Source organism: Ferrovibrio sp. GW821-FHT12B10 (assembly GCF_058807515.1).
This window is the reverse complement of sequence record NZ_JBXAQT010000001.1, coordinates 1-189,949: the sequence shown is the minus strand read 5'-3', so window position 1 is coordinate 189,949 and position 189,949 is coordinate 1. Positions and strand designations below refer to the sequence as shown.

The 189,949-nt window shown below is 64.1% G+C and carries 215 protein-coding genes and 5 tRNA genes; 149 read left to right on the top strand and 71 right to left on the bottom strand.

The window, feature by feature from the left end; genetic code table 11:
• Positions 1–192 precede the first annotated feature (192 nt).
• The 4 genes from AC1RRT_RS01100 (at position 193) to AC1RRT_RS01085 (ending at position 3,545) form a co-directional block, all read left to right on the top strand.
• Positions 193–609, top strand: a complete 417-nt coding sequence (locus AC1RRT_RS01100; protein ID WP_493011803.1) for a flagellar biosynthesis repressor FlbT — start codon at positions 193–195, stop codon at positions 607–609.
• Positions 566–928 carry a flagellar biosynthesis regulator FlaF gene (gene flaF, locus AC1RRT_RS01095; RefSeq protein ID WP_493011802.1) on the top strand — a complete coding sequence of 121 codons (363 nt, stop codon included), beginning with the start codon at positions 566–568 and terminating at the stop codon, positions 926–928. Before AC1RRT_RS01100 ends, flaF begins: the two co-directional genes overlap by 44 nt.
• Before the next feature lie 19 nt (positions 929–947).
• Positions 948–3,167, top strand: coding sequence for a tetratricopeptide repeat protein (locus AC1RRT_RS01090; RefSeq protein ID WP_493011801.1), 2,220 nt, complete (start codon positions 948–950; stop codon positions 3,165–3,167).
• Positions 3,168–3,323: 156 nt separating this feature from the next.
• Positions 3,324–3,545 carry a hypothetical protein gene (locus tag AC1RRT_RS01085; RefSeq protein WP_493011800.1) on the top strand — a complete coding sequence of 74 codons (222 nt, stop codon included), beginning with the start codon at positions 3,324–3,326 and terminating at the stop codon, positions 3,543–3,545.
• A 70-nt stretch (positions 3,546–3,615) separates the two neighbouring features.
• On the opposite strand, the gene AC1RRT_RS01080 is transcribed toward AC1RRT_RS01085, so the two are convergent.
• Positions 3,616–3,801: a hypothetical protein gene (locus AC1RRT_RS01080; protein WP_493011799.1), complete on the bottom strand. Its 186-nt coding sequence runs from the start codon at positions 3,799–3,801 to the stop codon at positions 3,616–3,618.
• Positions 3,802–4,083: 282 nt separating this feature from the next.
• Here AC1RRT_RS01080 and fabD point away from each other — a divergent pair, with 282 nt between their 5' ends.
• The 5 genes from fabD (at position 4,084) to mltG (ending at position 8,504) form a co-directional block, all read left to right on the top strand.
• Positions 4,084–5,025, top strand: a complete 942-nt coding sequence (gene fabD, locus AC1RRT_RS01075; RefSeq protein ID WP_493011798.1) for an ACP S-malonyltransferase — start codon at positions 4,084–4,086, stop codon at positions 5,023–5,025.
• Between the two features lie 37 nt (positions 5,026–5,062).
• Positions 5,063–5,803 (top strand): 3-oxoacyl-[acyl-carrier-protein] reductase, encoded by a 741-nt coding sequence (gene fabG, locus AC1RRT_RS01070; protein ID WP_493011797.1) that lies wholly within the window; start codon positions 5,063–5,065, stop codon positions 5,801–5,803.
• A gap of 140 nt (positions 5,804–5,943) precedes the next feature.
• On the top strand, positions 5,944–6,183 hold the full coding sequence (locus AC1RRT_RS01065) for an acyl carrier protein (protein ID WP_492981505.1): 240 nt from the start codon (positions 5,944–5,946) through the stop codon (positions 6,181–6,183).
• 56 nt (positions 6,184–6,239) lie between these two features.
• Positions 6,240–7,517, top strand: a complete 1,278-nt coding sequence (gene fabF / locus AC1RRT_RS01060; protein ID WP_493011796.1) for a beta-ketoacyl-ACP synthase II — start codon at positions 6,240–6,242, stop codon at positions 7,515–7,517.
• Positions 7,518–7,526: 9 nt separating this feature from the next.
• Entirely contained in the window at positions 7,527–8,504 is a 978-nt protein-coding gene (gene mltG / locus AC1RRT_RS01055; RefSeq protein WP_493011795.1) for an endolytic transglycosylase MltG, read from the top strand.
• Here the strand turns inward: mltG and AC1RRT_RS01050 are convergent, their stop codons facing one another.
• Entirely contained in the window at positions 8,505–9,272 is a 768-nt protein-coding gene (locus tag AC1RRT_RS01050) for an SDR family NAD(P)-dependent oxidoreductase (protein WP_493011794.1), read from the bottom strand. It abuts the gene before it with no gap.
• A gap of 67 nt (positions 9,273–9,339) precedes the next feature.
• On the opposite strand from AC1RRT_RS01050, the gene AC1RRT_RS01045 reads away from it, so the two are divergent.
• Both AC1RRT_RS01045 and gmk read left to right on the top strand, forming a co-directional pair.
• On the top strand, positions 9,340–10,239 hold the full coding sequence (locus AC1RRT_RS01045) for a YicC/YloC family endoribonuclease (RefSeq protein WP_493011792.1): 900 nt from the start codon (positions 9,340–9,342) through the stop codon (positions 10,237–10,239).
• Positions 10,229–10,888 carry a guanylate kinase gene (gene gmk, locus AC1RRT_RS01040; RefSeq protein ID WP_493011791.1) on the top strand — a complete coding sequence of 220 codons (660 nt, stop codon included), beginning with the start codon at positions 10,229–10,231 and terminating at the stop codon, positions 10,886–10,888. Before AC1RRT_RS01045 ends, gmk begins: the two co-directional genes overlap by 11 nt.
• A 2-nt stretch (positions 10,889–10,890) precedes the next feature.
• On the opposite strand, the gene rsmA is transcribed toward gmk, so the two are convergent.
• From rsmA to lptF, 6 genes are read right to left on the bottom strand one after another with little or no spacing between them, the layout of a single operon-like run.
• Positions 10,891–11,718 carry a 16S rRNA (adenine(1518)-N(6)/adenine(1519)-N(6))-dimethyltransferase RsmA gene (gene rsmA, locus AC1RRT_RS01035; RefSeq protein ID WP_493011790.1) on the bottom strand — a complete coding sequence of 276 codons (828 nt, stop codon included), beginning with the start codon at positions 11,716–11,718 and terminating at the stop codon, positions 10,891–10,893.
• Complete coding sequence (gene pdxA / locus AC1RRT_RS01030) at positions 11,702–12,745, bottom strand: 4-hydroxythreonine-4-phosphate dehydrogenase PdxA (protein WP_493011789.1); 1,044 nt, start codon at positions 12,743–12,745, stop codon at positions 11,702–11,704. The genes rsmA and pdxA overlap by 17 nt, the downstream gene beginning before the upstream one ends.
• A complete protein-coding gene (locus tag AC1RRT_RS01025; RefSeq protein WP_493011788.1) occupies positions 12,723–13,976 on the bottom strand; it encodes a peptidylprolyl isomerase in 1,254 nt (417 codons plus the stop codon). The genes pdxA and AC1RRT_RS01025 overlap by 23 nt, the downstream gene beginning before the upstream one ends.
• 7 nt (positions 13,977–13,983) lie before the next feature.
• Entirely contained in the window at positions 13,984–16,152 is a 2,169-nt protein-coding gene (locus tag AC1RRT_RS01020; RefSeq protein ID WP_493011787.1) for an LPS-assembly protein LptD, read from the bottom strand.
• On the bottom strand, positions 16,149–17,243 hold the full coding sequence (lptG, locus tag AC1RRT_RS01015; RefSeq protein ID WP_493011786.1) for an LPS export ABC transporter permease LptG: 1,095 nt from the start codon (positions 17,241–17,243) through the stop codon (positions 16,149–16,151). The genes AC1RRT_RS01020 and lptG overlap by 4 nt, the downstream gene beginning before the upstream one ends.
• Positions 17,243–18,361 carry an LPS export ABC transporter permease LptF gene (lptF, locus tag AC1RRT_RS01010; RefSeq protein WP_493011784.1) on the bottom strand — a complete coding sequence of 373 codons (1,119 nt, stop codon included), beginning with the start codon at positions 18,359–18,361 and terminating at the stop codon, positions 17,243–17,245. Before lptF ends, lptG begins: the two co-directional genes overlap by 1 nt.
• A gap of 175 nt (positions 18,362–18,536) precedes the next feature.
• Between lptF and AC1RRT_RS01005 the strand changes: the two genes are divergently transcribed.
• Positions 18,537–20,039 carry a leucyl aminopeptidase gene (locus AC1RRT_RS01005; RefSeq protein ID WP_493011783.1) on the top strand — a complete coding sequence of 501 codons (1,503 nt, stop codon included), beginning with the start codon at positions 18,537–18,539 and terminating at the stop codon, positions 20,037–20,039.
• 13 nt (positions 20,040–20,052) lie between these two features.
• Entirely contained in the window at positions 20,053–20,511 is a 459-nt protein-coding gene (locus AC1RRT_RS01000; protein WP_493011782.1) for a DNA polymerase III subunit chi, read from the top strand.
• 4 nt (positions 20,512–20,515) lie between these two features.
• On the opposite strand, the gene AC1RRT_RS00995 is transcribed toward AC1RRT_RS01000, so the two are convergent.
• Positions 20,516–22,441 carry an ABC-F family ATP-binding cassette domain-containing protein gene (locus tag AC1RRT_RS00995; protein ID WP_493011781.1) on the bottom strand — a complete coding sequence of 642 codons (1,926 nt, stop codon included), beginning with the start codon at positions 22,439–22,441 and terminating at the stop codon, positions 20,516–20,518.
• 131 nt (positions 22,442–22,572) lie between these two features.
• Here AC1RRT_RS00995 and ndk point away from each other — a divergent pair, with 131 nt between their 5' ends.
• Positions 22,573–22,995, top strand: a complete 423-nt coding sequence (gene ndk / locus AC1RRT_RS00990) for a nucleoside-diphosphate kinase (RefSeq protein ID WP_493011780.1) — start codon at positions 22,573–22,575, stop codon at positions 22,993–22,995.
• Between the two features lie 480 nt (positions 22,996–23,475).
• Here ndk and AC1RRT_RS00985 read toward each other — a convergent pair whose 3' ends face one another.
• From AC1RRT_RS00985 to purM, 3 genes are all read right to left on the bottom strand, one after another.
• Positions 23,476–25,602 carry a nuclease-related domain-containing protein gene (locus AC1RRT_RS00985; protein ID WP_493011779.1) on the bottom strand — a complete coding sequence of 709 codons (2,127 nt, stop codon included), beginning with the start codon at positions 25,600–25,602 and terminating at the stop codon, positions 23,476–23,478.
• Between the two features lie 139 nt (positions 25,603–25,741).
• Entirely contained in the window at positions 25,742–26,374 is a 633-nt protein-coding gene (gene purN / locus AC1RRT_RS00980) for a phosphoribosylglycinamide formyltransferase (RefSeq protein ID WP_493011778.1), read from the bottom strand.
• A 7-nt stretch (positions 26,375–26,381) separates the two neighbouring features.
• On the bottom strand, positions 26,382–27,461 hold the full coding sequence (gene purM, locus AC1RRT_RS00975) for a phosphoribosylformylglycinamidine cyclo-ligase (protein WP_493011777.1): 1,080 nt from the start codon (positions 27,459–27,461) through the stop codon (positions 26,382–26,384).
• 163 nt (positions 27,462–27,624) lie between these two features.
• On the opposite strand from purM, the gene AC1RRT_RS00970 reads away from it, so the two are divergent.
• The 3 genes from AC1RRT_RS00970 to AC1RRT_RS00960 are packed head-to-tail and all read left to right on the top strand — an operon-like array spanning position 27,625 to position 30,433.
• A complete protein-coding gene (locus AC1RRT_RS00970) occupies positions 27,625–28,665 on the top strand; it encodes a hypothetical protein (protein ID WP_493011776.1) in 1,041 nt (346 codons plus the stop codon).
• Entirely contained in the window at positions 28,662–29,756 is a 1,095-nt protein-coding gene (locus tag AC1RRT_RS00965; RefSeq protein ID WP_493011775.1) for an AI-2E family transporter, read from the top strand. Before AC1RRT_RS00970 ends, AC1RRT_RS00965 begins: the two co-directional genes overlap by 4 nt.
• A 5-nt stretch (positions 29,757–29,761) precedes the next feature.
• On the top strand, positions 29,762–30,433 hold the full coding sequence (locus AC1RRT_RS00960; protein ID WP_493011774.1) for a P-loop NTPase family protein: 672 nt from the start codon (positions 29,762–29,764) through the stop codon (positions 30,431–30,433).
• On the opposite strand, the gene AC1RRT_RS00955 is transcribed toward AC1RRT_RS00960, so the two are convergent.
• Together AC1RRT_RS00955 and AC1RRT_RS00950 are read right to left on the bottom strand one after the other, a co-directional pair.
• On the bottom strand, positions 30,430–30,603 hold the full coding sequence (locus AC1RRT_RS00955) for a DUF4169 family protein (protein WP_493011773.1): 174 nt from the start codon (positions 30,601–30,603) through the stop codon (positions 30,430–30,432). The genes AC1RRT_RS00960 and AC1RRT_RS00955 overlap by 4 nt on opposite strands.
• A 23-nt stretch (positions 30,604–30,626) precedes the next feature.
• Positions 30,627–31,394, bottom strand: coding sequence for an alpha/beta hydrolase family protein (locus AC1RRT_RS00950; protein ID WP_493011772.1), 768 nt, complete (start codon positions 31,392–31,394; stop codon positions 30,627–30,629).
• Between the two features lie 168 nt (positions 31,395–31,562).
• Here AC1RRT_RS00950 and AC1RRT_RS00945 point away from each other — a divergent pair, with 168 nt between their 5' ends.
• Entirely contained in the window at positions 31,563–33,638 is a 2,076-nt protein-coding gene (locus AC1RRT_RS00945; protein WP_493011771.1) for an AfsR/SARP family transcriptional regulator, read from the top strand.
• Between the two features lie 5 nt (positions 33,639–33,643).
• Here AC1RRT_RS00945 and AC1RRT_RS00940 read toward each other — a convergent pair whose 3' ends face one another.
• The 3 genes from AC1RRT_RS00940 to AC1RRT_RS00930 all read right to left on the bottom strand — a co-directional run bounded on the left by AC1RRT_RS00940 (position 33,644) and on the right by AC1RRT_RS00930 (position 36,413).
• Positions 33,644–34,345 (bottom strand): response regulator transcription factor, encoded by a 702-nt coding sequence (locus AC1RRT_RS00940; RefSeq protein ID WP_493011770.1) that lies wholly within the window; start codon positions 34,343–34,345, stop codon positions 33,644–33,646.
• A complete protein-coding gene (locus tag AC1RRT_RS00935) occupies positions 34,342–35,787 on the bottom strand; it encodes a sensor histidine kinase (RefSeq protein WP_493011769.1) in 1,446 nt (481 codons plus the stop codon). The genes AC1RRT_RS00940 and AC1RRT_RS00935 overlap by 4 nt, the downstream gene beginning before the upstream one ends.
• 68 nt (positions 35,788–35,855) lie before the next feature.
• Positions 35,856–36,413 carry a SixA phosphatase family protein gene (locus AC1RRT_RS00930; protein WP_493011768.1) on the bottom strand — a complete coding sequence of 186 codons (558 nt, stop codon included), beginning with the start codon at positions 36,411–36,413 and terminating at the stop codon, positions 35,856–35,858.
• 133 nt (positions 36,414–36,546) lie between these two features.
• Here AC1RRT_RS00930 and AC1RRT_RS00925 point away from each other — a divergent pair, with 133 nt between their 5' ends.
• A complete protein-coding gene (locus AC1RRT_RS00925) occupies positions 36,547–38,757 on the top strand; it encodes an RNA degradosome polyphosphate kinase (protein WP_493011767.1) in 2,211 nt (736 codons plus the stop codon).
• An 8-nt stretch (positions 38,758–38,765) separates the two neighbouring features.
• Positions 38,766–40,274 carry a Ppx/GppA phosphatase family protein gene (locus AC1RRT_RS00920; protein WP_493011766.1) on the top strand — a complete coding sequence of 503 codons (1,509 nt, stop codon included), beginning with the start codon at positions 38,766–38,768 and terminating at the stop codon, positions 40,272–40,274.
• 3 nt (positions 40,275–40,277) lie between these two features.
• Here the strand turns inward: AC1RRT_RS00920 and rnd are convergent, their stop codons facing one another.
• Positions 40,278–41,444, bottom strand: coding sequence for a ribonuclease D (gene rnd, locus AC1RRT_RS00915; RefSeq protein ID WP_493011765.1), 1,167 nt, complete (start codon positions 41,442–41,444; stop codon positions 40,278–40,280).
• 160 nt (positions 41,445–41,604) lie between these two features.
• On the opposite strand from rnd, the gene aspS reads away from it, so the two are divergent.
• From aspS to AC1RRT_RS00895, 4 genes are all read left to right on the top strand, one after another.
• On the top strand, positions 41,605–43,395 hold the full coding sequence (aspS, locus tag AC1RRT_RS00910) for an aspartate--tRNA ligase (protein ID WP_493011764.1): 1,791 nt from the start codon (positions 41,605–41,607) through the stop codon (positions 43,393–43,395).
• A gap of 19 nt (positions 43,396–43,414) precedes the next feature.
• A complete protein-coding gene (locus tag AC1RRT_RS00905; protein ID WP_493011763.1) occupies positions 43,415–44,062 on the top strand; it encodes a MarC family protein in 648 nt (215 codons plus the stop codon).
• 79 nt (positions 44,063–44,141) lie between these two features.
• Positions 44,142–45,104: a LipP1 family hormone-sensitive lipase gene (gene lipP1, locus AC1RRT_RS00900; RefSeq protein ID WP_493011762.1), complete on the top strand. Its 963-nt coding sequence runs from the start codon at positions 44,142–44,144 to the stop codon at positions 45,102–45,104.
• A 3-nt stretch (positions 45,105–45,107) separates the two neighbouring features.
• Positions 45,108–45,533 (top strand): hypothetical protein, encoded by a 426-nt coding sequence (locus tag AC1RRT_RS00895; RefSeq protein WP_493011761.1) that lies wholly within the window; start codon positions 45,108–45,110, stop codon positions 45,531–45,533.
• A 10-nt stretch (positions 45,534–45,543) separates the two neighbouring features.
• Here AC1RRT_RS00895 and AC1RRT_RS00890 read toward each other — a convergent pair whose 3' ends face one another.
• Positions 45,544–45,894 (bottom strand): CAP domain-containing protein, encoded by a 351-nt coding sequence (locus AC1RRT_RS00890; protein ID WP_493011760.1) that lies wholly within the window; start codon positions 45,892–45,894, stop codon positions 45,544–45,546.
• Positions 45,895–46,091: 197 nt separating this feature from the next.
• Between AC1RRT_RS00890 and AC1RRT_RS00885 the strand changes: the two genes are divergently transcribed.
• A complete protein-coding gene (locus AC1RRT_RS00885) occupies positions 46,092–46,838 on the top strand; it encodes a tellurite resistance TerB family protein (protein ID WP_493011759.1) in 747 nt (248 codons plus the stop codon).
• 6 nt (positions 46,839–46,844) lie between these two features.
• Here the strand turns inward: AC1RRT_RS00885 and AC1RRT_RS00880 are convergent, their stop codons facing one another.
• Positions 46,845–48,110 (bottom strand): hypothetical protein, encoded by a 1,266-nt coding sequence (locus tag AC1RRT_RS00880; protein WP_493011758.1) that lies wholly within the window; start codon positions 48,108–48,110, stop codon positions 46,845–46,847.
• Between the two features lie 218 nt (positions 48,111–48,328).
• A complete protein-coding gene (locus AC1RRT_RS00875; protein ID WP_493011757.1) occupies positions 48,329–52,012 on the bottom strand; it encodes a vitamin B12-dependent ribonucleotide reductase in 3,684 nt (1,227 codons plus the stop codon).
• 243 nt (positions 52,013–52,255) lie between these two features.
• Between AC1RRT_RS00875 and AC1RRT_RS00870 the strand changes: the two genes are divergently transcribed.
• The 4 genes from AC1RRT_RS00870 to AC1RRT_RS00855 all read left to right on the top strand — a co-directional run bounded on the left by AC1RRT_RS00870 (position 52,256) and on the right by AC1RRT_RS00855 (position 54,339).
• Complete coding sequence (locus AC1RRT_RS00870) at positions 52,256–52,792, top strand: DUF2059 domain-containing protein (protein WP_493011756.1); 537 nt, start codon at positions 52,256–52,258, stop codon at positions 52,790–52,792.
• Positions 52,793–52,965: 173 nt separating this feature from the next.
• Entirely contained in the window at positions 52,966–53,310 is a 345-nt protein-coding gene (locus AC1RRT_RS00865; RefSeq protein ID WP_492981466.1) for an NADH:ubiquinone oxidoreductase subunit NDUFA12, read from the top strand.
• Positions 53,311–53,343: 33 nt separating this feature from the next.
• Entirely contained in the window at positions 53,344–53,874 is a 531-nt protein-coding gene (mlaD, locus tag AC1RRT_RS00860) for an outer membrane lipid asymmetry maintenance protein MlaD (RefSeq protein ID WP_493011755.1), read from the top strand.
• 30 nt (positions 53,875–53,904) lie between these two features.
• On the top strand, positions 53,905–54,339 hold the full coding sequence (locus AC1RRT_RS00855) for a DUF2155 domain-containing protein (RefSeq protein WP_493011754.1): 435 nt from the start codon (positions 53,905–53,907) through the stop codon (positions 54,337–54,339).
• Here the strand turns inward: AC1RRT_RS00855 and aat are convergent.
• The 4 genes from aat to aroQ are packed head-to-tail and all read right to left on the bottom strand — an operon-like array spanning position 54,276 to position 57,349.
• Entirely contained in the window at positions 54,276–54,947 is a 672-nt protein-coding gene (gene aat / locus AC1RRT_RS00850; RefSeq protein ID WP_493011753.1) for a leucyl/phenylalanyl-tRNA--protein transferase, read from the bottom strand. The genes AC1RRT_RS00855 and aat overlap by 64 nt on opposite strands.
• Before the next feature lie 30 nt (positions 54,948–54,977).
• Positions 54,978–56,321 (bottom strand): acetyl-CoA carboxylase biotin carboxylase subunit, encoded by a 1,344-nt coding sequence (gene accC / locus AC1RRT_RS00845; RefSeq protein WP_493011752.1) that lies wholly within the window; start codon positions 56,319–56,321, stop codon positions 54,978–54,980.
• Between the two features lie 35 nt (positions 56,322–56,356).
• Positions 56,357–56,836, bottom strand: a complete 480-nt coding sequence (gene accB, locus AC1RRT_RS00840) for an acetyl-CoA carboxylase biotin carboxyl carrier protein (RefSeq protein ID WP_493011751.1) — start codon at positions 56,834–56,836, stop codon at positions 56,357–56,359.
• Between the two features lie 36 nt (positions 56,837–56,872).
• A complete protein-coding gene (gene aroQ / locus AC1RRT_RS00835) occupies positions 56,873–57,349 on the bottom strand; it encodes a type II 3-dehydroquinate dehydratase (protein ID WP_493011750.1) in 477 nt (158 codons plus the stop codon).
• 284 nt (positions 57,350–57,633) lie between these two features.
• Between aroQ and secG the strand changes: the two genes are divergently transcribed.
• From secG to AC1RRT_RS00810, 5 genes are all read left to right on the top strand, one after another.
• A complete protein-coding gene (gene secG / locus AC1RRT_RS00830) occupies positions 57,634–57,942 on the top strand; it encodes a preprotein translocase subunit SecG (protein ID WP_492981458.1) in 309 nt (102 codons plus the stop codon).
• Positions 57,943–58,063: 121 nt separating this feature from the next.
• On the top strand, positions 58,064–59,695 hold the full coding sequence (gene pyrG, locus AC1RRT_RS00825) for a CTP synthase (protein WP_493011749.1): 1,632 nt from the start codon (positions 58,064–58,066) through the stop codon (positions 59,693–59,695).
• A 131-nt stretch (positions 59,696–59,826) separates the two neighbouring features.
• A complete protein-coding gene (kdsA, locus tag AC1RRT_RS00820) occupies positions 59,827–60,672 on the top strand; it encodes a 3-deoxy-8-phosphooctulonate synthase (protein WP_493011748.1) in 846 nt (281 codons plus the stop codon).
• A 336-nt stretch (positions 60,673–61,008) separates the two neighbouring features.
• The gene (gene eno, locus AC1RRT_RS00815) at positions 61,009–62,289 is read left to right on the top strand and encodes a phosphopyruvate hydratase (protein WP_493011747.1); all 1,281 of its coding nucleotides are present in this window, start codon (positions 61,009–61,011) and stop codon (positions 62,287–62,289) included.
• A gap of 14 nt (positions 62,290–62,303) precedes the next feature.
• Positions 62,304–62,681: a hypothetical protein gene (locus tag AC1RRT_RS00810; protein ID WP_493011746.1), complete on the top strand. Its 378-nt coding sequence runs from the start codon at positions 62,304–62,306 to the stop codon at positions 62,679–62,681.
• A gap of 24 nt (positions 62,682–62,705) precedes the next feature.
• On the opposite strand, the gene AC1RRT_RS00805 is transcribed toward AC1RRT_RS00810, so the two are convergent.
• From AC1RRT_RS00805 to AC1RRT_RS00790, 4 genes are read right to left on the bottom strand one after another with little or no spacing between them, the layout of a single operon-like run.
• Positions 62,706–62,900: a hypothetical protein gene (locus tag AC1RRT_RS00805; protein ID WP_493011745.1), complete on the bottom strand. Its 195-nt coding sequence runs from the start codon at positions 62,898–62,900 to the stop codon at positions 62,706–62,708.
• A 38-nt stretch (positions 62,901–62,938) separates the two neighbouring features.
• Positions 62,939–63,346, bottom strand: coding sequence for a DUF350 domain-containing protein (locus tag AC1RRT_RS00800; protein WP_493011744.1), 408 nt, complete (start codon positions 63,344–63,346; stop codon positions 62,939–62,941).
• 8 nt (positions 63,347–63,354) lie between these two features.
• Positions 63,355–64,485, bottom strand: a complete 1,131-nt coding sequence (locus AC1RRT_RS00795) for a glutathionylspermidine synthase family protein (RefSeq protein ID WP_493011743.1) — start codon at positions 64,483–64,485, stop codon at positions 63,355–63,357.
• An 11-nt stretch (positions 64,486–64,496) separates the two neighbouring features.
• Positions 64,497–65,072, bottom strand: a complete 576-nt coding sequence (locus AC1RRT_RS00790; protein ID WP_493011742.1) for a DUF1190 domain-containing protein — start codon at positions 65,070–65,072, stop codon at positions 64,497–64,499.
• 175 nt (positions 65,073–65,247) lie between these two features.
• On the opposite strand from AC1RRT_RS00790, the gene AC1RRT_RS00785 reads away from it, so the two are divergent.
• The 9 genes from AC1RRT_RS00785 to AC1RRT_RS00745 all read left to right on the top strand — a co-directional run bounded on the left by AC1RRT_RS00785 (position 65,248) and on the right by AC1RRT_RS00745 (position 74,623).
• A complete protein-coding gene (locus AC1RRT_RS00785) occupies positions 65,248–65,559 on the top strand; it encodes an FtsB family cell division protein (RefSeq protein ID WP_493011741.1) in 312 nt (103 codons plus the stop codon).
• Between the two features lie 172 nt (positions 65,560–65,731).
• Entirely contained in the window at positions 65,732–66,742 is a 1,011-nt protein-coding gene (pdhA, locus tag AC1RRT_RS00780) for a pyruvate dehydrogenase (acetyl-transferring) E1 component subunit alpha (protein WP_493011740.1), read from the top strand.
• 22 nt (positions 66,743–66,764) lie between these two features.
• The gene (locus AC1RRT_RS00775) at positions 66,765–68,165 is read left to right on the top strand and encodes a pyruvate dehydrogenase complex E1 component subunit beta (protein WP_493011739.1); all 1,401 of its coding nucleotides are present in this window, start codon (positions 66,765–66,767) and stop codon (positions 68,163–68,165) included.
• Between the two features lie 13 nt (positions 68,166–68,178).
• A complete protein-coding gene (locus AC1RRT_RS00770; RefSeq protein WP_493011738.1) occupies positions 68,179–69,471 on the top strand; it encodes a pyruvate dehydrogenase complex dihydrolipoamide acetyltransferase in 1,293 nt (430 codons plus the stop codon).
• A 10-nt stretch (positions 69,472–69,481) separates the two neighbouring features.
• Complete coding sequence (locus tag AC1RRT_RS00765; protein WP_493011737.1) at positions 69,482–70,189, top strand: SDR family oxidoreductase; 708 nt, start codon at positions 69,482–69,484, stop codon at positions 70,187–70,189.
• A gap of 12 nt (positions 70,190–70,201) precedes the next feature.
• Entirely contained in the window at positions 70,202–71,608 is a 1,407-nt protein-coding gene (lpdA, locus tag AC1RRT_RS00760) for a dihydrolipoyl dehydrogenase (protein WP_493011736.1), read from the top strand.
• 100 nt (positions 71,609–71,708) lie between these two features.
• A complete protein-coding gene (lipA, locus tag AC1RRT_RS00755) occupies positions 71,709–72,653 on the top strand; it encodes a lipoyl synthase (protein ID WP_493015109.1) in 945 nt (314 codons plus the stop codon).
• An 8-nt stretch (positions 72,654–72,661) separates the two neighbouring features.
• Positions 72,662–73,138, top strand: coding sequence for a type II toxin-antitoxin system RatA family toxin (locus AC1RRT_RS00750; protein WP_493011735.1), 477 nt, complete (start codon positions 72,662–72,664; stop codon positions 73,136–73,138).
• A gap of 51 nt (positions 73,139–73,189) precedes the next feature.
• Positions 73,190–74,623 carry a malonyl-CoA decarboxylase gene (locus AC1RRT_RS00745; RefSeq protein ID WP_493011734.1) on the top strand — a complete coding sequence of 478 codons (1,434 nt, stop codon included), beginning with the start codon at positions 73,190–73,192 and terminating at the stop codon, positions 74,621–74,623.
• On the opposite strand, the gene AC1RRT_RS00740 is transcribed toward AC1RRT_RS00745, so the two are convergent.
• From AC1RRT_RS00740 to AC1RRT_RS00730, 3 genes are read right to left on the bottom strand one after another with little or no spacing between them, the layout of a single operon-like run.
• Positions 74,620–75,135 carry a CinA family protein gene (locus AC1RRT_RS00740; RefSeq protein ID WP_493011733.1) on the bottom strand — a complete coding sequence of 172 codons (516 nt, stop codon included), beginning with the start codon at positions 75,133–75,135 and terminating at the stop codon, positions 74,620–74,622. The genes AC1RRT_RS00745 and AC1RRT_RS00740 overlap by 4 nt on opposite strands.
• A gap of 4 nt (positions 75,136–75,139) precedes the next feature.
• On the bottom strand, positions 75,140–75,595 hold the full coding sequence (locus tag AC1RRT_RS00735; protein ID WP_493011732.1) for a phosphatidylglycerophosphatase A family protein: 456 nt from the start codon (positions 75,593–75,595) through the stop codon (positions 75,140–75,142).
• Between the two features lie 5 nt (positions 75,596–75,600).
• Positions 75,601–76,770, bottom strand: coding sequence for a bifunctional 2-C-methyl-D-erythritol 4-phosphate cytidylyltransferase/2-C-methyl-D-erythritol 2,4-cyclodiphosphate synthase (locus AC1RRT_RS00730; protein WP_493011731.1), 1,170 nt, complete (start codon positions 76,768–76,770; stop codon positions 75,601–75,603).
• A gap of 143 nt (positions 76,771–76,913) precedes the next feature.
• Here AC1RRT_RS00730 and dusB point away from each other — a divergent pair, with 143 nt between their 5' ends.
• The 17 genes from dusB to AC1RRT_RS00645 all read left to right on the top strand — a co-directional run bounded on the left by dusB (position 76,914) and on the right by AC1RRT_RS00645 (position 96,068).
• Positions 76,914–77,900, top strand: a complete 987-nt coding sequence (gene dusB / locus AC1RRT_RS00725; protein ID WP_493011730.1) for a tRNA dihydrouridine synthase DusB — start codon at positions 76,914–76,916, stop codon at positions 77,898–77,900.
• Complete coding sequence (locus AC1RRT_RS00720) at positions 77,900–79,009, top strand: two-component system sensor histidine kinase NtrB (protein ID WP_493011729.1); 1,110 nt, start codon at positions 77,900–77,902, stop codon at positions 79,007–79,009. The genes dusB and AC1RRT_RS00720 overlap by 1 nt, the downstream gene beginning before the upstream one ends.
• Positions 79,006–80,454, top strand: a complete 1,449-nt coding sequence (gene ntrC / locus AC1RRT_RS00715) for a nitrogen regulation protein NR(I) (RefSeq protein ID WP_493011728.1) — start codon at positions 79,006–79,008, stop codon at positions 80,452–80,454. Before AC1RRT_RS00720 ends, ntrC begins: the two co-directional genes overlap by 4 nt.
• A 116-nt stretch (positions 80,455–80,570) precedes the next feature.
• Positions 80,571–82,931, top strand: a complete 2,361-nt coding sequence (locus AC1RRT_RS00710; RefSeq protein WP_493011727.1) for a sensor histidine kinase NtrY-like — start codon at positions 80,571–80,573, stop codon at positions 82,929–82,931.
• The gene (gene ntrX / locus AC1RRT_RS00705) at positions 82,921–84,315 is read left to right on the top strand and encodes a nitrogen assimilation response regulator NtrX (protein ID WP_493011726.1); all 1,395 of its coding nucleotides are present in this window, start codon (positions 82,921–82,923) and stop codon (positions 84,313–84,315) included. The genes AC1RRT_RS00710 and ntrX overlap by 11 nt, the downstream gene beginning before the upstream one ends.
• A gap of 35 nt (positions 84,316–84,350) precedes the next feature.
• A complete protein-coding gene (locus AC1RRT_RS00700) occupies positions 84,351–85,247 on the top strand; it encodes a D-amino-acid transaminase (RefSeq protein ID WP_493011725.1) in 897 nt (298 codons plus the stop codon).
• 231 nt (positions 85,248–85,478) lie between these two features.
• Positions 85,479–85,751 carry an RNA chaperone Hfq gene (hfq, locus tag AC1RRT_RS00695; protein ID WP_493011724.1) on the top strand — a complete coding sequence of 91 codons (273 nt, stop codon included), beginning with the start codon at positions 85,479–85,481 and terminating at the stop codon, positions 85,749–85,751.
• 77 nt (positions 85,752–85,828) lie between these two features.
• Entirely contained in the window at positions 85,829–87,157 is a 1,329-nt protein-coding gene (hflX, locus tag AC1RRT_RS00690; RefSeq protein WP_493011723.1) for a GTPase HflX, read from the top strand.
• Positions 87,157–87,993, top strand: coding sequence for an inositol monophosphatase family protein (locus tag AC1RRT_RS00685; RefSeq protein ID WP_493011722.1), 837 nt, complete (start codon positions 87,157–87,159; stop codon positions 87,991–87,993). Before hflX ends, AC1RRT_RS00685 begins: the two co-directional genes overlap by 1 nt.
• Positions 87,994–88,002: 9 nt before the next feature.
• Complete coding sequence (locus AC1RRT_RS00680; RefSeq protein ID WP_493011721.1) at positions 88,003–88,845, top strand: inositol monophosphatase family protein; 843 nt, start codon at positions 88,003–88,005, stop codon at positions 88,843–88,845.
• Positions 88,846–89,000: 155 nt separating this feature from the next.
• A complete protein-coding gene (gene gyrA / locus AC1RRT_RS00675; protein WP_493011720.1) occupies positions 89,001–91,733 on the top strand; it encodes a DNA gyrase subunit A in 2,733 nt (910 codons plus the stop codon).
• Between the two features lie 15 nt (positions 91,734–91,748).
• On the top strand, positions 91,749–92,270 hold the full coding sequence (coaD, locus tag AC1RRT_RS00670; RefSeq protein ID WP_493011719.1) for a pantetheine-phosphate adenylyltransferase: 522 nt from the start codon (positions 91,749–91,751) through the stop codon (positions 92,268–92,270).
• A complete protein-coding gene (locus tag AC1RRT_RS00665) occupies positions 92,267–92,812 on the top strand; it encodes a peptidylprolyl isomerase (protein ID WP_493011718.1) in 546 nt (181 codons plus the stop codon). The genes coaD and AC1RRT_RS00665 overlap by 4 nt, the downstream gene beginning before the upstream one ends.
• Positions 92,813–92,827: 15 nt before the next feature.
• Complete coding sequence (locus tag AC1RRT_RS00660; RefSeq protein ID WP_493011717.1) at positions 92,828–93,310, top strand: peptidylprolyl isomerase; 483 nt, start codon at positions 92,828–92,830, stop codon at positions 93,308–93,310.
• 31 nt (positions 93,311–93,341) lie between these two features.
• Positions 93,342–94,412, top strand: coding sequence for a tRNA preQ1(34) S-adenosylmethionine ribosyltransferase-isomerase QueA (gene queA / locus AC1RRT_RS00655; RefSeq protein ID WP_493011716.1), 1,071 nt, complete (start codon positions 93,342–93,344; stop codon positions 94,410–94,412).
• Entirely contained in the window at positions 94,409–95,548 is a 1,140-nt protein-coding gene (gene tgt / locus AC1RRT_RS00650; protein ID WP_493011715.1) for a tRNA guanosine(34) transglycosylase Tgt, read from the top strand. The genes queA and tgt overlap by 4 nt, the downstream gene beginning before the upstream one ends.
• 130 nt (positions 95,549–95,678) lie before the next feature.
• Complete coding sequence (locus AC1RRT_RS00645) at positions 95,679–96,068, top strand: cupin domain-containing protein (RefSeq protein ID WP_493011714.1); 390 nt, start codon at positions 95,679–95,681, stop codon at positions 96,066–96,068.
• Between the two features lie 2 nt (positions 96,069–96,070).
• On the opposite strand, the gene AC1RRT_RS00640 is transcribed toward AC1RRT_RS00645, so the two are convergent.
• From AC1RRT_RS00640 to AC1RRT_RS00585, 12 genes are all read right to left on the bottom strand, one after another.
• Complete coding sequence (locus AC1RRT_RS00640; protein ID WP_493011713.1) at positions 96,071–96,367, bottom strand: hypothetical protein; 297 nt, start codon at positions 96,365–96,367, stop codon at positions 96,071–96,073.
• Positions 96,364–96,855, bottom strand: a complete 492-nt coding sequence (locus AC1RRT_RS00635) for a PAS domain-containing protein (protein ID WP_493011712.1) — start codon at positions 96,853–96,855, stop codon at positions 96,364–96,366. Before AC1RRT_RS00635 ends, AC1RRT_RS00640 begins: the two co-directional genes overlap by 4 nt.
• Positions 96,856–97,022: 167 nt before the next feature.
• A complete protein-coding gene (locus AC1RRT_RS00630; protein ID WP_493011711.1) occupies positions 97,023–98,132 on the bottom strand; it encodes a tyrosine-type recombinase/integrase in 1,110 nt (369 codons plus the stop codon).
• Between the two features lie 9 nt (positions 98,133–98,141).
• Entirely contained in the window at positions 98,142–98,390 is a 249-nt protein-coding gene (locus AC1RRT_RS00625; protein WP_493011710.1) for a hypothetical protein, read from the bottom strand.
• 277 nt (positions 98,391–98,667) lie between these two features.
• Positions 98,668–99,747: a phage Gp37/Gp68 family protein gene (locus tag AC1RRT_RS00620; protein WP_493011709.1), complete on the bottom strand. Its 1,080-nt coding sequence runs from the start codon at positions 99,745–99,747 to the stop codon at positions 98,668–98,670.
• A gap of 8 nt (positions 99,748–99,755) precedes the next feature.
• Positions 99,756–100,232, bottom strand: a complete 477-nt coding sequence (locus AC1RRT_RS00615; protein WP_493011708.1) for a hypothetical protein — start codon at positions 100,230–100,232, stop codon at positions 99,756–99,758.
• A 10-nt stretch (positions 100,233–100,242) separates the two neighbouring features.
• A complete protein-coding gene (locus tag AC1RRT_RS00610; protein WP_493011707.1) occupies positions 100,243–100,656 on the bottom strand; it encodes a hypothetical protein in 414 nt (137 codons plus the stop codon).
• A gap of 2 nt (positions 100,657–100,658) precedes the next feature.
• Positions 100,659–100,898 (bottom strand): hypothetical protein, encoded by a 240-nt coding sequence (locus tag AC1RRT_RS00605; protein ID WP_493011706.1) that lies wholly within the window; start codon positions 100,896–100,898, stop codon positions 100,659–100,661.
• 2 nt (positions 100,899–100,900) lie between these two features.
• Complete coding sequence (locus AC1RRT_RS00600) at positions 100,901–101,620, bottom strand: hypothetical protein (protein ID WP_493011705.1); 720 nt, start codon at positions 101,618–101,620, stop codon at positions 100,901–100,903.
• The gene (locus tag AC1RRT_RS00595) at positions 101,613–101,813 is read right to left on the bottom strand and encodes a hypothetical protein (RefSeq protein ID WP_493011704.1); all 201 of its coding nucleotides are present in this window, start codon (positions 101,811–101,813) and stop codon (positions 101,613–101,615) included. The genes AC1RRT_RS00600 and AC1RRT_RS00595 overlap by 8 nt, the downstream gene beginning before the upstream one ends.
• Positions 101,813–102,061 (bottom strand): hypothetical protein, encoded by a 249-nt coding sequence (locus AC1RRT_RS00590; protein WP_493011703.1) that lies wholly within the window; start codon positions 102,059–102,061, stop codon positions 101,813–101,815. Before AC1RRT_RS00590 ends, AC1RRT_RS00595 begins: the two co-directional genes overlap by 1 nt.
• Entirely contained in the window at positions 102,058–102,363 is a 306-nt protein-coding gene (locus AC1RRT_RS00585) for a hypothetical protein (RefSeq protein WP_493011702.1), read from the bottom strand. Before AC1RRT_RS00585 ends, AC1RRT_RS00590 begins: the two co-directional genes overlap by 4 nt.
• 94 nt (positions 102,364–102,457) lie before the next feature.
• On the opposite strand from AC1RRT_RS00585, the gene AC1RRT_RS00580 reads away from it, so the two are divergent.
• Positions 102,458–102,778 carry a hypothetical protein gene (locus tag AC1RRT_RS00580; RefSeq protein ID WP_493011701.1) on the top strand — a complete coding sequence of 107 codons (321 nt, stop codon included), beginning with the start codon at positions 102,458–102,460 and terminating at the stop codon, positions 102,776–102,778.
• Between the two features lie 44 nt (positions 102,779–102,822).
• Here the strand turns inward: AC1RRT_RS00580 and AC1RRT_RS00575 are convergent, their stop codons facing one another.
• From AC1RRT_RS00575 to AC1RRT_RS00540, 8 genes are read right to left on the bottom strand one after another with little or no spacing between them, the layout of a single operon-like run.
• Positions 102,823–103,455 carry a hypothetical protein gene (locus AC1RRT_RS00575; protein WP_493011700.1) on the bottom strand — a complete coding sequence of 211 codons (633 nt, stop codon included), beginning with the start codon at positions 103,453–103,455 and terminating at the stop codon, positions 102,823–102,825.
• The gene (locus AC1RRT_RS00570; protein WP_493011699.1) at positions 103,452–103,694 is read right to left on the bottom strand and encodes a hypothetical protein; all 243 of its coding nucleotides are present in this window, start codon (positions 103,692–103,694) and stop codon (positions 103,452–103,454) included. Before AC1RRT_RS00570 ends, AC1RRT_RS00575 begins: the two co-directional genes overlap by 4 nt.
• Positions 103,694–103,906 carry a hypothetical protein gene (locus tag AC1RRT_RS00565; protein WP_493011698.1) on the bottom strand — a complete coding sequence of 71 codons (213 nt, stop codon included), beginning with the start codon at positions 103,904–103,906 and terminating at the stop codon, positions 103,694–103,696. Before AC1RRT_RS00565 ends, AC1RRT_RS00570 begins: the two co-directional genes overlap by 1 nt.
• Entirely contained in the window at positions 103,906–104,079 is a 174-nt protein-coding gene (locus AC1RRT_RS00560; RefSeq protein ID WP_493011697.1) for a hypothetical protein, read from the bottom strand. Before AC1RRT_RS00560 ends, AC1RRT_RS00565 begins: the two co-directional genes overlap by 1 nt.
• The gene (locus AC1RRT_RS00555; RefSeq protein ID WP_493011696.1) at positions 104,072–104,827 is read right to left on the bottom strand and encodes a DNA N-6-adenine-methyltransferase; all 756 of its coding nucleotides are present in this window, start codon (positions 104,825–104,827) and stop codon (positions 104,072–104,074) included. The genes AC1RRT_RS00560 and AC1RRT_RS00555 overlap by 8 nt, the downstream gene beginning before the upstream one ends.
• Positions 104,820–105,110 carry a DUF4326 domain-containing protein gene (locus AC1RRT_RS00550; protein ID WP_493011695.1) on the bottom strand — a complete coding sequence of 97 codons (291 nt, stop codon included), beginning with the start codon at positions 105,108–105,110 and terminating at the stop codon, positions 104,820–104,822. Before AC1RRT_RS00550 ends, AC1RRT_RS00555 begins: the two co-directional genes overlap by 8 nt.
• A gap of 1 nt (position 105,111) precedes the next feature.
• Positions 105,112–105,372: a hypothetical protein gene (locus AC1RRT_RS00545; RefSeq protein WP_493011694.1), complete on the bottom strand. Its 261-nt coding sequence runs from the start codon at positions 105,370–105,372 to the stop codon at positions 105,112–105,114.
• A gap of 7 nt (positions 105,373–105,379) precedes the next feature.
• Positions 105,380–105,601, bottom strand: coding sequence for a hypothetical protein (locus tag AC1RRT_RS00540; protein ID WP_493011693.1), 222 nt, complete (start codon positions 105,599–105,601; stop codon positions 105,380–105,382).
• 263 nt (positions 105,602–105,864) lie between these two features.
• Between AC1RRT_RS00540 and AC1RRT_RS00535 the strand changes: the two genes are divergently transcribed.
• Together AC1RRT_RS00535 and AC1RRT_RS00530 are read left to right on the top strand one after the other, a co-directional pair.
• Positions 105,865–106,569: a hypothetical protein gene (locus AC1RRT_RS00535; protein ID WP_493011692.1), complete on the top strand. Its 705-nt coding sequence runs from the start codon at positions 105,865–105,867 to the stop codon at positions 106,567–106,569.
• The gene (locus AC1RRT_RS00530; protein ID WP_493011691.1) at positions 106,569–107,444 is read left to right on the top strand and encodes a hypothetical protein; all 876 of its coding nucleotides are present in this window, start codon (positions 106,569–106,571) and stop codon (positions 107,442–107,444) included. Before AC1RRT_RS00535 ends, AC1RRT_RS00530 begins: the two co-directional genes overlap by 1 nt.
• A 116-nt stretch (positions 107,445–107,560) precedes the next feature.
• On the opposite strand, the gene AC1RRT_RS00525 is transcribed toward AC1RRT_RS00530, so the two are convergent.
• The gene (locus AC1RRT_RS00525) at positions 107,561–108,130 is read right to left on the bottom strand and encodes a helix-turn-helix domain-containing protein (protein WP_493011690.1); all 570 of its coding nucleotides are present in this window, start codon (positions 108,128–108,130) and stop codon (positions 107,561–107,563) included.
• Positions 108,131–108,322: 192 nt separating this feature from the next.
• On the opposite strand from AC1RRT_RS00525, the gene AC1RRT_RS00520 reads away from it, so the two are divergent.
• The 5 genes from AC1RRT_RS00520 to AC1RRT_RS00500 are packed head-to-tail and all read left to right on the top strand — an operon-like array spanning position 108,323 to position 110,013.
• The gene (locus tag AC1RRT_RS00520; protein ID WP_493011689.1) at positions 108,323–108,589 is read left to right on the top strand and encodes a helix-turn-helix transcriptional regulator; all 267 of its coding nucleotides are present in this window, start codon (positions 108,323–108,325) and stop codon (positions 108,587–108,589) included.
• Positions 108,586–108,930: a hypothetical protein gene (locus AC1RRT_RS00515; protein ID WP_493011688.1), complete on the top strand. Its 345-nt coding sequence runs from the start codon at positions 108,586–108,588 to the stop codon at positions 108,928–108,930. The genes AC1RRT_RS00520 and AC1RRT_RS00515 overlap by 4 nt, the downstream gene beginning before the upstream one ends.
• Positions 108,927–109,466: a phage regulatory CII family protein gene (locus tag AC1RRT_RS00510; RefSeq protein ID WP_493011687.1), complete on the top strand. Its 540-nt coding sequence runs from the start codon at positions 108,927–108,929 to the stop codon at positions 109,464–109,466. Before AC1RRT_RS00515 ends, AC1RRT_RS00510 begins: the two co-directional genes overlap by 4 nt.
• Positions 109,463–109,858 (top strand): hypothetical protein, encoded by a 396-nt coding sequence (locus tag AC1RRT_RS00505; protein ID WP_493011686.1) that lies wholly within the window; start codon positions 109,463–109,465, stop codon positions 109,856–109,858. Before AC1RRT_RS00510 ends, AC1RRT_RS00505 begins: the two co-directional genes overlap by 4 nt.
• Positions 109,855–110,013 (top strand): hypothetical protein, encoded by a 159-nt coding sequence (locus AC1RRT_RS00500; RefSeq protein ID WP_493011685.1) that lies wholly within the window; start codon positions 109,855–109,857, stop codon positions 110,011–110,013. The genes AC1RRT_RS00505 and AC1RRT_RS00500 overlap by 4 nt, the downstream gene beginning before the upstream one ends.
• Positions 110,014–110,043: 30 nt before the next feature.
• On the opposite strand, the gene AC1RRT_RS00495 is transcribed toward AC1RRT_RS00500, so the two are convergent.
• Entirely contained in the window at positions 110,044–110,469 is a 426-nt protein-coding gene (locus AC1RRT_RS00495; protein ID WP_493011684.1) for a hypothetical protein, read from the bottom strand.
• Between the two features lie 179 nt (positions 110,470–110,648).
• On the opposite strand from AC1RRT_RS00495, the gene AC1RRT_RS00490 reads away from it, so the two are divergent.
• The 38 genes from AC1RRT_RS00490 (at position 110,649) to AC1RRT_RS00305 (ending at position 141,258) form a co-directional block, all read left to right on the top strand.
• Positions 110,649–111,011 carry a helix-turn-helix domain-containing protein gene (locus AC1RRT_RS00490; protein WP_493011683.1) on the top strand — a complete coding sequence of 121 codons (363 nt, stop codon included), beginning with the start codon at positions 110,649–110,651 and terminating at the stop codon, positions 111,009–111,011.
• Positions 111,008–111,346, top strand: coding sequence for a hypothetical protein (locus AC1RRT_RS00485; RefSeq protein ID WP_493011682.1), 339 nt, complete (start codon positions 111,008–111,010; stop codon positions 111,344–111,346). The genes AC1RRT_RS00490 and AC1RRT_RS00485 overlap by 4 nt, the downstream gene beginning before the upstream one ends.
• The gene (locus tag AC1RRT_RS00480; protein ID WP_493011681.1) at positions 111,343–112,284 is read left to right on the top strand and encodes a DNA cytosine methyltransferase; all 942 of its coding nucleotides are present in this window, start codon (positions 111,343–111,345) and stop codon (positions 112,282–112,284) included. The genes AC1RRT_RS00485 and AC1RRT_RS00480 overlap by 4 nt, the downstream gene beginning before the upstream one ends.
• Entirely contained in the window at positions 112,281–113,153 is an 873-nt protein-coding gene (locus AC1RRT_RS00475; RefSeq protein ID WP_493011680.1) for a DNA adenine methylase, read from the top strand. Before AC1RRT_RS00480 ends, AC1RRT_RS00475 begins: the two co-directional genes overlap by 4 nt.
• On the top strand, positions 113,150–113,344 hold the full coding sequence (locus AC1RRT_RS00470) for a hypothetical protein (RefSeq protein ID WP_493011679.1): 195 nt from the start codon (positions 113,150–113,152) through the stop codon (positions 113,342–113,344). Before AC1RRT_RS00475 ends, AC1RRT_RS00470 begins: the two co-directional genes overlap by 4 nt.
• On the top strand, positions 113,341–114,459 hold the full coding sequence (locus AC1RRT_RS00465) for a DNA translocase FtsK (RefSeq protein WP_493011677.1): 1,119 nt from the start codon (positions 113,341–113,343) through the stop codon (positions 114,457–114,459). Before AC1RRT_RS00470 ends, AC1RRT_RS00465 begins: the two co-directional genes overlap by 4 nt.
• A 22-nt stretch (positions 114,460–114,481) precedes the next feature.
• On the top strand, positions 114,482–116,002 hold the full coding sequence (locus AC1RRT_RS00460; RefSeq protein ID WP_493011676.1) for a DUF5906 domain-containing protein: 1,521 nt from the start codon (positions 114,482–114,484) through the stop codon (positions 116,000–116,002).
• A 250-nt stretch (positions 116,003–116,252) separates the two neighbouring features.
• On the top strand, positions 116,253–116,837 hold the full coding sequence (locus AC1RRT_RS00455; protein WP_493011675.1) for a hypothetical protein: 585 nt from the start codon (positions 116,253–116,255) through the stop codon (positions 116,835–116,837).
• Between the two features lie 143 nt (positions 116,838–116,980).
• On the top strand, positions 116,981–117,379 hold the full coding sequence (locus tag AC1RRT_RS00450; RefSeq protein ID WP_493011674.1) for a DUF8602 domain-containing protein: 399 nt from the start codon (positions 116,981–116,983) through the stop codon (positions 117,377–117,379).
• A 119-nt stretch (positions 117,380–117,498) separates the two neighbouring features.
• Positions 117,499–118,125 carry a phage terminase small subunit P27 family gene (locus AC1RRT_RS00445; protein WP_493011673.1) on the top strand — a complete coding sequence of 209 codons (627 nt, stop codon included), beginning with the start codon at positions 117,499–117,501 and terminating at the stop codon, positions 118,123–118,125.
• On the top strand, positions 118,031–119,800 hold the full coding sequence (locus AC1RRT_RS00440; RefSeq protein ID WP_493011672.1) for a terminase large subunit: 1,770 nt from the start codon (positions 118,031–118,033) through the stop codon (positions 119,798–119,800). The genes AC1RRT_RS00445 and AC1RRT_RS00440 overlap by 95 nt, the downstream gene beginning before the upstream one ends.
• Before the next feature lie 17 nt (positions 119,801–119,817).
• On the top strand, positions 119,818–121,113 hold the full coding sequence (locus AC1RRT_RS00435; RefSeq protein WP_493011671.1) for a phage portal protein: 1,296 nt from the start codon (positions 119,818–119,820) through the stop codon (positions 121,111–121,113).
• Complete coding sequence (locus AC1RRT_RS00430) at positions 121,110–122,060, top strand: head maturation protease, ClpP-related (RefSeq protein ID WP_493011669.1); 951 nt, start codon at positions 121,110–121,112, stop codon at positions 122,058–122,060. Before AC1RRT_RS00435 ends, AC1RRT_RS00430 begins: the two co-directional genes overlap by 4 nt.
• Positions 122,061–122,102: 42 nt before the next feature.
• Complete coding sequence (locus AC1RRT_RS00425; protein WP_493011668.1) at positions 122,103–123,536, top strand: phage major capsid protein; 1,434 nt, start codon at positions 122,103–122,105, stop codon at positions 123,534–123,536.
• 93 nt (positions 123,537–123,629) lie between these two features.
• On the top strand, positions 123,630–124,091 hold the full coding sequence (locus tag AC1RRT_RS00420; RefSeq protein ID WP_493011667.1) for a hypothetical protein: 462 nt from the start codon (positions 123,630–123,632) through the stop codon (positions 124,089–124,091).
• Between the two features lie 138 nt (positions 124,092–124,229).
• Complete coding sequence (locus AC1RRT_RS00415) at positions 124,230–124,493, top strand: hypothetical protein (protein ID WP_493011666.1); 264 nt, start codon at positions 124,230–124,232, stop codon at positions 124,491–124,493.
• Positions 124,494–124,729: 236 nt separating this feature from the next.
• Positions 124,730–125,233: a hypothetical protein gene (locus AC1RRT_RS00410; RefSeq protein ID WP_493011665.1), complete on the top strand. Its 504-nt coding sequence runs from the start codon at positions 124,730–124,732 to the stop codon at positions 125,231–125,233.
• Positions 125,175–125,945, top strand: coding sequence for a hypothetical protein (locus AC1RRT_RS00405; protein WP_493011664.1), 771 nt, complete (start codon positions 125,175–125,177; stop codon positions 125,943–125,945). Before AC1RRT_RS00410 ends, AC1RRT_RS00405 begins: the two co-directional genes overlap by 59 nt.
• A gap of 3 nt (positions 125,946–125,948) precedes the next feature.
• The gene (locus AC1RRT_RS00400; protein WP_493011663.1) at positions 125,949–126,818 is read left to right on the top strand and encodes a hypothetical protein; all 870 of its coding nucleotides are present in this window, start codon (positions 125,949–125,951) and stop codon (positions 126,816–126,818) included.
• Between the two features lie 30 nt (positions 126,819–126,848).
• Positions 126,849–127,448: a head-tail connector protein gene (locus AC1RRT_RS00395; RefSeq protein WP_493011662.1), complete on the top strand. Its 600-nt coding sequence runs from the start codon at positions 126,849–126,851 to the stop codon at positions 127,446–127,448.
• 4 nt (positions 127,449–127,452) lie between these two features.
• The gene (locus tag AC1RRT_RS00390) at positions 127,453–127,788 is read left to right on the top strand and encodes a phage head closure protein (RefSeq protein WP_493011661.1); all 336 of its coding nucleotides are present in this window, start codon (positions 127,453–127,455) and stop codon (positions 127,786–127,788) included.
• Positions 127,737–128,249 (top strand): HK97-gp10 family putative phage morphogenesis protein, encoded by a 513-nt coding sequence (locus tag AC1RRT_RS00385; RefSeq protein ID WP_493011660.1) that lies wholly within the window; start codon positions 127,737–127,739, stop codon positions 128,247–128,249. The genes AC1RRT_RS00390 and AC1RRT_RS00385 overlap by 52 nt, the downstream gene beginning before the upstream one ends.
• Position 128,250: 1 nt before the next feature.
• The gene (gene gp17 / locus AC1RRT_RS00380) at positions 128,251–128,676 is read left to right on the top strand and encodes a tail completion protein gp17 (protein WP_493011659.1); all 426 of its coding nucleotides are present in this window, start codon (positions 128,251–128,253) and stop codon (positions 128,674–128,676) included.
• A gap of 58 nt (positions 128,677–128,734) precedes the next feature.
• Positions 128,735–129,157: a phage tail tube protein gene (locus AC1RRT_RS00375; protein WP_493011658.1), complete on the top strand. Its 423-nt coding sequence runs from the start codon at positions 128,735–128,737 to the stop codon at positions 129,155–129,157.
• Entirely contained in the window at positions 129,154–129,573 is a 420-nt protein-coding gene (locus AC1RRT_RS00370) for a hypothetical protein (RefSeq protein WP_493011657.1), read from the top strand. Before AC1RRT_RS00375 ends, AC1RRT_RS00370 begins: the two co-directional genes overlap by 4 nt.
• A gap of 250 nt (positions 129,574–129,823) precedes the next feature.
• Positions 129,824–132,130, top strand: a complete 2,307-nt coding sequence (locus tag AC1RRT_RS00365; protein WP_493011656.1) for a phage tail tape measure protein — start codon at positions 129,824–129,826, stop codon at positions 132,128–132,130.
• A complete protein-coding gene (locus tag AC1RRT_RS00360; RefSeq protein ID WP_493011655.1) occupies positions 132,127–132,771 on the top strand; it encodes a hypothetical protein in 645 nt (214 codons plus the stop codon). The genes AC1RRT_RS00365 and AC1RRT_RS00360 overlap by 4 nt, the downstream gene beginning before the upstream one ends.
• Positions 132,771–133,322: a hypothetical protein gene (locus AC1RRT_RS00355; protein ID WP_493011653.1), complete on the top strand. Its 552-nt coding sequence runs from the start codon at positions 132,771–132,773 to the stop codon at positions 133,320–133,322. Before AC1RRT_RS00360 ends, AC1RRT_RS00355 begins: the two co-directional genes overlap by 1 nt.
• Positions 133,319–133,765 (top strand): DUF6950 family protein, encoded by a 447-nt coding sequence (locus AC1RRT_RS00350; RefSeq protein WP_493011652.1) that lies wholly within the window; start codon positions 133,319–133,321, stop codon positions 133,763–133,765. Before AC1RRT_RS00355 ends, AC1RRT_RS00350 begins: the two co-directional genes overlap by 4 nt.
• Positions 133,765–136,848: a phage tail protein gene (locus tag AC1RRT_RS00345; protein WP_493011651.1), complete on the top strand. Its 3,084-nt coding sequence runs from the start codon at positions 133,765–133,767 to the stop codon at positions 136,846–136,848. The genes AC1RRT_RS00350 and AC1RRT_RS00345 overlap by 1 nt, the downstream gene beginning before the upstream one ends.
• A gap of 125 nt (positions 136,849–136,973) precedes the next feature.
• Complete coding sequence (locus tag AC1RRT_RS00340) at positions 136,974–138,572, top strand: hypothetical protein (RefSeq protein ID WP_493011650.1); 1,599 nt, start codon at positions 136,974–136,976, stop codon at positions 138,570–138,572.
• A gap of 26 nt (positions 138,573–138,598) precedes the next feature.
• Complete coding sequence (locus AC1RRT_RS00335) at positions 138,599–138,871, top strand: hypothetical protein (RefSeq protein ID WP_493011649.1); 273 nt, start codon at positions 138,599–138,601, stop codon at positions 138,869–138,871.
• Between the two features lie 29 nt (positions 138,872–138,900).
• Positions 138,901–139,254 (top strand): hypothetical protein, encoded by a 354-nt coding sequence (locus AC1RRT_RS00330; protein WP_493011648.1) that lies wholly within the window; start codon positions 138,901–138,903, stop codon positions 139,252–139,254.
• Positions 139,254–139,607: a phage holin family protein gene (locus AC1RRT_RS00325; RefSeq protein ID WP_493011647.1), complete on the top strand. Its 354-nt coding sequence runs from the start codon at positions 139,254–139,256 to the stop codon at positions 139,605–139,607. The genes AC1RRT_RS00330 and AC1RRT_RS00325 overlap by 1 nt, the downstream gene beginning before the upstream one ends.
• A gap of 2 nt (positions 139,608–139,609) precedes the next feature.
• On the top strand, positions 139,610–140,137 hold the full coding sequence (locus AC1RRT_RS00320) for a glycoside hydrolase family 19 protein (protein ID WP_493011646.1): 528 nt from the start codon (positions 139,610–139,612) through the stop codon (positions 140,135–140,137).
• A gap of 1 nt (position 140,138) precedes the next feature.
• Positions 140,139–140,789, top strand: a complete 651-nt coding sequence (locus AC1RRT_RS00315) for a hypothetical protein (protein WP_493011645.1) — start codon at positions 140,139–140,141, stop codon at positions 140,787–140,789.
• Between the two features lie 10 nt (positions 140,790–140,799).
• Positions 140,800–140,991, top strand: a complete 192-nt coding sequence (locus AC1RRT_RS00310; RefSeq protein ID WP_493011644.1) for a hypothetical protein — start codon at positions 140,800–140,802, stop codon at positions 140,989–140,991.
• 18 nt (positions 140,992–141,009) lie between these two features.
• Positions 141,010–141,258: a hypothetical protein gene (locus tag AC1RRT_RS00305; RefSeq protein ID WP_493011643.1), complete on the top strand. Its 249-nt coding sequence runs from the start codon at positions 141,010–141,012 to the stop codon at positions 141,256–141,258.
• 115 nt (positions 141,259–141,373) lie between these two features.
• Here the strand turns inward: AC1RRT_RS00305 and AC1RRT_RS00300 are convergent, their stop codons facing one another.
• From AC1RRT_RS00300 to AC1RRT_RS00275, 6 genes are all read right to left on the bottom strand, one after another.
• Positions 141,374–141,712, bottom strand: coding sequence for a hypothetical protein (locus AC1RRT_RS00300; protein WP_493011642.1), 339 nt, complete (start codon positions 141,710–141,712; stop codon positions 141,374–141,376).
• An 82-nt stretch (positions 141,713–141,794) separates the two neighbouring features.
• Positions 141,795–142,349 (bottom strand): thermonuclease family protein, encoded by a 555-nt coding sequence (locus AC1RRT_RS00295; protein WP_493011641.1) that lies wholly within the window; start codon positions 142,347–142,349, stop codon positions 141,795–141,797.
• A gap of 37 nt (positions 142,350–142,386) precedes the next feature.
• Positions 142,387–142,578: a hypothetical protein gene (locus AC1RRT_RS00290; RefSeq protein WP_493011640.1), complete on the bottom strand. Its 192-nt coding sequence runs from the start codon at positions 142,576–142,578 to the stop codon at positions 142,387–142,389.
• A gap of 53 nt (positions 142,579–142,631) precedes the next feature.
• Positions 142,632–142,707, bottom strand: a tRNA-Lys gene (locus AC1RRT_RS00285).
• A 73-nt stretch (positions 142,708–142,780) separates the two neighbouring features.
• Positions 142,781–143,320 carry a DUF3833 domain-containing protein gene (locus tag AC1RRT_RS00280; RefSeq protein ID WP_493011639.1) on the bottom strand — a complete coding sequence of 180 codons (540 nt, stop codon included), beginning with the start codon at positions 143,318–143,320 and terminating at the stop codon, positions 142,781–142,783.
• A 62-nt stretch (positions 143,321–143,382) separates the two neighbouring features.
• A complete protein-coding gene (locus AC1RRT_RS00275; RefSeq protein ID WP_493011638.1) occupies positions 143,383–144,402 on the bottom strand; it encodes a hypothetical protein in 1,020 nt (339 codons plus the stop codon).
• A gap of 37 nt (positions 144,403–144,439) precedes the next feature.
• On the opposite strand from AC1RRT_RS00275, the gene AC1RRT_RS00270 reads away from it, so the two are divergent.
• The 7 genes from AC1RRT_RS00270 (at position 144,440) to AC1RRT_RS00240 (ending at position 150,549) form a co-directional block, all read left to right on the top strand.
• Complete coding sequence (locus AC1RRT_RS00270) at positions 144,440–145,003, top strand: hypothetical protein (protein ID WP_493011637.1); 564 nt, start codon at positions 144,440–144,442, stop codon at positions 145,001–145,003.
• 99 nt (positions 145,004–145,102) lie between these two features.
• Complete coding sequence (locus AC1RRT_RS00265; RefSeq protein ID WP_492981410.1) at positions 145,103–145,291, top strand: DUF4170 domain-containing protein; 189 nt, start codon at positions 145,103–145,105, stop codon at positions 145,289–145,291.
• 134 nt (positions 145,292–145,425) lie between these two features.
• Positions 145,426–146,067, top strand: a complete 642-nt coding sequence (locus AC1RRT_RS00260) for a hypothetical protein (protein WP_493011636.1) — start codon at positions 145,426–145,428, stop codon at positions 146,065–146,067.
• 12 nt (positions 146,068–146,079) lie between these two features.
• Positions 146,080–146,424: a hypothetical protein gene (locus AC1RRT_RS00255; protein WP_493011635.1), complete on the top strand. Its 345-nt coding sequence runs from the start codon at positions 146,080–146,082 to the stop codon at positions 146,422–146,424.
• 112 nt (positions 146,425–146,536) lie between these two features.
• Positions 146,537–146,737 (top strand): hypothetical protein, encoded by a 201-nt coding sequence (locus AC1RRT_RS00250; RefSeq protein WP_493011634.1) that lies wholly within the window; start codon positions 146,537–146,539, stop codon positions 146,735–146,737.
• Positions 146,738–146,753: 16 nt separating this feature from the next.
• Positions 146,754–147,269 carry a hypothetical protein gene (locus AC1RRT_RS00245; protein ID WP_493011633.1) on the top strand — a complete coding sequence of 172 codons (516 nt, stop codon included), beginning with the start codon at positions 146,754–146,756 and terminating at the stop codon, positions 147,267–147,269.
• Positions 147,270–147,363: 94 nt separating this feature from the next.
• Positions 147,364–150,549, top strand: a complete 3,186-nt coding sequence (locus tag AC1RRT_RS00240; protein WP_493011632.1) for an HD domain-containing protein — start codon at positions 147,364–147,366, stop codon at positions 150,547–150,549.
• Between the two features lie 14 nt (positions 150,550–150,563).
• Here AC1RRT_RS00240 and AC1RRT_RS00235 read toward each other — a convergent pair whose 3' ends face one another.
• Together AC1RRT_RS00235 and AC1RRT_RS00230 are read right to left on the bottom strand one after the other, a co-directional pair.
• The gene (locus tag AC1RRT_RS00235) at positions 150,564–151,079 is read right to left on the bottom strand and encodes a hypothetical protein (protein ID WP_493011631.1); all 516 of its coding nucleotides are present in this window, start codon (positions 151,077–151,079) and stop codon (positions 150,564–150,566) included.
• A 14-nt stretch (positions 151,080–151,093) separates the two neighbouring features.
• Positions 151,094–151,852, bottom strand: coding sequence for an SDR family oxidoreductase (locus AC1RRT_RS00230; RefSeq protein WP_493011630.1), 759 nt, complete (start codon positions 151,850–151,852; stop codon positions 151,094–151,096).
• A 119-nt stretch (positions 151,853–151,971) separates the two neighbouring features.
• Between AC1RRT_RS00230 and AC1RRT_RS00225 the strand changes: the two genes are divergently transcribed.
• Genes AC1RRT_RS00225 through AC1RRT_RS00215 form a run of 3 tightly spaced genes read left to right on the top strand, consistent with a single transcriptional unit; the run spans position 151,972 to position 154,882 of the window.
• On the top strand, positions 151,972–152,856 hold the full coding sequence (locus tag AC1RRT_RS00225) for an alpha/beta fold hydrolase (RefSeq protein ID WP_493011629.1): 885 nt from the start codon (positions 151,972–151,974) through the stop codon (positions 152,854–152,856).
• Between the two features lie 6 nt (positions 152,857–152,862).
• Positions 152,863–153,678, top strand: coding sequence for a DUF502 domain-containing protein (locus AC1RRT_RS00220; protein ID WP_493011628.1), 816 nt, complete (start codon positions 152,863–152,865; stop codon positions 153,676–153,678).
• Entirely contained in the window at positions 153,653–154,882 is a 1,230-nt protein-coding gene (locus tag AC1RRT_RS00215; RefSeq protein ID WP_493011626.1) for a cytochrome P450, read from the top strand. The genes AC1RRT_RS00220 and AC1RRT_RS00215 overlap by 26 nt, the downstream gene beginning before the upstream one ends.
• Here AC1RRT_RS00215 and AC1RRT_RS00210 read toward each other — a convergent pair.
• On the bottom strand, positions 154,879–157,032 hold the full coding sequence (locus AC1RRT_RS00210) for a methyl-accepting chemotaxis protein (RefSeq protein ID WP_493011625.1): 2,154 nt from the start codon (positions 157,030–157,032) through the stop codon (positions 154,879–154,881). The two genes, AC1RRT_RS00215 and AC1RRT_RS00210, sit on opposite strands and share 4 nt — an antisense overlap.
• Positions 157,033–157,207: 175 nt before the next feature.
• Here AC1RRT_RS00210 and AC1RRT_RS00205 point away from each other — a divergent pair, with 175 nt between their 5' ends.
• On the top strand, positions 157,208–157,558 hold the full coding sequence (locus AC1RRT_RS00205) for an acylphosphatase (protein WP_493011624.1): 351 nt from the start codon (positions 157,208–157,210) through the stop codon (positions 157,556–157,558).
• 15 nt (positions 157,559–157,573) lie between these two features.
• Here AC1RRT_RS00205 and AC1RRT_RS00200 read toward each other — a convergent pair whose 3' ends face one another.
• Positions 157,574–158,248 carry an NAD-dependent epimerase/dehydratase family protein gene (locus AC1RRT_RS00200; RefSeq protein WP_493011623.1) on the bottom strand — a complete coding sequence of 225 codons (675 nt, stop codon included), beginning with the start codon at positions 158,246–158,248 and terminating at the stop codon, positions 157,574–157,576.
• Positions 158,249–158,664: 416 nt separating this feature from the next.
• Between AC1RRT_RS00200 and AC1RRT_RS00195 the strand changes: the two genes are divergently transcribed.
• Positions 158,665–158,919 carry a hypothetical protein gene (locus tag AC1RRT_RS00195; RefSeq protein WP_493011622.1) on the top strand — a complete coding sequence of 85 codons (255 nt, stop codon included), beginning with the start codon at positions 158,665–158,667 and terminating at the stop codon, positions 158,917–158,919.
• 32 nt (positions 158,920–158,951) lie between these two features.
• Here the strand turns inward: AC1RRT_RS00195 and lipB are convergent, their stop codons facing one another.
• Positions 158,952–159,620, bottom strand: coding sequence for a lipoyl(octanoyl) transferase LipB (gene lipB / locus AC1RRT_RS00190; RefSeq protein WP_493015108.1), 669 nt, complete (start codon positions 159,618–159,620; stop codon positions 158,952–158,954).
• 131 nt (positions 159,621–159,751) lie between these two features.
• Here lipB and AC1RRT_RS00185 point away from each other — a divergent pair, with 131 nt between their 5' ends.
• The 3 genes from AC1RRT_RS00185 (at position 159,752) to AC1RRT_RS00175 (ending at position 162,599) form a co-directional block, all read left to right on the top strand.
• The gene (locus AC1RRT_RS00185) at positions 159,752–159,991 is read left to right on the top strand and encodes a FliM/FliN family flagellar motor switch protein (RefSeq protein WP_493011621.1); all 240 of its coding nucleotides are present in this window, start codon (positions 159,752–159,754) and stop codon (positions 159,989–159,991) included.
• An 85-nt stretch (positions 159,992–160,076) separates the two neighbouring features.
• Positions 160,077–160,163: transfer RNA gene (locus AC1RRT_RS00180), tRNA-Leu, on the top strand.
• Positions 160,164–160,310: 147 nt separating this feature from the next.
• A complete protein-coding gene (locus AC1RRT_RS00175) occupies positions 160,311–162,599 on the top strand; it encodes an NADP-dependent malic enzyme (RefSeq protein WP_493011620.1) in 2,289 nt (762 codons plus the stop codon).
• Between the two features lie 8 nt (positions 162,600–162,607).
• On the opposite strand, the gene AC1RRT_RS00170 is transcribed toward AC1RRT_RS00175, so the two are convergent.
• Positions 162,608–163,597, bottom strand: a complete 990-nt coding sequence (locus AC1RRT_RS00170; RefSeq protein WP_493011619.1) for a dienelactone hydrolase family protein — start codon at positions 163,595–163,597, stop codon at positions 162,608–162,610.
• Positions 163,598–163,678: 81 nt separating this feature from the next.
• Positions 163,679–164,560 (bottom strand): LysR family transcriptional regulator, encoded by an 882-nt coding sequence (locus AC1RRT_RS00165; protein ID WP_493011618.1) that lies wholly within the window; start codon positions 164,558–164,560, stop codon positions 163,679–163,681.
• Positions 164,561–164,665: 105 nt separating this feature from the next.
• On the opposite strand from AC1RRT_RS00165, the gene AC1RRT_RS00160 reads away from it, so the two are divergent.
• From AC1RRT_RS00160 to AC1RRT_RS00115, 10 genes are all read left to right on the top strand, one after another.
• Positions 164,666–165,118 (top strand): acyl-CoA thioesterase, encoded by a 453-nt coding sequence (locus AC1RRT_RS00160; RefSeq protein WP_493011617.1) that lies wholly within the window; start codon positions 164,666–164,668, stop codon positions 165,116–165,118.
• A complete protein-coding gene (locus tag AC1RRT_RS00155) occupies positions 165,115–165,582 on the top strand; it encodes a PaaI family thioesterase (protein ID WP_493011616.1) in 468 nt (155 codons plus the stop codon). Before AC1RRT_RS00160 ends, AC1RRT_RS00155 begins: the two co-directional genes overlap by 4 nt.
• A gap of 73 nt (positions 165,583–165,655) precedes the next feature.
• A complete protein-coding gene (locus tag AC1RRT_RS00150) occupies positions 165,656–166,828 on the top strand; it encodes an isovaleryl-CoA dehydrogenase (RefSeq protein ID WP_493011615.1) in 1,173 nt (390 codons plus the stop codon).
• On the top strand, positions 166,825–167,472 hold the full coding sequence (locus tag AC1RRT_RS00145) for a hypothetical protein (RefSeq protein ID WP_493011614.1): 648 nt from the start codon (positions 166,825–166,827) through the stop codon (positions 167,470–167,472). Before AC1RRT_RS00150 ends, AC1RRT_RS00145 begins: the two co-directional genes overlap by 4 nt.
• 13 nt (positions 167,473–167,485) lie before the next feature.
• Entirely contained in the window at positions 167,486–167,869 is a 384-nt protein-coding gene (locus tag AC1RRT_RS00140; protein ID WP_493011613.1) for a RidA family protein, read from the top strand.
• 9 nt (positions 167,870–167,878) lie between these two features.
• Positions 167,879–169,012: an acyl-CoA dehydrogenase family protein gene (locus tag AC1RRT_RS00135; protein ID WP_493011612.1), complete on the top strand. Its 1,134-nt coding sequence runs from the start codon at positions 167,879–167,881 to the stop codon at positions 169,010–169,012.
• A gap of 38 nt (positions 169,013–169,050) precedes the next feature.
• Entirely contained in the window at positions 169,051–170,832 is a 1,782-nt protein-coding gene (locus AC1RRT_RS00130) for a potassium/proton antiporter (protein WP_493011610.1), read from the top strand.
• Positions 170,833–170,862: 30 nt separating this feature from the next.
• Positions 170,863–171,468, top strand: coding sequence for a 2-hydroxychromene-2-carboxylate isomerase (locus tag AC1RRT_RS00125; RefSeq protein WP_493011609.1), 606 nt, complete (start codon positions 170,863–170,865; stop codon positions 171,466–171,468).
• Between the two features lie 26 nt (positions 171,469–171,494).
• Positions 171,495–172,094: a 2-hydroxychromene-2-carboxylate isomerase gene (locus tag AC1RRT_RS00120; RefSeq protein WP_493011608.1), complete on the top strand. Its 600-nt coding sequence runs from the start codon at positions 171,495–171,497 to the stop codon at positions 172,092–172,094.
• Positions 172,091–173,056, top strand: a complete 966-nt coding sequence (locus AC1RRT_RS00115; protein WP_493011607.1) for a DMT family transporter — start codon at positions 172,091–172,093, stop codon at positions 173,054–173,056. The genes AC1RRT_RS00120 and AC1RRT_RS00115 overlap by 4 nt, the downstream gene beginning before the upstream one ends.
• On the opposite strand, the gene AC1RRT_RS00110 is transcribed toward AC1RRT_RS00115, so the two are convergent.
• Positions 173,041–173,826, bottom strand: coding sequence for an SDR family NAD(P)-dependent oxidoreductase (locus tag AC1RRT_RS00110; RefSeq protein WP_493011606.1), 786 nt, complete (start codon positions 173,824–173,826; stop codon positions 173,041–173,043). The two genes, AC1RRT_RS00115 and AC1RRT_RS00110, sit on opposite strands and share 16 nt — an antisense overlap.
• Before the next feature lie 165 nt (positions 173,827–173,991).
• On the opposite strand from AC1RRT_RS00110, the gene AC1RRT_RS00105 reads away from it, so the two are divergent.
• The 11 genes from AC1RRT_RS00105 to AC1RRT_RS00055 all read left to right on the top strand — a co-directional run bounded on the left by AC1RRT_RS00105 (position 173,992) and on the right by AC1RRT_RS00055 (position 185,474).
• Positions 173,992–175,599, top strand: coding sequence for a carboxyl transferase domain-containing protein (locus AC1RRT_RS00105; protein ID WP_493011605.1), 1,608 nt, complete (start codon positions 173,992–173,994; stop codon positions 175,597–175,599).
• 8 nt (positions 175,600–175,607) lie between these two features.
• The gene (locus tag AC1RRT_RS00100) at positions 175,608–176,399 is read left to right on the top strand and encodes an enoyl-CoA hydratase-related protein (protein WP_493011604.1); all 792 of its coding nucleotides are present in this window, start codon (positions 175,608–175,610) and stop codon (positions 176,397–176,399) included.
• A gap of 14 nt (positions 176,400–176,413) precedes the next feature.
• Complete coding sequence (locus tag AC1RRT_RS00095) at positions 176,414–178,432, top strand: acetyl/propionyl/methylcrotonyl-CoA carboxylase subunit alpha (protein WP_493011603.1); 2,019 nt, start codon at positions 176,414–176,416, stop codon at positions 178,430–178,432.
• A 2-nt stretch (positions 178,433–178,434) separates the two neighbouring features.
• Entirely contained in the window at positions 178,435–179,340 is a 906-nt protein-coding gene (locus AC1RRT_RS00090; RefSeq protein ID WP_493011602.1) for a hydroxymethylglutaryl-CoA lyase, read from the top strand.
• Positions 179,331–179,786 (top strand): DUF1489 family protein, encoded by a 456-nt coding sequence (locus AC1RRT_RS00085; protein WP_493011601.1) that lies wholly within the window; start codon positions 179,331–179,333, stop codon positions 179,784–179,786. The genes AC1RRT_RS00090 and AC1RRT_RS00085 overlap by 10 nt, the downstream gene beginning before the upstream one ends.
• A gap of 30 nt (positions 179,787–179,816) precedes the next feature.
• Positions 179,817–180,644 (top strand): division plane positioning ATPase MipZ, encoded by an 828-nt coding sequence (locus AC1RRT_RS00080; RefSeq protein ID WP_493011600.1) that lies wholly within the window; start codon positions 179,817–179,819, stop codon positions 180,642–180,644.
• A gap of 148 nt (positions 180,645–180,792) precedes the next feature.
• Positions 180,793–181,764 carry a tripartite tricarboxylate transporter substrate binding protein BugD gene (locus AC1RRT_RS00075; protein ID WP_493011599.1) on the top strand — a complete coding sequence of 324 codons (972 nt, stop codon included), beginning with the start codon at positions 180,793–180,795 and terminating at the stop codon, positions 181,762–181,764.
• Between the two features lie 125 nt (positions 181,765–181,889).
• Positions 181,890–182,348 (top strand): tripartite tricarboxylate transporter TctB family protein, encoded by a 459-nt coding sequence (locus tag AC1RRT_RS00070; RefSeq protein ID WP_493011598.1) that lies wholly within the window; start codon positions 181,890–181,892, stop codon positions 182,346–182,348.
• 13 nt (positions 182,349–182,361) lie between these two features.
• Positions 182,362–183,864, top strand: coding sequence for a tripartite tricarboxylate transporter permease (locus AC1RRT_RS00065; protein ID WP_493011597.1), 1,503 nt, complete (start codon positions 182,362–182,364; stop codon positions 183,862–183,864).
• 105 nt (positions 183,865–183,969) lie between these two features.
• Positions 183,970–184,677 carry a vWA domain-containing protein gene (locus AC1RRT_RS00060; RefSeq protein WP_493011596.1) on the top strand — a complete coding sequence of 236 codons (708 nt, stop codon included), beginning with the start codon at positions 183,970–183,972 and terminating at the stop codon, positions 184,675–184,677.
• The gene (locus AC1RRT_RS00055) at positions 184,677–185,474 is read left to right on the top strand and encodes a DnaJ domain-containing protein (protein WP_493011595.1); all 798 of its coding nucleotides are present in this window, start codon (positions 184,677–184,679) and stop codon (positions 185,472–185,474) included. The genes AC1RRT_RS00060 and AC1RRT_RS00055 overlap by 1 nt, the downstream gene beginning before the upstream one ends.
• On the opposite strand, the gene AC1RRT_RS00050 is transcribed toward AC1RRT_RS00055, so the two are convergent.
• Entirely contained in the window at positions 185,475–185,756 is a 282-nt protein-coding gene (locus tag AC1RRT_RS00050; protein ID WP_493011594.1) for a hypothetical protein, read from the bottom strand.
• 177 nt (positions 185,757–185,933) lie between these two features.
• Between AC1RRT_RS00050 and AC1RRT_RS00045 the strand changes: the two genes are divergently transcribed.
• Positions 185,934–186,302 carry a nuclear transport factor 2 family protein gene (locus AC1RRT_RS00045; protein WP_493011593.1) on the top strand — a complete coding sequence of 123 codons (369 nt, stop codon included), beginning with the start codon at positions 185,934–185,936 and terminating at the stop codon, positions 186,300–186,302.
• An 18-nt stretch (positions 186,303–186,320) separates the two neighbouring features.
• Here the strand turns inward: AC1RRT_RS00045 and AC1RRT_RS00040 are convergent.
• Positions 186,321–186,395: transfer RNA gene (locus AC1RRT_RS00040), tRNA-Thr, on the bottom strand.
• Between the two features lie 157 nt (positions 186,396–186,552).
• Between AC1RRT_RS00040 and AC1RRT_RS00035 the strand changes: the two genes are divergently transcribed.
• From AC1RRT_RS00035 to bfr, 4 genes are all read left to right on the top strand, one after another.
• Positions 186,553–187,089 carry a hypothetical protein gene (locus tag AC1RRT_RS00035; protein WP_493011592.1) on the top strand — a complete coding sequence of 179 codons (537 nt, stop codon included), beginning with the start codon at positions 186,553–186,555 and terminating at the stop codon, positions 187,087–187,089.
• A 9-nt stretch (positions 187,090–187,098) separates the two neighbouring features.
• Positions 187,099–187,329, top strand: a complete 231-nt coding sequence (locus AC1RRT_RS00030) for a (2Fe-2S)-binding protein (RefSeq protein ID WP_493011591.1) — start codon at positions 187,099–187,101, stop codon at positions 187,327–187,329.
• A complete protein-coding gene (locus AC1RRT_RS00025; RefSeq protein WP_493011589.1) occupies positions 187,326–187,457 on the top strand; it encodes a hypothetical protein in 132 nt (43 codons plus the stop codon). Before AC1RRT_RS00030 ends, AC1RRT_RS00025 begins: the two co-directional genes overlap by 4 nt.
• A gap of 130 nt (positions 187,458–187,587) precedes the next feature.
• Positions 187,588–188,070: a bacterioferritin gene (gene bfr, locus AC1RRT_RS00020; RefSeq protein ID WP_493011588.1), complete on the top strand. Its 483-nt coding sequence runs from the start codon at positions 187,588–187,590 to the stop codon at positions 188,068–188,070.
• A 76-nt stretch (positions 188,071–188,146) separates the two neighbouring features.
• Here bfr and rlmB read toward each other — a convergent pair whose 3' ends face one another.
• Complete coding sequence (gene rlmB, locus AC1RRT_RS00015; RefSeq protein WP_493011587.1) at positions 188,147–189,331, bottom strand: 23S rRNA (guanosine(2251)-2'-O)-methyltransferase RlmB; 1,185 nt, start codon at positions 189,329–189,331, stop codon at positions 188,147–188,149.
• A 146-nt stretch (positions 189,332–189,477) separates the two neighbouring features.
• Here rlmB and AC1RRT_RS00010 point away from each other — a divergent pair.
• Both AC1RRT_RS00010 and AC1RRT_RS00005 read left to right on the top strand, forming a co-directional pair.
• Positions 189,478–189,563: transfer RNA gene (locus AC1RRT_RS00010), tRNA-Tyr, on the top strand.
• A gap of 71 nt (positions 189,564–189,634) precedes the next feature.
• A tRNA-Gly gene (locus AC1RRT_RS00005) sits at positions 189,635–189,708 on the top strand.
• The last annotated feature ends 241 nt before the right edge of the window (positions 189,709–189,949 follow it).

Sequence of the window (189,949 nt, the reverse complement as noted above, 5' to 3'; positions counted from 1 at the left end):
CGTTAATCGGCAGTCTGATACCAGATCGGAAAGGGGGCCTTTTGGCCCCCTTTCTTTTTGCCTTCTCCACAGTCTGACCAGGGGGCGGCCCTCTGGCGCCCGGCATTCCTTGACGGAAGGCCGGAAGAGGGTTAGCCCTGTTCGGAACCCTTCAACTGTGGAGGGAGGGGTTGGCAAATCCCTCCGGATCTCGTGCCGCTTATCATCACACTCAAGGCTGGCGAGAAGTTCATTCTCAACAGGGCGGTCCTCAGTCTTTCGAAATCCGCCAGCATCATTATCGAAAATAAAGCTTCTTTTCTTCGGGAAAAGCACATTATGCGTCCCGAGGATGTCGATACCCTGGGGAAGAAAATCTATTACTTCTGCCAGCTGGCCTATTTGTGGGACGAAAACTTCGACGAGTATTACGAACAGATTAAGCAGACGAGTTTGGAGTTTGTTAAGGCCGCGCCGAGTACTCATGCGTTGGTCGCCAGTATCGGAGCTGCCTTGGTCCAGAAGGACTATTTCAAGCTTCTGAAACTGGCACGACGCTTGATTGAGGTTGAGAGGAAACTGCTCGATGTCGGGAAACAACCCATACCAGACGGCGCAGAACGCCCTTGAGTCGCCGCGGCAGATTGAGTACCGCCTGTTCTCGGCGGTGACCCGCGCGCTGATGGATATCCGTCCGATCATGGAGAGCAAGTACCCCGCCGATGTCGCCAAGGTCGCCTATGCGATCGGCTGGAATCGCGAAGTCTGGAATCATCTGATGCCGGAAGTGCTCGATGAGGCAAACACCCTGACCAAGGAGGTCAAGGTCTCGCTGATCAACATCTGCATCTTCGTCAACAAGCACACCGACAAGATCACCCAGGGTCAGTCCACGAACGTCGACGCGTTGATACAGATCAACCGCAACATCATGGATGGCCTGAAGTAATCCCTATGCGGCCATGAGCATGGCTCCGCCAGACTGGCGCCAGCGCCTTGCTGCGGCCATGCAGCGCCATCAGGCCGGGCGCCTCGCCGAGGCCATTCCCCTCTACCACGGCCTGATCGCCGAACAGCCTGATGACGCCGACGCCCTGCATCTGCTGGGCCTTGCACTGAGTCAGTCGGGCAATCCGGCCCAGGGCAAACCGTCCATCGCGCTGGCTATCCGCCAGGCTCCCGATGTGGCCGTCTATCATACAAGCCTGGGACAGGCCTGCCGCATGCTCGGCCAGATCGCTGAGGCAGCGGCTGCCTATGCCGAAGCCCTGCGGCTCGACCCGACATCGGTTGAGGCCTTGAGCAGTCTCGGTCTTATGGCGCTCGACCGCGGCGACTGGATGGCAGCGCGTGAGCAGTTCCATCGCGTGCTGGTCGTCGACCCCACATCCGCTGAGGCGCGCTTCAATCTGGCCCGAACCGACTGGCTGGCCGGAGAGACGGCAGCGGCATTGCCGGCGTTACGCGACCTGCTGCAGGCCGCACCCGTCTTCGCGGCGCAGGTGATGCTGCTGGCCAAGCAGGCGCTCGATAACAAGAACGCTGACGGTGCCGACGCACTGGTCGGCCTGCTGGAGCAGACTGGAAAGTTTGCACAGCATCTGCCGCTACTGCGCGGCGGGATTGCGGCGCTGCGTGGCGAACCGGCTGCAGCGATTGCGCAGTACCAGGCAGCATTGGCGCAGAATCCGGACAATCCTGATGCCCTGCGTCAGCTTAGCCAGCAGTTCATGGCGGCCGAGGCCTTTGATCGGGCCGTGCCGCTGCTTGAGCGCGTGCATGCGTTGAAGCCGAATGATCCAGCGATCTTCGCCAATCTGGGTATTGCCCTGGCACGCAGCGGTGCTTTCGATCGCGCCGTACCGGTGCTGCAGCAGGTGGTGGCGCATGGCCCGGACAACACGGTGGCCTGGGCCAATCTCGCCCTGTCGCTGTCGAAGCTGTTTCAATATGAGGAAGCCTGCGCAGCCTTGCGGCGTCTGATCGCGCTCGATCCCGCGCAGCCGCTCAACTACGTCAATCTCGCAACCTACGAAACCCAGATCGGCAATCTCGTCGCAGCTGAGCAGGCCTGCCAGGACGCGCTGGCGCGCGATCCGCAGTCGAAACTGGCACGCGGCAATCTGGCCAACCTGCGCGATCTGCAGGGACGCCCTGATGAGGCTGAAGCACTGTATCGCGGCGTGATGGCTGAGGATCCTGAGGATGCTACCACCTCAACCAATCTTGGCCTGCTGCTGCTGCGCCAGGGCCGCTATGCCGAAGGCTGGCCCTATTATGCCAGGCGCATGCAGGGCAAGGACTGGAGCAGCCCTGATGGCAGCTGCGGCCTGCCGCGCTGGGATGGCCGGCTGCCGCTGCGGACCGGACGGTTGCTGGTCTGGGGCGAGCAGGGCATCGGCGATCAGATTCTATACTCTGGCGCGCTTGCCGATCTGGCGCGTCGTGGCGTCGAGATCGTCCAGACCACGGACCCACGTCTTGTGCCGCTCTTCGCGCGGTCCCATCCGTCGATCCGCGTCGAAGCGAATACTGCTGCGCTCGACGCGGCCGCGCTTGGTCTGACCTGCCAGTACCCGCTGGCCGATGCAGCCGCGCTGGTGCGCAAGACGGCAGAGGATTTCACCAGCCATCCGCCGGTCTATCTGAAGGCCGATCCGCAGCGCACTGCAGCGTTGCGCACACGTTATCTGGCCACGGGCAAGACAATGCTGGTGGGCGTCGCCTGGAGCAGCCACAACCCGCGTGCTGGCCGCAACAAGTCGATCCAGCTCACCGATATGGCGCCGCTGTTGCGTGAACCCGATATAGCCTATGTCTCACTGCAATACGGCGCGGCGCGGGCCCATACCGCCAAGCTGTGGCAGGATCACGGCATTGCGATGATCCAGGATCCGGAGATTGATCCGCTGACGGATATCGATGGTCAGGCGGCACAGATCGCGGCCCTGGACCTGGTGGTCACGGTCAGCACCGCCGCGGCTCACCTCGCTGCCGGGCTGGGGATTCCCACACTGGTGCTGCTGCGGCAGGACTGGGGCCAGCTCTGGTACTGGGGCGAGGGGCAGAGCACCCCATGGTATTCGTCGGTCCGCCTGTGCCGCGCGGCTCGTGGGGCGCCGGCTGCTGCGCTGGTGGCGCAGGCCGGCCCGGTCCTGCAAGGCATGCTGGCGGGGCTTCGCCGTTAGGGCCCGCCATAGGGGATGTGCGTGGCGACCGGTATTCTGGTAGAATTCACATCACGCAATACGCGTCTGTGCGGCATTTACGTTCCATAAACCGAAACCATGCGAAAGACAGGGCGAGCAACCAGTCCAGATTCGCAAAACAAAGGGGAATGACCCATGGCGATGAACGAAGAAGAGCAGAGCAAGGTTACCCGGGAATCCTTCGTCGCGACCTGGGAAGCTCTGGTCAACGGCGGCATCAGCCGTGAAGTGGTGGCCGCGATTGCCATGAGCATGGCGCTGGCCGAACTGACCTCGCTGTTTGGCAAGGCTGTCACGGCCCATGGCCTGGAAAAGCTGCCCGATACGATCCGCGCGGGCGCCTTCGACGCCAAGTAAGCGCGCGTCTCGAAAAGATACAAAAAAACCGGCCAATGGCCGGTTTTTTCATATCTGCTGCAGCTTCAGATCAGACCGAGATATCGACATTGCCGCCGACACCGGCAGAGGTGGGCGACGATGCTTTGGTGATCTGCTTGATGTTTTCGAGGCCAGCACTCACGACGCTCAGCACCGCTTGTTCGGTCTGCTGCGCAGCCTTGAGGCCCGTCAGGTACAACGCACCCTTGATACCGCCTGGAATGTCGCCGCTCATTCTGAACCTCTGATCTTCTGATCCTGCTCTTAAGGTTGAATTTACCCTATCCCGGGCCGGCTCGCCAAGCCCTTCTGCCGCTGATTCCCGCCATAACCCCCAGGGAGGCAGCCAGGCCATTGGGGCAGTACGTCTTGAAAATATCACTATATTTCATATGGTTATGATAAATTTTGGCTGCAGGGCGCGGGCTCCGACGCTTGACAGGACGGGGGCTGGGCTTATGACTGGCGCGACATTTTTACGCCGCCCGCCGTCCTTACCAATCAGGAGCTTCCGATCATGAGCCGTGCCTTCTTGTTCCCGGGCCAGGGCAGCCAGGCCGTCGGTATGGGCAAGGACCTGAGCGACGCCTTCGCCACGGCGCGCGAGCTGTTCCAGGAAGTCGACGATGCGCTCTCGCAGAAGCTGTCGGCGCTGATGTTCGAAGGGCCGGAAGCCGATCTGACGCTCACCGAGAATGCCCAGCCCGCGCTGATGGCCGTCAGCCTGGCGGTGGTGCGCGTGGCGCAGAAGGATTTCGGGGTCGACCTGGCGGCCAAGGGCGCTTTCGCCGCAGGCCATTCGCTGGGCGAGTATTCGGCGCTCTGCGCCATGGGCGCGCTCAGCGTCGCCGATACGGCCCGGCTGCTGAAGCTGCGCGGCCAGTCGATGCAGAAGGCTGTGCCGGTGGGTACCGGCGCCATGGCGGCGCTGCTGGGCGCCGAACTCGAGCAGGCGCAGGAAGTGGTTGCCGAGGCGGCCCAGGGCGAGATCGTCGGCTGCGCCAATGACAATGGCGGCGGCCAGGTGGTGATCTCTGGCCAGAAGAGCGCCGTCGAGCGCGCCATCGAGGTGTCGAAGACCAAGGGCATCAAGCGCGCCATGCTGCTGCCGGTCAGTGCGCCGTTCCATTGCGCCATGATGCAGCCCGCCGCTGATGCGATGGCCGAAGCGCTGGCAAAAGCCGCGGTAAATGCACCTAAACTGCCGGTCGTGTCGAACGTGACCGCCAAGGGCGAGTCCAATCCCGATGACATCAAGACGCTGCTGGTGCAGCAGGTCACGGGTCTGGTGCGTTGGCGTGAGAGCATGCAGTGGCTGAAAAGCCAGGGCGTTGCGCAGGCCGCCGAGCTGGGGTCGGGCAAGGTGCTCGCCGGCTTGATGAAGCGCATCGACAAGGATATCGAAACCGTCAGCATCGGCCTGCCGGCCGAGCTGGAAGCCTGGGCCAAGAGTCTCTGACACTCTGGTCTCCGACATTTCCCGAGGGAGAAACGCGATGTTCGATCTGACCGGCAAGTTCGCCCTGGTCACTGGTGCCACCGGCGGCATCGGCAATGCGGTTGCCACCGCCCTGCATGCGCAGGGCGCCACCGTCGGCCTGTCGGGTACGCGCGAAGCGGTGCTGCAGGAACTGGCGGCCAAGCTCGGCAGCCGTGCCCATGTGCTGCCTTGCAACCTCGCCGATGCCGAAGCGGTGAACGGCCTGATCGGCAAGGCGGAAGCCGCGATGGGGCAGGTGGACATCCTGATCAATAACGCCGGAATCACCCGAGACCAGCTCGCGATGCGCATGAAGGACGAAGACTGGCAGACCGTGCTCGACGTCAATTTGAGCGCCGCCTTCCGTCTGGCGCGCGCCTCTTTCAAGGGCATGATGAAGCGCCGCTGGGGCCGCATCGTCAGCATCACCTCGGTGGTTGGTGCGACCGGCAATCCGGGCCAGGCAAATTACGCAGCTGCGAAGGCCGGCCTGACCGGCATGAGCAAGGCGCTGGCCCAGGAAGTGGCGTCTCGCAATATCACCGTGAACTGCGTCGCCCCCGGATTTATCCAGACGGCGATGACCGATGTGCTGACCGATCAGCAGAAAGAAATGATTTCCCAGAAGATTCCGGCCGGCCGACTCGGCCAGCCTGCTGAAATCGCTGCTGCAGTGCTTTATCTGGCCTCGGACGAAGCTGCTTATGTCACCGGTCAGACCTTGCATGTGAACGGCGGTATGGCCATGATTTCCTAAGGAAATCTGGCGTCGAATCAGCCGTTTCGGATGGTCTGGAACGGCTTGGAAGCGTGGGGTTTCTATGCTACAGGGAGCCCCACTTGCCGGTCGCCGCTCAAACGGCTGGCCAGGCAGTCATAACCACAGGGATTTATGAAATGAGCGACATTGGTGAGCGCGTTAAGAAGATCGTCGTCGAGCATCTCGGCGTCGAAGAAGAGAAGGTAGTCGAGAACGCCAGCTTCATCGACGACCTGGGCGCTGACAGCCTGGATACGGTCGAGCTGGTCATGGCCTTCGAAGAAGAATTCGGCGTCGAGATTCCGGACGATGCCGCTGAAAAGATCCTGACCGTCAAGGACGCGATCGATTTCATCAAGGAGCGTTCGGCGTCGTAACTGACGCTGCCGCTCCACGCGTTCTTTTTTCCGTTTATCGTCAGAAAGGCTCCGCCATGCGTCGTGTCGTCGTCACCGGCCTAGGCCTGGTTACGCCGCTCGCTTGCGGCGTCGAAGCGACTTGGACCCGGTTGATCAACGGGGAATCCGGCCTTGGCCCGATTACCCGGTTCGACGCGTCCGAGATGCCGGCACGTGTGGCTGGGCAGGTTCCGCTTAAGGCGGACTTCCCGGACCGGGCGGATGCCTTTGATCCCGACGAATGGATGGAAGCCAAAGAACGCAAGCGCGTGGACGATTTCATCGTCTATGGCATGGGAGCGGCCAAGCAGGCGGTGAAGGATTCCGGCTGGGTCCCCGCCGATGAGGAGCAGCGCTGCCGTACCGGCGTGCTGATCGGTTCCGGCATCGGTGGTCTCAACGGCATCGAAGAGGCGGCGATTACCCTCAAAGAGAAGGGGCATCGCCGCATCAGCCCGTTCTTCGTACCGGGCCGTCTGATCAATCTCGTTTCCGGTCATGTCTCGATCGAATACGGCTTCAAGGGCCCGAACCACGCGGTGGTGACGGCCTGCTCGACCGGCGCGCATGCGATCGGCGATGCGGCCCGCCTGATCATGTGGGACGATGCCGATGTCATGGTGGCCGGCGGCGCCGAAGCCACCATCGGACCACTCGGCGTTGCCGGCTTTGCCGCTGCCCGTGCGCTGTCCACCGATTTCAATGACAACCCGAAAGCCGCGTCGCGTCCCTGGGACAAGCGGCGTGACGGTTTCGTCATGGGCGAAGGTGCCGGTGTGGTGGTGCTCGAAGAGCTTGAGCATGCCAAGCGTCGCGGCGCCAAGATTTACGCCGAAGTGGTGGGCTATGGCCTCTCGGGCGATGCGCATCACATCACGGCGCCGCATGAAAGCGGCGATGGCGCCTTCCGCTGCATGCAGATGGCGCTGAAGCGCGCCGGCATGCAGCCGTCGGATATCGATTATGTCAATGCCCATGGCACCTCGACGCCGCTGGGTGATGAGATCGAACTGGGCGCGATCAAGCGCCTGTTCGGCAATGCCGTTGCCAGTCTGTCGATGTCGTCGACCAAGTCCTCGATCGGCCACCTTCTGGGTGCCGCCGGTGCGGTGGAGGCGATCTTCTCGACCCTGGCGATCAAGCACGGGATCTGCCCGCCGACGCTGAACCTGGAAGATCCGAGCGACGTTGCCGTCGGCATGGATCTTGTTCCGCACAAGGCGAAGAAGCGCGAGGTTCGTGCAGCCCTGTCGAATTCCTTCGGCTTCGGCGGCACCAATGCTTCGCTCATTCTCAAGCGATACGACTCGTAAAGCCCTGACATGAAGCGCCTGCTGAGCAAGCTGCCGGTGATACTCCTGGCGGCGGCCATCAGCTTGACCAGCGTTTATGAATGGTTTGAAAGCTGGATCGACCACGCTGGTCCACTGGAACAGGAAACCGTTGTCCTGATTCCACGCGGCACCGGCCTGCATGGCATCGCCCAGCGGCTGGCCGAAGCTCATGTGATCAACAATGCCCGGCTGTTCGATCTGGCCGCCTGGGAACACGATATGATCGGCAAGCTCAAAGCCGGCGAATACCAGTTCGCGCCGCGTGAAACGCCGCGTGCGGTGCTGGAAAAGCTGGCGGCGGGGAGAGTGCTGATCCGTCGCCTGACCGTGCCCGAGGGCGAGCTCACCGTGACGATCCGCAAGCTGGTCGAAAGCGGCGAGGCGCTGACCGGGGCGTGGCCGACGACCCCGGTGCCCGAAGGCAGCCTGCTGCCCGAGACCTATCATTATGTTTATGGCGATGCGCGCGGCGATATCGTGGCCCGCATGCACAAGGCGCGTGAGGAGCTGCTGGCCGAGCTATGGCCCAAGCGGGCTGCCGGCCTGCCGCTGGGCAGTCCGGAGCAGGCTGTCATTCTCGCTTCCATCGTGGAGGCCGAGACGCCGGTGCCGGCCGAGCGCCCGCGCGTGGCCGGCGTCTATCTCAACCGGCTGAAGCGCGGCATGAAGCTGCAGGCCGATCCGACGGTGGCCTATGGCATCACCAAGGGCGCGCGCGAACTGGAGCGGCCGCTGACGCTGAACGACCTGGCGCAGCCGACCGCCTGGAACACCTATACCATCGACGGTCTGCCGCCGACGCCGATCAATCATCCCGGCCGCGCCAGCCTGGCCGCGACGCTGCAGCCTGAAAGCCATGACTTCCTGTATTTCGTTGCCGACGGCAAGGGTGGGCATGTTTTTGCCCGCACCTATGACGAGCACCTGAAGAATGTCGCGGCCTACCGCGCCACGCAGCGGCGCTGATCACGCCTTCTTGGGCGCCGCACGCATGAGCCGGTCGAGCAGGGGATAGGGCAGCAGTCCGAGCAGTCGGATCGCCGCCAGCATCGGCCAGGGGAAGGCGATGCGGCCCTGGTTGCGGGCCAGGCCGTCGCGGATGATGCGCGCCGCGCGCTGCTCGTCCATCAGGAAAGGCATCGGGAATTTGTTGCGCGCCGTCATGCGCGTCGTCACGAAGCCCGGACAGATGGCCGAGACCTTCACGCCTTCAGGCGCCAACATGCCGCGCAGCTCTTCGGCATAGGCGCGGGCGAAATGCTTGGTGGAGGAATAGGGCCAGGCACCGGGCATGCTGACGAAACCGGCGATCGAGGCGACGACGGCGATCTGCCCCTGCTTCTGCTTCACCATGATCGGCACGGCGGGATTCACCGTGTTCATCACGCCCTCGATATTCACGTCGGTGATGCTATGGGCGTAAGTGTCAAACTCATCCCAGGACGTCAGCATGCCGCCGACGCCGGCATTGGCGATCACCAGATCAAGCCGTGCGCGACTGGCGATCCCGGTCACGAAGTCCCGCATGGCGGCACGGTCAGTGACGGGAACTGTGCGCGCCTCGACAATGGCGCCGCGCTGGCGACAAGTCTCGGCGACAGCCTCCAGGCGCGAAGCGTCGCGGCCGGTGAGGGCGATCAGCGTGCCGGGCCGGGCATAGAGTTCAGCCAGCGCCTGCCCGATTCCACTCGATCCGCCGGTGATGAGAATGCCCGAAAGCAATGGTTCGCCCATGACTTAGCCTCGACCCTCTGGCTGAATTTCACTATAGTGCGCGCACCGTAGCATTTTCGGGGGAATCGTGTCGCTTGTCAGCATGACTGGCTTTGCCCGCGTCGACGGACGCGCCGGCAACAAGGCTTGGATCTGGGAGTTGAAGTCGGTCAACGGCCGCGGCCTGGAGCTGCGCTTCCGCCTTCCGCCGGGTTTCGATGCCATCGAGCCCGAAATCCGCACGCTTGCCCAGTCGAAGCTGATTCGCGGCAACGTCACGCTCAACCTTCAAATTGCCGAGAGCGCCGAGGCGACCCCGCCGGCCTATCGCCTGAACGAGGCGCTGCTGGAGCAGTTGCTGGCGGTCGGCAGCAAGCTGGAAGCGCGCGGCATCGGCGCGCCGCGGCTGGATGGCCTGTTGGCGGTGCGCGGCGTGGTCGAGCCGGTGGCACAGCAAAGCGAAGACGAAGAGGTCCGCAAGGCTGTCGAGGACGGGATGAAGCAGAGCTTTGCCGCCGCGCTGGACCAGTTGGTGAAAAGCCGGACGGCCGAAGGCGCCAAGCTGGGCGGCATCCTCGGCTTCATGCTGGAGGAAATCACGGCGCTGGTGGGGCAAGCGGCCGGCATTGAGGCCGTGCGCCCTGAAGCGCTGCGCCGTCGCCTGCGCCAGCAACTCGACGATCTGCTGGCCCAGAATCCGCCGGTCAGCGAAGACCGACTGGCCCAGGAGCTGGCGATGCAGATCACGCGCCTGGATATTCGCGAGGAATTGGATCGCCTGAAAGCTCATGTCGAGACCACGCGCAGCCTCATCGGCGGTGGCGACGGTCGCGGCGTCGGCCGCAAGCTGGATTTCCTGGCGCAGGAGTTCAATCGCGAGGCCAACACGCTGTGCTCCAAGGCCTTCGACGCCGGGCTGACGACGGTGGGCCTGGAGCTCAAACTGGTGATCGACCGTCTTCGCGAGCAGGCCCAGAATGTCGAGTAAGTCTTCTGCAAAACCCGAGATCGCGGTGGCGCGCCGCGGCCTGATGCTGGTGCTGTCGTCGCCCTCGGGCGCGGGCAAGACCACGATTTCGCGCCGCCTGCTGGCCGAGGACCCGGAGCTGCACCTGTCCATCTCGGTGACCACGCGCGCACGCCGGCCCGGCGAGGTGGATGGCACGCATTATCACTTCATCGGTTCGGAAGAATTCGGCCTGATGGTGAACCGCCAGGAACTGCTCGAGCATGCCAAGGTGTTCGACTATTACTACGGTACACCAAGGGAGCAGGTGGAGAAGCGCCTCGCCTCGGGGCAGGACATCCTGTTCGACATCGACTGGCAGGGCACGCAGCAGCTGCGTCAGCGCGCCCGCGACGATCTGGTCAGCGTCTTCATCCTGCCGCCCTCGACCCGCGATCTGGAAAAGCGCCTGCATACCCGCGCGCAGGACTCTGCCGAGGTGGTGGCCAAGCGCATGTCGAAGGCTGCCGACGAGATCAGCCACTGGGCCGAGTATGACTACATCGTGATCAACGACGATGTCGAACGTTGCCTGGCCGAGGTGCATGCCATCCTGCGCGCCGAGCGCCTGAAACGCCATCGCGGCATCGGCTTGGTGGATTTCGTCAAGCAGCTGCGCGAAGGCCGCTAGACCTACAGCAGCCTGGCCAGCGCGCAGAACTCCTCGATCGAGAGAGTCTCGGCCCGGCGTGTCGGATCGATGCCGGCTGCCGTCAGCTTCGCATCGGCATCGGGCCAGAGCGGTTTCAGCGCGGCGCGCAGCATCTTGCGGCGCTGGTTGAAGGCTGCGGCCGTCACGCGTTCCAGTTTGGGCCATTCGGCTTCCGCGATGGGTCTGGCGCGCGGCTGCAGCTCGACCAGCGTCGAGGTCACCTTGGGCGGCGGCACAAAGGCCTTGGGGCCGATATCGAACAGCATCCGCACATCGCAGCGCCACTGCGCAGCCACCGCCAGTCGGCCATAGGTCTTGCCGCCGGGTTTGGCGGCGAGGCGTTCGGCGACTTCCTTCTGCACCAGCACGGTGATGCGGGTGAAATTCTGCGCCTGCGCCACCCAGCCCAAAATCAGCGGCGTGGCGATGTTGTAGGGCAGGTTGGCGACCACCTGCCAGGGCGGGGGCGCGAGGCTGGCGAAGTCGGTTTCCATCGCATCGCCCGGATGCAGCCGCAGCCGGCCGCTGGCGGCCTGTTCCAGATCGGCGAGGGCGGCCAGGCAGCGATCGTCACGCTCGACGGCCGTGACCTGCGGTGCGCCTTCTAGCAGCAGGGCGCGGGTCAGGCCGCCGGGGCCGGAGCCGATCTCGATGACCTGCGCCGCCGTCCAGGGCATGGCGGCGCGGGCAATCTTGCGGGTGAGGTTGAGGTCGAGCAGGAAGTTCTGCCCGAGCGATTTGCGCGCGGCCAGCTCGTGCTGCGCGATCACGTCACGCAGCGGCGGCAGGCCTTCAATGGCGGCTGACATCGCGGCCCGAACTGATCCTGCGCTCGGCCATGGTGGCGGCCATCTTGATGGCAGCGATCAGGCTGGTGGGACTGGCAATGCCCTTGCCGGCGATATCGAAGGCGGTGCCGTGATCGGGCGAGGTGCGGATCACCGGCAGGCCGAGCGTGACATTGACGCCCTTGTCGAAATCCAGCGTCTTGATCGGGATCAGCGCCTGGTCGTGATACATGCAGAGCGCCGCGTCATAGCCGGCGCGCGCCTCGGCGTGGAACATGGTGTCGGGCGGCAACGGGCCGCGCGCATCGATACCCGCGGCCTGCAGCTTAGCCACGGCCGGAGCCACGATGGTGGCGTCCTCGCCGCCCATGCTGCCGCTCTCGCCGGCATGGGGATTGAGTCCGGCAACGGCGATGCGCGGCCTGGCGATGCCGAACTTGTCTCGCAGGTCGGCGGCCAGGATGAGGCCGGTCTCGACAATCAGATCGACGGTCAGCAGTTCGATGGCGCGCAGCAGCGAGACATGGATGGTCACTGGTACGACGCGCAGGCGGTCTGATGCCAGCATCATCACCGGCCGGGGCGCATCGCAGAGCGCGGCCAGAAATTCGGTATGGCCGGGATGGGTGAAGCCCGCATCGTAAAGCGCGGCCTTGTGGATCGGATTGGTGATGATGGCGCCGGCAGTGCCGTTACGGCACAGCGTGGTGGCCAGTTCGATGGCATGCAGCACCGCCGGTGCATTGCGGCGGTCGGGGATGCCGGGCTGCGGCATAGCGGGTAGGGGCACCGGCAGCACCGGCAGCGCCCGGTCGAACACGGCGGCGGTTTCTTCCGGCTCGGCGATGGTCTCGATGGGCACGGACCAGCCATGACGGGCAGCCAGCGCCTGCAGGCGGGCCGGGTCGTCGAGCAAGAAGAATGGCTCGAGGGCTTCGTCGCGGCGCTTCAGCCAGGTCTGCAGGGAAATCTCGCCGCCGATGCCGGCGGGCTCGCCCATGGTGACGGCAAGCGGCAGCCGCGGATCAGCGGAATTCAATGGTCGCATCGCGCCGCAGTTCGCGGATATAGCGTTGCGCCATCAATTCGGCGCGCCGGACCAGCAGGCTCTGGCGCACGTCGGCCCGATTGATACCGCCGCCGTCTTCCTTGGCGCAGAGCGTGAACAGATGCACGGCGCGCGAGGCGCGCACAGGCTGGGATGTCTCGTTGATGTTCAGCGGCGTCACGGCCTGGCGGAAGCTTTCCGGCAGATCGCCGAGCCGCAGTGTGCCCAGGCTGCCAGAGCCCGTGGCCTGAATGCGTTCGGCCACCGGCTCGACATCGTCGCAGGTGCGGATACTGCCGCGCGCCTCGCGTGCCTTGGCAATGGCGGCTTCAGCATCGGCGTCAGTGGCATTCTGCGGTAGCGGCAGCAGCACTTGCTTCAGCGTGACACGGGCAGCCTCGGCGCCGGGCAGGGTGATGCGGCGACGGTCGCGCAGGGCGACGATCTGCCAGCCGCCCACCGTGCGGATCGGTTCGGAGAGATCGCCCTTGTTCATCTTGGCGATGACAGCATCGACATCTTCGGGCAGCGTGCCGCGCTGGACCCAACCGACATCGCCGCCGCTGGCAGCCGTCGTGCCGCGGCTGAACTGGCGGGCCAGTGCCGGGAAGTTCGAGCCGCCACGCACCTGCTCGAGAATGCGCTGGGCCAACTGACGCTGACTCTCTTCCTGGTCCGGGCTGTCCACCGGGATCAGGATTTCTGAGATCATGTCCTCGGTCTGACCGGCATTGCTCTTCAGCTTGGCGATGGCCTCGTCGATATCCTGTTCGGTGATGTTGACCTGGGCGCCGACGCGGGCGCGCACCATGCGGTTCCAGGTCAGCTCACTGCGGATCTGGTTGACGACCGAGGCCGGATCGATACCGGCGCGCTGGGCGAATTCCTCGAAGCGGCCGGCCGGGATGTTCATCTGCCGCTCAAGCCCGGCAATCGCCGCATCGATATCCTGCTGGGGCGTATTGATGCCGCGCCGCTTGGCTTCCTGCTGCTGCAGGCGTTCGTCGATCAGCGAGCGCAGGGCCTGGTCGCGGACCGCACGGCGGATTTCGGGGTTATCCGGCAGGCGCGTCGTCGCCATGATGATGCGCGAGCGGTCGTTGATATCGAGCAGTGAAATGACATCGTCGTTGACCAACGCAACAATGCGCTGCTGTTCCTGCGCATGCAGTACCGGCGCCGCAAGCAGGGCGGTCAGAAACAGGGCGAGAGCGATAAGGCGGCGATGCATGGGCAGCTCAGCTGAAAGTCGCAATCCTGAAACGCAGACCGATGGTTGTCGACGGCTGGATGTCACGATTAATTGTAAATGTCCGTTCGGCGAACAGAATGACGTCGAAACATTCGTCAGTATAGCGCAAACCGCCGAAGTTGAGCAAAGAGCCGTCATCACGAAGATCGCGGGTGTGACGGGCTTCCATGGACCAGTATTTGGTCATCTGCAGGCGGATGGCGGCGCTGATCGCTTCCTGGCTGGTGATGTTCTGCAAAAAGTCGGTATTGGTGACGTCGGCGTAGGTTACCGAGAAGAAATTCGTGTTGCTGCCCAGGGTGGTGCCCAGCTCATGGCGGCGGACCGACAGGTCACTGTTCTGGGCCAGGCGGACGCGGTCGACGATGTTGATGTAGCGGCCGGGCGAAACGGTCAGGCGGCCCACATAGTCCGAGAATTGATCGCGCAGGCCGGAGGATTCCGTGAAGGTGTCGTCGGCCTTGGCGCGCAGTGACTGGCCGACCAGCAGTTCGACATAGCCGCTGTTCTCGCTGTAGGCGGCCGTGCGCACGCCATAGTTCAGCTTCGGCCCGCCATCCCAGCGGTCGAGGCCGGGGAAGCGGCTGAGCGAGAACAGGTTGGTTTCGTCGAATTCGAAGCTGAGCGAATCTTCGTTCGGAACGCCCTTGCGGTTGCCGCCGTACGGCGTGACTACAGCCATGACGATCGGCTCGATCAGCTGGCGCATCGGGCCCTCGTCACGCACGAAGGGGTAGCGCCAGTCCAGCGCGACCAACGGCATGGCGCGACCGATGAAGTCGGCTTCATCGCCGGGCGTGTTCGACAGCGGAGACTGGTTCAGGTTGTTGGTCCAGTAGCCATCGCCGCGCAGCATGGCCGTGGCGGTGTAGACCTCGCCGGTGGAGGCGTAATACGGCTGCGTCCACGATGCAGTGCTGGACAGGCGGCGCGTATCGGTGCCTTCCGTGCGCATCAGCGACATCATGTTCGCGTCAATGGCAAAGCGGCCGCCGCGATCATTCGGCTCCATGATGGCCGAGTAGTCCATCACCGGCACGGCGATCGGCACGTTGCCGTTGCGGACGTTCTGGCGCAGGTTCTGGAAGGAGAAGGCATTCGCTGCTGCGAAGTGCCGGTTGTTGATCGATTCAGCGTAGACGCGGCTGGTCAGCGTGTTGCTGGCCGGCCGATCATTGACCCGGTAGCGACTCAAGTAAGTGTCGTCCGAGGCGCGCAGGATGTTGGCCCCCACTGTGGTGTCGTCATTGGTGCGGAAGGCCATGTTGGCGCGAAGGTGGCCGCGCACATCCTCGCTTTTGTCTTCCTCGGTGATGCTGCCGTCTGCGGCGATCTCGCCACGAGCGAAGCGCTGGCGGTATTCGGTGGTCAGGTGCGCGCCCTGCCTGGTCGAATACTGCGGCGTCACGGTCAGATCGGTGGTCTCATCGACCACCTGGTAATAGGGCAGCTGCAGCAGCCGGCCGAAATACTCGGTACTGATGAACCGCGGCGGCAGGATGCCGCTGCGCCGGTTCACCGTCGGATCGGGGTGGCTGAGATATGGCGTATAGAGGATCGGAACGCCAAACATCTCGAAAACAGCGTCACGATAGGTGATTTCCTGCTTGGCCTCGTCATGCTCGACGCGCTGGGCCTTGAGCTGCCACACCGGGGGGCGGGAGGGGTCGGTCTCGCAGAGCGCGCAGGTGGTGTAGACGCCCTTGCGCATGATGGTGCGGTTGCCGTCACGCCGTTCAGCCGAGGCGGCGGCGCCGCGTGACATGTCGGACAGCAGCAGGGAGACGTCACGGATGAAGCCGTTCCGCATGCCCGCCGTCAGTTCCATGTAGTCGGCGAAGAGAACGGTGCCGTTCTCTTCCAGCAGGGCGACGTTGCCGCTGGCGATCGCCTTGTCGTCACGCTCGCTGTAGCTGACCGTGTCGGCCATCAGGGTGCGTCCACCCTGGGCGATCTCGACCTTTCCCTCGGCCGTGATCAGGCCGAGAGACTGGTCGTATTTCAGATTGTCGGCGGTCACCAGCACCGGTGCATTGGTGCTGGTCTGTGCCACAGCCTTGCGAGCGGTGACGATCTGGACCGGTGTCAGTGCGGTGAATGCGAGCAACAGGCCGAAGCTGAACCTGTAGAACAGACCGCTGGACTTGGCGATCATCCATCCTCCAGGTGAAAGAGCAGCGAGATGCCCAGCATGGCGAACACCACGGTCGGTGCGCAGGCTGCGAGCTGCACCGGAAGGGTGCCATTGAGACCGAAGGGCTGAATGACCTCGACGCTGAAATACAGCAGGAAGCCCGAGGCGACGCCGCCGGCCAGCATGAAGCCGATGCCGCCGCGCCGGGTCAGGCGCAGACTGAAGCTGGCGGCGATCAGCAGCATGGCGCAGAGCAGGATGGGCGAGGCGAGCAGGCTGTAGAAATGCAGACGGTGTCGTACGGCAGAGAAGCCGGCGGCCTCCAGCGTGCTGATGAAGGATGGTAGCTCCCAGAATGAGATCGTGCTGGGAGAGGCAAAGCTTTCCTGGATACGGTCGAAGGTCAGTGTGGTCGGGACGTTCAGGCTCTCATGGCGTTCGGCGGGGCGATCAGGATAGCTGACGATCACCTTGCTCAGGTTCCACTGCCCCGGCTCCAGGATGGCGACACCTGCATCGATGCGCTTCACGAACTGATCGCGGCCATCGTAATAAAACAGGATCGCGTCGCGCAGTTCACCACCCTGATTGGCGACCCGCAGGGCATGCACCACAACCTGGCCCTTGGAATCCGCTTCGCGCATCCACAGGCCGCTGGAGGAGACGGCCAGCACGCTGGTGCGGCCGCGCATCACCTTGGCGTCGATGTTTTCATAGCGCGACAGCATGGCGGCGCTCAAAGGGTTGTAGACGCTGACCAGGAAGATGCCGAGCAGCAGTGCCAACGTGATGCCCGGCAGCAGGAACTGCCAGACTGACACGCCGGCCGCGCGGCTCACCGTCAGCTCCTGCGAGCGGGTGAGGCGGCTCAGCGCCAGCATGCCGCCGAACAGGACGGCGAAGGGAAACAGCTTGGTCATCAGGCTGGGCAGCTTCAGCAGCGACATCTCGAAAACCAGGTCGAGACTGGCTTCGGCGCGTCCGCTGGCGCGGCGCAGCATTTCCACCATGTCGAAGCTGAAGGCCAGCACGGCCAGCACGACCAGCACCGTCAGGATGCCGGTCAGGAACTGGCGCCCGAAATAGATGGAGAGCGTGGTCGACTGCCGCATCAGGCCGCCTGCACTTTCCGGCGCGCGCTGTAATCGACGCCTGGTTCACGCAGCAGCAGCACAGTGCCGATGATGGCGACGGCCGGCAGCAGGTACATCAGCGGGATCAGCGCCACGCTCTTGGCGGCAAGCTGGGTAACGCCCAGGCTCATCACCTGCAGCGAGATGGCGGCCGCGGCGGCGATGGCGAGCCGCTGGCCATGGCCGCGGCGGTTGAACTCGCCGCCGATGATGCCGGCGATGGCGATCAGGATCAGTGCCGGGGCATAGAAGGGCGTCACCAGGCGGCGATGTCCTTCGGCGATCAGCCTGGCGTATTGCTGGCGGTCGTCGGCGTTGTTCAGGTCCGGCCAAAACAGGTCGGTCAGGAAGCGTTCGGACGGCTCGCGCCAGCTCTGACCTTCCTTCTGGGCATAGGTTTCCAGGTCAAGGCTGTAATTGTCGAAATACAGCAGCGACAGCGTGCGGTGCTCGGCATCCACCTGCTGCCGGTTGCCGTTGACCATGTACAGGCGCGGGCCCTGCGGGGTGCGGACCAGGGTGGCCTTTTCCGCCATCATGGTGGTGGGCGAGGTGGCATTGCGGTTGTCATGCACCAGCACGCCGAGCATGTCGCCGTTGCTGTCGCGCTCGCGCACATAGACGGTCAGGTTCGCGGTCGGCGTGTTGAACACGCCTTCCAGGATGGCCATGCCGGCCAGATCGTTGCGGAACTCGTACTGGGTGGCCTTGAGCGTGCGCGAACCCAGCGGCATCAGGTACAGCATGATGACGTACATCACGGCCATGACGATGAAGGAGATCATCAGGGCGGGGCGGCAGAGCGCCAGGCGGCTGTAACCCGCCGCCGAGAGCACGATCACCTCGGAATCGCTGGCCATCCGGTGGAAGGCATAAAGGGTGGCGCAGAAGGCGGCGACCGGCAGGATGATGGCCATGATATTGGGCAGCACCAGCATGGTCAGGTAGAGGAAATCGGAGAAGGCGAGGTTGTTGTTCACGATGCGGTCGATGAACCGCAAAGACTGGGTCAGCCAGATCACCCCGGTCAGGGTGAGGGTGGCAAATCCAAGCGGCCAGGCGATCTGGCGCACGATGTAAACGGAGACCCCGCGCATGGCGCGCAGTATAGCGATTCCGCCCTTAGCTGCCACCGCTTGGCTTTGAAAAGAAGGACTTGACCCACAAGGAAGAATCGACGATTCGGCGGGTCGCGCGGATTGATTGGGCGCGTTTCCGCCCGCTATAGTCCTTGCCCGGTTCCCGACAGCCTTTTGACCCGGTTGGAGCATCATGAAAATTGAAATCGTCGACGCCAAATCCCCGAAACGCGGCAGCCTTGTCCTGGTGGTCGGCGAGGGGCGCCAGCTTGGCGCTTTCGGCCAGCGGACCGACAAGGCCTTGGGCGGGATTCTGGGCAAGGCGATGGCGGCGGCGCCCCGGTTTACCGGGGCCCGGGGCCAGTGGCTGGAGGTCATGGCGCCGGGTGCCGGCCTGAGCCGCATCCTGCTGGCGGGCCTGGGCAAGCCGGGCGAGACCAAGGCTGTGGCCTACGAGACCGTGGCGGGCGATGCCGTTCGCCGGCTGGCCGTCTCGGGCGAGGCCGACCTGGCGATCGCCGCCGAGGTCCTGAAGGGCACCGTGCTGCCGGCGGCCGAGGCCGCCGCCCGGGCCGCCCTGGGTGCCCGCCTGGGCAGCTACCGCTTCGACAAGTACCGCACCAAGCTGAAGGACAAGGACAAGCCCAGCCTGAAGACCGTGACCGTGCTCTCCGAGGCCGTCGCGGCCGCCAAGAAGCTGCATGCGCCACTGGACAAGCTGGCCGCTGGCGTCGAGGTCACCCGCAACCTGGTGACCGAGCCGGCCAATGTGATCTTCCCCGAAAGCCTGGCGGCCGAATGCCGCAAGCTGACCAAGCTCGGCGTCAAGGTCGAGGTGCTGGGCGAGCGCGAGATGAAGCGGCTCGGCATGGGCGCGCTGCTCGGCGTCGGCCAGGGCTCGGACCGCGACTCCCAGCTCGTGGTCATGCAGTGGAACGGCGGCAAGAAGGGCGGCAAGCCGCTGGCCCTGATCGGCAAGGGCGTCTGCTTCGACACCGGCGGCATCTCGATCAAGCCGGCCGCCGGCATGGAGGAGATGAAGTGGGATATGGGCGGCGCGGGCGCCGTGATCGGTGCGATGACCGCGCTGGCCGGCCGCAAGGCAAAAGCCAATGTCGTGGGCGTCGTCGCGCTGGTGGAAAACATGCCGTCGGGCACCGCGCAGCGGCCGGGCGACGTGGTCACGTCGATGTCGGGGCAGACCATCGAGGTATTGAACACCGACGCCGAAGGCCGCCTGATCCTGTGCGACGCCATGTGGTACACGCAGCAGCGCTTCAAGCCGCAGGCGATGGTCGACCTCGCCACGCTGACCGGCGCGATCATCATCGCGCTCGGCCATGAGCATGCCGGGCTGTTCTCGAATAACGACAAGCTGTCCGAGCAGCTCACCGCGGCCGGCAAGGCCGAGGACGAGCCGCTGTGGCGCCTGCCGCTGGGCGAGGCCTACGACGCCGGCCTGAACTCGCCGATCGCCGATATGCAGAATATCGCGGGCCCCGGCTTCGGCGCCGGCTCGATCACGGCGGCGCAGTTCCTGCAGCGCTTCGTCGTCGACAAGACGCCCTGGGCGCATCTCGACATCGCCGGCACGGCCTGGAGCAAGAAGGACAAGGCCACGGTGCCCAAGGGCGCCACCGGCTTCGGCGTCCGACTGCTCAATCGTCTCGTGGCCGATCACTACGAAGACCGCTGAGCCACCAGCCCGCATGGCCGAGCTGCTGTTCTATCACCTGACCCGCCGGCGCCTGGAGCAGGTGCTGCCCGAACTGCTGGAAAAGACCCTGCAGAAGGGCTGGCGGGCGGTGGTGAAGGGCGGCTCGGACGAGCGCCTGCAGCAGATCAACGGCGACCTGTGGAGCTATGGCCGCAACAGCTTCCTGCCGCATGGCCTGAAGGCGGACGGCTTCAGCGACAAGCAGCCGATCTACCTCACCATCGAGGACGAGCGGCCCAACGACGCCGAGGTGCTGTTCCTGGTCGACGGCGCCGATGCGGCTGACGTCTCTTCGTACACGCGCGTCTGCGACCTGTTCGACGGCAACGACGATGCCGCCGTCGATGCCGCGCGCGCGCGCTGGAAAAAAGCGAAAGACGCCGGCCACAAACTGACCTACTGGCAGCAGTCCGAAGACACCGGCGGCTGGATCAAGAAGGCCGAAGGCTAAAACTTCAAGCCGCCTCGGCCTGCGCGGTTTCCAGCTTGGCCTGCGCGTCGAGCCAGGCTTCTTCCGCGTCCTCAAGCTTCTTCACCAGCTCGCCATGCTGCTTCTGCAGCTCGGCCTGCTTGGCCGGCGCCAGCTTGGTGTAGGTGTCGGGATCGGCCAAGGTCGCATCCAGCCGCATCTTCTCGGCGTTCAGCTTGGCCATCGCCTTTTCCGCGTTGGTGACGGCGATGCGCAGCGGCGCCAGCGCCTGGCGCGCGGCGGCCGCGGCCTTGCGGTCGGCTTTGCGGTCGCCCGTCGAGGCATCCGCGCTCTTTGCGCCGCCAGACTTGAGCTGCTGCTGCGCCGCGCGGCGGCGGTCGGACAGCAGTTTGGCGTAATCGTCGAGGTCGCCGTCGAAATCCTTCACGGTGCCGTCGCCCACCAGCCAGAAGCGGTCGGCGCAGGCCTCGGCCATGTGGCGATCGTGGCTGACCAGGATGACGGCGCCCTTGAACTCGTTCACCGCCTGCACCAGCGCGTCGCGCGTATCCATGTCGAGATGGTTGGTCGGTTCGTCGAGGATCAGCAGATGCGGCGCGTGATGCGTGACCATGGCGAACAGCAGGCGCGCGCGTTCGCCGCCCGAGAGCTTGCCGGCGGCGGTCTGCGCCTTGTCGCGCACCAGGCCGAAGCTGCCCAGCTTGGTGCGCATCTGCTCGACGGTGGCGTTGGGCATCAGGTCGAGCATGTGATCGACCGGCGTGCGGGTTTCGTCCAGCACGTCGTCCTGGTCCTGGGCGAAATAGCCGATGCGCAGCTTGCCGCTTTTCTGCAGCTTGCCTGCTTGCGGCTTCAGCGTGCCCGACAGGATCTTGGCCAGCGTCGACTTGCCGTTGCCATTGGCGCCCAGCATGGCGATGCGGTCTTCCATGTCGATGCGCAGATCGAGGTTGCGCAGGACAGGCTTGTCGGCCGCGTAGCCCGCCGTGAGGTGATCGAGCACGATCAGCGGCGGCGGCAGCTCTTCCGGATCGGGCAGCCGGAAGATCACGGTGGGGTCTTCGATGGCGGCGGTGATCGGCTGCATCTTGGCCAGCATCTTCATGCGGCTCTGCGCCTGGCGCGCCTTGGACGCCTTGGCGCGGAAGCGGGCGACGAACTCTTCCATATGCTTGCGCTGTTCGGCCTGCTTGGCCGCAAACGCGCTCTGCTGCTCCATGCGCAGGCGACGCTCGTTTTCAAACGTGTCGTAGTTGCCGCGATAGAGCACCAGCTTGGTGTTGTCGATATGCAGGATGTGCTCGATCGCCGAGTTGAGGAAATGGCGATCATGGCTAATGAGAAGGAAGGTGCGCGGATAGGTCTTCAGGTAGCTTTCAAGCCAGAGCGAGGCTTCGAGATCGAGATGGTTGGTCGGCTCGTCCAGCAGCAAGAGATCAGGTTCTGCAAATAAACAGCCGGCCAGCGCCACGCGCATGCGCCAGCCGCCCGAGAAGCTGTCGAGCGGACGGTTCTGCATCGCCTCGTCAAAGCCCAGGCCGGCGAGGATGACGGCGGCGCGCGCCGGCGCGGTATGGGCGTCGATCTCGGCCAGGCGCATATGCACGGCGGCGATGCGCTCGGCATCCTCCATGCTGGTGGAATCCTCCAGCTCGTCGGCCTCGATCAGCAAAGCCTCGCGCTCGGTATCGGCGGCCAGCACATAGGCAATCGGCGTCTGCTCGCCGCCCGGCGGCTCCTGCGGCAGCTTGGCGATCTTGCAGTCGTTGGGCAGCTCGACGCTGCCGGTCTCGGTCTGCAGGTCGCCGGTGATGATCTTGAACAGCGTCGATTTGCCGGTGCCGTTGCGCCCGACCAGGCCGACCTTGTGCCCGGCCGGAATGGTGGCCGAGACATGGTCCAGCAGCACACGGCCGGCAATCCGGTAGGTCAGGTCGCGAAAAGTCAGCATTTATAACAACTTACATCTGGGCCGGGGAGGGCCGGTATAGGGGGCGCGGGGCCGGGACGGTTGCGGCGCCTGAGCGGAGCCTCTATATACCCGCCACCGATTTTTAGCCAAGACCCAAAGGACTGCTCATCATGGCGATTGAACGCACTTTCTCGATCATCAAGCCGGACGCGACCCGCCGCAACCTGACCGGCGCGATCAATGCCAAGATCGAGGCCGCCGGCCTGCGCATCGTGGCCCAGAAGCGCATCCACATGAGCAAGGCCCAGGCCGAGAGCTTCTATGGCGTGCACAAGGCCCGTCCGTTCTTCAACGACCTCGTCTCCTTCATGATCTCCGGCCCCGTGGTCGTGCAGGTGCTGGAAGGCGAGGGCGCCATTGCCAAGTATCGCGACGTGATGGGCGCCACCAACCCGGCGAACGCCGCCGCCGGCACCATCCGCAAGGACTTCGCCGAGAGCATCGAAGCCAACTCGGTGCACGGCTCGGACGCCGCCGAGACCGCCGCCGTCGAGATCGCCTACTTCTTCGCCGGCACCGAAATCGTCGGCTGATACCATCCTTTCAGTCTCCGGACTGGATCAGGGCCCGGCAGCAATGCCGGGCCTTTTTCTTTGCGCGCCGTGATTACAGACTTATTCGCGCTTATCGGACCGCTATTCGTGCTTATCCGATGCTTATTTCTCCTTATTTGAGTCTTATCCGTCGTTATTGCCCCCTTATTCGTGCTTATTCGCGCTTAGCGTCTCATTTCATGCTGTGGGCGTCGAAACCGATGCTGTAGCCGTCAAATCCGGTGCTGTAGCCGTCGAATTTGATGCTGTAGCCGTCAAATCCCGTCAAATGCGATACGGCAGTATGCAGGAGGTATTTCTCTGTCTCCTGGCTCCATTTTGACTTCTTTTGTATTTTTGCCGGTTCAGCGGCAAATTGAATACAAATGTAAACGACAAAGCATCTTCCAATATATTCGCGTTTTGTTCTATTTCAAGAGGTCAAAGATGGGCGCTTTTTGTAAAACCTCCGGATGGGATTTAAGAGCTATCGCCATCGCTAGTCGTTTTTGCATCTGATTGCTTTTTTGCAGCGTCGCCAACGCGTCTAATTTGTTGACGGGTGTTGAATATCTTCCCTACCTGCTCGGAAGTTTTGGCTGCCTCTGCATCCTCTTTCCAAGGCCAGACCAATGGAAGTAATCCGTCGATTGGATTGGCAGTCTCAATGCTGTCTACGATGGCATACCATCGATCACTTTTAGTGTTGTATTTATGCATGGCGCCGATTGCCTCAGCCGCGGCTCGCGCTTTTGCGTCAAATCGGCGTGTCACTGCGTAGGTAAGGCCACCTGTTGGTGTAGGGATTGAAAAGCTCTTGATCTCTTTACCAGTCGCGGCAATTTCTTGGCGCAGGCTTAGGATATTTGCCGACATATCCTCTAGCGCAGCACTAGAAAAATCGTAGAGATCGATCACCACTGAAGCGATCCGTGGATCGGCCGTTTTTAGCTCTGCAAGGAGATCGGATACGACGGGAATCTTTAAACGCTCCAGCACACCAACTGGACGTTCGGCTTCAATACCTAAATCCGCTGAGATCATGTAGTCGTCTATAACAGATGCGAAATCGCGCTCAAGAAGCATAGCGTCCACATCGGGGGGCAGAACCAATTTTGCTCCGAGGTGGTATCCAAGGTAGTTATATTCACTGTCTGACATGACGTTCTCAAACACATCGGATCGACTTTTCAGGTAAAAAATCATCTCGATTGGTGTCGGAAGAAGGCGTGCGATACAGTCAAGAATTCCAATATCCCAAATAACAGGAGCGATGCCGTCGCCCCGTTCGAGCATGGTTCTGGAGAGGATTGTTGAAGCTGGAAATGCGTCGCTCAATATTACTACCGGAAAGAAGCGCGGCAGGGAGTGAAGAGGTAAAACCTTCCCATCTTGCGTAGTGCATTTGGCCCCCATTTTCATGAGTTGGATGCATTGTAGTGCTTGACGGTATGGGGCCTGAATTGCGCCTTCGAAATCAGTCTTCAATGCTTCGCTATCTCCAGCACGTGCTTTAATCGTGATCCGCTTCGACTTCGCCTGCACTACAATGGTAAATTCCCCATATATAACGAGCACATCAATCTCGCCGGCCTCGTCTCGCGCGTTTTGTTTTATGACTACGTTTTCATAGACGTTACTCTCTCCGAAAACTGAACGAAGGATGTCTGCTGCAGTTTTCTCAAGGAAGTTGCCTCGATGCTCAGCCGCCGTATTTAGATAGTTTTTGTCGGTTATCATCCAATAGAAGGGGCTCTCATAAATGCTTTCGAGCAATCTATATTGGTTCGGTATATATAAATGATCCCTTAGATCAATTATTGGTGCAATCGCTACGGTATTGATCGCAAAAGGGTCGGTAAACTCTGCATTGGACCCCGTAATTGGGGTCGCGAATTTTTCTAAGAAAGCATTGGCCTTGGTGCCGAATTTCTTTCTTAAATCAGCTTTGGGAATGAGTAGACTGCTAGTCAATTCGCCGCCGTTAAATTCGCGGCCTTCCTTGCGTAGATGCCCAACGGCGCTCATTTGGTCGTTGATGCGGTCGACAATAAATTTCGCAATATCGATCATTGGTCTGATCGAAAGGCCCGCATTCTGAAGCAACCAAATTGCATCTTCACGATAGCGCTGACGACTGAACTTCAAGAGTTGATGAGAGTAGAAACTTTCTGCCCCGTAGTAGATTGCTTCTCGACCTAGCGCGCCAATAGAATTTGGAAGTTCGAGAAGTTTCCCGGTTTCAGCGTCAAGAGTCGGGGTTAAATCAACGAGGAGCAGGTCGTGGAATTCACGTAGCAGCTGATCTGCCCGGCTGGCAAAGGTCTCATCTTTAGATATTACCGAGTAAGTCCGATCACTCACAGATTGGACAGTCAATCCAATCAAGAGCATTAATTCATTCTTGTTCAGTTTGGATGTGGACCAGCGGTGCTCCGGATCGTCGATCACTCGTCCATCATGGGTGTCTATTGTGATCAGACAATCTCGATAGATTAGCTTAGAAATTTCGTGAAGAGCGCCATCTGATTGGGCAAGGGCTCGAATGTCGCCAAATATTTCAATGGCGGATCGCGGTGTGGTGCGCTCTCGTTCTTCTTCGGCCACGGTTTTCCTTTCGGCCCACATTATACAGGAGCCGCCGCGCTCAATGAATTAAGGTTTCAATTAGTAGGAAATGATTGAGCCATCATCCAGTTTAAGGACGTAATGGCTTGTGTGATTTAAGAACGATGGCGTACGGAGACTACAATAGTGTGTTGTTGGAAGCCTTCAGCCGCACCACGCCGCCCTCGATTACCAATTGCCCTTCCGCCAGCAGCTTCAGCGCCTGCGGATAGATCACATGCTCCTGCGCCAGCACGGCCTCGGCCAGGCTGTCGGGCGTCGCATCCGGCGGCACTGGTACGGCGGCCTGCAGGATGATCGGGCCGTCATCCAGCGCCGGGATCACGAAATGCACCGTGCAGCCGCTGACCTTCACGCCGGCGGCAATCGCCTGTTCATGCACGCGCACGCCCTTGAAGGCCGGCAGCAGCGAGGGGTGGATATTGATCATGCGGCCATGCCAGCCTTGCACGAATGCATCTGTCAGGATGCGCATGAAGCCGGCGAGGCAGATCAGTTCGATGCCCCTGGCGCGCAGGGCCGCGTCCATCTCGGCGTCAAACGCCTCGCGCGTCTTGCCTTTGCTTTCGATGATGACGGTCTCGATGCCGTGCTCGCGCGCCACGCTTAAGCCCTCGGCATCAGCCTTGTTGCTCAAGACCAGCGCGATGCGGGCGGGATAGTCGGGGCTTTTTTCGCTGGCCTCGATCAGCGCGCGCAGGTTGCTGCCGCGCCCGGAGATCAGCACGGCGACACGACGCTTTGCCGTCATGGCTGAATCAGTTCCAGGCCGCGTCGCAGTTGCGCATGCTGACCATCGGCTCGGCCTCAGAGTCCTGCTGCGCCTCGATCACGCCGAGCCGCGACACGCTCTCGCCGGCGCTTTTCAGCTTGGCGATCACGGTGTCGGCCTTTTCCTTGGCCACCACCACCACCAGCCCGATGCCGCAGTTGAAGGCCCGCGCCATCTCGGCGTCGTCGATCTTGCCGGCGGCTTTCAGCCACTTGAACACCGGGGGCAAGGTCCAGCCCTTGGCGTCCACGATGGCGTCGGTGCCATCGGGCAGCACGCGCGGGATGTTGTCGACCAGGCCGCCGCCGGTGATATGCGCCATCGCCTTGATCAGGCCCTCGCGCACCAGCGGCATGCAACTTTTCACGTAGATCCGCGTTGGGACCATGAGGATTTCCGCCAGCGGCCTTGCCGGATCGAAAGGCGCGGGGGATTCGAAAGAGAGGCCGTTATCGGCAATCACCTTGCGGACCAGCGAAAAGCCGTTCGAATGCACGCCCGACGACGCGAGGCCAAGCAGCACGTCGCCCGGGCGTACATTCTGTGGCAGCAGGCGGCCGCGCTCGGCGGCGCCGACGGCGAAGCCGGCCAGGTCGTAGTCTTTCGCGGCATACATGCCGGGCATTTCGGCGGTCTCGCCGCCGGTCAGCGCGCAGCCGGCCTGGCGGCAGCCCTCGGCGATGCCGGCCACCACCTTGGTGGCGACGTCGACTTCGAGTTTGCCGGTGGCGTAATAGTCGAGGAAGAACAGCGGTTCGGCACCCTGCACCAGGATGTCGTTGACCACCATGGCGACCAGGTCGATGCCGACGCCGTCATGGCGGCCGGTCTCGATGGCGATCTTCAGCTTGGTGCCGACGCCATCGGTCGAGGAGACCAGGATCGGATCGGTGAAGCCCGCGGCCTTGAGGTCGAACAGCGCGCCAAAGCCGCCGAGCGAGGCATCGGCGCCCTTGCGGCGGGTGGAGGCGGCGAGCGGCTTGATCGCATCGACCAGGGCCTCGCCCGCATCGATATCGACACCGGCGGCCTTATAAAGCGGCGACGTGTTGATGATGGCCTCCACGGGGGCTAGACTGACGCAGTTCGGATCCGGTCCGGATTGCGGTTTGGATTTCCGGGCCAACATACTTATTCCCCCTGTCTTTGCAATGCTTGCCTCACAGATGCTAAGAGCCTGTTTTAACGCGACTTTCGCCCTCGTTCTGGCTCTGGCTGCGGCTTCGGCCGTGCAGGCGCAGCCGCGGACTCCGGGGCCCCAGCGCTCCGATCCCTTCACGGTTTCCGATGTGGCCGTCGATGCCTCGGCCGACAGTGCCGCATCGGCGCGGCCAACCGCGCTTGCCGATGGCCAGCGCCGGGCTTTCACCACGCTGCTGCGCCGCCTGACCCAGCCGGAAGACCATGGCCGGCTGCCGCGCCCGAGCGAGGCGCTGCTCAACGAGACGGTGGCCGGTTTCGGCATCGACGAGGAGCGCGCGTCGGCCACGCGCTACATCGCGAAGATCAGCGTCACCTTCCGCGCCGACGCCATCCGCAAGCTGCTGCAGGACAACAAGCTGGCCTATGCCGAAACCATGAGCCGGCCGATCCTGCTGGTGCCGGTGTGGCAGAGCACGGCCGGGCCTAAGCTGTGGGAGGCCGACAATCCCTGGCGCGCCGCCTGGGCCCAGCGCCCGGACCCGGCCGGCGGCCTGGTGCCGCTGCGCATCGCGCCGGCAAATGAGTCTGGCGGCCCGACGATCGAGCGCCTGCTGTCGGGCGCCGACGAGCTGCGCAACCAAGCGCGCGCGGCCGGCCTGGAAGATGCGCTGGTGGTGGTGGCGACCTTGCAGCAGAACGATCCCGGTGCCTTCCGCATCGAGATCGCGACGCAGCACCAGGGCCTGGCCGGCTTCCTCGACGGCATCGAGCCGTTCACCGCCACCGGCGGCACCCAGGAGGAGGCACTGCTGTCGGGCGCCATCGAGCTGGCGCGCCGCATCGAGACGCGCTGGAAGCAGGGCAGCGTGATCGACATCGAGAAGCAGGGCCAGATCAGCGTCGCGGCCGGGTTTACCTCGCTCGCCGAATGGAACCGGATCCGCCAGTCGCTGGCCGGCATTCCGATCGTGCGCAAGGTGGATGTGATGCGCATGTCGCATCGCGATGCCCAGCTGCTGCTCGAATACTATGGCGAGATCGCCCAGCTCAGCACCGCGCTGGCCCAGCGCGACGTGACCTTGCAGCAGCGTGATGGCTATTGGGAAATGCGGAGCCGCAAGCCATGACCCGCCGCCAGCAGATCATCACCTGGATCGGGCTGCTGGTCGCCACCGTCGCGCTGCTGATCCTGCTGCGCGACGTGCTGCTGCCCTTCGTCGCCGGCATGGCGCTGGCCTATTTTCTCGATCCGGCAGCCGACTGGATGGAGCGGCGCGGCGTCAAGCGCTGGCTCGCCACGCTGATCATCATCGGGCTGTTCTTCGTCGCCACCACGCTGGTGATCGTGCTGCTGGCGCCGATGGTGTCGACGCAGTTCGCCAAGTTCATGGATCACCTGCCGGAATACGTCGCCTATTTCCAGCAGCGCGTGCTGCCCTTCGTGCAGGGCTGGGGCGAGCGCTTCGGCTTCGATCTGCAGGGCGATCCCAAGCAGGCGCTCAGCGGCCATAGCGAGCAGGTGATGAAGCTGATCGGCGGCGTGCTGACCGGCCTGCTTGGCGGCGGCCAGGCGATCTTCAACATAATCTCGCTGCTGGTGATCACCCCGGTGGTCGGTTTCTACCTGCTGCGCGACTGGGATGCGCTGATCGCCCGCATCAACAGCTACCTGCCGCTCGATCATGCCGACACCATCCGCGAGCAGGCGCGCGAGATCGACCGCGTGCTGGCCGGCTTCGTGCGCGGCCAGCTGCTGGTCTGCCTCAGCCTGGCGGCCTTCTACGGCATCGGCCTCAGCGTCGTCGGGCTGCAGTTCGGCCTGTTCATCGGCGTGACGGCCGGCATGATCAGCTTCATCCCCTATGTCGGCACCACGCTCGGCTTCGTGGTCAGCGTCGGCGTGGCGCTGGCGCAGTTTTCGCCCGACTTCATCTGGGTCGGCGTCGTCGCCGGCATCTTCATCTTCGGACAGGTCATCGAGGGCAATGTCCTGCATCCGGTGCTGATCGGCGATCGCGTCGGCCTGCATCCGGTCTGGATCATCTTCGCGCTGCTGGCCGGCGGCAGCCTGTTCGGCTTTGTCGGCATCCTGCTGGCAGTGCCGATCTTCGCCGTGATCGGCGTGCTGGCGCGCTTCGCGCTCGACCGCTACCGCGAAAGTTACCTGTACCGTCCCGGCGCGCCGGCTGTCGCTCCCGGCAAAAAGTCCGAAGAGTAAGTTTCATGCCCGTGCAGCAGCTTCCTCTCGGCCTCGCTCTGCCGACCTCGTGGGCGCGCGAGGATTTCCTCGTCGCCGCCGGCAACGCGGCGGCCCTCGGCATGATCGAGGCCTGGCCGCGCTGGCCCGAGACCGGCGCGCAGGTGCTGCATGGCCCCGCCGGCAGCGGCAAGACGCATCTCGCGCATGTCTGGGCGGACTTGTCGGGCGCGCGCCTGATCGGGCCTGACGCGCTCACCACCGCCGCCGTCGATGCGCTGGCGCAGCAGCCGCTGGCGCTGGACGATGCCGATGGCGTGGCCGATCCGGCGGCGCTGTTCCATCTGATCAACCTGATGCGCGAGCGCCGCCATGCCCTGCTGCTCACCGGCGGCCGCGCGCCGGCGCTGTGGCCGTATACCTTGCCCGACCTGATGTCGCGCCTGAAGGCGATGCCGAGCGTGGGCATCGACGAGCCTGACGATGCCCTGCTGGCGGCGGTGCTGGTCAAGCTGTTCTCGGATAAGCAACTGAATATCGGCGAGGGGCTGATCGCCTATCTGGTGCCACGCATCGAGCGCTCGTTCCATGCGGCGCGGCACTGGGCGGCGGCGCTGGACGCAGCCTCGCTGGCGGAAAACCGCGCCGTCACCGTGGCGCTGGCGCGCCGCGTGCTGGAGCAGCAGTCCGCGCCTTAATCGATCTTCTTGCCGTCGAGGTCCTTGGCCGCGCGTTCGGCATCCTTGCGGGCCTCGTCGCGCACCTGCCTGCTCTGGCCAAACGTCACGCGGTTGGCGGCGGCCTGCGCCTTCTGCGTCTTCCGCGTCAGCGCCTTGCGCGCCTTGTTCAGGTTGACCACTTCAGCCATGCCGCCAGTATAGGCGAACCGGATCAGTTGTCGATCCGCCAGGCCAGCGCCAGCCTCTGCCAGACGATGCTGCGGGCGATCTCGGTGGCGATCGCATCGGGCTGCAGGCGCAGCGTGATGCCGCCGACTGTCCGGGTGCCGGCCTCGGTGCCATCGAAGCCGTGCCCGGCGCCGATCATCGGGTGGAAGGCGATGCTGCCGCCGGCGCGCTGCCGGCAGTGCTCGTCGGTGTCGCGATGGCGGCCCCATTCGTCCTGCGTGCCGTAAAAGATATGCACCTGGGTTTCGCCGCCGGGGTCATAGTCGACCGGGCACCAGCCGGCGCAGCCGGGATAGAAGGCGAAGACAGCGGTCGGCAGCGCCGTTTCATCATCGAAATAGCTGGCGCTGTTGAGCGCCTCTGTGCCGCCGCGCCCCTGTCCCAGGATGGCGAACCGCGCCGGGTCGATCCGGGGCTGGTCGCGCCGGGCCAGCTCCAGCGCATCCCGCGCGTCCACGGCATAGCGCAGGTTGCAGCCGCTGGCATGCCAGTCCGACCGGCCGCGCGCCGCCGCGCTGCGGATCTGGGCGACGGCGATGCCGCGCCCCACCAGCCAGTCGATCCAGGGATTGCGGGGCGACAGCGGACTGCCGTCGTTGCCTTCCAGCAGCAGCACGACCGGAACCTGGCTCTGGCCGGCGGGCAGGAACCACCGCACCGAGTCCATGTCGTCATCGGCCGCGCTGCCGGCAGGGCAGCCGCTGAGCAAGGAGAGGGCCAGAAGGGCCAGGATGATGCGGCGGGTGGACATGGAGGTATTGCACATCCGCCGCTGTCAGGCCGGCGTGACCGGCGGCCATTCCGAGCGTGAATTGATCGTGAATTCGCAGAACACGAGTTTTTGAGCCGCTTCTCTTGCGTTGGCCGGCGCGCCAAGTCGGGGTAAAATCACGGCGGTGACTGAAGGGGTTGGGGCGTCGTGTCTGTTGTGACTGCCGGGGATGAGGACGTCGCGGACGCGGGAAAGGCCTCCGCCGGGGCAGGGGCTGTTGTCCGGCTGGAGCTGCTGGGGCCGTTTCGTCTGTATGCGGCCGGCGGCGAGACCGAGGGGCACAGCCGCAAGGGGCTGGCTCTGCTGGCCTATCTGGCCGCCATCCCGGATCATCGCGCCTCGCGTGAACGACTGGCCGGCCTGCTCTGGGGCGAGCGCTTCGATGAGCAGGCGCGCCAGAGCCTGCGCCAGACCCTGATGGCGCTGCGCCGCGGTTTCGGCGATCTCGCGCCGGGGCTGCTGGTCATCGACCGCACCGAAGTACGGCTCGATCCTGCCGCCTTCGATACCGATCTGGATGATGTCGAACAAGCGCTCACGGCAACCGATCTCGCATCGCTGAAGGCCGCGGCCGCCCTGTGGCGCGGCGATTTCCTCGCCGACCTGGATGTTCCCTCGCCGGGATACGAAGACTGGCTGCGCGAGGCGCGCGAAAGCTGGCGCCTGCGCGCCATCACCATCCATATGCGGCTGGGACAGATGCAGCTCGTCGCCGGCGATGGCGCCGATGCGCTACAGACCGTGAATACCCTGGCCGGGCTCGATCCGCTGAATGAAGAGGCGCGCCGACTGGAAATGACGGTCATCGCCCGCTTCAAGGGCGCGGCGGCGGCGTTGCAATCCTATCAGCGCTTCGCCGCATTGCTCGAGCGCGAGCTCGGCGTCGCGCCGGATGCCGAGACGCGGGCGCTGGCGGCGGGTTTTGGCCTGGCCGACAGCGAAGCTGCGCTGCCGGTCGCTGTCGCGGCAGAGGCCCGGCCGGCGGCCGAGCCGTCGCGCTGGCGTCAGTATCTGATGGCGAGCGTCATCCTGCTGCTGGTGGCCAGCGCCGGCCTGCTGCAGATCGGCTATTCCATCGAGCAGGGCGCGGCGCCGGCGGTTGCCATCGCCAGGCCTTCGCCTTTCTCGTTCCATATCGGGTCCCCCCCTATCGGGTCGGTGGGCGGCGATGCCGGCGGCGGCTTCCGGGAGAGCTTCAAGACGAAGCTGGCGTTGATGCCGGTGGCGACGGTGGTGAACGAGCCGCAGGCGGCGGCCTTCACCGTCGATGTGGCGATCGAGGCGACTGCCGGCAATCAGGATGCCGTCAACCTGCGTCTGGTGGAGGCACGGTCCGGGCGCACGGTCTGGGCCGACAGCATGATGGTGACGCGCGAGCCGGGCGGCCGTGCGGCCGGCGATGCCGCCGTGCGGCTCTATGCCGAATTACTGAGCGTGCTGCAGCAGCAGCGCGGCCCGGTGCCGCCGACGCCGGCCAGCCTGCAGCCGGCCTGGGATAGCATGAAGGGCGGGCTGAACCGCCAGCGGGTGGCCGAGGCCCTGAAGTTGTTTCAGGCTGCGCTGGATGCCGCGCCCAACGACCCTGCTGCCGAAATGGGTGTGGCCTATTGTCTGGCCATGAATCTGATGAACCGCTGGTCGCAGGACAGCGACGCGGACTTCATGCTGGCGCTGAAGTATCTCGAGCATGTGATCGAACAGATGCCGCGCTACCAGCTGGCGCATCTGACCGTCGGCATGGTGTACAAGGCGCGGCGCGATTATGCGCATGCCCTGGCCGCATGGTCGGCAGCGCTGGCCATCAATCCGCGTGAGGCCAGCACGCATTCGCAGGTGGCGCATGTCAATCTGCTGCTCGGCAATATCCGCGAGGGTCTGGAACATGCCGACTTGTCGCTGCGCCTCAATCCCAATTCCCATGTGGTGGATCGCGTCCATTTCTATATCGGCATGGGCCGCCTGATGGCCGGCGATTACCAGCTGGCGGAGCAGAGCCTGGCGAAGGCCCTCGCTATCAATCCCCATCTGCCCGATGTCTATGTCTGGCGCGTGTCGGCGCTGGCGTTGTCGGGGCGTCAGCAGGAAGCCGAAGCGCTCTATGCCGAGACGATGAAGCGGTTCCCCTGGTGGAATGTCGATCACCACCTGACACAGGTGGTGGACCCGCGCATCATGGAGCGCTTCTCCACCGGCCTGGCCATGGTGGCCCGCACCGGCAACTGATCGACCTAGTTCTCGATTCTGGCGGGAGCGCTGAAGGCGTAGCCGCGGCCGTAGATCATCTTGATCGGCGGATCGATCTGCGCCGCGTCCTTGATCTTGCGGCGTAGGCGGTTCACCACCGCATCGAGATGGCGGTTGTCCCAGTTGGCCTGCGGCCGCGCCAGGATCTGCGCCAGTTCGTCGCGCGAGCAGGGCTGGCCGCTGCGTTCCACCAATGCCGCCACGAAAGCTAGTTCGGTGGCGGTCAGCTTGATCTCGCTGCGGTTTGGCGCCAGCAGTTGCCAGGTCGAGCGGTTGAGCAACCACTGGTCGGGCGTGCGGCCGGCGGCCTTGCTGCGCGGATCCTGCAGGCGGCGCAGCAGGCTTTGCACCGTCGCCTCGATCTCGCGCAAGGTCGAGCTCTTGACCAGGTAGATATCGGCGCCGCTTTCAAAGCCGCGCACGCGATCATCGCTCTCGCCCAGTGCCGTCAGCATGATGATGCCGCAGTCGAGCCTGGCACGGATTTCGCTGGCAAGGTCAAAGCCGTTGCCGTCCGGTAGGCCGATATCGAGGATGACTATGGTCGGCGGCTCGGGCTGGTCGAGTGCCGCGCGCAGCTCCTGTGCGCTACCCACGCCTTCGGTGGTGAAACCGCGCATGATCAGATATTCGACCAGGTCGCTGCGCAGGGATGGTTCGTCTTCGACAACCAGGATGCGGGTCATGAGGCTTCACTGAACTCGACGGGAACTTTCACGCCCGGCAGGGGCAGGCGGATGGTGGCGACCGTGCCGCCCTCGCGACCGGCGCGGAAGGAGAGCAGGCCGTCGTGATAATCCAGCAGCCGGCGCGCATTATGCAGGCCCAGGCCGGTGCCGGTGGCCGGCGTGGTGTTGGAGGCACGGAAGAAACGCCGGCCGATCGAGGCCATCTCGGCCTCGGGGATGCCGATGCCGCGATCGCTGACCGTCAGGATGATGGCATCCTCCTCGCTGCGGGCGGCGATCTCGACCGGGCTTTCATCGGGCGCGTATTTCAGCGCGTTGTCGATCAAGTTGATCAGCACCGTCGTCAGCATGTCCGGGTCGCCGCGATAGAAAGGCAGGGCGTCGTCGGACGTGAAGATCAGCCGGTGCGCGACATCCATGCCGTCGAAATGCCGCTGCACCGATGTCATCAGGCTGGGGATGTCGATCCGTTCCGGTTGCAGCACATTCAGGTCGCGCCGTTCGGCATCCAGGAAGCGTTCGATCAGCTGCACCAGCCGCTGCACGGCATCATGGATCACGCCCAGCCGCTTGGTCACCGGCTCGGGCGGATCGGGCAGCACCACGCCGATCATCTCGGCGGCGCGATCAACCACGGCCAGGGGTGTGCGGAATTCATGGGTCACCATGCGCAGGAACTGTTTCTGCTCCTGCCGTAGCGCCTGTTCAGTCTCCAGCGTGTTTGAAAGCTGATCCTGCAGCTTGCGACGCTCGGCCACCTCGCGCGACAGCGCCTCGTTCTTCTGCCGCAGGTTGGATGACAGCCGCACGCCGACCATCAGCAGCAGCATGAGGAACAGGCTGGTGATGAAGATGTTGAAGAAGAAGAAATACCAGACCTGCGCGCTGTCCTGCAGCAGGTCCACCGGGGCGCTTTGGATGGTGATGACGGTACGCAGGATCAGGGCGACGGCATCGGTCAACAATATGCCGATCATGGTCCAGCGCAGCAGGGGCGGTTGGCTGCGGTCGCGCAGGAAGACGATGACGATAAAGGCGATGAGGACGAGGGCGAGGCCATTGCTGACATGGATGCGCAGGCCGACTTCGGCCGGTGCGAGGGTCAGGGCCACGGGCCAGAAGATGATGGCAACCGCCGCGCAGGCCCACATCAGATACGGATTGCCGCGCTGTCCCAGGAAGCGGGCGACGCCGTGCGACAGCAGCACCAGGCCAAGATGGATGCAGTAATTCTGGCCGATGATGAAGACGGCGGGTGGCACGGGCAGGGCGCCGCGCAGCAGCAACAGCAGCAGGCCGGCGGCAAAGGCGATGAAGCCGGCTGCCATGAAGCGCAGTTCGAACAGATGGCGCTGGGTCAGCCAGACCAGCAGCCACACCAGACCCTGCAGGGTCACGGTGACGGCCAAGATCATGAGCGTGGTCGGCAGATGCAGCATTACGGCCGCATTCTCACCGATCTGGTTCAGACAGACCAGATGTGGGCCGGGGCGCCGCGTCTGGCAACCTAATCCTTGCCCTTGTCATCCATCAGTTGGGCCGGAATCACGAAGCTGGCGAGGAAGCCGCCTTTTTCCGCGACCTGGCCCCAGGTCTTGGCCGTGAAGGTCAGTTCGGCCAGCCCGCCGGTGGGGTATTTCTCGGCCAGGCGGGACAGCGCATCGCCGGCGCTGGTGCCGGTCAGGCGCTGGGCGAACTCCTCCAGGCCCGGGTTATGGCCAATCACCAGCAGTTCGCGGATGGTGGCCGGGGTGGCGCGCACCAGCCCCAGCAGCGCGGGGAATTCGGCCAGATAGAGCTTCTGGTCGAAGCGGGCCCGGGGGTCGCCCGGCACCCGGGGCGGCCGGTCGGCGGCGAGGCGCTTTTCCAGTCGTTCCCAGGTCTGTTTGGTCCGGGTGGCGGGCGAACACAGCACCAGATCGGGTCGGATCGCCCGTTCGGCCATATGGCGGGCCAGCGCCCGGCAGGCCTTTTTGCCCCGGGGGCTCAAGGGGCGGGCAAAGTCGTCCAGGCTCGGGTCGTCCCAGGCCGATTTGGCATGACGCAAAAGCCACAGGCGAAGCATGGAGTTATCCTTTGTTATGAACCATCTGGCAGACTGTCGCTGCTTTGACATAAAGGGTCGTTAGACCTATACCCGAAGGCGTCGACCGGCCCAGTCTGGGAGCGGGCCGCCGGTAACGACAGAGGCAGCCGACATGCGAACGAAGGCGGACAAACTCCGGATTTTGACCCCCGACACGCCGGCCGGCAGTGCCGCGCTGATCAATCCTGCGCCGCTGCCCGATCGCCCGCCGATCACGTTGAGCCCGCGCGAGCGTTTCATCAACCGCGAACTGTCCTGGCTCGCCTTCAACTTGCGGGTCATGGAAGAGGCCAACAACAAGCGCTATCCGCTGCTGGAGCGTCTGCGCTTCCTGTCGATCTCGGCCAACAACCTCGACGAATTCTTCATGGTGCGTGTCGCCGGTCTGCATGGCCAGATCAAGGCGGGCATCGAGGAAGCCAGCCAGGAAGGCCTGACGCCGGCCCAGCAACTGGCGCAGATCAACGATGCCGCCGCCGACCTGATGAAGCGGCAGCAGGTGTGCTGGAAGTCGCTGACTGCTGAACTGGCTGAAGCCGGCATTCATGTTCTCGAACCTGATCAGCTCTCTGCCGACGACCGGCGCTGGCTGGAGGATTACTTCCTCGGCCATGTCTTCCCCGTGCTGACGCCGCTCGCCATCGATCCGGCCCATCCGTTTCCGTTTATCCCCAATCTCGGTTTCGCGATGGTGATGCAAATGCGACGGATTCGTGACGGTCGCAGCCTGAATGCGCTGCTGCCGCTGCCGAGTCAGGTCGAACGCTTCACCCGTCTGCCCGGCGAGACCATCCGTTTCGTCTCGCTGGAAAACCTGGTCAGCCTGTTCATCAACAAGCTGTTCCCCGGCTACGAAATCCTGGGAGCGGGCCAGTTCCGCATCACGCGCGACAGCGATATCGAAATCGAGGAAGAGGCGGAAGATCTGGTCCGCCTGTTCGAGACCGCGCTCAAGCGTCGCCGTCGCGGCACCGTGATCCGGCTCAAGATCAACGCCGACATGCCCGACGATCTGCGCCGCTTCGTCTGCGAGGAGCTGGAAGTCAGCCCGCAAGCGGTGATCGAAGTGGAAGGCATTCTCGGCCTGGCCGACACCAAGCGGCTGATCGTCGATGACCTGCCCGAGCTGAAATTCCCGCCCTTCAGTCCGCGCTTCCCCGAGCGCATCCGCGATTACGGCGGCGACTGCTTCGCCGCGATCCGTGCCAAGGATCTGGTGGTCCATCATCCCTATGAAAGCTTCGACGTGGTGGTGCAGTTCCTGCGTCAGGCTGCGGCCGATCCGCATGTAGTGGCGATCAAGCAGACGCTGTACCGCACCTCCGACGACAGCCCCATCGTGCGTGCGCTGATCGAGGCGGCCGAGGCCGGCAAGTCGGTGACCGCATTGGTCGAGCTGAAGGCGCGCTTCGACGAAGCCGCCAACATCAAATGGGCGCGTGACATGGAGCGCGTCGGCGTGCAGGTGGTCTATGGCTTCATCGAGCTGAAGACGCATGCCAAGATTTCCCTGGTGGTGCGGCGCGAAAGCGGCCAGCTCAACACCTATGTGCATTTCGGCACCGGCAACTATCACCCCTATACGGCGCGCGTTTACACCGATCTGAGCTTCTTCACCGATGACAACGATCTGGGCCATGATGCGACCTACCTGTTCAATTTCCTCACCGGCTATGCGCCGCCGGAAAACCTGAAGAAGGTGGCGATCTCGCCCTATACGCTGCGGCCGCGCCTGCTGGAACTGATCAACGAGGAAATCCGCCACGCCGAGGCCGGTCGTCCGGCGGCGATCTGGGCCAAGATGAACAGCGTGGTCGATCCGGTGGTGATCGATGCGCTGTATCAGGCGAGCCAGGCCGGTGTGCAGATCGACCTGGTGGTGCGCGGCATCTGCTGCCTGCGGCCGGGCGTGAAGGGCCTGTCGGAGAATATCCGGGTCAAGAGCCTGATCGGCCGCTTCCTCGAGCATTCTCGCATCGTCTGCTTCGGTGCCGGGCATGGATTGCCGTCGCCGGAGGCCAAGCTGTTCATCTCCTCGGCCGACTGGATGCCGCGCAACTTCGACCGTCGTGTCGAGGTGCTGATCCCGATCGAGAATCCCACCGTGCATGAGCAGATCCTCGACCAGATCATGGTGGCGACGCTGAAGGATCAGGCGCAGAGCTGGTATCTCGGTGCCGACGACAGCTATACGCGCGCTTCGTCCGATCTGGATGCCTTCAGCGCCCATACCTATTTCATGACCAATCCCAGCCTGTCCGGTCGCGGCAAGGCGCTCAAGAAAGCCGGGGCCCTGCCGCGGCTGCAGTGGAAAACCGTATAGGATACCGCGTGGCCGTTGCGCAGACCCTGACCAAATCCGTTTCCGCCCAGGCCGTCCTGCCCTTCGGCGTCATCGATGTAGGTTCCAATTCCGTCCGTCTGGTGGTGTTTGGCGAGCCACTGCGCTCGCCGCTCGCCATGTTCAACGAGAAAGTCCTCTGCGGTCTTGGCCGGGGCCTCAGCGAAAGCGGCGCGCTCGATAAAGAAGGCGCCAAGCAGGCGATCCAGGCAATCCGGCGCTTCGCCGTGCTGGCGCGGCGCATGAACGTGCGATCCCTGCGCATCGTGGCCACCGCCGCGGTGCGTGACGCCAGCAATGGCGCGGCCTTTGTCGAGCAGATCGAGCGCGACACCGGCGAGACGGTGAACGTGCTGACCGGGCAGGAAGAGGCGACCTATTCGGCCTATGGCGTGCTGTCGGGCATTCCCGATGCCTGCGGCGTGATGGGCGATCTGGGCGGCGGCAGCCTTGAACTTGTCGCGTTGGACGGCACCAAGCTGGGCGACAGCGTGACCCTGCCGTTGGGCCCGCTGCGTATCGCCAACCTGCAGTCCTATCCCGTCGTGAAGGCCTATATCGACGAGAAGATCGGCGGCGTGTCCTGGCTGAAGAAATGGAAGGGCAAGTCGCTCTATGCCGTTGGCGGGTCGTGGCGCGCCATCGCGCGCGTGCACATGGCGCAGAAGCACAGCCCGCTGCATATCATTCACCAGTACACGCTGGGCCGGGCCGAGGCGAATGACTTCACCCGTCTGATCGCCAAGCAGAGCAAGGAATCGCTGGCCCGCGTCGAAGGCGTACCGCGCCGCCGCCAGGACGTGCTGCCGCTGGCCGCCCTGGTGATGCGCCGGCTGCTCAAGGTGCTCGAGCCCCGAGATGTTGTCTTTTCAGCAAACGGCCTGCGCGAGGGCCTGGCCTACGCCCTGCTGAGCGAAAAGCAGCGCATGGAAGATCCGCTGCTGGCCTTCTGCACGCATATGGCGGAGCGGGAAGGGCGCTTCGGCGAACATGGCGCCGAGCTCGATCGCTTCATCGCGCCGCTGTTCGAGCGCGATCCGGCGCCGCGCCAGCGCATCCGCATGGCGGCCGCCATTTTGTCTGACAGCGCCTGGCGCGTGCATCCCGATTATCGTGGCGAGCAGTCGCTGGGCGTGATCCTGCATGCGCCGTTTGGCGCGATCACCCAGACCGAGCGCGCCCTGCTGGCGCTCACCGTGTTCACGCGCTATGCCGGCACGGCCAGTGATCCGGTGGCGGCGCCGGCCTGGCAGCTTCTGAATGCGGAAGAGATCGATTTTGCGCTGCGCATCGGCCTGGCGCTGCGGCTGGGGCAGACGCTGTCGGCCGGCGTGCCGGGCATCCTGAACGACTGCAAGCTGCGGCCGAACGGCAATGGCATCGTGCTGGAAATCCCGGCCCAGCATGGCGTGCTGGACGGCGAAGCCGTGCAGCGCCGTGTCGAGGCGCTCGGCAAGGCGCTGGGCCGCAACGGCGAAGTGCGGATCCTGAAGCGCTAGGGCTTATTTCTTCAGTTCAACCAGCTTGATGCGGGTGCCCTGGGCGGCGAGCGCCAGTTCGCCGCGCTTGAGCCGCAGCGCGTCATTGCCGAACAGCTCGCGCCGCCAGCCCTGCATCGCCGGCACATCGGCATTATCGTCGGCCGCGATCTTGTCGAGGTCGGAGGAATTGGCCAGCAGCTTCTGCGCGACGTCGTGGTCGTCGCACTTCATCTTCAGCAGAACTTTCAGCAGCTCCACCAACGGCCCGATGCCGCGCGGCAGTTCCGGCTCGCGCTCCAGCACCGGCCAGGTGTCTTTCGGGCTGGCCAGCTTGGCGGTGATGGCGGCCAAGAGGCCCTGGCCCATCTTGCCCTCGGCAAAGCCCTTCGACAGGCCGCGCATGCGCTCCAGGTCGTCGGCGCTCTTGGGCGGATGGGCGGCGATTTCCATCATGGTCTCGTCGCGCACGATGCGCTGGCGCGGGATGTCGCGGTTGCGCGCTTCCACTTCACGCCAAGCGGCGGCGGCCTGCAGCACGGCGAGATACTCGCCCTTGGTGGTGCGCGGCTTCAGCCGCTTCCATGCATTCTCCGGCGCGACCTCGTAGGTGGCCGGATCGGCCAGCAGCGCCATCTCGTCGGCCAGCCACTCGACGCGACCGGTCTTCTGCAGCTTGGCGTTCAGCTTTTCGTAGATCTTGCGCAGATGCGTCACGTCGCCGAGCGCGTAGACGACCTGCTTTTCGGTCAGCGGCCGGCGCGCCCAGTCGGTGAAGCGCGAGGACTTGTCGACCTGGGCGCCGGCCAGCTTGGCCACGAGCTGTTCATAGCTCACCTGGTCGCCGAAGCCGCAGACCATGGCGGCCACCTGGCTGTCGAACAGGGGGCTGGGCACTTCGCCCATCAGCTTGGTGAAGATTTCCAGGTCCTGCCGGGCGGCGTGGAAGACCTTGAGCACCGCCTTGTTCCGCAACAGCTCGAACAGCGGCTCCATCGACAGGCCCTCGGCCAGCGGGTCGATCACCCGGGCCTCGTCCGGCCCGGCGAGCTGGATCAGGCAGACCTTCGGCCAGTAGGTGGTTTCACGCATGAACTCGGTATCCACGGTCACGTACGGCGTCGTGGCCAGGGAGGCGCAGAAACGGGCGAGTTCTTCGGTGGAGGTAATCGGGGCAGGATCGGCACGCATGTGGCTCAGATAGCACGGCTGGGTCCCCGGCCCAAGGCTTGGTGCCGGACCTGCAGGGTGGCCGGGGGCGGAAATTCCGTTAGGATCGGCCTTGACTTTCAGGCCCTGACGGGGCCTGTTCCCCCTTTGATTTCCCTCGCCTTTTTCAACGGATTGTCCGATGTCCCGCTACCGCACCCATACCTGTGGCCAGCTTCGCCCCGAGCATGTCGGCACCGAGGTCAAACTCGCCGGCTGGGTCCATCGCAAGCGTGACCATGGCAACCTGCTGTTCATCGACCTGCGCGACCATTACGGCATCACCCAGTGCGTCGCCCAGAGCGGCTCGGATGCCTTCAAGCAGATGGAAGTGCTGCGCTCGGAATACGTGGTCAGCGTCAGCGGCAAGGTGGTGGCCCGCACCGGCGACACCGTGAACCCCAACCTGCCGACCGGCAGCGTGGAAGTGGTGGTCTCCAGCATCGAAGTGCTGGGCGAGGCGCAGGACCTGCCGATGCCGGTGTTCGGCGAGCAGGAATACCCGGAAGACATCCGCCTGAAGTATCGCTTCCTCGACCTGCGTCGCGAGCGCCTGCACAACAACATCATCCTGCGCTCGAAGGTGATCTCCTCGATCCGCCGCCGCATGACCGATCAGGGCTTCATGGAATTCCAGACCCCGATCCTGACGGCATCCTCGCCGGAAGGCGCGCGTGACTTCCTGGTGCCGAGCCGTCTGCATCCGGGCAAGTTCTACGCCCTGCCGCAGGCGCCGCAGCAGTTCAAGCAGCTGATCATGGTCTCGGGCTTCGACCGCTATTTCCAGATCGCGCCCTGCTTCCGCGACGAAGACGCCCGCAAGGATCGTAGCCCGGGTGAATTTTATCAGCTCGATGTGGAAATGAGCTTCGTGGAGCAGGACGACGTGTTCAACGCCGTCGGCCCGGTGATCCATGGCGTGTTCCAGGAATTCGCCAATGGCCGCGACTGCGGCCCGGCCGAGTTCCCGCGCATCCCGTATCGTGAGTCGATGCTGAAGTATGGCTCCGACAAGCCCGACCTGCGCAATCCGATCCTGCTCGCCGACGTGACCGAGGTGTTCCGCGGCTCGGGCTTTGGCGTGTTTGCCCGCAACATCGAGAATGGCGCGGTCGTGCGCGGCATTCCGGCGCCGGGCGCCGCCGGCCGTCCGCGCAGCTTCTTCGACAAGATGAACGACTGGGCGCGCCAGGAAGGCGCCGCCGGCCTGGGCTACATCATCCTCGACAACGGCGAGGCCAAGGGGCCGATCGCCAAGTTCCTGGATGCCGACCGCATCGCGCTGCTGAAAAAGCTGGGCAATGTGAAGGATGGCGACGCCATCTTCTTCGCCTGCGACAAGGAGCTGCCGGCGGCCAAGCTGGCCGGTCAGGCGCGTATCCGTATCGGCGACGAGCTGGATATCTGCGAGAAGAACGTCTTCAAGTTCTGCTGGATCGTCGACTTCCCGATGTTCGAATACAACGAAGACGACAAGAAGGTCGACTTCAGCCACAACCCGTTCTCGATGCCGCAGGGCGGCCTGGATGCGCTGAACAGCCAGGATCCGCTGACCATCAACGCCTACCAGTATGACATCGTCTGCAATGGCGTGGAGCTGTCGTCGGGCGCGATCCGCAATCACAAGCCGGAAATCATGTACAAGGCCTTCGAGATCGCCGGCTACGGCCCCGAAGTGGTCGAGGACAAGTTCGGCGGCATGCTCAATGCGTTCAAGTATGGCGCCCCGCCGCATGGTGGCATCGCGCCGGGCATCGACCGCATCGTCATGCTGCTGGCCGACGAGCCGAACATCCGCGAGATCGTGCTGTTCCCGATGAACCAGCAGGCCCAGGATCTGATGATGCAGGCTCCGAGCGAGGCGACGATGAAGCAGCTGCGCGAGCTGCATATCCGCGTCCACGCCCCGGAACTCGACAAGAAACCGTCCTAACGTGTAGCGGCAGGCGGCCATGCTCGATCCTCTCGACTATGTCCGCTTTGCCGTCACGCTGTTTTCGATTCTCGATCCTTTCGCCGCCATCCCGCTGTTCCTGATGCTGACCGGCGACCGCTCGCGCACCGAGCGGCGGGCGACTGCGCGCACGGCGGCGCTGGCGGTGTTCATCATCCTGCTGATAGCCGGATTCTCCGGCGACCTGATCCTGCGCTTCCTTGGCGCCAGCTTGCCGGCCTTTCAGGTCGGCGGCGGTATCGTGCTGTTCCTGATGTCGCTCAGCATGATCAACGCGCAGATCAGCCCGCAGCAGCAGACCCCGCAAGAACATGCCGAGGCCGCCGACAAGTTGGGTGACGAGCGCTCGGCCGTGGGTGTTGTGCCGCTGGCCATGCCATTGCTGGTTGGGCCTGGCTCGATGTCGGCCACCATCATCTACATGGAGCGCGGCGCCGGCTGGCAGCATAAGGGGTTAAGCGTGGCCGTGCTGGCGCTGATCTGCGTCAGCATCTGGGTGGTGCTGCAGCTTGCCCGTCCGATCGGTGACCGGTTGGGGCAGACCGGGATCAACATCCTGAACCGCATTTTCGGCTTGCTGCTCGCCGCCGTAGCGGTTCAAATCTTTGCCAACGGCCTGCGTGGATTGTTCCCCGCGCTAGGTTGACTTGACGCTCCCCCCGGCTGGGAGTTTTTCGCCGTATTCAGCGTTGGTTCAAAACAACAACAAAGAGAACAGCCTCGCCATGCTCGATACCGAAGCCAAAGCCCTGCTCGATGCCGTGAAGGCTGCCGGTCGGCCCGACGTCTCCACGCTGACGCCGCCCCAGGCGCGCCAGCTCTACAAGGACACGCGCGCCGCCGTCACGCCCGCGCCGCCGGACGTCTCCGAGGTCGACAATATCGCAGCCCCCGGTCCGCATGGCCCGATCCCGCTGCGCTACTACCGGCCGGTCGGCGCCGACAAGAAGGCGGCGATCCCGGTGGTGGTGTTCTATCACGGCGGCGGCTGGGTGATCGGCGATCTCGACACTCATGACGTGGCCTGCCGCACGCTGGCCAACGAGGCGCGCTGCGCCGTGGTCTCGGTCGACTATCGCATGGGGCCGGAGCACAAGTTCCCCGCCGCGGTGGAAGACGCCTATGCGGTGGCTGCCTGGGTGGCCACGGAAGAAAAGCACCTGCGAATCGATGCGCGCAAGCTCGCGGTCGGCGGCGATTCAGCCGGCGGCAATCTCGCGGCCGTGGTCTGCCTGTTGGCGCGCGACAAGGCCAAGGCCGGCGAGGAGGGTGTGCCCAAGATCGGCTATCAGGTGCTGATCTATCCGGCCACCGACATGCACATGACGACGGAATCCCACACGCGCTATGCCAAGGATCATCTGCTGACGCGTGACAGCATGGACTGGTTCCAGGCCCAGTATCTGAATGCCGAGGCCGACCGCGACGACTGGCGCGCCTCGCCGCTGCGGGCCAAGAATCTCGCCGGCCTGCCGCCGGCCTATGTGGTGGTGGCCGGCCACGATCCGCTGCGTGATGAAGGCGAGGCCTATGCGATGGCGCTGAAGGCAGCCGGCGTGCCGGTGGTCTTCCGCGAATTCCCCGGCCAGGTGCACGGCTTCATGCTGGCCGGCAAGGTGGTGCCGCAGGCCAGCCAGGCAATCGCAGAAATGGGCACGGCGCTCAAGCTGGCTTTCGGGCAGGGGTAAGCGGTGGAATCAATTGTCGCGTATGTAGTGCTGGTTGTCCCGCCGGCGATATTTTTTGGCGGAATGTTCATTACTAAATGGATCGTGCCCTTAGCAGATTTAGTAATACGCTGGCAGAAACATAAGAAGAAAATGGCGAATAATAATCTCAGTAAAGCTGCGGATAAATCTGTAGTTGTGAATCTAGATAGTAGCCCGCTCACAAACGAAGTTTACTTGGCAGGGATTCGCTCTCTTAAGGATGCGGCTTTTTCATTAGTAGCTTTCTTGTTGGCAAATATTGGAGGGTTGGCTTACCTATACCTTCCACAAATGTTTACTCAAGAATCGCAAGAAGCACTGAAGACCCCTCTCATTTTAATGAGTGGCATGTGGTTTTTTGCTAGCTTCTACCTAATGCGACGCTCTAGAAAGCGCATCGAGCACTAGTCAGAAGTCTCTACTCCCGCCCCAGCACCAGCACCCAGAGCGCGCGGCGGAGATCGGTCGGATCGACGCGGGTCTCGGCGCCCATCTCGGTGACACCGGGATGCAGCAGGTTGCGGCGATGCCCCTCGCTCGCCATCCACAGCCGCACGACTTCAGCCGCATCGCAGGCGCAGAGCGCGATATTCTCCGCGCCGGCGCGATAGCGATAAGCGACGCGCTGCAAACGCAGCACCAGGTCGCTGCCATCACAGCCGTCATGTGAGAGTTTGTTGCAGCGCTGCAGGTCGGTGCCATGCGCGGTGGCGGCCTCGGCCAGCTGCAGGTTCCATTGCAGCGGCGCCAGGCCGTTCGCGCCGCGCACGGCATTCACATGAAACAGCAGCTCGCTCTGCCAGATGTCGCCCCCAACTCTATTCTGGGCCGTTGCATCATGAATGCGGCCAAAAAGCGGCAGCAGCAGTGCAATTGCGCCGATAAGAAACCGAACGCCACCTTGAATACGCGGCGGGTATTTCCGATCTCTGGGCCTCCATATCATGACAGGAGGCTAGACGAGCAATGATCGACGCGAAATCCCTGCTGGATCAATTTCTCGGCAGTGCTGCCAGTACTCAATCGGGCAACAAACAGGGCGTCGGTCGCGGTGACCTGATGGATCAGGCGAAGCGCGGCCTTGACGCGCTGGGCGGCGGCAAGGGGCTGGCGGTCGGCGGATTGCTTGGGCTTCTGGTCGCCAACAAGACGGCGCGCAAGACCGCCGGCACGGTCGCGGTCTATGGCGGCGCGGCTGCGCTGGGCCTGCTGGCCTTCCGTGCCTTCCGCAACTGGCAGGACGGGCAGAAGCCGGCGACGGCACCCGGCATCGCTCTTGGGGCGCCGCAGGCCGATATCGCCACCGTCGCGCCGCAGTATCTGCCCTCCAGCGCACCGGCGGGCAACGGCCAGCCCTTCGAGCTGGCGCTGATCCAGGCGATGATCGCCGCCGCCAAGTCGGACGGGCATTTCGATGCGGTGGAGCAGGGGCGGCTGTTCGCCGAGATCGAGCAGATGTCGCTGGATGCCGAAACCAAGGGCGCGGTGTTCGACCTGCTGGCCAAGCCGGTCTCGGTCGAAGCCATCGCCGCCGCGGCGACCAGCCAGGAGCAGGCGGCCGAGCTTTACCTGGCGTCGCGCATCGCCATCGATCCCGACGATCCGGCCGAGACGGCGCATCTGGCCGCGCTGGTCGAGAAGCTCGGTCTGCCGCCCGAACTGGTGGCGCATCTGAACCGTCAGGTCGAGGCGACGCTCGTGCCTGCGGCGTAAGATCGATCAGAAGTAAGCCGACAGGCCGGAGCCACCCGCACCGCCGCCACCGCCGAACAGGCTGAGCAGGTAGGAGGTGTTGTTGGCGCGCATCACCTGCTGCATCAGGAAATTCTTATAGGCGCCCTGGGTGTTGTAGGGGTCTTCATCCTGCTTGTTGGTGGTCTTGCCGTTCTTCGATGTCGACGAGTTGGGCTTCTTGGTGCTGTCGGTCTTGCTGGTATCCGTCGGGATGCTGGCGGCCGGCAGATACTGCTTCAGCTCGGCATAGGCGGCGCGCTGTTCGTTGACCGTGTAGGCCTTGGTCTCGTCATAGATGATGGCGTTCAACTCCTCGCGGGTCAGGCCCTTGAAAGGGTTGTCCTTGTCCCAGCCATTGAGGAAGCGGGTGGCCAGCCGGGCGCGTTCGACGCGCTCGGGCGTGCCGCTCACCGTCTCGTTGTTGTTCGCCGTCTGCTCGGAGATGCTCGGCGTCTTGGCCGCCTTGGCCAGGATGGCCTTTTCCAGCACGTCGCGCTGCGCCAGCGCCGCACGGCGCTCGTTCACGGTGTAGTCGCCGGTATCGTTGGCGATCACGGCGGTGAGCTGGTCGCGGGTCAGCTTGGCGAAGGGATTCTCGCCCTTGCCGGTATTGATGAACTCCGTGGCCTTCTTGGCGCTGGCCAGACGCTCGGTGGTACCGGATTTCGGCACTTCCGCGTCGTTGGCCTTCTTGTCGAACTCGGTGGTGGGCGTCAGCGCATCCTTCATCAGGGCATTGTCGACGCGGGCGAACTCGCTGTAGGCAGCGCGGCGTTCGTTGACGGTGTATTTGCTGTCCTTGTCGACGATGATGGCGGCCAGCTCGGCAGGCGTCTTGCCCTTGAAGGGATTGGCGGCCTTGCCGTCGAGGAAATCATTGGCCTGCTTGGCGGCGGCCTTGCGCGCGGTGTCGGCGGCGTCATCGCCGGTCAGCGGCGGCAGCGCCGCATCGGCGGCATCGGCCTGCTTGGCGCTTTCGAGGAAGATCGCGGCAAGGATTTCCTTCATCTTCGCGGTGATCTGTTCCTCGTTGTCGGGTGTCGCGGCGGCAGCGGCCTGTTCGGCCAGCGCCTTCAGGGCGGCCGGCGACAGCGTCACTTCCACGCCGAGGTCCTGGCGCAGGTCGGAGGTCACCTGCACGGTTGTCTGTGTGCCCGCGCCGCTGCCCGATGCCGGGGGCGTCGTCGTGGTCTTGGTCATGCCGGCCAGAATGGTCGAGAGATAGCTGTAACCATAGTTGATCGTGGTCATGACGCGGGATCCTTGCTTGTCCGGGGACGGACTTTGCAAGGCGCGGGCCATCGAAAAGCGCTCTTAAGCTATTGAAATAGCATAAGGTTTCGCGCGCCTTCAGCGGCAGGCTTTGCCGGGCCGGCAAAAGCTGCCGGGCCCATGAAAAACCCCGGCATCCTGAGGATGCCGGGGTTCTGAAGCCGGAAGAGGGCGGCTGGGCTTATGAGTTGCCGTGCTTACGAGCAGCCCGTCGTGCCGCCGCAGCTATCGCATTTCAGGCAGGTGCCGTTGCGCACCAGCGTGAAGTTGCCGCATTCGGGGCAGCTATCACCCTCGTAGCCTTTCATGCGGGCCAGGCTGCGCTGATCCGCCTTGCTGGGGCCGCCGCCACTTGCGTTGCCGCCCATGGCCGACACCGCCACATCCATCTCGACATGGGTATGCGTGTCGGTGGTGACATGCATCACCGGCCCATCCGTGCCAGTGGCCTGGTATTCGGCAACCGGGGCACGTGTCGGGCTGCCGCCTTTGAGCACATAGAGGTTGGAGCGGATATAGCCGGTGGAGGCGACCTTGATCGAGTCCTGTTCGACCTTCACCTTCTCGGCCGCCGGCAGTTCCTTGGCACCCAGCGCATCGTGGCGCAGGTCTTCGGGCTGCACATGCGCGAGGTCGGTGCGGCCGAGATAGCTGATCGCCAGTTCGCGGAACACATAGTCGAGGATCGAGGTCGACATCTTGATGACGTCGTTGCCTTCCACCATCCCCGAGGGTTCGAAGCGGGTGAAGGTATAGGCGTCGACGAATTCCTCCAGCGGCACGCCATACTGCAGGCCGATGGAGATGGCGATGGCGAAATTGTTCATCAGGCTGCGGAAGGCGGCGCCTTCCTTGTGCATGTCGATGAAGATCTCGCCCAGCTTGCCTTCGTCATACTCGCCGGTGCGCAGGTAGACCTTGTGCCCGCCGACGACGGCCTTCTGGGTGTAACCCTTGCGGCGCAGCGGCAGCTTCTGGCGGCCGGCGATATGCTTCTCGACGATGCGCTCGGCGATGATCTGCGCGCGCGCGGCCATCGGCGCTTCCGCCACCAGCTCGGCCAGAGACTCGATCTGGGTTTCGCCGACCATGTCGTCCACATCCTCGTCCAGCATCTGCGCCTGCAGCGGCTGGCTGAGCTTGGAGCCGTCGCGATATAGCGCCATGGCCTTGCAACCCAGCTTCCACGACAGCATGTAGGCCAGCTTGCAATCCTCGACGGTGGCGAGGTTGGGCATGTTGATGGTCTTGGAGATCGCGCCGGTGATGAAGGGCTGCGCCGAGGCCATCATGCGGATGTGGCTTTCGGCCGACAGGAAGCGCACGCCATCCTTGCCGCAGGGATTGGCGCAATCGAAGACCGACAGGTGCTTGTCCTGCAGGTAGGGCGCGCCTTCCACCGTCATGGCGCCGCAGCAATGGAGATTGGCGGCGGCGATCTCGGCGGAAGCAAAGCCCAGAGCGGTCAGCAGGTCGAAGGCCGGATCGTCGAGCTGCGCATCGGTGAAGCCGAGCGCCTTGCAAGCGTCGCCGCCCAACGTCCAGCGGTTCAGCACGAACTTGATATCGAATGCGCCGGGCAGGCCGGCTTCCATCTTGGCCAGCATCTCGTCGGTCAGGCCGCGCGCCTTCAGCGTCTCGTGGTTGACACCCGGTGCGTCCTGCAGCGTGCCATGGCCGACGGCATAGTCGATGATGGCTTTGATCTGACTATCGCTGTAGCCCAGCGTCTTCAACGCCAGAGGCACCGTGCGGTTGATGATCTTGAAATAGCCGCCGCCGGCTAGCTTCTTGAACTTCACCAGCGCGAAGTCCGGCTCGATGCCAGTGGTGTCGCAGTCCATCACCAGGCCGATGGTGCCGGTGGGGGCGATGACGCTGACCTGCGCATTGCGATAGCCATGCGCGGTGCCAAGCTCGAGCGCGCGCTCCCAGACCAGCTCAGCGGCCTGCAGCAGCGCGGCATCGGGGCAGCTCGCATGATCCAGCGGCACCGGCGGAATGGCGACGCCCTCATAGCCGAAATGATCGCCCTGTGCGGCACGGCGATGATTGCGGATCACGCGCAGCATGTTCTCGGCATTCGGCGCATAGCCGGGGAAAGCGCCCAGCTCGCCCGCCATCTCGGCCGAGGTGGCGTAGGACGCACCGGTCATCAGCGAGGTGATGGCGCCGCAGAGCGCGCGGCCGGCGTCAGAGTCATAGGACATGCCGCAGGACATCAGCAGCGCGCCGAGATTGGCGTAGCCCAGGCCCAGCGTGCGGAACTTGTAGCTGCGCTCGGCGATCTCCTTGCTGGGGAACTGTGCCATCAGCACGCTGATTTCCAGCACGATGGTCCACAGCCGTGTCGCATGCTCGAAGCCGGCGACGTTGAACTTGCCATCCGCCTGGCGGAAGCACATCAGGTTCATCGAAGCCAGATTGCAGGCGGTGTCGTCCAGGAACATGTATTCCGAGCACGGGTTCGATGCATTGATGCGGCCGTCGGCCGGGCAGGTGTGCCAGTCGTTGATGCTGGTGTCGAACTGGATGCCCGGATCGGCCGAGGCCCAGGCGGCATAGCCGACCTGTTCCCAGAGCTGGCGCGCCTTCAGCGTTTTCGCCGGCTTGCCATCATTGCGGCGGATCAGGTTCCAGTCACCGTCCTGCTCGACAGCCTGCAGGAAGTCGTCCGACACGCGCACCGAGTTGTTGGAATTCTGGCCGGCAACGGTGAGATAGGCTTCCGAATCCCAGTCGGTGTCATAGGCGGGGAAGTCGATCGCGGTATAGCCCTGCTTGGCGAACTGCACCACGCGCTGGATGTAGTTCTCCGGGATCATCGCCTTGCGGGCGGCGAGGATCTCCTTGCGGAGCTGGCTGTTCTTCTTGGCGTCGACGCGCGCGTCACCGCTGCCGAGCTGGCAGGCGGCCATGATGGCGCCCAGATGCTTCTGCGAGAGCTTGGAGCCGGCGACCAGCGCCGCCACCTTCTGCTCTTCCTTCACCTTCCAGTCGATGAACTGCTCGATATCGGGATGGTCGATATCGCAGATCACCATCTTGGCGGCGCGGCGCGTGGTGCCGCCCGACTTGATCGCGCCGGCGGCGCGGTCGCCGATCTTGAGGAAGCTCATCAGGCCCGACGACTTGCCGCCGCCCGACAGCCGCTCGTTTTCGCCGCGCAGCTTGGAGAAGTTGCTGCCGGTGCCCGAGCCGTATTTGAACAAGCGCGCCTCGCGCACCCACAGGTCCATGATGCCGCCCTCGTTGACGAGGTCGTCCTGCACCGACTGGATGAAGCAGGCATGCGGCTGCGGATGCTCGTAGGACGAGGTGGAGCGGGTCAGCTCACCAGTCTTGAAGTCCACGTAATGATGGCCCTGCGCCGGGCCGTCGATGCCATAAGCCCAATGAAGCCCGGTGTTGAACCACTGCGGCGAATTCGGCGCTGCGATCTGCGCGGCCAGCATGAAGCGCATCTCGTCGAAGAAGGCGCTGGCGTCATCTTCAGAGTCGAAGTAGCCGCCCTTCCAGCCCCAGTAGGTCCAGGTGCCGGCGAGGCGATCGAAGACTTCGCGGCCGCTGGTTTCCTGGGTGAAGCGATCCTTCTCCGGCAGGCTGCCGAGCGCGTCCATGTCGGGCTCGCGACGCCACAGGAAATCGGGGACATCGCTTTCCTCGACGGCCTTCAGCGCGACCGGCACGCCGGCGCGGCGGAAATACTTCTGCGCCAGCACATCGGCGGCGACCTGCGACCAGCCGGCCGGCACTTCCAGGCGGTCCAGCTTGAAGACGGTGCTGCCATCGGGGTTGCGGATTTCACTGGTGGTGGTTTTCCACTCGAGCCCGGCATAAGCATCCTGGCCCGCTGTCGTGAAATGCCGATCAATACGCATTACGTTAGTCCCCGCCGAAAACGAGTTGCCAAATAGGATCAATATGTTGTGGTCTGGCCGGCTACTGATTTCGGGGAAAAGCCCAACATCTAGCGCCAAGTCGTCGTAACGGGGCTAAATCTATGGATGCGCCGGGGAGGGGTCAAACGCCAAATCTGGCCTCGAATCGACTATGTTTTGTTGACAGGGTTTTGCCATATTCCCGGTATCAGTATGACTCGTTGAGTATGTGAGGATTCGCAGATGCGCCCGCTTTTTGTTCTTGCCCTGATGTTTTTTGCTTTCCTGTCCCAGCCTGCCTCTGCGCAGGACAAGGCGACCCGGGCCGCGGCTGAAAAGCTGATGACCACCATCGGGTTGGAGAAGCGGGTCGAAACTATCACTCAGCTTTATCTGAACTTCCTGCCGGCCAACACGCCGTCCGAGCAACAGCGCGCCGCCGAGCTGCGCCAGCGCGCGCCGACGGCGGGGCCCCGCTTCCGCGGCGCTGTGGTCAACGCGGCCAGTCAGAGCTACACGCGCGGCGAGATCGAGGCGCTGGATACCTATTTCGCCAGCGGCGAAGGCCAGCGCCTGCTCACCACCGTGGTGACCCGCGCCGTGCTGGGCGCCAGCCAGAAAGGCGGCGTGAAGGGCAGCGACATCCTGCGGCCCGAAGAACTGCCGCTCGACAATCCGGCCCTGCAGGCGGCGGCCAGGAAATACCCGACTTTCGAAACGGTGGCCCGTACCGAGCTGCAGAAGGAATTCGCGCAGGAAATCGCGCTGATGAACCGGTAGCCGCGCCCATCCGCTCCTTGAGCAAGCCTCTGGATTTCTGGGTAAATCACGGTGCTTCCACCCGGCCTCCGCGTATACCAAGGCTTGCCCAGACACCGGCGTAATGCCATATTCCGCCTGAATTTCCAGTCGGATTCCCCAATCCGGCGGTCTGGCCTGAGGTGGGCATTTTCATGAGTCTGATCGGCACCAAGCTTTTCACCTGGTGGAAGGGTGAGCTCGTCGGCACCGACGCGTTCGGCAACCGCTACTTCCGCGCCAAGGACGGCGCGCGCAAGCGCTGGGTGATCTATCAGGGCCGGCCCGAAGCCTCGAAGGTGCCGCCGGAATGGCACGCCTGGCTGCACTACACCATTGATGATGCGCCGATCCACGGCGTGGAGCGCAAGCCCTGGGAGAAGGAGCATTTGCCCAATCTCAGCGGCACGCCATATGCCTATCGCCCGCAGGGCAGTGTGGCCAAGGGCGGTCAGCGCCCCGCCGCCACCGGCGATTACCAGGCCTGGCAGCCGGAATAACAGGCCAGAGCGCAGACTGGGCGAGGACTCGATATGCAGGGCAATCTTGTTGAAACGCTGATCGGCGCCGTTGTGCTGCTGGTCGCGGGCTTTTTCCTGGCTTTCGCCTACACCACGGGCGGTGTCGGCAGCAGCCGCATGTCGGGCTATGAGCTGCAGGCGCGCTTCAATCGCGCCGACGGCCTGGTGGTGGGTGGCGATGTGCGCATGAGCGGCATCAAGATCGGCACCGTGACCAAGCAGGCGCTGGATCCCAAGACCTTCGACGCCATTGTCAGTTTCTCGGTCGACAGCCGCTATCAGCTGCCCGAGGACAGCGCGGTCAAGATCGCCTCCGAAGGCCTGCTGGGCGGCAACTTCCTCTCGGTCGAGCCGGGTGGCAGCAACACCGCGCTGAAGCCGGGCGCCGAGATCAAGTATACCCAGGGTTCCGTCAACCTGATGGACCTGATCGGCCAGGCGATCTTCAGCGCCACCGGCGCCGGCAACGGCAAGGACAAGGAAAAGAGCGGCGGCGATGCCGAGCTCAATCCGCTGCAGGGTCTTCAGCCCAAAGCCAACTGATCAGTGGGCCAACTGATTTCCATGGTGCGTATGCTGCGTCGCTGTCTGTTCCTGCTGCCGGCCCTGCTGGCGCAGGCCGCCATGATCGAGCCGACCTGGGCGCAGATGCCTGATCCCATGCCGCAGTATCCCTCCACGCCGATGCCGGTCGCCGTGCTGCAGGGCCTCGATAAGATAACGGCCCGCATCTACACCTTCGAGGCGCCGGTCGACCAGACCATCGGCTTCGGCACGCTGAAGGTGACGGCGCGCACCTGTCGCAAGCGCCCGCCGGAATATCCGCCGGAAAGCATGGCCTTCCTCGAGGTGGTGGAACAGCGGCCCGAGCAGGAGTCTTACGCCCTGTTCAAGGGCTGGATGTTCGCCTCCAGCCCCGGCCTCAATCCGCTGGAACATCCGGTCTACGATGTCTGGGTGATCGACTGCAGGACCAGCTCGGGCGGCGCGTCGCCGCGCAGGCCGTAGAAATCCGCGCTGCGCGGCAGCGCGTCGTAGAGCAACTCCAGATACTGATCGCGCGGAATCTCGGTCGCGCCGAACTGTTGCAGATGCGGCGTGATGAACTGCGTGTCGAGCAGGGTGAATCCGCCGGCGATCAGCCGGCCCACCAGATGCACCAGCGCCACCTTCGAGGCATCGGTGGCGCGGCTGAACATGCTCTCGCCGAAGAAGGCCGCGCCCAGATGCACGCCATACAACCCGCCGACCATGGCGCCGCTCTCGTCATAGCATTCGACGCTATGGGCGAACCCTAAACGATGCAGCTCGGTATAGGCGGCGCGGATCGGCGCGTTGATCCAGGTATTCTGACGCTGGGCATGCTCCGTTGGCTCGGCGCAGGCCGCCATCACGCCGGGAAAATCCGTGTCGATGCGAACCTGGAAACCGCCGCCGCGCACCGTGCGGGCCAGTTTGCGCGGCACATGGAAACCGTCCAGGGGGATGACGCCGCGCTTTTGCGGGAAGACCCAGAAATAGCCGGGGTCTTCGGCGCTGTCGGCCATCGGGAAATAGCCGCGGGCATAGGCCTGCAGCAGAAGTTCGGGGGTGAGCGGTTCGGGGCGCGTGCTCATGGCATCAACCTAGCGCACGCGCCCGATCTGTCAGCCCTGCCTGGCGATGAATTCTTCCAGCCAGTGGATGTCGTAGGCGCCGTTGACGAAATCGGGTTCGTTGATCAGCGCCAGATGCAGCGGGATCGTGGTTTCCAGACCGCCGATCACATATTCCTCCAGCGAACGGCGCAGGCGCATCAGGCATTCGTTACGGCTGGTGCCGTGCACGATCAGCTTGCCGATCAGCGAGTCATAATGCGGCGGAATCTGGTAGCCGGTGTAGAGCGCGCTATCAACACGAACACCTAAGCCGCCAGGCGCATGATAGTCGGTGACGCGGCCGGGCGAGGGCGCAAAGGTGCGCGGGTTCTCGGCGTTGATGCGGCACTCGATGGCATGACCGGAGAACTTGATGTCAGCCTGCGTGTAGCCCAGCGGCGCGCCGTCGGCGATGCGAAGCTGCTCGCGCACCAGGTCGAGGCCGGTGATGGCTTCGGTCACCGGATGCTCCACCTGCAGGCGGGTATTCATCTCGATGAAGTAGAACTCGCCATTCTCGAACAGGAACTCAATGGTGCCGGCGCCGCGATAGTTCAGTTTCGAGATCGCCTTGGCGGCGATGTCGCCGATGGTCTTGCGCTGGTCGTCGTTCAGTGCCGGCGAGCGGGCTTCCTCCAGCACCTTCTGGTGGCGGCGCTGCAGCGAGCAGTCGCGTTCACCCAGATGCACGGCGTTGCCCTGGCCGTCACCGAAGATCTGGATCTCGATATGGCGGGGGCGGGTGAGGTATTTCTCGACATAGACCTGGTCGTTGCCGAAGGCATTGCGCGCTTCGGTGCGGGCCTGTTGCAGCGCCGGGCCGAACTCGGCCGGCGAACGCACGACCTTCATGCCGCGGCCGCCGCCGCCGGCGGTGGCTTTGATCAGCACAGGATAGCCCATGTCGGCGGCAAGCTTGAGCCCCTGTTCCTCGGTTTCCACCGCGCCCTTGGAGCCGGGCACGACCGGGATGCCGAGTTCGATCGCGGCTTCCTTTGCCGTGATCTTGTCGCCCATCAGCTTGATATGCTCAGGCGTCGGGCCGATGAAGGTGATGCCGTGGGCCTCGACGATCTCGGCGAACTTGGCGTTCTCGGAGAGGAAGCCGTAGCCGGGATGGATCGCGTCGGCGCCGGTGATCTCGGCGGCCGAGATGATGGCGGGGATGTTCAGGTAGCTCTGGCCCGACGGCGGCGGGCCGATACACACGGACTCGTCGGCGATGCGCACATGCATCGCGTCGGCGTCCGCCGTGGAATGCACGGCGACGGTGCGGATGCCCATCTCGCGACAAGCGCGATGGATACGGAGCGCGATCTCGCCGCGATTGGCGATCAGCACCTTGTCAAACATGGTACGCGGCCCTGTTCTGTGTTGCTTGGGCTGTCTTATTCGATAATCAGCAGAGGCTGGCCGAATTCGACCGGCTGCTGATTCTCGATCAGGATACGGGCGACCCGGCCACCCTTCGGCGCGGTGATCGGGTTCATGGTCTTCATGGCTTCGACGATCAGGACCGTCTGGCCGGCATTCACGCTGTCGCCGACCTTGATGAAGGTGGCGGCGCCCGGCTCGGGCGCGGTGTAGACGGTGCCGACCATGGGCGACTTCACGGCGCCGGGATGGCTGGCGTCATCGCTGGCGCCACCGCCGGCGGCGGCAACGGCAGCCGCGGCGATCGGCGCGACAGGGGCGGCGGCATAGACCGGAGCCGCGCCGCCCTTGGTGACACGCACCTTCAGCGGGCCTTCGCTCCACTCGATTTCGGTGAGGCCGGTCTCGTTCAGCAGATCGGCGAGATCGCGGATCATCTGCTGGTCGATGCGGCTGTCCGCCTTGGCGGCTTTATCCTTGGGCGCGGAGGCCATGCGCTACTCCTGTATTCCTGACGAGAGAAAAATGGTTCAGACGATATCGGCCAGCGCGTCGAGCGCCAGCACGTAACCCTTCGGCCCGAAGCCGCAGATCATCCCCGTCGCGGCCTGCGACACATAGGAATGATGGCGGAAGCTTTCGCGCCGGTGGATATTGGACAGATGCACCTCCACGCAGGGCCGTTCGGCGGCGTTCAGCGCGTCGAGCACGGCGACCGAGGTATGGGTATAGGCGCCGGCATTTAGCACGATCCCCGCAGCCTTGGTCCGGGCCTCCTGGATCCAGGTCACCAGCTCGCCTTCATAGTTGGTCTGGCGGAACTCGATGGTGAAACCCAGTTCCTTGCCCCTGGTGCGGCAGAGCTTCTCGACATCGGCCAGCGTGGCGCGGCCGTAGATCTCGGGCTGGCGCAGGCCGAGCATGTTCAGGTTCGGGCCGTTCAGCACATAGATAACGGGGGCCTTCTTGACCTTGCCGTTTCCTGCCGATTTCCGTGCCGTTGCCATGCGATTCCCGCTGCTGCGATGACCAGACCGCCTGCCGTACACCATCGGGCAGTCAGCGGCAACCCGTTGATCGCGCTGGGGGGAGGCAGAGGCGATGCGCCGGAAAAGCGGCGGGAAACCGGGATTTCATGTTCCTGATATGTTTCACGTGAAACATCCCCGCCGAGGCTTTCTTCAGGAAATGGCCGGGCAGAGGGCAAATCGCGAAGCCTTTGGGCCGGCAGGGTCTTTCCCTGTCTAAGAGGAGGGTGTAAAAGCCCCCGGACTTTGGAGAGATTCGACCCATGATGACCTTCCTTCTGGTGGTGCATATCCTGCTGGCCCTGGCGCTGATCGGCGTCATTCTGGTGCAGCGGTCGGAAGGCGGCGCTCTGGGCATGGGTGGCGGTGGCGGCGGTGGCTTCATGACCGCGCGCGGCTCGGCCAATCTGCTGACCCGCACCACGGCGATCCTGGCGGTTCTGTTCTTCGCCACCAGCATCGCGCTGGCGATTCTCGCCGGCGGTCACTCCCGGCCGCGCTCGATTCTCGACGCGCCGAGCACCTCGGCCCCGGCCGAAGCGCCCAAGCCGGCCGTGCCGCTGTCGCAATAATGAGACCAGCTGTCGTTATAGCTACCTGAACTAAAACAAGTTTTTCGGCTTTGTGAAATCGCGCGAGTCGGCGCGAGCGAACCCTTTTTTGTGTCGGATGGATAGGTTAGACAGGTCTCCCATGACGCGGTACATCTTCATCACCGGCGGCGTGGTTTCCTCCCTCGGAAAAGGTCTGGCTTCGGCGGCGCTCGGCGCTTTGCTGCAGGCCCGTGGCTATACCGTCCGCCTGCGCAAGCTCGACCCCTATATCAACGTCGATCCGGGCACCATGAGCCCGTATCAGCACGGCGAGGTCTTTGTCACCGACGACGGCGCCGAGACCGATCTCGATCTGGGCCATTACGAGCGCTTCACCGGCGTGCCGGGCCGCAAGACCGACAACATCACCACCGGCCGCATCTACCAGACCGTGATCGCCAAGGAACGCCGCGGCGATTACCTGGGCGGCACCGTGCAGGTGATTCCGCATATCACCGACGCCATCAAGGACTTCATCGCCGACGACCGCGAAGGCACCGACTTCATGCTGGTCGAAGTGGGCGGCACGGTGGGCGATATCGAAAGCCTGCCCTTCCTGGAGGCGATCCGCCAGTTCGGCCTGGAAGCGGGCCGCGGCCAGGCGGTCTATATCCATTGCACCCTGGTGCCGTTCATCAATGCCAGCGGCGAGCTGAAGACCAAGCCGACGCAGCATTCGGTGAAGGAGCTGCGCTCCATCGGCATCCAGCCCGATATCCTGCTTTGCCGTTCCGACCGCGAAATCCCGCAGGGCGACCGCCGCAAGATGGCGCTGTTCTGCAACGTTCGTGAAGAAGCCGTCATTCCGGCGCTCGACGTCAGCACCATCTATGCAGCCCCGCTGGCCTATCACGAAGCCGGTCTGGACGTGCAGGTGCTCAAGGCGTTTGGCATCGATGCTGGCAAGGCGCCGGATCTCAGCGGCTGGCAGAATATCGTGCAGCGCGTCATCGCGCCCGAGAACAAGGTCAAGGTCGCAATCGTCGGCAAGTATACCGGCCTGAAAGATGCCTATAAGTCGCTGGCCGAAGCGCTGGCCCATGGCGGCATCGCGAATAACGCACGCGTCGATATCGAATGGATCGAGTCCGAGATCTTCGAGAAGGACGAGACCGCCGTGCAGGCGCTGGACGGCGTGCATGCCATCCTGGTGCCGGGCGGCTTCGGCGAGCGTGGATCGGAAGGCAAGATTCGCGCCGTGACATTTGCGCGCGAACGCAACATTCCCTATTTCGGCATTTGCTTCGGCATGCAGATGGCGGTGATCGAAGCCGCGCGCAATCTCGCCGGCGTCAAGGATGCCAGCAGCACCGAGTTCGGTCCCTGCAAGGAGCCGCTGGTCGGCATGATGACCGAGTGGATGCGTGGCAACGAGCTGGAAAAGCGCAGCCAGGCCGGCGATCTGGGCGGCACCATGCGTCTGGGCGCCTATGAGGCCGCGCTGAAGCCGGGCAGCCGTGTCGCCGAGGTTTACGGCAGCACGACGATTTCCGAACGCCATCGTCATCGCTACGAGGTCAACACCAAGTATCGCGAGAAGCTGGAAGGCTGCGGCCTGGTCTTCTCCGGCATGTCGCCCGACGGCCTGCTGCCCGAGATCGTGGAATTCCCGAACCACCCCTGGTTCATCGGCGTGCAGTATCACCCCGAGCTGAAATCCAAACCGTTTGAGCCGCATCCGTTGTTCGCCAGCTTCATCGAAGCCGCGCTGAAGCAGTCGCGGCTGGTCTGACCATAGAGTGTCATGGCCGGATTTATTCCGGCCATCCACGTCTTTGTAATGGAACGACCCTAAGTAAGGCGTGGATGCCCGAGACAAGCTCGGGCATGACAGTTGTTATTTAAGTCATGGAGCCCAAGACCATGAGCGAAGCCCCAGCCCCCCCCCGTCACGTCAAGGTCGGAGATTTCGAGATCGGCAACGATCTGCCCTTCACGCTGCTGGCCGGTCCCTGCGCCATGGAAAGTCGCGAGCATGCACTCGACATGGCGGGCTCGCTGAAGGAGCTGACCGAGAAGCTCGGTATCAACTTCATTTACAAGTCGTCGTTTGATAAGGCGAACCGCACCTCGATCCGCAGCAACCGCGGCTTCGGCCTGGAAAACGCCCTGCCGGTGTTCCAGGAAATCCGCGACACGCTTGGCCTGCCGGTGGTGACCGATGTGCACACGGAAGAGCAATGCCGTGCGGTGGCCGACAGCGTCGACATGTTGCAGATTCCGGCCTTCCTCTGCCGCCAGACCGACCTGCTGGTGGCGGCCGCGAATACGGGCAAGCCGGTGAATGTGAAGAAGGGACAGTTCCTCGCCCCCTGGGACATGAAGAACGTGGTCGAGAAATTCGACCATGTCGGCAATCCCAACGTGCTGCTCTGCGAGCGCGGCGCCAGCTTCGGCTACAACACGCTGGTCACCGACATGCGGTCACTGCCGATCATGGCCGAGACCGGCTGCCCGGTGGTGTTCGACGCCACGCACTCCGTGCAGCAGCCAGGCGGCAAGGGCGCCAGCTCAGGCGGCGATCGCCGCTTCGTGCCGATCCTGGCGCGCGCCGCCGTGGCGATCGGCGTGGCCGCCGTGTTCATGGAAACCCACAAGGACCCGGACAGCGCACCCTCCGATGGCCCTAACATGGTGCCCTTCGACAAGATGGAAGCCGTGCTGGAGCAGCTGCTGGAATTCGACCACCTGGCGAAGGCCGGGCATTGAGGTCCTGATTTCCCGACCCAGACTCATAGTTTGGTGTTCTGACCAACTTAAATGGGATTCCCGCTTTCGTGGGAATGACGACTTGGCCGTTACGGCTGCTCTCCCATAAATCGTCACCCCGGACTTGATCCGGGGTCCATCTGTCCGTTCCGATACGTGGATGGTTGGGTTGGACCCGGGACAAGCCCGAGGGTGACGGAGCGCGGCTGAAACGCCGGTTTACCCACAGCTTTGCCCCTGTCCGGTCACGCCCGGGGCCTTGCCCGGAACGGCCTGCCGGGCTATGCCTTTGCCCACCTTTTTCCTGCCTTTTGCTTCAAGAAGGACCCTCCGTACATGAGCGGCATTTCCGACATCCTGGCGCGCGAAATTCTCGACAGCCGTGGTAACCCGACTGTGGAAGTGGACGTCGTGCTGGAGTCCGGCGCCTTTGGCCGCGCCGCCGTGCCCTCGGGCGCCTCGACTGGCGCCCATGAGGCCGTCGAGCTGCGCGATGGCGACAAGAAGCGCTATCTGGGCAAGGGCGTGCTGAAGGCGGTGAATGCCGTCAACACCGAGATCTTCGACGCGCTGGCCGGCTTCGAGGCCAGCGAGCAGCTTAAGATCGACCGCACCATGATCGATCTGGACGGCACGCCGAACAAGGCGCGCCTCGGTGCCAACGCCATTCTGGGCGTGTCGATGGCCGTGGCCAAGGCCGCCGCCCAGGAAGCCGATCTGCCGCTGTATCGCTACGTGGGCGGCGCGGCTGCGCATATCCTGCCGGTGCCGATGATGAACATCATCAACGGCGGCGCGCATGCCGACAATCCGATCGACGTGCAGGAATTCATGATCATGCCGGTGGCCGCCGAGAGCGTCGCCGAGGCCGTGCGCATGGGCGCCGAGGTGTTCCACACGCTGAAGAAGAAGCTGAAGGATGCCGGCCACAACACCAATGTCGGCGACGAGGGCGGCTTCGCGCCGAACCTGCCGAGCACGCGGGGCGCGCTCGACTTCATCATGCAGGCCATCGAGGCCGCCGGTTACAAGGCCGGCAAGGACGTGATGATCGCGCTGGATGCCGCCAGCACCGAATTCTTCAAGGACGGCCAGTATCACCTGGACGGCGAGAACCTGAAGCTGTCGCCCAGCGACATGGTCAAGTACTGGGCCAAGCTGGTCGGCGACTATCCCATCGTCTCGATCGAAGACGGCATGGCCGAGGATGACTGGAAGGGCTGGAAGGAGCTGACCGACGTGATCGGCGGCAAGTGCCAGCTGGTCGGCGACGATCTGTTCGTCACCAACCCCAAGCGCCTGGCCGATGGCATCAAGCAGGGTGTCGGCAACGCCATCCTGGTCAAGGTCAACCAGATCGGCACGCTGTCGGAAACCCTGGAAGCGGTCGAGCTGGCGCACAAGAACGGCTATCGCGCCGTGATGTCGCATCGCTCGGGCGAGACCGAGGACAGCACCATCGCCGACCTGGCGGTGGCGACCAACTGCGGCCAGATCAAGACCGGCTCGCTGGCGCGCTCGGACCGCATGGCCAAGTACAACCAGCTGATCCGCATCGAGCAGCAGCTCGATGTTGCCGCGAAATACCCGGGCCTCTCGGCCCTCAAGGGACGCTGAAGCAACAGACGATGATGAGCCGGGGGGCAATCATCATCGCGCTCGCCGCCGCGCTGGCTTTGGTCAGCGCGGCGGCCGAGTTTGCTTCCGCACAGGCGCAGCCGGTGCCGGCGATCACCCAGGCCGCGCTGGTCGGCAAATGGGCCGTGAGCCAGAGCCGCTGCGCGGACGAGGCGCTGGATTTCTCCGCCGATGGCCATTTCAAGTCGACGCTGGACGAGGACGAGCCGCGGGCTGGCGACTACAAGGTCCGCCGCGACCGCATCATCCTGATCGACGACGATGCGCCCGACGAGGAACACACCCTGATGATCCTCGACTTTTCGCCCAGCCGGCTTGTCGCCTTCGACGAGACCATCGAAGGCGACCGCCGCCTGGTGAAGTGCCGGTAAGACTGCCGGCTTAGCTGGCCCGGCTTAGCTGGTGGTGTGACGCTCCAGCAGGATGCCGAGCGCGATGGCGCCGACGCCGTGCAGGATGGATGAGAGCATGCTCGATATCATGCTCATCATCTGGGCTGGAGACTCGATCAGGTAGCTGAACTGATTGAACAGGGCGATGACGACATAAAGCACGCCGAACACTTTCAGAATCCAGACAATCGCTTTCATGCTTTCCCCCTTGGTTATTGTTCTACTGCGATACGCCCTCAATACGTCATGCATGCGGCGTTAAGCACGCCGATACCGATAGAGAATACAGCGGAGATGGTGCCGGCAGCCATCTCGTTGTTGGTAATGCGGGCCGGCAGCTGCGGGAGCAGCAGGCGCAGGGCGGAAAAGACCAGAAGCTGCACGACCAGCGCCACCAGGCCCCAGACCAGCATGTCGACCAGGCTGAGCGATCCGATGATCACGCTGGCCAGCGGCAGCACGAAGCCGAGCAGCGCGCCGCCCAGCGACAGCGCGGCGGCAGTGTTGCCGTTGCGGATCAGTGTCCATTCGTGCTGCGGCGTCAGTCGCGTATAAAACGCGAGGAACAACGCCAGCAGGATCACGGCGCTGACGAAGTAGATCGCGAAGTCGGGCAGGGTGATCAGGTAGCGGCTGAGATTCATGGCGGGTCTCACTCAAACAGGTGTGGCACGAAGCGGCTGGTGTTGCGGGTGATCGGGCTCTTGTCCTCGCGGATGCCGAGGCCGCAGGCGCGTGAGGCGATCACCCAGACACCGAGCACGGGATAGAAGCCGTCAAAGGCCGGCATCTCGATGGCCTGCTGGTAGACCAGCCTTTCGGGCTCGGGGTCGCCGCTGGGCGGCGTTTGAGTCACGATCTGGCCATTGGCATCATACTGCGTGATGCCGCCGCCTTCGCGGCCCCAGAATGGTTTTGCAATGCGCGGACCTTTGATGGCCGTCGCATCGAAACTGGCCGGCAGCAGGTTCTCGTGATCGGGATGCTTCTGCCACAGCAGCGGCAGGATCGCCTTGGTCGAGAGCAGCATCTTCCAGGCCGGCTCGATCATCTTCACGCCGCTGGGCTGGATGTTGGCGGCGAAGTCTTCCTGCAGCAGCCATTCCCAGGGATAGAGCTTGAACAGCGTGGTGATCGGCTTGGCGGCGAGGTCGACGAAGCGCTTGCCAGTCCAGCCGATCTCGTCGATGAACAGACGGTCGGTATCGAGGCCGGCCTGGGTCGCCGTGTCGCGCAGGTATTCGGTGGTGCCGAGATCCTCGGCATGATCGCGCACGCAGGTGAAATGCACGCGATGGCCCCAGAGGCCGAAATGCTTCCAAGCCTCGATCAGTGTCTCGTGGATGCCGTTGAACTGGTCGCAGTGATTGCAGTAGCTGTCGAGCCATTCCCACTGCACGACGCTGGCTTCGAACAGCGCGGTCGGCGTGTCGGCATTGTATTCCAGAAGCTTTGGCGGCTTGGTGCCGCACCAGGCGAAGTCGAAGCGGCCGTAGAGGTTCTTGTCCTGCCGGCGCCAGCTGTCCTCGATCAGGCTGCAGGCGCGGTCCGAAATCCCGAACGCGCTGTAGTCGCCCTTGGCGATGATGCCGTCGATCAGCTCAAGCGACATGTCCTCCAGGCGCTGGGCCGCATCGTCGATCTCATCGACCTCGGCGGCCGTGAAACGATAGGCGGCATCCTCGCACCAGTAGGGTTCGCCGTTGATGGTATGGAATTCAAAGCCGATCTTCTCGGCCCGCTCGCGCCAGTCGGGACGCGGCTCGACTGCCAATCGCTCCATGACGGGCGCTCTTACGAGCCGGCGGACGAGCTGACGGCGCTGCCGGTGCGGCCAAAGCCGCCGCGCGACACCGCATTGGGCGAGGCCGCCGGGGCGTCGGGGAAGCGGTTGGCGCTGAGCTGGCCGAGCGGCCGGCCGCCGGTATAGGCGGTGTTCGACGGGTCGCGGTAGAGCGGCTGGGCGCCGAAACCGCCGCCGAGGCTGCGGCCGATCATGTAGCCCATCAGCATGGGCATGAAGATGCCGCCCGAGCTGGCCTGCTGCTGCGGGCCGGGGACGGGCTGGGACGGATCGCCCGCCGGCTGGGCGCCGGCAAAGGCGTCGTTGCCCGAGAGGATCTGGGTAGGCGTGCCGCAGTTGTTGACGCCGAACTGCGCCTCGCAGTCCTCGCGGCTGGTGAAGCGGGGCGCGGTCTGCACATGCTGGGCGCGGGCATCGGCCAGCGCGGTGCGGCAGGCGTCGGGATCGGGCTTGGCCGAGCATTCCTTCTGGTCGCGCAGCACGTCATGGCCGGCGAGCGGATCGTTGTTGTCGCAGGCAGCGAGACCGACGAGGCCGACGCTGCCGAGGAGAGCTAGGCGGATCATCCGGGATTTGCGCATAACCAAAGCATAACCCGGACCGGACCGAGGCGGAAGGGGGCGCGCTGGGGACCCAGGTTCCGGTATTCCAGGTAAAAGCCTGACTCTCATAACAGAATCGTAAAAACGACTCGGAAAGGGTTTGACCCGGCGACTCGGGTGTGATTCTTTACGAATCACCATGAGTGCTGTTCGTGAAATCCGTCGCCATTCGCTGGCTGCCATCGTTCCGGTGATCTGCTTCGCCGCCATCGGCTACTTCGCCTACCACGCGATGGAAGGCGAGCATGGCATCAACGCCTATACCCGGCTGACCCTGCAGATCCAGGACACCAAGGTGGCCCTGCACGAGGTCACCACCGAGCGCAAGACCATCGAGCGCCGGGTCAACCTGCTGCGCGCCGACAAGCTGGATGCCGACATGCTGGACGAGCAGGGCAAGCGGGTCCTGGGCCTGATCAAGCCGGGCGAGCTGGTAATTCTCGGACGTTAGACCGGGCCTTTCCGGTAACGGAATTGCGTCGATTAACTGAAATCAGGTTAATCACCCAAAATCCCTTGTTTTAACTAAAGTTAGCCGCCATCTTCGCCTCCGGCCGGTGTTACATATTGGCCAATGCCCCTGCGTAAAGGGGCCTTCTAGGGTTCTAGTCGGGAGAGAAACGATGGCCAAACCGGGCAAGGCCGCTGACGCGGCCAAGGGTGGCAAACTGCCGCCCGCCAAGGACCTGCTCAGCTATTACCGCGACATGCTGCTGATCCGCCGCTTTGAAGAGAAGGCGGGCCAGCTTTACGGCATGGGCCTGATCGGCGGCTTCTGCCATCTCTATATCGGCCAGGAAGCGGTGGTCGTCGGCCTGCAGGCCTGCGCCAAGCTCGGCGACGCCGTCATCACCTCCTACCGCGATCACGGCCACATGCTGGCCACCGGCATGGACGCCAAGGGCGTCATGGCCGAACTCACCGGCCGCATCGGCGGCTATTCCAAGGGCAAGGGCGGCTCGATGCACATGTTCAGCCGCGAGAAGCATTTCTACGGCGGCCACGGCATCGTCGGCGCCCAGGTGCCGTTGGGCACTGGCCTCGCCTTCGCCCAGAAATACAACAAGACCGACAATGTGACCTTCTGCTACTTCGGCGACGGCTCGGCTAACCAGGGCCAGGTCTACGAGAGCTTCAATATGGCCGAGCTGTGGAAGCTGCCGGTCATCTATGTGATCGAGAACAACCAGTATGCGATGGGCACCTCGGTGGCCCGCTCCTCGGCCCAGCCGGCGCTGTACAAGCGCGGCGAAAGCTTCGGCATTGCCGGCAAGCAGGTCGACGGCATGAGCGTGATCGCGGTGAAGGAAGCCGGCGAGGAAGCCGTCGCCCATTGCCGCGCCGGCAAGGGCCCGGTCATCCTCGAGATGATGACGTATCGTTATCGTGGCCACTCGATGTCCGATCCGGCGAAGTACCGCTCGAAGGACGAGGTCAGCAAGATGCGCTCGGAACACGATCCGATCGACCAGGTGCGCACGCTGCTGCTTGGCAACAAGATGACCGACGAAGATGCGCTGAAGGCCATCGACAAGGAGGTCAAGGACATCGTGCAGCAGGCTGCCGATTTCTCGCAGGAAAGCCCCGAGCCCGATCCGTCGGAGCTCTGGACCGACGTTTATGTCGAAGCGTGAAGCGGGCGAGAGGATTTAAAAGATGGCTATCGAGATTCTGATGCCCGCGCTGTCGCCCACGATGACTGAGGGCAAGCTGGCGAAATGGCATAAAAAAGAAGGCGACGAGGTCAAGGCCGGCGACATCATCGCCGAGATCGAGACCGACAAGGCGACGATGGAGTTCGAGGCCGTCGATGAAGGCGTGCTGGAGAAGATCCTGGTCGCCGAAGGCACCGAAGGCGTCGCCGTGAACACGCCGATCGCAAGCCTGCGTGGCGAGGACGAGAAGCCGGGCGCTGCGGCGCCGGCCAAGAAGGCGGAAGCGCCTAAGCCGGAAACTCCGAAGGCCGAAGCCAAGAAGCCGGTTGACGAGGGCAAGGGTGTCGAGTCCGCCGTGACACAGGCCAAGACGCCGGCGCCGGACCTGAAAGACCCGAGCATCCCCGAGGGCACGCAGTTCGTCAGCATGACCGTGCGCGAGGCGATCCGCGAAGGCATGTCGGAAGAGATGCGCCGCGACCCCAAGGTCTTCCTGATGGGCGAGGAAGTCGCGCAGTATCAGGGCGCCTACAAGATCAGCCAGGGCATGCTGGACGAGTTCGGCCCTGAGCGCGTGATCGATACGCCGATCACCGAGCAGGGCTTTGCCGGCTTGGCCGTCGGTGCGTCCTTCTATGGCCTGAAGCCGATCGTCGAATTCATGACGTTTAACTTCTCGATGCAGGCCATCGACCAGATCGTCAATTCGGCGGCCAAGACGCTGTACATGTCGGGCGGCCAGATGGGCAGCTCCATCGTGTTCCGCGGCCCGAACGGCGCCGCGGCGCGCGTCGCGGCCCAGCACAGCCAGGACTATGCCGCCTGGTATTCGCATATCCCGGGCCTGAAGGTGGTCGCGCCCTATTCGGCGGCCGACTACAAGGGCCTGATCAAGGCGGCGATCCGCGATCCCAATCCGGTGATCTTCCTCGAAAACGAAATCCTCTACGGCCGCAGCTTCGACGTGCCGAAGCTGGACGATTACGTCGTGCCGATCGGCAAGGCGCGTATCGCCCGCGAAGGCAAGGACGTGACTTTGGTCGGTTACTCGATCTGTGTCGGCCATGCGCTGGCCGCTGCCGAGAAGCTGGCGGAAGAGGGCATCGAGGCGGAAGTCATCGACTTGCGCACCATCCGTCCGATGGATCACGACACCATCATCAGGTCGGTGCAGAAGACCAACCGCATCGTCACCATTGAAGAAGGCTTCCCGCAGTCGGGCATCGGCGCCGAAATCTCCGCCGTCGTGATGGAAAAAGCCTTCGATTATCTCGATGCCCCGGTGGTGCGGGTCAGCGGCAAGGATGTGCCGATGCCCTATGCCGCCAATCTGGAAAAGCTGGCGCTGGTCACCGTCCCTGAAATCGTCGCGGCGGCGAAAGCCGTCTGCTACCGCCGTTAAGGAGGGCCAAAGGATGCCGATCGATATCCTGATGCCGGCCCTCTCGCCCACGATGACCGAGGGCAAGCTGGCAAAGTGGCACAAGAAGGAAGGCGACGCGGTCAAGGCCGGCGACATCATCGCCGAGATCGAGACCGACAAGGCGACGATGGAATTCGAAGCCGTCGATGAAGGCAAGATCGGCAAGATCCTGGTGGCCGAGGGCACCGAAGGTGTCGCCGTGAACACGCCGATTGCCGTGCTGCTGGAAGAGGGTGAGAGCGCATCCGATGTGAAGGCCGCGCCTGCCGCCAAGAAGCCGGAAGAGAAGAAGGCTGAGGCTCCCAAGCAAGACGAGAAGAAGGCCGAAGCGCCGAAAGCTGTTCCGGCTGTCGCTGCGCCTGCCGCTGCTGCGGTTCCGGCGAAGTCTGGTGACCGCGTCTTCGCCTCGCCGCTGGCCCGCCGCATGGCGGAGCAGGGTGGCATCGACCTCAAGGCGGTGACCGGCAGCGGTCCGCATGGCCGTATCGTCAAGGCCGATGTCGAGAAGGCCCCAAAGGGCGCTGCCGCGCCGGCGGCTGCCGGCAAGGCTGCAGCGCCGGTCGCATCGGGTCCGGGCGCGCGTCAGCTCGCCGACCTGCTCAAGATGCCCTACAAGCTCGAGCCTCTGTCGGGCATGCGCAAGACCATCGCGCGCCGCCTGACCGAGTCCAAGCAGACGGTGCCGCATTTCTATCTCACCATCGACACCGAGATCGACGAGCTGCTGTCTTTGCGCAAGCGGCTCAACGACAAGACCGAGGCCAAGATCAGCGTGAACGATTTCGTCATCCGTGCGGTGGCGCTGGCGCTGAAGAAGGTCCCGACCGCCAATGCCAGCTTCGATGACAGCGGCATGATGTATTACGAGCATGCCGATATCTCGGTCGCCGTGGCCACGCCGAATGGCCTGATCACGCCGATCATCAAGCAGGCGGAAGGCAAGGGCCTGACGCAGATTGCCACCGAGATGAAGGACCTGGCCGCGCGCGCCCGCGACGGCAAGCTGAAGCCCGAGGAATTCCAGGGCGGTACCTTCTCGATCTCAAACCTGGGCATGTTCGGCGTGAAGCAGTTCGAGGCGGTGATCAATCCGCCGCAGGGCTGCATCCTCGCCATCGGCGCCGGCGAGCAGCGTCCGATCGTGAAGAACGGCCAGATCGTGCCGGCCACCATCATGACCTGCACGCTGTCGGTCGATCACCGTGCGGTGGACGGCGCCGTCGGCGCGCAGTTCCTGCAGGCCTTCAAGGGCTTCATCGACGATCCGCTGACCATGCTGCTGTGAGGCATTGACGATGGCTGAAGCGAAAGTTGCCATCGTCACCGGTGCCGGCAAGGGCATGGGGGCGGGGATTCTGAAAAAACTGGCGGCTGACGGCTACAAGGTGGCCGCCATGTCGCCGTCGGGCGCGGCCAAGACACTGGCCGAGAGTCTCGGCGGCGTCGGCACGGCGGGATCGAATGCCAAGGCTGAAGACGTCAAGGCGCTGGTCGATCTGACGCTCGACAAATACGGCCGCATCGATGCGGTGGTGAACAACACCGGCCATCCGCCCAAGGGCAAGCTGCTCGATCTGGATGACGCGGCCTGGACCACGGGCTTCGAGCTGGTGCATCTGGCTGTCATCCGCATGGTGCGGCTGGTGACGCCGGTGATGCTGAAGCAGAAGACAGGCGGCGCCTTCGTGAACCTTCTCACTTACGCCACCTTCGAGCCCGAGGCCGATTTCCCGATCTCGGGCCCGGTGCGCGCGGCGGTGGCCGCTTTCTCCAAGGTCTATGCCGACCAGTATGCGGCGCAGGGCATCCGCATGAACAACGTGCTGCCGGGCTTCATCGACAGCCTGCCGGCGAAGGACGAGCGCATCGCGCGTATTCCGATGAAGCGCTACGGCACGGTGCGTGAGATCAGCGATACGGTGGCTTTCCTGCTGTCGGAGCAGGCCAGCTATATCACCGGCCAGAATATCCGCGTTGACGGCGGCATTACCCGCTCTGTCTAAGAGAGGCATTCCATGTCTGATACCAGTTTCGATCTGATCGTGGTGGGCAGCGGCCCGGGTGGTTACACCACCGCCATCCGCGGTGCCCAGCTTGGCATGAAGACAGCGATCATCGAGCGCGAGCATCTGGGCGGCATCTGCCTGAACTGGGGCTGTATTCCCACCAAGGCCTTGCTGCGCTCGGCCGAGATCTACACCAACATCAAGCATGCCGAAGCCTATGGTTTCAAAGTCGAGGGCAAGGTCACCATCGACACCGCCAAGGTGGTGGAGCGGTCGCGCAAGGTCGCGGCGCAGCTTTCCAATGGCGTGAAATTCCTGATGAAGAAGCACAAGATCACGGTCTTCGACGGTGTCGGCGTGCTCAATGGCGCTGGTAAGGTGAAGGTCAGCAAGGACGGCAAGGCCATTGCCGACCTGACCGCCAAGCACATCATTCTCGCTACCGGCGCACGCGCGCGTTCGCTGCCCGGCCTGGAGCCCGATGGCAAGCTGGTCTGGACCTACAAGGAAGCCATGGTGCCGCCGACTCTCCCTAAGTCGCTGCTGGTCATCGGTTCGGGCGCCATTGGCATCGAATTCGCCAGCTTCTATCGCCAGCTCGGCAGTGAAGTTACCGTGGTCGAAGTGATGGACCGCGTGCTGCCGGTCGAGGACGAGGAAATCTCCGGCCTGGCCAAGAAGGCCTTCGAGAAGCAGGGCATGAAGATTCACCTGGGTACGACGGTGACCGCGCTCAAGAAGGGCGCTGACAGCGTCACCGCCGTGCTGAAGGACAAGGCTGGCAAGGAATCCGAGATCACCGTCGAGCGCGTGATCCTCGCCGTCGGCATCGTCGGCAATGTCGAGAATATCGGGCTTGAGACCACCAAGGTGAAAGTCGAGAAGACCCATGTGGTCACCGACGAATACAGCCGGACGAATGAGCCGGGCATCTATGCCATCGGCGACCTGACCGGTCCGCCCTGGCTGGCGCATAAGGCCGGCCATGAAGGCGTGATCTGTGTCGAAAAGATCGCTGGCGAGAAGGACGTGCATCCGCTCAACGTCAGCAACATCCCGGGCTGCACCTACTGCACGCCGCAGATCGCCAGCGTCGGCCTGACTGAGGCAGCAGCGAAGGCAAAGGGCCATACGGTGAAGGTCGGCCGCTATCCCTTCCTGGCCAACGGCAAGGCGATCGCGCTGGGCGAGCCGGAAGGCCTGGTCAAGACGGTGTTCGACGCCAAGACCGGCGAGCTGCTCGGCGCCCATATGATCGGTGCGGAAGTGACCGAGCTGATCCAGGGCTTCGGCATCGCCAAGACGCTGGAGACCACCGAAGTCGAGCTGATGCATGCCATCTTCCCGCACCCGACCCTGTCGGAAATGATGCATGAGTCGGTGCTGGACGCGTATGGCAAGGCGCTGAATTACTAAGCATTTGCCGGCTGGTGTCAGAGCAGGGGCTTTCCTATATACTGTCCGGGCACTACCTCAGCTCCAGTGGTAGGCAACAGGATTTAAGGCCGTCGTGACCATCAACGTTCATCCCATCCCGATCCGTCACCCGGAAAAGGCGCACAAGCCCGACACGCCGATGCTGCGCAAGCCGGACTGGATCCGCGTGAAGGCGCCAACCTCGCCGGAAGTGGCCGAGACGCGCCGGCTGATGCGCGAGCTGAACCTGAACACCGTCTGCGAGGAAGCGGCCTGCCCGAACCTGGGCGAATGCTGGAAGCAGAAGCACGCCACCGTGATGATCCTGGGCGCGGTCTGTACGCGCGCCTGCGCCTTCTGCAATGTTGCCACCGGCAAGCCGGACGGCGTCGACCATCATGAGCCGGCCCATGTGGCCGAGGCCGTGGGTAAGCTCGGGCTTCATCATGTGGTGATCACTTCGGTGGATCGGGACGACCTGCCCGATGGCGGCGCCTCGCAGTTCGTTCGCACGATCGAGGAAATCCGCAAATCCTCGCCGACCACGACGATCGAAATTCTCACGCCCGATTTCATCCGCAAGCCCGGCGCCATCGAGGCGGTCGTGGCCGCCCGGCCCGATGTCTACAATCACAATCTGGAAACCGTGCCGCGCCTGTATCCGACCATCCGTCCCGGCGCGCGCTACTTCGCCTCGCTGCAGTTGCTGGCGAAGGTGAAGGAACTCGATCCGAAAATGTTCACCAAGTCCGGGCTTATGGTGGGCCTGGGCGAGGAGAAGATCGAGATCATGCAGGTGATGGACGACATGCGCGCCGCCGATGTCGACTTCATCACCATCGGTCAGTATCTGCAGCCGACCCGCAAGCATGCCGAGGTGAAGCACTTCGTCACGCCCGACGAGTTCGCTGCCTATGCCACGATTGCCAATTCCAAGGGCTTCCTCACCGTGTCGGCCTCGCCGTTGACGCGCTCCTCGCATCATGCCGGTGACGACTTCGCCCGCCTGCGCGCCGCGCGTGAAGCCAAGTTCGCCGCCCAGTAAGCGCCGACGTGCCGACCCACGCGGAAAAACGAATCCTGCCATACCGGCCCGACCAGCTATACGCCCTGGTCGCCGGCATCGAGCATTACCCGAAGTTCCTGCCCTGGTGCATCGGCGCGCGCATCCGCGAACGCAGCGAGCAGGTCGTGGTGGCCGACCTGATCATCGGCTTCAAGATGTTCCGCGAGCGCTTTACCAGCCGGGTGACGCTCAGCCCCGAAGCCCGGCGGATCGATGTCGAATACACTGACGGCCCGTTCAAATATCTGAAGAACCACTGGATCTTTCTGCCGCACCCGACCGGTTGCGAGATCGACTTTTATGTCGATTTCGAGTTCCGTTCGCGCCTGCTGCAAAAGACCATCGAGCTGCTGTTTAACGAAGCTGTCAAACGGATGGTGGGGGCCTTCGAAAGTCGGGCCCGCCAGCTTTACGGCGAGAATGGATTATCCCTGCCGCCTGGTGTTACGATTACGGCACTCTGAACCGGCTCGGCCGTTAGGGTCGGGTCTTTCGCCGAAGAGAGTGTCTGCCCGATGGTTGCCCTGCCCAATCTGAATCTCTCGATTTCCGGAACCCTGCTGGAGCGCGGCCTGCGCAGCCTGGTCGGCGCCTGGCGCGGCATCGCCGGTGGCGACGAGGTTGCCCAGCTCGCCCGCGAGGGCAAGCTCGAGGCCAAGGACATCGATCGTCTGCGCGGCCTGTTCGCCGAATGCCTGGATGCCAAGGGCGGCGAGGTGGCGGCGCGCGCCCGGGCGGCAGCCCTGGGCCGGCTCTATCTGGGGCTGGACGATGACGGCAAGCGCGCCTTCCTGCAGGCGCTGGCCAACGACTTCGCCGCCGATGACGCGGCACTGGAAACCGCGATCCGCGAATTGCAAAAGGCTGACACGCCGGTGACGCGGCACAAGGCCGAGCGCAAGCTGCGCTTCGCGTTGACGCCGCCGCGGCAAAGATTGCTGACCCAGTTCACGGCGCTGCCGCAGGGCGTGAAGTTCCTGGTCGACATGCGCGCCGATGCGCTGCGTTTCCGAAAGGAGGCGCCCGAGCTGTCGATCCTGGATGCCGATCTGGAAGACCTGTTCGTGGCCTGGTTCGATGTCGGCTTCCTTGAGCTGCAGCGCATCTCCTGGAACAGCCCGGCGGCGCTGCTGGAAAAGCTGATCGCCTATGAGGCCGTGCATGCCATCGAAAGCTGGGACGACCTGCGCAACCGGCTGGATGCCGACCGGCGCTGCTATGCCTTTTTCCATCCGCGCATGCCGCTGGAGCCGCTGATCTTCGTCGAGGTCGCGCTGGTCAAGGGCATCGCCGGCAATGTGCAGGCGTTGCTGGATCAGGCGACGCCGGTGCTCGATCCGCGCGAGGCCGATACGGCGATTTTCTATTCGATCTCCAACACCCAGGTAGGCCTGCGCGGCATTTCGTTCGGCAACTTCCTGATCAAGCGCGTGGTCGACGATCTCACGCGCGACCTGCCGAACCTGAAGCAATTCTCGACGCTGTCGCCCATCCCGGGTTTTCGCGCCTGGCTGGACGAGACGGTGGCCGAGGGCACGCCCGACCTGGTGGAGAACAAGGCGCGCGAGGAGCTGTCATCGGCGCTGGGCCAGCGCTTCTCCAAGGGCATGCTGCCCGGCCTGCTGAAGGATCATGCCTGGGCCGACAATGCCGCGCTGACCGAGGCGCTCAAGCCGGTGCTGATGCGGCTGTCGGCGCGCTATCTGCTCAGCACCGACAAGAACAACAAGCCGCGTGATCCGGTCGCGCGCTTCCACCTGAGCAACGGCGCGCAGGTCTATCGCCTGAACTGGATGGGCGACCGCTCGCGCAACGGCATGAAGCAATCGGCCGGTCTGATGGTGAACTATCTCTATCGCCTGGATGATATCGACCAGAACCACGAGCGCTTCGTGCGCGATGGCACGATTGCAGCATCCGGTGACGTGAAGCGGCTGGCTGGTCTCTAGGCGCTTTTATGCGCCGCGATCATCTGTTCCAGCATTTCGCCGGCTAAGGTCAGCGCGTCTTCCACGGTGGCCATGCGCACGGCCGAGCGGCCGATATTCCCGTAGGTCATGCGCTGATGCATGGTTGGTTGGCCTTCGCCGGCGACCGCGATATGCACCAGGCCGACCGGCTTCTCGGCCGAGCCGCCGCCGGGGCCGGCGATGCCGGTGCAGGCAATCGCGATATGGGCGTTGCTCTTGCGCAGGCAGCCTTCCGCCATGGCGCGTGCCACCGGCTCCGAGACCGCGCCATGGCCGGCGATGATCTCGGCCGGCACGCCGATGGAATAGATCTTGGCTTCGTTGGAGTAGGTGACAAAGCCGCGCTCGACGACGTCGGACGAGCCGGCGATCTCGGTGAGTGTCGCCGCGATCAATCCACCGGTGCAGGATTCCGCGGTCGCCAGCATGGCATTCTGCGCGCGGCAGCGGGCGAGCAGGTCTTCGGCAAGGCGTAGCAGCGTATCGTCCATGAGATCACCAGAAGTGGCAGATCACGAGCATGACCAGCATGCCGTAGATACCGGCGAAGAGATCGTCGACCAGCACGCCCGGCGCACCGCCGAGTGTGCGATCGGCCCAGGAGGCGGGCCAGATCTTGGTAACGTCGAAAAAGCGGAAGACCAGGAAGCCAACAATGTAATGCCACAGTTCGGTCGGCACGAAGGCGAGCGTCAGCCACTGGCCGGCGACCTCGTCGATCACGATCTCGCCCGGATCGTCGCCGGGCCAGCGCACCAGGAACAGCCTGATCGCCCAGAGCGCGACGATGGCGACAGCGATGGCGGCGGCGATCACCAGCCATGGCCCGCCCAGCATCTGCAAGCCCCAGGCAAAGGGCAGTGCGGCAGCCGAGCCCCAGGTGCCGGCGGCAGGGCGCAGCTTGCCGACGCCGAAGAAAGTGGAAATCATGAAGGGCAGGAAATACAGCATCGCGTCTAGGCCGGCAGACGGATGGTGGCCACGGCCTGCGCCGCGATGCCTTCGCGCCGGCCGGTGAAGCCGAGCTTCTCGGTCGTCGTCGCCTTCACGCTCACACGATCCAGCGCGATGCCCATGATGGCGGCGATGCGCGCGCGCATCGCCTCGCGATGCGGCCCGATCTTCGGTGCCTCGCAGATGATGGTGATGTCGCAATGGCCGATGATCCCGTCACGCTTGGTCACCAGATCGACGGCGTGCTTGAGGAAGGCGGCAGAGTCGGCATTCTTCCAGCGCGCGTCAGAGGGCGGGAAGTGCTGGCCGATATCGCCATCGCCCAGCGCACCGAGGATCGCGTCGGTCAGCGCATGCAGCGCCACATCGGCATCGGAATGGCCGGCGAGGCCGCGGTCATGCGGGATCACCATGCCGCCGATGGTCAGCTTGCGGCCGGGCTCGTCGCTGAAGGCATGCACGTCGAAGCCCTGGCCGGTGCGGATGTCGGCACGCTGCATCATCAGCTGCCGTTCGGCGCGGGCGAAATCCTCGGGCTCTGTCACTTTGAAATTCTCCTCGGTGCCGGCCACCAGCTGCACAGCGAGGCCGGCCTGTTCGGCCACGGCGGCATCGTCGGTCAGCGCCAGGCCGGTGGCCTGGCGGTGGGCGGACAGGATATCGGGAAAGCGGAAGGCTTGCGGGGTCTGGGCCCGCCACAGGCCCTGGCGCTCGACGCCGCTGCGCGCCTTGCCCTGGTCGTCGCGCTTCAGGGTATCGACCACCGGGATGGCCAGAATGGCGCCCGGCGCTTGTTTAAGCATCTCCAGCAGGGCGGAGATGCTTTTATGCCTAATAAATGGGCGGGCAGCGTCATGGATCAGGACGGTGGCCGGCTGGGAAATGGCCAAAGCCTCGAGCCCCAGGCGCACGCTGTCCTGTCTGGCGGCACCGCCGAGGCAGGGCGGGGCAAGGCGGCGCTCGGTTTCCAGTCCGCGGATGGCCTCGCCATAGGCCTCGGAATCATCGGGGTGGATCACGACCGCCACCCGTGCTATTGCCGCGTGGCTCAGGAAAACCTCGATGCTGTGCCGCAGCAGGGATTTTCCGCCAAGCATCTGGTATTGTTTGGGTTTTTCTCCGCCGGCGCGGCTGCCGCGACCGGCCGCGACGATCAGCGCGGCGTTTTCCATGGCGGCCAACCTACCTGACCGGATCGGATCAGGCAAAGGCCCCTGATAGCCACGTATGATCAGGCGACGGAAGGATGTTGCGGCGCAGTAAAAAAGCCATTATCGTGATCAACAACTGGGCACCCCAGGGAATTGTGTAAAAAATGAGCATAAACGTCGGTCCCGTCTCCATCGCAGATCCGGTCATCCTGGCCCCCATGTCGGGTGTCACGGACCTGCCGTTCCGTCGCCTCGTCAAGCGAAGCGGCGCAGGCTTGGTCGTGTCTGAGATGATTGCCTCCGAGGCCATGGTGCGCGCCTCGCGCCAGTCGCTGAAGATGGCGCAGAACCTGCCCGAAGAGTTTCCGATGTCGGTGCAACTGGCCGGCTGCGAAGGCCATGTGATGGCCGAGGCCGCCAAGCTGAACGAAGACGGCGGCGCTGCCCTGATCGACATCAACATGGGTTGCCCGGTGAAGAAGGTCGTGAACGGCCATGCCGGCTCCGCGCTGATGCGCGACCTGGATCATGCCAAGACGCTGCTGACCGCCACCGTGAAGGCCGTGAAATTGCCCGTCACCCTCAAGATGCGCACCGGCTGGGATGACGCCAACCGCAACGCGCCGGAGCTGGCCCGCATTGCCGAAGGCGAGGGCATCCAGATGCTCACCGTCCATGGCCGCACGCGCTGCCAGCTCTATAACGGCCGAGCCGACTGGAGCTTCGTGCGCAAGGTGAAAGACGCCGTGAAGCTGCCGGTGATCGTCAACGGCGATATCACCACGCTGGATGAAGCCAAGGATGCGCTCGAGCAGTCGGGTGCCGATGGTGTGATGATCGGCCGCGGCGCTTATGGCCGTCCGTGGTTCCTGCGCCAGGTGATCGAATTCCTCAAGACCGGCACGCGCCTGCCCGATCCGGCGCTGAATGAGCAGGAAGCCACCGTGCTGGAACATTACGATGCGATGCTGGAGCATTACGGCGTGCAGACCGGCCTGAAGATCGGCCGCAAGCATGTGGCCTGGTATTCGAAGGGCCTGCCGGGCTCGGCCGAGTTCCGCACCCGCATCATGCAGATCGACGAACCCGAACAGGTGCGTCAGACGATCCGCGATTTCTACGCGCCGCAGCTGGACCGGATGGCTGCCTGATGCAGTCGGTCGAAATCAACGATATCGATCCGGCCCAGGTTCTGGGCGCCATTCCCAATCCCATTCTTGTCGTCGGCCGCCAGGGCGATATCGCTTATGTGAATCCGGCTGCCGAGCAGTTCTTCGATAGTGGCGCGGCCGTGCTGTGCCGTCAGAATCTCCGCGATCTCGTGCCCTTCGGCAGCCCGGTGCTGCAGCTGTTTGCGCAGGTCTTCCGCGAACGCTACAGCGTGTCGGAATACGACGTCGATCTGGGTACGCCGCGTCTGGGCGAGCGGCTTGTCGATGTGCAGATTTCACCAGTGCCCGAGGCCGAGGACCATGTCATCGTGCGCTTCGACGAACGCACCATGGCAGCCAAGATCGACCGTGCGTTGACCCATCGGGGCGCGGCGCGTTCCGTCACCGGCATGGCCGCCGTGCTTGCGCATGAAGTGAAGAATCCGCTCAGCGGCATTCGTGGTGCGGCGCAGCTGCTGGAAGCCAACTGCAGTCCGGCCGACCGCGAACTGACGCGCCTGATCTGCGACGAGACTGATCGCATCTGCGCGCTGGTCGATAGCATGGAAGTGTTTTCCGATAAGCGCATCGAGCGCGGCCCAGTCAACATTCACCAGGTGCTGGAGCATGTGCGCAAAGTGGCGCAGGCCGGCTTCGGCAAGCATCTACGGTTCATCGAGCGTTACGATCCATCGCTGCCGCCGGTGAATGGCAGCCGGGACCAGTTGGTCCAGGTCTTCCTGAATCTGGTGAAGAATGCGGCAGAAGCTGTCGGCGACGATCCCGGCGGCGAAATCATCCTGACCACGGCTTACCGCCATGGCGTGCGACTCGCGGTGCGCGGTTCGCGCGAGCGGTTGCATCTGCCGCTGGAAGTGACGATTCAGGACAATGGCCCCGGCGTGCCCGAGGATATTCGTCCCCATCTGTTCGATCCCTTCGTGACAACCAAGGTCAGCGGTTCTGGCCTCGGTCTTGCATTAGTTGCCAAGATCATTGGCGACCATGGCGGCGTCATCGAGTGCGACAGCCGCCCCCGCCGTACAGTTTTCAGTGCGCGTCTGCCCGTCCACAATACGGCGGCGGAAGAATCCGGAGAGTATGAATGAGTAATAAGGGCACCATTCTCGTCGCCGACGACGACCGCTCGATCCGCACGGTGCTGGATCAGGCGCTTGGCCGGGTCGGCTACCAGGTGCGCTCCACCGGCAATGCCGCCACCCTGTGGCGCTGGGCTTCCGAAGGCGAGGGCGAACTGATCATCACCGATGTGGTGATGCCCGACGAGAACGGCCTCGACCTGCTGCCGCGCATCAAGCGTATCCGTCCTGAAATCCCGATCATCGTGATGAGCGCGCAGAAGACGCTGCTCACCGCCGTAAAGGCCGCCGAGCGCGGCGCCTATGACTATCTGCCCAAGCCCTTCGACCTGAAGGAGCTGCTGCGCGTCGTCGAACGCGCCATGAGCCAGCCCAAGGCGATGCCGTCGGAAGCTGAGGAGCAGGCGGCTGACGAAGAGAAGCTGCCGCTGATCGGCCGTTCGCCGGCCATGCAGGAAATCTATCGCGTGATGGCGCGCCTGATGGGCACCGACCTCACGGTGCTGATCTATGGCGAGAGCGGCACCGGCAAGGAGCTGGTGGCGCGCGCGCTGCATGATTACGGCAAGCGCCGCAACGGGCCCTTCGTGGCGCTGAACATGGCCGCCATTCCGCGCGAGCTGATCGAGAGCGAACTCTTCGGCCACGAGAAGGGCGCCTTCACCGGCGCCGCCAATCGTTACGCCGGCCGCTTCGAGCAGGCCGAGGGCGGCACGCTGTTCCTCGACGAGATCGGCGACATGCCGATCGAGGCGCAGACGCGTCTGCTGCGCGTGCTGCAGCAGGGCGAATACACCACCGTCGGCGGCCGCACGCCGATCCGCACCGATGTGCGCATCGTTGCTGCCACCAACCGCGATCTGCGGCAGGCCGTGAACCAGGGCCTGTTCCGCGAAGACCTTTATTACCGCCTCAACGTCGTGCCGCTGCGCCTGCCGCCGCTGCGCGAGCGTAGTGATGATATCTCCGACCTGGTGCGCCACTTCCTCAACCAGTCGGCTACCCAGGGCCTGCCGCTGAAGACAGTGTCGAGCGAGGCGATGGACCGCCTGCGCCGCTATCGCTGGCCCGGCAACGTGCGCGAGCTGGAAAATCTGGTCCGCCGCCTGGCGGCGCTCTATGCCGAGGACGTCATCGGCATCGAAGTAATCGACAACGAGCTGGCCGAGCCGCCGCAGGCAGCACGCAGCGCCGAGCCGAGCGACGAGGAGACCCTGACCGGGGCCATCGAGCGCCATCTGACCAAGTATTTCTCTGCTCAGGGCGACGACCTGCCGCCGCCGGGCCTGTATGACCGCATGCTGCGCGAGCTGGAAATCCCCCTGATCTCGCTCAGCCTGGCGGCCACCCGGGGCAACCAGATCAAGGCGGCCCATATGCTGGGCCTGAACCGCAACACGCTGCGTAAGAAGATTCGCGACCATAACATCCAGGTCATCCGGGGTCTGAAGTAGGCCTCGGCCTGAATTAGCCCCGAATCCGGGGCCGCAGGGACCCGGCCAAGGGGTGCTGGACGGCCTCGGCTGGGCTATGATCCGCCGATGGCGGGCACAGCACCGATTCACGCATCATGAGCGACGAAAGCATTCCGATGGAGACTGGCGCTCCCGGCGTGCGGCTGTGGCGTCGCGCGCAGGACTGGTTCCGCCGCCATAACCTGATCCGGCATCTGGAAATCGGCCTGGCGGTCGCCGCCCTGGTCGCCGGCACGCTCACCTATCTGGCCATGACGCCCGGCGCCAACCGCGAGCTGACCTCGCGCGAGGTGCAGTTCCTGCTGCTGACCGACCTGGTCGTGCTGCTCAGCCTGACCAGTCTGGTTGCCCGCCGCCTGGTGGTGCTGTGGATGCAGCGTCGGCGCGGTGCCGCCGGCTCGCGGCTGCATGCCCGCATGGTGATGATGTTCGCCGCCGTCACGGCACTGCCCACCGTGATGATGACGCTGTTCGCCGTGCTGTTCTTCAATCTCGGCCTGCAGACCTGGTTCAGCGACCGCGTGAATACCGCAGTGAAAGCCTCGGTTGCCGTGGCCGAGGCCTATATCCAGGAGCACCGCAAGACCATCCGCGCCGACGTGCTGGCCATGGCCGTCGATCTCAACCGCTCGGCGCCGAGCCTGACCCGCAATCCCTATGCCTTCCAGCAGGCGGTGCGACAGCTCTCGCGCCTGCGCGGTCTGGGCGAGGCGATCGTCTTTACGTCCACGGGCGAAATCCTCGCCCGCAATGAACTCAGCCTGCTGATGGAATTCGACCGCGTGCCGCCGCGCGCCATCGAGGATGCCAATGCCGGCCAGGTGGTGATCATCACCGCCGAGACTGACGACCGCGTGCGCGCGCTGGTGCGGCTTGATGGCTATCTCGACGCCTATCTCTTCGTCGGTCGTTATCTGGATGCCAAGGTGCTGGCCGAGCTGGAGCGCACGCGCTCCGCGGCGACGCAGTATACGCGGCTGGAACAGGCGCGCTCGGCGCTGGAGATCAATTTCGCCATCCTGTTCATCCTGGTGTCGCTGCTGCTGCTGCTGGCGGCGATCTGGTTCGGCCTGCTGGTCGCCAACCGGTTGGTCATGCCGATCGGCGAGGTGGTCTCGGCGGCCGAGCGGATCCGCGCTGGCGACCTGACCGCGCGTGTTACCGAACGCGCCGATGACGACGAGATCGCCACGCTGGGCCGCACCTTCAACCGCATGACAGGCCAGCTCGCCGCCCAGCAGGCGGAACTCATTGCCGCAAACCGCCAGTTGGATGAGCGCCGCCGGTTCACCGAAACCGTGCTGGCCGGCGTGTCGGCCGGCGTGATCGGCGTCGATCCGCAGGGGCAGGTGACGCTGCCCAATCCGTCGGCGCTGGCGATGCTGCAGATCACCTTCGATGATATCGTCGGCCGTCCGTTCACCCAGGTGGTGCCGGAAATGGCCGAGCTGTTCGGGGAACTGAACGAGCGCCCGGCCGAAGCGGTGCAGCGCGGGCAGGTGGTGCTGCAGCGGCCCGATGCCACGCGCACGCTGCTGGTACGTATCGCGCGCGAGGTCACCGGCAACGAACTGCTGGGCTATGTCGTCACCTTCGACGACGTCAGTGAGCTGGTGGCGGCGCAGCGCAATGCCGCCTGGGCCGATATCGCGCGGCGCATCGCCCACGAGATCAAGAACCCGCTGACGCCGATCCAGCTCTCGGCCGAGCGGCTCAAGCGCAAATACATGAAGGAAGTGCAGACCGATCCGCAGATTTTCGCCGAGTGCACGGATACGATCATCCGGCAGGTGGGCGATATCGGCCGCATGGTGGATGAATTCTCCACCTTCGCCCGCATGCCGCGTCCGGTCTACCGCGAGGAAGACCTGGGCCAGCTCGTGCGCCAGGGCGTGTTCCTGCAGCAGGTGGCGCGCCCCGAGATCCGTTTCGAGACCGACCTGCCGACCGTGCCGGTGCGACTCAATTGCGATGCTCGCCAGTTGGCGCAGGTCTTCACCAACATCCTGCAGAATGCCATCGATGCCATCGATGGCCGCGAGCGGCCGGCCGGTGTGACGCTGCCGCCGGGCCGTGTTTCGGTCGGCCTGCGCGTCAACGATGGCGCTGCCGACATCACGGTGCTGGACAATGGCCGAGGCCTGCCGCTGGAGAATCGCGACCGCCTGTTCGAGCCCTATGTGACGACGCGCACCAAGGGCACAGGGCTCGGCCTCGCCATCGTCAAGAAGATCATCGAGGAGCATGGCGGCATCATCAGCTTGAGTGATGCCCACCTGCTTGATCCCGCCGCGAAAAATGGTAGCTTGGCGCGCATCCGGCTGCCGGGAATCATTCCGGGCGATCAGGCCGGAGCGGAGCATGCCGTCGGCGACGCACGGCTGCAAAGCCAGGAAGCCCAGAAAAGCCAAGAGACATTGCGCAGGTTGTTAGGTTCGGATCGCCATGGCGCGTGACATTCTGATTGTTGATGACGAAGCGGATATCCGCAATCTGGTGGGCGGCATCCTGCAGGATGAAGGCTATGAGATTCGCATGGCCGGCGATTCCGATGGCGCGTTGCGCGAGATGGAAGCCCGCCGCCCCAATGCGGTAATCCTGGATATCTGGCTGCAGGGCAGCAAGCTCGATGGCCTGGAAATCCTCGATCGCATCATCCGCGACCACAGCAGCGTGCCGGTGATCATGATTTCCGGCCATGGCAATATCGAGACCGCGGTCTCGGCCATCAAGCGCGGCGCCTATGACTATATCGAGAAGCCGTTCAAGAGTGACCGCCTGCTGCTGCTGGTCGAGCGCGCGCTGGAACAGGCGCGGCTGAAGCGCGAGAACGAAGACCTGCGCCAGCGCTCGGGCACTGCCGTCGATCTGGTCGGCACCTCGGCCGCCATCACCGCCCTGCGTCAGGCCATCGAGCGCGTCGCGCCGACCAACAGCCGCGTGCTGATCTCGGGCCCGCCCGGCGCCGGCAAAGAAATGATCGCGCGCCAGATTCACCAGCGCTCGCGCCGCGCCGGCGGTGCCTTCGTGGTGTTCAATATCGCCACCGTGACGCCGGACCGTCTGGAACAGGACCTGTTCGGTATCGAGGAATCCGTGAACGGCCAGCGTCAGCACAAGATCGGCGTGCTGGAAAGCGCTCATGGCGGCACGCTGTTCCTGGATGAAGTGGCCGAGATGTCGGCGGAGTCGCAGGCCAAGCTGCTCCGCGTGCTGACCGAGCAGAGCTTCGAGCGCGTCGGTGGCCGCACGCGTGTGCAGGTCGATGTGCGCATCATTTCGGGCACCGCCCATGACCTCACCGTGCGGGTGGGGCAGGGGCAGTTCCGTCAGGACCTGTTCCATCGCCTGAATGTCGTGCCTTTGAAGGTGCCGGCGCTGCGCGACCGCCGCGAGGATATCCCGCTGCTGGTGAAGCATTTCGCCACCGCCGAGGCGCAGCGCCAGGGCGTGCCGGCGCGCGATCTGGCTGAGGATGCGCTGCTCGCCCTGCAATCCGCCGAATGGCCTGGAAATGTCCGCGAGCTGCGCAATGCCATCGCGCGGCTGCTGATCATGCAGCCGGCCGAGCAGAAGGGCATGATCCATGCCGACATGCTGCCGGCCGATCTGGGCGCGACGCCGCCGGTGGCGCTGCGGCCCGAGACCACCACGGAAGTGATGGCGCTGCCGCTGCGCGAGGCGCGCGAGATGTTCGAGCGCGAATACCTGCTGGCGCAGATCACCCGTTTTGGCGGCAATGTCTCGCGCACCGCCAGTTTCATCGGCATGGAGCGCTCGGCGCTGCATCGTAAGCTCAAAGCGCTCGGCGTGGTCAACCTCGACCGCCCAGGAAACTGATTCCGGGAAACTAATCTTCTGAAAGGCGAAGATCCATGTCGCGTGTCGTCTATGTCAACGGCCAGTATGTTCCCTATGGCCAGGCCGCCGTGCATGTCGAGGATCGCGGCTTCCAGTTCGCCGACGGCGTCTATGAAGTGATCGCGGTGATCAACGGCCGGCTGGTGGATCTGGCCGGCCATCTCGACCGCCTCGACCGCAGCCTCGACGAATTGCAGATCGACCGCCCGATGGCGCGCGGTTCGCTGATGGTGGTGCTGAACGAAACCGTGCGGCGCAACCGCGTGACCGAAGGCAGCGTCTACCTGCAGGTCACCCGCGGTACGGCGCGCCGCGAATTCTCCTTCCCCGTCGACACGCCGCCCAGCCTGATCGTCATCGGTCGTCACGCCAACATGGCTGCTGCCAATGACAAGGCGGCCAAGGGCGTCGCCGCCATCACGCGGCCCGACATCCGCTGGGGCCGTTGCGACATCAAGACCGTCGGCCTGCTGCCGGCGGCGCTGGCCAAGCAGGCCGCGAAGGAAGCCGGTGCCTATGAGGCCCTGCTGGTCGATCGTGACGGCTTCATCACCGAGGGCAGTTCGTCCAATGCCTGGATCGTCACCAAGGACAACGTGCTGGTGACGCGCAGGCTGGGCAACGACATCCTGGGCGGCATCACCCGCAACGCGGTGATCGAGCTGGCGAAGCGCGAGGGCCTCAAGTTCGAGGAACGCGCCTTCACGGTCGCCGAGGCGCAGGGCGCCAAGGAAGCCTTCGTGTCATCCACCACGTCTTACGTGATGCCGATCGTCACCATCGACGGCAAGCCGGTCGGCAATGGCGGTCCGGGCGTGGTGGCCGCGAAGCTGCGCAGCCTCTATGAGGCGCATGCGGAAGCCCATGGCAGCGGCAAGGCGGACTGGGACGCGCCCTTTATCGCGCCCTAATATTGCGCTGGATGCAGTGATCCTGAATGGTCCGTACACGAGACCGTGCGCATGGCGTGACGGGATGCCGCACTGCACGCCATTGTTTTGCCACTTTCCAAAATTAATGGTTTAATCGTGGAGCGTGGGGCAGCGGCCGCCGCCTCCGCAGGACCCATCCGGTGCGTACAGGCCGGGCCTGGGAAAAAATAAAATAAATACAACAACATAAGAAAAGAAAGGTCCATAACAATGGCCGCCGACAAGCCTCAGAACGTCCAGGACGTTTTCCTCAACCACATCCGCAAGACCAAGACCCCGGTGACCGTCTTCCTGGTCAACGGCGTGAAGCTGCAGGGCATCATCAGCTGGTTCGATAACTTCTCGGTGCTGCTGCGCCGCGATGGCCACATGCAGCTGGTCTACAAGCATGCCATTTCGACGGTCATGCCGTCCGGCCCGATCCAGCTCTTTGACCCGGCCGCCCAGGGTGGCGCTGCCGCCGGTGCGGGGGAACAGGGCTGAGCCAGAGGGTTTGTTCTCTCTGGAGCGATGCCTCATCCCCAGTGCATTGGGCGTTACGCATCGTGTAAGTTTGGCTCATGTCTGAATACGATTATTCGGAAGACGAGCGCGCCCGGCGCGCGCTCGTTCTTCATCCATTTCTGAAGGCCGCCAATGCCAAGGCGGTGGCGACCGCACAGCGCCGCCGCCCCGAGGCGCGCCTGGAAGAGGCCGTGGGCCTCGCCGCAGCGATCAACCTGGATGTGGTGCGCGGCGACGCCATCCCGCTGTCCAACTGGCGCCCTGGGACCCTGATCGGGCCTGGCAAGGCCGACGAGCTCGCCGCCTGGATCGACGAGAATCCGGTCGATGTGGTGATCGTCGATGCCGCCGTCACCCCGGTGCAGCAGCGCAATCTGGAAAAGGCGCTGAAGGCCAAGGTGATCGACCGCACCGGCCTCATCCTAGAAATCTTCGGTGCCCGCGCCCGCACCAAGGAAGGCCGCCTGCAGGTCGAACTGGCGCATCTGAATTACCAGCGCTCGCGCCTGGTGCGGTCCTGGACCCACTTGGAACGCCAGCGTGGCGGCTTCGGCTTCCTCGGCGGCCCCGGCGAAAGCCAGCTCGAAATCGACCGTCGCCTGATCGGCGACCGCATCATCCGCATCAAGGAAGAACTGGCGCAGGTGGTGAACACGCGCTCGCTGCATCGTCGGGCGCGCCAGAAGGTGCCTTATCCGGTGGTGGCGTTGGTCGGCTACACCAATGCCGGCAAGTCGACGCTGTTCAACCGGCTGACCAATGCCGATGTCTTCGCGAAAGACCTGCTGTTCGCCACGCTTGATCCCACCATGCGCACCGTGCGCCTGCCGTCGGGCCGCAACATCATCCTGAGCGACACGGTCGGTTTCATCTCCGAACTGCCGACGCATCTCGTGGCCGCTTTCCGCGCCACGCTGGAAGAGGTGATCTCGGCCAACCTGATCCTGCATGTGCGCGACCTGTCGCACCCAGACACCGAAGCCCAGGCCGCCGATGTGCAGGACGTACTTGCGTCGCTGGGCATCGGCGACAGCAGCAGCCATGCGCGGCTCGATGCCTGGAACAAGGCCGACCTGCTGCCGGCGCCCGAGCGCGAGGTGCTGCAGAACCAGGCCGACCGCCAGGACGACGTGGTGCTGATCTCGGCACTCGATGGCTACGGCATCGACACGTTGCTGCAACGCATCGATGCGAGACTGGATCACGACCGCGTGGAAATGGATGTCACGCTGGATGCCGGCGACGGCGCGGCCATCGCCTGGCTGCACCGCCACGGCGAGGTGCTGGAGATGCAGGAAACCGACGGCCATCTGAAGCTGTCGGTCGCCTTCAGCCAGGCCGAGGCGGGCAAGTGGCTCAAGCGTCAGGAAGGGAAGGCTGTGTAATGACCGGTTCGGTTCAGATCGACATGGATGCCGTGCGGCTGCTGATGGAAGAGGCGGCGCGCACCACCATCCTGCCGCACTTCCGCAAGCTGGAGGCCAAACAGATCGACCAGAAGGCTGGTCCGCATGACGTGGTCACCGTGGCCGACAAGGCCTCGGAAGAGTTTCTCACGCCGCGCCTGCAGGCGCTGGTGCCCGGCTCCACCGTGGTGGGCGAGGAGGCCAGCAGTGCTGACGAGGGCATCATGGATGCTCTGCGGCGCCCCGGGTATGCCTGGCTGATCGATCCGATCGACGGCACCGCCAATTTCGCCGTCGGCAGCGCGATTTTCGCTGTGATGGTGGCGCTGGTGAAGGATGGCGATGCGGTCGCCGCCTGGATCTACGATCCGATCCGCAACATCTGCGCCATGGCGCAGAAGGGCAAGGGCACCGTGATTCGGGAGGCAGACGGCACCCTGCGCAAGGTGCAGATGCCAAAGCCGCCGTCGCTGGCCCATATCTCGGGCGCGCCCAACCTGCGCTATGGCGACCGCGACTTCGCCGCCCGCATCGCCCATCGCATGGACAAGACCGCTGGCGTGATGATCCTGCGCTGCGCCGGCCAGGAATATCTCGCCATGCTGGACGGCCACTTCCATTACGCGGTCTACAACCGCGCCATGCCTTGGGATCACACGGCCGGCTGCCTGCTGATCACCGAGGCCGGCGGCATCGCCAAACGGCTCGATGGCAGCCTTTATCGCGCGGCCGACAAGCCCTTCATAAGCCCCCTGGTGGTGGCCTGTGGCGAGGATCAGTGGAACTGGCTGAAGGTCGGCATCTTCGACGCCTGAGCCGTTTTCATGACCGCCATCGACATGCAGGCTGTGGGTGACCTGCTGCTGCAGGCCGGACGCGACATCATCATGCCGCGGTTCCGCCGCCTGCGGGCAGAGGATGTCACCGAGAAAAACGGCCATCGCGACCTGGTCACCATCGCCGACGAAGAGGCGGAAGCGTTCCTTACGCCACGTTTGGAGGCTCTGGTGCCCGGTTCGCGCACGGTGGGCGAGGAAGCGGTCGGCCGCAACCCGGCGCTGGCAGACCTGCTGCGCGAGCCCGGCCTGAGCTGGCTGATCGACCCTATTGACGGCACGGCCAGCTTTGCCGTCGGCTGCGCCTTCTTTGCCTGCATGGTTGCGCTGGTCAAAGACGGCGATGCAATTGCGAGCTGGATTCTCGATCCGCCCAGCGGCCGCCTGTTTATGGCCGAAAAGGGCGCCGGGGCCTGGCTGCGCGAACCCACCTCAGCAGAGAATGGCGGCAGCCTGCAGCGCCTGCGCACGGCCGATCCGCCATCGCTGGCGCATATCTCTGGCGTGGCGAATTACGGCATCAGCGATCGTGAATTGGGTGTGCGTCTGGCGCGCCGGATCGATCGCACCGCCGGCGTGCTGAACATGCGCTGTTCGGGCCAGGAATATCCCGCCATCGCACTGGGGCAGATCCATTACGCGCTGTACGGCCGCGGAATCCCCTGGGATCACGCCCCAGGTACGCTGCTGGTTTCTGAGGCCGGCGGAGTCGTCCGCAGGCTCAACGGCGCGCTCTATCGGGCGTCCGATCCGCCAGGCGGAAGCCCCATGCTGGCAGCCTGTGGCGAAGACCAGTGGAACTGGCTGAAAACCGGTCTTTTTGACCCCTGATTTCAGGGGGTAAAACACCCCCCGGAACGTTGCTGCGACGACCCCCGACATGGTAGTTTTCCCGACCTGATTCCAGGGCCGATTCCGGTCCGTTTCGGGCATGCGATTCCGCTCAAAAAACGCCCTTTAAAACCCTAGTTCCGGATGCCCCTTACGTGACCGATCAGACCAAGTCTCCGCAGGACATTCAGCCGATCTCCATCGAAGAGGAGATGCAGCGTTCCTACCTGGGTTACGCCATGAGCGTGATCGTGTCGCGTGCGCTGCCCGATGCGCGCGACGGTCTGAAACCCGTGCATCGCCGCATTCTCTACTCGATGCACGAGAACGGTTATCTGTCCGACAAGCCCTATCGCAAGTCTGCCCGCGTCGTCGGCGACGTGATGGGTAAGTATCACCCGCATGGCGACCAGTCGATCTACGACGCCATGGTGCGCATGGCGCAGCCCTTCTCGATGAGCCAGCTGCTGCTGGATGGCCAGGGCAATTTCGGCTCGATGGACGGCGATAAGGCCGCAGCGATGCGTTACACCGAAATCCGCTTGGAAAAGGCGGCGGAAGCGCTGCTGACGGATATCGACAAGGACACCATCGATTTCCAGGCCAACTACGACGACAGCACCCGTGAACCCACGGTGCTGCCCGCCCAGTATCCCAACCTGCTCGTCAACGGCGCCAATGGCATCGCCGTCGGCATGGCCACCAACATCCCGCCCCATAACATGGGCGAGGTGATCGATGCCTGCTGCGCCTATGTCGACAACACCGAGGTGACGCTGGAGCAACTGCTCGAAATCCTGCCGGCGCCCGACTTCCCCACCGGCGGCATCATCCTGGGACGCGCCGGCGCCAAGTCGGCCATGTGGACGGGCCGCGGCTCGGTGATCGTGCGCGGCAAGGTGCATTTCGAGGAAATCCGCAAGGATCGCGAAGCCATCATCATCACCGAGATCCCGTATCAGGTGAACAAGGCCTCGATGATCGAAAAGATGGCCGAGTTGGTGCGCGCCAAGAAGATCGAGGGCATTTCCGATCTGCGCGATGAGTCCGACCGCGACGGCGTGCGCGTGGTGGTCGAGATCAAGCGCGACGCCATGGCCGACGTGGTGCTGAACCAGCTCTACCGCTTCACGCCGCTGCAGAGCAGTTTCGGCGTCAACATGCTGGCGCTGAACGCCGGCAAGCCCGAACTGCTGAACATCAAGCAACTGATTGGCGCCTTCGTGAACTTCCGCGAGGAAGTGATCCTGCGCCGCACCCGCTTCCTGCTGGGCAAGGCGCGCGACCGCGCCCATGTCTTGGTCGGTCTGGCCATCGCTGTGGCCAATATCGACGAGGTGATCAAGACCATCCGCGCCGCACCCGACCCGCAGACCGCCCGCGACCAGCTGATGACCCGCGAGTGGCCGGCCCATGACGTGGCCGACATGATCGGGCTGATCGATGACCTGAGCCACAAGGTGATCGACGGCAAGTACAAGCTGTCGGAGACCCAGGCCCGCGCCATCCTCGACCTGCGCCTGCAGCGCCTGACTGCGCTGGGCCGCGACGAGATCGGCGACGAGATGAAGACTCTGGCCGAGGAGATCAACGAATATCTCTCGATCCTGGGCAGCCGCGACAAGCTGATGGGCATCCTGCGCGCCGAACTGGTCTCGATGCGCGAGCGCTTCGCCGTGCCGCGTCGGACCCAGATCGCCGAGATGGAGTTCGAGCAGGACGACGAGGACCTGATCCAGCGCGAGGACATGGTGCTGACGGTCAGCTTCGGCGGTTACGTCAAGCGCACGCCGCTGTCGACCTATCGCCTGCAGAAGCGCGGCGGCAAGGGCCGCACCGGCATGAGCACCAAGGACGAGGACTTTGTCACCCGCGTGCTGGTCGCCAGCACGCATACGCCGGTGCTGTTCTTCTCCAATATCGGTCGCGTCTACAAGATGAAGGTCTATCGCCTGCCGGAAGGCACGCCGCAGTCGCGCGGCAAGGCCTTCGTCAACCTGCTGCCACTGGCGGAAGGCGAGAAGATTACCCAGGTGCTGCCGCTGCCCGAGGATGAGGCCAAGTGGGGCGAGCTGCATGTCATGTTCGCCACCGCCAAGGGCTATGTCCGCCGCAACGATCTCAGCGACTTCGTCTCGATCAACGCCAACGGCAAGATCGCCATGAAGTTCGAGGGCGAGGATGCCGACGACCGTCTGGTCGGCGTTCTGCCCTGCACCGAGCAGGACGACATTCTGCTGGCGTCTTACGCCGGCAAGTGCGTGCGCTTCCCGGTGGCCGATGTCCGCACCTTCCAGAGCCGCGCCTCCACCGGCGTGCGCGGCATGAAGCTGGCCGACGGGGATCATGTCATCTCGATGTCGGTGCTGCGCCATATCGAGACCGCACCGGAAGAGCGCGAGGCCTACCTCAAGTATGCCACGGCTCAGCGCCGCATCCGCGAGGGCGAAACCGGCGTCGAGTTGGCGTCCGACCTGCCGATGCAGCGCATCACCGAGCTGCAGGCCGCCGAGCAGTTCATCCTTACCGCTACGGAAAAGGGCTACGGCAAACGCAGCTCGGCCTATGAATACCGCATCACCAGCCGCGGCGGTTCGGGCATCATCAATATCGAGACGACCGCGAAGAACGGCAACGTCACGGCGGCCTTCCCGGTCGAGCATGACGACCAGCTCATGCTGGTCACCGATGGCGGCCAGGTTATCCGCTGCCCGGTCGACGATATCCGCATCGCCGGCCGCAGCACCCAGGGCGTCATCATCTTCAAGCTGGGTGACGGCGAGAAGGTTGCGTCGGTCGCGCATTTGCCGGAAAGTGGCCCCAATGAAGCGGGGCAGGATGAAGGCTCCGCCGACGATGCCGGTGATGTGGAGAGCGATCCGGCGTAAATCTGGGGAGGCGTAATGACCAGGCAGCGGATCGGATTGTACCCGGGCACTTTCGATCCGGTTACCAAGGGGCATTACGACATCATCAAGCGCGCGGCCAAGCTGGTCGACAAGCTGGTGGTCGGCGTCGCCGTCAATGTCGGCAAGGGTCCGCTGTTCTCGCTGGAAGAGCGCGTCGAGATGGTGCGCGAGGAGATCGGTCCGCTGATGCCCGGCGCCACCGAGTTCGAGGTGAAGCCCTTCTCCAACCTGCTGATGCATTTCGCCATGGACCTGGGCGCGGTCATGATCATCCGTGGCCTGCGCGCGGTGTCGGACTTTGAATACGAGTTCCAGATGGTGGGCATGAATGCCCGCCTGAACTCCGAGATCGAGACCGTATTCCTGATGGCATCCGACAACCACCAGTTCATCGCCTCCCGCCTGGTCAAGGAAATCGCCATGCTGGGCGGCGACATCAATCCGTTCGTCTCGCCGCGCGTGGCCGAGCGCATGCGTGTCAGCATCGCCGCCCGCAAGGAAAAGGGTGAAGAATGATCCGTCGCAGTTTCCTCGGTCTCGGCCTGGCCGCTCTACTGGCGCCAGCCGCGGTTCAGGCGCAGTCCAGCGATCCCGAGAACACGCTGTTCATGGACCTGGAATTCGGCCGCGTGGTGATCGTGATGCGCCCCGACCTGGCGCCGAACCATGTGAAGCGCATCAAGGAACTGGTGCGCAAGAATTTCTATGATGGCGTGGTGTTCCATCGCGTCATCCGCGGCTTCATGGCGCAGACCGGCGATCCGACCGGCACCGGCGCCGGCGGCTCGGGCCAGAAGCTGAATGCCGAGTTCAGCGCCGAGCAGCATCGCCGGGGCACGGTCTCGATGGCCCGCACCAACAATCCCAACAGCGCCGACAGCCAGTTCTTCATCTGCCTCGACGATGCGCCGCACCTGAACAACCAGTATACCGTCTGGGGCCGGGTGGTGAGCGGCATGGAGCTGGTCGACCGCATCAAGAAGGGCGCGCCCGGCTCGGGCGCCGTGGACGGCCCCGACAAGATCATCAAGCTGCGCGTGGCAGCTGACGTTAAGTAAGAAGGATTTCCTCTCATGAGCGACGACCTGGACAATACCCTCTATCTCGAACTGAAAGATGGTCGCGTCACCATCAAGCTGCGCCCCGACCTCGCGCCGAACCATGTCGCGCGCATCAAGGAACTGGCTGGCCAGCATTTCTACGATGGCCTGAAGTTCCACCGCGTCATCGAGGGCTTCATGGCCCAGACCGGCGACCCGCGCGGCGACGGCACCGGCGGTTCGGGCCAGAACCTGAAGGCGGAATTCTCCAAGGAGCCGCATGTGCGCGGCACCTGCTCGATGGCGCGCGCCCAGAACCCGAACAGCGCCGACAGCCAGTTCTTCATCTGCTTCGCCGATGCCCGCTTCCTCGACGGCCAGTACACCGTCTGGGGCGAGGTGACCGAGGGCATGGAGCATGTCGACGCCATCAAGCGCGGCAGCCAGGCCAAGAATGGCAGCGTGACCGATCCGGACAAGATCATCTCGCTGCGTCTCGCCGGCGACGACGCCTGATCGCGGCCCTCCGTAGAGGGGGCGTGAACGGATGCTGGTCTCTGATTTCGATTTCGACCTGCCGGCGGGCCTGATCGCCGAGCGGCCCGTCGTGCCGCGTGAAGCGGCGCGCCTGCTGCATGTGCCCCTGAATGAGAATGGGGATGGAGAAATCGATCCGGCGGCGCATACGGTGGCCGATCTGCCCCGGCTGCTGCGCGCCGGCGATCTGCTGGTATTCAACGACACCAAGGTGATTCCCGCCCGGCTCTATGGTCGGCGCGAGCGCGATCCCGAGGTCCGCCTCGAAGCCCTGCTGCTGAAGTCGCTGGGCGACCGCTGCTGGAGCGTGATGGCGCGGCCGGCCAAGCGCCTGAAGGAGGGCGACCGCGCGCTGTTCGATGGCGGCATCACGGCCGAGATGATCGAGCGCCGCGACGACCAGCTCATCCTGCGCTTCGACCGCGACGATACGGCGCTGCTGCTGGCGCTGAATGAGTCCGGTGCCATGCCGCTGCCGCCCTATATCGTGGCCCAGCGCAAGGCCGATGCGCGGGACAAGACCGATTATCAGACCGTGTTTGCCGAGAAGACCGGCGCGATTGCTGCACCGACGGCGGGGTTGCATTTCACCCCGGCACTGATCGACAGCCTCAAGGCTGCCGGGTTGCAGTTTGCCCGCGTCACGCTGCATGTCGGCGCCGGCACCTTCCTGCCGGTCAAGGTTGACCGCGTGGAAGACCACAAAATGCATGCCGAATGGGGTGAGGTGACCGCCGAGACGGTCGCAGCCATCGAACAGACCCGGGCGCGCGGCGGGCGGGTCATCGCCATCGGCACGACCTCGCTGCGGTTGCTGGAAAGCGCGGCCAGGGACGGCGGGCTGAAGCCCGTCGCCGGCGAGACCGATATCTTCATCACACCCGGCTTCCCGTTTCAGGTCGCCGACGGCCTGATCACCAACTTCCACCTGCCCAAATCCACCCTGTTGATGCTGGTGGCCGCCTTTGTCGGGCGGGGGCTGCAGCGGGCGATCTACGCCCATGCGGTCGAGAAGGGCTTCCGTTTCTACTCCTACGGCGATACAAGCCTGCTGTTCAGACAGGCCGCAGCCCACCAATGACCCTCCGTTTCACCGTATCCGCCCGCGACGGCGCCGCCCGCAAGGCCCGGCTCGAGACCGCCCATGGCGCGATCGACACGCCGACCTTCATGCCGGTGGGCACGGCGGCGACGGTGAAGGCGATGACGCCGGAGGCCGTGATCGAGACCGGCGCGCAGATCATCCTGGGCAACACCTATCACCTGATGCTGCGGCCGACCGCCGAGCGCGTCGCCAAGATGGGCGGCCTGCATAAATTCATGAACTGGCCCGGCCCGATCCTGACCGATTCCGGCGGCTTCCAGGTGATGTCGCTGTCGCAGTTGAACAAGGTCACGGAAGCCGGCGTCGCCTTCCAGTCGCATATCGATGGCGCGCGCTACGAGTTGACGCCCGAACGTTCCGTTGAGATCCAGCATCTGCTCGACGCCACCATCACCATGCAGCTCGACGAATGCGTCAAGCTGCCGGCCGACGACAAGCGCGTGGCGGACGCGATGCAGCTCAGCCTTCGTTGGGCCGAGCGCTGCAAGACCGCCTTCAAGCTGCGCGACGGCTACGGCCTGTTCGGCATCGTTCAGGGCGGCACCAATGCATCGCTCCGCGAGCAGTCGGCCAAGGGGCTGATCAAGACCGGCTTCGACGGCTATGCCGTCGGCGGCCTGGCGGTGGGCGAGACGCAGGCCGAGATGTTCGGCACGCTCGATGTCACCGTGCCGCATCTGCCTCAGGATCGTCCACGCTACCTGATGGGCGTGGGCAAGCCGTCCGATCTTGTGGGGGCCGTGCAGCGCGGCATCGACATGTTCGACTGCGTGATGCCGACGCGCTCGGGCCGCAACGGCCAGGCTTTCACGCGGCGCGGCACGCTGAACATCCGCAATGCCCGGCACGCCGAGGACCCACGGCCGCTGGACGACCATTGCCGCTGCCCGGCCTGTCGCAGCTACAGCCGCGCCTATCTGCATCATCTGGTGCGGTCGGACGAGATTCTCGGCTCGATGCTGATGACGGCGCATAACCTGACCTATTACCAGGACCTGATGATCGGCATGCGCGCCGCCATTGGGGAGGGCAAGCTCGAGGCTTTCGCTGCGGACTTCCATGCCGGGCAGGCGCTCGGTGATGTGGAGCCGCTATCGGGGGCAGGGGCATAAGCATGCTGCTGCGGCATCTGAAGGTCTTCGGGATCGCCGCCTGTTTCGCCGCCGTGGCTTACGGCTTGGCGCATCTGCTCTTCCGCATCGTCCATCATTGGTGATAGCGTTTCCCGATAGGGAGAAACGCATGGCCAAAAAGCCCAAGCCGCAGTCATTCCAGCTCAGCCGCGCCAAGGGCGCCAAGTTCAAGCGTGACGGCCTGCGCGCCTTCTTCGCCTATCGCGATCTCGGCATCAAGGACGCGACCCATGGCCGCTTCAACGCCGAGGTGATCCGCGCAGCCACCGTGGCCAAGACCGGCGCCGGCCGGCATTATCACATGCTGGATTTCCAGCTCGTCTATGTGCTGAAGGGCTGGGTGACTTTCGACTACGAAGGCGAGGGCACGTTCACGCTCAAGGCCGGCGACTGTGTGCTGCAGCCGCCGGAAATCCGCCACGAGCTGACGGCCTATTCCAGGGACATGGAACTGCTGGAGATCACCAGCCCGGCCGACTTCAAAACGCAGTCGGCCTAGACCTAGATCGAATAAGCCGCGTCATCCTTGTGCAGATGCAGGAAGCGGCCGATCTGCGTCTTCAGCATTTCCGGGTCGTAAGAGTCGTTGACCTCCAGCGCATGCAGGAACAGCGACCGCTGGATCGCCTGCGGCAAGTCGTTCCAGCTCATCACCACGGCGGCACCCAGGCATTTCAGGATATTGCTTTCCGATACCGCGAGATGATGGTCCTCGACGGCGCCGCCTTCACCCTCCCAGCGGCGCAGCGCGCGGGTCAGCTGGGCATCGGCGGCGGCGCGGGCTTTGTCATCGGTCATGGCGTGGCCTCGTCTGCGTAATAGGTGATGTTGAGGACCTGTTCGATGCGGTCGCCCACGGTGAGCGGCAGGCAGATCGATTCAAACTGGATGAACTGGCGGTCGAGATAGCTCAGCGATCCGTTGATCCGCAGCGGACGCTGTTCGGTCAGCAGGCGCTCGAGCGTGGCGCGGAAATCCTCATAGGTCTCGGGCGGCATCACATCGTCAAGGAACCGCCCGGTCATGTCGCGGCCGGTGTAATGGCTGATCATCGTCCCATAGAGGCGGAAGCGGAACCGGCGTTGTGGCCTTGCCTCGACGGCTTCATAGATGATGACGCGCGGCAGATAGGGCTTCAGCACGAAGGGCGAGAAATCGGCGCGGTCGGGCAGGGCGCGCCCGTCGCGTTTTTCGTTCCATAGCGCCAGCACTCCGGTCAGCTCGGGCCGGATAAAGCGCAGATCAGGGTCGATGCGTAACCTGCTGTCGACAGCCTGCCGGATCACGGCGTTTCCTCCGTTTTGAGCCAGCATATAATGCTGGCCGGCGGGGAAGGAATGTTCTTAGCGGCCGGAAAGTGGTGAGCCCGCCGGGATTATATGGTTGAAGGGATTTCAAGCGGTTAGGGGAGAGAGGTTAGCCACAAGTTCCCCATAGCGTCCAAATCGGGTGGCTAACCGTTACGCAGCTTATGCAAGCGGATGACTTTGTCCATACCCTCTGTCGCCAGGATGGCCTGCTCGGCCTCGCGGCTGTACAGCTCGGCCTCGGCGATATCGTCGTGCCCCAGCACTTCCATGATCTGCCGGGTGCTGGCGCCGCCCTCGGCCAGCATCTTGCCCAGCGTCTTGCGGAGGCCGTGCAGGGTGTATCCTGGCGGCAGTCCGGCTTCGCGGGTCCAGTCGGCCATGTTGTTGGTCATCGAGTTGGCCGAGTAGGGCCGGCCATAGCGGGTCTGCAGCACGTAGTCGCCGGCGCGCGGGGTGGCGGCCAGGATGGTGGCGAGCATGGGCGGGATCGGCACGAATATGCGCTTGCCGGTCTTTTCCTGGGTGATCTCGAAACCGTCGACCATGCGGATCTGGCCATTGAGCAGCACGGGCCGGGCCTCGGTGCGGTCGGCCCAGCGCACATTCACCACGTCGCTGCGCCGGTTGCCCAGCCAGAGCGCCAGGGCATAGGCCAGACGCGCGTTGGTGTTTGGCGCCCAGTAGGCCTCATACTGCCGCAGCGCCTCGATCGGCCAGGCCTTCCAGCCCTTATAGGCCGGCCGCCATTTCAGCTTGTAGGACGGATCGCTCTCAATCCATTCCTCATCCAGCGCGGCGAGGATCATCTTGCGGATGGTGGTCAGCAGATGCTTGGCCTTGTGCGGTGTCTCGGCACGCGCGGCGAGGATGTCTTTCAGGTGGCGGCGTTTGAGATCGCGAATCGGGATGTCGCGCCAGATGGTAGGGTGGTTCGGCACCACGCGCGCCGCCAGAAATTCCTCGGCCAGGCGGATGTTGTTGGTCTTGGTGGCCGGATCGAGGCTCGACCATTCTGGCGATTGGAGCACGCGGCGCCAGGCGGCGCCCATGGTGCGGGGCAGGGCGGCGTTGGGATGCGGCAGGATCTCGGCCTTGGGCCGCGGCTGGCCGGTGATGGCAGCCTGATAGGCGGCCTCGAAAGCCGGGGTGCCAGGTGCGCCGGGCATCGGCACGGTCTTGCCCTTGCGGCGATAGCGCCAGCGTTCACGGCCGTGCCGATCGCGGTAGGAGCTGACGCCGGGGTATTTGTCCATCCAGCGACCTTAAGCCGCCCGACCGCGTTCCGACAAGGCGTCAATCGCGTTGCGGCCATCCTCGGGCAGTTCGGAATAGGCGGCATCGAGGGCGATGCGGTCCCATGATAGCCGGCCGTCGACCCGCTTGGGCTTGGGCATCAGGTCGCGCGCCACCAATTCGTCAAACTTGGTCGGGCTGAAGCCGACATAACGCGCGGCTTCGTCGTGGCACATGCCGCGCGGCGGATAGGCGTAAGGGTCTGGGCGGCGCGTCATGACCATAACCCTTCCGATTTGCCGCAGCCGCTGCCAGTCGACTTGCACATTGTCTCCGCTTCGATCTGGCCCAAGGCGCGACAGGTCAAGCATTGCATGGTGACACGGAGGCTGCGTCGCGCAAGTTCGCTCTCGATGGCTTTGAGGGCCAGCGCAGCATTTTCGATTGTCGGGTGCCCCATGGGAAGATTGTCAATACATCTATCATGGTGGCGGCACTGACGGTTCCACTCTATCTGCAGCTCGCGATCTGACATGTCTTTCGGCCGTGCGATAGTCATGCTGGCATCCCATCGTGATGCATGCCGTCGAGCGCACGGCCAGCGATTTTCTTGCCGACTTTGCGCAAAGCTGTGGATGATCCTAACGCCCGGCCGCCATGGCTGCAGGTTTCGCTCGGAACGCAGGTGCATGGTCCGCATGCCGCCGGCGCGTATTCGCCCCATTGCTTGAAGAAGAATGGAACGGCCGCATCCCAGCACTGATCACGCAGGCTGCGCGCCCAGTCTGGCTGCATCGGCCTGGCGCCGACTCCGCTCTCACCGCCGCAGATCACCCAGTCCAGGCGCGGGGTGGAAATCTCTGCGGCAGGTGTTGTTGCAGGATCATTGAACGGAAGGGTGGGCGGTTCGCCATCGGCCTTAGCCAGCACTGCATCGTCGGCGTGGGTATAAATGAACAGGAACGGGACGATATCGATCTGGCCGAGCATCGGTTCAATCGAGACGAACCGTTTTGCCGCTGGGGTATCCAGCAATAGCGGAATCCGTTCGTCGGCGCGCTGCTGGTCTTCTGCGGAAACGCCGATCCAGACATTTGGCAAAGGCCAGACCGTCCCGGCTTGAACTGCGCGGCCGCGCCAGCCTTTTGTAGGATTTGGCTCAGACTTCCATTCAATGCCGGCATCGAACAGAACCCGGGGAACGACATCCCATGCAATACGGTTCTGTCGGCGCTGGCATAGCAAGTAGTCGCGCAGACGATCCGGCCGCTTGGTCAGCACCTGGAATGTGTGCTGCGGCGAAAGGGCCATCACGGCGAACACCTGATCTATCCAATCTTCGGGCACTGCCTCGTGGAAGAGATCACCGTGTGCGCATACAAATATGCGACGCGGCTTGCGGTTCCAAATCAGCAGGGGCTGCTGCAAGAAGCCCTGGTTAAACCTGACACTGCCATTCCAGACTGGGCCTGCCTTACTTGGACTGGTGAGTCCAGTCCGCGACGGATGGTGCTTCATGCGGCTGCCGGATAGTTTCATGGCATAGCAGTTGGCGCATCCGGGCGAGATGACAGAGCAGCCCGTGATCGGGTTCCAGGTGGCGTCCGTCCATTCGATTTTGGTTCCGTCGGCCATGGGTTCTCCTATTCGCCGTCGTGGCCGATGAAGCCGGAGGTCTTGTCCTCGCCGGCCCAGCCTTCGATGTACATCCAGTAATGATCCTCGACCGCTTCGACCACGCGGTTCGGATCGACGTTGAATGCCAGCGCCGCTTCGTAGATGCTGACCTTTTCCCGGTTCTGGAGTGCTGCCCAGGCCTGGATGGCGTTACCGAACATGGAAATGCCTGGCGCGCCGGTTTCCTGATCCCAGCCAGTGGGGTCATCTGCCCAGGCTGCAATCCGATACACCCTTGCCGGATCGCGGATGGACAGCATTGCGGCGGCTACGCTGGCGGGCGATTGGGCGGTGAAGCTTTCGCGCATAACCTGATCCTGTCCGGCGGCGCCAACCGCGAGGCCGTCCTTGTACCCGCGAGAATAGCCTGCCGACTCAGCCGTTGTGGCAGGATCACCATGACCCATGCCGTAGGGATTGGGATTCGGTTGTGTGTGGTCCATGGTGTCACTCCTAAAGCGTCCAGGTGCAGGGATCGTCGAGGCTGCCGCCGGCGGCGAGATACCGGGCGATCTTGTTCTGCGCGCGGACCTGGTCGTCTTCGTCTTCCCATGCATCGGCATCGTTGGCGGTGTCGCGATACTCGGCATAGGTCGGCGCATGGTCGGCACAGAAGCCGGGGCCATCGTCGTAGATGTAGCCCTGATCGCCGATCAGCAGCGGTCTGTTGCAGATTTCACAACAGAACCCGAGATACAGCGCCGACGCCTCCAGCATGGCTTCGCGCCGTTCCTGCAGGGCGGCCGCCTTGTTCGCACGCCAGCGTTTGATGAAGCGCGGCCACCAGGCCGGCGGCAGCAAGGCGTCAGACCGGCGGTCGAGATCGGCGGCGGCCGCGTGCAGTTCTTCGCGGGTCAGTCCTGCCATGGTCATTCCTCCCAGTAAGACATATCGGTATCGGCAGCATCTTCAGGGCTGTCGTACTGGTCTCGGTCAGGCAGATAGGATGCGGCTGCCTGCATCGCGTAGGCCCGCGCTTCGGCGTCATCCACTTCAGTTGATTCGCGATTAGGTTCAGGTGCCGTGCGCAGCATGCGATCCATGAAACGCTGCTTCCACGCATCATCCGACAGTGGCGGTTCGGGAGGGGATAAGATCAGGTCGGCCATGGTCAGGCTGCCTTCTTGGTGGCGGCCGCTTCCTTGCGGTCGAGGCGCTCGATCTCGGCGATGATCAGCGCGCCGGCGCGCACAAGGTCGCGGCGGGGGTTCTTGGGCTTAAACCAGCCGGACCAGCTTCGCGGCCAGATGCGCTTCGCGATCGTCAGCCAGGTCTTGCGGGTGGGCGCATTGCCGGCGCCGGTCGCGGCGGCCGACATGCAATAGGCAGCGGCAGCGCGGGCCATGTCCGGCGAGCGATATTGATCGTCATGAAAGGTGCTGCGGTGCTCCTGCCCAATCTGGCGTTGACGTTCCGCCAGCAGCTCGGTGGCGACAGCCGCGCCAGGCCCGCCCGTGAGGGAAACTGATACCTCAACCTCCATCTTGGTTTTGTCTGGCGCCGGCGCTCGCGGCGCCTCGCTACGGTATTGCCGCATGGCGGCGGAGATGATCAGCAGGGCTTCAGCCGGTCCGCGTACGGCAAGGCCTTCATGGCCCCGGAGGAAATAGGTCCCCATCTTTTCGCTGTCCCAGCCAGCACCCGAACCGCTGCCGACAGTCTGGCCGACGGCGGGATTGCATGTTTCCCAACGCAGAAACTTGGGGTCGGCTTGCGTTGCGAGCTTGCTGGCATCGTCTACGGTCTTGCGCGCCAGCGCCTCGGCCACCTCGGCGGCATCGAAGTCTTTGCCGCGCAGCCAGCTTATGAATTTCACGATGGGGTTACGCATGATCTGGCTCCTGCGGCTGTTCGGGTTTGACGGGTGAGGGCGGATTGACCAGCGCCATCAATTCGGCATGGCCTGTGGCGCGGATCGCGACGGCGAGGTTTTCGACCAACGCTTCGCGCAGCGCCTTGTCGATCGGCACGTTGCGTTCGGCGCGGGCCACGGCGCGGCGCGCGAAGATGTCGGCCCAGTCCATCAGCCATTCCCCCTTGTTTCATCCGCATGCAGTTGCATGGCGACTGCGGCGACGGATCGAGGCAGACCCTCGGCGTAGATGGTGGTCAGCGCCGTGCGGTGCGGCTCTCGGTATGTGGCGATGAAGAGAGCGGCCGCGCCGATCAGGGCGGCGGTGGCTTCCAGCACGTCGATCTCGCCGGCCTGGACCGCCGCAAGGGCCTGCGCGGCGACATGCTCGCGCAGGGCATGCTGGTTCTCGGTGCTCATGCGGCTTTCAGGATGTGCCGATAGGTGAGCTGCCGCACCGGCTGGCCGCCGTCGCCGGCCATGGTGCTGCGGCCTTTCACCTGGAGGCGGGTGCAGTATTGCAGCACAACCGCATCCAGCGCCTTGTCGGCCTCGGCCAGATCGCCGGCATCGAGCACGACATGGCTTTGCGTGGTGTGGCCCGGCCGATCGTGCAGGTCGACGGTCCAGCCCAGACCGCGCAGGGTAGCGGCGATCTCGTCGGTCAACGGTATATGCAGGCAGCCATGGACGATGGCGCAGCGCTTGGCGGGTTCAGACATAGAGGCCTCCGGAGTTGGCGGGGTTTTGGAGTTGACCGCCGGCGGCCGCCACGGCAGGCTGGCGTCGCGGGCGACTGATACGGGGATATGCGGCATGGCGGTGTTCGAGCATCCACTGAACGGCTACAGGGAGCGCGTCGGGATCGTGCAGCTTCTGGCAGCGATGGTTTTCGGCGCCTTCTATCTGATGTTCCGGGGCCTGTGGGGCTACCTGGTGCTGTGGCTGATCCTGGTGCCGGTGGGCGTGATCGGCCTGGCCTGGATGGTGGGCGCGATGCGTCCGCCCAATGCCGGCGCGCTGCACTGGGGCGAAGTTGTGCTGGTGTTCTTTGGCCCCAGCACGGTGATGGCGCTGGGCGTGCCCGACGTGCTGAAACGCCGCTACCTGCGGCAGGGCTGGCGCCAGGTCGACTGACCGGCGGCCGATCACCGGCGCGCGCTTATGCTGCTGGGTCTCCCTCATTGCGCGGCATCCTCGCCGGCCAGCATCATCGTGCTGGGTCCGAGCCGCACCTGCAGTTCTTCCAGCCGCTTGCGGAATCGTTCGGCGGCCAGCGGCCAGGGTTCGGGCTTGATGGTGCTGACGTAGGTCGGCGGCTGCGGTAGGCGACGCAGGGCCTCGCGGCGCGTCGGCGTGGCGGGGAAGAGATCGGTGATCTCGGCCGCCAGCATGACCAGATCGGCCTCGCGCACGGCCTCGGCAATGGCGGGCGGCATCTCGGGATCCAGGCCTGCGCGGGCGAAGATGGCCTGATCGAAGGGGCCAACCAGGCCGCGCCAGATGACCGGGAATTCAGCCAGCCGCACCGACAGCATGGTTTTGAGCTGGCTGTTCATGTCGCCCAGATAGGCCTCGTGGCCATCGTGCAGCAGGCCGTAGAGCTGGGCCTGCGGCTGTGGCAGATCGGTGCGGCGGGCCAGCAGGTCGGCCACCAGCCGGCTATGCTGCGCCACTGAATAGAAGGCGGCGGCGTGGCCAGTGAAGCGGCAAAGCTTGGCCAGCGCGTCGGCCACCTCGACAAAGCTGATATCGGCCGGGCGTGGATCGGCCAGCGGCGCGCGGTTGCCGCGCAGGGTCAGCAGCCAGGTCATTCGGGCCTCCCGGCCAGGCCGCAATAGCCGCGGCGGCCGCCGGGGTGGATGATGGGGCCTGGGCCAGACTCCGCTGTCGGCAGCTCGAAATGATCGTCAGCGGTGAGGCGGCTGCGATCCTTGTAATCCCACCAGCGCCAGGCCATGCATTTTGATGCGCAGCAGCGCCAGCCGGTGTCCGAGACTGCATCGGTCTGCAAACAGGCTTTGGCCTTCGCTTCAGCTTCGGTGGTGAGCATCAGGCGGGCACTCCCTGGGTGACAAGTTGCGCGGCTTGCGCGGCCAGTTCATCGGCGTCCCTGGTGTCGCCGGCGATGCGGGCGGCGGCGGCGGCCTGCTGCAGGCGATCGATCTCGGCCTGGTGATCGGCGGCGCGGCGCTGCATGAACGACATCTGCAGGCGGTCGTAATCGGGCGCGCCGTGGCGGCGAGAGTGCTGGCTGCGGGGCATCACAATCCTCCGAAGATGAAGCTGTTGCCGATCTGCTGCGGGTGCAGAGCCATGCCGGCGACATACGGCGCGATGATCAGCACCAGCAGGCCGGCGGCGCAGAGCGCGACCTGGCCACCGAAGGCCAGCCAGCCGAGCGGCGTGCGCGGCAGATAGGCCCGCAGGTCAGCCATGGGCAGCCTCCAGCGCGTAGGTGGACGGCGCGGTGCGCTTTGCCACCTGGTTGACGGTCTGGCGAATCTTGGGGCGCCAGTTGGGATTGGCCTTGGCCTTGGGGTGGCGCTCCAGATGGGCATAGAGCGCGGACAGATCGGCGCTGCCGCCGAAATGGCGCAGGGCCTCGGTCAGCAGTTCGCGCCAGGTGCGGTCCTCGCTGGCTTTGCGCGCCAGCAGGAAGATGCCGGCAATGGGGGTCAGCGGCACCAGCGCGCCATGCAGGTCGGCGATGCGCAGCCGTTCCAGATCGTCGCGGCCATAGGCGACCAGCATGCTGGGCGCGCCTGCATTGCGCGGCGCGCGGATGCCATCGGGTGTGTGGAAGTTCAGCCGGCCATGCAGGAAGAGGATGCCACTGGCGGCGCGCCAGACCGACTCTTCGGCCCAGCGGGTTTCGGTGCGCGCGAAGACCAGCGCCGTGCCGCGCCCATGATCGGCCATGCGGCGCATGAAGATGGGGATGATGGCGGGTGCGTAAGGCGGATTGAGCCAGACGCGGCCATACCACGCCAGCGCCAGGCCATCCTGGGCCTCGTTGACCATGCGGCGCGCTGTGGGCCAGGGCATGACGGGTGCGGCGGCGGGATCGAGATCAAAGCTATCGGCGCCGCCGAGCGCGGCGATGATCGCCGGCGGTGTCAGCCAGGTGTTGCTGCCTGACCTGGCCGACTGGTGGCTGCCCATGGCGCGACGCGATTCAGGCATTGGCCACCTTCAGCAACAGATCGGCGTGGCATGGACTGCCGATGGGGCACCAGCAGGCCAGATTTTTGCCTCGCAACTCACGCTGCGCATCGGCGGTGAGGCGCGGTAGATCGTGCTTCTTGAAAAGGTCGACGGCTTCTTTCGGTGTCGCGCAGACCGTCGAGAATCGTTCAGGCTTCCAGTGGTTTCCGTACTTTCCCGGTCGCGTCACGCTTACGGTGTTCGGTGGCATCTTCCAGCCTTTGATGCGCTGACGCTGGATGCGCTTGGGCTTGCGTGCCATCTCAGTTGCCCTCCGCCGCGATGCTCGCGAGATCGGGGTGAGCGTTGGCGAACAGCGCCTTGGCTTTTTCGCCGTGGGTGGTGATCTCGGCCGGGGTGAAGCCGCGACTGGCCAGCGCGGTCCAATCGCATCGGCCGGCAGCGCGGACTTCGATGGCCATGGCCTCGGCCATCTGCGCGGCGATGCCGAGCGGCTTGAGCAGAACAGTGCTGCTGGTTGCGGCGGCGAGTAGATCAGGGGGCAGGGCGGTGGTCTTGATCATGGATGCCTTACCTCCGGGTGAGATGTTCGCCGCACCAGTCAGCGGCGGCGGTGAAGGGCCAAGCGCCGTGCAGCTTCACGCTGACGGCCTTGCCGTCCCTGACCTGCTCTTCCACGCCCTGCGGCGGGAAGCGACGGCAGGCGCCGGGGCCGCCGTTATCGGTGGACCAGAAGGCGCAGGTGGCGCATTCACGGTCTTTCGTCACAGTCGGTTCGGATACGTTGGGCATGGTGTTCGCTGGCCTGGTGGCGGTGTGAGGCCATCATTATGCACCAATGCATATGCAGTCAAGCATATTTTAGACGGAATATGCATAAGAGCCGCCAGATGATCCGGCCTACAACCTGTTTTTATCCCCAATGCAACTTAGCGGTTGCCTGCCTACCACCTTCGTGCATAGTTGCACTGTTGTGCATTGATGCACGCCGGAGGTTGAGGCCGGCGGGCGGGCGCGGGGCCTGGGATGCATGGCGAAGGGCAGGGGATACCGGAATGCAGTCGCAGCAGGATGGCTTGCAACTTGCGCTGGCGCGGCGGTTTGCAGAGGCGCTGGAGCGGTTCACCAAGGGATTGGACCCGGCACAGCGCGAGGCGCTGTATGCCGCGGCGGGGAAGAACCGCAGCACGCTGTCGCGCTGGAAAAACAACGGCGAGATCGACACCGCGACGCTGCTGCATCTTGATGCCTGGCTGGCCGCCGAAGGCCGCAAGGGCTTTCTGGAGGCGGTGCTGGGCCAGCCGGCGCTGACGGTGGCGACCTGGAAGGCCGAGGCCTGCGCGATCGACCAGGTGCGGCTGAAGGCGCATCGCGCGCTGATCGCGGCGGCCAGGACCGCCGGCGCCAATCCGATGGAAGCCCTGCAGGCGACCGGCCTGCTGGCGCAAAGCCATGTGATCCTGCTGCGCGACACCGATGCGATATCCACGCATATCGGCAGCGCCACGGTGGTGTCGCCCGACCTGCTGGGCCGCGACATCCGCGACCGCGCCAACCGCAGCTATGCCGGCCTGATCCATGCGCAGGTGGAGAATGCGCGGCTGGCGCCGACGCTGCATCGCCTGGCCGACAGCCAGGGCAACAGCTATCAGTCGCTGCGCGTGCCGTTCCAGCCGCGCGGTCCAGCCGGCGGCGGGCCGGTGCAGATCGTGGCTGTGCCCTTCGATATCCAGTCGGCGGCCGGATACCTGGTGCGCTGATGGCGATTCCCGTGCGTGACATGGCCGAGGGCCGCGCCTTGCCGCTGGAGGCGGCGCAGCGCACCGCCAGCGCGATCTGGCAACTGGATGCCGATATGGCGGCCGAGGGGATCGAGGCGCTGGTGACGCATGACCTGCACTGGCTGGCGGATATCTTCGCCGGCTGGTCGGCGCGGTTGCCGGCGACGGCGGATCCGCGCTACTGGCCGATGGACAGCCGGCCGGATTGCACCATCGCGGTGCTGCTGCGGCGCGACGGCCGCGTGTTCGGCGCCAGCGCCATGCGGCTGATCTGGCTGAACGGCACGCTGGCGCGCGGTTTCGAGAGCGGCGAATTCTTTTACAACGAACATGCCGCCGACCGGCGCGCCGAGGGCTGGCGCGCGAGCTGCGACGTGCACCAGGCGCAGATGATCACGGATTGCCCGGTGATCTATAACTGCGCCTTCCGCATGCAGGGGCAGGGTGAGGATGCGCAGCCGAGCAAGCAGGATGCGCGCCTGAGCTGGCGCTGCCTGCGCGTGGCGCAGGCGCTGGCGCTGGCGCATTGGCGCTTCAGTTGGATGGTGGCGCGCGGCAAGGAAGCGATGGGCATGCGCTATGCAGCCTCGGCCAGCGGCATGACCGGTTTTCATCGCGGGCTGTATGTCTATCCGCCGGGCGCGCGCGAACCGGAGCAGTGGCAACATCTGATGTTCGCGCGACGTAGCGACATGTTGCGGCAGGTGACCGAGGATCCGCATTACCGCGCCGGCGACAGCCTGCTTGCGCCGTTGCCCATGCAGGTGATGGACGAACCGCCCGAACGCCACGCCGCGCGGCTGACCGATACGATGACACAAGCGGGCGACTGGAACGCGCCGGTGAAGCCATGACGGAAGACGATGCCGGCATGATGGCGGCGTATCTGATCGGGCTGGAGTTGGCACGCCGGGTTGCGGATCGTACGGCCGGCGAGATGGATCATCCGCCCGCGCGCACGGCGGACAGGTCAGGCCGACGACTTGCTGCTGCTGCGGGCGCGGGTACGGTCGTTCGGCTCGCTGATCTCAGACAGCACCTCGGTCAGCGGGCGACCAGCGGCAATCTGGTCCCGGTACTCCAGCGCGCTGGCAACGGCACGGTGCTCCTGGGCGCGGGTGAGGGCGCCACCGGAGGCGCGGATACCGGCGAGGACCATGGCCTCGAAAGTCTCGTCGCTCAGGGCGGCGACGGCTGAGCCGTCGCGCAGACCAGGATGCTGCAGACGCATCAGGATCGCGGCGCGCTCGCTTGGCTTGGCCGCCCCGAAGAGACGCAACAGCTTCAGGGTTTCATCGGCGAGATCACCGGGCGGGATGGTGATGGTCTTGCCGCCGCGCGGGCCAGGCTCGACCGTGAAGGTGACGGCATGGCTGGCGGCATCGTCGTCGCTGGATTCGGTCATCAGGTCGCGCAGCCGGCTGGCGATGGCATTGCCGACATCCACGATCTTGTCGCGTTCGAGCCTGGAAATCATCGACTGGTCGCAACCGAGTGCTGCTGCCAGGTCGCTCTGGTACCAGTTCCTCTGTTTGCGCATGGCCTTGATCTGCTCGCCCGTAGGCAAGCCGCTGACCGGAATGGAAGGGCGCTTTTTCGGCATCTGGATGATCGCGGCGTCATCTGAATTTATGCAAGACTGCATAATCATATAGCCTTTTCTAAGTCAGACCAATGACATAGCTGGGTTGCAGGGCCTTATGCGGATATATGCTTGACTGCATATGCATCAATGCATAATCTCCCCGCCATGGGTGCACCGCTAGACATCACAAATCCAATCCGCGAGGCGCGGCTGGCGCTGGATATGAGCCAGGCCGATTTCGGCGCCGAACTGGGCTTGCAGCAATGGGAAGTGTCTCGCCTGGAAGCCGGCGGGAAGGTCCTCGACCTTCGCGTGGCAGACCGGCTGGTCAAGCTTTGCTGCCGTCATGGGGTCGACCGCCGGCTGGAGGATTTCGTGCCGGCTGAACCGACTGCAGGCGAGGCGGCGGCATGACCAGTTTTGGCACAGAGGTCCAGGAGCGCGAGTTGACGCCGGAGCATCTGCGCCGCGGGGCTGCCGGGGTCATCCGCCTCAAGCCGGGATGCCGTCTCCGCGCCGCGTGCGTAAGCGATGGCAAGGTCCACCGTCGCGGCCCGGCCTGGCTGGTCAACTGCACCACTGACGCGCTGATCTGTTTTCCGTTCGATGCTCATGGCGTCATCCAAACGCATCGGCTGGCCTTTGTCTTCTCCAATCGCGGTGACCGTTGTGAGTCCATGCGCCAGCTGCTCGCCTTGAAGGGTGGCTTGCCGATCCGGCGCGCCGATGCCGAGTGGCAGGGCGGTGTGGCATGACCAAGCTGCGCAAGCCGGTCACCTTCGAGGATGCCATTACGCGCATCATGGGCGTGCTGACGCCGCAGGCTGCGGCCGAGGCGGTGGCCAAGTCGTCCGACCTGCTGCGGCGCTGGAGCAATCCCGACCTGCCGGAGAAGCCGTCGCTGGAACAGGCGCTGACGCTGGACACCGCCTACATGCAGGCGATCGGCGCGGGCGGCGGCAAGGCCGGCGATGCGGCGGTGGCGCCGATCTTCGAGGTCTATGCCCAGCGGCTGGAGACGGCCGGCATGGATATCAGCATCGCGCCGCTGGACCCGCGCAGCCGCGCCATGCGCGTGATGGCCGAGGTGGGCGACCTGTGCCGCGTGGCCAGCGATGCGCTGGCCGATGGCGCTGTGACGGTGGCCGAGCGCGACCAGATGCTGCGCGAGGCCGCACAGGCGCAGGCCGAGATTTCCCGCTACATCGCCGAGGTGCAGTCGCTGCCTCTTGGTAAGCAGGTGGGCGGCAAGCAGGCGGGCGGCAAGCAGACCGGAGGGCAGCCGTCATGACCAAGGCGATCACGCTGGGCGCGAGCCAGCCGGTCTATGCGCCGGTGACGCTGAAGCTGCTGGCCATCCTGGCCGATGGCGACAGCTACGGGATGATGGACCTGGTCAGCCAGGTTTATGGCGGCAAGGCCAAGTCGACATCGCGCGGCAGCTTGGGCGTGCTGATCCGCGTTTTGCGGAAAAGCGGCATCGTCATCGAGACGCCCAGCCGTGGGCATTACCGGCTGGGCCGGGTTTCACGTGAAACAGTTTTTTCCATTCTGGAGACGCAGCAGGCGGTGCGCTGCCTGGCCGGCGACCTGGCCGACCCGGAGCGCGTGCGCGCCATCGCCGGGCTGCTGGGCGCGATGCGGGATGACTTCACGAGCGAGCAACAGGGAGCGGCGGCATGAATTGGGCAATGCTCTACGTCTACGTCGCCGGCATCGGCACCGGGCTGATCCTGTGCGGCGTGATCGGCATCTGCAGGAAGCTTTGGCGCTACTGGCGCGGGGCCGAGGTCGAATTGCTGGGCCTCAGCGATCGCCCCTGGGGGCCAGGAAACTGATCCATGGCCACCAGGGGGAAAGAGATGCGCTTAGTAGAACGGCTCGATCCGGGCAATGCCGGATTCATCGCTGGCGAAGCCGATGGCTGTGATCTGCTCGACATCGAGCCGGTCATCGAAATTCATCACTTCGCGCACCGCGTCGTGCAGGGCAGCCGTCGTGAGGCCGCTGACCACAAACATGGACGAGTAGGTATGCTTGAACATGTCCGTGGTGACCGCGCGGATGCGGGTCATGACAGCAGCATGGTGCCGGTTGTAGTTCTGCCGCTCTTTGACCAAGTCGAAGCTGATCTTGTGCGTCGCCCTGTAGATGCCGACCACCTGGGTAGGCGTGGCGTTGCCGTAGGCCGCGCGATACAGGTCATTGGGGATGTGGGGAACCGCCGGCGGCGGGAACATCGGGCGCGGGGCCGGGAGACCGGACAAAGCGCCCTTCGGTTTACCAAACGTCATTGCGAAACTCCTTGTGTCAGAGCCCCGCAAAGCGGGGCGGTTATGTTCGACTCAACATGCGCCCTGGTCCCCTTATTGGTTAACCGAAACTTAACCATAAGCTTTACGTTACGTCAAACAAAATACGCGAGCAAATTCGCGAGCGACCACAATAGGTTGCGGTGTCGGGGGGGATTCTGATGCATCTCTGCCCGACCTGTGGCGGCGCCGGCAGCGTGGCCAACCATCCCGAACCGATCCGCATGGTGGCCGGCGTGCGCATCCAGCGGCAGGAAGGCCTGATCCTGGCGACGCTGCTGGCCAAGGCCGGCAAGACCGTGCCCAACACCGCGCTGATGGCCGTGCTGTGGAATGGCGATGAGCCAGGCAACGCGGCGAATAACATCAAGGTGCGGATCAGCCGGCTGCGGCAACTGGTGCAGCGTGGTGGCGCGGCCATCCTGTGCACCCACGGTGTCGGATACCTGCTGTCGCTGCCCGAGGGTGTCAGCGCCGATGACTGGCTGCGCGCGCATGTGGTCAGCACGGAGATCGCGGCATGACGGCAAAGGGCGATCAGCAGAATTTCTGGACCAGTGCCGAAATCCAGCGGCTGCGGCAATGGGCCAAGGCCGGCAAGCGTGCGTTCTGGATCGCCGAACAGCTCGGGCGCAGCCTGCCATCGGTGCTGAAGAAGGCCGGCAGCATCGACCCGCGAGTGACCTTCGGGCGCGTCGAGGGGAAGGCATACACCGATCACCACGATCACCGTGACGGCCGGCCGAAAAGCAACGAGCGTGCCTTCCGCGCGGCCGTCAATCGATACCTTGAACACCAGCAAGCCCTGCGCCGGCGCGCGCAGATGGCGATCGTGCAGAACCAGGGTGGCGCAGAATGATCACGGCTGCCGACATGTTTTCCGGCTTTGGCGGTTTCTCTGAAGGCGCTGCGATGACAGGTATCCGCGTGGTCTGGGCTGCCAACCATTGGCACGAGGCTGTGGATACGCACCGGCTCAACCACCCTTACGCGCAACACGAAGTGCAGGATCTGCAGCAGGCCAACTTCCATCTGATGCCACAATTCGACTGGTTGCTGGCAGCGCCGGCCTGCCAGGGGTTCACGCCGGCGCGAGGCAAGGACCGGCCGCATCACGATGCGACGCGGTCCACGGCCTGGGCCGTGATCGCTTGCGCGGATGCGCGGCGGCCGCAAGTTATCGTGGTGGAGAATGTTCCTGCCTTCCTTAAGTGGGTGCTATTCCCATCCTGGCGCGACGCATTGGAACGGCTGGGATACAGCCTCTCTGTTGTAATCCGCAACGCGGCGGACCATGGCGTGCCGCAGGAACGCTTGCGACTCTTTATCGTCGCCACGCGGAGTCGCAGTCCTATTGTCCTTTCTTTCGAGGACAAGCCCCACGTCGCCGCCGACTCCATCATTGACTGGGGATACGACCGGTGGTCGATGATAAACAGGCCTGGTCGCGCTGCTGCGACCTTGGATCGGATAGCAAACGGTCGCCGCCGGTTCGGTGACCGCTTCATCATGCCGTATTACGGCAACGGTTCGGGCCTGACGGGTCGGGACCTTTCGCGGCCGATCGGAACCATCACTTGCAAGGAACGCTGGGCGCTGGTTGACGGCGATCGGATGCGCATGATCCATGCCGGCGAATGTCGCGGTGCGATGGGGTTCCGTGCCGACTATGTAATGCCGGCCAACGAAAACCTGACGCACAGTCAGCTAAACAAGCTGGCGATCAAGATGCTGGGAAATGCAGTCTGCCCTCCGCAGGCCGCTGATATTCTTGCGGCTGTGGCGAGGGCTGCATGACCTCGCCAACTCGCCCGGTCCTGCGCTGGCACGGTGGCAAGTGGATGCTGGCGCCGCGCATCCTGCCGTATTTCCCGCCGCATCGTGTCTATGACGAACCGTACGGCGGGGCGGGCAGCATGCTAATCCGCAAGGCGCGATCCTATGCCGAGGTCTACAACGATCTCGATGGCGACGTGGTGAATCTGTTCCGCGTGCTGCGCGAGCCGGTGCTGGCTGCTCAACTGATCGACTTGCTGCGCCTCACTCCGTTTGCGCGCGAGGAATTCGAGGGCGCATATGAGCGGACCGGAGATGCCGTGGAGGATGCGCGGCGGCAGGTGATCCGCAGCTATATGGGCCACGGATCTGATGCGCCGAATATAGACTTGAAGACCGGGTTCCGGGCCAACAGCAACCGATCCGGCACCACGCCGGCGCACGACTGGGTCAATTATCCGTCGGCGTTGTCTGCTGTCGTCACGCGCCTGCAGGGCGTCATCGTGGAATGCCGCGATGCCATTGACGTGATGCTGCAGCATGATGGTGCCGACACGCTGCACTATGTCGATCCGCCCTATATGCCGGAAACCCGCTCGGCGCGCGCCAAGGTCGGTGCGACCAAGTTCAAGTCGTATCGCCATGAATTGGACCGGGGGGGGCATGCCGATCTGCTGACCGCCCTGCGCAGCCTGACGGGCATGGTGATTCTCTCCGGGTATCCGACCGCGTTGTACGACGAAATGCTGACCGACTGGCGGCGCGTCGAGTTGTCGGCCATCGCGGATGGCGGGGTGCGCCGTACAGAGGTGCTGTGGATCAATCCTGCGGCCGTGGCACGGCTAGGGCAATCCGATCTGCTGCAATCGCTGGAAAGGGCCGCTGAATGACTTTGGCACCCGACAAGCTGGAACACTGGTGCGCGCATCCGGGCTGCAAGGCCTGGGGTTCGCTGCAGCGCGGCTATGGCGCGCCCTGGTTCTGCGGCGCGCATGATCCTGGATCAGCTGTGGCAAAGCCCGCGCAGGCGCCGCGCGACTTCATCGGAACCGAACTGCCAAAGCAGGGGGCGCTGCTGTGAGCCTGTCTCAGGATATGGCCCGCGAGATGCTGGCCTATATGAAGCCGCTGGCCAACCCGATCAAGGCACCGGCGATCTATGAGTGGCTGCGCATCAAGATCGGCGCCGAGCAGACGCAGGCGCTGCAGGCCATGCAAATCGGGGTCGGGCGCATCATCATCGACAAGGTGACCATGCTGTGGCATCCGCATCCGGGCGAGGATCTGCGCGACGGCAGCGCAGCGATCATCATCCCCGTGCATGATGCGGATGGCACGCTGGTCGATCTGCTGGCGCTGTGGCCGGATGATTCACGGCATTTCTATCTGCGCCATGGTGCCGGCGACCTGCTGGGCGGCGCATCGCTGGAGCGGGCCCGACATTACCGCATGCCGATTCATGTGCATGACAGCCCGCTGGCGATGCTGCGGGCCTATTGCGCGCGCTGGACGCGGCATGGCCAGACGCTGGCCGAAGCGACGCGCGAGCTGATGGCGCTGAAAGCGGAAGCCGACACGGAAGCCGAACGCTATCCGCTGACGCAGGGCGTGTTGCCGATCACGATGGCGGTGGCCGAGGCCAAGCGCAACCTGATCTTGCGCACCGCCAAGCTGGAGGCGCCGGACTGGACCGATAGCGGCTGCTGCCTGCTGTCGGGCGATGTCGATCACGAGGCGCTGTTCATGGGCGTGGCCTCGGTGCTGGTCGACAATCCGGTGTTCGGCGACCGGCTGGTGAAGGATATCAAGGCGGCGCGCAACCGCCGGCGCGCCAGGGAGCCGGCCATTCCGGCCGTGCTGCCGGCCGACCAGGCCTATGCCGAGGATGACGCCGACGACGCCGAGGAACCGGCCAGCCGGCCCGAGGATGCGCCGGTGCGGCCGCCACCAGACAGCAGTAGCGACGACGCTCTGTATGACCAGGCGGTGGCGCTGGTGCTGCGCGAGGGCAAGGCCAGCACCAGCTTTGTGCAGCGGCATCTGCAGATCGGCTACAACGCCGCCGCACGGATCATGGAACGCATGGAAGGCGAGGGCATCGTGAGCGCGGCCAATGAAGTGGGCAAGCGGGCGGTGATCGGCCACGGGAATACTGGCGTGCCGGATGACGGCGCCCAGCATGACGATGCAGCGTAACCAGTAGAGTCAGGACAGCGGTATGGGCGGGAAGAGGCGAGGCGGCAAGACCGGTTCGGGTGCCGGCGCGGGCGCGGGCATTCCTGTGGGCATGGCGGTGGAGGGCGGCAGCCATATCGAGCAGCGCATGCTGCCGGGCTTTGGCCTGCAGAAAGGCGGTACCGACTGGGCAGGCATCAACAAGGCGATCGCGCGCCTGAACAAGATGCATGCCGTGGTGCGCGTGGGCGGCAAGACGGTGGTGCTGACCGAGGCTATGGATGATGAAGGCCGGCTGCAGATCACGTTCATGTCTGACCGGGATTTCACGCTGTGGCATGCCCATGACAGCTACATCTATGACGGCGAATTGACGCCGATCGGGCCGATCTGGCTGCGCAGCAAGGAGCGGCGGCAGTATAGCGGCGTGGTGTTCGCGCCGGTGAACAGCGACGGCAGCGGCGGCGCGCCGGAGGATTTCTATAACCTGTGGCGCGGCTATAGCGTGGTGCCGGCGCGCAGCGTGGCCAAGACAGGTCCTGGCAGCATCGCGCTGTTTCTCGACCATCTGCTGGTCAACATCGCCGGCGGCGACCGGGACCTGGCGCGCTGGATCCTTGGCTGGTTCGCGCACATGATCCAGCGACCGACCGAGCGGATCGGCACCGCGCTGGTGCTGCGCGGCAAGATGGGCACCGGCAAGAGCAAGATCGCCGAGATCGTCGGGTCGCTGATCAGCTTCTATTACATGATGGTGGACAACGCGCAGCATATCGTGGGCAAGCACAATGCTCATATGAAGGCGCTGCTGTTGTTGCAGGCGGATGAGGGTTTCTGGGCCGGCGACAAGCAGGCGGAAGGCCGGCTGAAAAGCCTGGTGACATCCGAGCGGCAGCTGATCGAGCCCAAGGGCGTCGACGCCATATTCATGCGCAACTACGTGCGGCTGTTCATTTCGTCCAATGAGCGCTGGGTGGTGCCGGCCGGCTTCGAGGAACGGCGCTTTGCCATCTTCACCGTGGGCGACAAGGCGAAACAGAACCACGAGTATTTCGCCGCCATCGATGCCGAGATGGATAACGGCGGGCGCGAGGCGCTGCTGCGGTATCTGCTCGACTTCGATCTGGACAGCGTGAACCTGCGGCAGATTCCCAAGACCGAGGCGCTGCTGGAGCAAAAGCTGGTGAGCATGCGCATCGAGGATGCGTTCTGGTTCGAGTGTCTGCGGCGCGGCACGCTGATCGCCGATGACGAGGATTGGCGCACCGAAGTGCCGCGCGAAAAGCTGTTCAAGGCCTATGTCGCCTTTGCCGAAGCGCTGGGCCAGCGCCACAAGGCAACGCCGGTGGGATTCGGGATGCGGCTGCATGCCCTGGTGCCGGACCTGCGCGAGTTCCGGCCGACCAAGTGGAGCAACATCGATCCGCGCGATGACGGCGACGGCAACACCATCGCCGCGCCGCGCCCGCGCATGTATCGGCTGCCGAGCCTGGAGCGCTGCCGCGATCTGTTCCTGGACGCCATCGGCCAGGCGGTGGATTGGGGTGATGGCGAGGGCGATTAGGCCTATGTCCAGCCTTTAGGCTGGACGGCGGGAAAAGGTTGGACCGCGTTTAGGCCGCGCAGCATGCGATGCGGTCCATGCTGTCCAACCTGTCCAACCTTTTCGGCGCATCCATCATGGGCGTGCGCGTGTGTAGTTATCATTTTACCCAGAAAAGGGTGGACAGAGTGGACAGAGTGAAGCGGCGCAAGGGTTTTCGAGGCGTCCAGCCTTTCAGTCAGGGTTGGACAGCATGGACCGGGGGAGTGTGATGGCAGGCAAGACGGATATCGACATTGAGAAGCTGTTGACCTGGGCGTATCGCGACCAGCTCGTGGATCAGATCGTGCAGCAGACGGCCGCCGCATCGCGGCCGGGCTCGGCGCGCGCTGCGAGCTGGAACGAGGCGGGTGGTGGTGGCGGCATGGTTGACGTGCATCCCGATGCGCTGACGCTGCACAACCTGGTGTGCCAGCAGCCTGCCATGGAACGCGGCCTGCTGATGCATTTCGCGCGGGTGGCAGGGCGACCGGACTGGATGCGCGATGCGCTGCCCAAGCTCGGGCCAGTGCCGGATGCGCGTGGCGAACCGGACAAGCATATGTTCCCGCCGGCGCGGCGTTACGGATATTGCATGGTGCGCGTGCTGCTGTCGCAGGAGAATATCCTGCTGGCGCGCACCACCTATCAGCTCTGGCATCGGGCGCTTGGTGTGGTGGCGCTGAAGCTGCTGGACACGCCGACGCTGCTGAGCGCGTATCGCATCACGTCGTTCGATGTCGATGTTGCGCCGTGGGAAGGGCGTACGGATCAGCGTGTGCTGAAATCTCTTCTTGACACTGCGCAGAAAACTTGACTTAATGCCCTAACAATACGGCAAAGCCGCGCCCGCTGGATCATCCCAGCGGGCGTTTTCGTTTCAGCAATACCCCGCAGCGCAACAGGTATGGCATCCGCAGCAATCCGGCTGCGGATGCTATGCCGGATCGAGGGACGCGCATGCCATGGGCTCCGAAGAAGCCATGCGCGCATCCGAGCTGCGGTGCATTAACCCATACGCGCTACTGCGAGCCGCACCAGCAGCAGCGTGATGCTGCGCGCAAGGCGCAGGATCAGCAGCGAGGTTCGGCGTCACGTCGTCTGTATGATCGGGAATGGCAGCGGGCGAGGCTGGCCTTTCTGATCGAGCATCCGCTGTGTGAGTGTGACGACTGCAGGCGCACGGGCGAGTTGCACGTGGCCAACGTGGTTGACCATGACGAACCACATGGTGGTGATTATGCGAAGTTCTGGGATCGGTCGAAGTGGCGCGCATACTACAAGCCGCATCATGATCGCAAGACAGCGCGACACGATGGCGGTTTCGGAAACCGGAAAAAGGGCAAGCAAGGTCAATGACATAGGGGGGTGGGGTCAAATCTCTACGCCCTTCCGCTTGTAGACCGCGCCCCTAACACTGCTCGCGCGGCCGCGAAATTTTTTGGAAATCTTTTTTTCGGCACAGAGGGATTACCGGCATGGGCCGCAAACCGCTGTCCGACCAAGAGCACGCACTGCGCGGTGATGCCGGCAAGCGTCGCCCAAAGGGCAAGCGCACCGCTGACACCGCCGAGCAACAGGAAACGCCGGCAGCAGCACCCCTCGCGCCGACTCCGCTTGGTCTCGCGCCGCCGACCTGGCTGGGCGACGTGGCACTGGTGGAATGGAAGCGGCTGGCACCCGAGCTGTCGCGCATGCGGGTGCTGACCGAGATGGATGCGCTGGCGCTGGGCCAGTATTGCCAGGCCTGCCAGGCCTATGTCACGGCCCAGCAGGCGATCGCCGACAAGGGCGCGGTCTACGAAACCAAGTCAAAGCACGGCAACCTGCGCCGCATCGATCCGAATGTGCGGCTGGCGCAGGACGCGGAGAAGTCGATGGCGCGCCTGGCGGCGCAGCTCGGCCTGTCGCCGCTGGCGCGATTCAGGCTCGGCGCCGCCGCCCAGCTCACGGGCAACCAGTTGACGCTGCCGCTGACGCAGGGCGCGCCGCCGCCGAAAGCGAGTGCCGATGCCGGCCAGTCAGACGCAACGAAGCCCGAAAGCGCAGGTCCGGCAGCGCTCCCGGCAAAGGACGAAGCGGGCGAGTTCTTCAAGTACCATTAAGAGCCGCGTCGAGCGCTATGCCCGCGACATCCTGGCCGGCGTCTATCCGGCCTGCATCTGGGTCCGGCTGGCCTGCAAGCGGCATCTCGATGACCTGGAGAACGGTCACAAGCGCGGGATCCACTTCGACCTGGCAGCCGAACAGCGCGCCATCGTCTTCTATGAACGCTACCTGCGTCATTCCAAAGGGGAGTGGGCGGGGCAATCGTTTCGGCTTGATGACTGGCAGGCCTTTGTCATCGGCAGCCTGTTCGGCTGGAAGCGTACCGATGGACTGCGGCGCTTCCGCACCGCCTACGAGGAAGTCCCGCGCAAAAACGGCAAGTCGACCAAGGCCGCCGGCGTAGCGCTTTACCTGACAACGGCAGACGGCGAGGCCGGAGCCGAGGTCTACGCGGCCGCGACCAAGAAGGACCAGGCCAAGATCGTGTGGTCGGAAGCCAAGCGCATGGCGCTGGCCTCGCCCGCTCTACGCGATCGTATGAAGTTCTTTTCCAGCAACATGAACGTGCCGGCGATCGGCGCGAAATTCGAGCCGCTGGGCGCGGACAGCGACAGCCTCGACGGCCTGAATATCTCGGGCGGCATCGTTGACGAATTCCACGCGCACAAGTCGCGTGACCTGTGGGACGTGATGGAGACGGCGACCGGCGCGCGACGCCAGCCGCTGATGTTCGCCATCACCACCGCCGGCAAGAACAAGCTCTCGGCCTGCGGCCAGATGCGTGACTATGTGTGCAAGGTGCTGCAGGGCATCATCCGCGACGACAGCCTGTTCGGCATCATCTTCACGATTGACGAGGGCGACGACTGGGCCGATCCGGTCTGCTGGGGCAAGGCGAATCCTGGACTGGGCGTCTCTGTTAAGGTCGATGACCTGCAGAGCAAGGTCGAGAAGGCGCGCAACATGCCCGCTGCGCTCTCGGCCTTCAAGCGGCTGCATCTCAACGTCTGGTCCGAGGGCTTCGACAACTGGATCGATGTCGAGGCCTGGGATGCCTGCGGCAATCCGGTCGATCCGCAGAGCCTGCGCGGCCGCAAATGCTACGGCGGCCTCGATCTCGCCAGCACCATCGACATGACGGCTTTCGTTCTGCTGTTCCCGCCGGTGGACGAGGGCGAAGAGTGGAAAGTTCTGATCTGGTACTGGCTGCCGCGGGAGAATGTCGAAAAGCGCGTCAAGCGCGACCGTGTTCCCTATGACCAGTGGTCGACGCAGAACCTGATCACGCTGACCGACGGCAATATCATCGACTATCGCGCGGTGCGCGCGACGGTGAATGAAGCGGCGGTGCAATACCAGATCGAGGAAATCGCCTACGACCGGTTCGCGGCGACGCAGATTTACACCGAGTTGGCCGAGGATGGCCTGACCATGGTGCCGTTCGGCCAGGGTCCGGTGTCGATGGCATCCCCCATGCGCGAGCTGGAGGCCCTGATCACCGGCCGCATCCTGGCCCATGGCGGCCATGCGGTGCTGCGGTGGAACGCATCGAATCTGGTGGCCGAGCAGGATCACGCCGGCAACCTGAAGCCGTCGCGCAGCAAGTCGATCGAGAAGATCGACGGCATGGTGGCGCTGATCATGGCGCTGGGCCGTGCCATCGCAGTGCGCGAGCCGGCCAACGACGTAATGCACTACAAGCGCGGCCAGATGTTCGGCGAGTCGGCCTGAAGGCGTGAGGACACGGCATGGCCCTGATGGATCGCATGATGGCTGGCCTGGGCTATACACCCTCGGCGGCCGCGCCCAATGTGTTGGCCCGCAAGGACCCGGTCTTTGATGCGCGCAATGAGATCACCACCGGTCTGACCATCGACCAGCTGGTAGAGCGCATGGGCGCCGCCATGATGTCTGGCGCCGGCGTGATGGTCAGCGAGGAATCGGTATCACGGCTGTCGGTGGTGGCGGCCTGCGAGCGCGTCATCTGCACCGCCATCGCGCAGGTGCCGCTGATCCTGTATCGCAAGCTGGATGAGGATGACCGCGAGCGCGACACCAAGAACGCGCTTTATGCCCTGCTGCGTGGTTCTCCAATGGAAGGCATCACCGCCTTCCAATGGAAAATGCTGTTGGGCCGCGACCTGTTCTATCGCGGCCGCTTTTATGCCCAGATCGTGCGTGGCTTCGGTGGGAAACCGATCGCGCTGAACCGCCTGCATCCGGATCGCACGCGTCGGGTGCAGGATCCGCAGACCCTGAAATTCCATTTCGAGTATCGCCGCCCGGACGGCCAGACAATCCGCTACGAGCCTGCTGAAATCCTGCATCTGTGGATGTTCAGCAACGATGGCATCGACGGCATCTCGCCGGTGCAGCGCCACCGCGAAACCTATGGCGACGCGCAGGCGATGCGCGACCATAACTCCAAGTTCTTCGCCAATGGCGCGCGCCCGATGGGCGTGCTGAAGACTGATCAGATCATTCCTTCGGAAGACAAAAAGGAAGCCCGCGAGGACTGGAAGCGCGTCACGGGCGGCGATCAGATGTATTCGACTCCGGTTCTGGACCGTGGCCTGGCCTATGAGCCGGTCAGCATGTCCAACCAAGAGGCGCAATATATCGAGGGCCGCAAGCTGTCGCGCACCGAAATCTGCGGCATCTGGGGCGTGCCGCCTCATATGGTCGCCGATCTCGAACGCGCGACCTTCTCCAACATCGAGCATCAGGGAATCAGCTTCGTCACCTACACGATGATGCCGTTCTATGTCTGCATCTGCGAGGGAATCAATCTGCACCTGTTGCAGTCGGATCCCATCCGCTACGTGGAATTCCTGGTCGAGGCGCTGACGCGTGGCGACTTCAAGACCCAGCAGGAAGGCCTGCAGATCCAGCGTCAGAACGGCGCTATCAACGCCAATGAGTGGCGCCGCATGAGCAACATGAACAAGCGCAAGGATCCTGGCGGCGAGGAATTCATCGTGGCCAGCAACATGTCGGCCCAGAACGCCCCCAAGCCTGCCGCCAACCCCGGAGACCCGGCATGACCCGCCATCGCATTCCCCTGGTGGTCGCTGACCGCCCCGTCTTCAACGGCATCGCGCTGCCGGCCGATCTGCTGGCCGAGATGGAGCGCCGCCCGGTCTTCGCGCGCGCCAGTGGCCTGCGTCCGCTGGCGATCAGCAACGCCACCGAAGAGTCGGTCGATATCGACCTGTACGATGAAATCGGCCCCTGGGGCGTCGACGCCAAGGCCTTCAAGGAAAAGCTCGATACCATCAAGGCCAAGCGCATCAACCTGCGCATCAACTCGCCCGGCGGCCTGGTGACCCATGGTATCGCCATCTATAACGACCTGATCGACCATCCGGCGGAAATCCATGTCCATGTCTCGGGCATCGCCGCCTCGATCGCCTCGATCATCGCCATGGCCGGCGACACGATCACCATGGCGAAAAATTCCTTCCTGATGATCCACGATGCGTGGACCTGCGCCTGCGGCAACCGGCATGATTTCACCAAGCTGGCGGACCAACTTGGCATCATCGACCATGGCCTGGCGCTGACCTACGAGGACCGTAGCGGTCTGGCCCTGGCCGAGATCAAGATGCTGATGGATGCCGAGACCTGGCTGACGGCTGAAGATGCCGTTGCCAAGGGCTTTGCCGATGTCGCCGAAGGCGAGGCCGATACCGAGGCGCGGTTCGACCTTTCCAGCTTCCGTCAGCAGCAGATGCCGGCCGCCGTGGCTGCCCTGCACAAGGCCGCCGAGATCGGCCCGAAAACCAAGTTCGATTTCGAGAATGCCCTGCGCAAGGCCGGGTGTTCCCGTAACGCTGCCAAGGCCTTCGTGGCCGGCGGCTTCAAGGCGCTGGGTCTGCGCGATGCCGACCCCGCCCAGTCCAAGGATCAGCGCGACGCTGATTTCAATCCGGCGACGAACCCGGCGCTTGCCGATGCTCTCGCCCGGCTGAGCGCGACCGCGCACAGCTAGACCAATTCAACCATCCATTCCTGAAACCACTGGAGGCCAATCATGGCTCGTTCCCGTCATCTCCTGTCGGCCGCTCTGGTCGCGACCAGCGCCCTGACCAAGCCGGTCTATGCCGGTCCGGCGCCGATTCTCAAGCCCGATGAAACCAACCCCGTCGCCATGGTCGAGGCCATCAACAAGGCCTGGCTCGACTTCCAGGCCGCGAACGACAAGGGCAACAAGGAAACCGCTGACAACATCAACGCCGTGATCACCGATCTGACGGTGAAGCTGGAAAAGGCGGTCAATGAGCAATCTGCGCAGCTCGCCCGTCTGACCGCCGGTGGCATCGGCAGCCCTGCCAACGAGAATACCGAGAAGAACATCAAGGCGTTCTATCGTGACGTGATGGCGGCGCGCGGCGCCAGCGGTCGCGATATCGCAGCGGCGCTGCGCAAGGGTGTCGACAAGGAAGCCTATAACGGCTACGCCGAAGCCTTTGTCGAGCTGATTTCCTGCAACCTCAATGTCAACATGCTGTCGCAGGACATGCGTAACGCGCTGCAGGTCGGCACCGATCCGTCTGGCGGCTATGCCGTGCCGCCGGAAATGTCGACCACCTTCCTCAAGCGCATCTATGAAACGTCGCAGATGCGCCAGATTTGCTCGGTCCAGGGCATCTCGCGCGATGCCTGGGAGCAGCCGCTGGATGTCGATGACGCCACCAGTGGCGGTTGGGTCGGTGAACGCGCCGCGCGCCCTGCGACCGGCACCCCGACCATCGGCACGCAGAAGATCGAGACCCATGAGCAGTATGCCTTCCCGCAGATCACGCAGAAGATGCTGGAGGATGCCGTTCTGGTCGATGCTGCCGGTTGGCTGACCGGCAAGACCGCCGACAAGATGGTGCGTACCGAGAACACCGCCTTCGTCGGTGGTGACGGCTTCAACAAGCCCAAGGGCTTCCTGGCTTATGGTGCCGCGGCCACGACCAGCGCCGATAAGAACCGTGTCTGGGGCAAGCTGCAGTATGTGCCTGTTGGCGCTGCCGGCGCTTTCCCGGTCATCTCGGGCGGTCAGGCCGATGGTGCGCATGATCCCAATGCCCTGATCGACCTGATCTACTCCCTGAAGCCGGAATTCCGCGGTAACGCGCGCTGGGCGATGAACCGCCTGACGGTGTCTACCATCCGCAAGCTGAAGGATGCGCGCGGCGACTATATCTGGCAGCCCGGCATTGTCGCCGGCCAGCCGTCGCAACTGCTGAACTATCCCGTGGCTGAGCTGGAGGATATGCCCGACATCGCCGCCAACTCGCTGTCGATCGCATTCGGCGATTTCAAGGCGGGTTATATGATCCTGGATCGCCTCGGTCTGTCGGTCCTGGTCGATCCCCTCACCAACAAGCCCTATGTCGGCTTCTACATGCGCAAGCGTGTGGGCGGCGACGTGACCAACTTCGATGCGATCAAGCTGCTGAAGTTCTCCGCGACCTAACCCCGCGCGGCGAACCGCTCATAGCGGTGTGAACCGGAGGCCGGCAGCAATGCCGGCCTTTTCTTTTCCACGCGCAGCCTGAAGGAGACACCTATGCAGCGCGATCTCATTTCCAACGTCAAGACGGTTCTGCATTACGCGGAAACCCGCACCACCACCAAGACCCCGGCGGGCGGCGTCGATCTGTCGGGCTTCCGCTCGGCGCTGATCGTCGCCGCCATCGGTGCGCTCACCAATGTGGCCAATTCGCCGTCGCCGAGCTGGAGCTTTGCCCTGCTCGAATCCGACAGCGAAACCACCGGCTTCACCGCCGTGGCCGAGGCCGACATGATCCTGGCCAATGGCCGCAATGTCGGCGCCGGTGCCGTGAGCAACGGCATCTTCGCGGTGATCAATACCGATGCCAAGGATAACCTGGCTTACACCGTCGGCTATGCCGGCTCGAAGCGGTACATCATGGTCACCGCCACGGCGGCCAACACGCCCGGCGCCACGCCGATCGCCGTGCTGATCGAGCTGGGCGACCCGCTGTTGGCGCCTGTTGCCGACGCCTGATCGCGGCCATCTCTGAGGTTCCCGCGCCGGGTCCCCGTAAGGGGATGCCTGGTTCTGCCAGGTCCCGCTACCCGGCGCGGGACGCTTCACCGCCCATTCAATGCACCGCCCATTCAATCCGAGATCATGGAGAGCGTGATGCGCCAGATTCATGTCAGCCGCCCTTTCAAGTTTTCGCCTGACGGCATCGAGGTCAAGGAATACGAGCTGAAGGCCGGTCTCGATGGCAAGCCGCTGCCACAGGACATCACGCAGCGCGGCCTGGATATTGCCGTCGCCGAAGGCTGGGGCACCGCGGTCCCTTTGGCCGCTGCGCCGGCGGATGCCGCTGCGCCCAAGGCGAAGACGCCGCCGCGGGCGCCGCGCCAGCCACGCAGCCCGAGTTCGCGCCCCAAGCGCTGACCAGCCAAAGCCTGATCCATGCGGCCGCTGCGGGGCAACCGGGCCAACTTCCAGGAGTTTGGCCACCCGTCCCCTCACTGTTTCGGGGAAGCGCTATCGCCATTGTCGCCGGCGGACCAAGTCTTGCCACTGAGTCAGGCCGGCGGGGACTTGCCCGTCTTGCCCTGGCCCGGTTTCAGGGCCAGTGCAGGATCATCGCGGTCAATCGCGCCTTCGAGCTGATCCCATCCGCCGATTTGCTCTACGCCGCCGACGGCGTGTTCTGGCGGCGCTATGACACGTCGCGCTTTGGCGGCCTCAAGGTCAGCCAGGATGCGGCGATCTGTGCGGCGCGGCCCGACATCCTGCGCGTACCGGGCGAGGACAAGCCCGGCCTGTCGCTGGATCCGCATCGCATCCATCTCGGCAACAACTCGGGCTATCAGGCGCTGAACCTGGCTGTGCTGCTCGGCGCCAGCCGCATCCTGCTGCTCGGCTTCGACATGAAACACGGCCCGGCCGGCGAGAAGCACTGGCATCCCGACCATGGCGCCGGCCTGCAGAATCCGCTGCAGCCCGACCTTGACCGCTGGCGCGACCTGTTTGCCGCCACCGTGCCCGACCTGCAACGCGCCGGCGTCGCCGTCGTCAACTGCACGCCGGACTCGGCTATCGACTGCTACCCGCGAAGCGAGATCGCCCATGAGTTTCGAGCGGACGGCCTATCTGCATATCCAGTCAAACCTGCACTATCGGCGTGATGCCTTCGAGGCCGGCCTGCGGGCGCGCGGCTTTCGGATCAGCTCCGAGTATTGCATCCATCCCAAGCGCACCGATCTGCTGGTGATCTGGAACCGCTACTCGGAAAAGCACCGCATGGCGCTCGCCTTCGAGGCGATCGGCGCGCCGGTGCTGGTGGCCGAGAACGGCTATCACGGCAGCGACAGCCTGGGCCGGCAGTACTACGCGATCAGTCGTAACGAGCATCATCATGGCGGCGCGCCGGCCGATGCAGCCCGCGCCGCGTCCTTCTCGCGTCGGCCCTGGCGGCGCCATGGCGACCATATCCTGGTGCTGGCGCAGCGCGGCATCGGCTCGGACAAGATGGCGTCGCCGCCAGACTGGGCCGAGCGCATGGCGCGTGACCTGCGCAACCAAACCACCCGGCCGGTGCGGGTGCGCCCGCATCCCTGCGGCCGACCGACCGCTGTGACGCTGGCCGCCGATCTTGCCGGCGCGCATGCCTGCGTGATCTGGCATTCCGCCGGCGGCATCGCGGCGCTGCTGGCCGGTATTCCTGTCTTCTATGCCGCGCCCGCCTGGATCGGCGCTGCCGCCGCCCATCGCATCACCCATGATCTGGAGGTGCCGTTCCTTGGCGATCGCCAGCCGGCGCTGAATATGGTGGCGGGCAACCAATGGTCGGTCGATGAGATCGCCACCGGCCGCCCGTTCGAGCTGCTGGTGGCCTGACCGATGCGCATCACGGTCACCGGCAATGGCCGTCCGGAGTCATGGCAGATCAGGGGTGTGCAGCTTGGCGCCGCGATCGGTGCGGCTGTTGTGCCTTCAACGCAGTTCATCGGTTCTTCTTCCGAGATGCCGCCTGCCGATATCGTGGTTGCCGTCAAGCGGCTCGATGACGAGGTGCTGTATCATCTGCGCGGCCGCCGCTGGGTCTGGGATATTGTCGATGCCTGGCCGCAGCCGGTGGGCAACCACTGGAGCAAGGCGCAGGCGCTGCGCTGGCTGGCCGACGAGATCGCCCGCCTGCGGCCGACTGGCATTGTCTTCCCGACCCGGCAGATGATGGACGATGCCCGGTTTCACGGACCGTCTTATGTGCTGCCGCATCATGCCTGGGATAAATACACGCCGCAGCCGCTGCGCGAGCGGGTGCAGATCGTCGGCTATGAAGGCGCGCCGCGCTATCTCGACGCCTGGCGCGGGCTGGTCGCCGAGGAATGCGCCGCGCGCGGCTGGGAATTGCGCGAGGGCGACCTGGCCGGCGCCGATATCGGCCTTGCCTTGCGCGGCGCCAGTCTGGCGACGGGAGATGGGGCTTGGCCGGCGCGTAACTGGAAAAGCAACGTCAAGCTGGCCAACATCCAGGCGCTGGGCATTCCAGCGATCTGCTCGCCCGAGGCGGGCTATCGCGAGACCGCCAACGGTACCGAGCGCTTTGTGACCAGCCGCGCCGACCTGCAGCGGGCCTTCGACCATTTCGCCAGCCTGGCCGTGCGCCAGGCCATCCGGCTGTCAACGCCGTCGCTGCATCTGCCGCCCCGCCTCGATGACCTGGCGTGCCGCTATCGCGCCTGGCTGTCCGGTATCCGCAATTACTGATCAGCCTGGAATTCTGGGGGAGGGGTCGATATGTCGCTTGTGCTGGTGACCCCGCCCGCGACCGAACCGCTGACGCTGGCGCAGGCGCGCCTGCATCTGAAACTGGACGCCACCGGTTCGCCACCCAGCCATCCCGATGACAGCCTGGTCACGGGTCTGATCACCGCGATGCGCGAACATCTCGATGGCCGTGATGGCATCCTGGGCCGCGCCCTGGTGGCGCAGGAATGGGAGTTGTATCTCGACCGCTTCCCGGCTGGCAGCGGCGAGATCCGCATTCCGCTGCCGCCGCTGCAGAGCGTCGATGCCGTCACCTATATCGACACGGCTGGCGTGACCCAGACCCTGGTGGCGAATACCGACTACACCCTGCGCAAGGGCGCGCGCGGCCGGCTGGTGCCGGCCTATGGCAAGTCCTGGCCGTCGACGCGCTGCCAGCCCGACGCGGTCTGCATCGCCTTCACCTGCGGCTATGCCGAGGTGCCGCGTCCGCTGCAGGTCGCCATGCTGCTGCACCTGGCGCATCTGTATCAGAACCGCGAGGCGGTCAATGTCGGCAATATCGTCAGCGAGCTGCCGCTGGGGGTCAGCACGCTGATCGCGCCGTATCGCACCGACCTGTTCGGTTGATGCCATGAATATCGGCCAGCTCGATCGCCGCGTGATGATCCGCCGCCCGGTGAAATCCTACGATTTCGCCAACCAGGAAATCGTCACATATGCCGATGATGGTGAAGTCTGGGCGCAGCGTCTCGACATGACATCGAAGGAAGTCTTCGCCGCCCAGCAGGTCAACAGCGAGGCGACCGCCAAATTCCATATCCGCTGGCGCAGCGATGTCACCGAACAGCACCGGCTGGCCTGCGAGGGCGTGGAATACGAGATCACCGGCAAGCCGGCCGAGCTGGGCCGCCGTGAATGGCTGCAGATCATGGCCAAGGCCATCGTGGTGCGGAACGCCGCGGCATGATGTCGGTCAAGACCAACCTGTCCGGGTTCGAGGAACTGATAGCGGTGGCCAAGGAACTGCCAACCGCGATGGAAAGCCGCGTCTATGATTCAGCCGTGCGCGCCAGTGCGCAGCCCACCTTGCGCGCGGTGAAGGCGAATGCCCCGCGCGGCGCGGCGCCCTCTGCCGCCAGCCAGAAATATGGCCGGCTGTTCAGGAACCTGAAATTGCGGCGCTGGAAAAAACGCAGCAAAGGGGTGTTCGGCTGGACCGTCAGCACCGGCCGAGGATTCTGGGGCTGGTTCCTGGAATACGGCACCAGCCGCATGGCGGCCAAGCCGTGGTTTCGTCCGGGTTTTGACCAGACCGCGCCGGAAGCCTTCAATGTCATGCGCGATGGCCTGCTGAAGGGTCTGGAGCGCGAGACCAAGCGGCTGGCCGGTCGCTACCAGACTGTCCGACGCGCGTTGCTGCGAGGCTGAGATGATCGCTCTGGCCATCCTGCGCCTGCTGCTGGCGGCGCCTGCCGTCACCGCCCTGGCGGGCCGACGCGGCTATCCCTCGGCGGCCGGGCAGGATACCGCCGGGCCATACTTTGTGGTGCTGGGTGTCGACAAGCCCGATATCGCCCGCGATCTCGATGGCGAAAGCGGCCTGCTGCAGCCGCGCATCCAGATCGATGCCTATGCCGAGACTTATCTGGCGGCGCAGAAACTGGCGCGCGCCATTCATGCCGCTATCGCGGATTTCGTCGGCGCCGTCGCAGTCAGCGCCGACAGCCCGACGCCATATGTCAGCATCAAGGCCGTCGCCCGGCTGTCCTCGTCCGATCTCTATGAAGACGCGGTCGAGCCCAGGCTGCATCGCGTGTTGATGGAATATTTTGTCACCGCCACCGAACCGGTTTAACCGAAACCGCTTAACCGAAACCGCTTAACCGAAACCGTCTGCAGAAAGGACACTCATCATGGCTGCTCAGAACGGCGCCCTTGAAACCCAGGGCTCCAAACTCTTCATCAGCACCGGCTCGCCCACGACCTGGATTCAGATCAAGGGCATGCAAAGCTTCACCGGTTTCGACGGCCAGGCGGCCGAGATCGACGTGACCGATCTCGATTCCGTCGGCAAGGAATTCCTGATGGGCCTGCAGGATTTCGGCAATTTCAGCGCGCAGGGCAATTACCTGCCGACCGACCCCGGCCAGGTGATGGCGCGTGCCGCCAAGGCCGACCGCGCGCTGCGCGAGTTCAAGTTCACCATGTCCGATGGCAAGAACTTCCTGTTCAGCGGCTACGTGCTGTCCAACCCGGTGTCGGGCGGCGTCGATGCCAAGATGGACGGTTCGTTCAACATCCGCATCTCGGGCAATGTCACGGGTCCGACCGCGTGATCCAGCCGAACCGGCGCCGCGGTGAAGTGGCCGTCCTGCTGGACGGTCAACCCCGCATCATCGTATTCGACTGGGATGCACAGGCCCGTATCCAGGACGAACTGGGCCGCGACGCCATCGGTCTGATCCTCAGCGGCATGGATCAGAAGCGGCTGGCCGTGCTGGTGTCGATCGGTCTGCAGCGCCATCACCCGGAGATCACTCCTGAGATAGTGCGGGAAATGTCGCCGCCGCTGATGCCGGTCCTCGATCGCCTCAAAGAGGCGATGACGCTGGCCTGGTGGGGTGTCGACGGTGTGCCGGAAGAGGCTGAGGCGACATCCTCAAACCCTCTGACGCGGATGGCGATGTGGTTCAGACGGCGCTGGAACAGGCCGTTACCGCAGGGGTCGCGCCATCCGAGTTCTGGCGGCTGACCCCGGACGCATCCCTGCGTATCACCCGAGCTGCTGCCAATCGGGCGATTCGCCAGGATCACCTGCTGGCCAGTCTGATGCGGGCCAAGCGATTGCCTGATCTGTCTGCCCTGACCATCGGTCGGGCTAGGCGGCAGAAGGGCATGGACGATCATCAACTGGCGGCCTGGTTCGCCGGGTATCAGGCGCGACATAAAGCGCAATCTGGTTCCTGACCGCGCTGGTTGGATTGAAGGTTAGGGGGGCAGAGATGACAAAAGCCGGTGTTGTCTCTGCCGATTTCGTCGCCAATACCGGGCAGTTTGATTCCGGCTTGGCGCGGGTGCGGCAGAATCTGGCCAGCACCTCGGTCCAGATGAATCGCAATCTGGCCAGCATTGAAAAGGGTTTCCGCACCGCGACCAGTGCGGTGGCGCTGTTCACCGGCGGTCTTGGCGGTGCGGCGCTACTGGCCTTTGCCAAGCGCTCGCTGGACGCGGTCGGCAGCATCGGCGAGCTGGCCGAACAGCTCGGCGTCAGCACCGATGCGCTGCAGGCCTACCAGTATGCCGCCAGCCAGGCCGGCGTCAGCAACGAGGAATTGGAACGCAGCCTGGCCAAGCTGTCGCGCAGCATCGGCGCGGCGGCCGAGGGTGACAAGGCGGCGATCGACGGATTCAAGGCGCTGGGCGTCGGCGTCCTGGATGCCGAGAACAAGCTCCGCACCACCGAGGCCGTGCTGCTGGATGTGGCCGATGCGCTGGCCAAGATCGAAAATCCGAACCAGCGCGCAGCGGCTGCCGTCGGCGTGTTCGGCGAGAAGATCGGGCAGAAGCTGCTGCCGCTGCTGTCGTCTGGCGCCGATGGCATCCGCCGATTCACGCAGGAAGCCAAGGCTGTCGGCGCGGTGATCAGCGGCGACCTGATCCGCCAGGCGGATGAGGGCTCTGACAAGATCGCGGCAATCAATATCCAGTTCCAGAAACTGGCGCAGACCGGTGCAGCTCTGGGCGGCGGGCCGCTGATCGGCTTCCTCCACAACCTCAACATGTTCCTGGAGGACCTGCGGCCAAGCGATGCCAAATCGCTGGCGGCGCTGAACGAGGAGATCGACCAGACGGTGCGGCTGCTGAACGAGGCGGAGGCCAAGCAGGGCAACCGGTTGTTCGGCGACATCTTCGGCGCGGAGACGGCGGGCGAAAAGCGCATTGCCGATCTGCGCTACCAGTTGCAGGAGCTTTACAATCTGCGCGACAGCCGCGCCGGCACCGGCCTGTTCGCGCCGGGTCCGACGGTGGCGACTCCTAGCCAGACCAGCAATCCGCGCAGCAAGGAACAGATCGACGCGGAAAAGCAGGTCACCGACCAGTTGACCAAGAAGGTTGCGGCGCTGAAGGCCGAGGCCGATACCATGAACGCCTCGGAAGAGGTCAAGGTCCGGGCCAAGGCCACCGAAGAAGCTCTGGCCACATTGCGGGCCAAGGGCATCGACGCACTGAATGCCGAACAGGTCGCACTGATCAACAGTCTCGGTGTGCAGACCCGTCGCATCGAGCAGCAGAAAACCGAAACCGAGAATGTGAAGGCCTGGGCGGCCGGTCTTGCTGAATCAGTGGACGTGATGATCGAGGCGACCAATGCCTCGGCGGCGCTCGGCGGCCAAGTGATCAAGACCAGCCAGGCCCATGAACAAGATATCCGCCTGCTGAACGAGCAGGCCGAAGCGGCGGCCAAGTCCAAGGTTGTCTATGACGCGCTGACCGGCAGCTTCATTCTCTATGACCGCGAGCTGCAGGTTGTGTTGCGGACGCAATCGCTGCTCCGCGAAAACACCGAGATGACGACGGAAGAAGCCCGTCGCCAGGCAGAAGAGTATGTTGACGCGCAGGACCGCATCAAGCGGGCGACCGAGGGCACCTCCGAGCAGGTGCGGCGCGCCAACGAGAATGCGCGCGAGCTGAGCAATGTCGTCGGCAGCAACCTGCGCCGCGGCCTTCGCGAAAGCGCCGATGCCGCCGATATCGCACGCAATGCCATCCTCGACCTGACCGACGCCATCTTCGACATGCTGGTGTTGCAGCCGGCATTGCTGCAGTTGCAGAAGACCCTGGCCTCCGTGTTTCAAACCGGCAAGGACGGTGGCGGTGGTGGCGGCGGCGACGCCGGCGGCATCTTCGGCGTACTGGCCGGTGTCTTCGGGGGCGTCTTTGGCGGCGGCGGCAGCGCTGGCAGCTCGGCCGGCCTTGATTATGGCAGTTTTGGCCAGCAGGGCATCGGCTATGTCGGTCCGAATGCCTATGCGACCGGGACTGACTCGGCGGAGAGAGGCTGGGCCTGGGTCGGCGAGCGCGGTCGCGAGCTCGTGAATTTTGGTGGCGGCGACAAGGTCTTTCGCGGCGACCAGGTCGGCGGCCTGACCGCCGGCGGCCCGCAGGTCTTCATCGATGCCCGCGGCGCCGATGCCGAGGGTATGCGCCGGCTGGAATCCACCGTGCGCGACATGGATGGTTCGATCGAGCGGCGCTCGGTCGATGCGGCGCGTCGTGATTATAAGCGCAACCGGCAGGCCTGGGCATGATCACCTATCCGCTGACCATGCCGTCGTCGCCGACGTTCAAGCGTCTGACGCCGCGCCCGATCGAGGCGGTGGGTATGAGCCTGTCCGTCTTCACGTTTCAGCAGCAGGTGCAGCGCCACCAGGGCCAGCAATGGGTCTTCGATTGCGAGTTGCCGCCGTTGACCGAGGACCAGGCCGATGAATGGATCGCCTTCCGTCTGAGCCTGAAGGGCTCCGCCGGGACGTTCTATTTCGGCGATGTCTCCAAGCGGCTGCCGCGCGGCACGGCGGCCGGCTTTCCGGTGGCGGCCACCGGCGGCAGTCCGCTGGTCAATCGCGCGGGCGATGAACTGCTGTATACCGGCGGCTGGACGCCCGGCCAGACTGGCGTGCTGCGCTACCGCGACTATTTGCAGATCGGCACCGGCGCGCAGTCCAGCCTGCATGTCAACCTGACGCCGGTGAATGCCGATGGCAGCGGCCAGGCCGTGCTGGATATCTGGCCGCGCCTGCGCCGCGACATCGCCAACCTGACGCCGATCGCCACTTCCAACCCGGTCGGCGTGTTCCGCATGCTGCCGGGCGAGATGCCCTGGGATGTCGGCGAGGCCAAAATCTATGGCCTGAATTTCCAGGTCATGGAAGCGCTGGGTGACGAATAATGGCGCGCGATATTGATTTCAATATCGATGCGCCGGTGGTCGAGCCGGTGGTGCTGGTGGAGATCGGCACATCCGATCCGCTCAATCCGATCCGCGCCTGGAATGGTACCAGCGACCTGATCTGGATCGGCCGCACCTTCAAGGGGACCGGCATATACGGCAAGATTTCACCGGTTGAGGAAACCGGCGACCTGAAGGCCAGCGGCGTCACCTTCGAGCTGTCCGGCATCAAGCCCGAACTGCTGGCGATCTCGCTGGCCGAAATGCGCTGGGGTCGCCCGGCGATGGTCTGGTTGGGGCTGCGTGCCGGCAACAGCTTCGATGGCACGCCGACACAGATTTTCTCAGGCCTCACCGATGTTCCGGAAATCAGCGCTGATGGCCAGTCGGTCACCATCCGCATCACGGTTGAAAACCGCCTGATCGACCTGGAGCGGCCGCGCGAGCGGCGCTTCACCCCGGAAGACCAGAAGTTGACCGATCCCGATGATCTGGGTTTCGAGTTTGTCGCCGGCATGCAGGACTGGAATGGCGTATGGGGGAAGGCATGAGCATGCAGCCCTGGCCGCGCCGCCTGTCCGACTGGCCGCAGCGCCTCGATCGCTATCTCGCCGCAGCGGCCACACTGCAATTCTGCTGGGGACGCCATGACTGCATCCTGTTCAGCCTCGACGCGGCCGGCGTGCAACTCGGCATCGATCCGGCCGCTGATATCCGTGGGCATTATGCCAGTGCCGCCGGCGCGCAGCGGCGCATGCGGGTGTTGTATCGGGCGCGCGGTCTGGAGCAGGCTGTCGATGCCTTTGCCAGTCGTCATGCCGTGATGGAAATCCATGCGTTGAAGGCGCAGCGCGGCGACCTGGTGCTGGCGGATGTCCCGGATGCTGCCTTGGGTGTCGTCGGGCTTGACGGGTTGACGGCGCTGTTCCTGCAGGATCATGGCCTGTTGCGGCTGCCGCTGCGCCGCTGCCGGCGTGGCTGGAGGGTGGGCTGATGCCGCCGGCAATAGCCGCCGTCGCCATCTCGGCCGCCGCCTATGGCGCCGGCTATATCACGCTGGCCGCTTTTGTCACCAGCGTGGCGACCACCGTGATCGGCGGCCTGGTCACGGCGGCAACGGCGAAGAAGCCCAAGGGCAGCGAGGGCAGCGCCTTCGCCGCGGTCGCGCAGGACCGCACGCTCTCGGTGCGTCAGGCGATCATCGTGCGGTCCCGCGCCTATGGCACCATGCGCCTCTCGGGCGGCCAGACCTTCATGCATACCACCGGCGCGAGCCGGGAATACCTGCATATGGTGGTCACGCTGCTGGGGCATCCGTCGCGGCGCGTCACCGCCCTGTTGCTGGATGACGAGGTTGTGCCGCTGGATGAAGACGGCAACGCCACCGGCAAATATGCCGGCTTCGTGTCCTGCTGGTTCGGCCTGGGCACGGCAGACACCGACGCGACCTGGAAAGCCAAGCTGATCGAGAACTGCCCGGACAAGTGGACCGTGAACCACCGGCAGACCGGCTGCACCAAGATGTACCTGCGGCTGAAATACGACAGCAACAAGTTTCCCGGTTCGCTGCCCAATCCCTCTGTACTGCTGGAAACCGCCTGCGACATCCGGGATCCGCGCGATGTCAGCTCGCCGACGCGCGGGCATTTCACCGACAATGCGGCGCTGTGCACCGCCGACTACCTGCGCACCCTGGCCTCGCAGGGCGGTGTCGGCGTGCTGGATGCCGAGATCAACGAGGATGTGCTGATCGCGGCCGCCAATGCCTGCGACGAAATGGTGCCGCGCAAGCCCGCGGTGGTGGCCTATACCGCCAATCCGGCCACCGGGCTGATCACGTTGGCCAGCAAAGATGCGGCGCTGCGGCTGGGCACGCGCGTGACCGTGCAGGCCAACAGCGGCGGGTCCCTGCAGTCGGGCCTGGTGGCCGACACGCATTATTTCTGGATACCGGTCGATTTCCTGACCGGCCGCCTGGCCGCCAGCCTGGAGGATGCGCGCGCCGGCAATCCGGTATCGTTCAGCACGGCGGGCACCGCGACCGAGATCCGCGCCAACGCCGAACCGCGCTACACCATGAACGGCAGCTTCAAGACCAGCCAGGCGCCGCGCGAGGTGCTGGAAGACATGATGTCGGCGATGGCTGGCCGCATGGTGTGGAGCGGCGGCCGCTGGCATCTCTATGCCGGCGTCTGGCGCATGGCCAGCGTCAGCTTTTCCGAATCCGATTGCGACGGCCCGGTCACCGTGCAGACCCGCCGCAGCCGGCGCGAGCTGGGCAACGGCATCAAGGGTGTGTTCTGCAATCCCGATGATTCCTTTCAGGCCACCGACTATCCGGCGTTTCTGTCGGACACCTATGTCGCAGAGGATAACGGTGAGGATATCTGGATCGACCTGCCGCTGCCCTGGACCAATTCGTCCTCGATGGCGCAGCGTATCGCCCGCATCAACCTGGAGCGCGTGCGCCGCCAGATCAGCGTCCGGCTGCTGCTGAGCCTGCGCGGCCTGAAGGCGCAGGCGCTGGACACCACCGCGATCAGCAGCCGCCTGTTCGGCTGGTCGGACAAGACTTTCGAGATCGGCAACCTGGAGATCGTCAGTCGCGAGGGTCGCGGCAAGGGCGAGGCCTCGCGCTATGGTGTCGACCTGTCGGCCGGCGAGATCGATGCGGCGGTGTTCGCCTGGGATGAGACGGTGGACGAGGGCACGCTGGTGCCGGCGCCGACCACGGACCTGCCGAATTCCTTCACCGTGGCCAACCCGACCGGGCTGTCGCTGGAAAGCGGCACGGCGCAGCTTTACACCCGGCAGGACGGCACGGTGTTCACGCGCCTGCGCATCGGCTGGGCGCCGCCGGCGGATATTTTCGTGGTGTCGGGCGGCAGCATCGACATCCGCTGGCGCAAGCTGGGCGACAGCCCGCTGCCGGATTACCAGTACAAGCGGGTCAGCGGCGACAGCAGCAGCGATTTTGTCCTGGATGTCGAGGACGGCCGCAGCGTCGAGGTCGGTATCCGCTCGGTCAACGGCGCCGGCGTGGTGCCGCGTGACGGCAATGGCGATGAAATCTGGCTGACCGGCAGCCATACCGTGATCGGCAAGACCGAACCGGCCAGCGACATGGTTGGCCTGACCGCGCAGCAGAATGACAATGCGGTCAACTTCAACTGGCCGCAGGCGCCCGATGCCGACCTTGGCGGCTACGAACTGCGCTACATGGCGCCGCCGTTCTCCTGGGATTCGGCGCAGGTGCTGACATCGACCACCAAGGGCACGCGCGTGACATCCTGCGCGGTGCCGCCGGGCGAGTGGGTGTTCGGCATCAAGGCGCGCGATACCTCGGGCAACTACTCGGTCAACGCCTTCACTTGCGCCCTGACCGTGCGCAGCGACTTCAATGTGGTATTCGACGCCGAGCAATATCCGCGCTGGCGCGGCGTGCTTGACGGCTTCGTGCTGCATGGCCCGACGCGCAAGCTGATCCCGCGCACCACCGGCACCACGCTGGGCAAGGGCTGGCGGGTGTTTCAGGAATTCTGCCCCGATCCGGTGGCGGAATGCTGCTACACCGCGCCCGAGATCGACCTGGGTTTCGACGCCGACCAGGTGCGCATCTATGCCGAGATGCAGGCCACCCTCGGGCCGGGCCGCAGCGGCACGGCCGATCCGCGCCTGGAGATCGACCATCGCACCCTGGCCGGCAGTTATGACGGCTTCGAGGACTGGTCGGTGGGCTTTGTCGATGCCGCCGCGGTGAAGGCGCTGGCCTGCATCCAGACCGCCAGCGGCAATGCCTATCTGTCGCGCTTCAAGCCGGTGCTGGATGTCGATGACCGCGTGCTGAATCTCGGCATCCTCGATATCCCGCCTGGCGGCCTGGTCATTCCGTTCACGCCGCCATTCTTCGTGATGCCGACGCCCGATCTGACGCCCGAACTGGGACCGGGTTCGCCGCCGTCGCCGCGGTTCGCCTACTGGTCCGGCCTCAGCCTGTCGGGCGTGACGGTGCATATCCTCAATGCCAGCGGCTCCAGCGTCGGCGGCCGCTGCGGCGTCAAGTTCACGGGCGCTTGATGAAAGTCCCGGACGCCGCCTGACGCCAAGCGGCGCTCTCTCTCTCTCTTTCAACCCTCAAAGCCTGCAAGACCCGACGCCAGCCCTGGCGACCGGCGGCTTGCGCCTGTCTCCCGGAGATCATCATGACCGCCGTACAACCCGCGTTGCCAAATGTCACGGTCGACACCGATTCCAGTGACTATGTGAATCATATCGACGGCACCGCGCAGATTCATGACCGCATCGCCGGCGGCTTCTACTGCCACCAGTCGATGACCGGCAGCCCGCCGGCGCCGAACCTGACGCTGACGGTTGCGCCGGGCGCGATCTTCTCGGCGGCCGGCCGCGCCGAGATCGCCGAACAGGTGGTCGGGCCGGTGGTGGCGGCGGTCTCCAACCCGCGCCGCGATATCGTCTATCTCGACCGCATGACCGGCGCGGCGGCGATCGCCACCGGCGCCGAGAATGTCAGCCCGGTGGACCCGGCCATCCCGGCCGACGCCGTGCCGATCGCGCGGGTGGCGGTGGGCGTCGGTGTCACGGCGCTGGACAACACCGACATCACCGACCTGCGCGTGCTGTCGGCGCTCGGCCTCTCCGACCTGGCGCTGAACGACATCCTCGGCTTCGGCATCCTGTCGCCTGACGCCGACGATTACGTGCTGCTGCAGCGGCCCGGCTCGCCCGGCGGCCTGTATCGCACCGCGCTGGCCAACCTGATGGCGGTCGGCGGCGCCGCCAACTATTTCGGCACCGGCGCGGATGGCGCGCTGAACACCAGCGGCAATGTCACGCTCGCCTCGGATACCGGCGTCAACGATACCGGCATCGTGGTGAAGCAATATACCGGGCTGACCATCAACAGCGGTCATGCCGTCACCGCGGCGCAGCGCGCCAAGTGCATGCTGATCCTGGTCGATGGCAACGCGACCATCGAAGGCAGCCTGCATATGAACGCCAAGGGCGCGGCGGCGGCGGCGTCTGCCGATACCTTTGTCGAGCGCCTGGTGGCGGGTTCAGTGGCCACGCTGCTGTCATCCTATGACATCGCGCCCAACAAGGTGCAGCGCTTCACCGTGCCGCAGGCCGGCGCTGCCGGCGGCGCCACCCGTGTCGCCGGTGCCGTCGGCAATCCTGGCAGCGCCGGCACTGGCGGCCAGACTGGCGGCGGTGGATCCGGCGGCGGCTGGAGCGGCGCCACCACCGGCGGCGCCGGCACGGCCGGCACGGCACTGTGCGGCGGCTCGGGCGGCGGCGGCGCGGTCAACAACGGCGGCCCCGGCTCGGGCACGGCGGCGGCGACTAATGGCGGCGCGGGCGGCAATGGCTCGCCGCTGACCATCACCAGCGGCGGCGGCGGCGGCGGCGGCGCGGGCAATCCGCCCGGCACCGGCGGCGCGGGCAATGGCGGCGCGGCCGGCGGCACGCCGAGCGGCGGTGGCGGCGGCACGCTGATCCTGCTGGTGCGCGGCAACCTGACGATCGGCGCCAGCGGCGTGATCTCGGCCAATGGCGCGGCCGGTGGCGCGGGCGGCGGCGGCAGCACCAACGGCGGCTGCGGCGGCGGCGGCGCCGGCGGCGGCAGCGTGATCATCCTCTACACCGGCACCCTGACCAACAGCGGCACTATCCAGGCCAACGGCGGCGCCGGCGGCGCCGGCGGCGTCAGCACCAACACCGGCTTTGCCGGCGGCGATGGCGGCGCGGGATCGGTGCAGGGGCCGACCAAGATCGCGGCCTGATCGACAAACCCACTGCGGAGGCAACCATGATCATCCTGCATAACGGCATGGATCAAACCAGCCGCGATTTTGTCGCGGCGCATGGCGGTGGCCATACGGTGATCGACTGGTATGGCGATCCGGCCGCCGCGATGGATTACGTGCAGGCCGGCGGGCTGGGGCCGAGCGCCTTTCCCTCGGTGGCCAAACTGGATGCCTGGGGCGGCCCGGCGATCAGCCGCATGCCGGCCGACATGGCCGCGGCCCTTGCCGATATCGCGGCGCAGGAAGTGCTGCGCCAGACCGCCGCGCAAGACTGAAACCGCAACTCATAACCTGGAGAACTGCCATGCTGCGTATCATCGCCGCATCCATCGGGCTGGCCGTGTTCGTGGCGGCCTGCCTGTCTGCCGTGCCATCGCGCGCCCAGGTGCCGGGCCTGGCTAACCGCCTCTGCCTGCCGCGCACCGAGATGGTGGCGATGCTGGAGGCCAGGTTCGGCGAAGTGCCACAGGCCGCCGGCATGATCGAAAGCGCGTCCGGTACGCTGGCGATCGAGCTGCTGCTGTCGCCCGAGGGAAGCTGGACCATCCTGTCCACCGATGCGCGCGGGATGAGCTGCGTGCAGACCGGCGGCGGCGACTGGGTGGTGGCGCCGAAACCGAAATCCGCGCCGGCGCCGCCGGCGAAGGGCGGTCTGTGATGGAGAAGACCCTGCTGGCAATCTGGGCGGCGCTGCCGGGCTGGGTGCACTGGCTGGCCGCGCTGGCCGTGGCGGCGGCATTGACACGCCTGGTCTGGCATGGCGAGCAGGTGCGTCGGCGCAAGCGTGACTGCCTGAGCTGGCTGCTGCTGTATGAAATCCTGTCCGGCGTGCTGCTGGCCGTCGTCGGCGCCGGTGTCTCGGATTACTTCGAGCTGCGGCCGCTGCCCTCTGCGGGCCTCACGGTTGTCCTCACTTGGTTCGGCTTCACCGGCGTGCAGGTGCTGTTCGTTCGCGCGCTGCAGAAACGCGGCATCATTCCGGCCGACCCGCCGGTCAATCCGGCGGCCTGATCATGACCCTGACCCGCGACCATCTGGCCGCGATCATGCCGCTGGCCAGCGCTGTGCGCCTCGATCGCTTCACCGCGCCGCTGCAGCAGGCCTGCGCCGAATTCGGCATCGACACGCCGGTGCGCCTGGCGGCCTTCCTGGCGCAGATCGCGCATGAAAGCGGCGGCCTGCGCTATGTGCGCGAGCTGGCGAGCGGCGAGGCTTACGAGGGCCGCAAGGATCTTGGCAACACCGAGGCGGGCGACGGCGTGCGCTTCAAGGGGCGCGGCCTGATCCAGATCACCGGCCGCGCCAACTATCGCCGGTGTGGCCTGGCGCTCGGCCTCGACCTGCTCGCCGATCCTGTCCTGTTGGAAGACCCGATGGCGGCCGCGCGCTCGGCGGCGTGGTTCTGGCAGGTCAAGACGTTGAACGCGCTGGCCGATGCCGGCGATTTCCTGGCCATCACCCGGCGCATCAACGGCGGCCTCAATGGCCTCGATGATCGGCTGGCCTATTACGCGCGGGCGAAAACCGCATTGGGGGTCTGAGATGGTCTTGCCAATCTTGGGTGCTGTGTTCGCCGCGATCGAGGCGGCTCCGAAACTGTTCAATGCCGCGCAGGGCATATACGAGACTATTGCCGGCAAGCCGTCATCCGCAGGTACCGCGGCCGAGCTGCGGGAGGAAGTCGCGGCGCTGCCGCCGGAACAGCAGGGCCGGTTCGTTGACCTGGTCGATGCCCAGCGTAGGCAGTATGAGGCCGAGACCGACCGGCTGCGCAATGAGCAGGGCGATCTGACGCCCGAGATGCTCGCGCTGCTGCCGCCGCATGTGGCAGCCAAGATCGCGTGGCTGCGGATGGGCACGCGCCCGCGCATCGCTCTGATGGCAGCCTATACGCTGATGTTGCCGGTGTTCATCACGGCTTTCGACATGATCATCACGGTGATCAACGGCGTGGCTTCAGTCTTCGGCAAGGATCTGCATCTGCCGCTGATCGCCGGTGTCTTCACCAGCAAGGACACGCCCTATGCCGGTCTTTACGGCGAGGCGGCGGCCTGGGCGGCCCTGGTGGTGATCACCTACATGACGCTGCGCGCCGTCGAGAAGTCGGGCGCCAATGGCGGCGGCCTCGCCGACCGGATCAGTGCGGGGATTTCCGCCCTCGGCGATCTGCGGTCGAGCCTGAAGCGCAAATAGGTTTGCCGCCATGCCCATCAAGAAGCTGACGGCCGAACAGCGCAAGGCCATCTGGTCAGCGCCGTCGAGCAATGCCGGTGTGGGCTGGTGGCCGCAAGGCCGCGGCGATCACGGCGCGATCGAGGAAGACGATTCAGACCCGGTGCCCGTCGATGTGATGGTTGCCGAGAATGGAACCGGCCGGCGGCGGATCCGCCGGTAACATAACGGAGAGTGAATCATGCATGATGCCAAGGGGCGCCAACTGAAGATCGGCGATACCGTCCTGATTCCGGCGACGATCAAGTCGCTGTCGCCCGACGACAACTACTGCAACGTCCAGGCCGAGAGCGTATTCGGCCGGCGGCCGGACGGCGCCAAGGAAAGCTTCGGCGCGATCAACACCGGCGTGATGCTGCGTGCGAACGACGGCGACGAGAACGATCTGGGCTATGCCGCCCTGCATCCGGAGCCGATGCCGGCAGCGTAACGCGGCTGAAGGATAGCCTGGCCGGCTTAACCGGCCCTTCCTGGAGAGGCGACTTGCCCCGCCCTGCACGGCCTTCACCGGCCGCTGCAGGGCGGGGCCTTTTTTATGCGCGTGTCTAGCGCGAGCGGCGCGGCTTCTCAGTGGCAAAGGTCTCGCTGGTTTCCAGGTGCTTGTCGAACAGGCCGCCGAACCAGACCGGCCGCTGCAGGGGCTTGTCGTTGATCACCACATAGGTGACGGCCGCAGTGCCGCCGCTGCAATGCGGGCAGTTCGCGGTGCCTTTCAGCATCTCGGGCGTGGCGCTGTCGCCGAGTTCCTGCACGGCGAGATCCAGCGCGATGCTCCAGCGGCCCTCACAGGTGCCGCAGACCAGAATCTGCTCGGCGCCGAGCTTGCCGCCGGTGGCGCGGCGGAAGTGAAGGACCTGGCTGAGGGTGCGGAGCGGGTGGCGCATGCCGGTGAGACATAAACCGGAACATCAGCCGCCGACTACAGGATTAAATTCGTGGCCGATCTTGTGGCCGGCGCCGGCGCGACTACTCGGCTTTGGGGCAGGCGGCCGGCCCCGGTGCTTTCCAGCATAGCCGCCGCCAGGCCCAAGGGCTGATTCTGTCGGCCTCGGCCCAGAGGCCGCGGCGGGCGGCCTGGGCTTCCTCCAGCCGCGCCGGCGTGGCCGGATCGCGGATCCAGGCCGGGCGTTCGCTGGGCCAGGCCAGGCCGCGCAGAATCATGGCACCGTTGACCTGGTCGCCGTCGACATAGACCAGGCAAACATGGCGGCCGTAACTGTCGGCCTCGAAACACTCGGCCTGCGCCTGGCGGCCGAGCGCCATGGCGCGCAGGGCGCTGGCCGCCTGCTGGCCCAGCGGCTGGCCCGGCCGCTCGCGATGGCGCGTCTCGGGCGCGTCGATATCCGACAGCCGCAGGCGATGGCGCTTGCCGTGGCGATCGCCGCGGATGGTCAGCGTGTCGCCATCCTCCACCTGCACCACGATGCCGGTCAGGCGATACTCGCCGGCCGGCGCGGCGACGGCCGTGCCGGAGATCGCCGCGATGGCAGCGAGGGTGGCGATGATGGTGACGCGGATCATGCATCTACATACGCCATGCTGCGTCGGCGGGCCAAGGTCAGCAGTCGCGCCGGAAGACATCGGCCCAGCCCTGGCACGGCTCGCGCCATGACGGTTTCGCTCCCTCGATCTCGGGCCACAGCATGATGGTGGCGAGGGTGAAACCGAGGGTGAGGGCGATGGCGATCAGGATGGCGATCAGATCGCAGAGGGGTCTGGATTTGCCACCGTTTCGGCAGTGGCTAACCACCTGGCTAACCCAGTTGGCTAACCGTTTTGTAAGTGATTGATCTGGTTGCAAGTTGGTGAGCCCGCCGGGATTCGAACCCGGGACCTCTCGATTAAAAGTCGCTTGCTCTACCAGCTGAGCTACGGGCTCACAGAGGTCATTTCCGGGCCCGGCAGGCCCGAAAAGCGCGGCGACCATAGGTCGCGCTGGCCCCCCCGTCAACCTACTCGATCTTGCGAAAAGCCAGGGTCACGCTCCCCACCGGCAGCCCCCATTTCGTGACCGTGGCGCGGTTCAGCACCATTTCGTCATCGAAGCGGTACAGCCAGTCATCGAAGGCCACGTCGATGCCCCCGGAGTCGGTTTTCAGCCGGATATCGTAGGTCCAGTGCAGGCTGTTGCCGGCCGCCCGGCCGCGGGCGACGCCATGGATGTCCTCGGCCTCGCCGGCATAGTCCGCCCCGTCGGGCCGGATGCGCCAGACCCGCCGCTGCCGCTCGCCGTCGCTGTAAAGGAAGTCCTCGTCCAGCACCAGGACATCGCCCTCGTGCCGGCCGGACAGCTCGACCGTGAACTGACGCAGCTTGCCGCCGAAGCGCGGTTCGAACAGGCCCCAGGCCTTCACCCGGCCGGTGAAATAGGTCTCCAGCCGGAACGGACCGTAGGCTGCCGCACCATTGGGATCGGGGCGTTGCGTGCTACAGGCCGACAGCAGGCCGACGCACAGAATGGCGATGAGGGCGAGGATTGGGCGGCGAGGCATGACGATCCCGGGCTGATGCACAGGACGTCAACTAGACTGCGCGCCTGTGCCGGCAAGGGTGTCTAGGGATCGCGCCGGCTATCCTGACGATCGGGCGGCAGGCCGCGTTGGTGCAGCCGCAGCGCCAGGCTGCCCATCTCGATATAGGCCGTGGCGGCGGGATGTTGCGCCAGCCAGCCATAGTCGAACCTGTGACTGCCGTCCGTCATGCGCTGCTCCTGCGCCGTCGCCACGATCACCGTTTCAGCCGGCAGGCTGCGGCGGAACAGCGGCGTCAGGCGCTTGGCGCATTCGACGATCAGGCGGCCGCAGAAAGGCTGCAGTGCGAGGATGTCGCGCAAAAACCGCATCTGGTCGCCGACGCCCTGTTCGGCGATCACCAGCAGCGTGCCATCGCGCAGATCCTGGCGGTCCCAGCGCGGCAGCGACAAACCGTTGCGCGTCACGCGCTCGGGTCCGCCGGGCTGCAGGCGGTATTCGTAATCCTCCAGGCCCGGCATCCATACCCCCAAGCTGAGCAGGATGGTGGCGCGCGCCATGCGCAGGCTGCGGTTCTCAGGCTCGAGTGTCACGGCATGATCGAGCCAGCCGCGCGTCGCCGTCATCTCGCCGCAACGGAAAGCGGCTTCGGCGCTTATCAGCAGGGCTTCGGTGTGATCGCGGTTGAGCGCCAGCGCCCGCCGCCCGGCCTGCAGCGCGGCTTTCGCATCGCCGGATTTCAGCAACAGATCGCCAAGGCGCGCTTGCGCCTGCGCATCCTGCGGGTGGGCTGTGGCATGCGGGCGCGCCAGCGTCAGCGCGGCGTCATGGAATCCGCAGGCAGCCAGCGCGGCCAGCCGTGCATCGGTGAAGGCGGGATCGTCGGGCGCAAGCGCCAGCCCGGTCTCGGCGGCGGACCAGGCCTGCGGCGCGCGGCCGCTGCGCTGGTACAGCGCGACGACGGCGCGCAGCAATCCGATATTGGCCGGATCGTTGCGCCGCGCCGCACTGAAGCCCGCCAGCGCGCCATCCATGTCGCCGGCCTGCAGCGCGGCGAGGCCGCCCTGAACGGGATCAGCCTGAATCGGGTCATCGGGCATCATGCTGGCGTCATCCTGAGCCGGGCCGTAGTCTGTCGCAATGCTTTCGGGTTTTCTGCAGGCCGATCCGGCCGCCACCGCCGCCTATCGCAGCCGCCTGGCCGCGCAGGCCGCCGGCCGTCCCTGCATCGGCCTGTCCTGGCGCAGCGGCAACCAGAACTACGGCACGCTGAAGTCGCTGACGCTGCCCGACCTGACGCCGCTGCTGCGCCGGCAGGACCTGTGCTGGGTCGATCTGCAATATGGCGATACCGATACCGAGCGCGCTGGCATGGCAGCACAGGGCATCACCTTGTGGCGCGATCCCGCCGTCGATCCGCTGGGCGACCTGGAGGCGGCGGCCGCGCAATATGCCGCGCTCGATCTGGTGATCACCATCAGCAATACGGCTGCCCATCTGGCCGGGGCGCTCGGCTGCGCCACCTGGCTGCTGCTGCCGGCGCCGGGCCATGGCCTGCTGTGGTACTGGGGCCTGGAGCGGGCCGACAGCCCGGTCTATCCCGGCCTGCGCTGCTTCCGGCAGGCAGCCGAGACGCCCGGCTGGGGCGCTGTGGTCGCGGCTGTCGAATCGGCACTGGCGGCCCGTTACCCTCTGAATCCGTGAGGGTAGTTACTAGGTTTCAACCTTTTATGGGCTACACAATCCTTCGCAGGTGCGGGATAATGCCATACCTGATCCGGATCGGACCGGAGGATGAGGACCATGACCCAGTTTTACGTTGAAGGCGGCATTTTCAAGGACTTGGCTGACCCGGCGCCGATCTCCGGAACCGAGGAGCGCTACGGCCCGTTCCAGACTGAGCGGGAAGCCGACCAGATTTGGCGCGCCCGCATGGCGGACAAGATCGACATCTGCAATCACCGCCTGCGGGTCATCAAGCGCGACGCCTGATCGGTCGCGCTGCAGCCGGACGAGGCTGCGCTTTCCCTGTTGCTAACTGCTTCCACTGCCACGATCATTTCGTGGCAGGCAGTCCGATTCGCGTCTGATGGCGCGAAACGGGCTGGCTGCGAGCGAGGGCTGCGATGTTCGATCCGTACGCCGCCGGACGGCTGATCGCCAACCGGGGCGACCTGAAACGTAAGGCGGTGAACTACAAGCGCGGTCATGATGTGCGCTTGAGTGCCGAACTGCGCGGCCAGATCGAGAAGGTCATCGTGAAGAACCAGGCCGAATTCGAAGCGACTGCCATCGAGACGCTGCAGACCCTGAAGGAAGCCTGGGGCTCGGCCAAGTTCAACTCGATCAGCCGCGCCCGCTATTACGAATGGATTCACGATCTGGCGCTGGAGCTGAAGGGGCAGGGCAGCCTGTTCGGCTATCCGCTGATCACGCTCTATGCCGACAGCTTGAAGAATCTCTGCGCCGGGCTGTCACAGCCCTCGACGCGCCTGCATGCGATCATCGGCCTGAATATCGACGCGCTGGGCATCATCATCCGCCGCCGCATCAGCGGTCCGGGCAGTGTGCTGGAGCGCCGCGTGGCCGAAGCTTTCCGCGAGGCCCATGTGAAGATGCGTCTGCGTCAGCCCTCGGAAGTCGCGATGGAGCACAAGGTGGCGCATGCGGTGCGCCAACTCGATGCCAAGCGGCCTGCTGTCAAAAATCCGGACCTCAGGGAAACCGGCCGCCAGTGGCCGAACGGCGTTCGCCTGCCGGCCAACTGAGGTCGCGCCCCTATGGCTTCCGATGACAGCAAGGATAAAGGCCCGCCGCCCAACGGTCCGCCGGAGGGTTACAACTGGCGGCCGCAGGCGATCAAGCCGATCGCCGCGGTGGAAGTGATCTCGGAAGCGATCAAGGACGCCGACAAGAGCTATTTCTTCGAGAATTACACCAAGCAGGCCAATGCCGTGGTTCTGGCGCTGCGCAAGCATGGCTATGTCATCGTGCCCTATTACCCCACCGTGCAGATGGTGAAGGCGGCGATGGACGAGCTGCAATACGGGCAGAACAAGTTCACCAACATCGTCATGCCGATCTATCTGGCGATGATGAAGGCCGCCCCCAAGCCCAAGGGCTAGGGCGGGAAGGTCGGCCGGAAAGCCCGGCCGTAACCGCGTTTTAACCGCGATATGCGACAAAGGCCAAACTGGGGTAGAATGCACCCGGACGGGCCTTGGGAGTTCAGTGACAATGAGCAGGGACAAGCTGGTGGCTTTCCTGCGCGTGGCGGGAGATGAGCGCACCGCCGAGATTCTGAAGCGCCTGCCGCCGCAGGAGGCGCTGGCCGTGCGCCAGGCGCTTGACCAGTCGCCGCCCGTCGCCTCGTCGCAGGTCGACATGGCCGCCGATGCCGCCGCCACCTTTGTTGCCGCGATTTCGCATAAGCGCTAAGGCGGCGCTTGTCGCGTTGATCGGCGCCGCGCTGCTGGCGCTGGTGGTTCCTGTGCCTGCCATGGCGCAGGAGGATTCCGGCTTCACTACGCTTGGCCCCGGCCGCCGGCCCAAGACCCCCAACATCTGCATGACCGACCCCGAGCTCGAGGCCGAGGCCATCGTGCGCGGCGGCATGGTGATCCGCGATCAGGCGCGCGCCTGTGCGCGGCGCGGGCTCGATGGCACCATCCTGCCGCTCTGGGGCGCTTTTGATGAGGCCAATGCACAGCAGTTCCGCGACGCCGTGCAGGTGCGGGCGGAAGCGTATAAGCGCAACTGGCCCGACGACCCTTACGCCTTGCAGCGCGCCAACAACGCGACCGTGGCCTCGCGGCAGATTTCCGATTTCGCGCCGCAGGAATGCGTGGCGCTGGGCGATCTGGTCGAAGGCTTCAAGACCTGGACCGACTACATGCGCCACATCCGCAGCACCGAACTCGGTCAGGTGAAGACCAAATACAAGCGCTGCCCGGGGAAGGCGCGGCGCTAGGCATGTTTAAGTTTGAATATTAACGTATTCACGTTGAGGGCTTATAAAACTGCATTTTGTCGCTAAAGTTAGCTCCGCCAAACAGGGGGCTGACATGGACGCGTGGTGTGAGACCGTACTTTGGAAGTTTGTCGCTGAAGCAGGAAGTGACTCTATAAAGAGAACGTTGCAAAACGCATTCCCAAAGATTGAGAAAATACTGGCTAGTGCAAGCACAGAAACTCCCGATTTTACATTGCATGATCATCAGCATGGGTTTCGTGTCGCAGAAAAAGCGGCAAATCTTATTCTTAATAAAATTGAAGATCATTTGAATCCTTTGGAGGCATCTCTTCTCCTTCTTGCCTCGTATCTGCATGACATTGGCATGACGCCGCAAAGAGCGGTGGTGCAGCAGCATTTCCAATATGTTTTGACTGGGGATTCCACCGGATTAACTGGGGATGATATTGCGGAATTTCATAAATGGATTGACGCAGAGCGTGGGGGGATGCGGCTGCCGGTGAATGGCTCTCTTATTACAGCGGATGGTTTGCGGTTGGCGGAAGATATTGTTTCATATTATTGCCGATATCGGCACAATGATTGGAGCGAAGATTGGATTCGTGATGAACTTACAGATGTCGAACCTGGATTGTACCCAGGATGGATTGCGGATTTAATCGCGTTATGTCGCAGTCATCATGACGGCATTTCTGATCTCCGGAGGGATCGGTTTGATGCGCGTATGGTTGGTAGTAGCGGCACAGTTTTAAATTTAAGATACCTTGCGGCTTTATTGCGAGTTGCGGACGTTCTGGAATTTGATGCAGAGCGCACGCCTGAAATAATACTGAAGCATCGCAATATCGCGGTAAAAAGTAGAATATACTGGCATAAAGACCATGAGATTGGCTTTAGCTTAGAGCACGATGGCTCTCGAATGTTGTTTTCGGCTAGGACGCCAAACGCAACAATACATAGGGCTGTTTTAGAGACTGCTGCTGGGGTGGATGCGGAACTTGCTATATGTAGCTCATTGAACCATGAGGGCGCTTATCTACGTGGCGCAATATCCGACAAAGAGCGTGCAAGATATTCATGGCTTTGGCCTGCCCGGCTCACTCTCGATGTACGGGAAAAAGATGATAGATTCGTATATATCGATGGCGCATTCAGGCCTGATTCTCGTCGGATATTAGCGCTCCTTTCTGGTGTGGCTCTTTATCGGCACACAATGGCCTCTATCCGCGAGGTTCTTCAAAACGCAGTTGATGCCATTAGTGAGCAAATTGCTTACGAGCGTCTCATGTATAATGATGACGTAAATTCTGCCGCGGATTTAGCTCGTAGAAGCACTCATAAGATTCGTTTCTCAACTGAAGTGGATAGCGAGGGGCATTGGCTTATATGTGCTGATGATGGCGTCGGTATGACGAAGGATATTATTGAAAATCACTTATTAGTAAGTGGGTCAAACATAAGGCCAGAAGTATACAGGCTTGAGCGTGCCGCAAATGAGCGTGGATTTTCTATCGGACGCACGGGGCAATTTGGTATCGGCGTCCTTAGTTATTTTATGATTGCAGAAAAAATATCGTTAACCACGAAGCGGAGCAATGAAGCGGGGCGCGACGCAGATGTAACTGGCTGGAGTTTTTCTATAAGCCAGTTAGGTGGATTTGGAGAGCTGAGGAAAGAGAATATTGGTGCCAGAGGAACGGAAGTTCGTCTCAAATTGAAAAATGATTTCATTGAGACGACTCCCCAATATGGCGAGAGAATTTTGGAGTACATTCGAGGCTGTTGTGTTTGGTCACCTTGTACTATTGAATTCAAAGATAAGGCAGATGGCGGTGTTTCTCATGTTTGCTCTCCTGGCTGGACTGCAAGCCCTGCTGACCTATGTGAAAGGTATGTTGAGGATATTTGCGATTTAAGCGGATTGTTAGCCTCTGACAGATTGATGACTGCAAAGGAACAAGAAGAGCAGGATCGGTTAAACATTTACCGCACAGAAATTATAAGCTCTGCGCTAGATGCCATTAAAGTATATGCCTCTGAAGAGGTTTCTCTGGGGAAATACGGCAAGGCTCGTGTGACTTTGCCCTATTTTGTCGTTGACGATAATGCTTGTTTGGCATTTTTGGATTTAGAAGGCGGGAAAATTATACCTGGTCCAGAGGGCAGCTATTTTATTGCCCCTGGATTTTCAAGAGTTTCTTGGCGAGGGTTTTCTGTTTCAGATCATAAGCGACAGTCTTACCAAAAACCGTACGGTTGTATGGTGGAAATAAACTTTGTGGATGGAGGTCATGTAACGGTCGATCGGAGTAATGTGATTACGGATACTGAGGTTGAATCTGAAGCGGCTGAAATAATATTTTCGACAATCAAGAAGCTGTATTTGAGGTTTTTTGAGGATTTTAAAGAATCTAAATTCAAGTTGCTGAACGAGTATATTGCAACAAATCGAGGGGTGCGACCGCGAGGGCTTGTGGATAGTAAAGTGCCGCTCCACTGGCAGGTTAGCGCAAAGGGCGGAATGTCGTGGAAGACCATAAGTAAGTGGCCTTTCGCAGTGGCATTCACCTCACGATATGATGATGAATATTATTTTGACAACGTAACGTATATGGATAAACCGTGTGTTTTTTTAGACAGGCTCCGTATCAGTCGGCACGAATTTGCGTCGGCGGGCGAGATACTTCGTGGCGGTCAATTGTTGTTGGCGCGTCAAAAGAAAGTAAGGGTTGTTCATACTGGGCTGGTGTGGGTTAAAGGTGGGCCGGCAATTCCTCATGGTAAGGACTGGCGAGCGGCATACTTCCCGAAAGAATTTTATAAAATTGCTGCTGTTGTTAATTGGGCGAGGACAATCGTAAATGTTGATCATCAGATAGCTGATTTCGATGCGGAAGGATTCGGAAGAGGCCTTCCTATGCCAACGCAAATTGAGCTTCAGTTGGCGGCTGAATCAAAATCAACAGCTTGGAAATTCTTTTCTAAGTATTTAACTCTTAGCGAGAATTCTTGGAGAGCTATCTCAGATAATTTTCATCAAGATTTTATGAAGCTATTCTCGGCAACTGGGAGTGCTGAGCCAATATATATTATTCGTCAAGTTGAACCGTATGAGAGTTATCTTTTATCCATTTCTCCAAAAGGAGTCTCTTATTCACCGATTGATTGGTTTGCAGATAAGCTTTGCACAGAAGAATTGGATATTGTCGTTCCAAAAGATTCGAGGTGGTATGTAGAATTACCGATGCCTCGATATTTTGAAAAATATAACTTATAGATTGCGCTGACACTCTAGCTGCTCGGCACGATCACGATGCGGTTGTTCTCCAGCATCAGGCTGCCGGCGCGGAAGACCGGCGCGCCGTAGGGGTCCATCTGGCCGATGACGCGGATGCGGTCGCCGGCCTTGGCCTTGGTCAGGTCGCGCCAGCTCGGGCCGATATTCACCACCTGGCTGGAATTGCCGTCATTGATCACGAAGGTGGTGGCCTGCGGCGAATACAGGATGCCCTGCAGCATCACCGCCTTGCCGCGCGGGATCTCCGCGATCGGCACCAGGTCGGGCAGGGTGAAAGCCATGGTCTGGTTGCGCGGCGGCGCGGTGGTGCTCTTGCTCGTCGACTTGGGCGCGCTCTGCGGCTTGATCGGCTTGCTCTCGGGCTCGGCAGCGGCGCGCGGATCGGTCATCTGCGGCGTGGGCGGCGTGGTCTGAGCGCCGGACTGGGCGGGTGTCGGCTGAGCGGGTGCCTGCTGGGCCTGTGCTGCGAGCGGCAGCAGCAGGGCGGTGCTGATGAGCAGTGCTTTCATTAAATGCCTGGGGATCATATGCATCGTCCGCCATCGACCTCCATGCAGACGCCGGTGATGAAGTTGGCCTCATCCGAGGCAAGATAGAGCGCGGCGTTGGCGATATCCTGCGGCGTCGAGAAACGCCCGATCGGAATGGTGCTGACGAACTTCGCCTTCATCTCGGGCGTCTCTTCGCCGCCCATGAACTCTTTCAGCATCGGCGTCAGGCCGGCCACCGGGTTGATCGCATTGACGCGGATCTGTTCCGGCGCCAGCTCCACCGCCATGGCGCGGGTCAGCGTGATCACCGCGCCCTTGGAGCCGTTATACCAGACCAGGCCGGGGCGGGGGCGCACGCCGGCGGTCGAGGCGATGTTGATGAAGGCGCCGCCGCCGCGCTTGCGCATCGCGGGGATGGCATGCTGGGCCGAGAGGTAGATGCTCTTCACATTGACGGCGAAGATCTTGTCGAAGGTGGCCTCGTCGGTGTCCAGCAGGGATGCGTTGCGCTGCGGCATGCCGGCATTGTTGACCATGATGTCGAGGCCGCCGAAGGCGTCGACGGCGGCCTTCACCAGCGCCTTCATCTGCACGCCCTGGCTGACATCGGCGGCGACCGGCAGCGCCTTGTGGCCGGCCTTGTTGATCTCGGCCGCGACCTTCTCGGCGCCGGCGAGATTGAGGTCGCCGATCACCACGGCGGCACCCTCGGCGGCAAAGCGTTTGGCGATGCCCTCGCCGAAGCCCGACCCGCCACCCGTCACAATCGCCACCTTGCCCGACAAACGCATCTGCACGCCTCCCTACAAAAAAACTTTCCACCACTCTAGCCGCCCGGCTGGGGCATGCAAGCACCTGATTTCCCTGCTAGACTGCGCCCCGGTCAGCAGTCTGGACGGAGGATGGAGTCGTGTTGTTCCCCGGATTTGAGCAAAAGCGTGTCGCCGGCGCCGGCGCCGAGATCAACCTGCGCATCGGCGGCAAGGGGCCGGCCCTGCTGCTGCTGCACGGCTATCCCCAGACGCATGCGATGTGGCACAAGGTCGCGCCGAAGCTGGCCAAGAACTTCACCGTGGTCTGCCCCGACCTGCGCGGCTATGGCGACAGCGACAAGCCCGCCACTGTTCAGGACCATTCCAGCTATTCCTTCCGCGCCATGGCCGCCGACATGGCCGCCGTGATGACCAATCTCGGCCATGACAGCTTTTTCCTCGCCGGTCATGATCGCGGCGGCCGCGTCTCGCATCGCCTGACGCTGGATCACCAGCCGCGCGTGAAAAAGGTCGCCACGCTCGATATCGTGCCGACGCTGTATCTGTACGAGAACGTCAACCAGCAGATCGCCACCGGCTATTACCACTGGTTCTGGCTGATCCAGCCCGAGCCGTTCCCCGAGCGCATGATCGGCGCTGATCCGGAATTCTATTTGCGCAAGAAGACTGGCCAGTGGTCGGGTTCGGGCCATGCCTTTGACGACGAGGCGATGCAGGAATACCTGCGCTGCTTCAGCAAACCCGAAACCATCCATGCCTCCTGCGAGGATTACCGCGCCGCCGCCACCATCGACCTGGTGCATGACCGCGCCGATCGCGAGGCCGGCAAGCGCGTCACCTGCCCGATGCTGATCCTGTGGGGCAGCAAGGGCCTCATGGGCAAGGCCTATGACGTGCTGGAGAGTTGGCGCGACCGGGTCAGCGGCCCGCTTTCGGGTCATGCCGTCAACAGCGGGCATTTCCTGCCCGAGGAAGCGCCCGAGGAAACCTACGCGGCGCTGCGCACGTTCTTCACATCGTGAGTTGAGATGACCACCACACCGCCGCCATCGCCTGAAGACCTGCCGCCGATCATCCCGGCCGTCACGCCGGTGACGCCGCCAAAGATCAGCCTGCTGACCCGGCTGCGCAATTACTTCCTCGCCGGCATCATCGTCACCGCGCCGATCGGCCTGACCATCTATCTGGTCTTCATCACCATCGATGCCATCGACCGCAACGTCCGTAGCCTGGTGCCGCAGGGCTTCGAGCCCGAGCGTTTCATCCCGTCCTACAATCTGCCGTTCGGCATTCCCGGGCTGGGCCTGATCGCCGCCTTGGTGCTGCTGACGCTGATCGGCTTCCTCGCCACCAACCTGATGGGCAGGACTCTGCTCAGGCTGGGCGAGCGGCTGGTCGGCCGCATGCCGATCGTGCGCGGTGTCTATTCGGCGCTGAAGCAGATTTTCGAAACCATGTTCAGCCAGTCGGGCAATTCCTTCCGGCAGGTGGCGCTGGTGCCCTGGCCCTCGACCGGCTCGTGGACCATCGCCTTTGTCACCAACTATGTGCAGGGGCCGGAAGTCAGCGGCAAGCTGGGCGAGGACCTTGTCACCGTCTATGTGCCGACCACGCCGAACCCGACGGGCGGCTACATGACCTATTACCGCCGCCGCGACATCCATGTGCTGTCGATGACGGTGGACGAAGCGATGAAGCTGATCATTTCCTGCGGCGTGATCGTGCCGCAGGGCATTGCGCAGGATCTGAAGGCCGCGAAGACGGCCGGTGGAGGAACCAGTGTCAAAACCGATAATGGCAGCAGGAGCGGCGACGGGAATGGCGACGGGGGCTTCACGCCCTGATGCCGTCACCCAGTTCGACCTGCGGGCGCTGGACCGGGACTTCCTCGACAATCCCTATCCGCTCTATCATCTGCTGCGCGCGCATGAGCCGGTGCGGCGGATGCCCGACGGCAGCTGGTTCCTGACGCGCTACGACGACCTGCAGGCGGTCTATCGGGATAACGCCTCATTCTCATCCGACAAGAAGATCGAGTTCGGGCCGAAATTCGGCGACACGCCGCTGTATCGCCATCACACCACCAGCCTCGTCTTCAACGATCCGCCGCTGCACACCCGCGTGCGCCGGCTGCTGGCGCCGGCGTTTACGCCACGCGCGCTGAAGCTGCTGGAGGCGCGGTTTGTTGCCCTGGTCGACCGGCTGCTGGATCGCGCCGTGAAGAATGGCGGTATGGATGTGGTGACGGATTTCGCCGCCGCATTACCGGTGGAAATTATCGGCGACATGCTCGCCGTGCCCAATGAAGACCGCCATCTGCTGCGCGACTGGTCGCTCGCCATCCTCGGTGCGCTCGAACCGGTGCTGACGCCCGAGCGCGCAGCGGCCGGCAACCGCGCCGTATCCGAATTCGAAGACTATCTCGACCGCCATATCGCCGCGTGGACGCCCGATGCCAGCATGGCCGACGGCTATGGCGACGTGCTGTCGGGTCTGCTGAAAGGCGACGAGAATGGCGACCGTCTCACGGCGGCCGAGCTGGTGCAGAACTGCATCTTCCTGCTCAATGCCGGTCATGAGACCACCACCAACCTGATCGGCAACGGCATCGCCGCGCTGCTGGGCTGGCCCGAGGAACTGGCGCGGCTGCGCGCCGATCCCGGCCTGATCCGCACCGCCGTTGAAGAATTCCTGCGCTTTGAATCCTCCAACCAGCTCGGCAATCGCCGCGTGGTCGAGCGCGTGACAATCGGCGGCGTGACGTTTGAGCCGGGCGACCTGATCACGCTCTGTATCGGTGCGGCCAACCGCGATCCGGCGCAATTCCCCGATCCCGATCGCCTCGATGTCGGCCGCACGCCCAATCGGCATCTGGCTTTCGGCGCTGGCATTCACGCCTGCGCCGGCATGTCGCTGGCGCGCATCGAGGGCCAGATCGCCATTCAACGGCTGCTGGCCCGCGTGCCGGCCTTCCGTGCGACGGGGCAGGCCGTGCGCGGCGGCCGTGCGCGCTTCCGGGGCTTTCTGAGTTACCCGGTAAGCTTCTAAGCCGCCTTGAAGAAGCCGACCAGCTGCGACAGGTCATGGGCCTGCTGCGCCAGTTGCTGCGCCGACGCAGACGTTTCCTCGACCAGCGCGCCGTTGCGCTGGGTCATCTCGTCCATCGAGACGACCGCCGTATTGACCTGATCGAGTCCGGTGGCCTGCTCTTTGCTGGCTGCCGCGATCTCGGCCACGATGTCGCTGACTTTCTTCACGGCGGCGACGATCTCGGTGAGCGATTGCCCGGTGCGGTTGACCAGCGCCGCACCGGTCTTCACCTGCGCATTTGATTCGCTGATCAGCGCCTTGATGTCTTTGCTGGCATTGGCCGAGCGCTGGGCCAGCGCCCGCACTTCCTGGGCGACGACGGCGAAACCCTTGCCGGCTTCACCGGCGCGGGCCGCTTCAACGCTTGCGTTGAGGGCGAGCAGGTTGGTCTGGAAGGCGATCTCGTCGATCAGCGACACGATGTCGGCGATCTTCTGGGCGCTGCCTTCGATCTGCGTCACGGCGGTGACGGCCTCGGCCACCACGCTGCCGCCTCTTTCCGCCGTGTCGCGTGCCGCCGTCGCCAGTTGCGTGGCAGCCTGGGCGTTGTCGGCATTCTGCTTCACCGTCTCGGTGATCTCATGCATCGAGGCCGCGGTTTCCTCGATCGAGGCGGCCTGCGATTCCGTGCGGCTGGCCAGATCCAGGCTGCCCGTCGAGATTTCGGCCGAGGCCGTCTTAACCGTCTCGGCGCTTTCCGCCAGCCGCTGCGCGAACTGCCGCAAGGTGGCGATCACCTGGTTGGAACTCTGCTTCAGGTCGCCGAACACGCCGTCATAGTTTCCGTTGACGGTGACAGTCAGGTCGCCCTGCGCCATCGCCCCCATGGTGCCGGCCATTTCGCCCACCATGCCCTGCAAGGTGGTGGCCAGGCCGTTCATCTGGTCGCCCAGGTCGCGGAACACGCCCTGCAGGTCGGCGGTTTCGACACGGCGGTCAAGCGCGCCGCTGCCGATGGCGGTGCAGAACTCGGCGATACGGCGGCTGATGCGCTGGTCGCGTTCGCGCGCTTCGGCCAACTCGCGCTGTTCGCGGTCCAGCCGCTCGCGTTCAGCGGCATCAAGCCGGGCCTTGTCCTCGGCATTGGTCTTGAACACGCCGAGCGCCTTGGCCATGTCGGCCACTTCATCGGAGCGGTTCACGGTCGGCACCTGATGGCTCAGATCACCGGCAGCCAGCGCCGTCATCAGGCTGGTCATCTTGGCCAGCGGGCCGCCGATGCCGCGTCCGATCATAAAGGCAACGCCCAGGCTGAGCAGCGCCACCGCCAGCATGCCGCCGATGGTGCCGGTGTTGGAGCGGCTGCGCATCGCATCCGCCGCTGCGCGGATATCGTTCATCTCCTGCAGGTTCTGTGCGAACAGCGCATCCACCTGCTGCAGCACCGTGGCGCCGCCGGTATCCAGCGCCTGGTTGGCGCTGCCCACCTGCAGGGTGCTGTCGGCGAAGGCGGCGAAATCCTTGCGATAGGTATCCAGCAGCGGCAACTGCGCGGCATGGCCGTTGCGCTCCAGGCTGGAGCGGAAGTCGTCGGCGCTCTTGTTGAAGCGCTCGATGTAACTGCGGTCGCGGCGCAGGATGAAATCCTTTTCATGTCGGCGAAGCGTCAGCATCTGCGCGATCAGGCGATCCTCGGTGCCGGCGCCCAGGCTCCCCTCGATCTCGCGCACCGCCTTGCGCAGCGTGCCCTGCAGGCCGCTGTTTTCGTCGAAACCCAGCTTCTCCCATAATGCCTGGAAGCTGTCGAAACGCTGGGCATAGACGCCGAGTGCGGCCAGTGCGGCCTCGGTTTCCTGGCGGTCCTGTCCGTCGCTGGCCTGCACCATCAGGTCGAGGTTGCGGCGCGCCTCGGCGATATTCTGCTTCACGGCTTCGGCTGCCTTGGCATTGGGGCGGTCATTGAAGACGCGCTCGCCGATCCGGGCCTTCAGGAAGCTGTCGCGCGCCTTGGACGACAGTTCGACCATCGTGGTGGCTGCCTGATCGGCGGTCATCAGCCGATCGACACTCGTATTCATGATGACAATGAAGATCGTAATGACGGCAAAGGCGGCCAGTACGATGCCGCCGATGCTGATGATCTTCGCCCCCACACGCCAGCGAATCATACTGCCCCCAATGTTTCTGTTCGTATTCCCCCGCACATATTGTGATTGTGTTTCAGTTACATGAAATAACCTTTGGGGCTTAAATCACCCCAACGTGTCCGTCTAAGTTGCGAGCAGAATGGACATTTTTCAGGCTGCGCGAGCGGTGAAGGGGTATAACTGAAGGTTGTAAAAAATGGGCGACTTCCGTCTGGCTGCCAACCGTGGCAGCGGGCAAAATGCCGCTATGAGCAAGATGGCGCGACGATATTTCATCTCCGGCCAGGTGCAGGGCGTGGGCTTCCGCTACTGGACCACGGGCCGGGCCAAGCAGCATGGCCTGGTCGGCTGGGTGCGCAACCGCCGCGACGGCAAGGTGGAAGTGCTGGCCTATGGCGAGAAGAGTGCACTCGACAGCCTGGCGCAGGACCTGCACCACGGACCGGCAGCCGCGCGGGTCGAGGCGGTGCAGGACGCGCCGGTGACGCCGGAAGAAGCCGAGCTTGCCGCCGGCGCGACCGGGTTCTCGCAGGGCAAGACGTTGTAGGGCTGGACGCTGTCGTTACAGAGCGTTGATGTCCACGATCTCCAGCACGCGCTTGTCCGGCTGCCGGCGCACCACGGCGATCATGGCCTTGCCGACCTGTTCGGTGGTGGTGAGCGATTGCGGCCACAGTTTTTTCACCAGCGGCAGAACCGGCATCAGCAGGATATAGGCGGCACGGTAGACGCGGCTCTTGGGCACGATGCCGTGCAGCGGCTCGATCATGCCCGGGCGGAACATGTAGGCCGCCTTGAAGGGCAGGCGCAGCAGCGCATTCTCGGTGCGGCCCTTCACGCGCGCCCACATGACCGGGCCGCGCTCGCTGCTGTCGGTGCCGCGGCCGGTGATATAGGTGAAGGTCATTTGCGGGTTGAGCCGGGCCAGCACCGTGGCAGCAGTCAGGGTCAGGTCCTGGGTCACCCGGGTGTAGTCGGCCTCGCTCATCCCGGCCGAGGAGACGCCCAGGCAGAAGAAGCAGGCATCGAAGCCGGTCAGCCTGTCCTCGATCCCCGAATAGTCGAACAGGTCGGCATGGATCAGGTCCTGCAGCTTGGCATGATTGCGGCCCATCGGGGTGTCGCGCGCGGGGCTGCGGCCGATGGCGACCACGCGGGTCACGCCCGGATCAAGCAGGCATTCGCGCAGCACGCCCTGGCCGACCATGCCGGTGGCGCCGAAGATCAGGACGTTCATGCGGGGGCCTGTTCAGAGGGAGGATGGGGCGGCCATCATAACCGGCGGCTGGCCCGGTGACAGGCCGGGCGACAGGGCAGGCAACAGGGCAGCGTCACATCTTGATCCGTCGCCTATGCCCCCTATATGTTCTCATGGTTGTAAGGCGGCCGACCTGATATCCGTCTAACCAGAAACGAACGCAAACGAAGCCGCGCGAAGGCCAGCGAGCGCCAGTGAAGCCCAGCGAACGCCCGCGAAGGCTGGCGAAGCCAACCGAACGGCCACGAAGGGCAAGGAAGCCAAAGGAAGTGAAGTGAGCCATTCCCGTTTCGTCATGCCCGCGAAAGCGGGCATCCAGGGTAAAATGCTCTGTCTTATGCTTCTGGATACCCGCTTGCGCGAAGATGACAATAGAGTTTAAGAGGATTCATTAAGTGTTTGGCAAAAAACGAAAACTCGTTATGTCTTTGAAGGAATGGGCGATCTGCTATGCGGGATCGCTCGGCTTCGGCGGCCTGGCCTGGTGGGCGACGGGCAACCAGTGGGTCGGCTTCGGGGTAATCGTTATCTTTACCGCCGTCTATGTCCTGTTCGTGAAGTCAAAGGCCGCTTCAGAAGAGGCCGCCGTGGTCTCGACCGAAGGCATGACCCGACAGCAGCGCCGGGCACACGAACGCAAGAATAAGTGATTAAAATTCATAATCTTAAAGTCTGTTTTTAATCAGACTTCACAAGTCTGGCCGAGGCGGTCCAGCAGGGCCGGCTCGATGGTATCGCGCAGCGCCATGTCGACATCGGTCATGGCCGCCGTCAGCCCCAGGTCGACCAGCGAGGTGACGCCGAAAGGCTCAGCCTCGGTCTTGGTGATGCCGCAGGAAACGATGCCGCCGTAATGCCCAAGGTCAGGCTCCACATTCAGGCTCAGGCCATGGAAGGTGACCCAGTGCCGGACCCGCACCCCGATGGCGGCGATCTTGTCCTCGCGACCCGGCCCCTGGTCCGGGCGCTCGACCCAGACGCCGACCCGGCCGGTCCTGATCTCGCCCGTCACGTTGAAGCGGGCCAGCGTGGCGATCACCCAGTCCTCCATGCGGCAGACGAAGGCCCGGACGTCCTTGCCGCGCCGGCCGAGGTCCAGCATCAGGTAGGCCACCCGCTGGCCGGGGCCGTGATAGGTGTATTGGCCGCCGCGCCCGGTCGCATGGACGGGGAAACGCGGGTCGAGCAGGTCGCCCGGCTTGGCCGAGGTGCCGGCGGTGTAGAGCGGCGGGTGCTCCACCAGCCAGACCAGTTCCGGCGCGGTTCCGGCCCGGATGGCGGCAACGCGCTCCTCCATGGCGGCCACGGCGGCCAGGTAATCGACCCGGCCATCGCTGATCGCCCAGTCCACCGGACCGGCGGGGGTGTCGATGACGCTCTGGGGGGCGGGGATGACGGACATGGGAGGGGACCGGGCTTTAACGCTGTGCTAACCTGCGGTGAGTTACTTAGCGGCTGCAGTGGCCGGAAGGAAGGTGTCGCATGGTCAGCAATACGGCCGTCAATGACGTTTCCGTCGAGATCTCCGTGGTTCTCGGCAAGGCGACCATGCCCATTCACCAGGTTCTGAAGGTCGGCCGCGGCGCCGTGATCGAGCTGGATGCCAGCGTCGACGACCATGCCTGGATCTTCGCCAACAACAAGCTGATCGCCCGCGGCGAGATCGTGATTTCCGGCGAGAAGGTGGCGGTTTCCATCACCGACACCATGTCGGACGACTAAAGCCCGGATTTCTCCGGGGAATACTCCGCCTCGCGGCCTTGAATACCCCGACAGGATTTGCTATTCCCCCGCGTCGCCCGAAAATGCGGTCGTGGCGGAATTGGTAGACGCGCAGCCTTGAGGTGGCTGTGGCCGAAAGGCCGTGAAAGTTCGAGTCTTTTCGACCGCACCATTCGATATGACACAGGGACATGCCGGTTCTGCGCCATTTCCCGCAGCGGCAATGCCCATCTCCCTTTCCTCGGATACCCGGCTGTTGTAAGCCTGATTGCCCTGGCGGCAAGGCCGCCGTTTATCGTTGATCCGACGAGAGTTTTAGATGAAATCCGACCTTGACCGCGCGGCGCTGGAATACCATCGGCTGCCCAAGCCCGGTAAGCTGGAAATTACCCCGACCAAGCCGCTCGGCACCCAGCGCGACCTAGCGCTTGCCTACAGCCCCGGCGTGGCGGCGGCCTGCAATGCCATCGTGGAAGATCCCGGCCAGGCGGCCGAGCTGACCGCGCGCGGCAACCTGATCGGCGTCATCTCCAACGGCACCGCCGTGCTCGGCCTGGGGAATATCGGGCCTCTCGCCTCCAAGCCGGTCATGGAAGGCAAGGCGGTTCTGTTCAAGAAGTTCGCCGGCATCGACGTCTTCGACATCGAGATCAACGAGACCGATCCGGAAAAGCTGATCCAGATCATCGCCTCGCTGGAGCCGACCTTCGGCGGCATCAACCTGGAAGACATCAAGTCGCCGGAATGCTTCGTGGTCGAGCGTGCGCTGCGCCAGAAGATGAAGATTCCGGTCTTCCACGACGACCAGCACGGCACCGCCATCACCGTGGCCGCCGCCGTGCTGAACGGCCTGCGCGTGGTGGGCAAGAAGATCGAGGATGTGCGCCTGGTGGCAAGCGGCGCAGGCGCCGCCGCGCTGGCCTGCCTCGACCTGCTCGTCGCGCTCGGCGTGAAGAAGGAAAACATCGTCGTCAGCGACATTGCCGGTGTGGTGTTTGAGGGCCGTACCGAGCAGATGGACGAGTTCAAGGCGCGCTATGCCCGCCCGACCAACCATCGCACGCTGGGCGACGCGATCGCCGGCGCCGATGTCTTCCTCGGTCTCTCGGCCGCCAATGTGCTGAAGCCGGAGATGGTCGAGAAGATGGGGCCGAAGCCGCTGATTCTCGCGCTGGCCAACCCGACGCCGGAAATCCTGCCCGAAGAGGCCAAGAAGGTGCGCCCCGACGCGATCCTGGCCACCGGGCGTTCGGATTATCCGAACCAGGTGAACAACGTTCTCTGCTTCCCGTTCCTGTTCCGCGGCGCACTGGATGTCGGCGCCACCACGATCAACACCGAGATGGAGCTGGCTGCTGTGCGCGCCATCGCCGACCTGGCGCTGGCCGAAATCTCCGATGTCGTGGCCCGCGCCTATGGCAATGACGAGGACCTGAGCTTCGGCCCGGAATACTTCATCCCCAAGCCCTTCGACCCGCGCCTGATCCTGCAGATCGCGCCGGCCGTGGCCCAGGCCGCGATGGACAGCGGCGTGGCGACGCGGCCGATCACCGACATGAAGGCCTATCGCGAAAGCCTGGAGCGCTTCGTCTACCGCACCGGCTTCGTCATGCGCCCGACATTTGAGCGCGCCAAGCGCCGCCCGATGCGCATCATCTACGCCGAGGGCGAGGACGAGCGCGTGCTGCGCGCCGCCCAGATCGTGCTGGACGACAAAGTGGGCCAGCCGATCCTGATCGGCCGTCGCGCCGTGGTCGAGCGCCGCATCGAAAAACTCGGCCTGCGCCTGAAGATCGGCGAGAATGTCGAACTGATCGATCCCGATCGCGACGACCGCTACCATGAATACTGGTCCGGCTATCTGGCGCTGATGAAGCGCAAGGGCGTGGCGCCCGATGATGCCCGCACCATCATCCGCACCAACACCACGGTGATCGCGGCCATGGCCGTGCAGCGCGGCGAGGCCGATGCGATGATCTGCGGCGCCGTGGGCCAGTATGACCAGCATCTGCCGCATATTGTCGATGTGATCGGCCTGCGCCCCGGTGTGCAGGTGGCTGCGGCGATGCAGCTGCTGGTGCTGCCGCATGGCATGTTGTTCATCACCGATACCAATGTCAGCCTCGATCCCACGGCCGACGAGGTCGTGGCCATCACCCAGCTGGCGGCCGATGAAGTCCGCCGCTTTGGCGTGGTGCCGAAGATCGCACTGCTGTCGCATTCCAATTTCGGTACGTCGTCATCGCCCACGGCGCTGAAGATGCGCGAGGCGACCCGTCGCCTGCATCAGTTGATGCCCGATGTGGAAGTGGAAGGCGAGATGAAGGCCGATGCCGCCGTCTCGGAAGCCATCCGCGAAAAGCTGATGCCCGACAACGGCCTGAAGGGCAGCGCAAATCTGCTGGTGATGCCCAATCTCGATGCCGCCAATATCTCGTCCAACCTGGTGCGCCAGATGGAGCAGGGCTTCTATGTCGGCCCGATCCTGATGGGGGCGGCGAAGTCGGCTCATATCGTGTCGCGCAATGTCACCGTGCGCGGCCTGGTCAACATGAGCGCCGTCGCCGTCGTCGACGCGCAGGATCACGCCGACGCGACAAAGGCCTGAGCGGCGGCTCAGTTCAGCTTGAACTGACTGCGCAGGATCGTCTTCACGGCGTCGGTCACCTGCCGCGTGGCGTCGGGGTCGGCGCCAACATTGGGGTCGAGTTCGACGCAAGCGTCGGTGTAGCGGAATTCGGTGCCGGTCTTGGCATTCATCAGCATGCCCACCGGACCTTCCTTGATCGTGCAGTTGCGCACCGTCTGCGCACCCTTCGAGGGTACGGCCGGGTTTGCCGCGATCGGGCTGTCGAAGCCATGCGGCCCGTTGGCATATTCAGTGATTTGGATGGTGCGACCCGCCGCCTTCAACCGGTCGCCATACCCCTTGCAGGCGGCGACCGGATTATAGTTGTCGGCCTTGCCGGCGAAGATATGCACCGGCCTGTCGACCAGCTTGGTGTCGTCTTGATAGCTGGTCATGCAGTCCGGGTAGAAGGCGATGTAGGACGCGAAGAAGGCGCCCGAGGTGTTCCACTGGCTGTGGAAGCGCTGCAGGCTGGCATACAGCGCTGCCTGGCCGCCACGCGAGAAACCCATCAGCACGATGCGTTCGGGGTCGACGCGGGGATGCTTGGCCAGGATGCCGAGGGCGCCATAGATATCGAGAATGAAGTTGAGGCGACCGAGCAGGGCCTGATTGGTGCTGACGCTGGTGATGCCGCGCCCGGTGAAGCCGTCGATGGCGAAGGTTGAAATGCCCATCGCGTTGAACTCGCGGCTCCAGTAATCGACATTGGCGCCGATGCCGCCCGAGCCATGCATCAGCACGACGACCGGCAGGCGCCCGCTGCCCTGGGCGATGCGCAGCTCGCCGGTCACCGTGGCCGGCTGTCCGTCTTTTTCACCCTTGAGGAACTTGCTGTCCGACAGAGTCAGCGTCGGGATCGTGTGCAGCTCGACGCGCGCGGCGATGCTGCGGGTGGAAGAGTCCTGCGCCGTGGCTGCCATGGGCAAGGCGAGAGCGAAGAGGCAAAGCAGTGCGGACCGCGTGATCAGGCGCATTGTGTTTCCATCCCGTTTTTTGTTCTGCGGCCAGCCTAGCCGGCCCGGGATGGAATGCCAAATTCTAATGTCCGATTTAGCCTAGTGACCGATCACCGTGCGGCTGGCGGTGGCGTCCCAGTTATGGCCGCTGGCGAACTCACGCAGATGCTGCAGCGCGGGATTGCTCTCCTCGCGCCAGAGCAGGCCTATGCGATGCGCATCGCGTAGCTCGGGCAGGGTGAGCGTGGCGATCTCGGCACTCTCCATCCAGTGCGGCAGGATCGCTAGGCCGATGCCGGCCTCCACCAGCGAGAGCAATCCTGCATCGCTCTCGGCGCGCGCGATGATGCGCGGCCGCACGTTCATCCCGTCGAACAGCCGTTCCGCTGCTGGCATGATCTCGGCCTGCGGCCGGATTGCAAACGGCTGATCCTGCAGATCGGCGATGCGCGCACTGGAGCGGTGCGCCAGCGCATGGGTCTGCGGCACGGCCAGCAGATAGCGCTGGCGGAACAGCGGCAGCGTCCGCTCTTCCGTGTCTAGCGGCAGGATAGCGGCATCGATGCGCCCCATATCGAGGCGCTTGCTTAGCGTCGCCGCCGGGGCTTCCAGCGTTTCCAGCGCAATATCGGGATTGGCGGCGGCAAAGCTACCGAGCAGGGCGGTCAGCCGTTTTGGCGGCAGGCCGATCATGTAGCCAAGCCGCAGGCGTAGCTGAGCCGGGCGGCTTTCCTGCCGCAACTCGCGGCGGGCGGCGGTCCATTCCTGCAGCAGCAGCCGGGCCCGGGGCAGGAAGCGTGCGCCGGCCGGGGTGAGCTGGGCCGAGCGGCCGCGCTCGAACAGCAGGGCGTCGAGGGATTCCTCCAGCCGTTTGATCCCGGCCGACAGGGTGGGCTGGGTCACGTTGGCGCGTTCGGCGCCCCGGGTGAAACTGGCGGTTTCAGCCACGGCCATGAAATAGCGGATCAGGGTCAGGTTCATGAGACATAGGAAAACCCTATCCGGATCATAAAAACAATCGATTTTCTCTATTTCATGATCCGGGCTATCCCGGCAGCCAAGGAAAACCGGAAGGGAGACCTCCAAATGGCCGAACGATATGTCGAAACCCTGCGTCTGATGCCGCAGGCCTGGGAGTGCGATCATCTGGGGCATGTGAACGTGCGCTCCTATATGGGCTGGATCGGCGATGCCGCTTTTTCGCTCTGGGCCATGCACGGGCTGGGGCGCGATGAATCCGAGGCCGAGCAGGTCGGCGTCGCTGCCGTGCGGTCGGAAGTCGACTATCAGGCCGAGTTGCGCGGCGGCGATGTCGTGAAGATGGAGACCACCGTGGAAAGCCTGGGCGAGCGTAAGATCGTGTTCCGCCATCGCCTGATCCGGGTGACAGATGGTAAGCAGATCATGGGGGCGAAATTGACTGGCGTGTGCCTCGACCTGATCAAGCGCAAGTCGCGGCCGTTTCCCGAAGCCTTTGCAGCGCGCATCGCCAGCGCCTTCGGTTTGCCGCCGATCACGCCCAGGGAGGCCGCCGCATGAGTGATTTCAAGCCGCAGAATCCAGGCTTCGAAGCCTTCGTGCGCGACAGCTTCAGCCGCCAGCCGGCGATGCATCTGATCGGTGCTGAGATGACCGTGCTGCGGCCCGGCTTTTGCGAACTCATGCTGTTGCGCCGGCCCGACCTCACGCAGCAGCATGGCTTCGTGCATGGCGGCATTGTCGGCATGATCGCTGATTCCGCCGCGGGCTACGCTGCCTTCAGCCTGTTCCCCGCCGATGCCTCGGGGCTGACGGTGGAGTACAAGATGAACCTGATGGCGCCGGCCGATGGCGACCGCCTGATCGCGCGCGGGCAGGTGACGCGCGCCGGCCGCACCCTCACGGTGGTCGGCTTTGATGTCTTCGCCGAGAAATCGGGGAAGATGCTGCACTGCGCCACGGGATTATCGACGCTGATGTGCATTCCGGGGCGTTCTGACGCACCCCCGCCGGCTGCATCCTGAGCCGCGATCCGCTACACTCTCGCCACCCCGATTCAGGCTTCGGCCAGCAGTCTCGTCCGAGAAGGGTAAAACAATGATCTCCAACAGCTATCCGACGCTCGATTTCGGGCTCGGCGAAACCGCCGATATGCTGCGCCAGTCCATACGCGGCTTTGTCGACAGCGAACTGGCGCCGCGCGCCGACGCCATCGACAAGACCAACGAATTCCCCCGGGATCTGTGGACCAAGCTGGGCGATCTGGGCCTGCATGGCATCACTGTCGAGGAAGAATACGGCGGCTCGGGCCTGGGTTATCTGGAGCATTGCATCGCCGTCGAGGAAGTCAGCCGCGGCTCGGCCTCGGTCGGGCTTTCATACGGCGCCCATTCCAATCTCTGCGTCAACCAGATCCGCCGCAACGGCAATGCCGAGCAGAAGAAGAAGTATCTGCCCAAGCTGATCACCGGTGAGCATCTGGGCGCGCTGGCGATGAGCGAACCCAATGCCGGTTCCGACGTGGTGTCGATGAAGCTGCGCGCCGAAAAGAAGGGCGACCGCTACATCTTGAATGGCAACAAGATGTGGATCACCAATGGCCCGACCGCCGACGTGCTGGTGGTCTATGCCAAGACCGATCCCGCTGCGGGTGCACGCGGCATCACCGCTTTCTTGGTCGAGAAAGGTTTCAAGGGTTTCTCGACGGCGCAGAAGCTCGATAAGTTGGGCATGCGCGGTTCGGATACCGGCGAGCTGGTGTTCCAGGATTGCGAAGTGCCGGAAGAGAACGTGCTCAACCAGGTGGGCAAGGGCGTGAACGTCCTGATGAGTGGCCTGGATTACGAGCGTGCCGTGCTGGCCGCCGGCCCGCTGGGCATCATGCAGGCCGCGATGGACGTGGTGCTGCCTTATATTCATGAGCGCAAGCAGTTCGGCCAGCCGATCGGCAGCTTCCAGCTGATCCAGGGCAAGGTCGCCGACATGTACACCGAGATGAATGCGGCGCGCGCCTATGTCTACACGGTCGCCAAGGCCTGCGACCGTGGCCAGACCACGCGCAAGGATGCTGCCGGTGCGATCCTGTTCGCGGCCGAGAAGGCGACCAAGCTGGCCCTCGATGCGATCCAGATTCTGGGCGGCAACGGCTATATCAATGATTACCCGACCGGCCGCCTGCTGCGCGATGCCAAGCTGTATGAAATCGGCGCCGGCACCTCGGAAATCCGGCGCATGCTGATCGGCCGGGAAATCTTCGAGGAGACCACGTGAGGCTGCGCTTCCGCCATGTGCTCGCTGCCCTTGCTCTTGCCTTGTCCGCTGCCGCGCCGGCCATGGCGGGCAATGGCAATACCGCTGGCACGCGCTGGGAACATGTGAAAGCCGCCGACCAGCGGGTGCGCTGGGAGGCCGAGGGTCTCGCACCCTCGCCGCAGATGTCCGAGGCTTTTTCCTCGCCGCTGGGCTATCGCATCGACCGCTACCTGTGGAAGGCGCAGAAACCGGCAGGCAGTTTCGCCATCGCCGTGCTGCGCGATCTCAGCGAGGAAGATCATTATCTCAGCGGCCCGGTCGACCTGATCAAGTTCGCTACCACCGTGCTGAAAGGCCTGGAGGCGCCGACGCCCAAGGCTGCCGAGCCGAAGGACGTGAAAGTGATGACCGCTCAAGGTCCGCTGCTGACCCGGCGTTTCGATCTTGGCACCCGGCAGTGCGTGGCGCTCGGCTTCTATGCCCAGCCGCAGGCGCAGACTTCGGGCCATACCGGCAAGCCGGCGGCGGCGCGCGACGAGCCGCTGACCGAGGGCAGCCTGCGGCTCGACGGCGTTTATTGCGCCACCGCGGGCCGGCCGCTGACGCCCGAACAGGTCCTGGCCTATGCCGCCGGGATCAAGCTGACGGAACGCAAGAACTGAGCAAAGGAATCCCATGAGCCAGCGCCGCCTGATTTCCTCCGGATCGACCTTCGAGAAGACGATGGGGTATTCGCGGGCGGTGGTGGATGGTGAATGGGTCCATGTCTCGGGCACCACCGGCTACGATTACAGCACGATGACCATCGTTGATGATGTCGTCGCCCAGACGGAACAGATTTTTCAGAATATCATCGCCGCCCTGAAACAGGCCGATGCCAGTCTGGATGATGTGGTGCGGGTTCATTACTACATCACCGATGCGAGCTACTTTCCGCTGATCGCGCCGATCTGTGGCAAGTATTTCGCCACTGCCCGGCCGGCGGCCACCGCATTGGTTATCCAGCTGATCGACCCGAAGATGAAGGTCGAGATCGAAGTCACCGCGAGAAAGCGTTAGGAGAGCGTCATGCTGACCGAAGACCAGCAGATGATCCGCAACATGGCGCAGGACTTCGCCCGCGACCGGCTGCTGCCGGGCGCCGCCGCGCGCGACCGCAGCAGCGAGCCGCCGGTTGATCTGCTGCGCGAGATGGGCGCGCTGGGCCTGATGGGCATGGGCGTGCCGGAGCAGTGGGACGGCGCGGGGGCCGATTTCGTCTCCTATGTGCTGGCGCTGGAGGAGATCGCCGCTGCAGACGGCGCGATCAGCACCATCATGTCTGTCAACAATTCACCTGTATGTGCAGCGCTGCTACGCTATGGCAATGCCGAGCAGAAGGAGCGTTACCTGAAGCCGCTGGCGCGCGGCGAATGGATCGGCGCTTTCTGCCTGACCGAGCCGCAGGCCGGCTCGGATGCCTCGAACCTGCAGACCCGGGCCAGGCGCGACGGCAACGGGTGGGTGATCAACGGGGTGAAGCAGTTCATCACCTCGGGCTCGATCGCCAAGGTGGCGCTGGTCTTCGCGGTCAGCGATCCCGGGCAGGGCAAGCGTGGTATCTCCTGCTTTGTCGTTCCCACCGACACACCTGGTTACAGGGTGGCCAGTGTCGAGCAGAAGCTGGGGCAGAAATGCTCGGATACCTGCCAGATTGTCTTTGAGGACCTGAAAGTGGGTGCGGATGCCCTGCTGGGCGCTGAAGGCGAGGGCTACCGGATCGCGCTCGCCAACCTTGAATCAGGCCGGATCGGCATCGCTGCCCAGGCCACCGGGATGGCGCGGGCGGCCTTCGAGGCGGCCCGGGACTATGCCGGCCAGCGCCAGGCATTCGGCACGGCGATCATCAACCACCAGGCGGTGGCCTTCCGGCTGGCCGACATGGCGACCCGCATCGAGGCGGCGCGGCAGCTGATCCTGAATGCCGCGCGGCTGAAGGATGCCGGCGCGCCCTGCCTGAAAGAGGCCAGCATGGCCAAATTGTTTGCGTCTGAAATGGCCGAACGCGTATGCTCGGATGCCATCCAGATTCACGGCGGCTACGGCTATCTCGCCGACTTCCCGGTGGAGCGCATCTACCGGGACGTGCGCGTCTGCCAGATCTACGAAGGCACCAGCGATGTGCAGCGGCTGGTGATCAGCCGCGCTCTGACCGGAAGCTAGACCAGAACGCCCCGAAAAGGGGTCTTTAAGGAGCAGTATTGAACCAGGCCAACGAGATCCTTTTCATCGCATCTCTGTTGGTCCTGGTCAGCATCTTTGCCGGCTCGGCCTCCAGCCGGTTCGGCGTGCCCTTCCTGCTGGTCTTCCTCGGTCTCGGCCTGTTTGCCGGCGAAAGCGGCCCGGGCGGCATCGTCTTCCGCGATTACCAGCTCACTTATGCCGTCGGGTCGGCGGCGCTCGGCATCATCCTGTTCGATGGCGGCCTGCGCACGCATCTCTCCACCGTGCGCCTGGTGGTGGCGCCGGCCTTCGTGCTGGCCACCATCGGCGTGGTGGTGACGGCCGGCGTGGTGGCGCTGGCGGCTCATTACGCTTTCGGCGTGACGCCGCTTGAAGCCTTCCTGATCGGTGCCATTGTCGGCTCGACCGATGCGGCGGCCGTGTTCTTCCTGCTCAACATGAAGGGGCTGGCGCTGCAGAAGCGCGTCAGCGGCACGCTGGAAGTCGAGTCCGGCATCAATGACCCGATGGCGATCTTCCTCACGCTGGTGGTCGTCGAGCTGCTGCGCCTGGGCAAGGCGCCCGATCCGGTGCTGCTGGCCGGGCTGTTCACCGCGCAGATGGCGGGTGGCCTGATCATCGGCATCCTGGGCGGCTTCATGCTGGTCGGTCTGTTCAACCGCGTGGCGGTGGCCGGTGGGCTCTATCCCATCGTCGCCATGGCCGGCGCGCTGCTGATCTTCTCGGGTGCGCATTACGTGCAGGCCTCGGGCTACGTCGCCGTCTATGTCGCGGGCCTGGTCCTGGGCAACCGGCGCCATCGCGGCGCCCAGGTGATCCTGCGCTTCTACGACGGGCTGAGCTGGCTCGGCCAGATCGTCATGTTCCTGCTGCTTGGCCTGCTGATGACGCCCGAGGAGATGACGCCCTATGCCATCGGCGGCGGCATCGTCGCCGGCGTGCTGATGCTGGTGGCGCGGCCGGTGGCGGTGATCATGTGCCTGCTGCCCTTCCGCTACACCATGCGCGAGATCGGCTTCGTTTCCTGGGTCGGCCTGCGCGGTGCGGTGCCGATCTTCCTGGCCACCATCCCGGTGCTGGCCAAGCTGCCTCATTCCGAACTCTATGTGACGGCGGCCTTCGTCTGCGTCGTCGCCTCGTTGACCCTGCAGGGCTGGACCATCGGCCCGGTGGCACGTTTCTTCGGCCTCGAACTGCCGCCGAAACCTGAAGCCGTGGCACGCACCGCCGATATCGACCTGGGTTCGATGCAGGATCGCGATATCGCCAGTTACCGCATCGAGGCCGATGCGCCTGTACTCGGCTACCGCTTCGCCGAACTGCCACTGCCGCGACGCTGCCGCATTATCTCGGTGATCCGCGACGGCACGGTGATGGACCGCACCAAGCTGGAGAATGTCGAGCCCGGCGACTACCTGCTGGTGCTGGCGCCGCCCGAACAGTTCTTTGCACTCGACCGCCTGTTCACCGCGCGCAAGCAGGTGAAGGCGCGTCGCCTGCGCGAACGCGGCGAGGAAGTGTTCGGCGAATTCGTGCTGACCGGCGACACGCTGATGGGCGAGCTTTCGGTTATCTACGGCATCCCCGTGGACGAGAAGGACAGCAAAGAGCCGGTCGGCGCGCATCTGCGCCGGCGTCTACGCCATCGTGCGGTCGTCGGCGACCGTGTGCGGCTGGGGCCGGTGGAACTGGTGGTGCGCGAGATCCGCAACGACCGCATCACCTCTGTCGGTATCGAGCTGGAACCGGAGGAGCATCCGATCCTGCGCGGCTTCCGCCGCGCCTTCGGGTTCGATTGAGTTAAAAATAAAAAAAGAGGAGGAGCGGAGATGGCAGCCGCACTGGACTTCTATTTCGATTTTGGTTCGCCCTATGGCTATATCGGCGCGCAGCGTATCGAGGAGATTGCGCGCAAGCATGGCCGCAGTGTGAACTGGCACCCCATGCTGCTGGGCGCCGTGTTCAAGAACGAGGGCACGCAGCCGCTGACTCAGTATCCGATGAAGGGCAAATATTCGACGCATGACTTCAAGCGCAGTGCGCGCGAGCATGGCATCCAGTTCAACATGCCGGCAAAATTCCCGGTGCCGACCCAGGCGGCTGGCCGCGGCGTCTACTGGCTGCAGCAGGACCATGCCGACAAGGTCGTCGCCTTCATCAAAAAGGTCTACAGCAGCTATTTCGTCGATGGCATAGACATCTCCGCCCCTGAGACGGTCGGCGATATCGCGGCCTCGCTCGGTATCGACCGCAAGGCCTTCATGGCCGGCATCGAAAGCCAGCCGATCAAGGACAAGCTGCGCGCTGTAACCGAAGACGCGATCCAGCATCGCGGCGTCTTCGGCTCGCCCTTCACCATTGTCGACGGCGAACCCTTCTGGGGCGCCGACCGTCTCGACCAGATCGACCGCTGGCTGCAGCGCGGCGGCTGGTAACATCAAAAAATAGAGAGGATATCGCCGTGGCCAATCCGATCCGCTTCTACTGGGACTTCACCTCGCCTTATGCCTATATCGGCGCGAACCTGATCGAGGCGGTGGCGCAGAAGCATGGCCGCAGCGTCGACTGGCGGCCGATCTCTCTGGGGCATCTGTGGAAGGCGATCCCGGATCGCACGCCGTTTTCCAAAGTGAAGATGGATCACATGATGCACGACTGGACGCGCTCGGCGAAACTGTTCGGTCTGCCGATCGTCACCACGCCCGATCCGTTTCCCACGGATGTGAAGCTGCCGCGCCTGCTGTTCTACCGGCTGAAAGAAAACAATCCGGCCAAGGCGGTGGTTTTCGCCAAGGCGGCCTTCAAGCAATACTGGGGCGAGGGCAAGGATATCGCCAAGCCCGAGCACCTGAAGGCCGTGGTCCATACCGCCGGCGTTCCCGAAGCCGAGATCGCCAAGGCGGCGGAAGATCAGGTGGCGCGCCAGCATGTGCTGGACGCCACCGCCGAAGCGATTGAGCTTCAGGCCTTCGGCACACCGACCTTCATCGTCGACGATGAAATGTTCTGGGGCAGCGACCGCATTGACCATATCGACCGCTGGCTCGGCAAGAAGCGATGAGCGACAAGCCGACGGGTGGATTGCTGGCGGGAACCGGCCTGATCGTCACCGCCCTGATGTGGGGTGCGATGATCCCGATGACGCATGCCCTGGCGACGCGCTATCTCGACCCGTTCTTCATCTCGGCCATCCGCTATCTGATTCCTGCGCCGCTGCTGATCGCCATGGCGTTTGTCTTCGACCGCGCCTCGCCGTTCCGCGCGCCGGTGCCCTGGACGCAGGTGATCCGGCTTGGCATCGCCATGGGCCTGTTCTCGATCTGCTACACCATCGGGGTGATGATGTCGGAGCCGGTGCGCGCCGCCATCGCCATGAGCTGCAGCCCGCTGGTGGCTGCCGCGATGACGCGCGCCATGCTGCGGGTGCCGCTGGCGCGCGGCTTCTGGCCAGCCGCCATCGCGGCCATCATCGGGGCGGCGCTGGTGGCGCTGGATGCGGCTCGGCCGAAAGCCGGCAGCATGGGCAGCGATTATCCCTATGTGGGCGAAGTGCTGCTGGTCTTCGCCATGATCCTGTGGAGCTGGTATTCGCTGCGTGTGCAGAGCTGGCTGGCGCCGCGCGGCTTCAGCAACATGCGCGCCACCTGCCTGACCACGCTGGTCGGCGGCACGCTCATTTGCGGCCTGTTCATCGTGCTGGCCTCGATCAGTCCCGGCCGCGTGCCGACCGACGTGCCGCCGCTGCCGGCCATCGGCATGCTGCTCTGGCTCGGTCTGGGCGGAGCGGGACTGGCGATCCTGTTCTGGAATTACGGCGTCAGCCATGTCGGTGTGCCGGTGGCGACACTCTACAGCAGCCTGGCGCCGGTCTTTGCCGTGGTGGTCTCGGCGCTGTTCTTCGGCAGCAGCTTCACCTTGCAGCAGATCGCCGGGGGGATTCTCATCCTCGCCGGCGTGGTCCGCATGCAATGGCTGGGCATGAAGGCGGCCACGGAAGCAGCAGCCCGTCAGAAGATGGTGTAGGCGCCGTCGATCACGAAGCTGTCGCCGGTGTGATAGCTGCTGCTGTCGCTCATCAGGTAGACGGCGATGCCGGCAAAGTCCTGACCCTGGCCCCAGCGCCGCATCGGAATGCGCGGCAGCACGTTGCCGCTGAATTTCGGATCGGCGATGCCGTTGGCGGTCATCTCGGTCTCGATCCAGCCAGGCAGGATCGAATTGGCGGTGACGCCGTAGCGCGCCATCTCGGTGGCGAGCGCGCGGATCACCGACAGCATTGCGCCCTTGCTGGCCGCATAGGACTGGGCCCGTGCCGCGCCATGCACGCCGGCCGTGCTGGCCATGCCGACGAGACGCCCTCCGGCCGTATCGCCTTTTTTGCTGCGCTCGACCATATGGCGGGCGGCGGCGCGCATGGTGAAGAAGGCGCCGTCGAGGTTGACCGACAGCACCCGTCGCCATTCCGCCGTGGTGAGTTCATGGAAATTGGCCCGTGCCTGACTGACGCCGGCATTGGCGAAGCAGCCGTCGATGCGGCCCATCGTCTTGAGTGCTTCGGCGAAGGCGGATTCGACCTGCGCTTCGTCGGCGACATCGACCTTCTGGACCAGCACCCGGGTACCATGTGCCTTCAGTTTGGTTTCGGCGGCGGCGTTCTTGGACGGGTTGCCGCCCCAGATCACCAGATCGCAGCCGGCCTGCGCCAGACCCTCCGCCATGCCCAGTCCGATGCCGCCATTGCCGCCCGTGACCAGTGCCACTTTGCCGCTGAGATCGAAGCCTTTGCCGGCCATGTTTCCTCCCATAGTTTTTGTCGATGGCGCCGATAGATAGGCCAAATTAGCACCTGCCGGGAAAGCCTGCATCCATTATCCCGGCCCGGCCTCTTGCAGCCCTGCCGGGGCGCTGGCATGGTCGATGAAACAACAGCCCCGAGAACGAGAAGCAGACCCTCTGCCATGAGCGCTCTTACCAGCCAACTCGATACCCGTTCGGCGGCCTTCCGCGACAACGCGGCGCAGATGCAGGCGCTGGTCGACGATCTGAAAGCCAAGGTCCGCCTGATCAAGCAGGGCGGCGGCGACAAGGCCCGTGAAAAGCATCTGTCGCGCGGGAAGTTGCTGCCGCGTGACCGCGTCCGCACCTTGCTCGATCCCGGCACGCCCTTCCTCGAGCTCAGTCAATTCGCGGCTTACGACATGTATGGCGGCGATATTCATGCCGCCGGCGTGATTACCGGCATCGGCCGCGTGGCGGGGCGCGAATGCGTCATCGTCTGCAACGACGCGACGGTGAAGGGCGGCACCTATTTCCCGATGACGGTGAAGAAGCATCTGCGGGCGCAGGAAATCGCCATGCAGAACCGCATGCCCTGCATCTACATGGTCGATTCCGGCGGCGCCAATCTGCCGACCTGGGACGAGGTGTTCCCCGACAAGGAGCATTTCGGCCGCATCTTCTACAATCAGGCCAACATGTCGGCGGCCGGCATCCCGCAGATCGCGGTGGTGATGGGCAGCTGCACGGCCGGCGGTGCCTATGTGCCGGCGATGTCGGATGAGTCGATCATCGTGAAGAACCAGGGCACCATCTTCCTGGCTGGCCCGCCGCTGGTGAAGGCGGCGATCGGCGAGGTGGTGTCAGCCGAGGAACTCGGCGGCGCCGACGTGCATGCGCGCACGTCCGGCGTCAGCGACCATTACGCCATGAACGACGCCCACGCCCTGGGCCTGGCCCGCAAGATTGTCGGCAACCTCAACACGGTGAAGCAGGTCTCGGGCGATGTGCGCGAGCCGCGTCCGCCGCGTTACGACATGGCTGAGCTCTACGGCGTGATCCCCAAGGACAGCCGCATTCCCTTCGACGTGCGCGAGATCATCGCGCGCCTGGTTGATGATTCCGAATTCGACGAGTTCAAGAAGCTGTACGGCGCGACCCTGGTCTGCGGCTTTGCCCGCATCCACGGCTATCCGGTCGGGATCATCGCCAACAATGGCATCCTGTTCTCGGAAAGCTCGCTCAAGGGCGCGCACTTCATCGAACTCTGCTGTCAGCGCAATATCCCACTGCTGTTCCTGCAGAACATCACCGGCTTCATGGTCGGCAAGAAATACGAGGCCGGCGGCATCGCCAAGGACGGCGCCAAGCTGGTCACGGCGGTGTCGACCGCGAAGGTGCCGAAGTTCACCGTGATCATCGGCGGCTCCTATGGCGCCGGCAATTACGGTATGTGCGGCCGTGCCTACTCGCCGCGTTTGCTGTTCATGTGGCCCAATGCGCGTATTTCCGTGATGGGCGGCGAGCAGGCGGCTAGCGTGCTGGCGACCGTGAAGCGCGACGGCATCGAGGCTGGCGGCGGCAAGTGGTCGAAGGACGAGGAAGAGGCTTTCAAGGACCCGATCCGCGCGCAGTATGACCGCCAGGGACATCCTTACTATGCCTCGGCCCGCCTGTGGGATGATGGCATCATCGATCCGATGGATACCCGCACCGTGCTGGCGCTGGGTCTGAGCGCTGCGCATAACGCCCCGTTCGAGCCGACGAAGTTCGGCGTCTTCCGGATGTGAGGGACAGTATGTCAGACGAGCTTGTCCTCCTCGATATCGACCAGCGTGGCGTTGCCACGGTGACGTTGAACCGGCCGCAGATTCACAACGCCTTCAACGACGACGTGGTGCAACGCCTGACGGCGATCTGGGACCAGATTGCCGGTCATACCGATGCGCGCGTGGTGGTGCTGAAAGGCAATGGTAAGAGCTTCTCGGCGGGCGGCGATCTCGACTGGATGCGCAAGTCCGGTCAGGCGACGCCCGAGCAGAACCGCGCCAGCACCATGAACATGGCGCGCATGCTGAAAAAGCTGAACGATCTGCCGCAAGCGACCATCGCGCTCGTACACGGAAACTGCGTGGCCGGCGGCACCGGTCTGGCCTCCTGCGCCGATATGGTGGTTTCGACCGCGGATGCGAAATTCGCGCTCACCGAAGTGCGGCTGGGCCTCACGCCGGCGACCATTTCACCCTATGTGGTGGCTGCCATTGGCCCGCGTCAGGCGCGCCGCTATTTCCTCACCGCCGAACGCTTCAATGCTGATGACGCCTGCCGCATCGGCCTGGTGCATGAGGTGGTGGTCGATGAGGCGGCGCTGGCGGCGCGCGGTGAAGAGTATGTTGCCGCCCTGCTGCTGGGGGCGCCGGGTGCGATCCGCGATTCAAAACTGCTTATCTTCCGCGTGGCCCATGCCCGTGTGGATGACGAGCTGATGCAGTTCACGGCCCAGAATATCGCCGATCGGCGCGCCAGCCCGGAAGGGCAGGAGGGCCTCGCGGCCTTCTTTGACAAGCGCAAGCCGAACTGGGCGCGCTGAGAGTGGAGTAGACAGTGTTCCGCAAGATCCTGATCGCCAATCGCGGTGAGATCGCCTGCCGTGTCATCCGGACGGCGAAGCGTATGGGTGTCGCCACCGTCGCCGTCTATTCCGATGCCGATGCCAGGGCGCTTCACGTTGCCATGGCCGACGAGGCCATCCACATCGGCGGCGCGGCGGTGCGCGAAAGCTACCTGCTGCCTGAGCGCATCATTGCCGCCGCCAAGCTGACCGGCGCCGAGGCCATCCATCCGGGCTACGGTTTCCTCTCTGAAAACGCCGGCTTCGCCAAGGCCTGCAAGGAGGCCGGCATCGTTTTCATCGGGCCGCCGGCTTCGGCTATCGAGGCGATGGGCCTGAAGGGCGCGGCGAAAGCGCTGATGGAAAAAGCCAAGGTCCCCGTCGTGCCGGGCTATCACGGTGACGACCAATCGCCGGACCTGCTCGCGAAAGAAGCCGAGCGCATCGGCTATCCCGTGCTGATCAAGGCGGTGGCGGGCGGCGGCGGCAAGGGCATGCGCCGCGTGGATTCCGCCAAGGAGTTTGCCGCGGCATTGGCCGGCGCGCAGCGCGAGGGTGCCAATGCCTTTGGCGACGACAAGGTGTTGCTCGAGAAATATCTCGTGAAGCCGCGCCATATCGAAATCCAGGTCTTCGCCGACAGCCATGGCAATGCGGTACATCTGTTCGAGCGCGACTGCTCGGTGCAGCGCCGGCATCAAAAGGTACTGGAAGAGGCGCCAGCGCCCGACATGCCGCCGGCCATGCGCAAGGCCATGGGCGATGCGGCGGTCGCGGCGGCGAAGGCAATCGGGTATGTCGGCGCCGGCACGGTGGAGTTCATCGCCGATGTCTCGGATGGACTTCGGCATGACCGCTTCTATTTCATGGAAATGAACACGCGCCTGCAGGTCGAGCATCCCGTCACTGAAATGATCACCGGGCAGGACCTGGTGGCCTGGCAGCTCGATGTGGCCGCCGGCGGCAAGCTGCCGCTGGCACAGGACCAGCTCAAGATCGGCGGCCATGCGGTGGAAGCCCGCATCTATGCCGAGGATCCGCAGAAGAATTTCCTGCCCTCCGTCGGCACGCTGCATCGCTTGCGCGCCCCGGCGGTGGATGGCCATGTGCGGATCGATACCGGCGTGCGGGAAGGGGACTCCGTCACGCCTTACTATGATCCGATGATCGCCAAGCTGATCGTCTGGGATACCGATCGCCGCTCGGCGCTGCGTCGTCTGAAGCAGGCCTTGAGCGAATACCAGATTGCCGGCGTGACAACGAACACGGCCTTCCTAATGGCGCTGGCCGGCCATGAGGCCTTTGTCGGTGGCGATCTCGATACCGGCTTCATCGAACGCTTCCGTGCCGACCTGCTGCCCGCGTTGCAGCCGGCCTCGACCGCTGTGCTGGCAGTGGCGGCGCTGGCCGTCACGCTGGAACGCCGCGCGGCGATGGCGCGCCAACTGGCCCACAGTAGCGACCGCTGGTCGCCCTGGGCACAGGTCAACGGCTGGCGCATGAATGACCAGGGCTGGGACGAACTGGTGATCCGCGAGCGCGACGCAGATGTCACCTGCCGGATTGAATATCTGGACGGCGATGTGCTGCGCGTGCATGGCCCCGCCGGCGAGGCGACCGTGGAGGGGAGCCACGATGGTGACGGCAATCTCAATGCTGTGATCGATGGCCGCCGCCTGCGCGCCGGCATCGTGCATGCAGGCGAGGAACTCGTTGTGATGCTGCCGGGTGAAACGCACCGGCTGACAGTGATCGATCCGCGCGCGGCCGGCGACCTGGACGAGGGTGGCAGCGGCCATCTGACCGCGCCGATGCCGGGCAAGATCGTGCAGGCGCTGGTGGAAGAAGGCGCGAAGGTCGAGAAGGGCCAGCCGCTGATGATCCTCGAGGCCATGAAGATGGAACACACGATCAGCGCGCCGGCCAAGGGCGTTGTCGCCAAGGTGAATTTCCGCGCCGGCGATCAGGTGCCCGAGGGTGCCGTGCTGCTCAATCTGGAAACGGAGGCCTGAGCATGGCGCTGCCGTCCAAGATCACATTGTGGGAAGCTGGGCCGCGCGATGGGCTGCAGAACGAGCCGGGCGTGGTGCCGACCGATGTGAAGGTCGAGCTGATCGACCGTTTGGTCGATTGCGGCGTGAAGCATATCGAGGCGACCAGCTTCGTATCACCGAAATGGGTGCCGCAGATGGGTGACCATGAAGCGGTGATGGCGCAGATGAAGCGCCGGCCCGGCGTGGTCTATCAGGTGTTGACGCCCAACATGAAGGGCTATGAGGGCGCGCTCGCCGCAGGTGCCGAAGCGGTGGGGGTCTTCGCCGCCGCCAGCGAAAGCTTTTCCAAGAAGAACATCAACTGCAGCATCGACGAGAGCATCGAGCGATTCCGCCCGGTGGTGGATGCCGCCAAGCGCGACGGCGTGAAGGTGCGCGGCTTTGTCTCGGTCGTGGTCGGCTGTCCCTTCGAGGGCGCCATCGCCCCGGAACAGACCGCCAAGGTGGCCAGGCAGTTGCATGATATCGGCTGCGATGACGTGGCGCTGGGCGACACCATCGGCGTCGGCACGCCCGGCAAGGTCAAGGCGATGATCGAGGCCTGCGCGAAGGTGATGCCGCTGGCCAATCTCGGCGTGCATTTCCACGACACCTACGGTCAGGCGCTGGCCAATACGCTGGCGGCGCTGGAATGCGGCATCACGCGACATGATGCCTCCGTCGCCGGCCTCGGCGGCTGCCCCTATGCGCCGGGCGCGACGGGCAATGTCGCCACCGAGGATGTGGTCTATATGCTGGACGGCATGGGCATCGAGACCGGCGTCGATCTGAAGAAGCTGGTGCAGACCGCCTGGTGGATCTCCGACCGGCTCGGCCGGCCGCCGGCCTCCAGCGTGGCGCGGGCGTTGAAGTCCAAATGCCTGTGAAGAAGCCTTCCCCCAAGAATTCCATTGTGCCGGTCCATCTTCTGAAGATCGCCGTCGGCATCGACAGCATCGAACATTTCCAGGAGCGCATGAAGGTGCGCCGCAAGGCCGGCAAAACCTTCACGCATTACACGCGACACATGCCCAAGCGCGCCGAGGAAGTGCTGGCCGGCGGTTCACTCTACTGGATCGTCAAAGGCTACATCGCTGTGCGCTGCCCCATCGTGCGCCTGGAAGAGGCGGTGCTGGAGAACAAGGGGCCGCATTGCGGCATCGTGATGAAGACCGAACTGATTCCGGTGCTGCCGCAGCCGCGCCGGCCGCATCAGGGCTGGCGCTATCTGGAAGATGAAGATGCCCCGGGCGACGTGGCCAAGGCTGGCAAGGGTGCGGCCGAGCTGCCGCCGGAGCTTCTGTCCGAGCTGCGCTCTCTCGGCCTGCTATAATTTTATTGTACCTGTATTTGGAGTTCGCCCATGACCGCTCAGCAGCGGCCACGCATCATTGTCGTCGGCAACGAGAAGGGCGGCTCGGGCAAGTCGACTACCTCGATGCATATCCTGATCGCGCTGCTCACCGAGGGTGGCCGCGTCGCCGCTATCGACCTGGACGGCAAGCAGCGCACGCTGACGCGCTATCTGGAGAACCGGCAGGCCTTCATCACCAAGCACGGCCTGCGGCTCGCCATGCCCGAGCATCTGGTAATCACGGAAAGCGAACTCCCGAACCGACCTGAGGCGGAAGCCGAGGAAGCGGCGCGCTTCACATCGGCCATCGCCGAGCTGGCCCCGCGCTATGATTTCATCCTGGTCGATTGCCCGGGCAGCGATACCAATCTGGCGCGCATCGGCCATTCTCATGCCGATTTGTTGATCACGCCGGTGAATGACAGCTTTATTGATGTCGATCTGCTGGCCACCATCGAGCCAGACACGTTGAAGGTGATAAAGCCGAGCCGCTACGCGGTGATGGTGTGGGAACAGCGCAAGCAAAGGTTGGCCCGCGACCGCCAGAGCGTCGACTGGGTGGTGATCCGCAACCGGCTGTCGCATCTGGATGCCCGCAACAAGCGCAATGTCGGCCATGTTCTTGAGGCGTTAGAAAAGCGCATCGGGTTTCGTTTCCTGTCCGGCCTCTCTGAACGCGTGATTTTCCGCGAACTTTTCCTCACTGGACTGACTCTGATGGACCTTGATCGCACCAGCCTGTCGGGGGGTGCCGCAGGATTGAGCATGGCGCAGACTGCGGCACGTCAGGAGGTGCGGGCGCTGCTGGTCGGACTCAATCTGATTACTGACGAGTGATCTGCCTTAAACGGCGTCATTGCTGCACCGCACAAGGAAAAATCCTTCTTGGGTTTTACTTGGAGGCGGCCGGCAATCTGTGCTTTATACAACGGAAATTAGGGTCGGAGCCGTAGGGGCGCCGGGGGTTTAACGACAGGGAGATACTATGAAAAAAACACTTTCGCTGCTCGCTGGCAGCCTGCTGCTTCTGGGCACCGCCGCTCAGGCGCAGGACTATCCCAACAAGCCGATCACTGTCGTCGTGCCTTTTGCTGCCGGTGGTCCGACCGATACGGTCGCCCGTCTGGTTGCCCAGTCGATGGGTACGACGCTGAAGCAGCAGGTCATCATCGAGAACGTCGGCGGCGCCGGCGGCACGCTGGGCGCCGGTCGCGTGGCGCGCGCCGCTCCCGATGGCTACACACTGTTGCTGCATCATATCGGCCATGCCACCAGCGCCACGCTGTATCGCAAGCTGCCCTATGACACCATCAATGACTTCGAGCCGATCGGCCTGATCACCGACGTGCCGATGACCATGGTGGCGAAGAAGGATCTGCCGCCGAAGGACTTCAAGGAACTCGTCGCTTACGTGCAGCAGAACAAGGACAAGGTGTCCTATGGCAATGCCGGTGTCGGCGCAGCCTCGCATCTGTGCGGCCTGATGTTCATGAGCGCGCTCAAGGCGCAGATGACCACTGTCGCCTATAAGGGCACCGGCCCGGCGATGAATGACCTGCTGGGCGGCCAGATCGACCTGATGTGCGACCAGACCACCAACACCACCGGCCAGATCAAGGGCGGCAAGATCAAGGCCTATGCCGTCACTACCAAGACGCGTGTGCCGTCGCTGCCTGACCTGCCGACCATGGACGAAGCCGGGATTAAGGGCTTTGAAGTGGCGATTTGGCATGGCCTCTATGCCCCGAAGGGCACGCCGAAGGCTGCCATCGACAAGCTGGTGCCGGCCCTGCAGGCCGCGCTGAAGGATCCGAACGTCGTCCAACGCTTCCAGGAGCTTGGCACCGAACCGGTCGCGCAGAACCGCGCCACCCCGGCGGCGCTGGGTCCGTTCCTGAAGGCTGAGATCGAGAAGTGGGCGCCGGTGATCAAGGCCGCTGGCGAATACGCTGACTGAATCGTTATATATCTTTGACGTAAAAGATGGGGCGTCCGGCCTTTTGTAGGCCGGGCGCCCCTTGTACAAAGTCTGCCCCGGTCAAAACCGGCTGGGGCAGCCGATGACACGGCTCAGGGGGAGACATGTCCTTTATTCGCAGTCCAAAAGATTTCTATGCCGGATTGCTGTTCATCCTGATTGGCATTGCCTTTATCTGGCTGGCCCGGGATTACGGCTTCGGTACCGCGCGCCGCATGGGGCCCGGATATTTTCCCATTGTGCTGGCAGGCATCCTGATCTGCATCGGCCTCGTCATCGGCGTGCGTGGCATTGCCGTCACTGAAGAGCCGCCGAAGGGCTTTACGCTCAAGGGGCTGGTTCTGGTCACCATCTCCACCATGCTGTTCGGCCTGCTGGTGCGCACCGCCGGCGTGCCGGTTGCGACGGCCGTGCTGGTCTGTGTCAGCGCGGTCGCCAGCCAGCGGTTCAACTGGAAGCCGACGATTGTGCTGGCCCTCGGGCTGGCCGTGTTCTGCGTTGTAGTCTTTGTCTACGCCCTGGGCCTGCCGATGCCGGTTCGCGGGCCGTGGCTCGGCGGCTGAGGAGTAACGAGCCATGGAACTGCTTTCTAATCTCTATATCGGCCTCGAAGTCGCGATGACGCCGATGAACCTGCTGTACTGCCTCGGCGGCGTGTTTGTCGGCACCCTGATCGGTGTGTTGCCGGGCCTCGGCCCGACGGCCACGATCGCCATGCTGCTGCCGGTCACCTTCGGCCTGCCGCCGGTCTCGGCGCTGATCATGCTCGCCGGTATCTACTACGGCGCGCAGTACGGCGGTTCGACCACCGCGATCCTGATCAACCTGCCTGGTGAGTCATCCTCGGTGGTGACGGCGCTGGACGGCTATCAGATGGCAAGGCAGGGCAGGGCGGGTCTTGCGCTCTCGACCTCGGCGCTTGGCTCCTTCTTCGCCGGCACCGTAGCCACCATGCTGCTGGCGCTGTTCGCGCCGCCGCTGGCCGAGATCGCGCTCAAGTTCGGCCCCGCCGAATACTTCTCGCTGATGGTGATGGGACTGGTCGCCTCGGTCGTGCTGGCGCATGGTTCGCTGCTCAAGGCAGTTGCCATGATCCTGGTCGGCCTGCTGCTTGGTCTGGTCGGCACTGACGTGACCTCGGGCACGCCGCGCTTCACCTTCGACGTACCGGAACTGGCCGATGGCATCAACTTCGTCATCGTCGCCATGGGCATGTTCGGCCTGGGCGAAATCATCCGCAACCTGGAAAACGAAGAGACCCGCGACGTCTTCAGCCGCAAGATCACCAACCTGTGGCCGAAGTGGCAGGACTTCAAGGACATGACGCCGTCGGTCCTGCGCGGCACCGCGCTGGGTTCGGCGCTTGGCATCCTGCCGGGCGGCGGCGCCATGCTGGCCTCGTTTGCGGCCTATTCGCTGGAGAAGAAGGTATCGAAGAACTCGAAGAACTTCGGCAAGGGCGCCATCCAGGGCGTGGCCGCGCCTGAATCCGCCAACAACGCCGGCGCGCAGACCTCGTTCATTCCGATGCTGACGCTGGGCATTCCGTCCAACCCGGTGATGGCGCTGATGATCGGCGCGATGATCATCCAGGGCATCCAGCCGGGCCCGCAGGTGATGACCGAACAGCCGGTGCTGTTCTGGGGCATCATTGTCTCGATGTGGGTCGGCAACCTGTTCCTGGTCGTGCTGAACCTGCCGATGATTGGACTGTGGGTGCGTATGCTCACGGCGCCGTATCATCTGCTGTATCCGGCCATCCTGGTCTTCTGCGCCATCGGCGTGTTCTCGCTGAACAACTCCGATTTCGACGTCTACCTGATGGCCCTGTTCGGCGTGATCGGCTACGTGCTGTCCAAGCTGGACTGCGAACCGGCGCCGCTGCTGCTCGGCTTCATCCTCGGTCCGATGATGGAAGAGTATCTGCGTCGCGCCATGGTGCTGTCCCGTGGCGACGCCATGGTCTTCATCGAACGGCCGATCAGCGCCACCATGCTGGGTATGGCGGTGCTTGGCCTGGTCGTGGTGCTGCTGCCGACCATCCGGAAGAAGCGCGAGGAAGCCTTCACCGAAGAGTGAGCCGTCCTTACGGACTGTTTTCCGCAGCGCCGCCGGGTCAACCGGCGGCGTTTTGCGTTTTCAGGCCATTTTGCTTTAGGGCGGCCATCCCTATATCCTGTGGGCATGAGCACGGATAACCGGACCCCGGTCAAAGCCTCGAGCCAGCAGGTGGATGCCTTCCTGCGGCAGGTGGCCCTGAGCCCCAAGCCCGCCCCGCAGGGCGGCCAGCCCGGGCGTCTGGTCTTTGCCATGGATGCCACCGCCAGCCGGCGCGCCACTTGGCAGGAGGCGCAGAGCATCCAGGCCGACATGTTCCGTACCGCCGCCGCTCTGGGCGGCCTCGAAATCCAGCTTGTGTTCTTTCGCGGCCATGGCGAATGCAAGGCTTCGCCCTGGGTGGCGGAAGCCAATGCCATGCTGCGCCTGATGCGCCAGGTCGAATGCGTCGGCGGCCATACCCAGATCGAGCGCGTGCTGAAGCACACCATGGGCGAGGCGCGCGAGCGCAAGGTCAATGCGCTGGTCTATGTCGGTGACTGTCTGGAAGAAGCCCATGACGATGTGGCGCAGCGCGCTGGCGAACTCGCCCTGCTGGGCGTGCCGATCTTCGCTTTCCAGGAAGGCGAGGAGCCGCTGGCCAAGGCCTGCTTCCAGGACATGGCGCGGCTGACCCGCGGCGCCTATTGCGCCTTCGATGCCTCCAGCGCCGCGACGCTGCGCGCGCTGCTGTCGGCCGTGGCGGCCTATGCCGCCGGCGGCTTCCGGGCGCTGGAAAATTATGGTCGCACATCCGGACAGGATGTGCGCGCCTTGATCGGACAGATGCGCTGATGGCCGCCTGGTTCGCCATCGGCGTGGTGTTTGTCGTGCTGCTGATGCTCGGCGCCCGCGGCTTCGTCAATGCCGATCCGAAATTTCTGGCGCGCGCCCTCAAGATCATCGGCGCCGTGGTCTGCGGCGGGCTGGCGCTGTTCTTCCTGCTGCGCGGCCGTATTGACGCGGCCATGCTGATGGCGGCCGGTGCGGCTGCCTCGCTGGGGTATCTGCCGCGCGGCCTGATCCCCTTTAGCGGACTGTTCCATGGTCGCGGCCTCGGTTCGGGCTGGCAGCGCGCCCGCACCGGCAACGAGGCGCCGGCTGACGCAGGCATGACTGGCGGCAGCGGGCAGCAGTCCAGCGTGGAGACGCATTGGCTGCGCATGCATCTGGATCACGGCACCGGCCGCATGGATGGCGAGGTGCTGCAGGGGCGGTATGCGACGAGACGTTTATCCTCGCTCGGCTTTGAGGATCTGATCCTGCTGCTGCGCGATTGCCGCGCCGCCGACAACCAGGGCGCCGCGCTGCTGGAATCCTATCTCGACCGCACCGTGGGGGAGGATTGGCGTGAGCGCGCCGCCAGCGGCGATGCGGGCGAGGCGGCGGATTCCATGTCTGGGGCCGCGAGTGGCGGCAGCATGACGCGCGACCAGGCCTGGGATGTGCTGGGACTGAAGCCGGGTGCATCCGATGCCGATATCCGCGCGGCGCATCGCCGACTGATGAAGAAATTCCATCCCGACCAGGGCGGATCGACCTATCTGGCGGCGCAGATCAACCGCGCCAAGGACCTGCTGCTGGACGCGTGATCACTCCGCCAGCATCAACTGCCGCGGCCAGTCGGTTGGCACTTCGATGATCTGCACCATCCCGGTTGTCTTGCTGTAGCGGCACAGCATCTGCGCCGATGTCTGCTTCATGTGCGGCTGCGGCCACATGCCGGTGACCAGGATCAGGATCTCGTCGTTGAAATCGGCGGGCTGGGCACTGGCCTTGGCTTCCAGCAGGCCGCTGGCGGCGGTGCAGCGCTGGCCCGCATTGATCAGCAGGCTGTGCCAGGATTCCGGCGTCGAGGCCTGCGCTATAGGCATCAGGAGCAGAAGACAGGCAGGAAGAATCAGGTGGCGCAGCATGGCGGGACTAGAGCCGCGCTTTATGGCTTTTTCAAGCCACGACTCCCGCGCGCTTCAGATTGCAGCGCTACAATTCCGCGATACCAATTCCTGTCATGATGGCTAGGGTTCGACTCGATGAAGGAGCCCGCAACGATGATCACCGATACCGCCGCCAACGAAGCCGTCATTCAGGGCCAGCTCGACGCCTATAACGCGAAGGACATCGACGCCTTCATGCTTTTCTGGGCCGAGGACGCGCAGGTTTTCGCGCATCCCGATACGCTGCTGGCCAGCGGTGCGGCTGCCATCCGTGCGCGCCATGTCATGCGCTTTGAGGAACCCAACCTGTTCGGCAAGCTGATCCAGCGCATGAGTACTGGCAATACGGTGGTCGACCGCGAAGTCGTGACGCGGACATTTCCCGAAGGGCCGGGCAGGGTGGATGTGATTGCGATCTACGAACTGGCCAGCGGCAAAATCACCCGGGCCTGGTTTGTGATGGGAGCGCCCCAGCTGGATTGAGGTGCTGGACTGAGGAAATGGTGCCGGATGAGGGGATTGAACCCCCGACCTTCGGTTTACAAAACCGCTGCTCTACCGCTGAGCTAATCCGGCCCGGATCGTGGATATGGGCGCCCGGGCGCCTGTTTACGCGAGGCATTCCGGCCGGGCAAGCCAAGTCCCGGGATAAGATCACCAAAAAGGCACTTGATAATCACTCGCAAGATCGCTAAAACCGTATCTGAGAATGATTTGCAGAGCGGGTTTGCGCGTGGCAATGGGCGAGTATGCCGGTGTTCTTGCCGGTCCGGATCAGACTGAAAGCCGAGGGCAGGGTGCCTGGCCGACCAGCGTGCAGGAGCTGACCGAAGGCGAACGCCTGGTGGTCTGGGCGTTCCGTCGCTGGGTCTCCGGGCCCGAGCATCTGCCGATGCTGGCCCGCGAATTTGACCGCCAGTTCCGCCGCTCCGAATCCCGGCCGGCGCTGATCGCGCTGGATGCGGCGCTCACCGCGCTCAGCCGCCATGCCCGCCGCACCATCGTGCATCATCAGGCCTGCTGCCCCTGCCTGGCCGCCGACGAGGTCTGCGTGATCTCGATCGTGGCCGCGCTGCAGAACGGCGCGCCGGCCGCCGCGCGCGCCATGGCGCCCTGGCTGGTGCGTCAGAACGGCGTCGCCGCTTTCCTCAGCCCGTTGGAAGAACTGGCCGAATGCCTCGCCGGTAGCGGTCATGACCTGCCTTATCGCACGCGCCCGCGCGCGGCCCGGACGGAGTCCGCGCTGCAGCCGGTGCGGCAGCTGCATTAAGAGGCCGCGATGTATATTTGCCTCTGCCACGGTTTCACGGATGGCGATGTGCGCAGCGCCATTGCCGGCGGCTGCAAGTCGGTGGCGTCGGTCTATCGCCAGCTGGCCGACCGTCCGCAATGCGGCAAATGCGTGCCGGAGGTGCGCGGCATGATCAACGAACACAAGAGCGGACATCAGCATGGCGCTGCCTGCATGATGCCGCAGGTCGCCGTCGCCAGCATGGAGGGCGCCGATTGAGCCAGGCCAGCGAAACCGAACTGCTGCTGTTCGCGCTCGCGAGTCTGGGCGTGGTGCTGTCGAGCCTGACGGTCCTGCGCATGATGCGCAGTCGCGCGGTTATCGCGAACAAGTCGCACCGGAATTGAGCCAAGTCGCGGAATCTTTGCGACTAACTCGTAATTTCACGCATTTTTCTTGAGCCTTCGAGAGGGCGGGCGTAAGCCTCGTGCCAACCAGCGACAGTATTGAGTCGCGACTCTGGCGCAAGGAGCTCCCATGAAGGGCGACAAGAAGGTCATCCAGCATCTCAACGGCGTTCTGAAGAACGAGTTGACCGCGATCAATCAGTATTTCCTGCATGCGCGCATGTGGAAGAGCTGGGGCTTCGAGCGGCTGGGCCAGCATGAATACAAAGAGTCGATCGAGGAGATGAAGCACGCCGACAAGATCATCGAGCGCGTGCTGCTGCTCGAAGGCGTGCCGAACCTGCAGGACCTGGGCAAGCTGAAGATCGGCGAGACCGTGCCGGAAGGCCTGAGCGCCAATCTCGATCTTGAGCGCAAGGGCCGCGTCGACCTGGTCGCTGCCATCGCCCATTGCGAAAGCGTGCAGGATTACGTCAGCCGCACGATCCTCACCGAAATCCTCGACGATACCGAGGAGCATATCGATCATCTGGAAACCCAGCTCGACCTGATCGACAAGGTCGGTCTGCACAATTACCTGCAGTCCCAGATGGGCGACGGCTCGCCGTCGTAATCACGGTTGCAAGGGCAATGAAAAAAGGCCGGAGAGATCTCCGGCCTTTTTTATGGGATGCGATGATGGGCGGCGGTCAGCCGCGTGCGCATTCGTAGAGCGCGATCGCGGCGGCAGCCGACACGTTCAGGCTTTCCACCGCGCCGGTCATCGGCAGCTTGGCCAGGAAATCGCACTTCTCGCGCGTCAGGCGGCGCAGGCCTTCATCTTCCGAGCCCAGCACCAGCGCCACGCGGCGGATGTCGCTCACGGCATCGGCCAGCGTCTTGTCGGTTTCCATTTCCAGGCCGACGCGCCAGAAGCCGTATTCGGCCAGCAGGTCGAGAGCGCGCGACATGTTGGTGACGCGGATCAGCGGCACCATCTCCAGGCCGCCCGAAGCAGCCTTGGCCAGCGCGCCGGTGGCTTCGGGCGCATGACGGTCGGTGACGATCACGGCGCGTGCGCCGAAGGCAGCGGCAGACCGCAGGATGGCGCCGACATTGCGCGGGTCGGTGACATGGTCGAGCAGCAGCACGACCTCGCGGCCACTCTCCAGTTCCAGCGGTTCCTTCAGGCCTTCGACGCCACCGTCATCCAGCGGATCGACCAGGGCCGCGATACCCTGATGCACCGCGCCGGGCGGCAGCAGGCTGTCGATCTTCAGCTTGTCGAGAATCTCGGGTTGCACGGCCGGGATCGGCATGTCGCTGCCCAGCGCGTCGCGGGTCTCGCGCGTCAGCACCAGTCGGCGGACATAACGGTCGTCGTTGTTCAGGGCGGCGAGGACGGCATGGGTGCCGTAGAGCCAGACCGGCAGGTCGCCGCGATGATGCGAGCTGCGGCGATCGAAGCTGCGCTGGTCGGGCCGCGGGCCAGTGCCGCGCTGGTCGGCCCCGCGATCAGGGCGGCGCTCGCCGGTATCGGTGACATGGCGTTCGGCGCGCGGGCCGGGACGGCCGCCACCCATCGGACGGCTGTCCTGGGGCCGGTTGCCCTGGGGGCGGGGGCCACGATCCGGACGGGCATCCCGCTCGGGACGGCCTTCGCCACCACTGCGGGCATCGTCGCGCCGGCCGCTGTTGATCTCCCAGGGGCGCGGCGCGCCCGTGCGATTCGCGCCGGCACCCTTCGCGGGCGGCTTGGTTCCGGGCTTGCCGCTGGGCTTGCCGGGACGCTTATCCGAGCGCTCGCGACCCTCCGGGCTACGGTTTTTGGGACCCGAACCGCCTTTGGAAGCGGGGCGTTGCGGGTTGCGGGCATCTGGCTTGCGTCTGGTCATGGCGCCCCTTATAGTGCGCGCCGTCAGAAGCAACAACATTGCCGCCGAACCTCATTTCAGTTCGAGGGAAGGGGGCGATGACGGGGCTTTTGTCGCGTTTTTCCATTGACGGGCAGATATCCCTTCGTTAATCGAGGGGCCCGGTTGGAGGGGTGCCCGAGTGGCTAAAGGGGACGGACTGTAAATCCGTTGGCGTACGCCTACGCTGGTTCGAATCCAGCCCCCTCCACCATCTCCACGCCATCCGAAAGATGCATTGGCATCAATAGGTTGGTGGAAGTTATTGGAGTAAAACGCAAAGCGGCGGGTGTAGCTCAGTGGTAGAGCCCCAGCCTTCCAAGCTGGTTGCGAGGGTTCGATTCCCTTCACCCGCTCCAGCTTAACAGGGCGGACGTGCCTTCAGGCACCTCGTCCACGGTACGCGATGATGCGAACGGCGCTGCAATGGCGCGGCGCGGATTTGGGTTCCGGACCGTCTAACTCAACCGGCGGGCCCGCAAGGGGCTGCTGAAAACACTGGTCGGATAACAGGAATAGAGCGATGGCCAAGGCAAAGTTTGAGCGTACCAAGCCGCACTGCAACATTGGGACCATTGGTCACGTTGACCATGGCAAGAC

Bases quoted from the DNA above. Each gene is read 5' to 3' on its own strand.
- flaF (WP_493011802.1), top strand. From the start codon at position 566: ATGTCGGGAAACAACCCATACCAGACGGCGCAGAACGCCCTTGAGTCG.
- AC1RRT_RS01090 (WP_493011801.1), top strand. From the start codon at position 948: ATGGCTCCGCCAGACTGGCGCCAGCGCCTTGCTGCGGCCATGCAGCGC.
- AC1RRT_RS01085 (WP_493011800.1), top strand. From the start codon at position 3,324: ATGGCGATGAACGAAGAAGAGCAGAGCAAGGTTACCCGGGAATCCTTC.
- AC1RRT_RS01080 (WP_493011799.1), bottom strand. From the start codon at position 3,801: ATGAGCGGCGACATTCCAGGCGGTATCAAGGGTGCGTTGTACCTGACG.
- fabD (WP_493011798.1), top strand. From the start codon at position 4,084: ATGAGCCGTGCCTTCTTGTTCCCGGGCCAGGGCAGCCAGGCCGTCGGT.
- fabG (WP_493011797.1), top strand. From the start codon at position 5,063: ATGTTCGATCTGACCGGCAAGTTCGCCCTGGTCACTGGTGCCACCGGC.
- AC1RRT_RS01065 (WP_492981505.1), top strand. From the start codon at position 5,944: ATGAGCGACATTGGTGAGCGCGTTAAGAAGATCGTCGTCGAGCATCTC.
- fabF (WP_493011796.1), top strand. From the start codon at position 6,240: ATGCGTCGTGTCGTCGTCACCGGCCTAGGCCTGGTTACGCCGCTCGCT.
- mltG (WP_493011795.1), top strand. From the start codon at position 7,527: ATGAAGCGCCTGCTGAGCAAGCTGCCGGTGATACTCCTGGCGGCGGCC.
- AC1RRT_RS01050 (WP_493011794.1), bottom strand. From the start codon at position 9,272: ATGGGCGAACCATTGCTTTCGGGCATTCTCATCACCGGCGGATCGAGT.
- gmk (WP_493011791.1), top strand. From the start codon at position 10,229: ATGTCGAGTAAGTCTTCTGCAAAACCCGAGATCGCGGTGGCGCGCCGC.
- rsmA (WP_493011790.1), bottom strand. From the start codon at position 11,718: ATGTCAGCCGCCATTGAAGGCCTGCCGCCGCTGCGTGACGTGATCGCG.
- pdxA (WP_493011789.1), bottom strand. From the start codon at position 12,745: ATGCGACCATTGAATTCCGCTGATCCGCGGCTGCCGCTTGCCGTCACC.
- AC1RRT_RS01025 (WP_493011788.1), bottom strand. From the start codon at position 13,976: ATGCATCGCCGCCTTATCGCTCTCGCCCTGTTTCTGACCGCCCTGCTT.
- AC1RRT_RS01020 (WP_493011787.1), bottom strand. From the start codon at position 16,152: ATGATCGCCAAGTCCAGCGGTCTGTTCTACAGGTTCAGCTTCGGCCTG.
- lptG (WP_493011786.1), bottom strand. From the start codon at position 17,243: ATGCGGCAGTCGACCACGCTCTCCATCTATTTCGGGCGCCAGTTCCTG.
- lptF (WP_493011784.1), bottom strand. From the start codon at position 18,361: ATGCGCGGGGTCTCCGTTTACATCGTGCGCCAGATCGCCTGGCCGCTT.
- AC1RRT_RS01005 (WP_493011783.1), top strand. From the start codon at position 18,537: ATGAAAATTGAAATCGTCGACGCCAAATCCCCGAAACGCGGCAGCCTT.
- AC1RRT_RS01000 (WP_493011782.1), top strand. From the start codon at position 20,053: ATGGCCGAGCTGCTGTTCTATCACCTGACCCGCCGGCGCCTGGAGCAG.
- AC1RRT_RS00995 (WP_493011781.1), bottom strand. From the start codon at position 22,441: ATGCTGACTTTTCGCGACCTGACCTACCGGATTGCCGGCCGTGTGCTG.
- ndk (WP_493011780.1), top strand. From the start codon at position 22,573: ATGGCGATTGAACGCACTTTCTCGATCATCAAGCCGGACGCGACCCGC.
- purN (WP_493011778.1), bottom strand. From the start codon at position 26,374: ATGACGGCAAAGCGTCGTGTCGCCGTGCTGATCTCCGGGCGCGGCAGC.
- AC1RRT_RS00965 (WP_493011775.1), top strand. From the start codon at position 28,662: ATGACCCGCCGCCAGCAGATCATCACCTGGATCGGGCTGCTGGTCGCC.
- AC1RRT_RS00960 (WP_493011774.1), top strand. From the start codon at position 29,762: ATGCCCGTGCAGCAGCTTCCTCTCGGCCTCGCTCTGCCGACCTCGTGG.
- AC1RRT_RS00955 (WP_493011773.1), bottom strand. From the start codon at position 30,603: ATGGCTGAAGTGGTCAACCTGAACAAGGCGCGCAAGGCGCTGACGCGG.
- AC1RRT_RS00950 (WP_493011772.1), bottom strand. From the start codon at position 31,394: ATGTCCACCCGCCGCATCATCCTGGCCCTTCTGGCCCTCTCCTTGCTC.
- AC1RRT_RS00940 (WP_493011770.1), bottom strand. From the start codon at position 34,345: ATGACCCGCATCCTGGTTGTCGAAGACGAACCATCCCTGCGCAGCGAC.
- AC1RRT_RS00935 (WP_493011769.1), bottom strand. From the start codon at position 35,787: ATGCTGCATCTGCCGACCACGCTCATGATCTTGGCCGTCACCGTGACC.
- AC1RRT_RS00930 (WP_493011768.1), bottom strand. From the start codon at position 36,413: ATGCTTCGCCTGTGGCTTTTGCGTCATGCCAAATCGGCCTGGGACGAC.
- AC1RRT_RS00925 (WP_493011767.1), top strand. From the start codon at position 36,547: ATGCGAACGAAGGCGGACAAACTCCGGATTTTGACCCCCGACACGCCG.
- rnd (WP_493011765.1), bottom strand. From the start codon at position 41,444: ATGCGTGCCGATCCTGCCCCGATTACCTCCACCGAAGAACTCGCCCGT.
- aspS (WP_493011764.1), top strand. From the start codon at position 41,605: ATGTCCCGCTACCGCACCCATACCTGTGGCCAGCTTCGCCCCGAGCAT.
- AC1RRT_RS00905 (WP_493011763.1), top strand. From the start codon at position 43,415: ATGCTCGATCCTCTCGACTATGTCCGCTTTGCCGTCACGCTGTTTTCG.
- lipP1 (WP_493011762.1), top strand. From the start codon at position 44,142: ATGCTCGATACCGAAGCCAAAGCCCTGCTCGATGCCGTGAAGGCTGCC.
- AC1RRT_RS00885 (WP_493011759.1), top strand. From the start codon at position 46,092: ATGATCGACGCGAAATCCCTGCTGGATCAATTTCTCGGCAGTGCTGCC.
- AC1RRT_RS00880 (WP_493011758.1), bottom strand. From the start codon at position 48,110: ATGACCACGATCAACTATGGTTACAGCTATCTCTCGACCATTCTGGCC.
- AC1RRT_RS00875 (WP_493011757.1), bottom strand. From the start codon at position 52,012: ATGCGTATTGATCGGCATTTCACGACAGCGGGCCAGGATGCTTATGCC.
- AC1RRT_RS00870 (WP_493011756.1), top strand. From the start codon at position 52,256: ATGCGCCCGCTTTTTGTTCTTGCCCTGATGTTTTTTGCTTTCCTGTCC.
- AC1RRT_RS00865 (WP_492981466.1), top strand. From the start codon at position 52,966: ATGAGTCTGATCGGCACCAAGCTTTTCACCTGGTGGAAGGGTGAGCTC.
- mlaD (WP_493011755.1), top strand. From the start codon at position 53,344: ATGCAGGGCAATCTTGTTGAAACGCTGATCGGCGCCGTTGTGCTGCTG.
- AC1RRT_RS00855 (WP_493011754.1), top strand. From the start codon at position 53,905: ATGCTGCGTCGCTGTCTGTTCCTGCTGCCGGCCCTGCTGGCGCAGGCC.
- aat (WP_493011753.1), bottom strand. From the start codon at position 54,947: ATGAGCACGCGCCCCGAACCGCTCACCCCCGAACTTCTGCTGCAGGCC.
- accC (WP_493011752.1), bottom strand. From the start codon at position 56,321: ATGTTTGACAAGGTGCTGATCGCCAATCGCGGCGAGATCGCGCTCCGT.
- accB (WP_493011751.1), bottom strand. From the start codon at position 56,836: ATGGCCTCCGCGCCCAAGGATAAAGCCGCCAAGGCGGACAGCCGCATC.
- aroQ (WP_493011750.1), bottom strand. From the start codon at position 57,349: ATGGCAACGGCACGGAAATCGGCAGGAAACGGCAAGGTCAAGAAGGCC.
- secG (WP_492981458.1), top strand. From the start codon at position 57,634: ATGATGACCTTCCTTCTGGTGGTGCATATCCTGCTGGCCCTGGCGCTG.
- pyrG (WP_493011749.1), top strand. From the start codon at position 58,064: ATGACGCGGTACATCTTCATCACCGGCGGCGTGGTTTCCTCCCTCGGA.
- kdsA (WP_493011748.1), top strand. From the start codon at position 59,827: ATGAGCGAAGCCCCAGCCCCCCCCCGTCACGTCAAGGTCGGAGATTTC.
- eno (WP_493011747.1), top strand. From the start codon at position 61,009: ATGAGCGGCATTTCCGACATCCTGGCGCGCGAAATTCTCGACAGCCGT.
- AC1RRT_RS00810 (WP_493011746.1), top strand. From the start codon at position 62,304: ATGAGCCGGGGGGCAATCATCATCGCGCTCGCCGCCGCGCTGGCTTTG.
- AC1RRT_RS00805 (WP_493011745.1), bottom strand. From the start codon at position 62,900: ATGAAAGCGATTGTCTGGATTCTGAAAGTGTTCGGCGTGCTTTATGTC.
- AC1RRT_RS00800 (WP_493011744.1), bottom strand. From the start codon at position 63,346: ATGAATCTCAGCCGCTACCTGATCACCCTGCCCGACTTCGCGATCTAC.
- AC1RRT_RS00795 (WP_493011743.1), bottom strand. From the start codon at position 64,485: ATGGAGCGATTGGCAGTCGAGCCGCGTCCCGACTGGCGCGAGCGGGCC.
- AC1RRT_RS00790 (WP_493011742.1), bottom strand. From the start codon at position 65,072: ATGATCCGCCTAGCTCTCCTCGGCAGCGTCGGCCTCGTCGGTCTCGCT.
- AC1RRT_RS00785 (WP_493011741.1), top strand. From the start codon at position 65,248: ATGAGTGCTGTTCGTGAAATCCGTCGCCATTCGCTGGCTGCCATCGTT.
- pdhA (WP_493011740.1), top strand. From the start codon at position 65,732: ATGGCCAAACCGGGCAAGGCCGCTGACGCGGCCAAGGGTGGCAAACTG.
- AC1RRT_RS00775 (WP_493011739.1), top strand. From the start codon at position 66,765: ATGGCTATCGAGATTCTGATGCCCGCGCTGTCGCCCACGATGACTGAG.
- AC1RRT_RS00770 (WP_493011738.1), top strand. From the start codon at position 68,179: ATGCCGATCGATATCCTGATGCCGGCCCTCTCGCCCACGATGACCGAG.
- AC1RRT_RS00765 (WP_493011737.1), top strand. From the start codon at position 69,482: ATGGCTGAAGCGAAAGTTGCCATCGTCACCGGTGCCGGCAAGGGCATG.
- lpdA (WP_493011736.1), top strand. From the start codon at position 70,202: ATGTCTGATACCAGTTTCGATCTGATCGTGGTGGGCAGCGGCCCGGGT.
- AC1RRT_RS00745 (WP_493011734.1), top strand. From the start codon at position 73,190: ATGGTTGCCCTGCCCAATCTGAATCTCTCGATTTCCGGAACCCTGCTG.
- AC1RRT_RS00740 (WP_493011733.1), bottom strand. From the start codon at position 75,135: ATGGACGATACGCTGCTACGCCTTGCCGAAGACCTGCTCGCCCGCTGC.
- AC1RRT_RS00735 (WP_493011732.1), bottom strand. From the start codon at position 75,595: ATGCTGTATTTCCTGCCCTTCATGATTTCCACTTTCTTCGGCGTCGGC.
- AC1RRT_RS00730 (WP_493011731.1), bottom strand. From the start codon at position 76,770: ATGGAAAACGCCGCGCTGATCGTCGCGGCCGGTCGCGGCAGCCGCGCC.
- dusB (WP_493011730.1), top strand. From the start codon at position 76,914: ATGAGCATAAACGTCGGTCCCGTCTCCATCGCAGATCCGGTCATCCTG.
- AC1RRT_RS00720 (WP_493011729.1), top strand. From the start codon at position 77,900: ATGCAGTCGGTCGAAATCAACGATATCGATCCGGCCCAGGTTCTGGGC.
- ntrC (WP_493011728.1), top strand. From the start codon at position 79,006: ATGAGTAATAAGGGCACCATTCTCGTCGCCGACGACGACCGCTCGATC.
- AC1RRT_RS00710 (WP_493011727.1), top strand. From the start codon at position 80,571: ATGAGCGACGAAAGCATTCCGATGGAGACTGGCGCTCCCGGCGTGCGG.
- ntrX (WP_493011726.1), top strand. From the start codon at position 82,921: ATGGCGCGTGACATTCTGATTGTTGATGACGAAGCGGATATCCGCAAT.
- AC1RRT_RS00700 (WP_493011725.1), top strand. From the start codon at position 84,351: ATGTCGCGTGTCGTCTATGTCAACGGCCAGTATGTTCCCTATGGCCAG.
- hfq (WP_493011724.1), top strand. From the start codon at position 85,479: ATGGCCGCCGACAAGCCTCAGAACGTCCAGGACGTTTTCCTCAACCAC.
- hflX (WP_493011723.1), top strand. From the start codon at position 85,829: ATGTCTGAATACGATTATTCGGAAGACGAGCGCGCCCGGCGCGCGCTC.
- AC1RRT_RS00685 (WP_493011722.1), top strand. From the start codon at position 87,157: ATGACCGGTTCGGTTCAGATCGACATGGATGCCGTGCGGCTGCTGATG.
- AC1RRT_RS00680 (WP_493011721.1), top strand. From the start codon at position 88,003: ATGACCGCCATCGACATGCAGGCTGTGGGTGACCTGCTGCTGCAGGCC.
- coaD (WP_493011719.1), top strand. From the start codon at position 91,749: ATGACCAGGCAGCGGATCGGATTGTACCCGGGCACTTTCGATCCGGTT.
- AC1RRT_RS00665 (WP_493011718.1), top strand. From the start codon at position 92,267: ATGATCCGTCGCAGTTTCCTCGGTCTCGGCCTGGCCGCTCTACTGGCG.
- AC1RRT_RS00660 (WP_493011717.1), top strand. From the start codon at position 92,828: ATGAGCGACGACCTGGACAATACCCTCTATCTCGAACTGAAAGATGGT.
- queA (WP_493011716.1), top strand. From the start codon at position 93,342: ATGCTGGTCTCTGATTTCGATTTCGACCTGCCGGCGGGCCTGATCGCC.
- tgt (WP_493011715.1), top strand. From the start codon at position 94,409: ATGACCCTCCGTTTCACCGTATCCGCCCGCGACGGCGCCGCCCGCAAG.
- AC1RRT_RS00645 (WP_493011714.1), top strand. From the start codon at position 95,679: ATGGCCAAAAAGCCCAAGCCGCAGTCATTCCAGCTCAGCCGCGCCAAG.
- AC1RRT_RS00640 (WP_493011713.1), bottom strand. From the start codon at position 96,367: ATGACCGATGACAAAGCCCGCGCCGCCGCCGATGCCCAGCTGACCCGC.
- AC1RRT_RS00630 (WP_493011711.1), bottom strand. From the start codon at position 98,132: ATGGACAAATACCCCGGCGTCAGCTCCTACCGCGATCGGCACGGCCGT.
- AC1RRT_RS00625 (WP_493011710.1), bottom strand. From the start codon at position 98,390: ATGACGCGCCGCCCAGACCCTTACGCCTATCCGCCGCGCGGCATGTGC.
- AC1RRT_RS00620 (WP_493011709.1), bottom strand. From the start codon at position 99,747: ATGGCCGACGGAACCAAAATCGAATGGACGGACGCCACCTGGAACCCG.
- AC1RRT_RS00615 (WP_493011708.1), bottom strand. From the start codon at position 100,232: ATGGACCACACACAACCGAATCCCAATCCCTACGGCATGGGTCATGGT.
- AC1RRT_RS00610 (WP_493011707.1), bottom strand. From the start codon at position 100,656: ATGGCAGGACTGACCCGCGAAGAACTGCACGCGGCCGCCGCCGATCTC.
- AC1RRT_RS00605 (WP_493011706.1), bottom strand. From the start codon at position 100,898: ATGGCCGACCTGATCTTATCCCCTCCCGAACCGCCACTGTCGGATGAT.
- AC1RRT_RS00600 (WP_493011705.1), bottom strand. From the start codon at position 101,620: ATGCGTAACCCCATCGTGAAATTCATAAGCTGGCTGCGCGGCAAAGAC.
- AC1RRT_RS00595 (WP_493011704.1), bottom strand. From the start codon at position 101,813: ATGGACTGGGCCGACATCTTCGCGCGCCGCGCCGTGGCCCGCGCCGAA.
- AC1RRT_RS00590 (WP_493011703.1), bottom strand. From the start codon at position 102,061: ATGAGCACCGAGAACCAGCATGCCCTGCGCGAGCATGTCGCCGCGCAG.
- AC1RRT_RS00585 (WP_493011702.1), bottom strand. From the start codon at position 102,363: ATGTCTGAACCCGCCAAGCGCTGCGCCATCGTCCATGGCTGCCTGCAT.
- AC1RRT_RS00580 (WP_493011701.1), top strand. From the start codon at position 102,458: ATGGCGGTGTTCGAGCATCCACTGAACGGCTACAGGGAGCGCGTCGGG.
- AC1RRT_RS00575 (WP_493011700.1), bottom strand. From the start codon at position 103,455: ATGACCTGGCTGCTGACCCTGCGCGGCAACCGCGCGCCGCTGGCCGAT.
- AC1RRT_RS00570 (WP_493011699.1), bottom strand. From the start codon at position 103,694: ATGCTCACCACCGAAGCTGAAGCGAAGGCCAAAGCCTGTTTGCAGACC.
- AC1RRT_RS00565 (WP_493011698.1), bottom strand. From the start codon at position 103,906: ATGCCCCGCAGCCAGCACTCTCGCCGCCACGGCGCGCCCGATTACGAC.
- AC1RRT_RS00560 (WP_493011697.1), bottom strand. From the start codon at position 104,079: ATGGCTGACCTGCGGGCCTATCTGCCGCGCACGCCGCTCGGCTGGCTG.
- AC1RRT_RS00555 (WP_493011696.1), bottom strand. From the start codon at position 104,827: ATGCCTGAATCGCGTCGCGCCATGGGCAGCCACCAGTCGGCCAGGTCA.
- AC1RRT_RS00550 (WP_493011695.1), bottom strand. From the start codon at position 105,110: ATGGCACGCAAGCCCAAGCGCATCCAGCGTCAGCGCATCAAAGGCTGG.
- AC1RRT_RS00545 (WP_493011694.1), bottom strand. From the start codon at position 105,372: ATGATCAAGACCACCGCCCTGCCCCCTGATCTACTCGCCGCCGCAACC.
- AC1RRT_RS00540 (WP_493011693.1), bottom strand. From the start codon at position 105,601: ATGCCCAACGTATCCGAACCGACTGTGACGAAAGACCGTGAATGCGCC.
- AC1RRT_RS00535 (WP_493011692.1), top strand. From the start codon at position 105,865: ATGCAGTCGCAGCAGGATGGCTTGCAACTTGCGCTGGCGCGGCGGTTT.
- AC1RRT_RS00530 (WP_493011691.1), top strand. From the start codon at position 106,569: ATGGCGATTCCCGTGCGTGACATGGCCGAGGGCCGCGCCTTGCCGCTG.
- AC1RRT_RS00525 (WP_493011690.1), bottom strand. From the start codon at position 108,130: ATGCGCAAACAGAGGAACTGGTACCAGAGCGACCTGGCAGCAGCACTC.
- AC1RRT_RS00520 (WP_493011689.1), top strand. From the start codon at position 108,323: ATGCATAATCTCCCCGCCATGGGTGCACCGCTAGACATCACAAATCCA.
- AC1RRT_RS00515 (WP_493011688.1), top strand. From the start codon at position 108,586: ATGACCAGTTTTGGCACAGAGGTCCAGGAGCGCGAGTTGACGCCGGAG.
- AC1RRT_RS00510 (WP_493011687.1), top strand. From the start codon at position 108,927: ATGACCAAGCTGCGCAAGCCGGTCACCTTCGAGGATGCCATTACGCGC.
- AC1RRT_RS00505 (WP_493011686.1), top strand. From the start codon at position 109,463: ATGACCAAGGCGATCACGCTGGGCGCGAGCCAGCCGGTCTATGCGCCG.
- AC1RRT_RS00500 (WP_493011685.1), top strand. From the start codon at position 109,855: ATGAATTGGGCAATGCTCTACGTCTACGTCGCCGGCATCGGCACCGGG.
- AC1RRT_RS00495 (WP_493011684.1), bottom strand. From the start codon at position 110,469: ATGACGTTTGGTAAACCGAAGGGCGCTTTGTCCGGTCTCCCGGCCCCG.
- AC1RRT_RS00490 (WP_493011683.1), top strand. From the start codon at position 110,649: ATGCATCTCTGCCCGACCTGTGGCGGCGCCGGCAGCGTGGCCAACCAT.
- AC1RRT_RS00485 (WP_493011682.1), top strand. From the start codon at position 111,008: ATGACGGCAAAGGGCGATCAGCAGAATTTCTGGACCAGTGCCGAAATC.
- AC1RRT_RS00480 (WP_493011681.1), top strand. From the start codon at position 111,343: ATGATCACGGCTGCCGACATGTTTTCCGGCTTTGGCGGTTTCTCTGAA.
- AC1RRT_RS00475 (WP_493011680.1), top strand. From the start codon at position 112,281: ATGACCTCGCCAACTCGCCCGGTCCTGCGCTGGCACGGTGGCAAGTGG.
- AC1RRT_RS00470 (WP_493011679.1), top strand. From the start codon at position 113,150: ATGACTTTGGCACCCGACAAGCTGGAACACTGGTGCGCGCATCCGGGC.
- AC1RRT_RS00460 (WP_493011676.1), top strand. From the start codon at position 114,482: ATGGGCGGGAAGAGGCGAGGCGGCAAGACCGGTTCGGGTGCCGGCGCG.
- AC1RRT_RS00455 (WP_493011675.1), top strand. From the start codon at position 116,253: ATGGCAGGCAAGACGGATATCGACATTGAGAAGCTGTTGACCTGGGCG.
- AC1RRT_RS00450 (WP_493011674.1), top strand. From the start codon at position 116,981: ATGCCATGGGCTCCGAAGAAGCCATGCGCGCATCCGAGCTGCGGTGCA.
- AC1RRT_RS00445 (WP_493011673.1), top strand. From the start codon at position 117,499: ATGGGCCGCAAACCGCTGTCCGACCAAGAGCACGCACTGCGCGGTGAT.
- AC1RRT_RS00440 (WP_493011672.1), top strand. From the start codon at position 118,031: ATGCCGGCCAGTCAGACGCAACGAAGCCCGAAAGCGCAGGTCCGGCAG.
- AC1RRT_RS00435 (WP_493011671.1), top strand. From the start codon at position 119,818: ATGGCCCTGATGGATCGCATGATGGCTGGCCTGGGCTATACACCCTCG.
- AC1RRT_RS00430 (WP_493011669.1), top strand. From the start codon at position 121,110: ATGACCCGCCATCGCATTCCCCTGGTGGTCGCTGACCGCCCCGTCTTC.
- AC1RRT_RS00425 (WP_493011668.1), top strand. From the start codon at position 122,103: ATGGCTCGTTCCCGTCATCTCCTGTCGGCCGCTCTGGTCGCGACCAGC.
- AC1RRT_RS00420 (WP_493011667.1), top strand. From the start codon at position 123,630: ATGCAGCGCGATCTCATTTCCAACGTCAAGACGGTTCTGCATTACGCG.
- AC1RRT_RS00415 (WP_493011666.1), top strand. From the start codon at position 124,230: ATGCGCCAGATTCATGTCAGCCGCCCTTTCAAGTTTTCGCCTGACGGC.
- AC1RRT_RS00405 (WP_493011664.1), top strand. From the start codon at position 125,175: ATGAGTTTCGAGCGGACGGCCTATCTGCATATCCAGTCAAACCTGCAC.
- AC1RRT_RS00400 (WP_493011663.1), top strand. From the start codon at position 125,949: ATGCGCATCACGGTCACCGGCAATGGCCGTCCGGAGTCATGGCAGATC.
- AC1RRT_RS00395 (WP_493011662.1), top strand. From the start codon at position 126,849: ATGTCGCTTGTGCTGGTGACCCCGCCCGCGACCGAACCGCTGACGCTG.
- AC1RRT_RS00390 (WP_493011661.1), top strand. From the start codon at position 127,453: ATGAATATCGGCCAGCTCGATCGCCGCGTGATGATCCGCCGCCCGGTG.
- AC1RRT_RS00385 (WP_493011660.1), top strand. From the start codon at position 127,737: ATGGCTGCAGATCATGGCCAAGGCCATCGTGGTGCGGAACGCCGCGGC.
- gp17 (WP_493011659.1), top strand. From the start codon at position 128,251: ATGATCGCTCTGGCCATCCTGCGCCTGCTGCTGGCGGCGCCTGCCGTC.
- AC1RRT_RS00375 (WP_493011658.1), top strand. From the start codon at position 128,735: ATGGCTGCTCAGAACGGCGCCCTTGAAACCCAGGGCTCCAAACTCTTC.
- AC1RRT_RS00365 (WP_493011656.1), top strand. From the start codon at position 129,824: ATGACAAAAGCCGGTGTTGTCTCTGCCGATTTCGTCGCCAATACCGGG.
- AC1RRT_RS00360 (WP_493011655.1), top strand. From the start codon at position 132,127: ATGATCACCTATCCGCTGACCATGCCGTCGTCGCCGACGTTCAAGCGT.
- AC1RRT_RS00355 (WP_493011653.1), top strand. From the start codon at position 132,771: ATGGCGCGCGATATTGATTTCAATATCGATGCGCCGGTGGTCGAGCCG.
- AC1RRT_RS00350 (WP_493011652.1), top strand. From the start codon at position 133,319: ATGAGCATGCAGCCCTGGCCGCGCCGCCTGTCCGACTGGCCGCAGCGC.
- AC1RRT_RS00345 (WP_493011651.1), top strand. From the start codon at position 133,765: ATGCCGCCGGCAATAGCCGCCGTCGCCATCTCGGCCGCCGCCTATGGC.
- AC1RRT_RS00340 (WP_493011650.1), top strand. From the start codon at position 136,974: ATGACCGCCGTACAACCCGCGTTGCCAAATGTCACGGTCGACACCGAT.
- AC1RRT_RS00335 (WP_493011649.1), top strand. From the start codon at position 138,599: ATGATCATCCTGCATAACGGCATGGATCAAACCAGCCGCGATTTTGTC.
- AC1RRT_RS00330 (WP_493011648.1), top strand. From the start codon at position 138,901: ATGCTGCGTATCATCGCCGCATCCATCGGGCTGGCCGTGTTCGTGGCG.
- AC1RRT_RS00325 (WP_493011647.1), top strand. From the start codon at position 139,254: ATGGAGAAGACCCTGCTGGCAATCTGGGCGGCGCTGCCGGGCTGGGTG.
- AC1RRT_RS00320 (WP_493011646.1), top strand. From the start codon at position 139,610: ATGACCCTGACCCGCGACCATCTGGCCGCGATCATGCCGCTGGCCAGC.
- AC1RRT_RS00315 (WP_493011645.1), top strand. From the start codon at position 140,139: ATGGTCTTGCCAATCTTGGGTGCTGTGTTCGCCGCGATCGAGGCGGCT.
- AC1RRT_RS00310 (WP_493011644.1), top strand. From the start codon at position 140,800: ATGCCCATCAAGAAGCTGACGGCCGAACAGCGCAAGGCCATCTGGTCA.
- AC1RRT_RS00305 (WP_493011643.1), top strand. From the start codon at position 141,010: ATGCATGATGCCAAGGGGCGCCAACTGAAGATCGGCGATACCGTCCTG.
- AC1RRT_RS00300 (WP_493011642.1), bottom strand. From the start codon at position 141,712: ATGCGCCACCCGCTCCGCACCCTCAGCCAGGTCCTTCACTTCCGCCGC.
- AC1RRT_RS00295 (WP_493011641.1), bottom strand. From the start codon at position 142,349: ATGATCCGCGTCACCATCATCGCCACCCTCGCTGCCATCGCGGCGATC.
- AC1RRT_RS00280 (WP_493011639.1), bottom strand. From the start codon at position 143,320: ATGCCTCGCCGCCCAATCCTCGCCCTCATCGCCATTCTGTGCGTCGGC.
- AC1RRT_RS00275 (WP_493011638.1), bottom strand. From the start codon at position 144,402: ATGATGCCCGATGACCCGATTCAGGCTGATCCCGTTCAGGGCGGCCTC.
- AC1RRT_RS00270 (WP_493011637.1), top strand. From the start codon at position 144,440: ATGCTTTCGGGTTTTCTGCAGGCCGATCCGGCCGCCACCGCCGCCTAT.
- AC1RRT_RS00265 (WP_492981410.1), top strand. From the start codon at position 145,103: ATGACCCAGTTTTACGTTGAAGGCGGCATTTTCAAGGACTTGGCTGAC.
- AC1RRT_RS00260 (WP_493011636.1), top strand. From the start codon at position 145,426: ATGTTCGATCCGTACGCCGCCGGACGGCTGATCGCCAACCGGGGCGAC.
- AC1RRT_RS00255 (WP_493011635.1), top strand. From the start codon at position 146,080: ATGGCTTCCGATGACAGCAAGGATAAAGGCCCGCCGCCCAACGGTCCG.
- AC1RRT_RS00250 (WP_493011634.1), top strand. From the start codon at position 146,537: ATGAGCAGGGACAAGCTGGTGGCTTTCCTGCGCGTGGCGGGAGATGAG.
- AC1RRT_RS00240 (WP_493011632.1), top strand. From the start codon at position 147,364: ATGGACGCGTGGTGTGAGACCGTACTTTGGAAGTTTGTCGCTGAAGCA.
- AC1RRT_RS00235 (WP_493011631.1), bottom strand. From the start codon at position 151,079: ATGAAAGCACTGCTCATCAGCACCGCCCTGCTGCTGCCGCTCGCAGCA.
- AC1RRT_RS00230 (WP_493011630.1), bottom strand. From the start codon at position 151,852: ATGCGTTTGTCGGGCAAGGTGGCGATTGTGACGGGTGGCGGGTCGGGC.
- AC1RRT_RS00220 (WP_493011628.1), top strand. From the start codon at position 152,863: ATGACCACCACACCGCCGCCATCGCCTGAAGACCTGCCGCCGATCATC.
- AC1RRT_RS00215 (WP_493011626.1), top strand. From the start codon at position 153,653: ATGGCGACGGGGGCTTCACGCCCTGATGCCGTCACCCAGTTCGACCTG.
- AC1RRT_RS00210 (WP_493011625.1), bottom strand. From the start codon at position 157,032: ATGATTCGCTGGCGTGTGGGGGCGAAGATCATCAGCATCGGCGGCATC.
- AC1RRT_RS00205 (WP_493011624.1), top strand. From the start codon at position 157,208: ATGGGCGACTTCCGTCTGGCTGCCAACCGTGGCAGCGGGCAAAATGCC.
- AC1RRT_RS00200 (WP_493011623.1), bottom strand. From the start codon at position 158,248: ATGAACGTCCTGATCTTCGGCGCCACCGGCATGGTCGGCCAGGGCGTG.
- AC1RRT_RS00185 (WP_493011621.1), top strand. From the start codon at position 159,752: ATGGTCAGCAATACGGCCGTCAATGACGTTTCCGTCGAGATCTCCGTG.
- AC1RRT_RS00175 (WP_493011620.1), top strand. From the start codon at position 160,311: ATGAAATCCGACCTTGACCGCGCGGCGCTGGAATACCATCGGCTGCCC.
- AC1RRT_RS00170 (WP_493011619.1), bottom strand. From the start codon at position 163,597: ATGCGCCTGATCACGCGGTCCGCACTGCTTTGCCTCTTCGCTCTCGCC.
- AC1RRT_RS00165 (WP_493011618.1), bottom strand. From the start codon at position 164,560: ATGAACCTGACCCTGATCCGCTATTTCATGGCCGTGGCTGAAACCGCC.
- AC1RRT_RS00160 (WP_493011617.1), top strand. From the start codon at position 164,666: ATGGCCGAACGATATGTCGAAACCCTGCGTCTGATGCCGCAGGCCTGG.
- AC1RRT_RS00155 (WP_493011616.1), top strand. From the start codon at position 165,115: ATGAGTGATTTCAAGCCGCAGAATCCAGGCTTCGAAGCCTTCGTGCGC.
- AC1RRT_RS00150 (WP_493011615.1), top strand. From the start codon at position 165,656: ATGATCTCCAACAGCTATCCGACGCTCGATTTCGGGCTCGGCGAAACC.
- AC1RRT_RS00140 (WP_493011613.1), top strand. From the start codon at position 167,486: ATGAGCCAGCGCCGCCTGATTTCCTCCGGATCGACCTTCGAGAAGACG.
- AC1RRT_RS00135 (WP_493011612.1), top strand. From the start codon at position 167,879: ATGCTGACCGAAGACCAGCAGATGATCCGCAACATGGCGCAGGACTTC.
- AC1RRT_RS00125 (WP_493011609.1), top strand. From the start codon at position 170,863: ATGGCAGCCGCACTGGACTTCTATTTCGATTTTGGTTCGCCCTATGGC.
- AC1RRT_RS00115 (WP_493011607.1), top strand. From the start codon at position 172,091: ATGAGCGACAAGCCGACGGGTGGATTGCTGGCGGGAACCGGCCTGATC.
- AC1RRT_RS00110 (WP_493011606.1), bottom strand. From the start codon at position 173,826: ATGGCCGGCAAAGGCTTCGATCTCAGCGGCAAAGTGGCACTGGTCACG.
- AC1RRT_RS00105 (WP_493011605.1), top strand. From the start codon at position 173,992: ATGAGCGCTCTTACCAGCCAACTCGATACCCGTTCGGCGGCCTTCCGC.
- AC1RRT_RS00100 (WP_493011604.1), top strand. From the start codon at position 175,608: ATGTCAGACGAGCTTGTCCTCCTCGATATCGACCAGCGTGGCGTTGCC.
- AC1RRT_RS00090 (WP_493011602.1), top strand. From the start codon at position 178,435: ATGGCGCTGCCGTCCAAGATCACATTGTGGGAAGCTGGGCCGCGCGAT.
- AC1RRT_RS00085 (WP_493011601.1), top strand. From the start codon at position 179,331: ATGCCTGTGAAGAAGCCTTCCCCCAAGAATTCCATTGTGCCGGTCCAT.
- AC1RRT_RS00080 (WP_493011600.1), top strand. From the start codon at position 179,817: ATGACCGCTCAGCAGCGGCCACGCATCATTGTCGTCGGCAACGAGAAG.
- AC1RRT_RS00075 (WP_493011599.1), top strand. From the start codon at position 180,793: ATGAAAAAAACACTTTCGCTGCTCGCTGGCAGCCTGCTGCTTCTGGGC.
- AC1RRT_RS00070 (WP_493011598.1), top strand. From the start codon at position 181,890: ATGTCCTTTATTCGCAGTCCAAAAGATTTCTATGCCGGATTGCTGTTC.
- AC1RRT_RS00065 (WP_493011597.1), top strand. From the start codon at position 182,362: ATGGAACTGCTTTCTAATCTCTATATCGGCCTCGAAGTCGCGATGACG.
- AC1RRT_RS00060 (WP_493011596.1), top strand. From the start codon at position 183,970: ATGAGCACGGATAACCGGACCCCGGTCAAAGCCTCGAGCCAGCAGGTG.
- AC1RRT_RS00055 (WP_493011595.1), top strand. From the start codon at position 184,677: ATGGCCGCCTGGTTCGCCATCGGCGTGGTGTTTGTCGTGCTGCTGATG.
- AC1RRT_RS00050 (WP_493011594.1), bottom strand. From the start codon at position 185,756: ATGCCTATAGCGCAGGCCTCGACGCCGGAATCCTGGCACAGCCTGCTG.
- AC1RRT_RS00045 (WP_493011593.1), top strand. From the start codon at position 185,934: ATGATCACCGATACCGCCGCCAACGAAGCCGTCATTCAGGGCCAGCTC.
- AC1RRT_RS00030 (WP_493011591.1), top strand. From the start codon at position 187,099: ATGTATATTTGCCTCTGCCACGGTTTCACGGATGGCGATGTGCGCAGC.
- bfr (WP_493011588.1), top strand. From the start codon at position 187,588: ATGAAGGGCGACAAGAAGGTCATCCAGCATCTCAACGGCGTTCTGAAG.
- rlmB (WP_493011587.1), bottom strand. From the start codon at position 189,331: ATGACCAGACGCAAGCCAGATGCCCGCAACCCGCAACGCCCCGCTTCC.